At 54.5% G+C, this 230,686-nt stretch carries 216 protein-coding genes, 3 rRNA genes, 1 other RNA gene and 3 pseudogenes (2 of these 223 running past the window's edge); 119 read left to right on the top strand and 104 right to left on the bottom strand.

Annotated features, from left to right (window positions below):
- The 10 genes from flgK to flgB form a co-directional block, all read right to left on the bottom strand.
- On the bottom strand, positions 1-760 hold the 5' portion of the coding sequence (flgK, locus tag U738_RS16570) for a flagellar hook-associated protein FlgK (RefSeq protein ID WP_035582527.1). The gene continues 1,187 nt to the left of window position 1, outside the view; the window shows 760 of its 1,947 coding nt (coding positions 1-760); the start codon lies at positions 758-760; its stop codon lies off the left edge, out of view.
- A gap of 73 nt (positions 761-833) precedes the next feature.
- On the bottom strand, positions 834-1,868 hold the full coding sequence (gene flgJ / locus U738_RS16565) for a flagellar assembly peptidoglycan hydrolase FlgJ (protein WP_035582525.1): 1,035 nt from the start codon (positions 1,866-1,868) through the stop codon (positions 834-836).
- Complete coding sequence (locus tag U738_RS16560) at positions 1,868-2,935, bottom strand: flagellar basal body P-ring protein FlgI (RefSeq protein WP_442905703.1); 1,068 nt, start codon at positions 2,933-2,935, stop codon at positions 1,868-1,870. The genes flgJ and U738_RS16560 overlap by 1 nt, the downstream gene beginning before the upstream one ends.
- Positions 2,936-3,103: 168 nt before the next feature.
- Positions 3,104-3,793, bottom strand: coding sequence for a flagellar basal body L-ring protein FlgH (locus tag U738_RS16555; RefSeq protein WP_035582523.1), 690 nt, complete (start codon positions 3,791-3,793; stop codon positions 3,104-3,106).
- 37 nt (positions 3,794-3,830) lie between these two features.
- The gene (gene flgG / locus U738_RS16550) at positions 3,831-4,613 is read right to left on the bottom strand and encodes a flagellar basal-body rod protein FlgG (RefSeq protein WP_022520957.1); all 783 of its coding nucleotides are present in this window, start codon (positions 4,611-4,613) and stop codon (positions 3,831-3,833) included.
- 50 nt (positions 4,614-4,663) lie between these two features.
- Positions 4,664-5,422: a flagellar basal-body rod protein FlgF gene (flgF, locus tag U738_RS16545; protein WP_035582521.1), complete on the bottom strand. Its 759-nt coding sequence runs from the start codon at positions 5,420-5,422 to the stop codon at positions 4,664-4,666.
- Positions 5,423-5,453: 31 nt separating this feature from the next.
- Positions 5,454-6,683, bottom strand: a complete 1,230-nt coding sequence (flgE, locus tag U738_RS16540; protein WP_035582520.1) for a flagellar hook protein FlgE — start codon at positions 6,681-6,683, stop codon at positions 5,454-5,456.
- A 52-nt stretch (positions 6,684-6,735) separates the two neighbouring features.
- Entirely contained in the window at positions 6,736-7,425 is a 690-nt protein-coding gene (locus U738_RS16535; RefSeq protein ID WP_035582519.1) for a flagellar hook assembly protein FlgD, read from the bottom strand.
- 3 nt (positions 7,426-7,428) lie between these two features.
- Positions 7,429-7,839 (bottom strand): flagellar basal body rod protein FlgC, encoded by a 411-nt coding sequence (gene flgC / locus U738_RS16530; protein WP_035582517.1) that lies wholly within the window; start codon positions 7,837-7,839, stop codon positions 7,429-7,431.
- A gap of 32 nt (positions 7,840-7,871) precedes the next feature.
- The gene (gene flgB / locus U738_RS16525) at positions 7,872-8,306 is read right to left on the bottom strand and encodes a flagellar basal body rod protein FlgB (protein ID WP_035582516.1); all 435 of its coding nucleotides are present in this window, start codon (positions 8,304-8,306) and stop codon (positions 7,872-7,874) included.
- Positions 8,307-8,454: 148 nt separating this feature from the next.
- Between flgB and flgA the strand changes: the two genes are divergently transcribed.
- The 4 genes from flgA (at position 8,455) to U738_RS16505 (ending at position 10,861) form a co-directional block, all read left to right on the top strand.
- Complete coding sequence (flgA, locus tag U738_RS16520; protein ID WP_327050260.1) at positions 8,455-9,225, top strand: flagellar basal body P-ring formation chaperone FlgA; 771 nt, start codon at positions 8,455-8,457, stop codon at positions 9,223-9,225.
- 96 nt (positions 9,226-9,321) lie between these two features.
- Entirely contained in the window at positions 9,322-9,588 is a 267-nt protein-coding gene (gene flgM / locus U738_RS16515) for a flagellar biosynthesis anti-sigma factor FlgM (protein ID WP_035582507.1), read from the top strand.
- A gap of 12 nt (positions 9,589-9,600) precedes the next feature.
- A complete protein-coding gene (locus tag U738_RS16510) occupies positions 9,601-10,050 on the top strand; it encodes a flagella synthesis protein FlgN (RefSeq protein ID WP_035582504.1) in 450 nt (149 codons plus the stop codon).
- Positions 10,051-10,120: 70 nt separating this feature from the next.
- Positions 10,121-10,861, top strand: a complete 741-nt coding sequence (locus U738_RS16505; RefSeq protein WP_035582502.1) for an SDR family NAD(P)-dependent oxidoreductase — start codon at positions 10,121-10,123, stop codon at positions 10,859-10,861.
- 226 nt (positions 10,862-11,087) lie between these two features.
- Here U738_RS16505 and rrf read toward each other — a convergent pair.
- The 3 genes from rrf to U738_RS16490 all read right to left on the bottom strand — a co-directional run bounded on the left by rrf (position 11,088) and on the right by U738_RS16490 (position 16,028).
- Positions 11,088-11,203: ribosomal RNA gene (gene rrf / locus U738_RS16500) — 5S ribosomal RNA — on the bottom strand.
- 155 nt (positions 11,204-11,358) lie between these two features.
- A 23S ribosomal RNA gene (locus U738_RS16495) occupies positions 11,359-14,249 on the bottom strand.
- Between the two features lie 246 nt (positions 14,250-14,495).
- A 16S ribosomal RNA gene (locus U738_RS16490) occupies positions 14,496-16,028 on the bottom strand.
- Together the 16S, 23S and 5S rRNA genes form the textbook arrangement of a ribosomal RNA operon.
- 571 nt (positions 16,029-16,599) lie before the next feature.
- On the opposite strand from U738_RS16490, the gene U738_RS16485 reads away from it, so the two are divergent.
- Entirely contained in the window at positions 16,600-17,625 is a 1,026-nt protein-coding gene (locus U738_RS16485) for an aspartate carbamoyltransferase (protein WP_027958465.1), read from the top strand.
- A gap of 38 nt (positions 17,626-17,663) precedes the next feature.
- Here the strand turns inward: U738_RS16485 and ruvX are convergent, their stop codons facing one another.
- From ruvX to U738_RS16465, 4 genes are all read right to left on the bottom strand, one after another.
- A complete protein-coding gene (ruvX, locus tag U738_RS16480; protein WP_035582500.1) occupies positions 17,664-18,119 on the bottom strand; it encodes a Holliday junction resolvase RuvX in 456 nt (151 codons plus the stop codon).
- Positions 18,119-18,676, bottom strand: coding sequence for a YqgE/AlgH family protein (locus U738_RS16475; protein ID WP_035582497.1), 558 nt, complete (start codon positions 18,674-18,676; stop codon positions 18,119-18,121). The genes ruvX and U738_RS16475 overlap by 1 nt, the downstream gene beginning before the upstream one ends.
- Before the next feature lie 97 nt (positions 18,677-18,773).
- Positions 18,774-19,739, bottom strand: coding sequence for a glutathione synthase (gene gshB, locus U738_RS16470; protein ID WP_035582494.1), 966 nt, complete (start codon positions 19,737-19,739; stop codon positions 18,774-18,776).
- Between the two features lie 343 nt (positions 19,740-20,082).
- On the bottom strand, positions 20,083-20,775 hold the full coding sequence (locus U738_RS16465; RefSeq protein ID WP_035582492.1) for a CvfB family protein: 693 nt from the start codon (positions 20,773-20,775) through the stop codon (positions 20,083-20,085).
- Between the two features lie 172 nt (positions 20,776-20,947).
- On the opposite strand from U738_RS16465, the gene U738_RS16460 reads away from it, so the two are divergent.
- Both U738_RS16460 and U738_RS16455 read left to right on the top strand, forming a co-directional pair.
- Positions 20,948-22,576 carry a sodium:solute symporter gene (locus tag U738_RS16460; RefSeq protein WP_035582490.1) on the top strand — a complete coding sequence of 543 codons (1,629 nt, stop codon included), beginning with the start codon at positions 20,948-20,950 and terminating at the stop codon, positions 22,574-22,576.
- Complete coding sequence (locus tag U738_RS16455) at positions 22,569-23,102, top strand: hypothetical protein (RefSeq protein WP_035582488.1); 534 nt, start codon at positions 22,569-22,571, stop codon at positions 23,100-23,102. Before U738_RS16460 ends, U738_RS16455 begins: the two co-directional genes overlap by 8 nt.
- Positions 23,103-23,137: 35 nt before the next feature.
- On the opposite strand, the gene U738_RS16450 is transcribed toward U738_RS16455, so the two are convergent.
- The 3 genes from U738_RS16450 to U738_RS16440 are packed head-to-tail and all read right to left on the bottom strand — an operon-like array spanning position 23,138 to position 24,873.
- Entirely contained in the window at positions 23,138-23,905 is a 768-nt protein-coding gene (locus U738_RS16450; RefSeq protein ID WP_081899122.1) for a 16S rRNA (uracil(1498)-N(3))-methyltransferase, read from the bottom strand.
- A 3-nt stretch (positions 23,906-23,908) separates the two neighbouring features.
- Positions 23,909-24,409 (bottom strand): protein-export chaperone SecB, encoded by a 501-nt coding sequence (gene secB / locus U738_RS16445; RefSeq protein ID WP_035582485.1) that lies wholly within the window; start codon positions 24,407-24,409, stop codon positions 23,909-23,911.
- A 41-nt stretch (positions 24,410-24,450) separates the two neighbouring features.
- Positions 24,451-24,873, bottom strand: coding sequence for a rhodanese-like domain-containing protein (locus U738_RS16440; protein WP_035583699.1), 423 nt, complete (start codon positions 24,871-24,873; stop codon positions 24,451-24,453).
- A gap of 203 nt (positions 24,874-25,076) precedes the next feature.
- Here U738_RS16440 and gpmI point away from each other — a divergent pair, with 203 nt between their 5' ends.
- From gpmI to U738_RS16425, 3 genes are all read left to right on the top strand, one after another.
- Positions 25,077-26,642 carry a 2,3-bisphosphoglycerate-independent phosphoglycerate mutase gene (gpmI, locus tag U738_RS16435; RefSeq protein WP_035582482.1) on the top strand — a complete coding sequence of 522 codons (1,566 nt, stop codon included), beginning with the start codon at positions 25,077-25,079 and terminating at the stop codon, positions 26,640-26,642.
- A gap of 5 nt (positions 26,643-26,647) precedes the next feature.
- Entirely contained in the window at positions 26,648-27,784 is a 1,137-nt protein-coding gene (locus tag U738_RS16430; RefSeq protein ID WP_035582480.1) for a murein hydrolase activator EnvC family protein, read from the top strand.
- A 137-nt stretch (positions 27,785-27,921) separates the two neighbouring features.
- On the top strand, positions 27,922-29,238 hold the full coding sequence (locus U738_RS16425) for a S41 family peptidase (protein WP_035582477.1): 1,317 nt from the start codon (positions 27,922-27,924) through the stop codon (positions 29,236-29,238).
- Between the two features lie 12 nt (positions 29,239-29,250).
- Here U738_RS16425 and U738_RS16420 read toward each other — a convergent pair whose 3' ends face one another.
- The 4 genes from U738_RS16420 to U738_RS16405 all read right to left on the bottom strand — a co-directional run bounded on the left by U738_RS16420 (position 29,251) and on the right by U738_RS16405 (position 33,885).
- The gene (locus tag U738_RS16420; protein ID WP_035582474.1) at positions 29,251-30,531 is read right to left on the bottom strand and encodes a UbiH/UbiF/VisC/COQ6 family ubiquinone biosynthesis hydroxylase; all 1,281 of its coding nucleotides are present in this window, start codon (positions 30,529-30,531) and stop codon (positions 29,251-29,253) included.
- A 69-nt stretch (positions 30,532-30,600) separates the two neighbouring features.
- The gene (gene ubiH, locus U738_RS16415) at positions 30,601-31,830 is read right to left on the bottom strand and encodes a 2-octaprenyl-6-methoxyphenyl hydroxylase (protein WP_035582471.1); all 1,230 of its coding nucleotides are present in this window, start codon (positions 31,828-31,830) and stop codon (positions 30,601-30,603) included.
- Positions 31,831-31,925: 95 nt separating this feature from the next.
- Positions 31,926-33,281 carry a Xaa-Pro aminopeptidase gene (pepP, locus tag U738_RS16410; RefSeq protein WP_035582469.1) on the bottom strand — a complete coding sequence of 452 codons (1,356 nt, stop codon included), beginning with the start codon at positions 33,279-33,281 and terminating at the stop codon, positions 31,926-31,928.
- Positions 33,282-33,306: 25 nt separating this feature from the next.
- Entirely contained in the window at positions 33,307-33,885 is a 579-nt protein-coding gene (locus U738_RS16405; protein ID WP_035582467.1) for a UPF0149 family protein, read from the bottom strand.
- A gap of 173 nt (positions 33,886-34,058) precedes the next feature.
- Here U738_RS16405 and U738_RS16400 point away from each other — a divergent pair, with 173 nt between their 5' ends.
- The 3 genes from U738_RS16400 (at position 34,059) to U738_RS16395 (ending at position 35,303) form a co-directional block, all read left to right on the top strand.
- Positions 34,059-34,358: a cell division protein ZapA gene (locus tag U738_RS16400; protein WP_035582466.1), complete on the top strand. Its 300-nt coding sequence runs from the start codon at positions 34,059-34,061 to the stop codon at positions 34,356-34,358.
- Between the two features lie 73 nt (positions 34,359-34,431).
- Positions 34,432-34,614, top strand: a non-coding RNA gene (gene ssrS, locus U738_RS23015) — 6S RNA.
- A 56-nt stretch (positions 34,615-34,670) separates the two neighbouring features.
- The gene (locus tag U738_RS16395; protein WP_035582463.1) at positions 34,671-35,303 is read left to right on the top strand and encodes a 5-formyltetrahydrofolate cyclo-ligase; all 633 of its coding nucleotides are present in this window, start codon (positions 34,671-34,673) and stop codon (positions 35,301-35,303) included.
- A gap of 428 nt (positions 35,304-35,731) precedes the next feature.
- On the opposite strand, the gene ilvA is transcribed toward U738_RS16395, so the two are convergent.
- Positions 35,732-37,246, bottom strand: a complete 1,515-nt coding sequence (gene ilvA, locus U738_RS16390; RefSeq protein ID WP_035582461.1) for a threonine ammonia-lyase, biosynthetic — start codon at positions 37,244-37,246, stop codon at positions 35,732-35,734.
- Between the two features lie 180 nt (positions 37,247-37,426).
- On the opposite strand from ilvA, the gene rpiA reads away from it, so the two are divergent.
- The gene (rpiA, locus tag U738_RS16385; protein ID WP_035582458.1) at positions 37,427-38,101 is read left to right on the top strand and encodes a ribose-5-phosphate isomerase RpiA; all 675 of its coding nucleotides are present in this window, start codon (positions 37,427-37,429) and stop codon (positions 38,099-38,101) included.
- Positions 38,102-38,111: 10 nt separating this feature from the next.
- On the opposite strand, the gene waaA is transcribed toward rpiA, so the two are convergent.
- Genes waaA through U738_RS16370 form a run of 3 tightly spaced genes read right to left on the bottom strand, consistent with a single transcriptional unit; the run spans position 38,112 to position 41,921 of the window.
- Complete coding sequence (gene waaA, locus U738_RS16380) at positions 38,112-39,404, bottom strand: lipid IV(A) 3-deoxy-D-manno-octulosonic acid transferase (protein ID WP_035582456.1); 1,293 nt, start codon at positions 39,402-39,404, stop codon at positions 38,112-38,114.
- A complete protein-coding gene (gene hldE, locus U738_RS16375) occupies positions 39,404-40,834 on the bottom strand; it encodes a bifunctional D-glycero-beta-D-manno-heptose-7-phosphate kinase/D-glycero-beta-D-manno-heptose 1-phosphate adenylyltransferase HldE (RefSeq protein ID WP_035582454.1) in 1,431 nt (476 codons plus the stop codon). Before hldE ends, waaA begins: the two co-directional genes overlap by 1 nt.
- The gene (locus U738_RS16370; RefSeq protein ID WP_035582452.1) at positions 40,824-41,921 is read right to left on the bottom strand and encodes a glycosyltransferase family 9 protein; all 1,098 of its coding nucleotides are present in this window, start codon (positions 41,919-41,921) and stop codon (positions 40,824-40,826) included. The genes hldE and U738_RS16370 overlap by 11 nt, the downstream gene beginning before the upstream one ends.
- Between U738_RS16370 and U738_RS16365 the strand changes: the two genes are divergently transcribed.
- The 8 genes from U738_RS16365 to U738_RS16330 all read left to right on the top strand — a co-directional run bounded on the left by U738_RS16365 (position 41,920) and on the right by U738_RS16330 (position 50,789).
- Positions 41,920-42,639: a 3-deoxy-D-manno-octulosonic acid kinase gene (locus tag U738_RS16365; RefSeq protein ID WP_035582450.1), complete on the top strand. Its 720-nt coding sequence runs from the start codon at positions 41,920-41,922 to the stop codon at positions 42,637-42,639. The genes U738_RS16370 and U738_RS16365 overlap by 2 nt on opposite strands.
- 102 nt (positions 42,640-42,741) lie before the next feature.
- Entirely contained in the window at positions 42,742-44,115 is a 1,374-nt protein-coding gene (locus U738_RS16360) for an O-antigen ligase family protein (RefSeq protein ID WP_081899121.1), read from the top strand.
- Entirely contained in the window at positions 44,112-45,056 is a 945-nt protein-coding gene (locus tag U738_RS22710; protein WP_050714067.1) for a glycosyltransferase family 8 protein, read from the top strand. Before U738_RS16360 ends, U738_RS22710 begins: the two co-directional genes overlap by 4 nt.
- On the top strand, positions 45,053-46,207 hold the full coding sequence (locus U738_RS16350; RefSeq protein ID WP_035582446.1) for a glycosyltransferase: 1,155 nt from the start codon (positions 45,053-45,055) through the stop codon (positions 46,205-46,207). The genes U738_RS22710 and U738_RS16350 overlap by 4 nt, the downstream gene beginning before the upstream one ends.
- Positions 46,204-46,986, top strand: a complete 783-nt coding sequence (locus tag U738_RS16345) for a glycosyltransferase family 2 protein (protein ID WP_035582444.1) — start codon at positions 46,204-46,206, stop codon at positions 46,984-46,986. The genes U738_RS16350 and U738_RS16345 overlap by 4 nt, the downstream gene beginning before the upstream one ends.
- Before the next feature lie 138 nt (positions 46,987-47,124).
- Complete coding sequence (locus tag U738_RS16340) at positions 47,125-48,057, top strand: glycosyltransferase family 4 protein (protein WP_231896773.1); 933 nt, start codon at positions 47,125-47,127, stop codon at positions 48,055-48,057.
- 5 nt (positions 48,058-48,062) lie between these two features.
- Positions 48,063-49,037 carry a glycosyl transferase family 90 gene (locus U738_RS16335; protein ID WP_035582440.1) on the top strand — a complete coding sequence of 325 codons (975 nt, stop codon included), beginning with the start codon at positions 48,063-48,065 and terminating at the stop codon, positions 49,035-49,037.
- A gap of 129 nt (positions 49,038-49,166) precedes the next feature.
- Complete coding sequence (locus U738_RS16330; protein WP_050714233.1) at positions 49,167-50,789, top strand: sulfatase-like hydrolase/transferase; 1,623 nt, start codon at positions 49,167-49,169, stop codon at positions 50,787-50,789.
- Here the strand turns inward: U738_RS16330 and waaF are convergent.
- Positions 50,779-51,822 carry a lipopolysaccharide heptosyltransferase II gene (gene waaF, locus U738_RS16325; RefSeq protein ID WP_035582436.1) on the bottom strand — a complete coding sequence of 348 codons (1,044 nt, stop codon included), beginning with the start codon at positions 51,820-51,822 and terminating at the stop codon, positions 50,779-50,781. The two genes, U738_RS16330 and waaF, sit on opposite strands and share 11 nt — an antisense overlap.
- The gene (rfaD, locus tag U738_RS16320; RefSeq protein ID WP_035582434.1) at positions 51,815-52,771 is read right to left on the bottom strand and encodes an ADP-glyceromanno-heptose 6-epimerase; all 957 of its coding nucleotides are present in this window, start codon (positions 52,769-52,771) and stop codon (positions 51,815-51,817) included. The genes waaF and rfaD overlap by 8 nt, the downstream gene beginning before the upstream one ends.
- A gap of 109 nt (positions 52,772-52,880) precedes the next feature.
- Between rfaD and glyQ the strand changes: the two genes are divergently transcribed.
- The 3 genes from glyQ to gmhB all read left to right on the top strand — a co-directional run bounded on the left by glyQ (position 52,881) and on the right by gmhB (position 56,613).
- Positions 52,881-53,852 (top strand): glycine--tRNA ligase subunit alpha, encoded by a 972-nt coding sequence (glyQ, locus tag U738_RS16315; RefSeq protein WP_035582432.1) that lies wholly within the window; start codon positions 52,881-52,883, stop codon positions 53,850-53,852.
- Positions 53,852-55,918 carry a glycine--tRNA ligase subunit beta gene (gene glyS, locus U738_RS16310; protein WP_035582429.1) on the top strand — a complete coding sequence of 689 codons (2,067 nt, stop codon included), beginning with the start codon at positions 53,852-53,854 and terminating at the stop codon, positions 55,916-55,918. Before glyQ ends, glyS begins: the two co-directional genes overlap by 1 nt.
- Before the next feature lie 143 nt (positions 55,919-56,061).
- Positions 56,062-56,613: a D-glycero-beta-D-manno-heptose 1,7-bisphosphate 7-phosphatase gene (gene gmhB, locus U738_RS16305; protein WP_035582428.1), complete on the top strand. Its 552-nt coding sequence runs from the start codon at positions 56,062-56,064 to the stop codon at positions 56,611-56,613.
- Positions 56,614-56,825: 212 nt separating this feature from the next.
- On the opposite strand, the gene gyrB is transcribed toward gmhB, so the two are convergent.
- The 4 genes from gyrB to dnaA form a co-directional block, all read right to left on the bottom strand.
- Positions 56,826-59,246 carry a DNA topoisomerase (ATP-hydrolyzing) subunit B gene (gene gyrB, locus U738_RS16300; RefSeq protein WP_035582426.1) on the bottom strand — a complete coding sequence of 807 codons (2,421 nt, stop codon included), beginning with the start codon at positions 59,244-59,246 and terminating at the stop codon, positions 56,826-56,828.
- A 96-nt stretch (positions 59,247-59,342) separates the two neighbouring features.
- Positions 59,343-60,446 carry a DNA replication/repair protein RecF gene (gene recF / locus U738_RS16295; RefSeq protein WP_035582423.1) on the bottom strand — a complete coding sequence of 368 codons (1,104 nt, stop codon included), beginning with the start codon at positions 60,444-60,446 and terminating at the stop codon, positions 59,343-59,345.
- Positions 60,447-60,565: 119 nt separating this feature from the next.
- Positions 60,566-61,669, bottom strand: coding sequence for a DNA polymerase III subunit beta (gene dnaN, locus U738_RS16290; RefSeq protein WP_035582420.1), 1,104 nt, complete (start codon positions 61,667-61,669; stop codon positions 60,566-60,568).
- A gap of 60 nt (positions 61,670-61,729) precedes the next feature.
- Positions 61,730-63,196, bottom strand: a complete 1,467-nt coding sequence (gene dnaA, locus U738_RS16285) for a chromosomal replication initiator protein DnaA (RefSeq protein ID WP_035582418.1) — start codon at positions 63,194-63,196, stop codon at positions 61,730-61,732.
- Positions 63,197-63,730: 534 nt separating this feature from the next.
- Here dnaA and rpmH point away from each other — a divergent pair.
- From rpmH to mnmE, 4 genes are all read left to right on the top strand, one after another.
- Entirely contained in the window at positions 63,731-63,865 is a 135-nt protein-coding gene (gene rpmH / locus U738_RS16280) for a 50S ribosomal protein L34 (RefSeq protein ID WP_008959105.1), read from the top strand.
- A 13-nt stretch (positions 63,866-63,878) separates the two neighbouring features.
- Complete coding sequence (rnpA, locus tag U738_RS16275) at positions 63,879-64,271, top strand: ribonuclease P protein component (protein ID WP_081899120.1); 393 nt, start codon at positions 63,879-63,881, stop codon at positions 64,269-64,271.
- 121 nt (positions 64,272-64,392) lie between these two features.
- Positions 64,393-66,081 carry a membrane protein insertase YidC gene (gene yidC / locus U738_RS16270; RefSeq protein WP_035582416.1) on the top strand — a complete coding sequence of 563 codons (1,689 nt, stop codon included), beginning with the start codon at positions 64,393-64,395 and terminating at the stop codon, positions 66,079-66,081.
- 126 nt (positions 66,082-66,207) lie between these two features.
- Entirely contained in the window at positions 66,208-67,578 is a 1,371-nt protein-coding gene (mnmE, locus tag U738_RS16265; protein ID WP_035582414.1) for a tRNA uridine-5-carboxymethylaminomethyl(34) synthesis GTPase MnmE, read from the top strand.
- A 20-nt stretch (positions 67,579-67,598) separates the two neighbouring features.
- Here the strand turns inward: mnmE and U738_RS16260 are convergent, their stop codons facing one another.
- The 4 genes from U738_RS16260 to rdgB form a co-directional block, all read right to left on the bottom strand.
- Complete coding sequence (locus tag U738_RS16260; RefSeq protein WP_035582412.1) at positions 67,599-68,444, bottom strand: 23S rRNA (adenine(2030)-N(6))-methyltransferase RlmJ; 846 nt, start codon at positions 68,442-68,444, stop codon at positions 67,599-67,601.
- A 96-nt stretch (positions 68,445-68,540) separates the two neighbouring features.
- Positions 68,541-69,215 (bottom strand): OmpA family protein, encoded by a 675-nt coding sequence (locus U738_RS16255; RefSeq protein WP_035582409.1) that lies wholly within the window; start codon positions 69,213-69,215, stop codon positions 68,541-68,543.
- 78 nt (positions 69,216-69,293) lie between these two features.
- Positions 69,294-70,478 carry a radical SAM family heme chaperone HemW gene (gene hemW, locus U738_RS16250; RefSeq protein WP_035582407.1) on the bottom strand — a complete coding sequence of 395 codons (1,185 nt, stop codon included), beginning with the start codon at positions 70,476-70,478 and terminating at the stop codon, positions 69,294-69,296.
- Positions 70,471-71,079 carry an RdgB/HAM1 family non-canonical purine NTP pyrophosphatase gene (rdgB, locus tag U738_RS16245; RefSeq protein WP_035582406.1) on the bottom strand — a complete coding sequence of 203 codons (609 nt, stop codon included), beginning with the start codon at positions 71,077-71,079 and terminating at the stop codon, positions 70,471-70,473. The genes hemW and rdgB overlap by 8 nt, the downstream gene beginning before the upstream one ends.
- 281 nt (positions 71,080-71,360) lie before the next feature.
- On the opposite strand from rdgB, the gene U738_RS16240 reads away from it, so the two are divergent.
- The 6 genes from U738_RS16240 (at position 71,361) to U738_RS16215 (ending at position 75,494) form a co-directional block, all read left to right on the top strand.
- Complete coding sequence (locus tag U738_RS16240; RefSeq protein WP_027958498.1) at positions 71,361-72,053, top strand: response regulator transcription factor; 693 nt, start codon at positions 71,361-71,363, stop codon at positions 72,051-72,053.
- Positions 72,054-72,077: 24 nt separating this feature from the next.
- Entirely contained in the window at positions 72,078-72,599 is a 522-nt protein-coding gene (locus U738_RS16235) for a CsgE family curli-type amyloid fiber assembly protein (RefSeq protein WP_035582405.1), read from the top strand.
- The gene (locus U738_RS16230; RefSeq protein ID WP_035582403.1) at positions 72,599-73,015 is read left to right on the top strand and encodes a curli assembly protein CsgF; all 417 of its coding nucleotides are present in this window, start codon (positions 72,599-72,601) and stop codon (positions 73,013-73,015) included. Before U738_RS16235 ends, U738_RS16230 begins: the two co-directional genes overlap by 1 nt.
- A 49-nt stretch (positions 73,016-73,064) precedes the next feature.
- Positions 73,065-73,895, top strand: a complete 831-nt coding sequence (locus U738_RS16225; RefSeq protein WP_022521038.1) for a CsgG/HfaB family protein — start codon at positions 73,065-73,067, stop codon at positions 73,893-73,895.
- A 240-nt stretch (positions 73,896-74,135) separates the two neighbouring features.
- Positions 74,136-74,675, top strand: coding sequence for a hypothetical protein (locus U738_RS16220; protein ID WP_152561146.1), 540 nt, complete (start codon positions 74,136-74,138; stop codon positions 74,673-74,675).
- A 60-nt stretch (positions 74,676-74,735) separates the two neighbouring features.
- Positions 74,736-75,494: a hypothetical protein gene (locus U738_RS16215; protein WP_035582400.1), complete on the top strand. Its 759-nt coding sequence runs from the start codon at positions 74,736-74,738 to the stop codon at positions 75,492-75,494.
- A 65-nt stretch (positions 75,495-75,559) separates the two neighbouring features.
- On the opposite strand, the gene U738_RS16210 is transcribed toward U738_RS16215, so the two are convergent.
- The 5 genes from U738_RS16210 to U738_RS16190 all read right to left on the bottom strand — a co-directional run bounded on the left by U738_RS16210 (position 75,560) and on the right by U738_RS16190 (position 80,401).
- Positions 75,560-75,922 (bottom strand): hypothetical protein, encoded by a 363-nt coding sequence (locus U738_RS16210; protein ID WP_050714077.1) that lies wholly within the window; start codon positions 75,920-75,922, stop codon positions 75,560-75,562.
- Between the two features lie 76 nt (positions 75,923-75,998).
- A complete protein-coding gene (gene hemL / locus U738_RS16205; protein ID WP_035582399.1) occupies positions 75,999-77,279 on the bottom strand; it encodes a glutamate-1-semialdehyde 2,1-aminomutase in 1,281 nt (426 codons plus the stop codon).
- 36 nt (positions 77,280-77,315) lie between these two features.
- On the bottom strand, positions 77,316-78,125 hold the full coding sequence (thiD, locus tag U738_RS16200; RefSeq protein WP_035582397.1) for a bifunctional hydroxymethylpyrimidine kinase/phosphomethylpyrimidine kinase: 810 nt from the start codon (positions 78,123-78,125) through the stop codon (positions 77,316-77,318).
- Positions 78,125-78,556 carry a protoporphyrinogen oxidase HemJ gene (gene hemJ, locus U738_RS16195; protein ID WP_022521043.1) on the bottom strand — a complete coding sequence of 144 codons (432 nt, stop codon included), beginning with the start codon at positions 78,554-78,556 and terminating at the stop codon, positions 78,125-78,127. The genes thiD and hemJ overlap by 1 nt, the downstream gene beginning before the upstream one ends.
- 9 nt (positions 78,557-78,565) lie before the next feature.
- Entirely contained in the window at positions 78,566-80,401 is a 1,836-nt protein-coding gene (locus U738_RS16190; RefSeq protein WP_035582395.1) for a chloride channel protein, read from the bottom strand.
- Between the two features lie 156 nt (positions 80,402-80,557).
- Here U738_RS16190 and argC point away from each other — a divergent pair, with 156 nt between their 5' ends.
- The 19 genes from argC (at position 80,558) to mgtE (ending at position 98,487) form a co-directional block, all read left to right on the top strand.
- Positions 80,558-81,592, top strand: a complete 1,035-nt coding sequence (gene argC / locus U738_RS16185) for an N-acetyl-gamma-glutamyl-phosphate reductase (RefSeq protein ID WP_035582393.1) — start codon at positions 80,558-80,560, stop codon at positions 81,590-81,592.
- A 299-nt stretch (positions 81,593-81,891) separates the two neighbouring features.
- Positions 81,892-82,245 (top strand): iron-sulfur cluster insertion protein ErpA, encoded by a 354-nt coding sequence (gene erpA, locus U738_RS16180; RefSeq protein WP_035582391.1) that lies wholly within the window; start codon positions 81,892-81,894, stop codon positions 82,243-82,245.
- Positions 82,246-82,405: 160 nt separating this feature from the next.
- On the top strand, positions 82,406-83,182 hold the full coding sequence (locus U738_RS16175) for a transporter substrate-binding domain-containing protein (RefSeq protein WP_035582390.1): 777 nt from the start codon (positions 82,406-82,408) through the stop codon (positions 83,180-83,182).
- A gap of 117 nt (positions 83,183-83,299) precedes the next feature.
- The gene (locus U738_RS16170; protein ID WP_035582387.1) at positions 83,300-83,971 is read left to right on the top strand and encodes an amino acid ABC transporter permease; all 672 of its coding nucleotides are present in this window, start codon (positions 83,300-83,302) and stop codon (positions 83,969-83,971) included.
- Between the two features lie 11 nt (positions 83,972-83,982).
- Positions 83,983-84,741, top strand: coding sequence for an amino acid ABC transporter ATP-binding protein (locus tag U738_RS16165; RefSeq protein WP_035582386.1), 759 nt, complete (start codon positions 83,983-83,985; stop codon positions 84,739-84,741).
- 619 nt (positions 84,742-85,360) lie between these two features.
- The gene (mnmG, locus tag U738_RS16160; protein ID WP_035582382.1) at positions 85,361-87,265 is read left to right on the top strand and encodes a tRNA uridine-5-carboxymethylaminomethyl(34) synthesis enzyme MnmG; all 1,905 of its coding nucleotides are present in this window, start codon (positions 85,361-85,363) and stop codon (positions 87,263-87,265) included.
- Positions 87,262-87,918: a 16S rRNA (guanine(527)-N(7))-methyltransferase RsmG gene (rsmG, locus tag U738_RS16155; RefSeq protein WP_035582379.1), complete on the top strand. Its 657-nt coding sequence runs from the start codon at positions 87,262-87,264 to the stop codon at positions 87,916-87,918. Before mnmG ends, rsmG begins: the two co-directional genes overlap by 4 nt.
- Before the next feature lie 41 nt (positions 87,919-87,959).
- Positions 87,960-88,727, top strand: a complete 768-nt coding sequence (locus tag U738_RS16150) for a ParA family protein (RefSeq protein WP_035582377.1) — start codon at positions 87,960-87,962, stop codon at positions 88,725-88,727.
- Between the two features lie 15 nt (positions 88,728-88,742).
- Positions 88,743-89,672 carry a ParB/RepB/Spo0J family partition protein gene (locus tag U738_RS16145; RefSeq protein ID WP_035582374.1) on the top strand — a complete coding sequence of 310 codons (930 nt, stop codon included), beginning with the start codon at positions 88,743-88,745 and terminating at the stop codon, positions 89,670-89,672.
- A gap of 203 nt (positions 89,673-89,875) precedes the next feature.
- Positions 89,876-90,268: an ATP synthase subunit I gene (locus U738_RS16140; protein WP_035582373.1), complete on the top strand. Its 393-nt coding sequence runs from the start codon at positions 89,876-89,878 to the stop codon at positions 90,266-90,268.
- A gap of 32 nt (positions 90,269-90,300) precedes the next feature.
- Entirely contained in the window at positions 90,301-91,128 is an 828-nt protein-coding gene (atpB, locus tag U738_RS16135) for a F0F1 ATP synthase subunit A (protein ID WP_035582371.1), read from the top strand.
- 76 nt (positions 91,129-91,204) lie between these two features.
- Positions 91,205-91,432, top strand: a complete 228-nt coding sequence (atpE, locus tag U738_RS16130) for a F0F1 ATP synthase subunit C (RefSeq protein WP_022521051.1) — start codon at positions 91,205-91,207, stop codon at positions 91,430-91,432.
- Positions 91,433-91,508: 76 nt separating this feature from the next.
- Positions 91,509-91,979: a F0F1 ATP synthase subunit B gene (locus U738_RS16125; RefSeq protein WP_035582369.1), complete on the top strand. Its 471-nt coding sequence runs from the start codon at positions 91,509-91,511 to the stop codon at positions 91,977-91,979.
- A gap of 11 nt (positions 91,980-91,990) precedes the next feature.
- Positions 91,991-92,527, top strand: a complete 537-nt coding sequence (locus U738_RS16120; RefSeq protein WP_035582367.1) for a F0F1 ATP synthase subunit delta — start codon at positions 91,991-91,993, stop codon at positions 92,525-92,527.
- A 16-nt stretch (positions 92,528-92,543) separates the two neighbouring features.
- Positions 92,544-94,088, top strand: a complete 1,545-nt coding sequence (gene atpA, locus U738_RS16115; RefSeq protein ID WP_035582365.1) for a F0F1 ATP synthase subunit alpha — start codon at positions 92,544-92,546, stop codon at positions 94,086-94,088.
- A gap of 65 nt (positions 94,089-94,153) precedes the next feature.
- The gene (gene atpG / locus U738_RS16110) at positions 94,154-95,041 is read left to right on the top strand and encodes a F0F1 ATP synthase subunit gamma (RefSeq protein WP_035582363.1); all 888 of its coding nucleotides are present in this window, start codon (positions 94,154-94,156) and stop codon (positions 95,039-95,041) included.
- Positions 95,042-95,114: 73 nt separating this feature from the next.
- On the top strand, positions 95,115-96,494 hold the full coding sequence (gene atpD, locus U738_RS16105; RefSeq protein WP_035582360.1) for a F0F1 ATP synthase subunit beta: 1,380 nt from the start codon (positions 95,115-95,117) through the stop codon (positions 96,492-96,494).
- A 24-nt stretch (positions 96,495-96,518) separates the two neighbouring features.
- Positions 96,519-96,947, top strand: a complete 429-nt coding sequence (locus U738_RS16100; RefSeq protein ID WP_035582357.1) for a F0F1 ATP synthase subunit epsilon — start codon at positions 96,519-96,521, stop codon at positions 96,945-96,947.
- 157 nt (positions 96,948-97,104) lie between these two features.
- Positions 97,105-98,487, top strand: a complete 1,383-nt coding sequence (mgtE, locus tag U738_RS16095) for a magnesium transporter (RefSeq protein WP_035582355.1) — start codon at positions 97,105-97,107, stop codon at positions 98,485-98,487.
- Between the two features lie 12 nt (positions 98,488-98,499).
- Here the strand turns inward: mgtE and U738_RS16090 are convergent, their stop codons facing one another.
- Entirely contained in the window at positions 98,500-99,693 is a 1,194-nt protein-coding gene (locus tag U738_RS16090; protein WP_035582353.1) for a cation diffusion facilitator family transporter, read from the bottom strand.
- Between the two features lie 232 nt (positions 99,694-99,925).
- On the opposite strand from U738_RS16090, the gene U738_RS16085 reads away from it, so the two are divergent.
- The 5 genes from U738_RS16085 (at position 99,926) to nhaD (ending at position 106,871) form a co-directional block, all read left to right on the top strand.
- Complete coding sequence (locus tag U738_RS16085) at positions 99,926-100,726, top strand: undecaprenyl-diphosphate phosphatase (RefSeq protein WP_035582351.1); 801 nt, start codon at positions 99,926-99,928, stop codon at positions 100,724-100,726.
- 77 nt (positions 100,727-100,803) lie between these two features.
- Positions 100,804-101,913: an FAD:protein FMN transferase gene (locus U738_RS16080; RefSeq protein ID WP_051912794.1), complete on the top strand. Its 1,110-nt coding sequence runs from the start codon at positions 100,804-100,806 to the stop codon at positions 101,911-101,913.
- 1 nt (position 101,914) lies between these two features.
- Entirely contained in the window at positions 101,915-103,285 is a 1,371-nt protein-coding gene (glmU, locus tag U738_RS16075; RefSeq protein ID WP_035582348.1) for a bifunctional UDP-N-acetylglucosamine diphosphorylase/glucosamine-1-phosphate N-acetyltransferase GlmU, read from the top strand.
- Between the two features lie 119 nt (positions 103,286-103,404).
- Positions 103,405-105,246: a glutamine--fructose-6-phosphate transaminase (isomerizing) gene (gene glmS, locus U738_RS16070; RefSeq protein WP_035582347.1), complete on the top strand. Its 1,842-nt coding sequence runs from the start codon at positions 103,405-103,407 to the stop codon at positions 105,244-105,246.
- Positions 105,247-105,404: 158 nt separating this feature from the next.
- Positions 105,405-106,871 carry a sodium:proton antiporter NhaD gene (nhaD, locus tag U738_RS16065; protein ID WP_035582345.1) on the top strand — a complete coding sequence of 489 codons (1,467 nt, stop codon included), beginning with the start codon at positions 105,405-105,407 and terminating at the stop codon, positions 106,869-106,871.
- 133 nt (positions 106,872-107,004) lie between these two features.
- Here nhaD and U738_RS16060 read toward each other — a convergent pair whose 3' ends face one another.
- The 3 genes from U738_RS16060 to U738_RS16050 all read right to left on the bottom strand — a co-directional run bounded on the left by U738_RS16060 (position 107,005) and on the right by U738_RS16050 (position 109,798).
- Complete coding sequence (locus tag U738_RS16060; protein WP_035582343.1) at positions 107,005-107,604, bottom strand: CBS domain-containing protein; 600 nt, start codon at positions 107,602-107,604, stop codon at positions 107,005-107,007.
- 128 nt (positions 107,605-107,732) lie between these two features.
- Positions 107,733-109,121 (bottom strand): ATP-binding protein, encoded by a 1,389-nt coding sequence (locus U738_RS16055; RefSeq protein WP_035582340.1) that lies wholly within the window; start codon positions 109,119-109,121, stop codon positions 107,733-107,735.
- Positions 109,118-109,798, bottom strand: coding sequence for a response regulator transcription factor (locus U738_RS16050; RefSeq protein WP_035582338.1), 681 nt, complete (start codon positions 109,796-109,798; stop codon positions 109,118-109,120). Before U738_RS16050 ends, U738_RS16055 begins: the two co-directional genes overlap by 4 nt.
- A 183-nt stretch (positions 109,799-109,981) precedes the next feature.
- Between U738_RS16050 and U738_RS16045 the strand changes: the two genes are divergently transcribed.
- Both U738_RS16045 and U738_RS16040 read left to right on the top strand, forming a co-directional pair.
- A complete protein-coding gene (locus U738_RS16045) occupies positions 109,982-110,923 on the top strand; it encodes a GNAT family N-acetyltransferase (RefSeq protein ID WP_035582337.1) in 942 nt (313 codons plus the stop codon).
- Positions 110,924-111,154: 231 nt separating this feature from the next.
- A complete protein-coding gene (locus U738_RS16040; protein WP_035582335.1) occupies positions 111,155-112,015 on the top strand; it encodes a c-type cytochrome in 861 nt (286 codons plus the stop codon).
- 107 nt (positions 112,016-112,122) lie between these two features.
- Here the strand turns inward: U738_RS16040 and rep are convergent, their stop codons facing one another.
- On the bottom strand, positions 112,123-114,192 hold the full coding sequence (gene rep, locus U738_RS16035) for a DNA helicase Rep (protein ID WP_035582333.1): 2,070 nt from the start codon (positions 114,190-114,192) through the stop codon (positions 112,123-112,125).
- 79 nt (positions 114,193-114,271) lie between these two features.
- Here rep and U738_RS16030 point away from each other — a divergent pair, with 79 nt between their 5' ends.
- Positions 114,272-114,742 (top strand): tRNA (cytidine(34)-2'-O)-methyltransferase, encoded by a 471-nt coding sequence (locus U738_RS16030; protein WP_035582331.1) that lies wholly within the window; start codon positions 114,272-114,274, stop codon positions 114,740-114,742.
- On the opposite strand, the gene pyrE is transcribed toward U738_RS16030, so the two are convergent.
- Positions 114,743-115,408 (bottom strand): orotate phosphoribosyltransferase, encoded by a 666-nt coding sequence (gene pyrE, locus U738_RS16025; protein ID WP_035582329.1) that lies wholly within the window; start codon positions 115,406-115,408, stop codon positions 114,743-114,745. It abuts the gene before it with no gap.
- Between the two features lie 141 nt (positions 115,409-115,549).
- On the opposite strand from pyrE, the gene U738_RS16020 reads away from it, so the two are divergent.
- Positions 115,550-116,317, top strand: a complete 768-nt coding sequence (locus U738_RS16020; protein WP_007112246.1) for an exodeoxyribonuclease III — start codon at positions 115,550-115,552, stop codon at positions 116,315-116,317.
- A 120-nt stretch (positions 116,318-116,437) separates the two neighbouring features.
- Here the strand turns inward: U738_RS16020 and rph are convergent, their stop codons facing one another.
- The 6 genes from rph to U738_RS15990 all read right to left on the bottom strand — a co-directional run bounded on the left by rph (position 116,438) and on the right by U738_RS15990 (position 123,411).
- Positions 116,438-117,160 carry a ribonuclease PH gene (gene rph, locus U738_RS16015; RefSeq protein WP_172821725.1) on the bottom strand — a complete coding sequence of 241 codons (723 nt, stop codon included), beginning with the start codon at positions 117,158-117,160 and terminating at the stop codon, positions 116,438-116,440.
- A 140-nt stretch (positions 117,161-117,300) separates the two neighbouring features.
- Positions 117,301-118,857 carry an FGGY family pentulose kinase gene (locus U738_RS16010; RefSeq protein ID WP_035582323.1) on the bottom strand — a complete coding sequence of 519 codons (1,557 nt, stop codon included), beginning with the start codon at positions 118,855-118,857 and terminating at the stop codon, positions 117,301-117,303.
- A 12-nt stretch (positions 118,858-118,869) separates the two neighbouring features.
- On the bottom strand, positions 118,870-119,859 hold the full coding sequence (locus U738_RS16005; protein WP_035582321.1) for an ABC transporter permease: 990 nt from the start codon (positions 119,857-119,859) through the stop codon (positions 118,870-118,872).
- On the bottom strand, positions 119,856-120,854 hold the full coding sequence (locus tag U738_RS16000) for an ABC transporter permease (RefSeq protein ID WP_035582319.1): 999 nt from the start codon (positions 120,852-120,854) through the stop codon (positions 119,856-119,858). The genes U738_RS16005 and U738_RS16000 overlap by 4 nt, the downstream gene beginning before the upstream one ends.
- Positions 120,847-122,334 carry a sugar ABC transporter ATP-binding protein gene (locus U738_RS15995; protein WP_200882494.1) on the bottom strand — a complete coding sequence of 496 codons (1,488 nt, stop codon included), beginning with the start codon at positions 122,332-122,334 and terminating at the stop codon, positions 120,847-120,849. Before U738_RS15995 ends, U738_RS16000 begins: the two co-directional genes overlap by 8 nt.
- A 93-nt stretch (positions 122,335-122,427) precedes the next feature.
- Entirely contained in the window at positions 122,428-123,411 is a 984-nt protein-coding gene (locus U738_RS15990; RefSeq protein WP_035582316.1) for a substrate-binding domain-containing protein, read from the bottom strand.
- Positions 123,412-123,726: 315 nt separating this feature from the next.
- Here U738_RS15990 and U738_RS15985 point away from each other — a divergent pair, with 315 nt between their 5' ends.
- Positions 123,727-124,743: a substrate-binding domain-containing protein gene (locus tag U738_RS15985; RefSeq protein WP_035582313.1), complete on the top strand. Its 1,017-nt coding sequence runs from the start codon at positions 123,727-123,729 to the stop codon at positions 124,741-124,743.
- Positions 124,744-124,859: 116 nt separating this feature from the next.
- On the top strand, positions 124,860-125,723 hold the full coding sequence (locus U738_RS15980) for a YicC/YloC family endoribonuclease (protein ID WP_035582311.1): 864 nt from the start codon (positions 124,860-124,862) through the stop codon (positions 125,721-125,723).
- Positions 125,724-125,748: 25 nt separating this feature from the next.
- Here U738_RS15980 and U738_RS15975 read toward each other — a convergent pair whose 3' ends face one another.
- From U738_RS15975 to U738_RS23840, 11 genes and pseudogenes are all read right to left on the bottom strand, one after another.
- Positions 125,749-127,047 (bottom strand): type II toxin-antitoxin system HipA family toxin, encoded by a 1,299-nt coding sequence (locus U738_RS15975; protein ID WP_035582309.1) that lies wholly within the window; start codon positions 127,045-127,047, stop codon positions 125,749-125,751.
- Positions 127,048-127,065: 18 nt separating this feature from the next.
- A complete protein-coding gene (locus U738_RS15970) occupies positions 127,066-127,377 on the bottom strand; it encodes a helix-turn-helix transcriptional regulator (RefSeq protein WP_035582308.1) in 312 nt (103 codons plus the stop codon).
- Between the two features lie 140 nt (positions 127,378-127,517).
- Complete coding sequence (locus U738_RS15965; protein WP_035582305.1) at positions 127,518-128,660, bottom strand: ImmA/IrrE family metallo-endopeptidase; 1,143 nt, start codon at positions 128,658-128,660, stop codon at positions 127,518-127,520.
- Between the two features lie 83 nt (positions 128,661-128,743).
- Positions 128,744-129,232 carry a hypothetical protein gene (locus tag U738_RS15960; protein ID WP_035582302.1) on the bottom strand — a complete coding sequence of 163 codons (489 nt, stop codon included), beginning with the start codon at positions 129,230-129,232 and terminating at the stop codon, positions 128,744-128,746.
- Positions 129,225-129,758, bottom strand: coding sequence for a type II toxin-antitoxin system MqsA family antitoxin (locus U738_RS15955; RefSeq protein ID WP_035582299.1), 534 nt, complete (start codon positions 129,756-129,758; stop codon positions 129,225-129,227). The genes U738_RS15960 and U738_RS15955 overlap by 8 nt, the downstream gene beginning before the upstream one ends.
- A 14-nt stretch (positions 129,759-129,772) precedes the next feature.
- Positions 129,773-130,216 carry a hypothetical protein gene (locus U738_RS15950; RefSeq protein WP_197671955.1) on the bottom strand — a complete coding sequence of 148 codons (444 nt, stop codon included), beginning with the start codon at positions 130,214-130,216 and terminating at the stop codon, positions 129,773-129,775.
- 88 nt (positions 130,217-130,304) lie between these two features.
- Positions 130,305-131,645, bottom strand: a complete 1,341-nt coding sequence (locus tag U738_RS15945; protein ID WP_050712775.1) for a restriction endonuclease subunit S — start codon at positions 131,643-131,645, stop codon at positions 130,305-130,307.
- Entirely contained in the window at positions 131,646-133,223 is a 1,578-nt protein-coding gene (locus U738_RS15940; RefSeq protein WP_035582294.1) for a class I SAM-dependent DNA methyltransferase, read from the bottom strand. It lies immediately after the preceding gene.
- A 35-nt stretch (positions 133,224-133,258) separates the two neighbouring features.
- Positions 133,259-136,669: a type I restriction-modification system endonuclease gene (hsdR, locus tag U738_RS15935; protein ID WP_035582292.1), complete on the bottom strand. Its 3,411-nt coding sequence runs from the start codon at positions 136,667-136,669 to the stop codon at positions 133,259-133,261.
- A gap of 353 nt (positions 136,670-137,022) precedes the next feature.
- Positions 137,023-137,223 carry a hypothetical protein gene (locus U738_RS15930; protein ID WP_035582290.1) on the bottom strand — a complete coding sequence of 67 codons (201 nt, stop codon included), beginning with the start codon at positions 137,221-137,223 and terminating at the stop codon, positions 137,023-137,025.
- An 88-nt stretch (positions 137,224-137,311) separates the two neighbouring features.
- A pseudogene (locus U738_RS23840) lies at positions 137,312-138,280 on the bottom strand (PDDEXK nuclease domain-containing protein); the annotation flags it as partial.
- 166 nt (positions 138,281-138,446) lie between these two features.
- Here U738_RS23840 and U738_RS15920 point away from each other — a divergent pair.
- The 3 genes from U738_RS15920 to U738_RS15910 all read left to right on the top strand — a co-directional run bounded on the left by U738_RS15920 (position 138,447) and on the right by U738_RS15910 (position 141,115).
- Positions 138,447-139,022, top strand: a complete 576-nt coding sequence (locus U738_RS15920; protein ID WP_035582288.1) for a histidine phosphatase family protein — start codon at positions 138,447-138,449, stop codon at positions 139,020-139,022.
- A 63-nt stretch (positions 139,023-139,085) separates the two neighbouring features.
- Positions 139,086-140,126: a zinc-dependent alcohol dehydrogenase family protein gene (locus tag U738_RS15915; protein WP_035582286.1), complete on the top strand. Its 1,041-nt coding sequence runs from the start codon at positions 139,086-139,088 to the stop codon at positions 140,124-140,126.
- 113 nt (positions 140,127-140,239) lie between these two features.
- Positions 140,240-141,115, top strand: a complete 876-nt coding sequence (locus tag U738_RS15910) for a pirin family protein (RefSeq protein ID WP_035582284.1) — start codon at positions 140,240-140,242, stop codon at positions 141,113-141,115.
- A 53-nt stretch (positions 141,116-141,168) separates the two neighbouring features.
- Here the strand turns inward: U738_RS15910 and U738_RS15905 are convergent, their stop codons facing one another.
- A complete protein-coding gene (locus U738_RS15905; protein WP_035582281.1) occupies positions 141,169-141,780 on the bottom strand; it encodes a DNA-3-methyladenine glycosylase family protein in 612 nt (203 codons plus the stop codon).
- A 209-nt stretch (positions 141,781-141,989) separates the two neighbouring features.
- On the opposite strand from U738_RS15905, the gene U738_RS15900 reads away from it, so the two are divergent.
- Positions 141,990-143,201, top strand: a complete 1,212-nt coding sequence (locus U738_RS15900) for an MFS transporter (protein ID WP_035582278.1) — start codon at positions 141,990-141,992, stop codon at positions 143,199-143,201.
- A 111-nt stretch (positions 143,202-143,312) separates the two neighbouring features.
- On the top strand, positions 143,313-143,564 hold the full coding sequence (locus U738_RS15895) for a hypothetical protein (RefSeq protein ID WP_035582276.1): 252 nt from the start codon (positions 143,313-143,315) through the stop codon (positions 143,562-143,564).
- 15 nt (positions 143,565-143,579) lie between these two features.
- Here the strand turns inward: U738_RS15895 and U738_RS15890 are convergent.
- Positions 143,580-144,258 (bottom strand): annotated as a pseudogene (locus U738_RS15890) (extensin-like domain-containing protein).
- A 149-nt stretch (positions 144,259-144,407) separates the two neighbouring features.
- Between U738_RS15890 and gmk the strand changes: the two are divergent.
- From gmk to U738_RS15870, 4 genes are all read left to right on the top strand, one after another.
- Complete coding sequence (gmk, locus tag U738_RS15885; protein ID WP_035582274.1) at positions 144,408-145,040, top strand: guanylate kinase; 633 nt, start codon at positions 144,408-144,410, stop codon at positions 145,038-145,040.
- 94 nt (positions 145,041-145,134) lie between these two features.
- Positions 145,135-145,392: a DNA-directed RNA polymerase subunit omega gene (gene rpoZ, locus U738_RS15880; protein WP_007112267.1), complete on the top strand. Its 258-nt coding sequence runs from the start codon at positions 145,135-145,137 to the stop codon at positions 145,390-145,392.
- 32 nt (positions 145,393-145,424) lie between these two features.
- Positions 145,425-147,569, top strand: a complete 2,145-nt coding sequence (locus U738_RS15875) for a RelA/SpoT family protein (RefSeq protein ID WP_035582272.1) — start codon at positions 145,425-145,427, stop codon at positions 147,567-147,569.
- A 97-nt stretch (positions 147,570-147,666) separates the two neighbouring features.
- Positions 147,667-148,056: a RidA family protein gene (locus U738_RS15870; RefSeq protein ID WP_035582271.1), complete on the top strand. Its 390-nt coding sequence runs from the start codon at positions 147,667-147,669 to the stop codon at positions 148,054-148,056.
- Positions 148,057-148,065: 9 nt separating this feature from the next.
- On the opposite strand, the gene U738_RS15865 is transcribed toward U738_RS15870, so the two are convergent.
- Positions 148,066-148,947, bottom strand: coding sequence for an SDR family oxidoreductase (locus U738_RS15865; protein WP_035582269.1), 882 nt, complete (start codon positions 148,945-148,947; stop codon positions 148,066-148,068).
- Between the two features lie 203 nt (positions 148,948-149,150).
- On the opposite strand from U738_RS15865, the gene U738_RS15860 reads away from it, so the two are divergent.
- Together U738_RS15860 and recG are read left to right on the top strand one after the other, a co-directional pair.
- Entirely contained in the window at positions 149,151-150,080 is a 930-nt protein-coding gene (locus tag U738_RS15860; RefSeq protein WP_035582267.1) for a hydrogen peroxide-inducible genes activator, read from the top strand.
- Positions 150,077-152,155 (top strand): ATP-dependent DNA helicase RecG, encoded by a 2,079-nt coding sequence (gene recG / locus U738_RS15855; protein ID WP_035582265.1) that lies wholly within the window; start codon positions 150,077-150,079, stop codon positions 152,153-152,155. Before U738_RS15860 ends, recG begins: the two co-directional genes overlap by 4 nt.
- Here the strand turns inward: recG and yccS are convergent.
- A complete protein-coding gene (yccS, locus tag U738_RS15850) occupies positions 152,152-154,368 on the bottom strand; it encodes a YccS family putative transporter (protein ID WP_035582264.1) in 2,217 nt (738 codons plus the stop codon). The genes recG and yccS overlap by 4 nt on opposite strands.
- Before the next feature lie 219 nt (positions 154,369-154,587).
- On the opposite strand from yccS, the gene U738_RS15845 reads away from it, so the two are divergent.
- The 5 genes from U738_RS15845 (at position 154,588) to U738_RS15825 (ending at position 159,638) form a co-directional block, all read left to right on the top strand.
- Positions 154,588-155,406 (top strand): DUF3100 domain-containing protein, encoded by an 819-nt coding sequence (locus tag U738_RS15845; RefSeq protein WP_035582261.1) that lies wholly within the window; start codon positions 154,588-154,590, stop codon positions 155,404-155,406.
- Complete coding sequence (locus U738_RS15840) at positions 155,393-155,887, top strand: hypothetical protein (RefSeq protein ID WP_081899118.1); 495 nt, start codon at positions 155,393-155,395, stop codon at positions 155,885-155,887. Before U738_RS15845 ends, U738_RS15840 begins: the two co-directional genes overlap by 14 nt.
- 10 nt (positions 155,888-155,897) lie before the next feature.
- Complete coding sequence (locus U738_RS15835; RefSeq protein WP_035582258.1) at positions 155,898-157,055, top strand: M20 aminoacylase family protein; 1,158 nt, start codon at positions 155,898-155,900, stop codon at positions 157,053-157,055.
- Positions 157,056-157,185: 130 nt separating this feature from the next.
- Complete coding sequence (locus U738_RS15830) at positions 157,186-158,091, top strand: NAD(P)-dependent oxidoreductase (RefSeq protein ID WP_035582256.1); 906 nt, start codon at positions 157,186-157,188, stop codon at positions 158,089-158,091.
- The gene (locus U738_RS15825) at positions 158,088-159,638 is read left to right on the top strand and encodes an aldehyde dehydrogenase family protein (protein ID WP_035582253.1); all 1,551 of its coding nucleotides are present in this window, start codon (positions 158,088-158,090) and stop codon (positions 159,636-159,638) included. The genes U738_RS15830 and U738_RS15825 overlap by 4 nt, the downstream gene beginning before the upstream one ends.
- Here U738_RS15825 and U738_RS15820 read toward each other — a convergent pair.
- The 4 genes from U738_RS15820 to U738_RS15805 all read right to left on the bottom strand — a co-directional run bounded on the left by U738_RS15820 (position 159,617) and on the right by U738_RS15805 (position 162,503).
- Positions 159,617-160,561: a LysR family transcriptional regulator gene (locus tag U738_RS15820; RefSeq protein WP_035582250.1), complete on the bottom strand. Its 945-nt coding sequence runs from the start codon at positions 160,559-160,561 to the stop codon at positions 159,617-159,619. The genes U738_RS15825 and U738_RS15820 overlap by 22 nt on opposite strands.
- A gap of 13 nt (positions 160,562-160,574) precedes the next feature.
- Entirely contained in the window at positions 160,575-160,931 is a 357-nt protein-coding gene (locus U738_RS15815) for a hypothetical protein (RefSeq protein ID WP_035582247.1), read from the bottom strand.
- Positions 160,931-161,203, bottom strand: a complete 273-nt coding sequence (locus tag U738_RS15810) for an HU family DNA-binding protein (protein ID WP_035582245.1) — start codon at positions 161,201-161,203, stop codon at positions 160,931-160,933. The genes U738_RS15815 and U738_RS15810 overlap by 1 nt, the downstream gene beginning before the upstream one ends.
- Positions 161,204-161,312: 109 nt before the next feature.
- On the bottom strand, positions 161,313-162,503 hold the full coding sequence (locus U738_RS15805; RefSeq protein WP_035582242.1) for an NAD(P)/FAD-dependent oxidoreductase: 1,191 nt from the start codon (positions 162,501-162,503) through the stop codon (positions 161,313-161,315).
- 125 nt (positions 162,504-162,628) lie between these two features.
- On the opposite strand from U738_RS15805, the gene U738_RS15800 reads away from it, so the two are divergent.
- From U738_RS15800 to U738_RS15770, 7 genes are all read left to right on the top strand, one after another.
- The gene (locus tag U738_RS15800) at positions 162,629-163,204 is read left to right on the top strand and encodes a chorismate lyase (RefSeq protein WP_050712787.1); all 576 of its coding nucleotides are present in this window, start codon (positions 162,629-162,631) and stop codon (positions 163,202-163,204) included.
- 35 nt (positions 163,205-163,239) lie between these two features.
- The gene (gene ubiA / locus U738_RS15795; protein ID WP_035582239.1) at positions 163,240-164,130 is read left to right on the top strand and encodes a 4-hydroxybenzoate octaprenyltransferase; all 891 of its coding nucleotides are present in this window, start codon (positions 163,240-163,242) and stop codon (positions 164,128-164,130) included.
- A 125-nt stretch (positions 164,131-164,255) separates the two neighbouring features.
- Positions 164,256-164,945, top strand: a complete 690-nt coding sequence (gene phoB / locus U738_RS15790) for a phosphate regulon transcriptional regulator PhoB (protein WP_007112280.1) — start codon at positions 164,256-164,258, stop codon at positions 164,943-164,945.
- A 2-nt stretch (positions 164,946-164,947) separates the two neighbouring features.
- Entirely contained in the window at positions 164,948-166,234 is a 1,287-nt protein-coding gene (gene phoR / locus U738_RS15785) for a phosphate regulon sensor histidine kinase PhoR (protein WP_035582236.1), read from the top strand.
- Between the two features lie 305 nt (positions 166,235-166,539).
- Positions 166,540-166,845, top strand: a complete 306-nt coding sequence (locus U738_RS15780) for a hypothetical protein (RefSeq protein ID WP_035582233.1) — start codon at positions 166,540-166,542, stop codon at positions 166,843-166,845.
- A gap of 644 nt (positions 166,846-167,489) precedes the next feature.
- Entirely contained in the window at positions 167,490-167,792 is a 303-nt protein-coding gene (locus tag U738_RS15775; protein WP_035582232.1) for a hypothetical protein, read from the top strand.
- Between the two features lie 584 nt (positions 167,793-168,376).
- Complete coding sequence (locus U738_RS15770) at positions 168,377-168,700, top strand: hypothetical protein (protein WP_035582230.1); 324 nt, start codon at positions 168,377-168,379, stop codon at positions 168,698-168,700.
- Positions 168,701-168,793: 93 nt separating this feature from the next.
- Here U738_RS15770 and U738_RS15765 read toward each other — a convergent pair whose 3' ends face one another.
- The 7 genes from U738_RS15765 to U738_RS15735 all read right to left on the bottom strand — a co-directional run bounded on the left by U738_RS15765 (position 168,794) and on the right by U738_RS15735 (position 175,367).
- The gene (locus U738_RS15765; RefSeq protein WP_035582228.1) at positions 168,794-169,288 is read right to left on the bottom strand and encodes a copper chaperone PCu(A)C; all 495 of its coding nucleotides are present in this window, start codon (positions 169,286-169,288) and stop codon (positions 168,794-168,796) included.
- Positions 169,289-169,415: 127 nt separating this feature from the next.
- Complete coding sequence (cysZ, locus tag U738_RS15760; RefSeq protein WP_035582226.1) at positions 169,416-170,132, bottom strand: sulfate transporter CysZ; 717 nt, start codon at positions 170,130-170,132, stop codon at positions 169,416-169,418.
- A 79-nt stretch (positions 170,133-170,211) separates the two neighbouring features.
- On the bottom strand, positions 170,212-170,937 hold the full coding sequence (gene phoU, locus U738_RS15755; RefSeq protein WP_035582224.1) for a phosphate signaling complex protein PhoU: 726 nt from the start codon (positions 170,935-170,937) through the stop codon (positions 170,212-170,214).
- A 31-nt stretch (positions 170,938-170,968) separates the two neighbouring features.
- A complete protein-coding gene (gene pstB, locus U738_RS15750) occupies positions 170,969-171,784 on the bottom strand; it encodes a phosphate ABC transporter ATP-binding protein PstB (RefSeq protein ID WP_035582222.1) in 816 nt (271 codons plus the stop codon).
- Positions 171,778-173,202, bottom strand: coding sequence for a phosphate ABC transporter permease PstA (gene pstA, locus U738_RS15745; protein ID WP_035582218.1), 1,425 nt, complete (start codon positions 173,200-173,202; stop codon positions 171,778-171,780). The genes pstB and pstA overlap by 7 nt, the downstream gene beginning before the upstream one ends.
- Positions 173,199-174,317, bottom strand: a complete 1,119-nt coding sequence (locus tag U738_RS15740; RefSeq protein ID WP_035582216.1) for an ABC transporter permease subunit — start codon at positions 174,315-174,317, stop codon at positions 173,199-173,201. Before U738_RS15740 ends, pstA begins: the two co-directional genes overlap by 4 nt.
- Positions 174,318-174,467: 150 nt before the next feature.
- Positions 174,468-175,367: a PstS family phosphate ABC transporter substrate-binding protein gene (locus U738_RS15735; RefSeq protein WP_035582214.1), complete on the bottom strand. Its 900-nt coding sequence runs from the start codon at positions 175,365-175,367 to the stop codon at positions 174,468-174,470.
- A 197-nt stretch (positions 175,368-175,564) separates the two neighbouring features.
- Here U738_RS15735 and U738_RS15730 point away from each other — a divergent pair, with 197 nt between their 5' ends.
- Positions 175,565-175,981 carry an acyl-CoA thioesterase gene (locus U738_RS15730; RefSeq protein WP_035582212.1) on the top strand — a complete coding sequence of 139 codons (417 nt, stop codon included), beginning with the start codon at positions 175,565-175,567 and terminating at the stop codon, positions 175,979-175,981.
- Between the two features lie 82 nt (positions 175,982-176,063).
- Here U738_RS15730 and U738_RS15725 read toward each other — a convergent pair.
- The 4 genes and pseudogenes from U738_RS15725 to hexR all read right to left on the bottom strand — a co-directional run bounded on the left by U738_RS15725 (position 176,064) and on the right by hexR (position 181,080).
- Positions 176,064-177,156: pseudogene (locus U738_RS15725) on the bottom strand (TRAP transporter substrate-binding protein).
- Between the two features lie 104 nt (positions 177,157-177,260).
- Positions 177,261-177,740 carry a phosphate-starvation-inducible PsiE family protein gene (locus U738_RS15720; RefSeq protein ID WP_035582211.1) on the bottom strand — a complete coding sequence of 160 codons (480 nt, stop codon included), beginning with the start codon at positions 177,738-177,740 and terminating at the stop codon, positions 177,261-177,263.
- A gap of 32 nt (positions 177,741-177,772) precedes the next feature.
- On the bottom strand, positions 177,773-179,971 hold the full coding sequence (gene uvrD, locus U738_RS15715; protein ID WP_035582209.1) for a DNA helicase II: 2,199 nt from the start codon (positions 179,969-179,971) through the stop codon (positions 177,773-177,775).
- 257 nt (positions 179,972-180,228) lie between these two features.
- Positions 180,229-181,080: a transcriptional regulator HexR gene (gene hexR / locus U738_RS15710; RefSeq protein WP_009286287.1), complete on the bottom strand. Its 852-nt coding sequence runs from the start codon at positions 181,078-181,080 to the stop codon at positions 180,229-180,231.
- Between the two features lie 326 nt (positions 181,081-181,406).
- On the opposite strand from hexR, the gene U738_RS15705 reads away from it, so the two are divergent.
- Positions 181,407-181,622: a PA3496 family putative envelope integrity protein gene (locus U738_RS15705; RefSeq protein WP_022521120.1), complete on the top strand. Its 216-nt coding sequence runs from the start codon at positions 181,407-181,409 to the stop codon at positions 181,620-181,622.
- An 88-nt stretch (positions 181,623-181,710) separates the two neighbouring features.
- On the opposite strand, the gene U738_RS15700 is transcribed toward U738_RS15705, so the two are convergent.
- The 7 genes from U738_RS15700 to U738_RS15670 all read right to left on the bottom strand — a co-directional run bounded on the left by U738_RS15700 (position 181,711) and on the right by U738_RS15670 (position 188,881).
- Positions 181,711-183,054 (bottom strand): sodium-dependent transporter, encoded by a 1,344-nt coding sequence (locus U738_RS15700; protein WP_035582207.1) that lies wholly within the window; start codon positions 183,052-183,054, stop codon positions 181,711-181,713.
- A gap of 155 nt (positions 183,055-183,209) precedes the next feature.
- Entirely contained in the window at positions 183,210-184,064 is an 855-nt protein-coding gene (locus U738_RS15695; RefSeq protein WP_035582205.1) for a DUF72 domain-containing protein, read from the bottom strand.
- A gap of 140 nt (positions 184,065-184,204) precedes the next feature.
- Complete coding sequence (locus U738_RS15690; RefSeq protein ID WP_035582203.1) at positions 184,205-184,999, bottom strand: IclR family transcriptional regulator domain-containing protein; 795 nt, start codon at positions 184,997-184,999, stop codon at positions 184,205-184,207.
- Positions 185,000-185,083: 84 nt separating this feature from the next.
- Positions 185,084-185,746 (bottom strand): HAD family hydrolase, encoded by a 663-nt coding sequence (locus tag U738_RS15685; RefSeq protein WP_035582200.1) that lies wholly within the window; start codon positions 185,744-185,746, stop codon positions 185,084-185,086.
- 74 nt (positions 185,747-185,820) lie between these two features.
- Complete coding sequence (locus tag U738_RS15680) at positions 185,821-187,323, bottom strand: tripartite tricarboxylate transporter permease (RefSeq protein WP_035582197.1); 1,503 nt, start codon at positions 187,321-187,323, stop codon at positions 185,821-185,823.
- A 21-nt stretch (positions 187,324-187,344) separates the two neighbouring features.
- On the bottom strand, positions 187,345-187,821 hold the full coding sequence (locus U738_RS15675; RefSeq protein ID WP_035582195.1) for a tripartite tricarboxylate transporter TctB family protein: 477 nt from the start codon (positions 187,819-187,821) through the stop codon (positions 187,345-187,347).
- A 58-nt stretch (positions 187,822-187,879) separates the two neighbouring features.
- Positions 187,880-188,881, bottom strand: a complete 1,002-nt coding sequence (locus U738_RS15670) for a tripartite tricarboxylate transporter substrate binding protein (protein ID WP_035582192.1) — start codon at positions 188,879-188,881, stop codon at positions 187,880-187,882.
- Between the two features lie 468 nt (positions 188,882-189,349).
- Here U738_RS15670 and U738_RS15665 point away from each other — a divergent pair, with 468 nt between their 5' ends.
- From U738_RS15665 to hglS, 7 genes are all read left to right on the top strand, one after another.
- Positions 189,350-191,194, top strand: a complete 1,845-nt coding sequence (locus tag U738_RS15665; protein WP_035582190.1) for a bifunctional sugar phosphate isomerase/epimerase/4-hydroxyphenylpyruvate dioxygenase family protein — start codon at positions 189,350-189,352, stop codon at positions 191,192-191,194.
- Positions 191,195-191,223: 29 nt separating this feature from the next.
- Positions 191,224-191,394 carry a hypothetical protein gene (locus U738_RS23250; protein WP_197671963.1) on the top strand — a complete coding sequence of 57 codons (171 nt, stop codon included), beginning with the start codon at positions 191,224-191,226 and terminating at the stop codon, positions 191,392-191,394.
- The gene (aroQ, locus tag U738_RS15660; RefSeq protein ID WP_035582188.1) at positions 191,391-191,840 is read left to right on the top strand and encodes a type II 3-dehydroquinate dehydratase; all 450 of its coding nucleotides are present in this window, start codon (positions 191,391-191,393) and stop codon (positions 191,838-191,840) included. The genes U738_RS23250 and aroQ overlap by 4 nt, the downstream gene beginning before the upstream one ends.
- A gap of 271 nt (positions 191,841-192,111) precedes the next feature.
- Positions 192,112-193,098 carry a Bug family tripartite tricarboxylate transporter substrate binding protein gene (locus tag U738_RS15655; protein ID WP_022521133.1) on the top strand — a complete coding sequence of 329 codons (987 nt, stop codon included), beginning with the start codon at positions 192,112-192,114 and terminating at the stop codon, positions 193,096-193,098.
- Between the two features lie 72 nt (positions 193,099-193,170).
- On the top strand, positions 193,171-193,677 hold the full coding sequence (locus U738_RS15650) for a tripartite tricarboxylate transporter TctB family protein (protein ID WP_022521134.1): 507 nt from the start codon (positions 193,171-193,173) through the stop codon (positions 193,675-193,677).
- 27 nt (positions 193,678-193,704) lie between these two features.
- Entirely contained in the window at positions 193,705-195,201 is a 1,497-nt protein-coding gene (locus U738_RS15645) for a tripartite tricarboxylate transporter permease (RefSeq protein WP_022521135.1), read from the top strand.
- 47 nt (positions 195,202-195,248) lie between these two features.
- On the top strand, positions 195,249-196,610 hold the full coding sequence (gene hglS / locus U738_RS15640; RefSeq protein WP_035582185.1) for a 2-oxoadipate dioxygenase/decarboxylase HglS: 1,362 nt from the start codon (positions 195,249-195,251) through the stop codon (positions 196,608-196,610).
- A 41-nt stretch (positions 196,611-196,651) separates the two neighbouring features.
- Here the strand turns inward: hglS and U738_RS15635 are convergent, their stop codons facing one another.
- From U738_RS15635 to U738_RS15605, 7 genes are all read right to left on the bottom strand, one after another.
- Positions 196,652-197,395, bottom strand: coding sequence for an SDR family NAD(P)-dependent oxidoreductase (locus tag U738_RS15635; protein WP_051912793.1), 744 nt, complete (start codon positions 197,393-197,395; stop codon positions 196,652-196,654).
- Between the two features lie 51 nt (positions 197,396-197,446).
- A complete protein-coding gene (locus U738_RS15630) occupies positions 197,447-198,397 on the bottom strand; it encodes an AEC family transporter (RefSeq protein ID WP_035582182.1) in 951 nt (316 codons plus the stop codon).
- Between the two features lie 131 nt (positions 198,398-198,528).
- On the bottom strand, positions 198,529-199,407 hold the full coding sequence (locus tag U738_RS15625) for a shikimate dehydrogenase family protein (protein WP_051912792.1): 879 nt from the start codon (positions 199,405-199,407) through the stop codon (positions 198,529-198,531).
- Complete coding sequence (locus U738_RS15620; RefSeq protein WP_050712808.1) at positions 199,404-201,290, bottom strand: bifunctional sugar phosphate isomerase/epimerase/4-hydroxyphenylpyruvate dioxygenase family protein; 1,887 nt, start codon at positions 201,288-201,290, stop codon at positions 199,404-199,406. The genes U738_RS15625 and U738_RS15620 overlap by 4 nt, the downstream gene beginning before the upstream one ends.
- Positions 201,291-201,318: 28 nt before the next feature.
- Positions 201,319-202,584, bottom strand: coding sequence for a TRAP transporter large permease (locus U738_RS15615; protein ID WP_035556110.1), 1,266 nt, complete (start codon positions 202,582-202,584; stop codon positions 201,319-201,321).
- The gene (locus U738_RS15610; protein ID WP_022521152.1) at positions 202,581-203,078 is read right to left on the bottom strand and encodes a TRAP transporter small permease; all 498 of its coding nucleotides are present in this window, start codon (positions 203,076-203,078) and stop codon (positions 202,581-202,583) included. Before U738_RS15610 ends, U738_RS15615 begins: the two co-directional genes overlap by 4 nt.
- Positions 203,079-203,166: 88 nt before the next feature.
- Positions 203,167-204,174, bottom strand: coding sequence for a DctP family TRAP transporter solute-binding subunit (locus tag U738_RS15605; RefSeq protein WP_231896777.1), 1,008 nt, complete (start codon positions 204,172-204,174; stop codon positions 203,167-203,169).
- Here U738_RS15605 and U738_RS23835 point away from each other — a divergent pair.
- From U738_RS23835 to pcaG, 9 genes are all read left to right on the top strand, one after another.
- Entirely contained in the window at positions 204,065-204,340 is a 276-nt protein-coding gene (locus U738_RS23835; RefSeq protein WP_152561144.1) for a hypothetical protein, read from the top strand. The two genes, U738_RS15605 and U738_RS23835, sit on opposite strands and share 110 nt — an antisense overlap.
- A 101-nt stretch (positions 204,341-204,441) precedes the next feature.
- Positions 204,442-205,125, top strand: a complete 684-nt coding sequence (locus U738_RS15600) for a TetR/AcrR family transcriptional regulator (protein WP_035556106.1) — start codon at positions 204,442-204,444, stop codon at positions 205,123-205,125.
- Between the two features lie 149 nt (positions 205,126-205,274).
- A complete protein-coding gene (locus U738_RS15595) occupies positions 205,275-206,573 on the top strand; it encodes a class-II fumarase/aspartase family protein (RefSeq protein ID WP_327050259.1) in 1,299 nt (432 codons plus the stop codon).
- A gap of 174 nt (positions 206,574-206,747) precedes the next feature.
- Positions 206,748-207,581, top strand: coding sequence for a CoA transferase subunit A (locus U738_RS15590; RefSeq protein ID WP_035582176.1), 834 nt, complete (start codon positions 206,748-206,750; stop codon positions 207,579-207,581).
- Positions 207,581-208,354, top strand: a complete 774-nt coding sequence (locus U738_RS15585) for a CoA-transferase subunit beta (RefSeq protein ID WP_035582173.1) — start codon at positions 207,581-207,583, stop codon at positions 208,352-208,354. Before U738_RS15590 ends, U738_RS15585 begins: the two co-directional genes overlap by 1 nt.
- A 10-nt stretch (positions 208,355-208,364) precedes the next feature.
- Positions 208,365-209,567: a 3-oxoadipyl-CoA thiolase gene (pcaF, locus tag U738_RS15580; protein WP_035582170.1), complete on the top strand. Its 1,203-nt coding sequence runs from the start codon at positions 208,365-208,367 to the stop codon at positions 209,565-209,567.
- Between the two features lie 10 nt (positions 209,568-209,577).
- Entirely contained in the window at positions 209,578-210,747 is a 1,170-nt protein-coding gene (locus U738_RS15575; protein WP_035582168.1) for an alpha/beta fold hydrolase, read from the top strand.
- Positions 210,748-210,779: 32 nt separating this feature from the next.
- Positions 210,780-211,511 (top strand): protocatechuate 3,4-dioxygenase subunit beta, encoded by a 732-nt coding sequence (gene pcaH / locus U738_RS15570; RefSeq protein WP_035582164.1) that lies wholly within the window; start codon positions 210,780-210,782, stop codon positions 211,509-211,511.
- A 16-nt stretch (positions 211,512-211,527) separates the two neighbouring features.
- Entirely contained in the window at positions 211,528-212,160 is a 633-nt protein-coding gene (pcaG, locus tag U738_RS15565) for a protocatechuate 3,4-dioxygenase subunit alpha (protein WP_172821645.1), read from the top strand.
- 94 nt (positions 212,161-212,254) lie between these two features.
- Here pcaG and U738_RS15560 read toward each other — a convergent pair whose 3' ends face one another.
- Genes U738_RS15560 through U738_RS15550 form a run of 3 tightly spaced genes read right to left on the bottom strand, consistent with a single transcriptional unit; the run spans position 212,255 to position 215,369 of the window.
- Positions 212,255-213,277, bottom strand: coding sequence for a TRAP transporter substrate-binding protein (locus tag U738_RS15560; protein WP_035582162.1), 1,023 nt, complete (start codon positions 213,275-213,277; stop codon positions 212,255-212,257).
- Positions 213,278-213,336: 59 nt separating this feature from the next.
- A complete protein-coding gene (locus tag U738_RS15555; protein WP_035582161.1) occupies positions 213,337-214,305 on the bottom strand; it encodes a PDR/VanB family oxidoreductase in 969 nt (322 codons plus the stop codon).
- Positions 214,302-215,369, bottom strand: coding sequence for an aromatic ring-hydroxylating dioxygenase subunit alpha (locus tag U738_RS15550; protein WP_235208656.1), 1,068 nt, complete (start codon positions 215,367-215,369; stop codon positions 214,302-214,304). Before U738_RS15550 ends, U738_RS15555 begins: the two co-directional genes overlap by 4 nt.
- 141 nt (positions 215,370-215,510) lie before the next feature.
- Here U738_RS15550 and U738_RS15545 point away from each other — a divergent pair, with 141 nt between their 5' ends.
- Complete coding sequence (locus U738_RS15545) at positions 215,511-216,188, top strand: GntR family transcriptional regulator (RefSeq protein ID WP_035582156.1); 678 nt, start codon at positions 215,511-215,513, stop codon at positions 216,186-216,188.
- Between the two features lie 217 nt (positions 216,189-216,405).
- The gene (locus tag U738_RS15540) at positions 216,406-217,599 is read left to right on the top strand and encodes a DcaP family trimeric outer membrane transporter (RefSeq protein WP_035582152.1); all 1,194 of its coding nucleotides are present in this window, start codon (positions 216,406-216,408) and stop codon (positions 217,597-217,599) included.
- A 161-nt stretch (positions 217,600-217,760) separates the two neighbouring features.
- Here U738_RS15540 and U738_RS15535 read toward each other — a convergent pair whose 3' ends face one another.
- Positions 217,761-218,996, bottom strand: coding sequence for a thiolase family protein (locus tag U738_RS15535; protein WP_035582150.1), 1,236 nt, complete (start codon positions 218,994-218,996; stop codon positions 217,761-217,763).
- 94 nt (positions 218,997-219,090) lie between these two features.
- On the bottom strand, positions 219,091-220,902 hold the full coding sequence (locus U738_RS15530) for a feruloyl-CoA synthase (protein WP_231896779.1): 1,812 nt from the start codon (positions 220,900-220,902) through the stop codon (positions 219,091-219,093).
- Between the two features lie 143 nt (positions 220,903-221,045).
- On the opposite strand from U738_RS15530, the gene U738_RS15525 reads away from it, so the two are divergent.
- The 11 genes from U738_RS15525 to U738_RS15475 all read left to right on the top strand — a co-directional run.
- Complete coding sequence (locus U738_RS15525; RefSeq protein ID WP_035582148.1) at positions 221,046-221,549, top strand: MarR family winged helix-turn-helix transcriptional regulator; 504 nt, start codon at positions 221,046-221,048, stop codon at positions 221,547-221,549.
- Positions 221,550-221,702: 153 nt separating this feature from the next.
- Positions 221,703-222,314 (top strand): TRAP transporter small permease, encoded by a 612-nt coding sequence (locus U738_RS15520; protein WP_081899117.1) that lies wholly within the window; start codon positions 221,703-221,705, stop codon positions 222,312-222,314.
- Complete coding sequence (locus U738_RS15515; RefSeq protein ID WP_035582146.1) at positions 222,314-223,633, top strand: TRAP transporter large permease; 1,320 nt, start codon at positions 222,314-222,316, stop codon at positions 223,631-223,633. Before U738_RS15520 ends, U738_RS15515 begins: the two co-directional genes overlap by 1 nt.
- Positions 223,634-223,648: 15 nt before the next feature.
- Positions 223,649-224,125, top strand: a complete 477-nt coding sequence (locus U738_RS15510; RefSeq protein WP_035582143.1) for a DUF3237 domain-containing protein — start codon at positions 223,649-223,651, stop codon at positions 224,123-224,125.
- A 66-nt stretch (positions 224,126-224,191) separates the two neighbouring features.
- Positions 224,192-225,259 (top strand): TRAP transporter substrate-binding protein, encoded by a 1,068-nt coding sequence (locus U738_RS15505; RefSeq protein WP_035582140.1) that lies wholly within the window; start codon positions 224,192-224,194, stop codon positions 225,257-225,259.
- Between the two features lie 54 nt (positions 225,260-225,313).
- Entirely contained in the window at positions 225,314-226,144 is an 831-nt protein-coding gene (locus U738_RS15500) for a p-hydroxycinnamoyl CoA hydratase/lyase (RefSeq protein ID WP_035582137.1), read from the top strand.
- A 46-nt stretch (positions 226,145-226,190) separates the two neighbouring features.
- Complete coding sequence (locus U738_RS15495; RefSeq protein ID WP_172821646.1) at positions 226,191-227,639, top strand: aldehyde dehydrogenase; 1,449 nt, start codon at positions 226,191-226,193, stop codon at positions 227,637-227,639.
- A 55-nt stretch (positions 227,640-227,694) separates the two neighbouring features.
- Positions 227,695-228,741: a TRAP transporter substrate-binding protein gene (locus U738_RS15490; RefSeq protein ID WP_035582134.1), complete on the top strand. Its 1,047-nt coding sequence runs from the start codon at positions 227,695-227,697 to the stop codon at positions 228,739-228,741.
- Between the two features lie 344 nt (positions 228,742-229,085).
- The gene (locus tag U738_RS15485; protein WP_035582132.1) at positions 229,086-230,111 is read left to right on the top strand and encodes a TRAP transporter substrate-binding protein; all 1,026 of its coding nucleotides are present in this window, start codon (positions 229,086-229,088) and stop codon (positions 230,109-230,111) included.
- 12 nt (positions 230,112-230,123) lie between these two features.
- Positions 230,124-230,651, top strand: a complete 528-nt coding sequence (locus U738_RS15480) for a TRAP transporter small permease (RefSeq protein WP_035582130.1) — start codon at positions 230,124-230,126, stop codon at positions 230,649-230,651.
- Positions 230,641-230,686: the 5' end (the start) of a TRAP transporter large permease gene (locus tag U738_RS15475; protein ID WP_035582129.1), read on the top strand. 1,244 nt of this gene lie beyond the right edge of the window; the window shows 46 of its 1,290 coding nt (coding positions 1-46); it begins with the start codon at positions 230,641-230,643; its stop codon lies off the right edge, out of view. Before U738_RS15480 ends, U738_RS15475 begins: the two co-directional genes overlap by 11 nt.

The following is a 230,686-nucleotide window of genomic DNA, read 5'->3' as shown; positions in this document are numbered from 1 at the left end:
CACCATCACGATACCCTACCACCGTTCGCTGAGGGTCATAATCGGCTTGCACTGCTTCAAGTTGAAACGAGTTGGTGCCTGTTACCAGCGGCTGACCATTGGGCAGACTGATGTTGTAGGTTTTGCCATCCTGAATATTCAGGCGCAAATCCATACGCTCGTTAAGCTCAGATACCAATTGATCTCGCTGGTTGAGCAGGCTATTGGGCGCCTCCCCACTGCGAGCACGAGCCAGAGCAATCTCTTTATTTAAACCAGCGATTTGCTCGGTGGTGTTATTAATCTGGGTAATTTCGTCCTTAATCTGGCCATTAATATTGCCCTGCATATCTTGCAGGTAGCCATCAAAGGAGCGGAACTGGGAACTCAGCGTATTGGCTTGGCCAAGCACGCCCTGACGAGCCGCGGGATCAGAGGGTGAGGCCGCTAGATCTTCTAACGATGAGAAAAAATTCTGCATCAGAGGGGCTAAACCTGCTTCGCGGTCAGCCAGTAGGTTATCAAGTTGTGTTACCTGATTATAGTAGGTATCCAGTGCGCTCGACTGGGTTCTGGCGCTATTTAATTGGTCAGCCACGTACGTATTAAACTGGCGTTCGATGTCATTGACGCGAACGCCGCCTCCCACGCTCCCCTCGCCTAACTGCGCCAACTCTCGATTATAGCCAGGCGTATAGACATTACTAATATTATTACTGCTAGTATTCAGGGCATTCTGCGCCGCATTGAGGCCGCTTAAGCCGATCGAAAACATGCTCATGGTTCAATTCCTTAGGCCAATACCTATATATGATTTAAGTATCGGCACTGCGCAGAAAAACTTGAGGAAAGGGTTAACGAGAATCAGCTAGGAAGCTGCCAGCTGCGTTAAGTGGCCCAATAGTATTCATCACCGCTACCAACTTATCGGCATAGAGTGGATCAGTCGCATACCCTCCACGCTGCAGTTCTTGCGCCGCCTGCTCAGCGGTTGGCGCTTGTGTCACACCCGTGTAGCGGGGATTGTTGCCAATCAGATTGGCATAATCAGTAAAGGCATGCTCATACGAGTCATAGACGCGGAAGGTATCAACCACCTGCGTCCGCCGCCCGTTAATATACTCGTGTGTCACAATATCGGTTGTTTCGCCCTGCCACTGACTACCCGCTTTGATGCCAAATAAATTATGGCTGTTATTACCATTTCGAGTCGCAATTTCGTGCTTGCCCCAGCCCGTTTCAAGCGCAGCTTGGGCCAGGATTAACTCAGCAGGCACCCCACTGGTAGCGCTAGCTGCCTGAGCGGGTGCCGCCAGTGTTTGCATGAACTGATCTACATGCGGCAGCTGTCTTTCCGACTGCTCTCGGCTAGTGGCAGATTGCGCAGATACTGCTTCAGCCTCCTGGCCTTGGCGCTCAGCATCTAGCTCCGCCAAGAAACGACTCGCTGAGGGCACTGCGGGGACTGTTTTATCACCCGGGTTTAGGGGACTGTCCAATATACGCGGTGTTCCCCGCGGGATACCGGCAATCAATGCCTGCGTCTGTTGATCAGCGGAGGACGATGCGCTCTCACCTTTTGGAATCGCCCCCTCACGTTTTAGTTGCTCAATCAGCACATCCGCAAGCCCAACCCCTTTAGACGAAATGACCTGTGACCACTGTTGATCCAACATCTGTTGGTAAGTATCCGTCGCGCTGCTGTTCATCAACCCGGACGTTGGGATCGCATCGCGCATGCTTTTCATCATCATCTGTACGAACAGTGCTTCAAACTGCTGGGCTGCCGACTGCACGCCTTCTTCGGGATCAACCCGTGCGGTGTGTTGAAGCCGCTGAAAGCCCTGCATATCAAGCGCAAATTGATTGCTCATATCAGTAGCATTCATTAGATGACCTCCAGCTCAGCACGCAGCGAACCCGATGCTTTCAGCGCTTCTAGAATCGACATTAAATCCTGAGGTGTGGCGCCTAACGCATTCAAGGCATTGACCACTTCGTTGAGCTGCGCACCCTCTACGATTTGCAGATAAGCCTCTTGCTGCTCAATATCAATATCCGCGTCGGGTACCACTACCGTCTCACCCTCTCCAAAGGGATTAGGCTGGCTAACGCCAAATTGGTTATCAATCATGATCGATAGACTGCCGTGGGCCACCGCCGCTTCTCGCAATGTGACAGCACTGTTCATGACCACCGAGCCGGTACGTGAATTCAGCACAACCAGCGCCGGTGCTTCAGTTGGCGTTACCTGAACATTTTCAACACGCGCCATAAAATTGACCCGCGCATTATCATTTGTAGGGCCGTCAAGGGCGATTACTCGGCCATTACGTGCGTAAGCCACCGACTGGCCAAATTCGTTATTAATCGCCGTCACCATGCGCTGAACGGTGCCGAAGTCGGAATCGTTGAGCTGTAATTCAAGCATGCCACCGTTACTGCCCAGGTTAAGCGGCACCTCCATTTCAACCAGCGCGCCGTTGGGAATACGCCCCGAAGCCTGCTGATTGATTTGTACACTGCTACCACCAGCCTGTGCACCCGCGCCTCCTACCAGCATATTCCCCTGGGCAATGGCATATGTATCACCGTCGGCCCCCTTTAAAGGCGTCATTAACAGCGTACCGCCTCGCAAACTGCGTGCGTTGGCTATCGATGAAACAACGATATCTAAGCGCTGGCCAGGTCTTGAAAACGGTGGTAAGTCAGCCGTCACCATCACCGCAGCGACGTTACGTAGTTGCAAATTCGTACCTGAAGGAACAGTCACGCCCAGTTGGGACAGCATGTTGGTCAGGCTTTGGCTAGTGAACGGCGCTTGGGTCGTTTGGTCACCGGTACTATCAAGACCAACCACTAAACCATAGCCTACCAATTGGTTATCGCGGACACCGGCAAAGCTTGCCAGCTCCCGAACGCTCTCTGCCTGAGCAGGTAAAGCCAATAGGCCCATCAACACTAAAGCACTCAGTTGGAGAGCCCCCTTATTGATTATTCTCCGGCTACTTATCCACAAACTACTTAAACGCATCACTATTGACCGCTGTCGCTTTTTCATTGAAGGGCCTTTTATTGCGGGGCCTGTCAGTAGTAGCTCTGTCATTGGTGGCTCCCCATAGAGCTAGAACGGCGAAACGTTTAAGAAGAAACGTTGTAGCCAACCCATATGCTGCGCCTCATTAATATAACCGTCGCCCACATATTCTATACGCGCATCTGCCACCTGAGTGGAAGGCACAGTGTTTTGTGCGGTAATCGTGCGCGGGTTAACGACACCGGAAAAACGAATAAACTCGGTACCTTGGTTGATGGCGATTTGCTTTTCGCCACGCACGCGTAAATTGCCGTTATTCATTACTTCTAATACCGATACTGTAATGGTGCCGGTAAAGGAGTTATTAGCCTGCGACCCTCCGCTGCCGGTAAAGTCATTTTCACCGGAAATATCGTAGCCATACTCTGCAAGCACATCGAGAATGTCTGGCAACTGTGCGAGTTCAAGGCTAGCGCTGCCACTACGACCTGCATTGGATTGCGAGTTTTTGCTCGCACTAACCTCTTCATCCAGCACAATGGTCAAAATGTCGCCTATTGAACGCGGACGGCGATCTTCAAAGAGTGGCTGATAGCCTTGCCTGGCCTGGTAAATAGAGCCATTGGGGATGGGAGGCGGGCGATCAACAATACTGATCTGCTCTTGCTCACCCACGACTGAGGCTCTGGGAATCTGAGCGCACCCGGCAACAACTAGCATTAAAAGCACCAGCCCCGCTAGCGCAATACGACGTGACATGTGGTGCAACTCCAACATAACCCAACCTATAAGTAAGCCCGATGAGCAACAGCCGTTACAGCTGGCTTAAGCGTGCCAACATTTCATCGCTGGTGGAAACCGCTTTGCTATTAATTTCATAGGCGCGCTGGGTTTGAATCATATTGACCATCTCTTCAACGACGTTGACGTTGGAGGTTTCCACGTAGCCTTGGAACAGCCGACCGGCACCATTCATACCAGGCATATTCTCATTGGGTGCCCCAGAAGCTCCCGTCTCTAAATAAAGGTTGCCACCGATACTTTGTAAGCCTGCTGGATTAATAAAGGTACTAACAGTGATTTGCCCTACCTCATTATCAATCGCAACACCTGGCTGGCGAACGCTCACGGTGCCGTCTTCACCTACATTCACTGACAGCGCATTGGCCGGTAAGAAGATGGCAGGTTCAACGGGGTAGCCATTGGCAGTCACCATTTGGCCATTCTCATTTAGCTGAAAACTCCCGTCGCGGGTGTAAGCCGTCGTACCATCGGGCATCAGCACCTGAAAGAACCCTTCACCGTTGATCGCAAGATCGCGGGAGTTCTCTGTTTGCTCTAGCCCACCCTGGGTATGCAAACGCTCTGTGGCAACGGCACGAACACCGGTACCCACCTGCATGCCGGAGGGTAGACGATCCTGAATATTATTCTGAGCGCCTGGTTGACGCATGTTCTGATACAGCAGATCTTCAAAAACGGGACGCGAGCGCTTGAAACCATTGGTACTCACGTTAGCTAAGTTGTTCGAAATCACGTCTAGCTTGGTTTGCTGAGATTCCAAGCCGGTTTTAGCTGTCCATAAGGACTTAATCATAATTATGCTCCCTTGACCAACTGACTCACGTCAGCTCTGAATGGCCAACATCAACCTTGAATAGATAGAATCCCGTTGGCGCGCTGAGCGTTTTCGTCAGCGGTGCTGAGTACTTTCATCTGCATATCGTAACGGCGTGCAACGTCAATCATCGATACCATGGCATCAACAGCGCTAACGTTACTGCCTTCAAGCGCACCGCTAACCAACTTGGCATTTTCGTCAGCAGGCAGAGCTCCAGGCTCACCTTCTTCATTAGGAGGCGCACGAAACAGGCCGTCTTCACCGCGCGTTAAGTCTCCATCTTCAGGTGTCACCAGCTTAATGCGCCCCACTTCGACCAGCGCTTCCGGTCCTACGCCTTCAGGGATGGCACTAATCGTGCCGTCGGCACCGATGGATATCTGCGCCCCTTGTGGCACGGCAATTGGGCCGCCTTCGCCCATCACTGGTCGTCCAACGCTAAGCAACACGCCATCATTGTCAATCTGCAGGTCACCACGGCGTGTATAGGTTTCAGTACCGTCATCCGCCTGTACCGCCATCCAAGCGTCGTCCTGCATGGCGACATCAAGGGTGCGCCCGGTATACTCAACAGGGCCTTGAGAAAAATCACTGCCAGGCGTGGTCGTCACCGCTGACGCCCGCGTTGCCAGTAACGCCTCACCTTGCACGGGCACAGAACGAGCCGCCTGTAACTGGGCACGAAAACCAGTAGTGCTCACATTCGATAGGTTATTACTCACTACCGATTGTTGATCCATGCTGTTCTTGGCACCGCTCATGGCGGTATAGAGCATTCGATCCACGCTACTTACTCCTTAACGTATTGACCGATTATTAAAGATTAATAATGGTCTGCAGGAGCTCGTCCTGGGTACTGATCGTTTGCGAGTTGGCCTGATAAGCACGCTGGGCAACAATCATATCGACTAGCTCACGAGCCATATCGACATTGGACGTTTCAACCGCACTCGGCTCAATTAAGCCGCGCTGCCCCGTACCAGGGGCGCCCACAAGCTCTTGGCCCGAAGCACCGGTAGCAGTCCATAGGTTATCGCCATCGGGCTGTAAACCCTCAGGATTTCGAAAGCTAACCAGCGCAATTTGACCAGCGGCACGCGACTCTTCGTTAGAGTAGTTACGCATAACGGTGCCATCGTCTTCGATAGTGACACCTACTAAAGAACCAGAAGTGTAGCCATCTTGAGAAATATCACTAACAGAGGAGCTTTCCGCGAACTGAGTGGTTCCTTGGAAATCAAACTCAATATTTAGCTCTTCAAAAACATTCCCGGCACCAAACTCACCAGCAGCTATTGTGATAGGAGCAGAATCGTCAGCTTGAAGCGTGCCGTTTTGAGTAAAGGTCAATGAGCCTAAATCCAGGTCGTCGTAGGTTTGGGCATCATTAGGCCCCCCACTGAGACGCCCTCGCATCTGCCACTCATTCGTCTCACCTTGATCCTTAATAAAGTACATCGTCAGATTGCGGGCGTTACCTTGTGAGTCGTAAACAGTGGCGTTAGTGGAGTAGTTATAGGTAGATGAGTCAGCAGAGTCAAAATCAGCTGGCTCTAAACCCTCCTCACCCGAATCCAGGTTAAGTTCAGCCGCTAGCTGCGTAGTGGCATTAGCAGCAAGCCCAGCGGAATCTACTTCTAAAGCTGCCACATCACCACCCGCCTGCACATTCCCCTCTGCATCGGCAGCGTAGCCCATAATCTGAGCACCCTGAGCATTCACCAGACGTCCATCAGCTGTCATGGTTAGCTGGCCATTGCGCGAGTAACCCACTTCGCCATTGGGCTGCTGAAAGCGGAAGAAGCCTTCACCCGCTATCGCCAAATCCATATTGCGGTTGGTGGATTCAACATTACCCTGGCTAAAATTCTGCTGTACCGTAGAGGTACGAACGCCAAGCCCGATACGTGATTCGGCATATACATCGGCGAACTGGACGTTGGAGCTTTTAAATCCAACCGTTTGCGAGTTGGCAATATTATTACCAACGGCACCTAATTTCTGCTGCTGAGCGCTTAGACCACTAAGTGCTTGTGAAAAGCTCATAACGTTCCCCTGAAGAAGCTGTGTTTAATCAAATGTTGTGTTTAATGAACGGTTAAAGAATTTGTTTAACGTCGTTCAAGCTGATTTGGCCATAGATAGCGCCGAGATCCAGCCGAACGCCGCCACTGCTATCATTAGGCGTCACGCTATTTACTACCGCGTACTGCAAGGCAGTGGATTCGATTTTTTCACCTTCACCGTCGGTTGCCTCTAACTGAACCGAATATCGGCCGCTGGCAACCGCCTCTTTCTGATCATTGAGACCATCCCACTGGAAAGATTGAACACCGGCATCTAGCGCCCCAAGGTCAAGAGTTCTAATGACTTGTCCACCCTCACCCACAACCGTCGCTTTAACGTTTGCCGCTGGCTCGGCCAGCTCTATACCGAAGGGCGTGGTGTAAGAATTCCCGTCGTCATCTTGCTCTACTAAAACATCCTTGCCGGACACCATGACACCTTTGCCAATTAGGCCACTCGCCTGCAGCGCCTGATTGGCATCCATCTGGCTGGTAATGCCCTCTAGCGTGCTGTTCAGCTCTTCAATACCACTGACCGTATTAATTTGCGCTAACTGTGAAGTCATCTCCGAATTTTCCATCGGATTGAGCGGATCCTGATTCTGCAGTTGCGTAATCAGCAACGTCATAAAACTTTCACGTAGCTCATCGGATTGGCGGGCAGAGAGACCATTAGAACCGCCGCCGTTTATGTTATTCAATACACTCGTATCGACATTCATGGTTTACCCCTCACCCAGCGAAAGCGTCTGCATCAACATCTGCTTACTGGTGTTAAATACTTCAACGTTGGCTTGATAGGAGCGCGAGGCAGAAATCATGTTGACCATTTCATGCACCGGTTCAACGTTGGGCTTTGCCACGTAGCCATCTTCATCCGCCGCCGGATGGTTAGGCATATACTCCATACGCAGCGGCGAATCGTCTTCCACCACCTCGGTGACCCGCACGCCGCCAACGCCATAGCGATTGCCCTGCGCCTGAGTTTCAAACATTACCTGCTTCGCTCGATAGGTTTCCCCATCCGGACCGGCAACACTGTCGGCATTGGCCATATTGCTGGCGGTAACATTCATGCGCTGGGACTGAGCGCTCATTGCCGAACTGGCAATATCAAACGTAGAGAACATTGACATAATTGGTTAGCTCCTCACTAATTTGGCCTGGATTATTCGGGCTGCATGGCATTTTTCAGTCCTTGAATACGGCTGTTGAGCATCGTGATTCCGACTTGATAACGCACAGCGTTATCAGCAAATTGCGTGCGCTCACGATCCATATCAACCGTATTTCCATCCAAACTAGGCTGGTCGGGAATGCGGTAAAGTAAATCGGCGTTGCCCGCTCCACGCCATGCGGGGCCTTCTCCAGCAATATGGTGTCCAGCGGTGCGCGCCAGTGTCAGACCACCGCCAGCATTACTAGATGCACTCTGAGTACCGTCTACTGCTTTTTTCAGCTCACTAGCAAAATCAATGTCACGCGCTTTGTAGTTAGGCGTATCGGCATTAGCAATATTAGCTGCCAACACCTCGTGACGTGCCTGGCGTAAACCCACGGCTTGCTGATGAAAATTAAAGGCAGATTCCAGTTGATCAATCATGCCGACCCTCGCTTTGAGGCAAAAAATAAAATGGATTTTGTTGATGATGAAGAATACGTCTGGAACTGTCAGCCTAAAGCATGGAACAGCTGGCGTTTCCACCAGCATTTCGCGTGATACGCCTGCTACCTTTTCGCTACACTAAGCGATGACTTCTCCTCGTTGTTCTCCTTTCTCCAGTTCCCAAACAAGCGGCCTCAACATGCTACGACAGCGCTTTACTAAGCCAAGCACTCTTCGCTTTTGGCAGGTAGTCCTCTTGTTGGCAATCTTATGCGTCACTTCCTTTACCACAGCTCAGGCTGATGACGACAACCTTCTCCAGCAAGTGCACAGTTTTTTGTATGCAGAGACACAGGCACTAGGTGAGGAAGTGGTGATTGACCTACAGCCGCCTTCCCCACATTTGCCTGAATGCGTTCAACCGGAGCCTTTTTTGCCCAATGCAAATCAGGCGCCCTTAGGCCGTGTGTCCGTAGGGGTGCGTTGCGGTGAAAACGGTCGACAAGTCCGCTACTTGCAGGCCCAAATTGATGTCATTGGCAGTTACATGGTGGCAGCAAGGGATATTGAACGGGGCACACTGATTAAGCCAAACATGCTCAGCGAGCGCGATGGTAACCTTGGTGACCTGTCGGCTCAGGCGTTGACCGATGAAGAAGATATTGTGGGTAAAATCACTCAGCGTCCCATTCGTAGTGGCAGCGCCTTTTTAGCGCACTATTTACAAGCCCCCCACTTAGTTGAACGAGGGCAGCGCGTTACTGTCATAGCACAGGGCTCTGCCTTTCGCGTTTCACGGGAGGGCGAAGCACTTGAAAATGGCGCTCTTGGCGAGCAAATTCGGGTGCGTTTTGGTTCACGGGAAATCATGACTGCGCGTGTCACTGAGCGCGGTGTATTGGTGGTGGATTTTTAACTCAACGCCTAAAGTTATACCGAGCACTGCCGATATATTGCTATACAGGCTAGATTAAGCGCCAAGCGCATCGACGTTGACGATGAGGCAGACAACGTGAATATTGATAATATTAATCCGCTGCTACGCTCCAACCAAGCCCAGCAGCGCAATGAAACACAAAAAGCTGATAGCGTACAACCCGCTGAACCAAGCGGTACGGCTCGCGAATCAACTCAGTTAAGCCAATCAAATATCGACGAATCTCAGGATATCGATAGCGCTAGAGTTGAAGAGATTCGCGACGCCATTCGTGAGGGACGCCTTGAAATGCGTGCTGATCGCATCGCTGAGGGCTTAATTGCCAATCTCAAAGACCTATAAGGGGGCACTGTAATGAGCCTTGCATCCCTGCTTACCGATCAACAACAGCGCCTTGATGCGCTTACTTCGTTGCTGTCCAGTGAGCAAAATTTATTGACGCAAGGAGACATTGACGGTGATGCACTATCTCAAATCGCACTAGAAAAACAGTCATTATTGGCTGAGCTAGAGCGTATTGAGGCTGTGCGACGCAATGTGCAAAAGCGTCTTGGATATGCCGAAGGTGCTAACGGCGCCAGAGCGGCAGCCCAGGATGCGGGTTGTCTTACAGCGTGGGCACGCTTGCTAGAAAAGAGTGAGCGAGCTTCGCGTATGAATGAGCTAACCGGCCAAATGCTCTCAGTAAGGATGAAGCATAATCAAGACATGCTCGATTATATTCGTCAAATCGCAGAAAAAACGCTTTATAAGCCAGATGGTCGTAACAGCGCCCAACCAGGCAAAATCAACGCTTCCGCCTAATCTCTCTCGACAAGTTCTCCACATGACGTTTCAATGAAAGCCTTCATTAGCAGGACTTCAAAGGCTTCTCATGTTCAATTTACTGCCTCATCATTATACAGCGCTGGTTGTCGGTGCATCGGGAGGGATAGGAGCTGCCATCATTAAGCAGCTACTATCCTCCCCTCAGGTCGGCCACGTTATTGCGGTAAGCCGCCAACCACAACAACTTGATCACCCTCGCCTTACTCATCTAACACTTGATATTTCCCAAGAGCAGGATAGGCAGGCGCTTAAGAAAGAGTTGGCTGCCCAGCCGATTCACTTATTTTTCAATGCCATCGGCATCCTGCATGATGAAGCTTTACAGCTGCTACCCGAGAAACGCCTTGATCAGCTTAGCGCTGAGAATCTAGCCCAAACAATGAACATCAACGCCTTTGTACCGATCCTTCTGCTAGCGACACTGCAGGACTCGTTCAAAGGGACACATCCGGCAGTGATTGCCAGCCTCTCCGCCCGGGTTGGCTCAATCGAAGATAATCAGCTAGGCGGCTGGTACAGCTACCGTGCCAGCAAAGCTGCTCACAATATGCTGATGAAGACAGCATCCATAGAGCTCAAGAGGCTTAATAAGCAGTCCACCGTGCTATGCCTGCATCCTGGCACCACCGATACCGCTCTCTCCAAACCCTTTCAAGCCCGGGTGCCTAACGAAAAGCTTTTCACGCCCTCATTTGTAGCAGAGCAGTTGCTGGCCGTCATCGCTCAGCGCACGCCCGACGATAGCGGTACCTTCTGGGCTTGGGATGGCCAACCTATCGAGTGGTGAGGTGTGAGGCGTGAGGTGTGAGGCGTGAGGTGTGAGGCGTGAGGCGTGAGGCGTGAGGCGTGAGGCGTGAGGCGTGAGGCGTGAGGCGTGAGGCGTGAGGCGGAACAGGATATTGGGGAGACCCCCATTAACCAACGTTTTCTACTCACGATTCACGACTTACCCTTCACCCAACACAAAAAAAATCCCCCAAGGCATCAGCCCTGGGGGATTTTTCATAATAAGTGCCTGACGATGACCTACTCTCGCATGGGGAGACCCCACACTACCATCGGCGCTAAGCGGTTTCACTTCTGAGTTCGGCAAGGGATCAGGTGGTTCACGCGTGCTATGGTCGTCAGGCGTAACTGTTAATGTACATCATGCTGACTAGCGTTTTTGCTATCTTGTGATCGTCTCATTGCCTGTCACCCTGGCGTTATGTCGCTTGGGCCACACGCTGCGTATCCGGCTTTGAATGTTGCGTCATCATTACGACCAGACCCCTTGGGTGTTATAGGGTCAAGCCTCACGGGCCATTAGTACACGTTAGCTCAACGCCTTGCAGCGCTTCCACACCGTGCCTATCAACCAGCTGGTCTCGCTGGGCCCTTCAGGAGGCTCTAGGCCTCAGGGATGTCTCATCTTGAAGGGGGCTTCCCGCTTAGATGCTTTCAGCGGTTATCCCGTCCGACCATAGCTACCCGGCAATGCCACTGGCGTGACAACCGGAACACCAGAGGGTCGTCCACTCCGGTCCTCTCGTACTAGGAGCAGCCCTTCTCAAACATCCAACGCCCACGGCAGATAGGGACCGAACTGTCTCACGACGTTCTAAACCCAGCTCGCGTACCACTTTAAATGGCGAACAGCCATACCCTTGGGACCGACTTCAGCCCCAGGATGTGATGAGCCGACATCGAGGTGCCAAACACCGCCGTCGATGTGAACTCTTGGGCGGTATCAGCCTGTTATCCCCGGAGTACCTTTTATCCGTTGAGCGATGGCCCTTCCATACAGAACCACCGGATCACTAGAACCTGCTTTCGCACCTGCTCGACGTGTCTGTCTCGCAGTCAAGCACCCTTATGCTCTTGCACTCAATGCACGATGTCCGACCGTGCTGAGGGTACCTTCGTGCTCCTCCGTTACTCTTTAGGAGGAGACCGCCCCAGTCAAACTACCCACCACACACTGTCCTCGATCCGGATAACGGACCTGAGTGAGAACGCCAATGATGCCAGGCTGGTATTTCAAGGTTGGCTCCACCCGAACTGGCGTCCGAGTTTCAAAGCCTCCCAGCTATCCTACACAGGCAACATCAGCGTCCAGTGTGAAGCTATAGTAAAGGTTCACGGGGTCTTTCCGTCTAGCCGCGGGTACACCGCATCTTCACGGCGATTTCAATTTCACTGAGTCTCGGGTGGAGACAGCGTGGCCATCATTACGCCATTCGTGCAGGTCGGAACTTACCCGACAAGGAATTTCGCTACCTTAGGACCGTTATAGTTACGGCCGCCGTTTACCGGGGCTTCAATCAAGAGCTTCGCCTTGCGGCTAACACCATCATTTAACCTTCCGGCACCGGGCAGGCGTCACACCCTATACGTCCGCTTGCGCGTTAGCAGAGTGCTGTGTTTTTAATAAACAGTTGCAGCCACCTGGTATCTTCGACCGGTTCGGGCTAGGAGAGCAAGTCTCTTCACCCTACGCCGGCGTGCCTTCTCCCGAAGTTACGGCACCATTTTGCCTAGTTCCTTCACCCGAGTTCTCTCAAGCGCCTTGGGATTCTCACCCTGACCACCTGTGTCGGTTTGGGGTACGGTCGCACATGATCTGAAGCTTAGAGGCTTTTCCTGGAAGCGTGGCATCAGTGACTTCCTGACCGTGGTCAGTTCATCTCGTGTCTCGGCCTTGAAAGGGTCCGGATTTACCTAAACCCTCAGCCTACTCACTTTCACCAGGACAACCAACGCCTGGCTCACCTAGCCTTCTTCGTCCCCCCATCGCAACCATGTCCGGTACGGGAATATTGACCCGTTTCCCATCGACTACGCCTTTCGGCCTCGCCTTAGGGGCCGACTCACTCTGCTCCGATTAGCGTCGAACAGAAACCCTTGGTCTTCCGGCGAGGGAGTTTTTCACTCCCTTTATCGTTACTCATGTCAGCATTCGCACTCGTGATACCTCCAGCAGACTTCTCAATCCACCTTCATTGGCGTACACGACGCTCCTCTACCGCTCATCCTAAGGATGAACCCGTAGCTTCGGTACCTGGTTTAGCCCCGTTACATCTTCCGCGCAGGCCGACTCGACTAGTGAGCTATTACGCTTTCTTTAAAGGATGGCTGCTTCTAAGCCAACCTCCTAGCTGTCTGAGCCTTCCCACATCGTTTCCCACTTAACCAGGATTTCGGGACCTTAGCTGACGGTCTGGGTTGTTTCCCTTTTCACGACGGACGTTAGCACCCGCCGTGTGTCTCCCACGCGTTACTCACCGGTATTCGGAGTTTGCCTCGGGTTGGTAAGTCGGGATGACCCCCTAGCCGAAACAGTGCTCTACCCCCGGCGGTACTACGTGAGGCGCTACCTAAATAGCTTTCGAGGAGAACCAGCTATCTCCGAGCTTGATTAGCCTTTCACTCCGATCCACAAGTCATCCAAATCTTTTTCAACAGATCCTGGTTCGGGCCTCCAATTGATGTTACTCAATCTTCACCCTGCTCATGGATAGATCGCTCGGTTTCGGGTCTATATCCAGCGACTGTGTCGCCCAGTTAAGACTCGGTTTCCCTACGGCTCCCCTATACGGTTAACCTCGCCACTGAATATAAGTCGCTGACCCATTATACAAAAGGTACGCAGTCACAGAACAAGTCTGCTCCTACTGCTTGTACGCACACGGTTTCAGGATCTATTTCACTCCCCTCTCCGGGGTTCTTTTCGCCTTTCCCTCACGGTACTGGTTCACTATCGGTCAGCCAGGAGTATTTAGCCTTGGAGGATGGTCCCCCCGTCTTCAGTCAAGGTTTCTCGTGCCCCGACCTACTCGATTTCACATGATCAGATTTTCGACTACGGGGCTATCACCCGCTACGGCCAGACTTCCCAATCTGTTCGCCTAATCAGTCACATGCTTAAGGGCTGGTCCCCGTTCGCTCGCCGCTACTAGGGGAATCTCGGTTGATTTCTTTTCCTCAGGGTACTTAGATGTTTCAGTTCCCCTGGTTCGCCTCGTACACCTATGTATTCAGTGCACGATACTCATCTTATGATGAGTGGGTTTCCCCATTCAGAAATGCCCGGGTCACAGGTTGTTGCCACCTCACCGAGCCTTATCGCAGGCTACCACGTCTTTCATCGCCTCTGGCTGCCTAGGCATCCACCGTGTGCGCTTCATTGCTTGACCCTATAACCCGAAGGAGTCTGGATGTCGCAATGATCACGTTTCATTTTGCCGGATACGCTTGAGACGTATCACAATTTAAGACCATACCTTGCGGTATGTTCTTGTCAGCATGATATACATTGTTAAAGAGCGACTGCTATACGCAGTGATAAGGCAACGCCGTAGGCGGCTGGCTTATCACTGCGCATCAACAGCTATCTGATCAGGTAATTCATTGTGGACGCTTACCGACTGTGACGCATCGTTTAAGGAGGTGATCCAGCCGCAGGTTCCCCTACGGCTACCTTGTTACGACTTCACCCCAGTCATGAACCACACCGTGGTGATCGCCCTCTTGCGTTAGGCTAACCACTTCTGGTGCAGTCCACTCCCATGGTGTGACGGGCGGTGTGTACAAGGCCCGGGAACGTATTCACCGTGACATTCTGATTCACGATTACTAGCGATTCCGACTTCACGGAGTCGAGTTGCAGACTCCGATCCGGACTGAGACCGGCTTTAAGGGATTCGCTGACTCTCGCGAGCTCGCAGCCCTTTGTACCGGCCATTGTAGCACGTGTGTAGCCCTACCCGTAAGGGCCATGATGACTTGACGTCGTCCCCACCTTCCTCCGGTTTGTCACCGGCAGTCTCCTTAGAGTTCCCACCATTACGTGCTGGCAAATAAGGACAAGGGTTGCGCTCGTTACGGGACTTAACCCAACATTTCACAACACGAGCTGACGACAGCCATGCAGCACCTGTCTTACAGTTCCCGAAGGCACACCAGAATCTCTTCCGGCTTCTGTAGATGTCAAGGGTAGGTAAGGTTCTTCGCGTTGCATCGAATTAAACCACATGCTCCACCGCTTGTGCGGGCCCCCGTCAATTCATTTGAGTTTTAACCTTGCGGCCGTACTCCCCAGGCGGTCGACTTATCGCGTTAACTTCGCCACAAAGTGCTCTAGGCACCCAACGGCTGGTCGACATCGTTTACGGCGTGGACTACCAGGGTATCTAATCCTGTTTGCTACCCACGCTTTCGCACCTCAGTGTCAGTGTCAGTCCAGAAGGCCGCCTTCGCCACTGGTATTCCTCCCGATCTCTACGCATTTCACCGCTACACCGGGAATTCTACCTTCCTCTCCTGCACTCTAGCCTGACAGTTCCGGATGCCGTTCCCAGGTTGAGCCCGGGGCTTTCACAACCGGCTTATCAAGCCACCTACGCGCGCTTTACGCCCAGTAATTCCGATTAACGCTTGCACCCTCCGTATTACCGCGGCTGCTGGCACGGAGTTAGCCGGTGCTTCTTCTGCGAGTGATGTCTTTCCTACCGGGTATTAACCGATAGGCGTTCTTCCTCGCTGAAAGTGCTTTACAACCCGAGGGCCTTCTTCACACACGCGGCATGGCTGGATCAGGGTTGCCCCCATTGTCCAATATTCCCCACTGCTGCCTCCCGTAGGAGTTCGGGCCGTGTCTCAGTCCCGATGTGGCTGATCATCCTCTCAGACCAGCTACGGATCGTTGCCTTGGTAAGCCATTACCTTACCAACTAGCTAATCCGACATAGGCTCATCCAATAGCGGGAGCCGGAGCCCCCTTTCTCCCGTAGGACGTATGCGGTATTAGCCTGGGTTTCCCCAGGTTATCCCCCACTATCGGGCAGATTCCTATGCATTACTCACCCGTCCGCCGCTCGTCAGCGGGTAGCAAGCTACCCCTGTTACCGCTCGACTTGCATGTGTTAGGCCTGCCGCCAGCGTTCAATCTGAGCCATGATCAAACTCTTCAGTTTAAGATCTATGCGGTTCTTACCCGCCACTCGAAAGTGACAGAAGCGAACCAAACTTGGCTCAAGGTTCAAACGAATTCATTCAAAACAGGTTTCGAAAAACCTTATTGCTTGAGTCGCTTGCCTTGATATTTGGTGATTTGTCACCAACATCAGCAAGCGCCCACATGAATTACCTGATCAAATTGTTAAAGAGCTGTTTCGCTGCTTGGTTACTGTGAAAGTAACCGGGCTGCCGTTGAACTGGCCTGCCTCAGCGAGGAAGGCGTATTCTACGCATTTCCTGGCGTTTGTCAAGGGCGTTGTTTTCGATGCGGATCAATCAACATCCAAAACCGCTTGCTTTTGCAAAAGCGTTAACTGCCTGACAAACCAAGGCTTTTACACCTTATGCACCGCTGGTAACGCTTGGCGTCCCCGGCAGCGGATGCGTACTTTACGGATTCGCTGACGGGTTGGCAAGCGGTTTTGTAGAAAAATTACAAATTCGTCATATTGAGTGGATTAAACCCCTTCGGCGGTACCCTCATTGGCGGTTACACTAGACTCATCTACCACTTTGCTGAGGTCCGCCATGAGCCACCACCTGCTAACAGTCGACTCATTAAACCGTGAAAGCGTTGATCATTTACTGCGTGTGGCTGCACGCATGGAGCCGATTGCTCAACGGCGCCAAGTGACACGAGTGTTGGAAGGGGCGGTACTCGGCAACCTGTTTTTTGAAGCCAGCACTCGTACGCGTGTAAGCTTTAATGCTGCCTTTTGTCGTTTAGGTGGCAGTGTGTGTGACACCACGGGCTTCACTTTCTCCTCTATGGCGAAGGGAGAGTCACTATATGACACCAGCCGTGTAATGAGTGGCTACTGCGACGCCATTGTAATGCGCCACCCCGACCAGGGCTCGGTGGCTGAGTTTGCCGCGGCGACGAATGTACCGGTTATTAATGGTGGCGACGGCCCCGGGGAGCACCCCAGCCAAGCACTACTTGACCTTTATACGATTGATAAAGAGTTTCAGCGCCTGGGTAAATCGCTGACAGGTGCGCACATATTACTCACCGGCGACTTGAAGTACGGCCGTACCGTACATTCACTGATTAAGCTTTTATCACTCTATGACCCACTGCGCATTACCCTGGTGTCACCGCCGGGCCTTGAGATGCCTTCCAAGCTGATTGACTTAGTAGCCTCTCGCGGCCACCGCATTGAGCAGCGCGATTCTCTCGCTAGTGATTTTGCCGATTTAGATGTGGTGTACACCACACGAATACAGAAGGAGCGCTTTACCGACGAGATGAATGAGAGCTTTCAGGGGCTCTCTGACGACTTTATGGTTAACCGCGATTTTCTCGATCACCGCTGCAGCCAAAGCACCATTGTGATGCACCCGCTACCCAGGGATAGCCGCCCCGGCGCGAATGATTTAAACGTCGACCTTAACGGCGATCCGCGTCTGGCGATTTTCCGCCAAACCGATAACGGTATCCCCATGCGAATGGCGATTTTCGCGACACTGCTCAATGTCGATGAGCTAATCGAAAAAGAGCTACGCCCCGTGCGCTGGTACGTACCCACCCAAACGGGCACGCTGGATCGTTAAAGCGCAAAAGTTTAAGGGTAGGAATTTCAAGGTAGGACTTATAGAGAAAGGCGCCCGCCAGGCAAGCCTTCCTGGTGGGCGAACCAGCCCTCAAGAATAAGAATAGCCGCAATGCCATCGACACTGTCTTGACGATAGTTGCCTTTATGGCCCGCCTCACGAGCGATTAGCTTGGCTTCTCGCGTAGTGCCACGCTCATCGACCATTTCACACGGTTTACCAAAACGGCCATGCAAACGATTACCGAACTTGCGAGCGCGAGCGCTCATCTCTGACTCGCTACCATCCATATTCAGCGGTAACCCCACCACTAACAGATCCGGCTGCCACTCGTTAAGTAGCCGTGAGACGACACCCCAGTCGGGAATCCCATCCCGTGCCGTCAAGGGAGTCAACTCCCGAGCGCTGTGCAGTAGCTCGTTGCCTACCGCCACACCGATACGCCGGGTGCCATAGTCAAAGGCCAGGATTAAGCGTTGCCCCGCCTCGGCCATCAGGCGTGCCCCGCGTCTCGGGTCATTAAATTAAGATCAATACCTAACAAGCCAGCCGCCGCGGTTAAACGCTCGATAGGTGGGGTATTGAAGAGCACGCTGCTCTGGGCTTCTACCGTTAGCCAGCTGTTCTCTTTAAGCTCTTCTTCCAGTTGCCCAACTTCCCAGCCAGCGCAACCCAAGCAGACTAAGAAGTGCTCAGGCCCCTCGCCTGCTGCGAAGGCCTGGAGAATATCCAGCGACGTCGTCAGCGCAATGCCATCTTCCACCTGGATACTAGAGTCCCACTCCTGACTATCACCAACGTGCAAAATGAAGCCACGGTCTTTATGCATCGGCCCGCCGTAATAGACCGGTGCATTGCGGTGCGGGCTGGCTTCCCCCCCCAACTCCAGTTGATCAAATAACGCTTCGAGGGTGATCTCTAACGGTCGATTAGTAATTACCCCCATGCAGCCGTTGTTATCATGATCGCAAAGATAGATCAGACTACCGGCGAAATTAGGGTCTTCTAAGTGCGGCATGGCCATTAGAAAGTGATGTTTCAAACTTTGCATGCGTCTCCCACTGCCTGCTGGCATCTCAGCAGGCATAGCGTAATAGGTGTCGTTATCGGTAAGAAGGCTCGTGAAGCTCTGCACTTATTAGTTAAATTCAGGGTTGAAGCGCTAAGCGCCGCTCAATGGCATCGAGCAGTAAACCGGCAATATTGGTGCCCCGCTGATCGTCAATTTCACGTACACAGGTGGGGCTGGTGACGTTGATTTCGGTAATATAGTCACCGATTACATCCAGTCCGACGAACATTAAGCCTTTATCACGAATCATCGGCTGCACCTGCTGAATAAGCCAGTGATCGCGCTCGGTGAGCTCACGGCTAACGCCCTTCCCTCCAGCGGCTAAATTGCCGCGGGTTTCGCCCGCCGAAGGTATCCGCGCTAGTCCAAAGGGAACGGGCTCACCGTCCACCAACAGAATGCGTGTGTCGCCATCCTTAATCTCCGGCAGATAACGCTGGGCCATGATTTGTCGCTGGCCACGCAGCGAAAGCTGCTCAATCACCGCTCCGATATTTCGACCTTCTGGGCCAATATGAAAAATACCGGTGCCTCCCATACCATCCAGCGGCTTAAAGATCACATCGCCGTGTTCTGCATGGAAGGCGCGCAGCACATCATCACGACTAGCGACGATCGTAGGCGCGCAGCACTGGGGGAACTGCTGGGCAAACAGCTTTTCATTACATTGCAAAAGCGCTGCCGTCGGATTAACGATCAGCACACCTTCCCGCTCGGCAAAGCCCAGCAGATGCACTGCGTTAATAAACTCAGCATCGACGGGGGGGTCTTTGCGCATCAACACAACGTCCAGCTCGACTAGCGGACGCGCGGAAGGTTCGCCTAGGTCGTACCAGTGATTTGGATCACGATGCACGTTTAGCGGGCGCATACGCGCGTAGGCTTGCCCCGCGTTCAAGAAAAGATCTTCCTGCTCCATATAGTGCAGGGTATAGCCACGCTCCTGGGCAGCCCATAGCATGGCCATGGTGGTGTCTTTCTTGTAAGCGATGTCACTGATGGGATCCATCACAACGCCGAGGTGCAGATTTGATTGGCTCATCGGGGGCACTATCCAAACATAAACAATTGATGCTCAGTATGCCGCACTGCTCGCCCGGCTCCAACTGCCCTAGGGCCTGTTGACGTTTCATCGCGAACCGCGTTGCCCCACAAAGCGCGTCAGACAAGGCGCAAAACGCTGGGAAGGGTGGTTCCCTTTTCAAGTTTTGCAACGCCGTATGGCGCGCTTTGTGGGGCAACCCGAAGGGCTGGGCCCGTTTTTATCCGCGGCGACGTTAGTCGTCGTTCATTTGGAACCACCAAACCTCTCTCCTCCTGCCTTGCCGCGAATAAAAACGGGCACCAGCGCGGCCGCGAGTGAAATGTCAACAGGCCCTAACTAACTACTCGCTAAGCGCGCCGGGCACTAAGCGGATAGCTCCAGGCTCTAGGGTAATCAGCTGCTGCTTATAAAGCCGCCCAATAGCTTGTTTATAGGCGCTTTTACTTACCCCTAAGCGAGCTTTAACTTCATGGGCTGGGCTTTTATCGCCCAGTGCCAGATAACCACCGCTTTCACGCAGTGCCTGCAAGATCTTGTCGCCTACCACATCTAGACGGGCGGCACCTGGCGGTAGCAGCGAGATATTTAGGCGGCCATCTTCACGGCGCTGCTTTACATAGCCCTTAACAGATTGGCCCCGGCGCAATGGTTGGGTAACGTCATCCTGGTAAATAAGCCCCCAGTAGCGGTGATTGACCACCACCTTCATACCTAAATCCGTGCGTTCCGCCACCACCACGGCAACCTCATCACCCTTTTCCAATGCCCAGGCGTCATCGGTTAGAAAGCGATCCAGCTTCATCGACGCCACTGGCCGCCCCTGGTCATCGCTATACAACATCACCAATACACGCTTTCCAGCATCAGGGCGAAAATGTTGCTCGCTGAAGGGTAGCAACACATCTTTCGGCTGCCCCCACTGCAAAAAAGCGCCAATATTATTAACCGCCGTAACCGTTAGGTACGCCACTTCACCCAACAGGGCAGTCGCATCACTAGCGGATCGCGGGGATGAGTGTGACTCACGCACCATGGGTAACGTCCTTCAAGAAAAATAGAACAACATTATGGTGCCTAGCACACGCAGGGCAAAGCAGGATGGCGCTTTTTAGTAGTTGAAAGCATGTTCACCGCCTAATAAAGCAAACAGCGCACAACCTGCTACTATCAAAACACTAGACAAAATTAGGCGTAGGGGAGCGAACATGGAAGGGTTCACGCTTTTTGATACGGTAGTTTTGATTGGTTATATCAGTTTAATCGCCTGGATCGGTTCCCGATTCGGGAAAGATCAGCACAATCCAGAGGACTATTTTTTAGGCGGCCGCAAAATTCCCGGCTGGGCGATAGGCCTTTCGGTTATGGCAACCCAAGCCAGCGCGATTACCTTTATCGGTGCGCCGGGCTGGGGGTTCGAGGGTGGCCTTGAGCGCTTGGTGACGTTTATCAATGTGCCCTTGGCCATGATCGTATTGATCCTGGTGTTGGTGCCCATTTTCCACCGCGCAGGCATCTATAGTATCTACGAACTGCTGGAGCACCGCTTCGGCCCGGCGACGCGTACCCTTACCGCTCTGCTGTTTCTCATCGCCCGCGGTCTCGCCACTGGCGTGGTGCTTTATGCACCTGCGCTGGTACTCGCGGTAGTGACCGGCTGGAGCGTTAACCTCACCATTATCATTATGGCGGTACTGGCGATCAGCTATACCGTGATGGGCGGTATCAGCGCGGTAATTTGGACGGATGTGGTGCAGATGTTCGTGCTCTGGCTAGGCGCGCTGTTAAGCATCTTCTTTTTGGTAACCAGCCTGCCCGGCGGTTGGGGCGATGTCTTCAGCTTTGGCGCCACCAGCGGGATGTTCAATGCCATCGATCTGTCCTTCGACCCAAGCGTCACCTACTCCCTATGGGCCGGGCTCTTCGGCGGCTTTTTCCTCCATGTAGCCTACTTCGGCACCGATCAGAGCCAAATTCAGCGAGTGTTATCCAGCCCTTCAGTGCTCGATGCCCAGCGCTCGCTGTTGATTGGCGGCTATCTGCTAATTCCCCAGATGCTGCTGTTTCTATTTATTGGCGTTATCTTGGCCACCTACTATCAACAGCATGGGCTAACGCCCCCCGAGGATCTCAATGAGTTACTGCCACGCTATGTTGTCAGCGCGTTCCCCTCAGGGATGGCCGGGCTGGTAATTGCCGGGGTGTTTGCGGCGGCGATGTCAAGTCTCGACTCGGCGCTTAACTCGCTGTCAGCAGTGACCGTGCGCGATTTTTATAGCCGCTATATCAAACCCAATGCCAGCGATGCCCATTATCTAAAAGCATCGCGGATAGCCACCGTGTTCTGGGGCCTATATGCCACTTTGTTTGCTTTTTTTGCGGGCAACCTTGGCCCCGTGATTGAAGCGGTTAACCAAATCGGCTCATGGTTTTACGGTGCGCTGCTGGGCACCTTCTTACTGGCTATTTTCAGCCATCGCTCAAACGCCCGGGGGGCTATGGCCGGGCTGATTGCCGGTATGCTCTCCGTATGGGCCGTCACTGCGCTACTCGATATCTCCTGGCTGTATAACAACACAGTGGGGGTAGCGGTTTCGATGAGCGTTGGCTATCTGGTTAGCTTAACGGCTCCCGCGCCCAGCCACGATCAATTAAGCGATGTAATGATGGCCGAAGCCGCGCCGGATATGCAGGCCGTGCTGGCGGCCAGAGCCGAAAACGCCCAGATAATTGGCAAAGAGGCACGCTTGACGCGCCGTCGCTGTATCGGACTAATGATTTGGTTCTGCGTAATGCTGGGAATGCTAGCGGCGCTGCAGGGGTGGGCGAATGGCTGAGCGCTTAACGCTAACAAGGCGAGTTGACGAAGAGACTGCCAAACGGCGGCTTCAGGGTCTGGGCGCATCCGCTTGTGAGCCGGCCTGGGTCAGTCTGTGGGCAGCGGGTTTAGGGTTGCCCAATGGCATGCCAGGCGCTTGGCTGCTCTACGCTCAAGGCATCCGCCGCGGTCTGCTATTGGTGGGTACCGAACTACCTGTCCAGGTCGCAGAACCCTGCTCAGATCTTCTCATTGATAGTGGCTTACCGCCGACGCCAGAAGCACTCAACCGGCTATGGTTATGGGAACGCATGGCGACACCCCGCCACTGGCGAATACAGGTGTTGGATAGCGCTCCCACGCCATTATGGTTGCCTTGCTGGCTGGGCTATACGTATGGCCGACAGCATCGTCTGTTGGTGATCAGCGGACTATCCGGTGAGCCGCTGCCGATGCTCAAACCCATCGCTTTAAAGGGTCTTCAGCAAACGCACAAAGAAGCACAGCGCCTAGCGTTAAGCGTGCAACGAGGAGATAATAAATAACTGGGAATAGCGGGGGCAATAGGGATAGTAAGTACTTACAAATCACCAAAGTAGTGCTGTAACAGCGATAGTGCCACTACCGGAGCGGTTTCGGTGCGTAGCACACGCGGGCCGAGGGTTAGCGGTGTAAAGGTAGCATTTTGGGCGGCAGCAATATCGCTCTCGCTCAAACCACCTTCCGGACCAATGAGCAGCGCAACCGAAGTGGGGCGTTCCTGGCGATCAAAGGCATTGCCGGTAGCCAAATGCAGCATCAAGCGCAGCGGCTCTTCTCTTTGAGCAAGCCATGTTTGAAGCGCCACAGGGGAATGTATCGGCGGCACCACCGCACGGCCACTCTGCTCGCAGGCGCTGGCAGCCACCGCCTGCCAGTGAGCCAGTTTTTTCTCTTCCCGGTCGCCTTTCAAACGCACGTCACCGCGCTCGGTATACAGCGGGGTGATTGCCGCAACGCCCAGCTCGACGGCCTTCTGAATGGCGTAATCCATTCGGTCGCCTTTAGAGATCGCTTGACCCAAATGAACGGACAGCGGCGACTCGCCACTGCCCGACCATACTGCTTCAACGCGAACCAGCGTCTGCTTGCGGCTTACCTCCGCCAAACGGACACCGGCCTCTAGACCGTCGCCGTCGAAAAGCACCAGCGGTGCACCCTCGCTCATGCGCAGCACGCGCGTGAGGTGCCGGGCGGGGCCTTCAGGCAGTACAACGTCACTGCCTGCTACGAAGGCAGCAGGCACATAGACGCGCGGCATTTTGCCATGCTGGGCATACCATTCAGTGGCTTGCAGCGTTTCAGGCATCGCTTAATGAGTGCTTTCTTCGGCTTGCTTGGCTTCGCGCTGCTTACGCTGGGCGTACATCGCTTCGAAGTTAACCGGCGCCAGCATCAGCGGCGGGAAACCGCCACGGTTGACCAGGTTATCCACGCACTCACGGGCGTAAGGGAACAGCAGATTGGGGCAGAAGGCACCCAGAGTTTGATCCAGCTGCGCCCCTTCAATACCCGCGATACGGAACAGACCCGCCTGCTCGACTTCCGCCAGGAAAGAGGTCGTACCGGTTTCACTGTCATTCACCTGAGCAGTCACCTTGACCACCACTTCATACTGGTCATCAGCAATTTTAGTGCTGGTGGTATTCAGGTCCAGGTTCACCTTAGGTTTGAACGCCTGCTTGAACACCGAAGGTGAGTTGGGCGCTTCAAACGAAATATCTTTTACATAAATACGCTGCAGCGAGAATTTCAGCTGCGGTTTTTCGTCTGCCGCGGCACCCGCCTGCGGGGTGTTGTTATCTTCCGCCATGAGAAAACTCCTGATTGTTTATTAAATAAAGCTAGCGTTGGTTACTTTTTAACCACCGGAAGGCCGTCGCCTTGCCACTGCGCCATGCCGCCTCTCAACTTGTAAGCACGCTCAAAGCCTGCTTTGGTGAGTTTGGCCTGTGCGGCACCCGAACTCTGGCCGTGCTTGCATACCACGATGATCGGCTGGGCTTTCACTTTATCCAGTTCGTTCATGCGGCTATCGAGGTTGCTTTGCGGAATATTGCGCGCCCCCGCGATATGCCCGGCTTTGAAGTCTTTGTTTTCACGGATATCCAGCACCACCGCGTCTTCGCGGTTGATAAGCTGAGTGGCCTCTGTGGCGGTCAGTGCATTAGTAGCGGCGCTGCGCGTTTCATAAATAATCCACGCTATCAGCACCAGCAAAAATGCCCCAACCAGCAGGGGGTGGTTCTGTACGAATTCGAACACCTGATCGATCATCGCGAACACAATCTCTTGGTAAATACGGAAAAAAGCGGCGTTGCCACCGTTAAAACGCGACAAGTATACACGTCAGATAGCTTCCCGCGCAGGCCTTGATCATGACGCCTGGCCGTTGCCTGCGTTATGATGCCCCAAGCGTGCGCCCGTCGCGACCCCGAATTTTTCGAGTCGCACGGCTAGCCAATCTTAACGAGGTTTTTATGGATACGTCTCGCACCCCGCGCCCCGTGGCGCTGATTATTCTCGACGGCTATGGCCACAACCCTGAGAGTGACCATAATGCGGTCGCCGCTGCCCACACGCCAACGATGGATAAATTGTGGGCGAGCCGCCCTCACGCCTTCGTTCACACCGATGGGCTTAACGTAGGGCTCCCCGACGGCCAGATGGGCAACTCTGAAGTCGGGCATATGAATATTGGTGCCGGCCGTATCGTTTATCAGGATTTCACCCGTATCAGCAAGGCGATTGAAGACGGCGACCTGGATGTTAATGACAACCTTACCCAGCCGATTGACGAAGCCGTCGCCAATGGTCGGCCGGTACATTTAATTGGCCTGCTCTCCCCCGGCGGTGTCCACAGCCATGAAGCGCATTTTATTGCCATGGCAGAACTGGCCGCCCGCCGCGGCGCCCAGCGCATTTTTATTCACGCCTTTCTCGATGGGCGCGATATGCCCCCGCAAAGCGCCCTGGCCTCAATAGAGCGCGCCAATGCTCGCCTGGCCGAGCTAGTGGGCGCTGATAATGGTTTTGTTGCCTCAATTATTGGCCGCTTCTACGCCATGGATCGCGACAACCGCTGGGAGCGCGTTGAGCAAGCCTACCGCCTGCTCACCGATGGCCACGCGGAGTACTACACCTCCAGCGCTGAAACCGCGCTTCGCGATGCCTACCAGCGTGGCGAAACCGACGAATTCGTAGGCGCCAGCAGCATACCCCTCAATGACAGCCCGATTACCTTACAAGATGGCGATGCGGCTATTTTCCTAAACTTCCGCTCTGATCGCGCCCGTGAGTTAACCCGCGCTTTTACCGAGTCAGACTTCAAAGGCTTTGAGCGGCGTACATGCCCTAAACTTGCGGGTAAAGGGCTGGTAATGATGACCCAGTACGCCGCTGACATTGCTGCACCAGCCGCCTTTCCACCGTCGGATCTTAACGACACCTTGGGTGAAGTGGTGGCTAAGCGCGGCTTGAAACAATTGCGTATCGCCGAAACCGAGAAGTACCCCCACGTCACCTTCTTCTTTTCAGGCGGCAATGAAGCTGAATATGACGGCGAAGAGCGCATCTTAGTGCCTTCTCCACGCGATGTGCGCACCTACGACGAAAAGCCTGAGATGAGCGCGTTTGAGATTACCGACAAGCTTGTCGACGCCATTGATGGCGGCAGCTTTGATCTGATCGTTTGCAACTACGCCAACGGTGATATGGTCGGCCACACCGGTGACTTCAACGCCGCGGTAAAAGCCATTGAGACCGTCGATACCTGCGTGGGACGTGTCGTTGAAGCCATCGAGCGTGCAGGCGGCGCCTGCTTAATTACCGCCGACCATGGTAATGCCGAACAGATGGTTCATCCCGAAACCGGCGCACCGCAAACCGCCCACACCACCTTTGTGGTACCGCTTATTTACGTTGGTGAACGCCCAGCCTCGCTTGAAGAGGGCAAGCTATGCGACCTGGCACCCACGCTGCTGACCATGATGGATCAAGAACAGCCCGAGGCAATGACCGGTCAACCACTGATTCATTATAAATAGTGCCCATGCGGCCGTATTTAGCCCTGTCACTCTTGCTGGCGTTAAGTTATGCGCCAGCAGGCTTCGCTCAGCAGGATGAAGGCGCGGCGCGCCAGCAATTGGATACCATTGGCCAAGAGATCGAGTCTGTTGCCCAACGTCTCAGCGCCACTGGCGAGGCCCGCGATAGCGCCCAACGCGAGCTAAAGGAAGTCGAAACCGAGCTTGCCGAAACGCATCAGCGCCTGGACACCTTGCAAGCTGAGCGCCGCCAGTTGAATGATGAAACCACCCAACTGCGCCAGCACCGTGACCGCCTGGAGAGCGAGCGCGCCGATCAGTACGCAGCGCTAGGCCAACAGCTCTCCGCGCTTTACCGACTTGGCCCTACGCCGCAGCTCAAACTACTGCTTAACCAGGGTGACCCTGCCGAGCTGGATCGTATGCAGGCCTATATGAATCGGCTGACCGAAGCACGCAATCGCCGCTTAAGCGATATAGCACGCTTGGATACCGCCCTGGCCGACACCCAGCAGGAGCTAAGCGAGCGCCAAGCGCGTCTTGATACATTAGCCGATGAGCTGGAAGAGCAAAGTGCGCTGCTTGCCCAACGCACCACCGAACGACGCGGCGTGGTTTCCAACCTGGATGACCGCTACGGCAGTGAAGAGGAACGGCTGGCGGACCTCAACCAGAGCCGCGAAGAGGCCGAGCGCGTGCTGCGCAATATCCAGGCGGAGATGGCAAGACTTGCTGAACCTACGCCCACTACGCATATTGTCAGTACCCAAGGCGATTTACCTTGGCCGGTACAGGGCTCAATCAGTAGCAGTTTCCATCACCGCGACGGCGTGCACTATAACGGTATTGTGATTCAAGCCAGCGCAGGTACGCCTGTCACAGCGGTTCACACCGGGCGCGTGGTATTCGCCGACTGGATGCGCGGGTTTGGTAACTTGCTGATTATCGACCACGGCGACCAGATTATGACGCTACATGCCCACCTGCAGCAGTTCAGCGTCAGGCCTGGTCAGCAGGTCAGTCGCGGCGATGAAATAGGTCGTGTAGGTGATAGTGGAGGGCAAACCCGCGCCGCGCTCTACTTTGAAGTTCGCCGCGGCGGTGAACCAATTAATCCCCAGCGTTGGATTGCGCGCCGCTGACGGGATAAGCTGCATGACTAATAAGGTTTCAGCTTTTTTATTGTTGTTTCGACTAATGTCTCAGCTAATGTTTTAACTAAGTATTTTAACTACAGGGTGGCGCGCTTCGACGCTACCTATCGCCTTGCGGAGTTTGCATGACGCTATCTGTTACCGGGGTACCAGCCCCCGCCAAGCGCTTCTTGGCGACCCTGCTGCCAATTGCTTTACTGTCGGCGCCGCTACCGCTGCTTGCCCAACCAGCCGGTAACAGCATGGCGGATGAGCCTGCCTATAACGAACTGCCCCTGGAAGATATTCAGACCTTCGCCGAGGTATTTGAGCGCATTAAGCGTGCCTACGTTGAGGAGGTCGACGACAGCACGCTGTTGCGTAACGCTATGCGCGGCATGCTGAGCGAACTGGATCCCCACTCCGCCTACTTGGATAAGGAAGAGTACCAAAGCCTGCAGGAGTCTACTCAGGGCGAATTTGGCGGCATTGGCATCGAAGTGGGCACCGAGAATGGCCAGCTTATGGTGATTACGCCTATTGATGACACGCCGGCTTCCCGCGCGGGGCTGCTTTCTCGCGATATTATCGTCGCCATCGACGGCACTCCCACCGATAGCATGTCGCTACAAGAAGCGGTGACCCTAATGCGCGGCGAGCCAGGCAGCGATCTACGCATTAGTGTGCTGCGTTCAGGCGAAGATTCACCGCGGGAGTTCACGCTGACGCGCGAAATTATTCGCAGCGAGAGCGTTAAGCACGAGCTGCTCGAGCCCGGTTACGGCTACCTGCGTGTCAGCCAGTTCCAATCGCGCACCACCGAACAAGCCCGCGAAGCGCTTGAACGTATGGCGCGTGAACAGCCCCTAGAAGGGTTGATACTCGATTTACGTAATAACCCCGGTGGTGTCCTGCAAGCCGCCGTCGGCATTGCCGACCTGTTTCTGGATGAAGGCTTGATCGTATATACCGAAGGGCGCCTCTCGGATACGGAGATGTCGTTCTCCGCCTCCACGACCACACCTGCACGCGATGTGCCGTTGGTGGTACTGATCAACGGCGGCAGTGCCTCAGCCGCGGAAATTGTCGCCGGTGCGCTGCAGGATCAACGGCGCGGCGTGATTATGGGCACCGATAGTTTTGGCAAGGGGTCAGTGCAGCAGATTATGCCGCTAGGTAACGGCGAAGGGCTCAAGCTCACCACTGCGCTCTACTACACCCCCAACGGGCGCTCAATTCAGGCCCAAGGCATTGAGCCCGATGTGGACGTCGTACGCGGTCGCTTGGAAGTAGCCGAAAGCCGCCGAGAGATTCGCGAAGCCGATCTTGAGGGCCACCTAAGCGCTCAGCAGGCGCCCCGGGATCGCCAGGAAATGACCGAGCGGCTACTCGATGATTACCAACTCAGCGAAGCGCTTAATCTGCTTAAAGCACTCAATGTAGTCGACCGTCAGCGGCGTTAACGACAACCTGCTTTAGCAACAACTGAGCGGTAGGCGGCCGCGCTCCCCGGTCGCCTGTCGCATCAATACCCGCTTTAAGGGCACCCACTGGTTCATACCGCTCATCCCCACATTACGTGCCAACGTCAACGCCGGGTCGTGGCTGCCAAACAGCACTTTGAACCCCTTCATTAGTCCCAGCATGGCGCTGTTGTCAAAGCGCCGCCGACGCTCATAGCGTCTCAAGGTGCTTAGTTCTCCCCAGGGCGCACCGCGCTGCCAGGCATGCACCACCTCTTCTGCCAACACCGCCACATCCATCAGCCCTAAATTAACGCCCTGACCTGCCAACGGATGAATACTGTGAGCAGCGTCCCCTACCAGTGCGAAATGCGGCTGCACATAGTGGCGGGCATGGCGCTGCACTAACGGAAAGCGGTGGGCTTTATCGCAGGCAGTGACGTCGCCTAAGCGGTGACCAAACGCAACCCCCAGCGCCTCGCCAAGAGCTCCGCGAGGCAATTCACTCAGTTCAGCGGCGTGCGCTGGCGTGGTTGACCACACAATGGAGCAGTAATGGTCATTACCTTCCACGGTTAAAGGCAGGAATGCCAGCGGTCGGCCGTCAATAAACGCTTGCCGCGCCGTGCCACCATGGGGCTTGGCGCACTTAACGGTGGTCACCACGGCCTCCTGCTGCATGTCGTCGCTGACCACCTCAATACCGGCCATTTCACGCAGTGTTGAGTGGGCGCCATCGGCGGCAACGATTAACGGCGCTTGTAGTTGGCGCCCGTCGTCAAGTATTAACCAATCGCCACTTAATACACGCTTAGATGTATTGCCGCTGGCACGCTGCAGCGCCTGTAAGCGAGCGCCAAAAAACGTGGTGACGTTGGGGTGATCGACTACTTGGCTATTCAGTGCAGCCAGCGTGACCGAGTTCTCAACAATATGCCCCAGTACGGCTACCCCCGCCTCGTCGGCGGAAAAGGCAATTTCACCACTGCCTTCGGCATCCCATACCTGCATGCCCTGGTAGGCCGTTACCCGAGTGTTCTGCATGGCCGGCCAAGCGCCCAAGTGAGTGAGCAAGCGTTGGGAAACCGGCGTTAACGCGCTCACCCGCGGGGCTGGCAGCTTGCTAGCGGCCTGTTCAATGCGTAGCGGTGCAGGCGTCGCCTCAACCAGCGCCACCTGCATCCCCGCCTGGGCCAGCAGCGCACAGAGCGCGGTGCCCACCATGCCACCACCCACAATGATTGCCTCAAAGCTTTCCACCGGCGGTTTCGCAATCGATGTATCCGTATACATAGTAAAACCTCTTAAGTCGCGCAAGTGAGCTATTGAATGATCAGAGGCTTTGTCTGAAAAGCCAGCAAGCTAACGCTCTAAGCCCATGGCGCGACGGGCCAACCCTCGACGTAGCGGCCCAACCAGATTCAAGCCAATTAAGCCAGCTGCACGGGCGTGGGGCAGCAGCGGGAAGGAGAGCCCGAACAGACGCACTAGACCGTCGCTAAAGCGAATTACGTTGGCACGATCTCGTGAGCGCTGTTTCTCAAATGCTTGCAATGTGGTCATATCGCCCAGCGGACGCTTGGCCTGTTCGCCCTGCTCCAGCGCTTCCACAAGATCCATTACCCCACGCAGGGCTAAGTTAAACCCCTGCCCCGCAACCGGATGCAAAGCGTGGGCAGCGTTACCTAATACCGCCAGCCCTGCCCGCACCGGCTCTTCAGCGGTGACCAGTGACAGCGGATACGTATGGCGAGTGCCGACCCGGGTAAAGCGACCCACCCGATCGCCAAACGCACGCTGAAGTTGTAGCAGAAATTCACGCTCGGGAAGCGCCATGCGTGCTTGCTCGCTGCCACTGGGGTGCGTCCAGATCAGCTCCATGGCTTGGCCCGGCAATGGCAACAACGCCATAGGCCCTTGCGAGGTAAAGCGCTCATAAGCGATGCCTTGATGAGGCTGGCTGACACCGACATGAGCAATAAGCGCTGTCTGCTGGTAAGACTCACGGCGACTGCCTATGCCTAGCTGCTCTTTGAGCCCAGAGCGCCCACCATCCGCCAATACCGTAAGCCCAGCCTTTAGCTGGCTACCGTCCGAGAGCTGCAGGTGATGTCCTCCGGCCACAGGCGTGAGCTGTTCGACTTTTGCCGGGCAGTGCCACTCCAGCGGTAGCTGAGCAAGCCGGTGATGAAGCACACGCCCCATCCATGCATTGGGGATGACATGGCCCAGCGCCGCGACGCCCAGTTCATCAGCACTCAGCCGTGTCGCACCTAAGCGCCCACGCTCGCTGATATGAATGCGTTTGATCGGCGTGGCCTCATCACGCATCGCTTCCCACACACCCAACTGTTGGAAGCGCTGTGCCGAACCCTCTGCAATAGCGCTGGCTCGGGCATCGAAACTGGGCTGCCAGGCATCTTCCTGCGGCTGAACGGCCATCGGTGCCGATTCAATGATTGCCACACGCCAGCCGTAGCGCTCAATCAGTGGCGCCAGAGCGCAACCTAAGCTGGCGCCTACCAGCCCACCGCCCACAATCACGATGTCATGGGTCAGTGCTCCCTTAACCGCCTGATTAGACTGCTGCATTGGCTTCTCCCGACCACGGCGCCGCTTCACAAAGAGGCAATAATAATTTCGTAACGTAATTTACATAAAGGTCATTGCAAATGATTTATGGCTGGTTACTTTTTAGCCATCAATGCTTCGATTTCAACGATTTGCTTGGGTACGTCGGCGGTCAGCACTGCATGACCGTCATTAGTGACGACCACATTATCTTCAATACGAATCCCTATGCCCTGATAGGCGTCAGGAATATCGTCATCGCTAGGAATATACAGGCCCGGCTCTACGGTAAGCACCATGCCTGCAACCAGTGGTCGGGGCGTTTGCTCATTTAGCTTATAAGTGCCGACATCGTGGACGTCCAACCCCAACCAGTGTGACGTTGAGTGCAGGTAAAAGCGCCGGTAGCTCTCGTCATCAATGCGCGCCTGAACCTTGCCTTCCAGCAGACCAAGCTTAATTAGCCCGGCGGTTAAGTCATGCACCACGCCTTGATGGATATCCACCAGTGTCACACCAGGCTGGATAGCGCTAACGGCACGCTCTTGTGCATCGAGCACCACTTGATAGAGCGCTCGCTGGGCGTCATCGAACCGCCCAGCTACCGGAAATGTTCGGGTGATATCACCGGCATACAGCTCAAACTCGGCGCCCGCATCAATCAGCACCAAGCCGTCTTCGCATAGCGGTGCGCTGTTTTCAATATAGTGCAGTACGCAGGCGTTGGCACCGCTACCCACAATCGTGCTGTAAGCGGGGCCACTGGCGCCCTGCCACACAAACTCATGCTCTAACTCAGCCTGGAGCTGAAATTCACTCAGGCCTGGGCGGGCGACCTGCATAGCGCGCCGGTGAGCATGGGCAGATATCAGCGCCGCATGGCTAAGCAGAGCAATTTCAGCATCGCTTTTGATCAACCGCATAGCGTGAAGCAACGGGCTGATATCCAGCCAACCTTTTAGCGGCGGCCGCCCGCGTCTCAGCCCCGCCTGGGCCGCAGCCAAGGCATCTTCGGCAATTGCCACGGCTTCGCCATTGTCTAGCGGCAGATAAAGCAGCTCACGCCCCGCTAACAATTCGGGTAGCCGTTCATCGCGATCAGCGTTTTCAAACGCTTGATCAATGCCGTACTCGGCCACCACGCCAGCGGCACCCAGACGACGCCCTGTCCACGCTTCCATGGTGGGGTCACGATCTTGACAGAACACCACGCTCTCACCTTCAACGCGCCCAGGGAGCAGCACCAATAGCGCATCTGGCTCGCAAATGCCGGTCAGGTAGTAAAAATCGCTGTTTTGGCGGAAGGCAAATTCGCTGTCACGTGAACGGGTCATCAGCCCGGCGCCGGGAAGCACCACCACAGCGTTATCAGGCAGTTGGGCCATAAGAGCATCGCGGCGCTGGCGATACTCGGCCACGCTGATCGCAGGGGGGCGAGGTAACAACGTTGGCAACTCAGGGTCAGGCAGCATAGCGACTCCTATCAAAGCAGCGTGATTAGTGAACGGGCGCGTCGGTTTGCTCGACTTGCGGCATCCCTGGGTGCTGCTCGGTATACAGCAACATCGCAGCCATGCGGGCATGCTCGGTCAGCGCGAACAGATCGTTTTCGTTTTCTGGGCTATCGTCGATATCGGTATCGATTCGGCCTAACCCTTCTAAGTCACTAATCGCCTCACGCAGCGCTTGGGACCAGCGTTCGCGCAGCTCGTTGTCCGCCACTTCGTCGACGACTTCGATAAAGCCCAGCGTCCACTCTTTCAGGCCTTGCGCCTGCTCGCCAAGCGAGAACAGTTCATCGGGTAGTAGCGGTGTATAGTCCAGGTCGCTAGCGCTGAGCGCCTCTACGGTTTGCCGCCGCCAGCCTAATAGTCGCTCACCACTTGCCTGATCGCGGGGCTGCTCAACGCCTAAACTCTGGCAGACTTCGTCCAACCAAGCCTCTGCACTCACATCGCGTAGCGCCAACAGGGCGCATAGGCGGCCATCCAGAAAAGCCGGTGACTGCATGCTGCCATGCAGGAGAAAAACATCCGCCACGTCAGAAAAGTCCTGACGCTCATCAATCAATGACATAGTCGTTAATAACCTCGTATTCACTGGGTGTGTAGGGTATCTCGGATATTAGTAAAGGATGTCTCTGCGCGTTGACCGCGCACAAGCGCCTCTCTTATAGTGAGTGACACCTATCTTCCTATGCTGTGATGTTAACGCATTGGGCGCCTTGCTGGCCCGTGCTGGAGTCTTTGATGAGTAACGCCAAGCGGCCAACCAAAGAAATAACCCTGTTAGGGCGCGGCTATATCATTGCCTGCGACACGGGCGAAGAAGCCAAACTTGACCGCGCAGCACGCTATTTAGACCGTGCCATGCAGGGTATCAATGCCCAAAGCAGCGTTCTAGGCAGCGAACGAGTGGCCATTATGGCGGCGCTCAATATCACCCACGAGCTGCTTGAAGCCATGGATGAGCATCGTGCCGGTGAAGAGAACCTTAACCGATTAAATGACCGCCTTGAAAAGGCGTTGGCCAAAACACGCCAGCCCTAACGCGTAGTCTGAAAGCTCTGCGAACGTTTAACCCGGCACTTTGGCATTGGCCCTCGCTCTGTTAGGATGGCGGAGTTCTCTGGGGTGTACGCCAGTCGTTATAGTCCCTCGAGCCTATGCGTAATACCCAGGGGGCCAAATGCTAGCCAGGCCCGTGTGCATGTCCGTGCGTCGGAAAGCCTGACGGTCTGGCTGCGGCCACCCACCTGAACCAGTAGGTTCAGGGCCAGAATGACAGCGGCACTCTGGAGAACACCTATGTCTTACAAAGCAACGGGTATTTGAGAACATAGGATATAAGAGTATATCTGCATGGAAAGCCTCCACCAGGACGCCGATAAGCGCACGCTGCGGCGCTTTTTACGTCACCAACGCCGAGCCCTTTCTAAGCATGAGCAGCGCCTTGCGGCCCAGCGCTTATGCCAGCAATTGAAAACCCTGCCTGAAATCCGCCGCGCAAGACGCTTAAGTCTCTATCTGCCTGTCAACGGCGAAATTGACCCTACCCCGCTACTTCCCTGGCTGCGCCAGCGTAACGTCGCTATTTACCTACCGGTTTTACGCCCGTTTAGCGCTAACCGCTTGTGGTTTGTCGCCTATCGCCCTGACACCCCCATGGTGCAAAATCGCTTTGGCATTTGGGAACCCGACTTACGTTTTGGCGCTGAGCGACGCAACCGCATATCCGCCTGGGCACTAGATACGTTAATTGTGCCGCTGGTCGGGTTTGATGCTAATGCTAACCGTATGGGCATGGGGGGCGGTTTTTATGACCGCAGCTTGGCATTCATGCATCGCCCCGGCCCGGCGCCTACGTTGATTGGTGTCGCCCATGCCTGCCAGCAAGTGGCTTCACTGCCTGTAGAGCCCTGGGATGTGCCCTTACAAGCGGTGGTCAGTGACCAAGGCTGCGTACGTCGCCAAAAAAAAAGGCCGACCCAATAAAGGATCAGCCCCTCTTGTCTAATATCTATCGCCTTGCGGGTTAACAGCGTTATCGCTGTAGGTGCTCACTTATATAGAGATTGGCTTATAGGGATTAGCTTCCCGATAGCGCCTGTGCATAGCCGGTAGCCAGCACCCCTAATGCAAACACCACCATCAACGCCATTACCATATCAGGCTTCTTCCGCCGCATGCCGCTTCTCCAACACCTTTGCTGTTGCCGAATGTGCCAAACCCGCCACTCTTTACTGTTTTCTACAGGATGGCGAATTTGCTTAATTTCACTCACGACTATAGGGCTATAAGGCCATCGTTGACAACTGCTTTAACGACATTTTTTAGCCTCATTTCTGAGGATTAAGTTTCGTTGCGTTACTAGCAGCTCTGACGTTTAAGGTGAGCAAGCACTTACATACAGTAGTGAATGATTAAGCCATAAACAGTCGATAGGCTGGATTATCGCTCTCGCGCCAGTAACGGTAACCGATGGCATCTAAATACTCAGCCACATGGGTGCGATCACCGTTAGGCACTTGCATACCCACCAGCACTCGACCATAAGCCGCACCATGGTTGCGATAATGAAACAGTGAGATATTCCAGTCGTGGGGCAGTTGGGTCAAAAAGTTCATCAACGCGCCTGGACGCTCGGGGAACTCAAAGCGGTACACTTCTTCTTCGAAACGCTCGCTGGGACGACCGCCGCTCAAGTGGCGAATATGCAGCTTCGCCAACTCGTTATCGGTGAGATCTTCCACTTGGTAGCCGCCTTCACGCAGTTTGTCGATGACTGCCTGGCGGTCTTCACCACCGGGCTTAACCTGGACGCCTACATAAATATGCGCTTCATTGCTGTCGGCATAGCGATAGCTGAATTCGGTCACCATGCGCTTGCCTAGCGTGCGGCAAAACTTTTTAAAGCTGCCGGGTTTCTCGGCAATGGTCACCGCCAGAATTGCTTCGCGCTGTTCGCCTAGCTCCGTGCGCTCGGCGATGTGCTGCAAACGATCAAAGTTGGTATTGGCCCCGGAATTAATGCATATCAGCGTTTCGCCTTCGGCACCGGTCTGCTGGATATATTTTTTCAGCCCCGCCAGCGATAGCGCGCCGGAGGTTTCCGCCACCGCGCGCGTATCTTCAAAAATATCTTTCACCGCTGCGCACATTTCATCGGTATTGACGGTAATAACGCCGTCGATCAGGTCTTTGACCAGCGAAAAAGGCACCTCGCCAATCTGCGCCACCGCGACGCCCTCGGCAAAGACGCCCACTTGGTCAAGTACCACGCGCTCCCCCGCCTCTAAAGCGGCTTTAAGGCAAGCGCTGTCTTCGGCTTCGACGCCAATGACTTTGATATCCGGGCGCAGGTATTTCACATAGGCTGCTACACCTGCGATTAATCCACCGCCGCCGACCGGTACGAAGATGGCGTCTAAGCGCCCAGCGTGTTGGCGCAGAATTTCCACGCCGATGGTACCTTGACCGGCCACCACGTCGATATCGTCAAACGGCGGAATGTAGGTGTAGCCGTGCTCTTTAATCAATTCCTGTGCATGCTCTGCGGCAGCGGCGAAGGCGTCCCCTTTGAGGATGACTTTGGCGCCCCGGGCGCGCACCGCCTGCACTTTAATGTCCGGTGTAATCCGCGGCATGACAATGACGGCCTTCACACCCATTAGCTTGGCGGCCATCGCCAGCCCTTGGGCGTGGTTGCCAGCGGAGGCAGCTATTACACCGTTGGCTTTCTGCTCTTCCGTTAATTGCGCCATTTTGTTGTAAGCACCGCGGATCTTGAACGAAAACACTGGCTGTAGATCTTCGCGCTTAATCAAAATCTGGTTGTTGAAACGACGCGACAAAAAGGGGGCAGGCGAAATCGGTGTCTCACAAGCGGCTTCATAAACGCGGGCTTGGAGGATCTTTTTGACGGTTGCTTCTAGCATGCGAGTATCCCAAGGGAAGAACGTGAACGGACAAAGCTTTTATTGGTAGCAGATTACGCCTAGCGGCGTCTAGCCGGGTTGCCATCGGCAGGCGGCGTTTAGACCGCTATACTAGCGCCACGAGCACTTCTCTGACTAACTCTCTTATCACTAACCATACTTTGACCCACTAGGCTGACTATGAACCAGGACGAACTGAAGGCCGCCGTAGCGGACGCAGCGATTGAAGAAATTAAAGCTCAGCTGGAAAAGGATACCATCTTAGGGATTGGCACCGGCTCCACGGCGAACCTGTTTATCGATCGCCTAGGGCCGTTGCGTGACCGCTTTAAAGGCGCGGTAGCGAGTTCTAAGGCGAGTGCCGAACATCTTGAGAAACTGGGCATTGAGGTATTTGAGCTTAATAGCGTTGGCACAGTTCCCTTTTACATAGATGGCGCAGACGAAGTAAATGCTCACTTACATATGATTAAAGGCGGTGGTGCTGCGCTTACCCGCGAGAAAATCGTAGCTGCCTGCGCCAAACGCTTTATCTGCATCGCCGATGGCTCAAAGTACGTGCCCCAGTTAGGTAATTTTCCGCTACCGGTAGAAGTCATCCCTATGGCACGCTCCTATGTCGCCCGCGAGCTTGTCGCGCTTGGCGCCGAGCCGGTCTATCGCCAGGGAGTGGTCACCGACAATGGCAACCAAATTATCGACTGCTATGAATTTATGATCGCAGACCCGGTGGCCATGGAAGCGCGCATCAACGCTATCGTCGGCGTGGTGACCAATGGGCTGTTTGCTGCCCGCGGCGCGGATGTTCTGCTGCTAGGCAAAGAAGATGGCGTAGAAAGGATCGCACTTAAATAACGCTGCTGCGTTACCGGGGCAGCAGGGCCTCCAGCCCAGACAGAGTGCGGGCCAGGGCGCCTTTGTGTGCCTCAATCGCCGCGCGCCCTGCTTGCCCAGCCTGCTGGGCAAGCTCAGGCGCAGCAAAGTAGCCCGCCACCGCCTCTGCTAAGGCGTCAGGGGTGTCGACCAAGGTGAGCGCACCTGCTACTTGCAGCGGCTCTGCCACATCGGCAAAATTTTCAATTGAAGAGCCACTGAGCACCGGGCGTCCCAAAGCCGCCGGTTCAAGTACATTATGCCCGCCCAGCGACACTAGACTGCCCCCGACAAAGGCCACACGGCCCGCTGTATAAAGCATCGCCAGTTCACCCAGCGTATCCCCCAGGTAAACCTGGGTTTGCATTGTGACGGGCTGCTGCTGGCTGCGGCGGCTTAATGTCCACCCCTCTGTTTGGCACAGCTTGGCCACCTCGTCAAAGCGCTGGGGGTGGCGGGGCACCAGCACTAGCAGCGCATCAGGGTAGCGCTGCAGCAGTCGGCGATGGGCCTGAAGCAGCAACGCTTCTTCGCCTTCGCGAGTGGAACCCGCTACCCAAACAGGACGCTCGCCCCATTCTTGAAGTAAGTGCTCACCCTCTTTTATCGCTTTTCCTGGGCTGACTAGTTCAAATTTTAACGAGCCGACTGTATGCGTGATATCCGAACTACAGCCTAGGGCAATAAAGCGTTCTGCGTCTGCCGGTGATTTGGCGGCTAGCCAACTAATCTCGGCAAGCGTGTTGACCATCAACGGGCGCAGCCGTTGGTAACGCTTAAAAGCCCGTGGCGATAAGCGACCATTCACTACCGCTACGGGTAGCCCCTGCTGACGACAGGCGTGGATCAGATTAGGCCATAGCTCGGTTTCAAACAGGATGGCAAGCTCGGGTTTAACACGGTGCGCAAAGCGTTTAGCAGCACCTGGAAAGTCCAGCGGCAGGAAGTGATGGGCAAGCCTGGCTTGATCGGCTAGGGGTTGCTCGCCAATCAGCGCTTGGGACTGTTGGGCACCGGTGGCAGTCATGGTGGTGAGCAGCAGGCTATGGGCTGGATAGCGTTCTAATAGACTCTCTATCAGCGGACGCGCAGCGCGTATTTCTCCCACCGAGGCGCAGTGCAGCCAAATGCGCGGTGTGGGTGGAAGCGGCTCAAGGCGCAACCCCAGCCGCTGGAGACGTGAGTAAGTGGGCACTTGCTCACGCCAGACGCGCCAGCCAATCAGCGGTGAGAGCGCATACAGCGCCGCTGAGTAGGCAAGCCGAGGCCAAGCAAGTGCAGCCATTAGCGCTCGCGATCAATAATGGAGCTAATCATCGCCGAGGTCGAGACGCCGTCTTCAAAGCCCAGCACTTTAACCTCGCCACCATTGGCCATAACGGCCGCGCCTCCTGCGATATCTTCTGGCCGGTAGTCGCCGCCTTTGACTAAAATATCCGGCAATACCGCTTCGATCAGCGCCTGGGGGGTGTCGTCACTAAACGGCACGACCCAATCGACGGCGCCTAACCCCGCCAATACCTGCATACGCCGATGTAAGGGGTTGATTGGACGCTTAGGCCCTTTTAGCCGACCAATGGAGGCGTCGTCGTTAACCGCGACGATTAAACGATCTCCCAGCCGTTTGGCCTGCTCCAGATAAGCGACATGGCCTGCGTGCAGGATATCGAAGCAGCCGTTGGTCATTACCACCCGCTCACCACGTAGCTGAGCGGCCCTTACCGCTTCTATCAGCACGTCTAGCTCAATGACCCCAAACTCGGCCAGCTTATCGCCGTGTAGCGCGGTGTAGAGCTCGGCGATCGACAGCGTGGCTGTACCCGGTTTGGCCACTACCAATCCGGCCCCTAAGTTAGCGAGCATCATCGCTTCGGGAAAGGCGTGGCCCGCCGCCAGCGCAAGCCCCATCAAACCAATCACGGTGTCCCCTGCCCCTGTTACATCGAAGACCTCCTGAGCGCGGGTAGGTAAGTGCAGCGGCGCGTGGCCTTCGCGGATCAGCGTCATGCCCTTTTCGCTGCGAGTAATCAGCAACGCTTCCAGCTCCAACTCCGCGCGCAGTGCTTCGCCACGACTCGATAACTCGGCATCCGTCGCACAGGGGCCAACCACCGCTTCAAACTCGGTGAGATTGGGGGTGATTAAACTAGCCCCACGATATTTGCTGAAATCTTGCCCTTTCGGATCGATCAGCACTCGCTTGCCCTGGGCCCTTGCGTTGGCAATCAGATTTTCCACCTGATTCAGGGTACCTTTGCCATAGTCGGAAAGAATCACGACGTCGCAGTCGGGTAGCGCCAGTTCTACCTGCGTCACTAGCTCGCTAGTATCAACGCTGTCCAACCGCTGCTCGAAATCCAGACGCAGCAGCTGTTGGTTACGGCTCATCACACGCAGCTTAGTGATCGTGGGTATTTCAGCACTCCGCTGAAAGTAAGTACTTACACCTGCGGCATTTAAACTGGCTTGTAGAATCTGCGCGTTGTCATCGTCGCCGATCACACCCGCCAGTACTGCATGGCCGCCTAGCGAAGTGATGTTCAATGCCACATTGGCCGCCCCACCTGGGCGATCTTCGACATCTTCCACCCGCACCACCGGCACCGGCGCTTCGGGGGAAATCCGTGAGGTACCGCCATGCCAGTAGCGATCTAGCATCACATCGCCGACCACTAGCACGCGGGCATGCTCTAAGGCGGTTAAATCAATTTTCATCGTTGCTCCCTGCGCTGGCGGCAGAGACGGAATGCGCCAGCAGTGTATCCAGTTTAGCGATAACGTCGTCTGCTTTAATCAGCATCATGGCGCTGGGGTGACGCACCCGCTGGCCCCAACTCACCTCGTCTACTGACTTATGCAGATAGGTACGCACCGCTTCAGGATAAGCGTTCACTGCAAAATCACGCCATAAATAGGGCGCAGCACGCTGGGGATTGGTGGACGCATAAAGCCCCAAAGCAGGCGTTCCCATCGCATTGGCCATATGGATAGGGCCGGTATCCGGCGCTATCACTGCTTGGGCTTGATCGATCAGCGCTAAAACCCCTTTTAGCGAGGTGCCGCCAATGGCATTAATCACGCTACCAGGCTGGCAATGCGCTTCAATTTGATCGCCAATTTCCCGCTCCAGGGCGCTGCCCCCGCCGGTCAACACGCTTTTAAGACCGTGCTGCACCCAAGCGTGTTCAACCACGCTGGCATAACCCTCTACCGACCAATTGCGAAAATTACGCAGGCGTACATTACTGCATGGGTTAATCACTAGGTACGGGGCGTCACCGCTGATAACCCGTGCTTCGTTACGTGCCGTGTCAGGCACCGGCAAGTCCCAAGTTAAGCGATCATCCTCTACGCCAAGCACTCGGGCAAAGTCCATAAACGACTCCAACACATGGGCATTGGGGTGCGGCGCAAGCTGATGCTGAGTGAACCAGTGCTGAGCATCTTTGGCGCGCGCCTTGTCATAGCCCACGCGTACGTCAGCCTTCAGCCCTAACGACAGCACGCTGGCACGGATGGCCTGCTGCATATGCAGCAGCACATCAAAGCGCGTATCGGCAAGCTGACGCCATAACGCGCGCATACCGGCAAGACCGGTCGACTTGTCGTAAACAACGAACTCGACCCCGGAAAGCCCCGCCAGTAGACTGTGCTCCCCCTTACCGATAATCCAGGTAATGCGCGCATCGGGCCACTGGCGCTGCAACGCCCGCACCGCGGGCACAAGATTGCACACGTCTCCTAGGGCGGAGAGGCGCAAAATGGCAATGTGGTTAGGCTGAACAGGCAGAGAGGGCTTCATGCGCTTAGCGGCACTCCGGCAGAGAAATTGGCTGATTTTACATGATGTAGACAGTTTATGTGACGCGCCGGGAACACACCAAATTGATCCCGACCTATTCACTAGCGATTACTGGCGTGAACGCGGATTAATTGTGGGCGAAGCGCCTGGCCGGGGCAGCAGCCTGTTTTTACAGGCAACGCCAACCGAGCAGTGGGTGCTAAGACCCTACCGTCGCGGCGGTATGGCAGCCAAGCTCAGTGAAAAACGCTACTTATGGACTGGCGCTGAGCGAACCCGGGCATTTCGTGAACTGCGCTTGACCGCCACGCTGTTTAAGCAAGGGCTGCCGGTGCCCCGCCCCGTAGCGAGCTGTGTGACCCGCTATGGACTTACGTATGAAGCCGCGTTGATTACCGTGCGCATTGCCGGCGCCAAAGCATTCGCTGAACTACTCGTCAACGATCTGGTGGATGAAGCGTTGTTAAAGCGTGTAGGTGCTATGATTTACCGCTTTCATCAAACAGGGCTTGATCATGTTGACCTGAACGCCCGCAATATTTTGATCGACCCCAGTGGCGCACCTTGGTTGATTGACCTTGATCGCTGCCGCCTCCGTGCGGCGGGAAGGTGGCAGGAAAAGAATTTAGCTCGCTTAGAGCGCTCGCTAGGAAAGTTTTCTGCCATCTCCCACAGCTCAGAATTAATGGGCAGCATTCGACAAGGTTACTGTAGTTAAATGTTAATCGCGACTCGTTAAAACAGCTTTTAAAATACCTGTCAGCCCACCAATGAATATTAATTTTTCATAGATGCAGCAAACAACTGAGAAACTGAGTATATGCTAAGAAAGATCCCTTCAAGCTTATGGGAAACACATTATTTTGGAAAAACGCCCCTACCCTTAATAGCGATAGGCGTATTAACTACGTTGTTTTACGTTTTTTCAAAGCCTCACTTTGATGATTTTAGCGACTTCAATAAATTAGTACTATCTCTCTCTGGTTTAATTAGCATTAAAATTTATGCCGCACCAGTATGGAAACACCCCGTTTTTCATATGTTTTGGTGGGCCTTACTGTTAGCAGTGTGTCATTGGTTTTTTTTAACATTGGCACTTCCTGACCTGGCAGGTGACTACCCTAAACTGGATCACATTGCCCGACTGTTTGTGTTTATTATATTTGCATGGTGGCTTGCTGGCAGCACACAGAACACGCTACTTTTCTGGAGTATTGCTAGCGCAGCTGTCGTATTGGCGCCATGGATCGCTGGCGATGGCCTCGCTGATTTTCAGCGTGGTTTTCTCGGCGAACGCATTGGGTTTGGTATTCGTAACGTTCAGCATTCAGCGATGTTTTTCGGCACAGTACTGCTTGGATTGCTTATTTTTTTACCACGGCTGTTAAGGGCCCCTCTACAACACTATGGCAAACTAAGTTTATGGGTGCTTTCTTTTATTATCATTATAGCTGGCGTTATCATTTCGCAAACTCGCGCCACTTGGCTCGGTGTGATTGCCGGTATATTAACGGCTTCTATGTTCATTTTTATCGAACACCGGAAGCGTTTTTCAAATAAACATCTACTCTTAATCTTCCTTCTATCAACGTGTTTGGCTATTCTTATCGTTACCAATAGCTCTTTAGTCATTGAAAGAGCCTCTGCAGAGTTGGATACCATTCAGGCATTACTAAGAGGTGATTGGAGCTCTGTTCCCCTATCAACCAGCGAAGTACGTTCTAGTGTAGGAGAGCGACTGTACAGTTGGCGCGCCGCGATGGATATGATTGCCCAGCGCCCCTTGCTGGGCTGGGGTGAGCAAGGCGTTGATTATTTATTTAACAACATCCAATATAATCAAGCACACTATCAAGCTTTAAACTTTGGTCATTTACATAACCTCTATCTTGAAATCACGCTACAGTATGGTCTCCTGGGCCTAGCTACTTACTTCTATCTATTAATATGGTTTATAAAAAACGCATGGATTGCTTGGAAGCGTGGCGACATGCCGGGAGATGTACTGCTATTTTTCTATGCTTTTTTATGCTTTTGGAGTGTGATTAATCTTTTTGAATCATATTTGATATTCTGGACAGGTGTGTTTCTGTTTAATGTTGTTATGGCGGGCTGCCTTGCTCATATATGGAAACCCGAATTACGAGCTAACCGTTCAAAAGCCATTACTCACATCGAAAAGGATCTCCCATGATTACTATTGTCCTGTGCGCCGATGAAGGGTATGTAGACAAGGCAGCAGCGGTCATGGCATCCACTATTTGCCATAGCGAGACACCTGAAAAGCTGCATTTCTATTTATTAGGCTACCAGTTATCTACCCATACCCATCAACGGCTGCACAACTGGTTTACGACACTGCCTGCATCACTAACGGTCATTGAAGATGAGAACAGCAGTTGGCCTGAGTTAACATTGGGCCGTTTTGGCCCTGCTGCCATGCTACGCCTAGGCATGCACAATTGGTTGCCATCAAGCTGCCACAAAGTTATTTATTTAGATTGCGACCTAGTGGTGCTAGATGATGTTGCCAACGTATTGTCATTCGACATGCAGGGCGCTCCCATAGCCAGTGTGGCTAATCTACAGGGAACCGAACAGAGTCGAATGGGCTTGGGTTATCAACACTATTTTAACTCCGGCGTCCTTGTGGTGGATCTAGAAGGGTGGAAAGCTCGTAATGTGCTAGACCAAGTCGATCAGATATTAAAGCAGCACGATTACACCTTGAGCTATCCCGATCAGGACGCCTTAAATCTTATTTTCCAAGACTGGTATCGTCTACCCATGCGTTGGAATATGCAGCCATACGCTTATCCAGCAGTGGAGAAAAAAGTAGCTCATTATGCCCATTGGCAGAAGGAACTTGAACACGCAACCCGTGAACCAGCGATCGTACATTTTATTGGCGCAAGGAAACCATGGCACGCCGACAACCGCCACCCGCTTGCCTATTTATATCAGCACTATCTTTCATTAACCCCCTGGCCGCAGTCCGTTAGCGTTCCCCGCCCGCCCCTACAACAGAGCCTCAAGCAAATGCTGGCGTGGTTTAAGACTCGGCGGCGGCGTCAGCAGTTGCAGTGCAAGCCGGTGCTACAACTTCCCTTTCACCAAAAGGACTCGCCCACATGAAGGTATTGATTGTCGTGCGTACGTTAAAAATTGGTGGCATGGAACGGGTAGCAGTGAACCTTGCTGATGCCTTTGCCGAGCAGGGCCATGAAAGCCATTTGATGTACTTTAAGCGACGGCCTCCTCAGTTAGCACCAAACAATGAGAGGGTCAATGTTCACCATTTCGCACTTTCACGTGCCATGTGGACATCGGGTGTGGGCGGTATCATTGAGGTGGTAGCTCGCCTGCTCAATAGCGCGTTTCGGAAAAGCTATTTTTTATTGTCAGGCTGGTGGGGCGGAAAACTTTTTCGTCGCGAAGTACGTCGCCTTGAGCGCCAACATGGTGCTTTCGACCGCATTATTTTCCGCGGCATTGGCACCTTTGAAACGCTATGGTCTTTCCAAGACCCGCGCGCCTGTTATGTACTGGAAAATATCGTCAAAGCGCCCGCCGGTCATACGCCTTGGCTAGAGCGATTAAAAGCACGCTGTCTGTTTCATAATAAACATCTGATTAGCGTATCTCACGGCGTCGAAAAACAGATCGCAACGTCCATGCAGGCGCTAAAGGTGCAGCCATTATCACTGAGAACCATCACCAATCCATGCCCTTTAGCGGCCATCCGAAAGGCGATGCTCGAAGACTTCCCCGAGCAGCCCAATTTCCCCTATTTACTCAACGTAGCCCGCTTGGTACCGCAGAAGAATCATCACCTACTGCTGCGGGCGTATGCCAAGATGCAGACCACCCTTCCGCTGGTGATTGTCGGCGAGGGGCCACTGCGCAAAGAGCTGGAGGCGCTAGCCGTTGAACTGGGTATTGCGGCACGCGTTACTTTTGCGGGCCGACAATTAAACCCTTACCCTTGGATGCATCATGCGCGCCTCTTCATTTTGAGCTCCGCCCACGAAGGACTCGGCATCGTACTGCTCGAAGCACTGGCCTGCCAAACACCCATTGTCTCGGTCGATTGCCCAGGCGGGGTGCGTGATATTATGGCCGATGAGCTGGAAGCTTACCTTTGTGAAATGACACCGGAGGCGTTAGCGGCCCGTGTTGATAGTATTCTTGAAGCGGACGGCTACGCTATTGATGAACGTTGGCTGGAACGTTTTTCTCCAGCACACATTACTTCCGCCTTTCTGCAAGAGATGCCTGTTTCATGATATCGGCTAATATTATTACCTTTAACGAAGAAGCCAATATTGCGGACTGCATTGCGTCTGCTCGCCAAGTATGTGACGACATCGTTGTAGTGGATTCAGGCAGCCAGGACCGAACCATCGCTATCGCGCGTGAGTTAGGTGCCAAGGTGGTTCAACAGGCCTATTTAGGCGACGGCATTCAAAAAAATATCGCGCTAGCGCATGTAACGTATGACTGGGTGCTCAGCTTAGACGCCGATGAACGCCTAACCCCGGAGATGGTCGAAGCGATTCGTCAGCTCGACCTTGCGACAACCAAACATGACGCTTTTGCCTTTCGTCGTCGCAATATGATTGGCTCACGCTGGATTAAAGTCTGTGGATGGTATCCAGATTACTGCATTCGACTCTACAACCGGCACCAGGCTAGCTTTGCTGAGGTAAAACAGCACGCTAGCATAGGAGCTACCAACCCCAAGCGACTTAACGCCGATATAGTGCATTACTCCTTTGCCAACTTAGGCCAGCTATTCGCCAAGCCAGGTCGCAATTTCAGCGGTCGTGCGGCCAAGATTATGTTTCAGAAAGGGAAACGAGCCAACGCTTTTTCACCGTTTGCACATGGTCTGAATGCCTTTGTACGCAAATATATATTTCAGCGAGGCTTCATGGGTGGGGTTGATGGCATGACCGTTGCGATCAGCGCAGGACTCAATAGCTACTTAAAGTATGCCAAGCTACTCGAATATCAGCGTGATCCAAAAGTGCTTGAAGCGGAAGATTTTAATAAGGTTTGGTGATCCATGCATATCACTCATGTAAATTTGGCACGTGGTTTTCGCGGTGGCGAACGCCAAACTGAGTTATTAATTAAAACATTAGCAGAGCAGACATCAAACGAGATTACACAAACACTGATTTGCCGTAATGACTCCCCCATGCGACAACATCTGCAAGGTGTAGCGAGTCTCAAATTTCAGTCAGCCAATCATCAGTTAGCCGGACATTTTCATCTCGGCGAGACATCGTTCGGTAAGACACAGCAGGGTAATACTCATTTGGTACATGCCCACGATGCAAAAGGCGTTCATTGGGCTTACTTACACTATCGTTTAAAAGGCACGCCCTATTTAATTACGCGCCGTGTCGATTCGCCCGTCAAACGTAAGTGGTTCAACCAGCAGTGTTACTCTCATGCATCCGCCAGAGTAGCCCTTTCCCACGTCATAAAGCGTCTTCTGGAAGACAATCAGTGTGGCGACGTTACCTTGATACCCAGTGCCTATGCGCGCTTAACGCCCTCGCCTGAGGCGATCAAAAATTTTCGCAATGACTTTGCCAACAAATTTTTGGTGGGCCATGCAGGCGCCGTGGTAGACCGTCATAAAGGTCAGCGATTGCTGTTACAGGCTGCGCAGAAGCTTGAGCATCAAGCACCTGATATACAGTTTATTTTTCTAGGCGATGGCGAAGATGCAGAAACGCTAAAAGCAGAATCCTCGTCACTTACCAATGTCTCCTGGCTGGGGTTTAAAAGCAATATTGCCGACTATCTGGCGGGCCTAGATGTGTTTGCATTTCCTTCACGCAATGAAGGCTTGGGCTCCGTATTGCTGGATGTCATGCAGCTAGGCGTTCCTGTCATTGCTACCAAGGTTGGCGGCATCCCCGATATCGTCAAGCATGAGCAGACGGGATTACTGATCCCGTCCGGCGATGCCGATGCGCTGGCTAACAGCATTATGCGATTAAGGCAGGACGCCGTTCTTCGGCAACACTTGGCCCAAGGAGCCACTGAGCGTTTAGATCATTATAGCCCTCAGTCAATGACTGCAGCGTACTGGCACCTCTATCAAACAATAGTGAGTTAACGATTATGCTTGCGGCTACTGCAAAAGCGCATAAGAACCTCCATAAGCTAGGCTTTTATGCGCAACATACCGTTCACCGCCTGATTCCCAGTACGCTTCTGCAACGGCAAAGATTAAATTTACTTCGATCACTAGAACGATTGTCAAAAGCGGAACAGCAGCAGCTACTTCTCCGAGTTAACTACTGTAATCAACTGGAGAAAAACGTTGAACTGCCTGAAGAGGCTATAAGTTTATCTAGTTTCAAGCGCGAAAAAAGTGGCACCTATTACTTAGACTTACTCAGCGTGTTGCGCTATTTTCCGCCTGAACTACGCTTCTGCCATCGGTTTGGTGATGTAACCACCGTGCCGGACGCGCCTACCCTAGTGAAAAGCCGGCCCATTAATGACCGCAACCAAAACTCAATTTTACTTAAGCTGAACCAAGTTCGCCACTACTACACGGTGAAAGATCCTCACCGCTATGATGACAAGCTTGACCTAGTGGTATGGCGTGGTTCTTGTCATCAAGAGCATCGGCGTCAATTCATTCGAGACTTTTATGATCACCCGCTATGCAACGTGGGCGATATTCACAAAAATGCGCATGGACAGCCCTGGCATCGCCATTTTATGTCGGTACTGGAGCAACTGAAATATAAATTCGTGCTCAGTATTGAAGGCAAAGATGTTGCCACAAACCTCAAATGGATAATGGCCTCTAATTCAGTCTGTTTTATGCGACAACCGCGCTTTGAAACATGGTTTATGGAAGGCACGTTGTTACCCGACTACCACTATGTACAGCTCAAGGATGATTATTCAGACCTTGAGGAGAAAGTCACCTATTACCGGGAAAACCCCGCTGCGGCAAAAAAAATTATCGCTAATGCGAACCGCTACTTTGCTCAATTTATGAATACCGATCAAGAGCGTATGATTGGTCTTTTGGTTATGCAGAAATATTTCGAGCGCACCTATCAACTTCCCCCCGAGTAGCCGTTATCATCAAAGCAATCAATTTTTCTGTAGTGCACCCTTTTTCACTATTTATATTAGGTAAATATCATCATACGTTATCGCTTTTTCACTGCATTGGATACCGCTAGGCTGGCCACCATTGCATTGATGCTCATCGGCCTCTGCCTGGGTTATACCGTCACGGTAATGACCCGCCTGCCATGGTGGACGCTATTTTTTGTAGCGACGGCATGGATTGGTGTGGGGCTTAAGCTACGCTGGGGTCGGCCTGCCAACGCTCGTTATCGCAAAATGTGGCCCTGGTCGCTGCTACCATTAAGTCTGTGGGGCGTTTACGTTTATCTGGCAGATAGCTTTGGCATTGTCGATCTAGGGGCGGTTTTTTTTCACCTCCAGGCAGGCATGGCCGAACATGGTGGCGCAGGCAAAATGCTTATCGCGGTGCTCTATACGCTGATAATGATCGGCGTGCTGGCTGCCGTGACATGGCTATCACGCCACGACCAACGCTGGCGGTTAGCCGAGCGTTTTTTCGCTATTTTGTTACTGGCTAGCAACCCGCTGCTTTATGGCCTAGGCCAACGCAGCGCCTCGATAGTCACCGATGACGGCGCCTGGCTGGACCGTCGCTACAAGCCGCCCCCCGCTGAGGAGCTAAGGAACGCCCCTAACTTACTCATCCTGTATTTGGAAAGCATTGAACGCACCTACGCCAACGAGCTATTTGGCGATGCCTACGCCGACCTCGATGCATTGGGTGAACAAGGTGCCGTCTTTGAAGGCGTGCGCCAAATGGATAACACGGGCTGGACCATGGCCGGCATGATCGCCAGCCAGTGCGGTGTACCGTTAATGCCCGCAGGCCTCCTTCACGACAGCCAGTTTGATCCCCTGTCTAAGGTCGTTCCTGGTGTCGACTGCCTTGGTGACATCCTGGCTGAACAGGGCTACCAACTGAGCTATTTAGGCGGTGCTAGCTCGCAGTTCGCAGGTAAAGGGCTGTTCTACCGCGGCCACCAATTCAATACGGTGAAAGGACGTGAAGAGTTAGAGCCCCTGCTAGAGGATCCTGAGTATGTGAATAGCTGGGGACTGTATGACGACACCTTATACGACATCACCGCTGATGAAATCAGGCGTCTAGATAAACGGGATAATGGCCCCTGGGGCGTGGTTAGTCTGAACTTGGCAGGCCATGCGCCCAATGGCTATCCCTCTCAGTCTTGCGTGGAACGGCAGGGTGAATTCGATGGGCAGGATATTCTATACTCGGTGGAGTGTGCGACATGGCTTGCCCGAGATTTGATTGAGCGTTTAAGGACAGAGGGCCTGCTCGACAATACCTTAGTGGTCATACTCAGCGATCATCTGACGATGCGGGTTTCAGTGTGGGATCAATTGACCGCATTAGACCGCGACAACACGCTGATTATGCTGGGTAACGGTATTGAGCCCCAGCGTATTCGCCGCGACGCTACCATGCTGGATGTTTTCCCCACATTATTAGATGCGCTGGGCTTTCCTTTAGAGCGTGACCGCGCCGGACTGGGTACTTCGCTGTTCAGCAGTAATCGCACGCTGGTAGAGGCGCATGGCATTGAAGTGCTTAATGAGCGCTTGCGGGAAGAAACGGCGCTTCAACACCGCCTTTGGGAGGGCATCTCCCCTCAGCGGCGCGATGATCCCGATGAGCCTTCTCAACAACCCCCTCAAGAGCAAACCCTAGAGACGCCTGCTGACGAGGCAGACGAAGTTGAGCTCACCCATTAACGATGACGCTCTCCCACTGATGAGCCGCGTGAATCTGTTGATAAACTTGCTCAACGCTGAGCTGATTAAGGCAATTGGTATGCCCTAACGGGCAGGTACGCTGAAAACAGGGAGAGCAGGAGAGTGCCAGGTAGTGGATGACCGCGTTATCGGTCAGGGGCGGCGTGTAGGCGGGTGATGAGGAGCCGTATAGCGCGTGGATACGAACGCCCACCGCTGCGGCCACATGCATTAATCCCGAGTCATTGGTGACTACCTGGCGACAATCTGCCAGCAGATCAACCGCATCGGCCAACTGCGTTTTACCGCACAGGTTATGGGCATGGGAAAGTCCCTGAGTGATCTCCTCTCCCGCCGGATGATCCTTTGCCCCACCGAGTACGCGTACTTCAAAACCCTCTTCCACCAGCCGTTTGGCTAAGCTGTGAAAGTAGCTGACCGGCCACTGCTTGGCGGGACCGTATTCAGCGCCCGGCATCATACCAATCGCCGTGCGCGAAGAAAGCGAGTGAGTTAGCCGCAAATTGACCAAGTTATCACGGTCAATCTGCAGTCTCGGTTTGGGCAGCGCAAAGGCGCCGCTAGCCGCTTCTTCCAGAGGCAGGCCGAGCGATACAAAGCGCTTTACCGTTTGATCCAGCACCTGTTTATCGAGTTTGCGGCGCTCCTTGAGAAGCCCATAGCGGTGTTCGCCTAAAAAGCCTATGCGTTCAGGAATGCGCGCCATAAAGGGCACCAGCGCTGCCTTCCAAGAGCGTGGCAAGACAATGGCTCGGTCAAAACGGCCACGCAAACGGTTGGCCAGTTCGCGGCGACTGGCCAAGCCAAATTCGCCGTGGCCCACTGCCAGCGGCAGCACTTCATCGACTTCAGGCATACGCTCTAAAATAGGCTGTGACCACTGGGGCGCAACCACGCCAATCGTTGCGTCTGGCTGGCGGGCTTTTAAGGTCATAAACAGGCTTTGTGCCATTACCATATCACCCACCCAGGAAGGACCAATCACCAGCAGACGCCGAGCTGAGTTAGCCATTTAGCCACTCCAGGTAGGCCTTCACCCCTTGAGCAACGGTTTTAAACTCAACATCGCAGCCACTCTCGCGTAGCTGGCCAATATCAGCACGGGTATAGCTCTGATAGCGACCTTTCAGTTCTTCGGGGAAGGCAATGTAGTCGATCTCACCTTTACCGTAAAAGTCGATAACCGCCTCGCCAATCGCTTTAAAAGGCTCAGCACCACCGGTGCCAAGATTGAAGATACCTGACTTGTCAGGATGATCTAAAAACCATAGGTTCACATCGATTACATCGCCCACATAAACAAAGTCGCGACTCTGCATGCCTGCCTCGTAGCCGTCATAACCGCCAAACAGCTTGAGCGTTTCGCCATTACGAATTTGCAGATGATTGTGATAGGCCACGCTGGCCATTTTGCCCTTATGCTGTTCACGGGGGCCGTAGACATTAAAGTAACGAAACCCCACCACCTGGGTGGTTAACTCGCTCCAGCGCGAGCGCACGTGCTGATCAAACAGCAGCTTTGAGTAGCCGTATACGTTAAGCGGTTTTTCACACTCGGGCACCTCTTTAAACACCTCGCTGCCGCCATAGGTAGCGGCTGACGAGGCGTATAAGAAGGGGATGCCCTGCTGCTCGCAGTAATTAAGCAGCACTTTGGAGTACTCAAAGTTATTTTCCATCATGTAGTGACCATCCCACTCGGTGGTATCCGAACAGGCGCCCTCGTGGAAAATCGCATCTATCTTGGGCAGGTCAACGCTTTCGCCTTTTAGCGCAACTTTTACCCTGGTGAGGAAATCATCTTTATCGAGATAATCCGCCAGTGTGCAATCGGCTAAATTGATAAATTTGGTGCCATCGCGAAGATCGTCGACCACCATCACATCGTTTCGACCGCGGGCGTTCAATGCTTTAACTATGTTGGCCCCGATAAAACCGGCACCGCCTGTTACCACAATCATGCTGTTCTCCTTACCTAAAGCGGCTTGTTGGCATACTTGCCTATAACCCATCTGCCTAGGATTGTATACTTGACGCCTTATGAATTCATGGCCAACGGTGCTTTCCGCGATGAGTGTCTCGACAAACCAATCGACACCCGATGTGTCGACCTTTCAAGGCTTGATCCTTGCTCTGCAGCAGTACTGGGTAGAACAGGGCTGTGTCATCCTTCAGCCGCTCGATATGGAAGTCGGCGCGGGCACTTTCCACCCCGCTACTTTCCTGCGGGCGATTGGCCCCGAAACCTGGAATGCTGCCTATGTACAGCCTTCCCGCCGTCCTACTGACGGCCGCTATGGCGAGAACCCTAATCGCCTTCAGCACTACTATCAATTTCAGGTAGTGATGAAGCCATCGCCAAGCAATCTGCAGGATCTCTATCTGGGCTCGCTTAAGCGGCTTGGCCTTGATCCGCTGATTCACGATGTACGCTTTGTCGAAGATAACTGGGAATCCCCTACCCTGGGCGCCTGGGGCCTGGGCTGGGAAATTTGGTTAAACGGCATGGAAGTCACCCAGTTTACCTACTTTCAGCAAGCCGGGGGCATAGAATGCTACCCGGTCACCGGCGAACTGACCTATGGGCTTGAGCGTATCGCCATGTACCTGCAGGACGTCGATAGCGTTTACGACCTCGTCTGGGCCATTGCCCCCGATGGCAGCAAAGTTACCTACGGCGATGTCTACCTGCAAAACGAGCGCGAACAGTCCGCCTACAATTTTGAGCACGCTGATGTCGACCAGCTGTTTGCTAACTTTGATCACCAGGAACAAGAGTGCGGCAAACTACTCGCCGCCAGCCTACCGCTACCAGCTTACGAACAAGTCCTGAAGGCATCGCACACGTTCAACTTGTTAGACGCCCGTCACGCTATTTCGGTCACCGAGCGTCAGCGTTTTATTTTACGCGTTCGCACAATGGCGCGAGACGTCGCCACTGCATACTTTGAGTCTCGTAAGGCCGAAGGTTTCCCCATGGCGCCAGAAACACTTCGCCGAGAACTGTTACAAGAGCTACTCGCCGATCAGGGAGACGACTAATGGCTGTTAATACGCTTTTACTAGAACTGGGTGCTGAAGAGTTACCGCCCACGGCCCTGGACGCGCTTTCTGATGCGTTTGCCGCAGGCATCGCAAAAGGCCTGCAAGAAGCCGACGTGCCCTTTGCCAGCGTTAGCGCTTTTGCGACCCCACGGCGTTTAGCGGTACAAGTGCGAGAACTGGCCGATAAACAGCCCGACCGTGACGTGGAGCGCCGTGGCCCGGCGTTAGCGGCTGCCTTTAAAGACGGCGTAGCCACTAAAGCAGCGGAGGGCTTTGCCCGTTCTTGCGGGGTGAGCGTAGACGAGCTGATTCATTTAGAAACCGATAAAGGCACTTGGCTAGGTTTTCGTGAACAGCAGCAGGGTGAAACTATTCAAGCACTGCTGCCCGAGATTATCCGCAAAACCATCGCTACCCTCCCCGTCCCCAAAAACATGCGCTGGGGCGCTTCCCGTGTTGAGTTTTCACGCCCGGTGCACTGGCTGGTGGCGCTTTACGGTAGCGACGTCGTTGCCGCTGAGGCGCTTGGCCTAGAGGCGAGCTGCACCACCTACGGCCACCGTTTCCACGCGCCTGATGCTATCCAGCTGGCCCACGCCGATGAGTATGTGGCTACGCTGGAAAATGCCTATGTGTTAGTGGATCGGGAGCAACGGCGTGAGCGTATCCGTGAACAGGTGTTAGCAGAGGCTGAAGTGCAGGAGGCTAATGCGGTTATCGACGAAGACCTTCTGGTAGAAGTGAGCGGCTTGGTTGAATGGCCGGTAGCACTGACCGGTAGCTTCGATGAGCGCTTTCTGGAAGTGCCCGCCGAGTGCTTGATCTCCTCAATGAAGGCTAACCAGAAATACTTTCACCTGCTGGATGACGCTGGCAAGCTGAAACCACTGTTTATCACCATTGCCAATATCGACAGCGCTGACCCTGATCAAGTCATTGCCGGTAACGAAAAAGTCATTCGCCCACGCTTGGCCGATGCAGCGTTTTTCTACGACACCGACCGTAAGCGCACGCTGGCTTCACGCATCCCCCAGTTAGAGAGCGTTGTTTTCCAACAGCAGTTGGGCACCCTGGCGGATAAAGCTCGCCGCAGTACCGCTATTGCGACCTTTATTGCCGAGCGCATCAATGGAGACGTGGCTCACGCCCAGCGCGCCGTGGCGCTTGCCAAATGTGACCTCGTAACGGAGATGGTGCTCGAATTCCCTGAACTTCAGGGCATTATGGGCCGCTACTACGCCCAGCAGGATGGCGAGCCAGCGGAGGTTGCCCAGGCGCTTGAAGAGCAGTACCTGCCGCGCTTTGCGACCGATGCGATTCCCCACAGCAGTACAGGCAAGGCGTTGGCCCTGGCTGACCGCTTGGATACCCTGGTAGGTATCTTCGGGATTGGCCAGCGCCCTACCGGTGCAAAAGATCCTTTCGCTCTACGTCGCGCCTCTATTGGCGTGCTTAATATTTTGGTTAAAGGTGAGCTCAATCTTGACCTGCGTGAGCTACTCACCGTTGCCGCAGAACAACACCAAGGCCTCCCTAAAGCCGATGGGCTAGTTGAGGATGTGCTGACCTATATGCTTGATCGCTTCCGCGCCTGGGGCCAGGAAGAGGGCATCAGCGCTGAAATGTACCTTGCCGTGCGTGCACGCCCGGTGACTAACCCGCTCGACTTCGCTCGCCGCCTGCGCGCGGTTAAGGCCTTTGCCCAGCGTGATGAAGCCGCAGCGTTAGCGGCAGCTAATAAGCGGGTCTCAAACATTTTGAGCAAACAAGCCCATGATGGCAGCACCCATGTCGATCAAAACTTGCTCCAGGAAGATGCCGAGCGAGCGCTGTACGATGCTGTAACGGGTAGTCAGGCGCAGGTTGCACCGCTATTTGCTGCGGGTGACTATCAGCAAGCGCTCGACGCACTTGCCACATTACGCGATCCAGTGGATGCCTTCTTTGAGCAAGTAATGGTGATGGCGGACGATCCGTCTATTCAGCGTAATCGACTAGCGTTACTAGCTAGCCTTCAAGCGCTGTTTTTGGAAGTGGCAGATATTTCACTGCTTCCTCAGTAGCTATCCCGTTTTTACTCCCATTCAAGCCCAACAGCCTTAGCTGCTGGGCTTTTTTACGATCCACGGAAAGACGCGTTTCACGTGAAACATTCATCTCTGGTCAGCTAATATAGTCTGACGTTATTTCAGGATATAGGGTTGCTATGCTAAAAGCTGCAAAGCTGGTTATTTTGGATCGTGATGGCGTTATCAACCATGATTCCGATAACTACATTAAATCCCTTGATGAGTGGGTGCCCTACCCCACTTCAATCACCGCCATTGCCAACCTTACCCGTGCGGGATACAGCGTTGCTGTAGCGACTAATCAGTCGGGTATTGCCCGCGGTTATTATAGTGAAGAAACGCTCCATGCCATGCACAATCACTTAAATGCGCTGGTTGAGGCTGAAGGCGGGCGTATCGCCCATATTGCTTTCTGCCCGCATGGTCCAGATGACAAGTGCCAATGCCGTAAACCGCTGCCTGGGATGCTGCTACAGATCCAGCAGGTACTAGGGCTAGAAGATTTAACAGGGAGTTGGATGGTTGGTGATAGCCTGCGGGACCTACAGGCGGGCGAAGCCATAGGTTGCAAAACGGCGCTGGTAAGAACCGGAAAAGGGCTTAAAACTGAACAAAAAGGCACCGGTCTTGAAAAGGCTGAGATCTTCGATGATTTAGCGCAATTTGTTGAGTGGTTAATGAATAGATAACCGGTATAAAGTGGAGAGTCTTATCGCTCTTCTTATATGAGAAGCTTCGGCTGAAAGACAACTCTCCCCCACAACTCTTCCTAACTATCAAGCATTAAAAAGCGCCGCTATGGATTCCATAGCGGCGCTTTCGTAGTGACATTAAGTAATGTCGAGGTTAGGCTCGTTAAGGCAATGTTTCACGTGAAACAGCTTAACGAACGCAATCCATCTTACACATCTAGATTCGCCACCAGCGCATTGGTTTCAATAAAGTCACGGCGGGGCTCAACGTCGTCACCCATCAGGGTGTTGAACATCATGTCGGCACCCACGGCGTCTTCGATCGTTACCCGCAGCATACGGCGGCTATCGGGATCCATAGTGGTGTCCCAAAGCTGATCCGGGTTCATTTCACCCAGACCCTTATAGCGCTGTACGGACAGACCCCGCTGGCCTTCCTGCATTAGCCACGCCAGCACTTCCGAGAAGTGAGATACCGGCTTCTGACGCTCGCCACGGGCAATAAAAGCGCCCTCTTCCAGGAAGCCATCCAGGGTTTCGCCCAGTTCAGCAATGCCACGGTAGTCTGCGCTTTCAAAGAAATCGAGACCCCACATATATTCAGTCGTGACCCCGTGAGCAACCAGCGATACCGTAGGTAAGAACAGCCCGCGCTCTGAATCTTCTTGAAGATGGAAGTGATAGCGCGGCCCGCCTTCATAAGCCACCATATCGTCCATGATCTTCTGCAGCTCGGCTATCCAATTCTCCATGGTCACACGGTCTTTCAAACTCTCCTCGCCTTTGAGCGCAGAGGCATGAATGATTTGCTTAAGCACTTCATTGGGATAAACCCGCGACAAACGATCAATCCGCTTCATTACGTTGCGGTACTGATTCACCAGCGCTTCAAGCTGTGAACCTGAAATACCGGGTGCGTTGGCGTTTACATGCAGGCCTGCGCCATCTAAGGCTGTGGTGGTTAAGTAATCCACCATCGCCTGCTCATCTTTCAGATAGAGTTCTTGCTTACCGCGCTTGATTTTATATAGCGGCGGCTGAGCGATGAAGATATGACCACGCTCTATTAGTTCCGGCATTTGACGGAAGAAGAACGTCAACAGCAGCGTGCGAATGTGCGAGCCGTCGACATCGGCATCGGTCATTATAATGACCGAGTGGTAGCGCAGCTTATCGGGGTTAAACTCTTCCCGGCCGATACCGCAACCAAGCGCAGTGATCAGCGTGCCCACTTCTGCAGAGGAGAGCATTTTATCGAAACGCGCTTTCTCAACGTTCAGGATTTTACCCTTAAGCGGAAGAATAGCCTGAGTACGACGGTCACGCCCCTGCTTGGCACTGCCACCTGCTGAGTCACCCTCCACCAGGTATAACTCTGACTGGCTTGGGTCTTTCTCTTGGCAATCCGCTAACTTACCTGGCAAACCAGCAATATCCAACGCGCCTTTGCGGCGGGTCATATCCCGCGCTTTACGAGCGGCCTCACGAGCACGCGCTGCATCCAGCATCTTATTAACGATCGCCTTGGCTTCGTTAGGCTTTTCAACAAGATACTCGGAAAACAGACGGCTCATCTCCTGCTCAACCGCGGTCTTCACTTCGCTGGAGACCAGCTTATCCTTGGTTTGAGACGAAAACTTGGGATCCGGCACTTTGACCGAAATAATTGCGGTCAAGCCTTCACGGGCGTCATCACCGGTGGTATTGACCTTGGCCTTTTTGAGCAGGTTTTCAGCTTCAATATAGTTATTGAGCGTGCGGGTAAGACCGGCACGAAAACCAGCCAAGTGCGCGCCACCATCTCGCTGCGGAATATTATTGGTGTAGCAGAAAATATTTTCGGTGAAGGCTTCGCTCCACTGCATCGCCACCTCTACTTCAACGCCATCTTCACGCACAGCGTTAAAGTGGAATACCGGATTAATCACACTCTTATTGGTATTCAGGTGATCAACAAAGGCGCGCAAACCGCCTTCGTAGTGGAACAGTTCCTCTTTACCGCTGCGCTCATCCAGCAGCCGAATAGCCACGCCGGAATTCAAAAAGGAGAGTTCCCGCAGTCGCTTGGCTAAAATATCAAAATGGAATTCGATATTACCAAAGGTTTCTGGAGAAGGACGGAAATGAACACGGGTACCGCTTTTTTCGGTTTTACCCACAACGCCCAATGGCGCCTGGGGAACACCGTGGCGATACATCTGCTCAAACACTTCCCCCTGTCGCCAAATCGTTAAGCGCAGTTCCGCGGAAAGCGCATTGACAACGGAAACACCGACGCCGTGCAACCCACCGGAAACCTTGTAGGAGTTATCGTCGAATTTACCGCCTGCGTGCAGAACCGTCATGATAACTTCAGCAGCGGAAACCCCCTCCCCTTCATGAAGCTCGGTGGGAACGCCACGGCCGTTATCGCTAACGGTGACCGACTCATCCGGGTGAATGACAACGCGAATTTCGCTGCAATGCCCTGCCAACGCCTCGTCGATGGAGTTATCCACCAATTCGAAGACCATGTGGTGCAGCCCAGTACCGTCGTCGGTGTCACCAATATACATTCCTGGTCGCTTACGTACCGCGTCCAGTCCCTTGAGCACCTTAATGCTTGATGAATCGTAAGCCTGCTCGCTCATTGACCACTCCGTCGTGAAGTCTGTCTCATCCCGTATTGTCACCCCTTCTACGCCAATTTAACCGGCTAAACCTGACACCGTTCTAACTAATCAGCGCTAGCAGGTTGGCTCTAAATGGCTGAGACCCTGCTCGGTATGTTTCACGTGAAACATCTTAACTTCGGTCTCAGGCCGCCATGTATTTCTCAACGCGGAAGGTTCGACACTGGTAATAAATGCTTGGCACTGCATATCTTCGAGTAATCCACAAAACTGATGACGATTATGCTCGTCTAGTTCCGCTGGCAAATCATCGATAAGGTAAATACAGTGCCGCTGTGCTGTTCTTTCCAGAAACCGGCCTTGGGCGAGTTTTAAAGCGCTCACCACTAATTTTTGCTGGCCTCTGGAAAGTACTTCTACCGCAGGCTGCTTGTTTATCCTAATACGTAAGTCAGCACGCTGTGGGCCTTGTTGAGTAAAACCCATCTGCTGATCGGTTAGCCGACTGTCGTTTAACACCGACGCAAGCGATCGATCTTTATCCCAACCTCTGGCGTAATGGAGCGACAAACCCGGCAAAGGGAGTAACACTTTAAGCGTCTCTTCAAAGACAGGCAGAAAGTCACTAAACCAAGCGCGACGCAATGTATCCATCTGTTCGCCCCACGTGGCTAGCTCTTGCTCCCACACCGCCATTTCTTGAGGTTGTATTCTACCACGCCTGAGCAGTGCATTCCGATGTTTCAACGCACGCCGGGAGCGCTTCCAGATGACTAAAAAATCATGTTTCACGTGAAACACCCCCCAGTCGAGAAACTCACGACGACCAGCAGGAGAGCCCTCAAGCAATCGGAAAGCATCTGGGTTAATTAACTGTAGCGGCATCGCCTCTACCAACTCCGCCAGACGAGCATTTTTATCCCCCTTTAAACGTAGCTCTAGCTCTCTCTGGGCACGTAAACGGCGCACGCCCAGGGTAACCTCAGGCTCACCGCTTAAACGCCCGTAAAGCGTCATATACGGCTCATCTTTTTGGATCGCGTTCTTTAATTGACGCGTTCTGAAAGAGCGCCCCATACCCAAAATATGCACCCCTTCTAACAGGCTGGTTTTTCCACTGCCATTAGCACCACTAATAACATTGATACGCGAAGAGGGGCGAATCTCAACTGGCTGGAGATTACGCAACGCATGGAAATTAAGCAGTGTCAGGCTCATCCTATTATCACCACTTAAAACATCCTCGGAAAAAGGCAGTATTCAAACGTGTTAGCGGCGCTCTGTTACCAGAAGCGCCGCTAACGTGGCCTGAAAATATAATACTAAGCACCAAAAAATTACAGGCGCATCGGCATAACGACATAGAGTGCATCACCGCCACCGGGCTCTTCAAGCAACGCACTACTATTCGGGTCAGCCAAGGTAATCTGCACGCGATCTTCATTAAGCACTGTCAGCACATCAACCAAGTAGCCAACATTAAAACCAACCTCCATCGCCCCGCCATTATACTCGACGGCGATATTCTCCTCGGCTTCTTCCTGCTCCGGGTTGTTGGCCATTACTTTGAGGTTATTCTCCTCAAGATAAAGGCGTACACCACGGTACTTCTCATTAGAAAGGATAGCTGTACGTGAAAGCACTTGGCGAAGTGCTGCGCGTTCGGCGATCAATACTTTGTCGCCATTGCGCGGCACTACACGCTCATAGTCAGGGAATTTACCGTCGATAAGCTTTGAGGTGAAGGTAAAATCACCTGTATGGGCACGCACATGGCTAGAACCGAGCGTTAGGCTGACAGGCTCATCGCTATCGTCCAACAAGCGCGACAGTTCTAAAATACCCTTACGCGGCACAATCAGCTTTTGAGATTGGCTGACGGTGACTTCGATTGGACGTGAACACATCGCCAAACGGTGGCCATCCGTTGCTACGGTGCGTAACAGGTTGCTTTGAATTTCCAGCAGCATACCGTTGAGGTAATAACGCACATCCTGCTGTGCCATGGCAAACGAGGTGGCTTCAATCAAATGCTTTAGCGTACCGCGGGGTACGCTAATCTCCTGGCTGCCATCCGCATCTTCGATATTGGGAAACTCAGCAACAGGGAGCGTCGATAGGGTAAAACGTGAACGACCACTGCGGAGTACTGCGCGCCCCTCTTCAACGGCAAGTTGAATATCAGACTGATCGGGCAGCGATTTACAAATATCCATCAGCTTACGCGCAGGGACTGTGGCAGATCCCGCCTCATCGACTTGGCTGGCCACAGTGCGGCCAACAAGCTCAACTTCTAAATCAGTGCCAGTGAGCGACACTTGGTCACCCTCTACTTGAATCAGCACATTAGACAGTACAGGTAGCGTTTGGCGACGCTCAACTACACCAGCGACCAGAGTCAGCGGACGTAGCAGCGCCTCTCGGGAAATCGAAAATTTCATCAATACTCCGGTTCTATATCCTGAAAGACCTGCGCGTAACAGGCCCGTTCCATGGGATGATTAACTGGTCAACAGGCGCAGTAAATTCTTGTAGTCCTCACGAATATCCGCGCTCTCTTCCTGCAATGATTTCACTTTTCGGCAAGCGTGCAAGACCGTTGTATGGTCACGTCCGCCAAAGGCATCGCCAATCTCCGGCAAGCTGTGATTGGTTAGCTCCTTAGCAAGCGCCATCGCCACCTGACGAGGCCGAGCAACTGAGCGTGAGCGGCGCTTGGAAAGCAGATCCGCCACCTTGATCTTGTAATATTCGGCCACCGTGCGCTGAATATTATCAACCCCTACCTGCTTATCCTGAAGCGCTAACAGGTCTTTCAGCGATTCACGAATAAAGTCTTGGGTAATGGTTTTACCCATGAAGTGCGAATCAGCGATGACTTTTTTCAATGCGCCTTCCAATTCGCGCACGTTGGAGCGAATTTTCTGAGCAATAAAGAACGCCGCGTCGTGAGGTAAATCGACCTTAGCTTGGTCGGCCTTTTTCATCAAGATAGCCACGCGGGTTTCAAGCTCCGGCGGTTCAATCGCTACCGTGAGGCCCCAACCAAAGCGTGATTTAAGACGCTCCTCTACCCCACTGATCTCTTTTGGATAGCGATCAGAGGTGAGGATCATTTGTTGCCCCCCCTCCAAGAGCGCATTGAACGTATGAAAAAACTCTTCTTGCGAACGCTCTTTTCCAGCAAAGAACTGAATATCATCAATGAGTAACGCGTCGACACTACGATAAAAACGCTTAAAATCGTTTATCGCATTAAGCTGTAGCGCTTTGACCATATCGGCGACAAACCGCTCTGAATGCAAGTACACCACCCGGGCATTTTCACGCCGAGTTGCCAAAGCATTCCCTACCGCATGCATTAAGTGGGTTTTACCAAGACCTACACCACCGTATAAAAACAAAGGGTTATAGGCGCCGCCAGGGTTTTCAGAGACCTGGCGGGAGGCAGCCCGGGCCAATTGGTTCGATTTACCTTCCACGAACGTATCGAAAGTAAAATTAGGGTTTAGCCCACTGCCATGCTTCAAGCTACCCTCTACCTGTACCTGACGTTCGTTATTACGCCGACTCGGCGCCTCATCGCGCAGCCTATCTATTTCGCGCTCATCGGCAATATCACCGCGTGGCGGTGTGTGTACCGCAGGCGATGCTGGTCGCGAAGGTGAAGCCGATACAGGATTGCCCAAATCACGGTGCTGAGGGGCCTGGGTTGCCAAGCGGCGACTTCCCACCGTCAGGCTGACTTTAGGTGGCTTGGCCGGTGCGAGTTCACGCATCAGCTCACTAATCCGCTTGGCATACTTATCGCTCACCCAATCGCGCACAAAGCGATTCGGCGCCAATAAGCGCAGCTCGTTGGACTCTCCTTCTTCTGCCTGCAGCGGGCGTATCCAGGTATTGAACTGCTGTGAATTCAGCTCATCCTGCAGGTTGTCCAGGCACTGTTGCCAAAGCGTCAGTGACACTCATCTCACCATCGGTTGAAAACGGCCGACCATTGTAGCGCCCAAAGCCGCGGTTATCCACACGGGTTTCACCCTCAATATTGGCCTGTGGACAACTTGCAATGAGCCTATGGGAAAACCTTGTGGAGGGATGGGGATAATCGTTAAAAATACACCTTACACAACGCTTAATCACATCTAACCAACACCTTGTTGACCGCTTATACGGGACTTACACACAGATTTTTTATTGTTATATCCTATTGAAAAATCATCAATAAAACTACTTATCCACAAATAGTATCCCCACTATTAATAACAACAGGTTTAGAACTACCTATTAGTAATAATAGTGACTTCATTGATGGCTACCCTGGCTGTATCGAACAAGCTGTAGGTGGTGTGATAAGGCTTTTTATGCAAGGAAAAATTGCACCCAGCAGAGGAAGTCTCTACAATTTCCGGTCTTGAATTGAATCTCCCCGGCTAGTTCCTCACTGGACCGGGCTTTTTGGAATTCACTTTCCGTCCTAAACCACGTGGGAATAACGAGTTATGAAACGCACTTTTCAACCTAGCGTTCTCAAGCGCAAGCGCGCGCATGGCTTCCGTGCTCGTATGGCAACCAAAAACGGTCGCGCCGTCCTCGCACGTCGCCGTGCCAAGGGCCGCAAGCGTCTGAGCGCCTGATCTCGGATTGCGTGTGCCGCAGCAAGGCTTTCCCCGGCAATTACGGTTACTAAATGCTGGGGATTTTAGTCACGTGTTTGAGCAAGCCGACCTGAAAGTGCATGGCAAAGGTATGATGGCGTTAGTCCGCTTGAGTACTCGGGGACATCCCCGCCTTGGACTGGTGGTCAGCAAAAAAAATGTTAAACGCGCCGTAGATCGCAACCGTTTCAAGCGTCTGGTTCGAGAATCCGTTCGCCTTCGTCAACATCACTTACCCTCTGTGGATATAGTGGTGCTTGCTCGACGCGGCGTTCAGGATATCGACAACGACACCTTGCATCGCCAGTTATACGGCATGTGGAAGCGACTTCAGCGTGACGCACAGGCGGTGATCGCAGCACCAACGCCTAAGCGTGACACGTGACCTTTGGTGCACCTCTCGCCGCTCGACCTCGGCCTGCCAACTGGCAGGCTTTCGTGTGTCAAGAGTCGAGTAAATGACACTGCGCCATTAGCATGTTCACCACCCAGCGGGCAGAACCCTCATGGACGTAAAACGACTTTTATTACTGATTCCACTAGCCGTACTCGCCTACTTGCTAGTCGTCCAGTGGAATCAGGATTACGGGCAACCGAATTACGATTCAGTGCCTGAAACAACCCAACGCAGCAATTCAGCGTCTCCTAGCAATGGTGAAGATCAAGAGGGCGGCTTAGCGGTTCCGAGCACGTCATCACCGCAAAACGCCGTTGATGAAGGTATCCCTGATACCGAAAGCGAGACGTCAAGCCGCGACTTCATTGCGGTTACAACCGATGTTCTCGATGTACGCATTGATCCACACGGGGGCGATATTGTTTATGCAGCGTTACCGCAGCACAAACTATCCCTCGATTCAGACCGTAACTATGTCCTGCTGTCCGATAATAGCAGCCGCAGCTACGTGGCTCGTTCCGGCCTCCAGCTCGACGGTCAAGCCAGTCGTATCACCTTTACGCCAGAAAACTCCGAGTATCGTTTAGGCGATAATGATGACGAGCTAAGCGTTGACCTAACCGCCGATGTTAACGGCGTAGAGGTCATTAAACGGCTTACTTTTGAGCGCGGTAGCTATGCGGTCAACGTCAATCACTACCTGGCCAATAATACCGACGCACCCGTCAGCGCGCGCTTTATTGGCCAGTTGGCACGCGACAATAGCCCTGATCCGTCAAGCGGTGTCTCGATGGGGATGAAATCCTATTTGGGCGCCGCTTACTCAACGCCTGATGCGCGCTATGAGAAGATCGACTTTGAAGATATTCAAGGTAGCAACTTTGAAAATCGTGAAGCACAAGGTGGCTGGATAGCGATTATTCAACACTACTTTGTGTCAGCGTGGGCGCCCCAGCAGGATCAACAAAATCTTTACTACGTCACCACAGACTCCAGTAACCGTAACGTCGTCGCCTTTGCTGGCCCCACAAGTACGGTTGCAGCCGATAGTGAAGCGACGCTGGGCGCTACCCTCTATATGGGGCCAAAAGTGCAGGATTACCTGGAGCAGGTCGCTCCCAATCTGCGCTTAACCGTTGATTACGGTTGGTTATGGTTCATTGCTAACCCGCTGTTTTGGCTGCTGGATCACATCCATGAAATCGTCGGCAACTGGGGTTGGTCGATTGTCCTATTGACCGTACTGGTCAAGACGGTGCTTTTCCCGCTTTCCGCCAAAGCTTACAAATCCATGGGTCGGATGCGTAAACTCGGCCCGGAAATGCAGCGCCTGAAAGAGATGTATGGCGACGATCGGCAAAAAATGTCCCAAGAGATGATGAAGTTCTACCAGAAGGAGAAGATTAATCCACTGGGGGGCTGTTTGCCTATTGTGATCCAGATGCCCGTTTTCATCGCGCTCTACTGGATGCTGCTGGAGTCGGTTGAACTTCGCCACGCACCGTTTATTTTCTGGATTCAGGATCTATCGGTGAAGGATCCCTACTTCATTCTGCCGATTCTGATGGGCATTTCGATGTTCGTTCAGCAGATGCTCAACCCGACGCCTCCCGATCCTATGCAGGCGAAGATCATGAAGATGCTACCCATCATCTTTACGTTCTTCTTCCTGTGGTTCCCAGCGGGTCTGGTTATCTACTGGGTGGTTAACAACATCATTTCGGTGGCGCAGCAGTACTACATTACGCGCAAAATCGAAAACGACCCAAGCATCGGCAAAGGCATGAAAACCAAATAAGTCCGCCGTTTGAGTAACACCTTCAGACCCCCGCCCTGTGCGGGGGTCTGGCGTTTTAAGGTCGACAAACTCACACTATGACGACTATTCAACTGATACTTCAGCCAATTAACAAAGAGATTCACCATGGCCGAACGCCTTTACACCCCTGACACCATTACGGCACTGGCAACCCCTCCTGGGCGCGGCGGGGTAGGCATTATACGCGTTTCAGGCCCTGCCTGCCGCGAGATCGCTGAAGCCATGGTTGGGCACTGCCCTAACCCGCGATTCGCTCACTACGGCCCTTTTCAGGGCACTGAAGGCAGCATTGATGAAGGTATCGCGCTGTTCTTTAATGGCCCTCACTCGTTTACCGGTGAAGACGTACTGGAACTCCAGGGGCATGGCGGCCCGATTATCATGGACATGCTGCTGGAGCGCTGTGTGGCTCTGGGTGCCCGTTTGGCACGGCCAGGGGAGTTTTCCGAGCGGGCGTTTTTAAACGATAAGCTCGACCTGGCCCAGGCGGAAGCAATTGCCGATCTCATCGATGCCACCTCACGCTCAGCAGCAGAAAACGCCGTACGCTCATTACAGGGCGAATTCTCGAAGCGCGTCTCTGCGCTGGTGGAGCGGCTGATCGAACTACGCGTCTACGTAGAAGCGGCAATCGACTTCCCCGAAGAGGAGATCGACTTTCTAGCCGACGGCCATGTGGCTCAGCATTTAAGCAGCGTCCAGCAAGCGCTGAGTGACGTACGCCAGGCCGCAGGCCAAGGCGCACTGCTTCGTGAAGGGATGAGCGTGGTCATCGCAGGAAGACCTAATGCGGGTAAGTCGAGCCTGCTTAATGCGCTGACCGAACAAGATACCGCCATTGTCACGGATATCGCTGGCACGACCCGGGATGTACTCCGCGAACATATCCATATCGACGGTATGCCGCTGCATATTATCGATACTGCTGGGCTGCGCGATACGCCCGATGCAGTTGAGAAAATAGGTGTCGCCCGGGCATGGGCCGAGATAGAGAAAGCCGATCGGGTACTGCTACTGGTAGATGCCAGCACCACTGCCTCCACCGACCCGATGGCCATCTGGCCAGAGTTCGTTGCTCGCTTGCCTGACCAGGCACGTTTAACCCTGGTGCGGAATAAAATCGATACCAGTGCCGAACCGGCGGGCATTGATTTATCCACAACTCCGCCAACGCTACGCTTATCCGCCAAAACCGGGGTGGGTGTGGATAACTTAAAAACTCACCTGAAAGACGTGATGGGCTTTGCCACCACCACTGAGGGCCGCTTCTCAGCCCGCCGACGGCATCTGGACGCCCTAGATCGCGCCATGGCAGCCCTTGATACCGGTCGTGCTCAGCTCGACGGCTATGGCGCGGGCGAACTGCTCGCGGAGGATTTACGCGACGCACAACAGGCTTTAGGCGAGATCACCGGCGAATTCAGTGCCGATGATTTATTGGGTGAGATCTTTGGCAGTTTTTGTATCGGTAAATAATAGAGCGGCTCAATATCTCTCTACTCCCCCACCCACCAATCCGCCTGGTAGCGGCTATCGGCGCCAAGCAGTGGACAAATCTCCGCCATCGCAGTTGCCAAACGTTGATCCAACCCCCATGGCGGATTAACCACCAGCATACCGCTACCGAACATGCCGTGAGCCTGCTCTCCAGGTTCACGCAACAGCAACTCGCTGCGCCATATCTTACGTATTCCGCTCTCTTTGAGGCTGGTTAATAAGGTGTGATGATGGCCGGCTGGCAACAGCGGATACCAAATCAATACCACTCCGTGGCGCGCTTTCTCCAGCGTATAAGCCACTGTCTCGGCAACTTCCTGATACTCCACTTTCCGCTCGTAACTGGGGTCGATCAGGACACATAGCCGCGGCGATGTAACGGGCAGCATCCCCATTAGCCCCATCAGCCCATCGCCAAACACGCGCTGCGCTTGAGGCGATAACCCTTGACCACTTAGCTGCTCATGCTCACCGGGATGCAGTTCAAATAGCCGCAGATGATCCTGCTCACGCAATGAATGACTGAGCCACCAGGGAGACCCTGGGTAGTGGGTCAGTGTCTCTGGCGTAGGTTGAGCGCTTGTTAGCACTGCTTGCCACCCGCTTAGCAGCCCGTCACTAAACCCCGTGTGGGCTTGCCAGAGCGGCCATACACCCTGTCGATACTCTTGCAAGCGCTGAGTCTCTTGAGCATTCAGAGGATAGAGGCCTCGCCCCGCATGAGTATCGACATATGTAATAGCTGTTTTTTTACGTAATAAGTAATCAATCACCGCGTAAAGCGTTAGATGTTTATGTACATCGGCAAAATTACCGGCATGATAAGCATGTTGATAAGACAGCATGGAAACTCATCGGCAAATGAATGAAAAAAAGCCCGCTACATGAGCATAGCGGGCTTTGAGCAGCAATAGCCAGATTAGTTAGCTTTAGCGCGAATCTTAACCTTGGCCATTGCCAGTGGGGGTTAGGGTAATTTCTACCCGGCGGTTCTGAGCGCGTCCCTGTTCATTATCGTTGCTGGCGACTGGCTGAGTGGCGCCATACCCAGAGGTGTTAAGTCGCGAAGATGAAACTCCATTTTGGGTTAAGTAGTTACCCACGGATTGAGCACGACGCTCAGACAATCGCTGGTTATAGCTCGCATCCCCGGTGCTATCGGTGTGGCCGGCAATATTGACGCGAGTGTCTTGGTACTCGGTGAGTACATTAGCGACTTCGTTAAGAGAGCTGCGTGCTTCGCTGGTAAGATCGGCAGAATCAAAGCCAAAGGTCACGCCGCTGGGCATGTTGAGCACAATATCGTCGCCACGGCGGTCAATTTCAATGCGTGAACCTTGCAGGTTGTCTCGCAGTTGCTGCTCTTGGCGATCCATATAGACACCAATGCCAGCACCCGCTGCTGCGCCCACGGCAGCACCAATTAGTGCACGGTCACGGCGGCTGGTGCTGCCATCACCAGACAGAGCACCTGCAGCAGCCCCCACGGCGGCACCAATCCCGGTGCCCATAGCGGTGCTAGAGCGCTGCGTTTGGCCACCGTAAGGATCCGATGTAGCGCAACCGGCCAGTAGAATAGCAGCCGCCAACGGTGTCAGTAGTCGAGAAATACGCATCACTCACTCCTTGTAAGTCGTCAAGCTTGATGGTTCAAGTCTGTTATTTCAGAAAAAAGAATTTCTGTAGATTGCTGGTCAATCATCGCTGATCAAAGCTAGCAACTCATTCAAGAATAATAGACCTTGAGGCGATGCACGCAGTTTTTCAGGCATTTGCATCAAAAGTCCTTTTTTCTCGGCAGATTGTAAATGCGTGAGTAACATTGCAGGCGCTTCACCGGAGTTAGCACTCCATGTCTCAAGCGACACCCCGTCGGTGAGCCGTAAAGCGTTCATGGCAAACTCCAACGGTAGCTCATCCGATTTTATCGGCTGTTTACCGGCTATAAAGCCACGCAGATCATCTACGCGCTTTAGATAGGCGTCTGGCTGGCGAGTTTTCCAGCGCCGTTCAATGTGCCACTCCCCATTTGAGTCAATACGGCTAAGCTTGCCATGGGCACCAGCGCCAATCCCCAGGTAGTCACCAAACTGCCAGTAGTTAAGGTTATGCCTACTCTGATGATCAACACGGGCGTAAGCCGAAATTTCATAACGCATGAACCCGGCATCTTCCAGGAGTTGATGACCATTGTCCTGGATATCCCAAAGTGCCTCTTCTTCAGGCAACGTGGGTGGGTGGGAGTGAAAGGCCGTATTCGGCTCAAGGGTCAACTGATACCAAGAGAGGTGTTCAGGCGCTAATGCCAGCGCTTGGGCAATATCATCCATCGCTAACTGAGGCGTTTGGCCGGGCAAACCGTGCATAAGGTCAATGTTGATATTGGTAAATCCCGCCTGGCGTGCTTGCGCTACCGCAGTGATCGCTTCATCTCCGCTATGAATACGCCCCAGGGCATGCAGCTGTGCAGGCTGAAAACTTTGAATCCCCAAAGAGAGACGGTTAATGCCCGCGTTGCGGTAACCAATAAAACGCGCTTGCTCAGTGGTACCTGGATTCGCTTCTAAGGTAATTTCTATATCATTCGCAAAGGGTAACCGGGCTTTGATCGCTTTCAATAATTGGTCATAAAACGCGGGCGAGAGCAAGCTAGGTGTCCCACCGCCTATAAAGATAGTCTGGATTTCTCGCCCAGCCGATAAGGCAAGATCTCCATCCAGGTCTTGTAACAACGCATCAAGATAAGCGGCTTCAGGTAAATCCCGTGGCGTAAAACCGTGCGTCCCCGGCTCATGAGAATTGAAATCACAGTACGGGCATTTACGTACACACCACGGCGTGTGGATATAGAGAGATAGCGGCGGCAGCGTATCAGCCATGTGCCACCTTCAGTAGCTCCACCAAGCCTTGCAGCGCACGTCCACGATGGCTAAGGCGATTTTTACTTTCGCTGGGTAGCTCGGCAACGCTCATGCCCTGATCGGGTAACCAAAAAAGCGGATCATAGCCAAATCCCTCCTTACCCCGAGGATGAGCTAGAATCTCGCCTTCCCAACTGCGTTGCACAATGACCGGCACCGGATCTTTCGGGTGGCGCAAATAAACCAGCACGCACCAGTAACGGCCACTACGTTGCCCCTCAGCACAGTCGCTTAATGCGGCTAACAGCGTCTGATTGTTTTTCTCATCGCTTCTGGGCTCACCGCCATACCGAGCGGAATAGATACCGGGCGCTCCGTTCAGTGCGTCCACTTCAAGCCCAGAATCGTCAGCTAATGCCGGTAATCCACTGACGCGACTCGCTTCACGCGCTTTTAATAGCGCATTTTCAACGAAGGTGAGCCCCGTTTCTTCCACATCAGTGACGCCAAAATCTGCCTGTGGGCGCACATCGAACCCCAAAGGTGAAAGTAATTGGTTGAATTCTCTTAATTTTCCTGTGTTGCCACTGGCAAGAACAAGGGTATTGACGGCGGCCATAGTACGCACTCCAAACAGTAGAGCTGCAGTTTACGCGCTCACTGCTGGTATCAAAAGCCATCAAAATGTTACATAACGTATCTAATGATTAGGTAATTAATTTATTACTTAAATAACAATAAACATTTGTTAAATAACAATATTTTTAATATTAATGAAAATTTTGAAGGGATGAAAAATATTTTTACCATATATTTAATAACAAAACTTTACGAAACGTATCTTATGGTCAACACTTCAGTGGTTACCTGCTCACTCTTTCTTTCCACGAGGGCCACCCAATGTCGCAGGAAAAGTCTACCGGAACGGTGTATGTCGTTACCGAAAAAAGTCCCCAGGTTCAGTTGTTCGCTGAGTACTTGAACAAACACACCGGCTGTCAAATTAGTATCCATTCTCCTCATACAGCGTTACCTATTTCCGCATCGGGCAACTTGCTGATTCTCATTGACAGCGATCATATTGGCATTGATGCACTGCCAGAGTGGCAAGATAAGTTACCCGACACGTTAACTAAAACTCCCCTAGCGGCCTTCAATATTCATGATATGGATCACGCCCTTGAAGCACTTTCGTGCGCTCAGTTAAAAGGCGTTTTTTATCGCAATGAAAGCCTTGAGGTAATTTGTAAAGGCATCCACTCGCTGCTTGAAGGGGAGCTGTGGATGTCACGAGATTTAATGGCGCGTTTGATTCTGTTTTATCGCAAATACCAAAGTAATGCTTTCCGCCCAGCCTGTGGACTGACTAACAGGGAGATGGAGATTATTTCACTGCTTAGTGCAGGCTCTTCTAATCAACAAATTGCCGAAAAGCTGTTTGTTAGTGAACACACCGTTAAGTCTCACCTTTACAACATTTTTCGCAAAATTAACGTCCACAACCGCATTCAGGCCCTCAACTGGATTCATCAAAACTTGGGGCCAATTCTGCCCAATATTGAAACCGCGCGTAGCCTGCAACGCCACCGTTAAAGCCAAAACGCAAGGGTAGCTGTCATGCCATCAATACGCCGTTTGACCATCGGCTCTTTAACCATAGCGATGTGGATCATGTCGTCTTTAGTACTGGCCAACGAGCCAGTTCCTTCGGACGAAGCGTTGCCCGCTAACGAACAAGCGGCCATCGACGCGATTAATCAGCTCTCAAGCCCTGATGGGCCTGAAGTGCGCGGCAACGCTAACGGGGGAAGTGAGCTGACTGGCGTCATGGTAGACCGCACGATCACCATGGCCGGTAAAACCTTTTATCGTGCCTTTAGCCAACGGGCGATGGATAACCTGATTATTGGCAATGCCACCATCACCATTAAAGAGCGCCCAGATGCCCGCTGGGGTAGCCAAATATGGGTAATGGAAGGCAATCGTATGTATTTCCGCACACAGCTCTCCCCAAGAATAAATGAAGCCGATAGGGCGGCTGGGGAAGCCGTGCAGACCGTCGAAAGAGCACTGATTGAACGGCAAATATCCGCAGCGGTGTCTTCCGACAAAGACTTGGGAAAAGAGGAGATTTTCTAATGCAACCCATAAACAGAAATGGCTTAGTCGTAATGGGATTGGCCTTGGTGCTATCCGCAACAGTTCAAGCGGGTGATTTGATATACAAGCCACTGAACCCATCGTTTGGGGGTGATCCCTTTGTGGGCAGCTATCTATTAGGCAAAGCTCAAGCGCAGGATACAAATACCGATTCCAGAAATAGCCGAGCAACGCCCACTTCCGCTACCGAAAGATTACTACAAAGTTTAGAGAGTCGGCTCATCTCTCAATTAATAGCGGATGTCAGTTCGGGCGATGTTAGCGAAGGAAGTTTTGATAGTGATGAGTTCGGCGTGGTGGTTAGCGACAATGGCGGACAATTAGTAGTGAGGGTAGTCGATAAGTTAACAGGGGATGTAACCGAAATAAGCGTGGGTGGCCTGTTCAACCCTTAAAACAAAAAAATAACTCACAAAATATTTTTCGTCATCTCAGGGGAACACCATGAAAATTATCGCATCACTTATCGTCGCTAGTTTACTAAGCGGCTGCGCCGGCATGGTCGCTACATCGGAAAATTTAGAAGGTGCAGACGCAACGCTTACCCCCCGTGGAGCTACCTACCAAGATTTAATTTCACTCCCCCCCACAGCTGGGCAAATTTTTGTGTCTGTTTATGACTTTCGCGATCAAACAGGCCAATACCGCCCTGCGCCTGCAAGTACTTTTTCAACCGCTGTCACCCAAGGTGCGGCAGCAATGCTGACCGGTGCGCTGGCGGATTCAGGCTGGTTTATACCGCTTGAGCGTGTCGGTTTACAAAACCTGCTTACCGAAAGACGCATTATACGCGCTGAATTTGAACGCTTTGGCCAGCCCGATACGTTGCCATCGCTGCGTGCTGCCTCGGTGATGCTGGAAGGCGGTATTATCGCCTACGAATCCAACGTGCGCACTGGCGGCGCTGGCGCTGAGTATTTTGGTATTGGTGCTTCAGGGCAGTACCAAGTTGACCAGGTAACGGTCAATTTACGCGCGGTTGAAATATCCACCGGCGAAGTACTGGCTAACGTAACCACAACGAAAACGATCTACTCGAAAGAGATGCGAGCGGGTGTCTATCGTTTTATTGATTTTCGTCGTTTGCTAGAGGCCGAAGTAGGTCTTACCACGAATGAGCCTGTACAGTTGGCGGTCATGTCAGCGATTGAGTCGGCGGTTATTCATCTTATCGCCAGAGGCGTTGAAAACCGACTGTGGAACCTCGCACCAGGTACGAATATTCAAGATACTGTACTTAATGACTACCTAAATTCCCCAACACCCATGCTTTAATATTTCTTATATAAAAAAGTAACAACGGCCACATTAAAAGTGGCCGTTGCATACGTAAGCAATACCTAAAGTGACTAAAAAACTAATTCTCTTATGGCGATTTTAATAGTTATTATTGTTTTAATAATTGTTAAAAAAACAATAGTCATCTCAAAAAAATTCGCTATGGTTAATTTCTAAAAACAAGCCAAACTCAACGCATGAATACAAACTGATACGAAAAGTTTCAAAAGGCAAAATATGAAAACGTTCAGTTACCATAAGCACATGCGAATCTATTTTACTGCGTTAGTGGCCGCTATTTCTTTAACCAACGCTTCCACCTTATTAGCCGCTGGTAATGACTTTACACGTTTGTCTGAAGAAAACGCACGAATAACTCAATATGCAGCAGGTACATACCATAACAATCTATTAAAAAGTAACGTTAGCATTATTAGTCAAAATGGCAATGACAACCAAGCTAATGTTACACAGTCTCGCTCAGCGAGTTATCAAATGGGTAACATCGCCTATATCTATCAAAATGGATATAACAATCAAGCCAGTATTTCTCAAAATAATGGCGCTAACATTGGTTTAGTGAAACAGGTAGGTTCAAATCACGTCGCGAATATAAGTCAAACTGGCGGCCAATTTGAAATTAAAGCGCAAGTAACTCAATTTGGACAAAATAGTGATATTGCTCTTTCTCAATCGGGCAGTGGCCTTCGCAGCATAAGTGTCGAACAACAAAATTATTCGGGCTATGCGCGGCCGGTCACTATCGATACCAACTGAGTCGCATCCAGCTTCTCAGTTAAAACCAAAGCAAGTAGATCGAAACCAAGGGGAAACACCATGAAAACTCAAATTACTACTATCGCTGCCGCCATTGCTCTAGTCAGCGCGTTCTCAGCTTCTGCTGATCCACGAGACTACCAAGACTCAACTACAACGCCTAATGCGAACACTACGACTGAGCCCGTGTTCGATGCGCAATTGGATATTCGCTCTGGATTAAATGGGTTTGACCGTGATCAGACACGTACCTCATTAATCGTTCAAGCTGGTAATGATAACGCAGCTGAAACTACCCAAGGCGGTAGCCAACAATACTCACGTGTTGGACAGGTGGGTGATGATAACACTTCGTCGGTATACCAAACCGGTGCACAGCATGAATCAATTGTTTACCAAATTGGTACTGGCAATGATGCATCTGTCACCCAATTAAGAGGGGAGTTAAATGATTCTTATATTTCTCAAGAAGGCCATAACAATAGCGCTAAAGTGCTGCAAGTAAAGAACTCCAATTTCAGCGACTCTATCATTGAGCAAACTGGTGATGGCAACTCAGCTGATGTTTACCAAGCATTTAGCACCGATGAAACCTGGAGTTTAGTAAGCCAAAACGGATATGACAACGAGGCGAATGTAATCCAGCTCAATGCTGACCTAAGCGCATCTTACATTTATCAAGAAGACGATGGCCATGTGGCTACTGTGGGTCAGTATGGTATGGAGAACGTATCTACTATCCGTCAAAATGCGAGTGCCGCATCAGCAACACATCTGCAATATGGCAACGGCAACTCTGCTATCTCCACTCAGTGGTAACTCACTGAGTACAAGCAAACCGCCCCAACGGGGGCGGTTTTTTATTGCTGAAAGAGAGCAAAAAATTAACGAATCATCAACGTCAGTGTTCCCCCTGCCCCCTGAGTCGATGAACGCGACCGGTTACTGCCTTTTTGAATATCGACTTCCAGCCGCTCATCATCACTTAACAGTTTTACCGTGCCTTCCAGCTCCGTGCCAGTAAAGGTGTACTCAGCAGGTACTGTTCCGCTCTCTTCAACGTGCTCGGTGGTTTCTCCTTCGTGGGTAATCCGCCAGTGGGCGGAAAACTCAGCGCCCGGTGAACCGCTCATAGTGATGTGGATCTGAGTCATGTCCTGCTCCTGAGGCGACTGTGCAGCCAGCGGGAAGCAGGTTAGCAGCCCCGCTGCGCAGATCACGTATCGCCAAGCCGTTGGTCGTGTCATGAGTGTAGCTCTCTAACATAAGAGCCGCTCAAGGTGAGCGGCTCTTGCAGTATAGCGGGCTTTTAGTTACTTGCCGTTACATAACGGCAAAGGCTTTTTCTGCAGCGTCCAGGGTGAACTGAATATCTTCTGGAGTGTGGGCGCTGGACATAAAACCTGCCTCGTAGGCAGAAGGCGCCAAGTAAACGCCATGATCAAGCATCGCACCAAAAAAGCGCCGGAAGGCATCCGGGTTACAGGCGGTGGCTTGAGCAAAGTTATCCACACGGCTTTGCGAAGTAAAGAAGAGCCCAAACATGCCACCTGCCGACTGCGTCATCATCGGCACCCGTGCCGCATTGGCTCGCTCCTGAAGCCCCGTACACAGGGTGTTAACCCGCTGGGTGAGCGCATCGTGGAAGCCTGGTACCTGCAGTTTGGTCAGCAGCGCCACACCCGCCGCCATGGCCAGCGGATTACCCGACAATGTGCCCGCTTGATAAACCGGTCCCAGGGGCGAAATATTTTGCATTATCTCGCGCTTGCCGCCGAAGGCGCCCACGGGCATGCCACCGCCAACTATTTTTCCCAAGCAGGTTAGGTCGGGCACTATGCCGTAGTGGGCCTGGGCACCGCCCAATGCCACGCGAAAACCGGTCATCACTTCGTCAAAAATCAGCACGCTACCGTGCTCGTTACATACCCGGCGCAGGGTTTCCAAAAAGCCCGGCTGAGGCGGAATACAGTTCATATTGCCAGCAACGGGTTCAACGATAATGCAGGCAATTTGATCGCCAATCTCGCTAAAACACGCTTCTACCCCTTCAGGGTCGTTAAACGACAGGGTAATGGTGTGTTCAGCCAGCGAGGCGGGTACACCCGGTGAGCTGGGCTCGCCGTGGGTGAGGGCGCCAGACCCCGCTTTTACCAGCAATGAATCGGAGTGGCCGTGGTAGTTGCCTTCAAATTTAACGATCTTATCCCGGCCGGTGGTACCCCGTGCCAGGCGTATCGCCGACATGGTGGCTTCGGTGCCAGAACTGGTCATGCGCACCATATCCATGGAGGGGATCATCTCGCAGATCAAATCCGCCATGGTGGTTTCGACAGCGGTAGGGGTACCAAAAGACAAGCCGTTATCTAATCGCGCACGCACGGCTGCCAGTACGTCCTGATCAGCATGCCCGGTGATCATTGGCCCCCAGGAGCCGACATAATCCACGTAACGATTGCCTTCCACGTCAAACAGAAAGGCACCCTGGGCGCGCTCCATAAAGACCGGCGGACGGTGTAACCCTTTAAACGCTCGGACAGGTGAGTTCACCCCGCCCGGTATATGGCGACTGGCAAGATCAAACAGTTCAGCTGATGTAGTCATGGCATCCTCTCGGTCAATGGCATACAGAAGATAGGATTAAAAACGGACAGCCCGTGATAAACGATGCGGCAAACACTGTCCACTGGGCGGTTGAAAGCCGTGAGACAAACTTTGCCAAGTAAAGTGCTGCGCCTGCTCACAAGCAGTTGGTAAGCGCTCACCAACTGCAAGACGTGCAGTAAGCGCCGATGCCAGCGTGCAGCCAGAACCATGAAAGCGTTCAGGCAAACGTGGCCACTGCCACTGGCGAGTGGTATCGGGCGAGTGCAGGGTGTGCACTACCTGCTGATCGTTACCGGGCAGCGGCTCATCTGTAGCGGTTACCAGGATTGCTTGGCACCCCTGTGACATCAGTACCACCGCGCGCGCGGTATCATCAAAAGGAGTAATGATATCGGGGGTAAGTTGGGCCAACTCAGCGCGATTGGGGGTTAAGATATCCACAAGCGGTAGCAAGCGATCAATAAACAATTGACGCAAAGCGGGTGTGGATAACTCAGTTCCGCCACCGGCCTTAAAGACCGGATCGGCCACCACGGGAATACCTGGAAAACGGCGAATGATTTGCTCCGCAGCGCGCAGAGTATCTTCGTCAGCGAGTAGACCAATCTTAATCGCCGCGATCTGCATCTCGCTAATTGCCTCGGCCATTTGGCGCATCGCGGTCGGCTCAGCAGGAATCACGCGGGTCACATTATGACAATTCTGTACCGTCAGCGCAGTGGGAATTGTTACCGCCCAACCACCACAGGCCGCAATGGCTTCACTGTCGGCAATTAACCCTGCGCCACCAGTCGGGTCATGCCCGGCAAGTACCAACACCACGGGAGGAAGCGGTTGGCGCATCAAAAGGGCTTCACAACGGCAAGCAGAATAATTGCCACCAGCGCAATCACCGGCGCTTCGTTAAACCAGCGGAAAAACACATGGCCTTTGGTACAGCGATCCTGGGCAAACTGCTTCAAATAGATCAAACAAACGTGATGATAGGCGATCAGCAACACCACTAACGCCAGCTTGGCGTGCATCCAACCCTGGCTAAACCATTCGGGCACCAGATAGAGCATCCAGCCACCAAAAATAAGCACCGCTATCATCGACGGCGTCATGATGCCACGGTAAAGCTTACGCTCCATGGTTTTGAAATAGCTAATGGCCTGTTCGTCGCCGTTATCCCGCGCAGTGGCGTGATACACATACAGCCTTGGTAAATAGAACAACGCGGCAAACCAGGTCACTACGGCCATTAAGTGAATAGCCTTCACCCATAGATACATTGTCGCTCCTTAATGTGATGAATCCTTCTCACGTGCATCATTCTCTTGCAGATCATTGTCAGGAAGGTCGGCGCTACGGGGATCTGTGTAATGATAATAACGCTCAATGGCGCCACGGGTGATAATACCTGAAATACGCCGCTGCTTCGGGCGATAACCGTGCACAACGTAGAGCGCTCCCAGGGCGCCATCCTGAAGTTTTAGAAACGCTTCGGAAAGCGTCGCCTGTAAACCAATCGGCGCCAGCTCCAAACGCTGCCCAGGGATTTCCAGTAGGTCAATCAGCTCATCCGCAGGCGGCTCTTCTCCCTCTAGCGCCTCATCGTGTTCCAGCAGCCAGCGCGCCAACTCAGCAGCTTTGAGCCCCAGCACCGGTTTTTGTTCGCTCGAGCGTTCAATCACCAGCCAGACAGGGTTAGTTTCGAGTAGCTGCCGGGCCTTTTCAGGGGTAATCATTCGCTCAGTACGCACCAGTTGCCGCTCCATCACCGCCGGCACCGAAACCCGTGAGAGTGCCTGCATCAACGGTTGTTGAAGCGGATGCAGCCCGTAGCGTACCGTGCTGATAAAAAACCCTTCACAGCCGGTCAATTGACGCGAGGTCAAACACGCCACCACCACCGCCAACATTCCAGGCAGCATGATACTCGGCGTGTGGGTTAACTCCAAAAGCGCCATTAGCGCAGCCAGAGGCGCTTGTAGCACCGCCCCCATCATCGCGGCCATACCTAGCATTGCGTATATACCTGGGTCGGCGGCTTTAGCTGGCCAAAGCCACCCCCCCAGCAAACCAAACAGCGCGCCCGTGGCAGCCCCCACTACCAGTACCGGGCCAATAATACCGATGGGAACGCCCCCGGCAACGGTCAACGCGGTAATCAGCAGTTTGGCAATCATCAGCGCCAGCAGTACTTTAATTTCCAACTGATTATTGAGTGCCGCCGCCACGCTGTCATAGCCGATGCCTTGAATCTGAGGGAACCACCAGGCCACCGCGCCCGTTGCCACGCCCACTAATCCAAGCCGCACCCAAAGCGGCCACTGAATAATCCGCTGACTGCGTGAAATATGGATAAACAGACCGGCGAGTAAGCCAATTACCAGCCCTGTGACCACAATCCAGGGCAAGTTAACAAGCGAGCCAAGCGCTATCTCAGGAATGCGGAAGGCAGGTTCATTACCGTAGGCCAACTGCGCCACCAGCGCCCCCATGGTCGAGGCCAAGATGACAGGCATAAAGCTCATCAAGGTGTACTCCATCATCACCACTTCCATGGCGAAGATCACCCCCGCAATAGGCGTATTAAAGGAGGCAGAAATGCCCGCTGCGGTACCGCACGCCACGAGAACTCTCAGGCTATTATTAGGTAACCGCATTTGCTGGCCGAGTCCGCTGGACGCCGCTGCTCCCAAGTGAATCGCCGGACCTTCACGACCCGCGGAGAGACCACCTAGCACCACGAGCACCCCAACCCACCACTGATTTAGCCAGTTGCGTAACGGAAAACGGCCTTGATGGTAGGTCAGCCGCTCAATGACATGGCCAACCCCCAGCTTGCGCGCTGCCGGTTTTTGCCGGTAAAGCAGTACACCCACTAACGTAACCGCCAATATGGGTAGCAGCGCGCGCAGCCAAGGCGCCATACTTTCAAACGCCTCGGGGTCACCATTCGTCATATAGAGGGCGGCGCCCGCTTCCAGCAGTAGTCGAAACGCCACCATCACAGCACCGGTAATAATCCCCGAGACAAGGCCCAGCAAACAAAGTTGCGGCAAGGCGTCGACGTTGGCCAACTGGCGACGAAAACTCTCTAAGGTAAAATCCGATCGGGAAAAACGCGCCACAGCGACCTTCCTGGTTATCAGTTCTAGTGTTCTTATCTCTACACTCCCTTGTGTATCATAGACCGCTAAGCTTCGACAGCGCGCAGCAATCCGCTTAGGCTGTAATAACTGAAGCTAATGTGAAAACCGTTCTGCGGAACCCGCAAGGAGTGATTTGTGATTAAGGTCGGCATTGTTGGCGGTACCGGTTACACCGGCGTTGAATTACTGCGGCTACTCGCCCAACACCCCCACGTCAACGTCGCCATGATTACCTCGCGCTCGGAAACGGGCGTCAAAGTGTGCGATATGTACCCCAACCTACGCGGCCATTACGACACCCTGGCGTTTAGCGAGCCGGATGCAAAACAGCTAGGCGCCATGGACGCGGTATTTTTTGCCACCCCCCACGGCGTTGCCCACGCTCTGGCGGGGGAGCTACTCGAAAATGGCACTCGGGTGATTGATCTATCGGCCGACTTCCGGCTACGCGATGCCGACGAGTGGAGCCGCTGGTACGGTCAGGCCCATGGCGCCCCGGAATTGTTGCAAGAGGCGGTCTACGGGCTGCCGGAAATGCACCGGGAGAAAATCAAAAACGCACGTTTAATTGCGGTTCCCGGTTGCTACCCCACCAGCGTTCAGTTGGGCTACCTGCCGCTTCTGGAAGCGGGTTTGATCGACCCAAGCCAACTCATTGCTGACTGTAAATCCGGCGTTACCGGCGCAGGCCGCGGCGCTAAAGTGGGTTCACTGCTTGCCGAAGCCAGCGAGTCGATGAAGGCCTACGGCGCCTCGGGCCACCGCCACCTGCCGGAAATTAGCCAGGGGCTTAGGGATATCCAGCAATCTGCGGTTGGTTTAACCTTTGTGCCCCACTTAACGCCGATGATTCGCGGTATTCACTCCACCCTTTACGGCCAGCTAACTGCTGACCCCGGTGATCTGCAGGCACTCTTTGAGCAGCGCTATGCCAACGAACCCTTTGTCGATGTAATGCCTGCGGGAAGCCACCCTGAAACGCGCAGTGTCAAAGGCATCAACACCTGCCGCTTGGCAGTGCACCGACCTAACAATGGCAACACGGTTGTCGTGCTATCGGTGATTGATAACCTAGTCAAAGGCGCTTCCGGCCAGGCGATTCAAAACCTCAACCTGATGTTCGGTTTTGACGAGAACACCGGCCTAACTGCACCGGCCCTGATGCCTTAGGAGGATGTGCTTAAGCCAATCACATGGTGCGAGGACAGGTTGAAGCGAGGGTCTTTTTCCAGGGCCGGAATAATGTTCCCGGCATTTCCGCCATCCATGGCGGTCAGATGTCGAAAGTAGCGCCCATGGACGGGTTCACAGCGCCCTCGCGCAAACCTGTCCTCGCCACCGAGGGGATCGGTAGTTAACCTAGACATTCCTAACTAATTCCCAGCAATAGTTGACCAATTTGCTGGGAATTACCCATAATCACCCCCCAATGCCGATTTATTCGTTCTTTAAGCTCGCGGGAGGTACCCATGAGCGGTGCAGAAGCCTTTATTCCTACCCCACTACTGCTCTCTGATAGCGCACGTAAACGTATTAATGCGCTGATTGCAGAAGAAAATAATCCATCCCTTAAATTACGGGTCTACGTGACCGGTGGTGGCTGTTCAGGTTTTCAGTACGGTTTCGACTTTGCTGATAACGTCGCCGACGACGACACCGTGATTGAGTTCGGCAACGCTGCCTTAGTGGTGGATCCGCTCTCTTACCAATATTTAGTAGGTTCCACCGTCGACTACGAAGAGGGCCTGGCGGGCGCGCGTTTTCGCGTGCAAAACCCCAATGCCACCACCACCTGCGGCTGCGGCGCCTCCTTTATGGTCTAAACAGCGTTGGCCCGCAGCGCTCCCCGTGACTTGACGCCCTGACGGTTTCTCGCCAAGGTTAATAGGTCAACAACGGCTTAAATAACGGTTTATAAAGAGCATCAAACGGTAAAAACCGCTTTGTAACCCGCCATTAGCCACATAAAGCACGGGGAAACTTATGAAAGTAGTACTACCACTCAGCCTTACTAAAACCACGCTGGCTCTCGCACTGGGATTGGGCAGCGCCACTGCCGCCATGGCACAGACGCCATCGGTGAACGTGGCCACTGACCCAAGCTTTGTGCCGTTTGAAATGATGGATCAGGAGACCGGCGAAATGGTCGGCTTCGATATGGATATCATTAACGAAGTCGCCGAACGCGCAGGTTTTGAAGTCAACCTCACCACCATGGAGTTCTCCGGCATTATTCCCGCCGTGCAAACCGGCAGCCAAGAGATTGCCATCGCCGGTACCACCATTACCGAAGAGCGTGCCGAAATTGTCGATTTTTCTGACCCCTACTACGATTCAGGTCTGCGCATTATTGTCCGCGCCGATAATGACAGCGTCGAAACACTAGAAGATCTTCAAGACCTCGCCGTCGGCACCAAAATTGGTTCCACCAGCTATGACTACCTACAGCAAGAACTCGGCGAAGATGCAGAAATTACCCCCTTCCCGGGCACTGCTGATATGTACATGGCGCTGTTAGGCCGCAACGTCGACGCCGTGCTCTACGACGCACCCAACGTTTCCTATTTCTCGCAAACCCGCGGTGAAGGCCGTACTAAGGTTGTCGGGCCCCTGTATGAAGGCCAGCAGTATGGCATCGTGTTCCATAAGGGCAGTGAGTGGGTAGAACCCACCAACGAAGCACTGGCTGCGATGAAGGAAGACGGCACTTACGATGAGATCTACACCAAGTGGTTTGGTGAAGCGCCTAGCGAAGAGTGAGTGTAAACACTCAATAATAGCGTAACGCCGTTACAGGGCCGGGTGGCCACAACCCCCGGCCCTGCTGCGTTTCTTATCTACTTTTTGTCAGCTGTTTGCTGTTTCAGGAGTCTACGCGTGGACGTCAATTTTCAGTTTGATTGGTCGGCGGCGTTTGGGTCTATCCCTTACCTGCTGCCGGGTATTCCCTGGACGCTACTTATTTCGTTTGGCGGCTTGGCTATCGGTTTTTTTATCGGCATATTCTTTGGTCTGTTACGCATTAGCCGTCTGCGTTGGCTACGCTGGCCAGCCATCGTTTACGTTGAGGTGTTTCGCGGCACACCTATTCTGGTGCAAGTGCTGTTTATCTTTTACGGCTTACCGCAGCTCTTAGGTAGCCCAATTAACGCTCTGGTTGCCGGTATTGCCGCCATTGCGGTCAACTCCGGCGCCTACATCTCAGAAATCGTCCGCGGCGGCGTACAGTCCATTGAACGCGGCCAAGGTGAAGCTTCCCTCTCCCTGGGGCTCTCGCGCACCCAGGCGTTTCGCTACGTTATCTGGCCCCAGGCGTTTCGGCGCATGATTCCACCTCTCGGCAACCAGGGTATTATCAGTATCAAAGACACCTCCTTATTCTCAGTGATTGGCGTCGGCGAACTGGTGCGCCAGGGGCAAATCTATATCGCCACCACCTTCACGGCTCTTGAGGTCTACTTTATGGTCGCGCTGATGTATCTAGCGATCACCTGGACCCTATCCATCATCCTACGCCAGCTTGAGATCAGAGGTTTGGCCGGACAATAAGGACACGCGCAATGAACAACACAACGCAACCAATTGTGCGTATGCAGCAGCTCAATAAACACTTTGGCAGCCTGCACGTGCTCAACAGTATTGACCTCGAAATAGTGCCCGGTGAAGTGGTGGTGATTATAGGTGCCAGTGGCTCAGGAAAATCGACGCTGATTCGCTGTATTAACGGCTTGGAAGAGTTCCAATCGGGTAGCTTGGTGGTCGACAGCAACGAGCTTCTGCCCCATGGCAAGAGCCCCCAAGCGCTGCAAACTATCCGCACCGAAGTCGGCATGGTATTTCAGCAGTTCAATCTTTTTCCCCATCTCAGCGTCATCGATAACGTCACCCTGGCGCCGATGAAAGTGCGCGGTTTAAGCCGTGACGACGCGGTCAGCAATGCCAAACGTTTGCTTGACCGGGTGGGTATCGCCGACCAGGCCGATAAGTACCCCAGCCAGCTCTCAGGCGGCCAGCAGCAGCGTGTGGCGCTCGCTCGTGCCTTGGCCATGGAACCCCGGCTGATGCTATTTGACGAGCCCACATCGGCGCTTGACCCGGAAATGATCGGTGAAGTGCTCGATGCCATGCGTGAACTGGCCAAAGAGGGCATGACCATGGTGATTGTGACCCATGAAATGGGCTTTGCCCGTGAGGTTGCCGACCGGGTGATTTTTATCCATAAAGGCGAGATTACCGAGCAGGGACACCCGGAAAAACTGTTTGATTCACCGCAGCATGAACGTACTCAATCCTTCCTTGCGAGGGTGCTTAAACACTAGATGTGATCACTCAATTCCCTCGCGTAGACCTGCGCTTGGCACCTAAATAACTCGTTCGCTAATGCGAAATAGCGCTTTTTTTACCGGCCTGTCGACACGACAGGCCATTTTTTTGCCTGTGGATAAACTTTTTTTTACATTGATCGTTTTTATCTCCGCAAGGCCTACCATGGGCATCTTTCAGCGTTAGCTCCACACCCAACGGTGGTTGTTCACAGCTGCGGTAACAACCCAGGTACTGGCCGGTGGATAAGCCGTGGCCAATTACATCGGTGGATAAGGCGCTATTTCATCCACAGGCTTAACACCCTTTCTGCCCAGGCACTCCCGCCTTCAAGCATGTAGAAGTCAACAATATAAGCTGATGAAATAATTAATGATTAATCGCTTATGCACAGAAATTGTCCACACTAGTAGTTACAACATTTACAGAACTTCTCTTATTTTATATTTATGTTGTTATTAATAGAGGCTGTTTGGCGATTTGGGGTGTGGAAAAACCTGACGGTTACCCACAGGGGGTTTATACTTGCCGCCTCATTGATCTAAGGTGGCTGCGTCTAGAATCGACTGCACTGGCCACATCATCCGTGCCAATAGGCACAAGACGAGGTGTCTCTTGAATTACCCCGACCGCTTTGACGTGATTGTCATCGGCGGTGGCCATGCGGGAACTGAAGCCGCATTGGCCTCTGCTCGCATGGGCTGTCAGACCCTGCTGCTCACCCACAACATCGAAACCCTGGGCCAAATGTCGTGTAATCCCGCCATTGGCGGCATCGGCAAAAGTCACTTGGTCAAGGAAATTGATGCACTGGGCGGCGCCATGGGGCTTGCCACGGACTTGGGTGGTATCCAGTTTCGCGTGCTCAATGCCAGCAAAGGGCCTGCGGTTCGGGCCACCCGTGCCCAGGCTGATCGCATCCGCTATAAATCAGCGATCCGCGGAATGCTGGAAAACCAGCCCAACTTGACGATTTTCCAGCAAGCCGCTGGCGATCTGATTGTGGATAACGACACCGTCCGCGGAGTCGTCACTGAAACCGGTATCCGTTTTCATGCCGAAAGCGTCGTGCTGTGTACAGGAACGTTTTTGGGTGGCGTAATCCACATTGGTTTGGATCAAAGCAAGGGCGGCCGCGCCGGTGATCCGCCTTCCAATGCGCTGGCCGAACGGCTACGCGCACTGCCATTTCGCGTTGATCGTCTGAAAACCGGCACTCCACCGCGGATTGATGCCAAAACAGTGGATTTTTCTCAGCTGGAAGAGCAACCCGGTGACAGCCCGACGCCAGTGATGTCTTACCTGGGGTCACGGGAAATGCACCCGCAGCAGGTGAGCTGCCACATTGCCCACACCAATCAGCAGACTCACGATCTGATTCTGGCCAATCTTGATCGCTCGCCGATGTACTCTGGCGTGATCGAAGGTATTGGGCCGCGTTACTGCCCATCGATCGAAGACAAGGTTCATCGCTTTGCTGATAAATCCAGCCATCAGGTGTTTATCGAACCCGAAGGCTTGGATACCCACGAGCTGTATCCCAACGGTATTTCGACCTCGCTGCCGTTTGACGTACAGATTCAGGTGGTGCGTTCGATCAAAGGCCTGGAAAACGCCCATATCACAAGGCCTGGCTACGCCATTGAGTATGATTTTTTTGATCCACGGGACTTAAAACACTCGTTGGAAACCAAATTTATCCACAACCTGTTTTTTGCCGGTCAAATTAACGGCACTACCGGCTACGAAGAAGCCGGTGCTCAAGGTTTGCTAGCAGGCTTGAATGCCGCTCGCCGTGCCCAGGAGCTGGACGCCTGGTATCCCCGCCGCGATGAAGCCTATCTCGGTGTACTAGTCGACGACCTGATTACCATGGGTACCAAAGAGCCTTACCGCATGTTTACTTCCCGTGCGGAGTACCGCTTGCTGCTACGGGAAGACAACGCCGATTTGCGCTTGACCGAAACCGGTCGTGAACTGGGTCTGGTTAACGACACCCGCTGGGCCGCGTTTAGTCAAAAACGCGAAGCCATTGAGCAAGAAACCGCAAGGCTGAGCACACTTTGGATTCAGCCGGGCAGCCCGGCGGCTAAACAAGTAGCCGAAAAAACCGGTGCTCCGCTGTCGCGAGAATATTGCCTGAGTGATCTACTTAAACGGCCCGAGCTGAACTATAGCGATTTAGCTAATCTGCCTGGTATCGAGGGTACTCTGGTTACCGATCCCGCGGTGGCTGAGCAGGTGCAAATTCAGGCCAAGTACCAAGGCTATATTGACCGCCAGCAACATGAGATTGACAAGCTCAAACGCCACGAAGCCACGCCACTGCCAGCGGAGTTGGATTATTTAAAAGTGGAAGGTCTGTCTAACGAAATTCGCCAAAAGCTGGCTGAAGCGCGGCCAGAAACGCTTGCCCATGCGGCGCGAATTTCAGGCGTCACCCCGGCGGCCGTCTCTATTTTGCTGGTGCATCTGAAAAAGCGCCGGTTGGTAGCCGCAGCAGAGGTGGTTAACGGATGAGTTCGTTGAACCCACTGTTGAAAACGTTACCTGCAAGCGTTGCGCCGCGGCTCGATCAAGGGCTTAGCCAGCTATCCATCGTCGTTGACGAACATCAACGCGAACAGCTGCTAGGCTTATTGGCACTATTGCACAAGTGGAACCGGGCTTATAACCTCACAGCGGTACGCGAGGTGGATGACATGGTGTCGCGCCACCTGTTGGATAGCGCCGCTGTGTTGCCCTATGTCCAGGGACCGCGGCTACTGGATGTAGGCGCGGGCCCCGGGCTTCCTGGCATCGTTTTAGCGATATTAGCCCCCCAGCTTGATGTGACACTGCTGGATAGCAATGGCAAAAAGGTGCGCTTTCAGCGCCAGGCGGTAATGGAGCTAGGGCTAGAAAACGTAACTCCCGTACAGGCGCGGGTGGAACAGTTTGAAGCCGCCGCTTTTGATCAGGTGATTTCCCGAGCATTTGCCAGCTTGGTCGATTTTGTCACCTTGACCCGCCAGCTACCCAGCGCCGACGGCCAGTGGTTAGCCATGAAAGGCCCGGGGGCGGATGATGAACTGCGCGACCTGCCCGCCGGTATACGTTTACACCAGCGTCATTTGTTGGAAGTCCCCTTTGAAGCAGCCCAGCGGCAGCTGCTGATCTTGAATGTTGATTGAAAGCTGAACGTTGATTCTGACCCCCAGAAGGAGTTGAGTAAGTGAGCCAGATCATTGCCCTGACCAACCAAAAAGGCGGCGTGGGCAAGACCACCTCGGCCGTTAACCTGGCGGCCAGTCTCGCTGCGCTCGACCGTCGCGTACTGCTGGTGGATCTTGACCCCCAAGGCCATGCCAGCATGGGCAGCGGCATCGATAAATACGAGCTCGATAAAAGCGTGCTTGACGTTCTGCTGGGTGAAGCAACGGCCGCTGAAGCAATTGTCAAAAAGCTGGCGGTCAAATACGACGTACTGCCGGGTAACGGTGATCTCACCGCCGCCGAAGTCGAGCTGCTGGATCGCGATAAAAGCGAGAGCTGCTTAACCACCGCGCTTGCTTCGGTTTCGGATGCGTATGACGTAGTGCTGATCGACTGTCCGCCCTCTTTGAACATGCTGACGGTCAATGCGTTAACCGCTTCCGATAGCGTGCTGATCCCTCTACAGTGTGAGTTTTACGCGCTAGAAGGGTTATCGGCACTGCTCGATACGGTTGAGCAGATTAAGCAAAATGTGAATCCTGATCTGGCAATTGCGGGCATTTTGCGCACCATGTACGACAAGCGCACCAGCTTAACCCGGGAAGTAGACAAACAGCTGCGTGACTATTTTGGCGACATGCTGTTAAAAACGACCATTCCGCGCAACGTAAAAGTCGCCGAAGCGCCGAGCCACGGATTACCCGTGACTCAATATGCCCGGTTCTCCCGGGGTAGCCAGGCCTATCGTGTGTTGGCGAAAGAGATGATTCGTCGCCTAGCGTTATAAAATGAGGAAAAGCGAATGACGCGTAAACCCGCGCTGGGACGTGGCCTGGATGCCCTGATTGGTGCCGGTGCCCGTCGCCGTGACAGCTTAGAACTTGCCGGTAGCGGCACGCCTTTGGAGCTTACTGACGCAGCGCGTAGTGCCGCGGCCGATGAAGTGACCGAGGATCGCCTTGAACGCCTGCCGTTAGGGCAACTCACTCGAGGTAAATATCAGCCGCGCCGGGATATTCAACCCGAAGCATTAGAGGAGTTGGCGGACTCCATTCGCGCCCAGGGCGTGATGCAGCCCATCGTTGTGCGCCCCATTGGCGTAGATCGCTACGAAATCATTGCTGGTGAGCGCCGCTGGCGGGCCGCTCAGCTTGCTGAGCTGGACGTCATTCCGGCAGTGATCCGCGAAGTCAGCGATGAAGTCGCCTTGGCACTGGCGTTAATCGAAAATATTCAGCGTGAAAACCTCAACGCTATCGAAGAAGCCATGGCGCTCAAGCGGCTGGGCGACGAGTTTGAGCTTACCCAGCAGCAGATTGCCGACGCGGTGGGTAAATCGCGCACCCAGGTGGCTAATCTATTGCGCCTGCTAGCGCTGGACCCTGAAGTACAAACCCTGCTTGAACGGGGCGACCTGGATATGGGCCATGCGCGAGCGCTGTTAACGCTGAACAGTAGCCAACAGCGCCAAGTCGCCCATGAAGTAGTTAACAACGATATGACCGTGCGCGCCACCGAAGCGCTGGTAAAAAAAGTCCAAACCAGCCAAGCGCCGACCAAAATGCCTAGCCGTCAAAGCAAACAGCCTGATGTGGCAAAGTTGGAAACCCATCTTGGCGAGTTGCTCGGTGCACCTGTCTCCATTGATCATGGACAAAAAGGCAAAGGTAAATTAACAATACGTTATACCAGCCTTGAAGAATTGGATGGCATCTTAAATCATATTAAATAGCAGGCTATTCAATATCGCGTAAGAAGTGGACACGTTTTCCCCCTTTGGTCGCAAATCAGCCCTTAAGCGGGCAAAATCGGTGCGACTTCGGTTGAAGGTGTGATAGCGCTTCCCTATAATCGCGCAAGATTTGTGCAAGTAGACTTGGTTTGTCGAATTATTCGTTTATGAGCTAACGGTTTTCATTAGCGAGGCTGGGCGGTATGCAGCGATACGAAACCCAGCGGCGAAAAGCCTATATTGTTCGGCTCACGATCGCGCAGCTGATAATTACGTTAATGGGCATGCTGGTAGCCTATTTGGTCGCAGATATGGAAGGCATAACATCGGTTTTTAAAGGAGCGTTAATAGCTTTATTAGCGAATGCTTTTTTTATCAAACGAATGGGTGTTTTGCGCGCTAGTAGTCCTTCAAAGGTCGCGATGCGTCTATTTCGCGCCGAAGCAGGCAAGTTTGGTTTGACGGTGGCACTGTTTGTGGCAGTGTTCGTGGCAGCGCCCCCCTCAAACCCTGCTTTCTTTTTTTATGCTTATGTTGCGGTTGTTCTAACGCATTGGCTTACGCCTTGGTTAATGCCAAAAAACGCTAATGCCTAGAAAATTGCACAACTTATTGAGGTGACACATCCATGGCCGCAGGAAACGAAGTCTCAACGACTTACTATATCCAGCACCACTTGCAGAACCTGACCTTTGGCAACCACCCTGAAAATGGCTGGTCGCTGGCGCACTCTGCGGAAGAAGCAAGTGAAATGGGCTTCTGGGCTATTCACTTGGACACCATGGGTTGGTCCATCGCTATGGGGCTGCTGTTTATCTGGGTTTTCCGCAAAGCAGGCAAAATGGCCACTACTGGTGTGCCGTCGGGACTGCAAAATGCGGTTGAAATGGTGTTTGAATTTATCGAAAACATGATTCAAGGAACATTTAAAGGGCATAACCCGATCATTGCCCCTTTGGCCTTAACGCTGTTCGTGTGGATTCTGTTCATGAACACGCTCAAAATTATTCCGGTCGACTATTTCCCTGTGCTGTTTAGTAAGTTGGGCGTGGACTATATGAAAATTGTCCCCACCACCGATGTCAACGCCACGCTAGGTTTGGCGTTAGGGGTGTTCGGACTGATTCTCTACTACAGCTTTAAGGTTAAAGGCGTGGGTGGTTTCGCCAAGGAGCTGTCACTGACTCCGTTTAATCACTGGGCATTGATTCCCTTCAACCTTGTGTTGGAAATCGTCGCGCTGTTGGTTAAACCGTTTAGTTTGGCGATGCGTCTGTTCGGCAACATGTTTGCCGGCGAAGTGATCTTTATCTTGATCGCCATGCTGCCGTTCTGGGCTATCTGGGTACTGGATGTGCCGTGGGCCATTTTCCATATTTTGATCGTCGTACTCCAAGCTTTCATCTTTACAGTGCTGTCCGTGGTGTATCTAAGCGCTGCACACGAGCATCACTAATCCGAGCAATGCTTGAAACACATTAACCCTTAACCTCAACCCTCGACCTTTAACTTGAAAAACTAGGAGCATTACCATGGAACTTATCTACATTGCCGCTTCCATCATGATCGGTCTCGGCGCGCTAGGTACCGGCATTGGCTTCGCCATTTTGGGTGGCAAACTGTTGGAATCTACAGCGCGTCAGCCAGAGCTGGGTGACCAACTGCAAACCAAAACCTTCCTAATGGCAGGTCTGTTGGATGCTGTTCCGATGATCGGTGTTGGTATCGCAATGTACCTGATCTTCGTTGTTGCCGGTTAATGACAGCTGAGCCGAGCGTTAAACGCTCGGTTTTGTTTCACTCCGGTCGCCACGAACTTGTCAGAGGTACATTCCTGTGAATATCAACATGACGCTAATCGGGCAGACGATCGCCTTCGCGATCTTTGTCTGGTTTTGCACAAAGTATGTGTGGCCTCCGATCAGCAACGCGCTTCACGAGCGTCAAAAGAAAATTGCTGATGGCTTAGACGCAGCCAGCCGTGCGAACCGCGATCTTGAGCTTGCTCAGGAACGTGCAGAGCAGATGCTGCGTGAAAGCAAGGAGCAAGCTTCGCAAATTCTTGAGCAGGCCAATAAGCGCTCTGCCCAAATAGTTGAAGAAGCCCGCGAACAGGCCCGAGCTGAAGGCGAACGCCTAGTTGCCAGCGCACGTTCAGAGATTGAGCAAGAAGTGAATCGTGCAAAAGACGAACTTCGTGCCCAGGTCTCTTATCTCGCCGTTATGGGTGCCGAGCGTGTTCTTGAAGCGTCGGTCGACGAACAAGCCCATCGCAAGTTACTCGATGAGCTGGCTGCTGAACTGTAAGGAGGTGAATCATGGCGGAATTACTGACCGTCGCTCGTCCTTACGCTAAGGCAGCGTTTGAATACGCGCGTGATCATGAGGCGCTTGACAGTTGGTCACAAGCGCTGAGTTTTTTAAGTGTTGCGGTAGCAGACGACAACGTCCGCCATCGGTTAAACAGTCCAAAATTAGCCAGCGAGCAAAAAGTGTCGCTGCTTGTCGAGCTGATTCCAGAGCAACAGGATGAAGCTTTACAGCGGTTTTTGACTGTGCTGGCGGACCAAGGTCGTTTAATGGCGCTGACATCAATCGCTGACCAGTTTGAGCACTTACGTGCCGAACACGAGCAGCGCGTTGATGTAGCAGTAACGTCTGCTTATAAGCTGACAGCTGCGCAGAAGACCAAGCTAGCGAATGCGCTTAAGAAACGTCTGAATCGCGAAATCTCCATTACTACTCAGGTGGATAAGTCGCTTATTGGCGGTGTCATCCTACGTGCTGGGGATACCGTTATTGACGGATCCGTACGTGGTCGATTGAACCGTCTATCCGAAGCACTAACCGCTTGAGTCTGAGGGACATGGCATGCAGCAACTGAATCCTTCCGAGATCAGCGACATCATCAAGCAGCGAATAGAGAAGCTTGACGTCGCATCCGAAGCCCATAATCAGGGCACCATTGTGACCGTTTCCGACGGTATCGTGAAAATTCACGGCCTCGAAGACGCGATGTTTGGTGAAATGATTGAATTTCCCAACAGCATTTTTGGAATGGTACTCAACCTGGAGCGTGACTCCGTGGGTGCCGTAGTGCTGGGTGACTACCTGCAGCTCGAAGAGGGCATGACCGCCAAGTGTACCGGTCGTATTCTCGAAGTGCCGGTAGGCCCAGAGCTGATTGGTCGCGTTGTCGATGCGCTGGGTAACCCTATCGACGGCAAAGGCGAGATTAACGCTAAAATGACCGACGCCGTTGAGAAAGTGGCGCCGGGCGTTATTACCCGTCAATCCGTTGATGAGCCGATCCAAACAGGTCTGAAGTCGATCGACGCCATGGTGCCGATTGGCCGTGGTCAGCGTGAGCTGATTATCGGTGACCGTCAGATCGGTAAGTCCGCCATTGCCATCGATGCGATCATCAACCAAAAAGGCAAGGGCGTGACCTGTGTCTACGTGGCGATTGGCCAGAAGCAGTCGACCATTGCCAACGTGGTGCGCAAGCTCGAAGAGCATGGCGCCATGGAGCACACTATCATCGTCGCTGCTGGCGCTGCCGACCCGGCACCGATGCAGTTCCTAGCAGCGTACTCTGGCTGCACCATGGGCGAATACTTCCGCGACCGCGGCGAGAATGCGCTGATTGTGTACGACGATCTTTCCAAGCAGGCCGTTGCTTACCGTCAGGTATCGCTACTGCTGCGTCGTCCGCCCGGTCGTGAAGCTTACCCCGGTGACGTTTTCTACCTCCACTCGCGTCTACTTGAGCGTGCTGCGCGGGTTAACGTCGACTACGTTGAGAAGTTCACCAACGGCGAAGTGAAAGGCAAAACCGGTTCCTTGACCGCGCTGCCGATCATCGAAACCCAGGGTGGCGACGTCTCCGCGTTTGTACCGACCAACGTGATCTCAATCACCGACGGTCAGATCTTCCTGGAAACCAACCTGTTTAACTCCGGTATTCGTCCGGCGATTAACGCAGGTCTGTCGGTTTCTCGTGTGGGTGGTTCGGCGCAAACCAAAATCATCAAAAAGCTCGGCGGTAGTGTACGTCTAGCGCTGGCTCAGTACCGTGAACTGGCGGCCTTCTCGCAGTTTGCTTCTGATCTTGATGAAGCCACGCGTAAGCAGCTTGAGCACGGTCAACGTGTCACCGAGTTGATGAAACAGAACCAGTACTCGCCAATGTCGGTTGCTGAAATGGCGCTGTCGCTGTATGCCGCCAACGAAGGCTACCTGGACGACGTCGACGTGAACAAGGTGCTGGACTTCGAGCGTGCGTTGCACGACTACATGAAGTCTGAGCACGGTGATCTACTCGACAAGATCAACCAGAGCGGCGACTACAACGGTGAGATTCAAGACAGCTTGAAGTCGGGTCTCGAGAAGTTCAAGGCGACTCAGAGCTGGTAATGTCTGGCCCGCCTACGGGCGGGTTTGCATGCTTTCTGAGAGCCACGAACGAAGGGTAGATCGCTATGGCAGCTGCAAAAGAGATACGCACCCAGATCGGGAGCATTAAAAATACGCAGAAGATTACCAGCGCCATGGAAATGGTGGCTGCATCGAAAATGCGTAAAGCGCAAGATCTGATGAGAGCCAGTCAGCCTTACGCTAAGCAGATCCGTAATGTGGTCGGCCACATTGCCGACGCCAACCCCGAATACAAGCACGACTATATGGTCGAGCGTAGCGAGGTTAAGCGCGTTGGTTATATTGTGGTCTCTACAGACCGTGGTCTGTGCGGTGGTTTGAACCACAACCTCTTCAAAGCCTTACTCAAACAGGCCAGTGAGTGGAAAAAGCAGGGCGCTGAGCAGGATTTCTGCGCCCTGGGCGCCAAGGCCAGCACCTTTTTCCGCAATTACGGTGGCAATTTGGTGGCGGCGAAGAGCGGTTTAGGTGAAGCCCCGACCGTTGAGGGTTTGATTGGCAGTATTAAGGTCATGCTCGAAGCGTACGATGAAGGACGTCTCGACCGGCTTTACGTGGTGCACAACGAGTTTGTGAACACCATGACGCAACAGCCAGTGGTTCGTCAGCTTCTTCCGCTGTCGCCTGATATGGGCGCAGACGCTGAGCAAGACGACGAAAACGCCCGTCCCGGAAGCTGGGACTACCTGTATGAACCGGATGCCAAGGCGTTGCTCGATAGCCTGCTGGTTCGTTTCATCGAATCGCAGGTGTATCAGGCGGTAGTGGAAAACGGCGCTTGTGAACAAGCTGCCCGAATGATCGCTATGAAAAGTGCCACTGACAACGCAGGCGGCCTTATCGACGATCTGGAGATGGTCTACAACAAGGCCCGTCAGGCCGCCATCACCCAGGAAATTTCTGAGATCGTCGGCGGCGCTGCTGCCGTATAACGCCTAGGGAGCTGACACTTTTAGCGGCTCCCGGCAGACAGGTTTCATTTGCAGGTTTTAGAGAGGAACCAAGATGAGCGGACGTATCGTACAAATCATCGGCGCGGTGATTGACGTAGAGTTTCCGCGGGACTCTGTGCCCAAGGTCTACGACGCGCTGAAGGTCTCCGATGTTGAGACCATCCTCGAAGTCCAGCAGCAGCTGGGCGACGGCGTGGTGCGCACCATCGCCATGGGCTCCACTGAGGGCTTGAAGCGTGGCATGGATGTGACCAGCACAGGTGCCGCGATTTCCGTACCGGTAGGTAAGGAAACGCTGGGCCGCATTATGAACGTACTCGGCGAGCCGATTGACGAAGCGGGACCGATCGGCGAGCAAGAGCGGATGCCGATCCACCGTAAAGCACCGGGCTATGCTGACCAGGCAGCCTCTAACGAGCTGCTGGAAACCGGTATCAAGGTAATCGACTTGGTCTGCCCGTTTGCCAAGGGTGGTAAGGTCGGCCTGTTCGGCGGCGCCGGTGTGGGTAAAACCGTTAACATGATGGAGCTTATCCGCAACATCGCCACCGAGCACAGCGGCTACTCTGTATTCGCCGGTGTCGGTGAGCGTACCCGTGAGGGTAACGACTTCTATCATGAAATGACCGAATCCAACGTTATCGATAAGGTATCGCTGGTTTATGGTCAGATGAACGAGCCTCCGGGTAACCGTCTACGCGTGGCGCTGACTGGCCTGACTATCGCTGAGAAATTCCGTGATGAAGGCCGCGACGTTCTACTGTTCGTCGATAACATCTACCGTTACACCCTGGCGGGTACCGAAGTATCGGCACTGTTGGGTCGTATGCCATCAGCGGTAGGTTATCAGCCGACGTTGGCCGAAGAGATGGGCGTTCTGCAGGAGCGTATTACCTCGACGAAAACCGGTTCAATCACTTCCGTACAGGCCGTTTACGTGCCTGCGGATGACTTGACCGATCCGTCGCCAGCGACCACCTTCTCGCACCTGGACGCCACCGTGGTACTGGCGCGTTCTATCGCCGAACTGGGTATCTACCCGGCGATCGATCCGTTGGACTCCACCTCGCGCCAGTTGGATCCGCTGGTTGTCGGTGAAGAGCACTACGCCACCGCCCGCGGTGTGCAGAACGTTCTTCAGCGCTACAAAGAGCTCAAGGATATTATCGCCATTCTGGGTATGGACGAGCTGTCTGATGAAGACAAGCTGGCCGTTTCCCGGGCGCGTAAAATCCAGCGCTTCTTATCGCAACCGTTCTTCGTGGCCGAAGTATTTACCGGTTCACCAGGCAAGTATGTTTCTCTGAAAGACACCATCAGTGGCTTCCAGGGCATTCTTGCTGGCGAGTACGACGAACTGCCGGAACAGGCCTTCTACATGGTCGGCTCTATCGACGAAGCCGTCGAGAAAGCCAACCAGATGAAGAAGTAATCCCGTCCATTAGGGGGATTCGCTATGGCGAATAGCTTTACTTGCAATATCGTCAGCGCTGAAGCATCGATCTACTCAGGTACCGTTGAGCAGGTGATTGCTTCCGGGATTATGGGCGACCTGGGCGTTTTGCCGGGTCATGCTCCGCTGCTGACCGAGCTTCAGCCGGGTCCGGTTCGCGTGATTCACGATGATGGCAAGGAGGAGAACTTCTTTGTCTCGGGTGGCTTCATGGAAGTTCAGCCGGATGTGGTGACGATTCTGGCTGATTCTGCATCACGAGCCAGCGACCTCAATGAAGCCGCTGCCGAAGAAGCGCGTCAGCAGGCGCTGAAAGCCTTTAATGAGAAGTCATCGGAGCTCGATTATACTCGCGCTGCCGCTGAACTTGCCGAAGCCGTTGCTCAGCTGCGAACGATTCAGCAGTTGCGTAAAAAGGCGGGTAAAGGCTAACACCCACGCATTTAGCGTGTGTCCAACGCCCCTTAAACCCGTACCAGGGTTTAAGGGGCGTTTTTTTGTTGGGCAGTATGCTAGTAAGTAGGTGGAATTAAGCCGTATGAGAAATTAACTCGGTAGCATAACGTGGGTAAGTGTGAAGGGGAGAGCCATGGCACTGAATGATGAAAGCCTGCAGGAATTAAAAGCCGAACTGCTCGACGAGCTGGCCAAGGAAGCCCCGAGTAAAACGGTGCTCTCTTTGCGTTTGGCCGAAACCCGCTCCGCGGATATCGGTGAAGTGCTCGAAGAGATGATTGAAGATGACGAAGAGCTGTCTGCTGCGCTCTTGCTGTTGGATATCCTCTCTGCCGAACGTGCCGCCAACGTGCTGGGCTATTTGCCCGGTGAGAGCCAGCTTGAGGTGGTCGGGCAACTTGATGACAGCCAGGTACTTAAACTGCTGGAGGAGATGGGCTCGGACGAACGCGCTGACCTGTTTAATCTACTCAGTGAAGACCGCCGTGAAGCGCTGCTGCGTCGCATGGCCCACCGCGAGCGGGAAGACCTGAAGCGGCTTGCCAGTTACGAAGAGGGTACCGCCGGCGCCATCATGACCTCTGACTATGTCTCCATAGCCAGTGGCATGACGGTGTCGCAAGCGATGATGCGAGTTCGCCAAACCGCCCCTGATGCGGAAACGGTTTACCAACTATATATCCTCGATAGTGACGGCCAACTGATCGGTACCATGTCGCTGCGTCAGCTTATGGTGGCACGCCCCGGTGCCATTGTTGATGACATTATGATCAAGGATGTCATCAGTACACGGGTTGATAATGCCCAGGAAGATGTTGCCCGTATTGTGGCGAAGTACGACCTGTTAGCCCTGCCGGTGATCGATGCCGATGACCGGATGGTAGGTATTGTGACCCACGATGACGCCATGGACGTAGCCGAATCCGAGGCCACCGAGGATTTCCACAAGGGGATGTCGATCGGCCAGTTGGAAGACGGAGTTAGCCGTGTAAAACTCTGGAGTCTCTACCGTAAGCGGGTGTTTTGGCTGGTACTGCTGGTATTCGCAAACCTGTTTTCTGGCGCCGGGATTGCCTATTTCGAAGAGACCATTGCCGCCCAGGTGGCGCTGGTGTTCTTTTTGCCGCTGCTGATCGGTAGTGGCGGTAACGCCGGGGCGCAGGCCGCCACACTGATGGTGCGGGGTATGGCGACTGGCGACGTAGGGGTTAAAGATTGGGGCAAACTACTCGGCCGCGAGCTACTTGTCGCCGGGTCACTGGGTATCACCATGGCCATCGCGGTAACGCCTATTGGCATCATGCGCGGTGGGGAAGCGCTGGCCATGGTGGTCGCCTTTAGCATGGTGGTTATTGTACTGTTCGGCAGCCTGTTGGGGATGTGTCTGCCGTTTGTGCTGGAGCGCTTTAATGTCGACCCGGCAACCGCCTCGGCACCGCTAGTGACCACGCTGATTGATGCCTCTGGGGTAGTGATCTACTTCAGTATCGCCACCCTCATGCTATCCGGGTTGTAACAAGCGGTTAACCTAGCGCATTGAACTGCTGGCGGCGCGGGTAATAAACAGCACCTCTACGTGTCCAAGCCACTCAATATCGCTCGCCAGCGCTTTTAGCTGGCTGGCAAGGCACTGAGGAGGCTGATGCACAGCGTCATCGATGATCAGCGATACCGAGACCTTATCGTCCAGGTAGTGCAACTGAAGCTCGTTTAGCGTGCGCCACACCGGGTGCTTATACCAGCGTGCATCCAGCGCGGCCTCGACTTCAGGGCGTAGTGGTAGGCCGGGTAGGCGGCTCGGGTCACCCGCACCGGCGTCGTCTTCGGGGTCAACGTGGAAGATCACATCGGTAAGCGCGGGGAATTCATGGCGTAGGCGGCGGCTTACTTCGTTACCGATTTCGTGGGCTTCCGAGACGGTAATTTTAGGCCCAACCACCACGTGTAGATCGACCATCACCCAGCCTGCCGATTGGCGCGTGCGCAGGTCGTGGACGCTATCCACACCCGGCACGCTGCAGGCAACGTCGTGCATCTGATTTTGTACATCCACCGGTAGCGCAGTATCCACCAGCTCCCGCGCCGACTCCCACAGCAAGTCCAAACCAACCTTACCGACCAATAAGCCCACGATAATGGCGGCCACGGCGTCCAACCATCCCAAACCAAACTGGGCGCCCACCAATGCCACCAACACCACGGCGGTAGATAACGCATCGCTGCGTGAATGCCAGGCATTGGCTTCGAGTAATTTCGACTTTACCCGCTTGGCGACCCGCATGGTGTAGCGAAAAATCCACTCTTTGCTAAACAGTGCAATGACGGTAATAACGATCGCCACCGCGCCAGGAGCGTTAACATCGGCACCGCTAAACAAGCGATCCAGGCTCGACCAGGCAATCGCGCCCGCCACAAAAATCAGCACGCTACCCAGCAACAGCGTCGTCAGGGTTTCGATTCGGCCGTGGCCGTAGTGGTGGTCTTTATCGGGCTCCTGGCGGCCGTAATGGATCGCTGCCAGGACAAAGCCGTCGGTGACTAAATCAGACAGTGAGTGAATGCCGTCGGCGATCAGCGCCGCTGAGCCGACCATAAAACCGATGGTGACTTTGACGATGCTCAACAGGGCATCCAACCACGCACCAATGTAGGTAACACGCTTGGCATCTTGGCTAAGTCGCGCTTGGTCGTGAACCACTGGCGTTTCGATGGTCTGAGTCATGGGTACCTTGCAAGGACGCACGCATTCAATAGACGCCTATTGTAGCGCACTCCTTATATCCTCTATAGCCTCCACTGCGTTCAAACTGTGAAACGGCATTTTTGCGTGTCGGTGGCGGGCAGTGTCAGTAAAAGCGTGTCAGCAAAAGCAGTGGCGGACAACGAATTAGCGGATGTGTATCCTTAAGCGCCATTGCAAACCATCAAATTGTTTCTACACACAGGGTGTTTTTATGGATTGGCTTCAGGTGGTGGTATTAGCGATTGTTCAGGGAATTTCAGAATTTTTACCCGTATCAAGCTCTGCCCACCTGATTTTGGTGCCCGTTCTTACAGATTGGGAAGACCAAGGCTTAGCCTTTGATGTGGCACTACATTTAGGCAGTCTCTCCGCGGTCATCATCTATTTCAGGCACGAAATCTGGCAAATGATCACCAGCAGCCTGGCCGCCATCGGGGGGAAAGGCGTCAACGAGGATGCGCGGCTCGCCTTCTGGGTGACATTGGCCACTATCCCCGTGGGTATTATTGGCTTACTGCTGCACGATGTTATTTCTCACTATATGCGCTCTACGCTGATTATCGGCTTCAGTTTAATTGGTTTCGGTCTATTGTTGGGGTATGCCGACTGGCGCAAGCAGGGTACGCGAAGCGAGTACCAGCTGCGTTTAAAGGATGTGCTGATTATTGGCGGCGCTCAAGCGTTGGCGCTGATCCCTGGTACGTCGCGCTCGGGGATTACTATTACGGCGGCGCTAATGGTGGGCATGAGCCGGGAAGGTGCTGCGCGTTTCTCTTTCTTGTTGTCGATTCCGGTGATTGTGTTGGCCGGTGGTTTGGAAGCCATCGGTCTTGTTAACGCGCCGCAGTCTATCGATTGGGTCGCCATGCTAGTGGGTACGCTACTATCAGGAGTAAGCGCTTACTTGTGCATCCACTATTTCCTGGTAATTATAAAAAAATTGGGAATGCAGCCCTTTGTGATTTACCGCGTGCTGTTCGGCGCCTGGCTGCTGTGGTTCTTTCATTTTTAGGCAAGGCAACGATGCAAAAAATTAAACAGAAATTGTGTGTTGAACGCAGTACAAGGTGGCGACGTGCACTGACCGTGATGGGCCTTCTGTTGAGCTTAGTGATCAGCGTGGCCGGTTGCTCAGAGAGCGATCGGCCGCTGGAGCCTCCGGTACGCTTTGAAGGCAATATTTTTGGCACCTTCTATCAGGTGACTATCATGGATCCGCTTACACAAGGCGAATCCCTTGAGTTGGAAGCGGGTTTCAAAGCCGAGCTGGAGAGTGTTGACCAGGCGATGTCCACCTATCGGGATGACTCTGAGCTGATCGCGTTTAACGAGGCCCCGTTGGAAGAGTGGCAGCCGCTCTCCAATGAGCTCATTGAGGTGTTGGCGATCAGCCTGTCGGTGGCCGAAGCCAGCCACGGCGCCTTTGATATTACCGTCGGCGATCTGGTTAATTTGTGGAGCTTTGGCCCTGGCGCACGGCCTGAAGAAGTGCCCGCCGATGATGTCCTGGCCGAGCAGCTTGCCCAGGTAGGCTTTGATGCGGTGGAGGTCGATACGCAAAATATGCAGGCACGGCGTACCCGCGATGTGTTTGTCGACCTGTCTGGGGTGGCCAAAGGCCACGCTACTGACCGGGTAGCCGCTTACCTGAATCAGCAGGGTATAGAGCACTACTTAGTCAATTTAGGCGGTGACCTAATTGCGCGTGGAGTGCGTGATGAAGACGAACAGACACCGTGGCGAATTGGCATTGAGGTACCTGAAGATGGCCAGCAGCGTGCCCAGCACATCATTCCGTTAGAGAGCATGTCGGTGGCTACCTCCGGCGATTACCGCAACTATTTTGAAGTCGATGGCCAGCGCTATTCCCACACCATTGACCCACGTACGGGCCGGCCGGTAACCCATCAGCTTGCATCGGTGTCGGTGTTCCATCCTTCCAATGCCTGGGCGGATGCCTGGGCGACAGCGCTACTGGTGGTGGGCGAACAGGACGCTATGCAACTGGCCATTGAGAACAATCTCAAGGTACTCCTGCTGGTGCGTGATGGAGAGCAGTGGCGTAGCATTGCTAGCCCTGAATTTGTTAACTACTTTGGCGAAACACTGGTTGATGAGCTGGGCATTGAACAATTTTCAACCCCTCCATTACCAGCCACCGAGGCAGTGCCCGCTAGCCAATCGGGAACAGGTGAATAACATGCAAGAACTGGATATTGTCATTCTCGCCGCGGGTAAAGGCACGCGGATGCATTCGCAAATGCCTAAGGTGCTTCACCCCTTGGCGGGCAAGCCTATGGTGCAGCATGTGCTGGACACAGCCTCTGGGTTACAGCCTGACCGGACGCATGTAGTGATTGGTCATGGCGCTGAACAGCTGCGTGAGGCGCTGGCAGGCAATGCTGTGCAGTTTGCCGTGCAGGCTGAGCAGAAGGGGACCGGGCACGCGGTAGCTCAAGCGCTGGAGCAGTTGGGGAGCGGCAAGGTATTAATCCTTTACGGCGATGTCCCCTTGCTGCAGCGGGAATCGCTGAGCGAACTGTTAGCCTATGTGGATGAGCAGCACATAGGGCTATTAACGGTGACGCTAGCTGACCCCACCGGCTATGGGCGGATCGAGCGTAATGACGCAGGCGATGCCGTGGCAATTGTTGAGCAAAAAGATGCCAGCAGTGCCCAGCTTGCCATCACCGAATGCAATACCGGCATTATGGCCATGACCAGCGCCCAGCTGAAACGCTGGTTACCGCAGCTTTCATCAAATAATGCCCAGGGTGAGTATTACCTGACCGATGTGATTGCCATGGCAGCAGCGGAAGGTACCAAGGTATGCACTGTCCAGCCAGCCAACGCCGTCGAAGTGGAAGGCGTCAACAACCGGGCGCAAATGGCCCGCCTGGAACGTGTTTATCAACGCCAACTGGCCGACAAGTTAATGGCGCAGGGGGTGGCTCTTGCCGACCCTGAACGACTCGATGTGCGTGGGCGCCTAACCTGTGGCCACGATGTGTTTATCGACGTGGGCTGCGTGTTTGAAGGCGAGGTTGAGCTAGGCGAAGGCGTGCGGGTTGGCCCTTACTGTGTGATTAAAAACAGCACCATTGGTGCGCAGAGCGGGGTAGATACCCATAGTGTGATAGAGGGCACCGTGGCAGCGGGGCTAAACCAGATTGGCCCCTTTGCGCGTTTACGCCCCGGCACGCGGCTAGCGGTAAAAGCCAAGGTAGGCAATTTTGTCGAAACCAAAAATGCTGATGTGGGTGAAGGTAGCAAGATTAATCATCTAAGCTACGTTGGTGATGCTCGCTTAGGACGTGGCGTGAATGTGGGAGCAGGCACCATTACCTGCAATTACGACGGGGCTAACAAGCACCTCACAGAAATTGGTGATAACGCCTTCATCGGCTCTAACACCGCCTTGGTAGCGCCGGTAACGGTAGGCAAAGGTGCCACTGTCGGGGCTGGCTCCACGATTGCCAAAGATGTCACCGATTACGCCTTGGCAGTCACCCGTGGCCGCCAGTTAGAAAAAATTGATTGGCTGCGCCCCAGCAAACGCATAGAGCCATAGCTCTAAACATAGCCCTAAACATGGTGCTAAGAATCATTAAAAAGCCGTATTTCTATCTCACCGCCAAGGTAATACCGTTTTAGGTGTTTGATAGATTCGTAAAACTCAGGAGAGTCGTTATGTGTGGCATTGTGGCCGCCGTTGCCCAGCGCAACGTCCAAGAAATTCTATTAGAAGGACTAAGGCGCCTGGAGTATCGCGGCTATGATTCAGCCGGTATGACGGTGTTCAGTGATGGCGTATTAACTCGCCACCGGGCGCTTGGTAAAGTCGCGGCGCTGGCTGCACAGCTGGATGCAGCCGCGCTACCGGGTTTTTCAGGGATCGCCCACACTCGCTGGGCCACTCACGGTAAACCCTCTGAAGCCAATGCGCACCCACATCACAGTGGTAGCCATCTCGATCAAAACCAGGTTGCCGTGGTTCACAACGGCATTATTGAGAACTACGAGGCGATAAAAGAGAGCCTGCAGCGCAATGGTCACGGGTTTAGCTCCGAAACTGATACCGAGGTGATTGCTCACTTACTTTCCGAAAAATTGGCTGATGGCCTAACGCTATTTGCTGCCACGCAGCAGATCGTAAACGGCTTAGGCGGTGCCTACGCGCTAGGGGTAATGTGCGCTCAAGAGCCGGGCGTGGTGGTTGGCGCTCGCCAGGGCAGTCCGCTGGTGGTCGGTGTGGGCATTAACGAGGCTTTTTTAGCCTCTGACCCGCTGGCGCTGCTGCCGGTGACGGATCGCTTTATTTACCTTGAAGAGGGTGATCTGGTTGAACTGCGCGAGCAGGGTGCGATTCGTATTGTGGATCGCCACGGTAACGACGTGGAGCGCGCTATTCATACCTTTGAGCATGGCGATGGTGCGGCCAGTAAGGGCGAGTACCGCCATTATATGCTTAAGGAGATTTTTGAGCAGCCGACGGTTATTGAGGCAGCATTAGAGGGACGGCTGAGCGCAAATAGCGTGTTGGTGGAGAGCTTTGGTCCAGATGCCCAGGCACTTTTCCAGCGTACCCGACAGGTACATATTATCGCCTGCGGCACTAGCTACCATGCGGGGCTGGTGGCGCGCTATTGGCTAGAACGCTACGCGGGCGTACCGGTACAGGTCGAGGTTGCCTCTGAGTACCGCTACCGCCACCCGGTCGTGCCTGACGGCACGCTGTTTATCAGCCTCTCCCAGTCGGGAGAGACCGCTGATACGTTGGCCGCGCTACGCTTTGCTAAAACCCTCAACTATGTGGGCTCACTGGCGATCTGTAACGTGCCGGGTAGTTCGCTGGTGCGTGAGTCTGACATTACCCTGATGACCCGCGCAGGCCCTGAAATTGGCGTCGCCTCGACCAAAGCGTTTACCACTCAGCTGGTAGCGCTAATGCTGCTAACGCTTTCGGTCAGTAAAGCCAAAGATCAGGCCGAATACCCGGATATTATCGCCGCGCTGCGCACGCTGCCCGAGGTGTGCCAGCGGGTGCTGGCGCTAGACAGCCAGATCGAAACGCTTTCCCAAGCGTTTGCAGAAAAACATCATGCACTCTTCTTGGGGCGCGGTGCCCACTACCCGATTGCTCTGGAAGGCGCGCTTAAGCTTAAAGAGATCTCCTATATTCATGCCGAGGCGTACCCCGCAGGAGAGTTAAAGCATGGCCCGCTGGCGCTGGTGGACAGCGAAATGCCGGTGATCTCGGTAGCACCCAACGATGACCTACTGGAAAAGCTAAAATCCAACCTTCAGGAAGTCCGTGCCCGCGGCGGCCAGCTGTTTGTATTTGCTGATGAGAGCGTGGGTATCGATACTCAGGAAGATATTCGCGTACTAACCCTGCCCCATGTGCACGAAGCGCTAGCACCGCTGCTGTATACCCTGCCGTTACAGTTGTTGAGTTACCATGTAGCGGTGCTCAAAGGTACCGATGTCGACCAACCTCGCAACCTGGCTAAAAGTGTCACGGTGGAGTGATTGAGGCGTCAGACTTTAGATTGAGTTAAACCCATAAAAACGCTTTACAAGATGCGGCAATCAGTCGCATCTTATGCGCAACCGTTGCGTTGCAGCATGTGGTTAGGGTGCTTATGATCGTGGCGGTCTTTCCTCCCTTCTAATTGGATAACATTGCTATGAAACCACCAAACGTCCTCGTAACCCGGCATTATGCTAGCCGGGTCGCTTGGCTGTTGCTTGCCTGCTGTCTTTTTGTTTTCCCCTCCCTCTCTTATGCCGCCGCCGGGCCGCTCGATCTTACTCTTTCGCTTGCCGGTATCTCTTCTGTCGTGATCTTCGTGCTCGCTTATGCGTTGGTGATGAGTGAAGAGCTACTGCATATGCGTAAGTCTAAGCCGGTACTGGTCGCGGCAGGTCTTATCTGGGGGCTAGTGGCCTGGGTCTATGTACAAGCGGGGATGCCGGAAGAGGCGGAAACCGCCTTCCGTGAAACGCTGCTTGAGTACGCCGAGCTGTTGCTGTTTTTGCTGGTCGCGATGACCTATATCAACGCCATGGAAGAGCGCCGGGTATTTGATGCGCTGCGTTCCTGGCTAGTGCGCAAAGGCTTCAGCTACCGCACGCTGTTCTGGATTACCGGGGTGATGGCCTTCGGTATTTCGGCGATCGCCAACAATATGACCACTGCCATGTTGATGTGCGCCGTGGTGCTCAAAGTGGCCGAGGGGGATAATAAGTTTATCGGCCTTTGCTGCGTCAACGTGGTGGTCGCCTCTAACGCGGGCGGTGCCTTCAGTCCGTTTGGCGATATCACCACGCTAATGGTGTGGCAGGCAGGGCAAGTGCCGTTCGAAGGCTTCTTCGCGCTGTTACTTCCCGCGGTGGTTAATTTCATGGTACCTGCGGTCATCATGAACTTCTTTATCGTCAATCGTCAGCCTGCCTCGCTTAAAGAGAACGTTTGGCTTAAGCGTGGTGCGCGGCGCATTATCGTGCTGTTTTTAATCACCGTGGCCATCTCGGTACTGTGTCACTCAGTGCTGTATTTACCGCCTGCCATGGGCATGATGTTTGGTTTGGGCCTACTGCAGTTCTTTGGCTACTACCTGCGCCGCAGCCTGCCTCGTTCGCTTGAACGCAAGCGCGAGCGCTACTCCCGCCGGGGTGACTGGAAGAAGTTGGAACAGCTCGGCAGTGTCGTTCCCTTTGATATTTTTAGCCGTATTGCGCGCTCCGAGTGGGATACGCTGCTGTTCTTCTACGGGGTGGTGATGTGCGTCGGTGGCCTTGGCTTTATGGGCTATCTCAGCCTGCTTTCCGAAACCCTCTACGGCAGTTGGAATCCGGTGTGGGCGAACGTAGTGCTGGGGCTTATCTCTGCGGTCGTCGACAACATACCGGTCATGTTTGCGGTGCTTTCCATGGCGCCGGATATGTCGGAAGGTAACTGGCTACTGATTACCCTAACCGCCGGTGTGGGGGGTAGTTTGCTTTCGATGGGCTCTGCTGCGGGGGTTGCCCTTATGGGCCAGGCACGCGGCATCTATACCTTTGCCGTTCACCTGCGCTGGGTGCCCGCGATTTTATTAGGCTATGTTGCCAGCATTGCCGTGCATCTATGGATCAACGCCGCTCTGTTCTAGGCGGACTGTTCCGATTAGAAGTTAGTACGCTAACATCGAAAACGCCCTTCACCGAGTAATCAGTGAAGGGCGTTTACTTTTTATGAGTTCAGGATTTAAAGGCGGTTAACTTAACGATATTTTCGCTGGGCCGTTAGAGGTCGTGGCCGGTAATGACCTGGCAAATCTCCGCAAAGCTCTTCGCCCTGGGCACTGGGTTAATCTCTTTATCCACCGCACTCTGTATATCGCTGGCTGAAATAATGCCGCGAATTCTAAGCTCATGGTTATCGTTTTGCTCGGTGATTAACAGGTGTTGCTCGGTAAAGGCTTCCATCGACATCACCAAATCTTCGATTGTCAGCGAGCCCAGTTGGGCGACGGGCATGGCGCTAAGCTTGTGCCACGGGGTCATAATCATTTCCGCCGTTATATCTTCACGCGAGAGATTGCGCTGCTGCATGGCTAAATTAATACGCCGAGTGCCAATCATCTCTTTTGAAGTAATAATGCCGATACAGTGCGCTTGGTGATCCATGACGAATAGCAGCCTTACACCGCTATAACGCATCTTAAGGTGCGTCTCGTCGATGGGGGTATCGGCATCAACCGATTGGGGCGCTACTTGGGAAAAATCGGTCAGCACGGTCATGGCAGGGCTAGTGGGCTGTAGCCGACGTGTTGCAGGCTTGGTCAGCAGTGGTGCTGAGCCTAGTTGAATTAAGGGTTTAGCTGAAAAGGTGACTTGGTTCATCAGGGTACCTCCATGTGGAGAAAAGGGTGAGTCGTTGATATCTGGCTCACCATGCAACTCCACAGTTGCATGCAATTCTTATCGCAACCTTAAGAGATCCATAAATAGCGTTATCATGCCGACAGCAGCTACGGCTGCTTACTGAGAGGCGGTAGAACAATCAGTACGCGCAACCCTCCGCTGGGAGCGTCATCAAGCTGCAGGGTGCCGCCGTGACGTGTGACCAGCCGCTCGACGATGGAAAGCCCTAATCCTGAACCGGCGCTGGGGCCTGCGCGCTGAAAACGCTCAACGACCTTTTTACGCTCATTGATGGGGATACCGGACCCCTGATCATCCACTATTAACTGAAAGCCTGATGGTGTCGTCGCCAGTGTGATACTGATCACACTCTGGTTAGGCGAGTGCTGGATGGCATTACCGACCAAGTTTTGCACCAGCGTTTCAATGGCACCGGGCTCTTCTAGCATTAACCAATCCGCCGGCTCATCGGCGTTGAGCAGCAGCTGCTGTTTGCGCTCAGCGGCCAGTGGTGAAAGTTTGGCCAGGGTCTCACGCACTTCGCTAAGCAGATGGCTAGTGCGGTACTCGGGGAGTGCCTCCTCTTCGGGTTCCAGGCGAGCCAGCGTCAATAGCTGGGTGACCAAACGGGTAGCTCTTGATACGCCATCGCGCAGGTGGGTGAGTGCCTCCTGACGGTCTTCGCGGCTGTCGGTAGTCAGGGCGTTCTGAGCGTGTAGGTCGAGTACCGCTAAGGGCGTTCGCAGCTCATGGGCGGCGTCGGCAATAAAGCGCTTTTCGCGTACGCGCATTATGCGGATTCGCTCTAACAGCCGGTTGAGCGCGCCGGCAATGGTATCTAACTCTTGGGGCAGAGGGCTAAGCGTTAAGGGCTGCAAATTATGTGGATCGCGACTGCGGATTTGCTCGGCCATGCGCGATAGCGGTGCCAAGCCCCAGCCAATTGACCACCACAGCAGGGCGGTGAGCAGTGGCAGGCCGATTAAGTCGGGCAACAGGGTGCGTAGCGCTACCGCCCTGATCAGTTCGCCGCGCACGTCTTCCCGCTCACTCACTACAATCCGCTGGGTGGCGTTGGCTATTTCGAGTACATAAATGCGCCATTCCACCTCATCGATAGACCGACTGGTGAAACCCGAGGGGATCTCGGCCAGCGGCGACTCGGGGGCATTGGCCGAGCGCAGCAGGAGGCGGTCCTCTTCCCAGAGTTGAAAACCCAACTGGCTATCCGCACGGTATCCTGCAAAGCGCCGATTGGATCTCGCCGCACCCCCGAGGGCATTTTCTAGGCTGCTGAGCAGCTCGCCGCGCGTCTCTTCCGGCAGTGGGGTTTGCAGCAAGCCTGCTAATAAGCGCCCGTCTTGCTCAAGACTGGCGTCGTACAACGCTTCAATTTCATGGGCAGCGTAGCGGTAGCTGATAAAGCCAATCGCCAGCATGCTAATACCAAACACCAGCAGCGCTAGCCCCAGGGTACGTTGGCGAATAGAGCTCATGGGGAGTCATCCTGATCGGCTTTATCCATGACGTAACCAATGCCGCGCAGGGTGCGAATCAGGTGAGGAAAGAATTTACGCCGCAGATGGTGCACATGGACTTCAATGGCGTTGCTCTCTACATCTTCATCCCAGCCATAGACCAAGCGCGTTAGCGTATCGCGGGTGAACACGCGCCCAGGGTGGCTCATAAACTCTTGTAGTAGGGTCAATTCACGCCGTGATAACAGCACAAGCTTCCCCTGGTAGCTAACCTGCATGGTCAAAGGATCCAGGCGAATACCTCGGCACTCCAAGGCACTGTTGACTTGGTCGCTGCTACGCCGCAACAGGGCGCGCAGGCGTGCTTTTAATTCAGCGACTTCAAACGGCTTGGTTAAATAGTCATCGGCACCCGCATCTAATCCCGCGATGCGTTCGTCAACGGCGTCCCGGGCGGTTAACACCAAAATGGGGACGCGATTGCCCTGCCGCCGCACGGCTTCCAGTACCTGCATACCATCCATGCGCGGCAGCCCCAGATCGAGAATGACCACATCAAAGGGTTCGCCTTCCTTTAATGCAGCCAGGGCGGTAACCCCATCGCTAAGATGATCCACCGTGAAGTTCTCGGGCTTTAATGCCAAGCGAATGCCCGAGGCTAAGCTCGGATCGTCTTCAACCAACAATATACGCATGGCGGGTTGCTTACTCCTTCAAATCAATTCCTTCAAAACAATCGCCATCATGAAACCTTGAAATAAGCACTGATAAGGGTGGCGTGCAAAGGCTTAGGCAGTCAGGATGAGGTTATAAATTATAGGTTAATAACGTAGCACGCTTTACACCTCCTTCGGAGCTTTGCATTTGATTGATCAGCCATGACGCATTCCCCCTCAAGCACCCCAGATGTCATGCTTTGCCCACCCGATAAGCGACGCGAAGCACTACTGCAGTTGGCTGCTGCTCATGACCCTGAGCAGCAGGCGGCGCTCAGCACTGCTTTAAAGAGTATGTCGACGGCCTCAGACGAAGAGTGGCAGGGGCTATTGGTAAACTATCAGGAAGGGCAAATAAAAGGCGCGATCTGGGTACAGCCTCTGCCAGAAAACATGGCGCAGCTGTGGTTACCATTGCCCGGTGTGGAAGCAGAGCAAATCCACGCGCTGTTGCGTGCCGCCCACGCATGGGTAAAAACGCACAATATTCGCCTGTGCCACTTGGAGCTTCCACCCCAGGCATGCGTATCAGAAGCGCTGTTAGTTGAGCATGGCATGCTGCGTTTGGCCTGCTTGGAGCATTTAACCGGCAACAGTCACCGCCGCTTAGCGATGAATGAAGCGATGCCGCTGTCTTTGCAGCCGTTTGGAGAACTTCCAGAACCAGAACAGTTGGCCCTGCTGGCCGCGGTGGGGCAGGATTCACTGGATAGCCGCCCCCTGCGCGACGTACTCTCCATTAAGGAGCTACTGGCGGGGTTTTATCAGCAGGATCCCCAGGCACCGCAGCATTGGTACGCCGTTGGTTATCAAGGCGGTGTGGTGGGCGTGCTATTGCTGGCGCCGCGCCCGGCGCTAGGCCGTTGGGAGCTAATGCTCATGGGACTAATACCGGGTTGGCGTGGCCAAGGTTTGGGCCGTTCGCTATTAAATAAAGCCCTTGAACTTGCCCAGCAGGCAGGTGTGCAGGCGGTTATGCTGGCAGTCGATAACGTCAATTTACCGGCCAAACGTCTTTATCAGCAGGCCGGTTTTGTGCGCTACGCACAACAGCGTTTATTAGCGTGGAAAGGCGATGGCGAGAAGGGCGAAGCGCCAAAATAAAGCCTAGATAGTACCTATGGATCATATAAGCGCGCTTAGTAGCATTTTCTTGCGCTTTACGTTGCCGGTATACTAGTTCTATAGGCACGTCTTGGCGTCTCTGCGGTGCATCGTTGATGTTGGCGCTGCCACACATAGGGTTTGAGACAGTGTTTGAGAGAGCGTTTGAGATAGCTTGAGACAGAGATTAAGAAAAAAACGATTTATGACAATACTCAAGAGGTGGTGAGAGTGAAAGCTAAGCTGATCATGAGCGGGCTGGCGGCCCTCGGCGTCATGGCGGGCACATCAGGTGCTTACGCTCAAGACGCCGCACGTGATGCGATTGCCGAGCGTTTGGCGCCGGTAGGGCAACTCTGTTTACAAGGCCAGGACTGTGGCACTGCGGCTGCGCCTGCTAGCGATAGCGGCAGTGATGGCGATATCGATGGTGAGGGTATCTACGGCAACGTATGTAGCGCCTGCCACGAATCCGGCGCTGCGGGTGCCCCTATCCGTGGCGATGAAGAGGCCTGGGCGGAACGCACTGAGCAAGGCTTTGCCACGCTGCTAGAGCACTCGATTAACGGTATTGGTGCAATGCCTGCTCGTGGTGGTAACCCCAATCTCTCTGATGAAGAGATGGAAGCAGCAACTGCCTACATGGTTGAGCCAGTCATGGAAGTGCCTGAACTAGGCGGTGGCGACGAGGCGGCTTCTGAAGATGAAGAAACCACAGACGAAGCCGCTACTGAAGAGACAGCGGCTTCCGAAGATGAATCGGCTAGCGAAGCAGAAACCGCCGCTAATGATGACGCGGCAAGTGAAGAAGACGCGGCGGCAAGCGAAGGCGAGAGTGGTGGTAGCGACTTAGACGGTGCAGCACTTTATGCGAGCTCTGGCTGTGCCGCTTGCCACGACAGCGGCGTTGCAGGAGCACCGGCGATAGGCGATGCGGATGCCTGGGCTGAGCGTTTAGAAAAAGGTGCTGACGAGCTTTATGCCAGCGCGATTAACGGTATTGGTGCCATGCCAGCCAAAGGCGGCAACCCCAATCTTTCTGATGAAGAAGTCATGGCGATTGTCGATCACATGATCGCTGGAGCCGAGTAAGTCTAAAAATCTTATTCGCGCAGTTAATTGAGACGTTGAGCTATCTTATCCACAGGGTGTTTTTGCTAACGCCCTGTGGATATTTTTTATAACCTCAGGTTCATTATTCACCCCAGTAGCGAACGCAGCCCGGCAATGGCGTCTTTGCCGCGGGCCTGTTTCTTATCCGGATCCTCTTTATCCGCGCGACCTTCCCACTCTAGATCCTCCCCAGGTAACTCGTCTAAAAAGCGGCTGGGCGCACAGTCCATCAGCTCACCGTAGGCTTTGCGCTGGCGGGCAAGGGTCAAGGTTAGCGTGCGCCGCGCCCGGGTAATGCCCACATAGGCGAGCCGCCTCTCCTCCTCCACTGTGCCTACTTCGATGGCGTTACGGTGGGGTAGCAGGTCTTCCTCGAGTCCCATCAAATAAACGTGGGGGAACTCCAGCCCTTTGGAGGCGTGCATAGTGAGTAGCTGCACGCGATCAGAGTCATCCTCTTCCGCCTGCTGCTCCAGAATATCGCGCAGTACCAAGCGTGAAATCGCCGCTTCCACGCCGTCGGTTTCCGTATCGGTGGAGTCAGTATCGTCTTCTGGTTCGCGGTTAAGCGATTTTTCCAACTGATCAATTAGAATCCACACATTGGCCATACGCCGTTCAGCAACGGTGGGCGCGCTGGCGTTTTGGTACAGCCAGGCCTCGTAATCCATATCCCGCAGCATATCGCGGATGGCGGCAATCGCATCGCCTTGATCCATGCGCTTACGTACGCCGTCGAGAAAGTGGGTGAATCGGCTTAAGCGCTCTACGGCCCGAGTCGGCAGCACCTGCTCCAAGCCCAGTTCGTGGCAAGCGGCAAATAGTGATATCGAGCGCTCGGTGGCGTAGTTGGCAAGCTTCTCTACCGTTCCAGGGCCTACTTCACGGCGGGGTACGTTCACGATACGTAAAAAGGCGTTATCGTCGGCGGGATTAATCAATAACCGCAGATAAGCCATGGTGTCTTTAATCTCATTGCGGGAGAAAAACGACGTACCACCGGAGAGCTTGTAAGGAATTTGGTAGTGCTGCAGCTTAAGCTCCAGCAAACGGGCCTGGAAGTTACCGCGATACAGCACCGCAAAGTCACGCCATTCGGCTTTCTCTTTGATGCGCCGAGTGAGCATTTCGCTGGCGACCCGCTCAGACTCCGCTTCTTCATGGCGGTTCACGATCACCCGAATAGGCGCGCCGTCGCCCATATCCGACCACAGCGTCTTCTCATAAACGTGGGGGTTATTGGCGATCAGTGTGTTGGCGGCGCGCAGTATCGTGGCGGTAGAGCGGTAGTTTTGCTCCAGTTTGATCACTTTCAGGCGCGGGAAATCTTCCCCTAGGGTAATCAGGTTCTCAGGCCGTGCGCCGCGCCAGGCGTAAATCGACTGGTCATCGTCGCCTACTACGGTAAAGGTGGAGCGCTCCGCCATTAGCAGTTTCACCAACAGGTACTGGGAGACGTTGGTGTCCTGGTACTCATCCACCAGCATGTAATGGATTTTGCGCCGCCAGCGCTCGAGCGCTTCCGGATCGTTCTTGAGCAATACCACCGGCAGCAGAATCAGGTCGTCGAAATCCACCGCGTTGTAGGCTTTTAAATGGCGTACGTAGGCTTCATACACCCGTGCGGCAAAATGCTCATCGTCATCAGCCGCGAACGAGAGCGCATCGCTGGGCAGCACCAAGTCGTTCTTCCAGGTGGAGATTTTGCTCTGCACGGCGTTGATTTGTTCGGCATCCACCTGGGCATCTTTGTTCATCAAATCGCGCAGCAGCGCCTTGGCGTCTTCCGGGTCGAAAAGTGAAAAGCCCGGCTTGTAGCCCAGGGTTTTCAGCTCGCCGCGGATAATATTCAGCCCCAGGGTGTGAAAGGTGGAGACCGTCAGCCCGTGGCCCTCTTTGCCGTGGAGCATCTGGCCCACGCGCTCTTTCATCTCCCGGGCGGCTTTATTGGTAAAGGTCACCGCCGCGATTCTGCGCGCGCTCATCCCGCACTCTTGCACCAAATAGGCAATCTTGGTGGTAATCACGCTGGTTTTACCCGAACCTGCGCCCGCTAATACCAAGCAGGGGCCATCGATATAACGCACCGCTTCCTGCTGGCGCGGGTTTAGCCCTTTAATGCGGCTAAGGATGCTCTTGGGCGTGGCAGGCGTCATGGCGTCGGTGGTCCTCTACGAGTGTTGCTAGGCGTTTTCGATTACAATCGGCGAATGCATGATAAACAGGCAGGTGGAGATGTTTGAAGTAGCGCTTTTTGAACCGCGTATGGCGCCCAATACGGGCAATATCATGCGCTTGGTGGCCAATAATGGTTGCCGGTTACACCTGATTGAGCCGCTGGGCTTCGACCTGGAAGAGAAAAAGCTGCGTCGCGCTGGGCTAGATTACCGCGACCTGGCAAATGTCACTCGCCACGCGGATTTTAGCGCCTTTCAGCAAACCATGCAGGGGCGGCGCATCTGGGCGATCACTACCAAAGGCACGCGCAGCTACAGCGATGCGGACTTTGCCCCAGGCGATGTACTGCTGTTTGGCTCGGAAACCGCTGGCCTCTCACCCCAGGTGCATGAAGCGCTCACTGCCGAGCATAAACTGCGCCTGCCCATGCAACCCAATAACCGTAGCCTGAACCTTTCCAACGCCGTCGCTATTGTGAGCTACGAAGCGTGGCGCCAGCAAGGGTTTGCTGGCGCAGGTTCGGTCTAATCAGTTAGCAATTCCGTAGCGGTCACGGTACGCCCTGATCGCTTCGGCGTAGGCGAGCATTTCACCACCAGCATGCTCTTCAAGGTAAGTGAGTACTTGCTCTAAGGTGACGATACTGACCACAGCCATGCCATACTGGGCCTGCACTTCCTGAATGGCGCTCTGCTCGCCCTGGCCGCGCTCCTGGCGATCAAGGGCAATGATCACTCCAGCGACATGGGCACCGCTCTGCTCAATCAACGTCATTACTTCGCGAATCGCGGTGCCTGCAGTAATCACGTCATCAATGATTAATATATCCCCGGCAAGCTCTGCGCCAACAATATTGCCGCCTTCACCGTGGGTTTTGGCCTCTTTGCGATTAAAGGCATAGGGCATATCCCGGTCGTGATGGTCGGCCAGCGCCGCGGCCGTGACCGCTGCCAGCGGGATGCCCTTATAGGCGGGGCCAAACAGTACATCGGCGTTTAAGCCGCTATCGACAATCGCCTGGGCGTAAAAGCGCCCTAGCTTGGCCAGTGCCCGACCGGTTTGAAATAGCCCGGCGTTGAAAAAGTAGGGGCTAACGCGGCCAGATTTCAGCGTAAACTCGCCAAACTTAAGCACGCCTTGCTCAATGGCAAAGGCAATGAAATCGCGCTGGTAGGGTTGTAGAGTGGTGGCCACGGCATTCCTCACTAGGCGTTAGGTTTAAATCGGCACGAAAGCAACAATATAAGTAGGGTAAATGGCAAGTTTTACTCGCTGCCTTTACCCAAACGTCTAAACGTCGGGTATCATACAGCAGCGACGCAAAAGGGACGATTTATGAAAATTGCCAGCATCAATGTCAATGGTATTCGTGATGCCGTCGATCGTGGCTTCCTGGACTGGCTGGCTCAGCAGGATGTCGACGTGGTCTGCGTGCAGAACATCAAGGCAAAAAGTTTTGAACTGGGTGATCATATTCTGTATCCGGAAGGCTATGAAGGCTACTTCCTGGATGCCGAAGAAGATGGTTTCTCCGGTGTGGCACTCTATTGCCGCAAAATCCCCAAGGCGATTATGTATGGCCTTGGGTTTCCTCAGTGTGACCATGAAGGACGTTTTCTGCAGGCGGATTATGAACGCTTCAGTATCGTTTCTTTCTTGATGCCTGATGGAAGTGACCAAAAAGCCAAACAGGCGTTTATGGAGCAGTACCAAGAGTACCTGACCAAGATGTCGCGCAAACGGCGTGAATACATCCTCTGCGGTACCTGGCATATTGCCCATAAAACCGTCGATTTGGCTAATTGGTCGGATAACCAACTGACCTCAGGTTTCCGCCCGGAAGAGCGCGCCTGGATGGATCAGGTGCTTGGCCCCACCGGGTTTATCGACACCTTCCGCGAAATTAACCGTGATGCAGGTGAATATACCTGGTGGCCGAAGCTTGACCAAGACGTGCCCCGTGAGCGCCAGGAAGGCTGGCGGATCGACTATCAGTTAGTCGGCCCCAACTTCCGCCGCCACGTGGTCGACGCGTGGATTGATTACGATGCGACCTTCTCCGAGTTCGCACCGCTAATCATTGAGTACGACCTAGCGCTCTAAGCGCTAGACAACGCACTTTTCCCGCGTCGCCAGTCACCCTTGCTGATTAGCAGGGGTGATAAACAACAGGCCAGCTAAATGCTGGCCTGTTGTTTTTTTACGCCTCACACCTCACTTTCATTACCCTCGAATACCCAGCGCTTCGCGCTGCTTCTCGCGCAGCTCATCACCGGCTTTTTCGGCTAAATCCAGCATCGCGTTCAACTCGGCACGGGTAAACGCACCCGCCTCGGCGGTACCCTGCACTTCGATCAGTTCGCCGCTTTCGGTCATTACCACGTTCAAATCGGTATCGGCTTTGCTGTCTTCCGGGTAGTCCAGATCCAGCACCGGCACGCCTTTATAAATGCCTACGGAAATGGCGCTGACCAACTGCTTGAAGGGGTCGCTTTTAATCTTCTTTTCACGCTGCAGATAGCGAACGGCATCCATCAGCGCCACGCAGCCACCGGTAATCGCCGCGGTGCGGGTGCCGCCATCGGCCTGGATTACATCGCAATCCACGGTAATGGTGAACTCACCGAGCTTCTTCAAATTCACCGCGGCGCGCAGGCTGCGACCAATCAATCGCTGAATTTCCAGCGTGCGGCCGCCTTGCTTACCCTGAGTCGCTTCGCGGTTGCTGCGCGAGTGCGTCGCGCGGGGCAGCATGCCGTACTCAGCGGTTACCCAGCCCTGATTCTTGCCGCGCAGCCAGCGCGGTACAGTGGCTTCTACGCTGGCATTGCACAGCACTTTGGTATCACCAAACTCCACCAGCACCGAGCCTTCCGCATGGCGGGTGTAGTCGCGGGTTAAGCGAATGTCGCGGAGCTGGTCGGCCTCGCGGCCGCTGGGGCGCACAACATCAGGACGCTTAGCACTGCTCACAAATAGTACCTCTCAATAAACGCGTAACAAGGAAAAGCCCTTCATTGTACACGTCTGGGAGTGCGCTGATTGTCTTAACGCCCAGCTAGCGTCAAGGCATTACTTTATTTATGTCAATTGAGGCGTCCAGTGTAGAGCGCTTTGAAGGCAGTATAGCGAGCCGCATGCAGTTCATATGTACCTGAATCAGGCTCTAATACCTGCTCGCCCGGGGATAGGTCGTTCGCAACGCTCAAGACGTCGCCATTGGTCCTTGCCGCCATCGCCGCCACGGCTGCCCCAAGCAGCACGGGTTCGGGCGCATCAGAAAGGATAACTCGGCAGCCGGTACCGTCGGCATAGAGCTTGCGTAGCAAGGCCGAGCGGCCATGACCACCGCTTAAGTGCAAGGTATCAATGGCGTAACCATGCGCGTTCAGCCGCTCGATAATCGCACGGGTGCCATACACCAGCGCGGTGGCGGCAGCCCAGTAGACCTTAATAAAGCTCTCCCGCGGCGTATCTAGCGTGAGCCCGGTAATCGCGCCGCGAATGTCCGGATCTGCTAGCGGAGAGCGGTTACCGATAAAGTCAGGGCAGACGTGGGTATGTGGCGCAGGGTCGCCGTTTTCCAGGCGTTCAAGCAGCAACTCGGAGAGCGCTCCGTGAATATCCTCGCCAAACTCATTGCCTGCCGAAAACAGCGCTGCCAGGTGATCTAGCAGCGCGCCGGTAATACTCTGCCCGCCTTCGTTGGCGACAAAACCGCTGCACAACGCGCCGGGATAAGGGCCCCACACGCCGGGCACCTCGCGCCGTTCGGGCTGGGCGCCGATATGGCAGGTGGAGGTGCCGCCTATCACGGCAAGACGACGCTCGGGAGCATCAGAGAGGCTTCTTCCTAACGTGCCGAGCGCTCCGGCATAGGCATCAATCATGCCCACTGCAAAGGTGCAGCCGGTGGTTAGACCCAGCTCTGCCGCCGCTGCTTCTGTCAATTGCCCCAGTGTTACCCCAACGGGCCGCGCTTGGTCAGGCAGCCGTGCGCGCTCAAGAACATCCTGCATATCTATCTGAGCTAGAAAATCTTTATCCCAGCCATGACCAGGGCGAGGATCAAACGTCCACTTGCAGGCGAGCATGCACACCGAACGCTCGGTGGAATCCGTGCATTTAAAGCCCAGCCAGTCGCCAAGATCACCGGCGTAGCCAATCTGGGCATAAAGCTCTGGACGGTGGCGCTTGAGCCACATCAGTTTGGGCATCTGCATCTCGGGGGACATGAAGCCACCCAAGTTAGCCAGTGGCGCGGCGTGGGTGGCCGTGCACTCAGCGGCTTCGGCGGTTGCACGGTGATCCATCCAGACAATGATATTCCACGCTTCATCACCGGGTGAGAGCTCAAGCGGTTGACCCTGCTGATCCAGAAGGACGAGCGAGCAGGTGGCGCTTACCGACATGCTGGTGATGGAATCGGGCGCTACACCGGCAGCCTCGCGGGCGCGCCGGGTCGCGCTGCATACCGCGCGCCAGATATCCGTGGAGCTTTGCTCAACGTGGTGCTCGGCAGGGCGATGCATCGCAATAGGGGTTTTCGCTTCGGCCAGCATCACGCCATCAAGCGTGAAAATGCCCGCCCGGGCGCTGCCAGTGCCGATATCGATGCCTAGAACATGTTCTTGATGACTCATGGAAAACCTTACTCAAGACTGTTTAATAAATGGCATACGCACTGCCATTACAATAATTAGAAAAGCTCCCCACACCGCTGTGGACAAATGCTGGCTGGCGCCCATCAGGTTCATACCCGAGGCGATTACCTGCAGGCTCATCAAACCCAGCACCAGGGGGAGTACGCGGCCAAAGCCGCCAAATGGGTTCGCCCCGGCCAGAAAACAGGCCAGCACGGTAATCAGTAGGTAGCTCTCGCCGTGGCCTACGCGTACGGAGTTAAAGCGGGCGAGCATCACCATACCTGCGAGGCCGGCGAGCAGACCGGAAATCGTGTAGACGGTGATCAGCACGCGCTTGACGTTAATACCCGAGTACTCGGTAGCGCGGGGATTGGAGCCGAGCATATAGATCGAGAACCCGGTGCGGGTAAAGTGCATCACGTACATCAGCCCAGCGGCGGCGGCGAGAAAGATCAGCATGGGAATTGGCACGCCCAGAAAGCTTCCGCTACCGATGGTTTGAAATACCTCAGGCATACCTGAAATACCGCCGCCGCGAGTTAAAAACTCGCCCACACCCTGGAGAAAAATCATCGCACCTAGCGACACCAGAATGGGATGCGCACCCACATAGGCGACGATAACGCCGATTAAAAAGCCGGCGGCAGCGCCCACGACGAGCCCGACCATAATCGCCATGGGAACACTGAGTATGCCCAACCCCGCCAGCAGCCCCTGTACCAGCCAGGCGGTGGTGAGCCCGGCAATATTGGCGGTAAAAGTAACCGAGAGGTTGAGCCCGCCGGAAATAATCGGTACCAGCATTGCCAGCGACAGTAGCCCAAGCTCTGGCAACTGCATCGACATGGAACTGAAATTAGTCGCGGAGAGAAACCCCGGGGCCAGAAGCGAGAAAAACACGATGCTGATGATCAAAAGGGCCGTCATGGCCATCACTTCGATGGTATCGCCACCCAGGCGTATGCCAGCACTGGATGGCGTGTTCAGCGGCTTATTCATACGTTTTGCGCCCTGGTTGAACGGGGCAACAGGTTGCCCAGATTACTGGTCGTGATCGCGATCAAAATAATCAACCCGACAATCATGCGGAAAGCGTAGGGCGTTACGCCCAGCAGGTTAAGGCCGTTTTGCACCACGGCGAGCAGCAGCACGCCAAGCACCGCACCGAGCACCGAACCGCGCCCACCACCTAACGTTGCCCCTCCGAGCACTACCGCGGCTAAAATCGGCAGTTCCTGGCCGATCAAGGCGTTGGGCACCACCTCTTGCACAATATGCGCCTGCATAAGGCCTGCCACGCCTGCGCATAGCCCCAGCCAGCCGTAAGCGAAGGCGTGAATTTTCCACACACTCACGCCCGAACGGCGGGCGGCCTCGGGGCTTGAGCCAAAGCCATACACAGCACGCCCGAAGCCAGTGCGAGCCAGAATGAACCAAGTGAGTAAGACCATTACTGCCATGACGGCGGCGGGGAAGTAGAGCGTGGCCGAACCGCGCTCGGCGGGTAGGTCGAGCAGAGGAATTGAGTAGTAGAGCCAGTCGGGAATAGCGTAGATCGATACCCCGCCAGTGAAGTACATCAATAGCCCGAAAAATAGGTTAAAGGTGCCAATGGTGACGATAATCGAGACAATACGAAAACGGTGGATGAGCAGCGCATTAAACAACCCCAGTAGAGTGCCCACCAGCATTGAGAGTAGGATGCCTAGCGGCCAGCTGCCGCCGCCCAGGGTGTCAATGAGCAGCGTCATCACCACGTACTGCACCACCGAAGCCGCCACCGCGAAGGAGATATCGATGCCCCCCGCGATGAGAACGACCACCAACCCCACGGCAAAAATGATATTGACCGACTGATTGTTAAGTAGGTCAAACAGGTTCTGAACAGTTAAAAAACTGTCGGTGATCAGTGCCAGCACCGCCGAGAGCGCTAAAATGATGCCCAGCAGCACCCCTTCAGTGCTGATACGTTGGCGTGATAACAGGTTACGCATTGATGATCGCCTCCAGCGCTTCTTCCGTGGTTTCAGAGGGGATCACCTCGGTAGCGATGCGCCCCTCGCGCAGTACCAGCGCGCGGTCAGTATTCATCCAGATTTCCCCCGCTTCGTCGGAGATCAAAATAATCGCCACGCCCTGGTCGGCAAGACCGCGGATGATCTCGAAGATCCCCGCTTTAGCTCCCACATCGACGCCAATCGTTGGGCAATCGAGAATCAGCACATCGGGCTCGGTCGCCAGCCACTTGGCAAGCGCAATGCGCTGTTGGTTGCCGCCAGAGAGCGACGAGACTGCCAGTTCAGCATCACTTACCTTGGTTTTAAGCCGCTCTATCCAGCGCGCGGTGAGCGCCTTAATGCGTTGGGGAGAGAGAAAAAAGCGCGGTTGCTCAAGCATCGGCAGCACTGTCACAGCGGTATTCATATTGATCGACTGGTTTTGCACCAGGCCAAGATGGAGCCGGTCTTCCGAGAGGTAAGCGATCTTATGGCGCACGGCGTCGCGGTTGGAGCGCAGCTTGAGCAGTTGACCATCCTTGTGAATCTCGCCCGATGTGGGCTTTGTCATGCCAAAAATGGTGTGGGCGATTTCGGTGCGTCCCGCGCCCAGCAAGCCGGTTAAGCCGAGAATTTCCCCGCGGTGCAGGGTAAAAGAGACATCTGCAAACTCGCCTTCACGAGTCAGTTGCTTAAGCTCCAGTACTGTTGCGCCTGTATGCGTTTCAGCCCGGGGGGTGAGCTTCAGTTCAAGACCGGTCATCAGCGTGGAGAGCCGCGCCTGGGTCATTCCCTCGGTGGGATAAGTGCCCACCAGTTGGCCGTTACGCAGTACGGTTACCCGCTGGCACACTTCCAGCACTTCCGCCAAGCGGTGGCTGACCAGCACAATAGAAATGCCCTTTTCTGCTAGCGAGCGGGTAATCGCCAACAACGCCTGCACCTCTTTGTAGGTGAGCGAGGCGGTGGGCTCATCCATAAAAATAATGCTGGCCCCTGCGCGCAGCACGCGGCAAATGGCGACCAACTGGCGGCGGGCAATCGAAAGGTCTTCAACACGGGCCGTGGGATCCAGTTTCAAACCAAACTGCTGAATAATCTCACGTGATTGCTGCAGCGCCTTTTTATACGAAATGGGCTGCCACGGCTTAGAAACGTAGTCATCAAAGACGATATTTTCCGCGACAGTGAGGTGTGGAAAGAGCGCCAGATCCTGCCAGATGACGTGGATGCCTCGGCCGCGCGCCTCCAGCGGGCTAATGGCAGAGAGGGTTTCATCACCAAAGGTGAACTCAACACCCGGCTCGGGCTTGTAAACGCCGTTGATAATTTTAATGAGGGTACTTTTGCCGCAGCCATTTTCGCCCGCCAGGCACATAACCTCACCGCGGCGAAGTTCGAATTCGACATCATCCAGCACCCTGCTTTGCCCGAATACCTTGCTAACATGACGCGCTCGAATCGCGATCTCGCTCATCGGCGGCTCCTCTCTAGACATGACGGCTCTCTTAACATAACTGCCGCGCTCATTGAGCGCGGCAGCGTTTACACCAAATGAATAAGCGTGGTTTTACAGGCCGAGCTCTGCCAGCTCATCCACGGTCTCTTTATTGAGCTCCAGTGGCTGGGAGGCAAAGATTGTGTGGCCGTCCAGGGTGATTTCGCCGAGCACCGGAAGCTCAGCCCCATCGGTAATCTCTTCGCCGTTATAGAGCATCTCACCGAGGGCGACGAACGCTTTACCTGCTTCCAGCGGGCTCCATTGGAAACCACCCGTAATGACTCCTTCATGCACCAAACGACGCCCCTGACCCGGTGAGAAAAGCCCCATTACGGCGACGTCGCCCTCTAAGCCACGCTCTTTAACCGCACGAGCGGCACCGATGGTGCCTTGGCTGCCAAACGACATAATACCGGCCAGGTCATCATGAGCGCGCAGCAGATCAAGGGTGGTATTACGGCTATCGTCGACACTCTCGGCCACACCAAAACGTTCCGCCGCTTGGGTCAAGCCTGCGCAGTTTTCATCCAGCCAGTTCACCGCCGCATCCGCCCAGGCGTTGTGTGCAGGCACACTCAGTCCGCCCACATAGACGGCGTAGGAGCCTTCACAGCCTGTGGTCTCAGCAAGCAGTTTGGCGTGCTCTTCGCCGAGCTGCTGCGCCGAAATCATTTCAAAGTCGTAATCGATATTCACTGACTCAGGGCTTTCGTGGGTCAGCACAATAATGCCCTGCTCACGCGCGCGCTCAAGCACCGGCTCCAGTACTTCACGGTCGTTGGGCACCACGCCGATGACATCAACACCGCGGCTGATCAGATCTTCAATCGCGCGTACCTGCAGGGCCGGGTCTGCGCTGGTGGGGCCCACCATATAGGCCTCGACACCCAGCTCTTCACCCATCTGCTCAATGCCCATCTCCATGGCATTGAACCAGGGGATGCCACCCACCTTCGCGACCACGGCGATAGTAGGAGACTCCTGAGCCATTGCGCCGGTGCTGCCGATAATGCCTGTTAGCGTAGCCGCGGTAAGAAGTGCTTTGTATTTCATTGTGATTTCCTGCTTGCTGTTGGCTAACCCAGTCAGTGGAATAGTGTGCATTGAAGCGCTTTAATAGTGCTGCTGTACGTTGCGCCATGGTCAAATGAAATGACGCAGACGCTTTGGAGCCTCACAATGCATAGGAATTTAATGCACAGAAACTTTACACAGTGCTGGATACGGTGAGTGGTACCTAAGCGATGCATCATCGCTATCGTTATTGTCATTTAACCGAGCGTGCACAATCGGTTGTGCAATATGTAGGATTGATCTATTCCTTCATCACGTCAATGCTACTTTTATCTAATCGCAAGGAGCTGCCCCGTGGTTAGCGACTCTTCATCCAAGCGGCTGACTATTTACGACTTAGCGAGGTTGGCAGAAACGTCGCCTAGTACCGTCAGTGCCGTGCTCAACGGCACTTGGCAGCGCCGTCGCATCAGCAAAAAACTGGCTAGCAAAATTCTTTCCCTCGCCCAAGCGGAAGGCTATTCAGCCAACATGCAGGCCCGTGCGCTGCGCCGGGAGCGTTCGGGGATTATTGGCATGATTCTGCCGCTCTACGACAACCGCTATTTCAGCTCGATTGCCCAACATTTCGAAGCCCAGGCGAGGCGCCGTGGGCTGTTTGCGATTGTCGCTTGTACCAACCGCGACCCGACCCAAGAGCGCGAGGCGGCGCGCATGATGCTCGCCTACCGGGTCGAATGTTTAGTCAGTACCGGGGCCACTGATCCCGACACGATTTCAGCGATGTGCGATGAGAGCGGAGTGGCGAGTATTAACCTGGATTTGCCCGGCGGTAAGGCCCCCTCGATTATTTCCAATAACAGGGAGGGCGCGCAAAAGCTGACCCACGCCATTCTCGATCAGCTAGCCAGCCAAGCGCCAAGTGACAACGCCATCCTGTTTATTGGTGGCCGTGCGGAGGATCACAATACCCGCGAGCGGATTGCCGGATTTACCCAGGCTCGCGCTGAACGCGGGCTTTCCACCTCGGAGGCAGACATCATTCCCTGCGACTATGCCGCCGATAAGGCCCAGGTCGCGCTAGAGGCGTATATGCGCCACCGCGCTACGCTTCCCAGCGCGATGTTCGTCAACTCAACGATTTCGCTTGAGGGAATCGTGCGCTGGCTACAGCGGGGCGGCTATCAGCTTGACGATATGATTGTTGGCTGCTTTGACTGGGACCCGCTGGCCGCTGCGTTTCACCCTCACCTGATCATGGCACGACAAAACGTGGGCGAGATGATCGACCGCGTCTTCGAGGTGATGGATACGCCATCGCCGGATGCCAGTCTGCTTATTGAGGTGCAGCCAGACATCATGGGTGTTTGATTTCCGTACTTTGGCTCAGTATTCAACGTATCGAATAAATAGACGCGTCAATTCAAACAAGAGTGTTAGCGAATGCTCTACACTTCCAACACGCTAATCTCTCTACAGGTTTTTCCATGACGCACAGCATGACTGCCTTCGCCCGCACCGAGCAGGCCGCCCCCTTTGGCACCCTGCAGGTCGAAATTCGCTCGGTGAATCAGCGTTACTTAGAGCCACATTTTCGCCTACATGAAAGCCTACGGGATTTAGAACCGGTGCTGCGCGAAGCACTGCGTACTCGCCTGGCCCGTGGCAAAGTGGAGTGCAGCGTGCGGTTCGAGAGCGCCGACACCGCTCAAGCGCCGGCGGTGAACGTCCAGCGGTTAAAAGAGATTGCCGACGCCCTAGCCGCCATTCAGCAGCAGGTGCCCAGCGCCGTGCCGCCCACCACGCTCGCGCTTCTCAATCAGCCCGGCGTAATGGAAACCCAGCACCTGGATCAAGACGCCATCAAAGCCGCCGCCAAAGCGCTGTTTGACCAAGCGCTGGATGAGCTGATTGACGCCCGCGCCCGTGAAGGCGACAAGCTGGCCGAAATGATCACCACCCGCCTGGCGGCGGCAAGTGAGCAGGTAGCCACAGTGCGCAGCCTGTTACCGCAGATCCTGGAACGCCAACGCGCCCAACTGCTGGAACGCTTGGAGGTTGCCAAAACTGAACTCGATCCCCAACGCCTGGAGGCCGAACTGGTGCTGGTGGCACAAAAAGCTGATGTGGATGAAGAACTAGACCGCCTGACCGCGCATATAGAAGAAGTGAGCCACCAGCTCGCCCAGAAAGGCCCCAAAGGTCGCCGCCTGGATTTCCTGATGCAGGAACTCAACCGCGAAGCCAACACGCTCTCGTCAAAATCCGTGGTGGCAGAGACGACCCGCTGTGCGGTGGAGTTGAAGGTGTTGATCGAGCAGATGAGGGAGCAAATCCAGAATATTGAGTGATGTTTTCAGCTACTAAAAACCGCTGTTAACCGCCAAGCAGACGAAAATCAGTATGGAGACGCTGCCAATGTTCACGCAGTGCCTGCTTATGAGGTTCATGCATTGGTAGCTCCGCCAGTGCTTGAGGCCACAAGGAGCGGGCTTTATCAAGCGTGTCATCTAGGTGGGGCTTGATTAAACGCCAAGGAATGTCGGCTTTTTTAGCCCACTGCTGATAGCTTTCCATGGAGGTTTGATACCACGCTTTTTGGCCAGCCAAATTAAGCGCAGTAGTACGTTCGTTGTCCATATATACGCTGGTGGTCACAATATCGTAAGCGGGTGATAGCCGTGGCGTGTAGCGATCAGAGTACAAAAGGCTCCAATTTTTTAAGTGAGCATCGCCGTTGGCAAGCAAAATGTTTACCAGCAGGCGTCGGGCAAACTGCTGGGCATCCGCAATGGCATCACCGGAAAACTGGTACAGAATACGGCCGATTTGATCATAGCTAGCCGAGCCATACTTTTCATGGGGATATTTCGCCAAGACTTGAGCAAAATCCTCCATGTGAACGCGCTCGGTACCCTGCAAGCCGCGCTGGCGATCAAAACGCTTGATACCAAACGCCATGGGCTCTTCTGGCAATCGGATAGCAGGCAGATTGTCTAACGTATCGAGTGCGACCAAGCGAGTTTCCGGCATATCGATGCCAGCAAGGGCCGCCAGTTGCATTGCCGAAAATTCGTTTAAGGGAACGTAAGCATGCTGGGTGGAGGGCGTTTTGATGATCCACTCACCCAACTCCTCATTGCCATCACTAACGGCGCTATGGATCAGGTTATAACGGCCATCTTTCTCCTTCATAGAGAACTTCATCTGTACGCCAGCCAACGAGAACTTATTACCGGACGCTAGTACCGGTGGATACTCAATTGTTTCAGGTCGTGCGTGTGGCAACCGAGACAGTACCTTCGCCGGGATGTTGTCTGGTGAGAGTGGGCGTGCGATGAGAGCGCCGGGAAGGTCAAGACCAAGCCATGCTAGAAGAGAGAACTCATGGTCAATATGGGTTTTCAAACTATGCGCGAGCAGTTCACGCAGCGCACCTTCAGGCAGCAGATTAGATAACAGAGGATGCAACCGTTGGTGCCTCGACCAGTCTCTCGCTAAAATCTCTTCAGATTTAGGGAAATTAGGGTGCGTAATCAGACTAAGCGTTGGCCGCTCAGGGTTGTGGCGAAACTCATCATCGAACAGCAGGATATTCTTGCCATGGGAATAACCCGCAAGATGACCCACCACGCTCCCATGCAAAGAGAGCTGCAGAATGCTCAATCGATCCATTTAGCCCCCTTTGTACGGTTAATCATCCTCTAGTAAGCCTTTCCACGGGTCATCAATGACGCTATCGCCGTTATCCTCCATATCAGAGGAAGGTGTGCCCACCGTATGACCTGCGAGCAGGGCCAACACCGCGTCGCGCTTCTCTTGGGGGATCAACATAATCTCGCTGTTCAACCCCTTAGCCACCAGTTCTAACGTGTTAAGGCGCGGGTTGCCACTGGCTTCAAGCCGTTGATACTGCTGGCGCGACATTCCCACCCGCATCTGCATGTCACTTTGTTTGAAGCCTAGCGCAACACGGCGCTTTTTGATCTGATCCAGTAACGGCATGGCGGTGTCATCAAATAAGTTGCTTTTTTAGTTTACAGCAACACATTAGTTGCTATTTTTATTAAAAGCAATTTATAAGACGACAAGCTCTGTGTGTCAGGTAGGGAAGGTCAAAGGGCTGGCCAGAGACGAGAGTAGATTCAGTTTGGACACAGAAATTGAGCAAAGCGCTCTATTTTACTAGGTTTGACCCCGCCTAGCAGGTCGCTCGCTTCGCGTAACATCAACTGACCACTCAGTGCTTCACTGACCACCGCCCTAGAAAATGATTGGCTGATTTGGGATTTCTTAGTCTGGTAGTAGGTTGGCCCGCCACTGCTCTCATTTGCTTTGTGCTGCGCCTGCTGTTCAGCAATATAATGGCCGTATTGCGCTTGAGAAATAAAATTGAGCGTCAACGCACGGCGCGCCAATGCCCAGGTGCTGACGTGAAAGTGGGCTTCCAACGTCGGTAAGTTATCTTGCCAGTGCACTAAATCGTGTTGCCAAAGAGAGCTGAATTCTTGTTCTGGTACTAAAAACTCTGCCGCGACGGCATTACAAAGCACTTCTTGTTGGCGGTGCGTATTAGCGTTTCCATCGGAAATGCCAGACTGCCCAATCCAAATATGACAAAGCTCATGGATCAGAGTAAATAAGCGCGCACCTAGCGCATCGCCATGATTGACGAAAATGATAGGCGCATAGTCATCTACAATGGCAAACCCGCGGAACTCTTCAACTCGCAAAGGGCGTGTGTAGTGGCCCATATCGCCTTGGCGCATCACCAGGATTCCCTGTGCTTCGATTCGCTGGGTTAAATCGCGGTAATAGTCATCCCATTTACCGCGCTTAGGGTGATCCTCAACGCCTAACTGGGAGCGCATGTCGGCGACGATTTCAGCGACAGAGTGATTGGCAGAAAAGCGGCCAACATTTGGATTGGGCTCGGCAAAGTGCTGCTTTAAATAGTCCCGGTACCACTCCTGGCGCTGAAGCATTAGCTTGATCAGATCAAGAAGCTCAGCGCTCGGCCGAGTAACACCTTGGCCTTCCAGCGTTCGAAGATCGGGAATGGGCAACACTTCTTCGGGCGGCTCTGTAAGAAACAGGTACCCAAAAGGGACGTAGGCTTTTTCGGCAAACTGCATCGCTTGGCGGAAGGTGATGGGCTTTTCACCCGCTTCCCATGCCAGCAGTTTTTCTTCATTCACCCCGCACTTATGTGCAAATTCAGGCACCGGGATGCCGGAGCGCTCGCGCGCCCAGGTCAGCATCTGGGTGTTGATATTTGCCTTGGTCATACGGGGGCTTTCCTAGTAACGATTTGCGTAGATCAAGTGAGTCTAGCAGCACCGTGCACAGCACCCAATATGTTATAGGCCGATCAATCGGCTATAGGATCGGGTTGCTTGCTAAACTGAACGGTGGGTAAAACCACTCGCGGTAAGCGCAAGCGTTCGCATTGTGAGCTCAAGAATTCGCGCCAATAGGGCCAAACGTGATAACTGGCGTTTTTAAGCGCGTACTCATCTATTGCTTCTTGCTCTATTGAGTCGGTTACTAGGTACTCTGCAATAAACTCCCCTTCTATAAGCGCTTTAATATCAGGCTCTTCATCCTCTTGTTGTTGTGAAACCCAACGAGCCCCAAGGCGAATATAGATGCGTACCAGTTGGCCGTCGCCATCCACTTGTATCACTTCACTTTTACGCACAATGTGCATTTGCTGCACCGACAGCACTTCTAAACTATCGGCTGACTTGGGATCAAAATCGTCTTCGCACTCAGCTTGCGCGGACTTGAGATAAACGTCGTTGATGACCAAGCTGTCAATCGCTTGTTGCAGCTTTTTGCTGACTTTAGCTTTAGCCATAACAGACCTCGCGCTCGATCTCATGAGACTGGATCACCTTAGTATTTACCTTGCGTGGGAGTGAGCGTAGCCCAACGATAGAGGTCGTTTTCCAAAGGCGAGTTTCTCTGTTTGTTACTCCAGCATCGGCTTTCAGCTTCTCCAGCGCGGCTGGCACCTGATCGGCGACGCGTAACAGCTTATCCATAGCATCAGATTGCATGACATCATCTGATTCGTACTTAGAGAACGCCACAGGGCCACCGCCAAAGATGCGAGCAGCGTCTTGTTGATTTAATTGCCAATGCTTACGTAATGCGAGCACTTCTGCGCCAGTGAGTAGCCCCTGCGCTTGTTTCTTAAAAGCAGTCATTGCGCGCTTATTATCACGTGCTTCTTTTGTTCCTGCCTGCTCGCTACCACAGCCATCACAAGCCAAAAAGTGGCTTTCAATGCGGCTATGTTTGCCCATGTGCTCAACGTCTATCCATTCGCTACGGGCATGAAGCTGCCCAGATTCGCAGATCGGACAAATGTGATTAGCCATGACACTCCTCGGTACTAAGTATGGCAAGAAACCAGCAGCAGTAGCTTGCCTGTTTTACCAATCGCAAATTTTACGTAGTATTCTATGTGCATTTCTTTGTGTGCATGCTCTATCCACTCGATTCGCTGCAAGCGGTAGCTATCGCATGCAGCCCATGGGCCTGTTGGCTTCTGCACACACCATTCAGATTTTAAATACTGACCACCGGTAAGCGCTTGTTTCAGCAATGCGCGGACGTCTGATATTTCATAAGCAAGCTGTTGAACATCTGCTATGCACTTGCGTGTCCATAGCACCGTCTGTTCGTCACCTGCGTCCAGCAGCGCTAGTACGTCAGTTACGGCGTACAGCGGCTCGTCTTCAATGTGAATTCGTTTGCTACCGGCCTCGCTAGGCGGTTGCCCTGAATAGACGCTAACGTTGGTTGTATTGTTTACCATAATGGTAATTTTTTCCAATCAATTTGATGTGCCCACCGCTTAAAAGTTCATGTTTCGCTTTCTTGCCTAACCTTTGTCACTTCTAATTGATAATGGAGTCAGCCGCTTATGCACTACGTTTGCGGCGTTTTGCTGGCGCTTTCACCGCCCGTTCTGCTTTGATCCTTTCCAGCAGCGCCTCTGCGCTGTTCTCGCCGGTGATCAGGTCAGGGTTGTCTTTACGCCACTGCTCGGTGAGTTCGCCTCGGAAAGCTTTGGCGAGAATGGATTGGGTGAGGTTGTTCACCCGCGCCAGCGATTGATTCACCTGATGCTCGATACGGTCGGCGTGGGCAAAGAGTCGATCCACGCGGCGGACGATTTCGATTTGTTCTTTGAGTGGCGGCAAGTATATTTCGTGGTCAATTATATTACTTTTCGTCAAGCCAGGGATTAACCCCTTAGCTTTTAAAACAACATCTGCGGCGGAAGCCTGAATGGCAAAAAGAATGTAGGTGTAGTTCATCTTTTCGTTAGGGACAAACGCATACACATCACGACCGATCGCTGCATAACAGCCCGGAAAAGTAGTTCCCACACCAGCACCTTTTACTGTGACAAATATCGAGCCATCCGGGGCCATACGTTTAGGGTACTCTGTCCACTTATTATGTAATATTTTTCTTCCATCCCATTGTTCAGGACCGGTTACATACGGTTCGCCTTTCCCATCAAAGTTAACCTCTGATCTACTGGGAGATTGTCCTGCAATTATTTTTCCTGCTACAGATAATGGCTTCACATCTCCAATGTTTTGGTGATTAGTGGCTCGCCACTCTTTCGTCAACCGCCCACTCATCGCCCCTGCCAGTACGGATTGACGAAAGCGCTTGAGGATCTTGGGAATAGGCTCAAGGCGGGCTTTGGTGTTGTCCACCTGCGCCAGCAGGGTGTCGAGTTTGTCGGCGATGATTTTTTGTTCGGCAAGGGGGGGAAGCGGAACCTTAAACCTAGACAGCTTCTTCTGATTTATGGACGATTGATTTACTGCATGCTGAGCATTTTGTGAGAAGATGCCAGCCTTCCTCGAAAACTTGCAATGATAATTAAAAAAGCGCGCAATCATACACTTTTTATTCACAACTAACCGAAGTAAGTTTATTCCATGATAAAGTTCGCGATTCTTATCGAAAATGGCAGTCTTTCCAAGGTGGGTCGGGCTGTTTATATGGCTAAATAAGATGTCGCCCTTATTAATTTTATATTTTTCAACTTTATTAGTATCGTATATCTCTATGAAACCAACCCGACTAAAGTTGATTGTTTCATGAGCAATAGTTTCAATACGACTAACAGGAATACCTGAGCCATCTTTGTTTTGTTTTCCTCCTATACCATTTGATACGGAGGTCAACACATCACCATATTCGATGACAGCCCATTCATCGGGGATCGATACTTCCATCATTTATTTATCCCCACCCATCATTTCCTTCAACAATACCCGTTGCCCATCGGCCTCTTCCTCAGCTCCTAGTTCACGCATCAGCCCGTCCAGCTCGCCCAGAGCTTGCACCAGCTCGCTCATGGCCTCGCCGGCCAGCACCTCGGGGTCAGGCATGTCAGCAGCATCCACGCTGTCCTTGTCCTTGAGCCAGCTGATATCAAGCGAGTCGCCCTTGGTGTCGCGAATCCACTCGCGGGAGAAGCAGCGCCAGCGGGATTTGGCGAGTCGGTCATCGATCACGCCCTGGTTTTCGTCCGTGGCGTCAGGATCAACGGCGATCTCGTCAGCGTTGAACGACCACTCGCCTTCCTGCCGCGGGCTTTGACCGTTGGGGTCGTCACCAAATACGGTCTCGAATGGTTCAAGGTATTTGTCAGTAAAGGGCGTGCGCTTGCCGAAGCTCGGCATGTTGGTGCGCAGGTCATAGACCCAGACGTTTTGCGTGTTGCCCTTGTCCTGGGTGGGGTCTTCAGGCTTGGAGAAAAACAAAACGTTGGTTTTAACACCCGCGGCATAAAAAATGCCGGTGGGCAGGCGGAGAATGGTGTGCAGGTTGCACTTCTCCATCAGGTCGTGGCGTACCTGGGCACCCTGGCCGGCCTCGAACAGCACGTTGTCCGGCAGCACCACCGCGGCGCGGCCGCCGGGTTTGAGCATCACGTGATACATCAAATGCAGGAAGGCCTGCTGCTTGTTACTGCTGTAAAACAGCAGATCATCCCGGGTCGGGATACCGCCGCCTTGTTTGGTGCCAAAGGGAGGGTTGGCGAGCAACAGCGACGCTCTGGGGAGCTGCTTACCTTCATTACTAAGGGTGTCGCCAAACAGGATGCCAGCGTGATGATCATCGATGGCGATGTCGTGCAGCATCAGGTTCATCAATGCCAGACGGCGGGTATCCGGCACAAATTCCATGCCATAAAAGGTCTTGTGTTGGTAACGATCATAGGCCGCTTCATCCAATGCCTCGACATCGTTATTGGCACCAATATGATGGTGGGCGCTGATCAGAAACCCACCAGTACCGGCCGTCGGGTCCACAATCACGTCGTCCAGGGTCGGCTTCATCAGCTTGACCATGGCATTGATCAGTACACGCGGAGTGAAGTACTGACCTGCGCCGGATTTCTTCTCGCTGGCATTGATTTCCAGTAGCCCTTCATACATATCGCCTAGGCCTTCCTGGCGGGCGCTGTACCAATCGAGCTTGTCGATTTCAGTGATCAGTTTATCCAGCGTCGCTGGCTTGCGGATTACGGTGTGGGCATTGTTATAGATCGCCTGCGTGATCCTTGAGCCGTGGCCGCCAAGATCGACCAGCATTTTCTTGTAGAACTCCAGCCGGCTGGCCGAGTTCTGGTTCTCCAGATCCGTCCAGGTATTATTGGCCGGCAACAGTTCATCCTGCCCGGTCTCTTCCACCATCTTGAGAAAGACAAGATACGTCAGTTCGGTAATGTATTCGTGATAGGTCACGCCATCGTCACGCAACAGATTACAAAGGTTCCAGAGTTTAGCGACGAGGTTCGGGGTGTTCATGGTTGGTGTCTACTTCATGTGGTTGGCGCTCTGGGTCATGCCCAGAGCGCTTGGTTAAACTGTGTGAGGATATCGGTAACGGGCTGATCAAAGAGCTTGTTAGCGCGTTTGATACCGCCCTGGGCCTTGAACGGCCCCTGATTCAGCGCGGCCTCATCCACAATGATGGTGGCCTTCATCTGCTTGGCGATCAGCTTAAGCCAATCACGCTGGGGGGTCTTCCAAGGCTGGCTCTGGAGAATCGTTTCCAGCGCATTATCAACTCGTTGATCCCAAGGGACCAGAGGCTCGCCTAGCGCTGCTTGCCGAATAAACCCAATGATCTTGGCAGCGATCTCTTCCTGCGTCAGTTCACGCCAAGCGACCTGAAGGTCCTGCTCACGAAACTGATTGCGCTCAAGTTCGACGGCGAGCTCTCTCAGACTTTGACGGGTGAGCTCCCACGGGCGGTTGATCACGGTCTGAAGCGCCGCCAGACGGTTACTGTTGGCGTTGATATAGGCTTTGAAGGCTTTCAGATAATCTTCCGGTTTTTGCCCCTCGCCATAGCCCGTAGTGATACCCGCTATCTTATCACTGCCATCATGAATCACTACATTAGGTCTCCAGCCCCCACCACCATTGGTAACGGTGGTATCAAGCAATTCACCGAGTCCAGGATTGTTAGTAAACCATTCGGCGAGTTGCGAGACAGGCATGTTCTTGAGCTCACGAGCGAACTCACCGGGAGACTTGCCTGCAATGATTTCAAATTTGTCAGCCTGCTCTGGCAGCAGGTAGTTCTTTTTGACCTGAAGCTTTGAAATAAACTGCTTCCTGGCAAGGTCCTGGAGCTCTGGAGCGCTCTCTTGCTTCATGTCGTCTTCAAGACCCTTGAAGGCAAGGTCAACCTTGGTGACCACCGGTTTCATGGTGTTCACGTGTTCCAGCTGCGTGTAGATATCTACGGCGTCATAGATTCGGAATGGCCCCTTGCCGATATCAGGGCATAGCCGAGTGGCGCGCCCCAGCATCTGTTCAAATAGAATTCGACTGTTCACTCGACGTAGAAACACCAGATTACAGATGGCGGGAACATCTATTCCTGTCGTCATCAAATCAACGGTGACGGCAATGTTAGGCAGTCGATCGTTTTTATAGCTGCGAATCTTTTCCAGCGGCTTGTCACTGGCACCAGTGATCTTTTGTACGGCGTCGTCTTCAACTTCACCATGATAATGCTCAATGGCGGTCTTGAACGCTTCAACTACATCATCGGCGTGCTTGTCTGTTACGCAAAAGACCAGTGTTTTCGCCGGTGAATAGGGATTGATCGAATCGCTTTCGATCAACCATCGGGTGACAACGCTCGTGAACTCAGGAGCAATCACCTTGCGGTTGAAATCGCTAACATCAAAGTTCAATTCATCGGGCGTGTTATAGGTATCGATCGTGTTATTGGCGACGTCGTAAACCGTTACCTGTTCATTTACCTTGTAGGAGATACCCTCTTCAGAGAGCTTTGTACGTATCCGAATGGGTGGAAGATGGTCATTGAGATAGCCGTCCAGCACGGCTTCTGTGTAGCTGTAGGTAAAAACAGGGGCGCCAAAAATCTCGGTCGTGTGCAGGGCGGGCGTAGCGGTCAGTCCGATCTTGAAAGCATCGAAGTAGTCGATGACGCTGCGATACTTTGACTGGTAGTCCTTCTGGTCACGAAACATTTGCTCGGTATCGCTAAGCTCACGATCCAGCAGATAGCCCCGGTGGCATTCATCGACAATGATGCAGTCATACTGGCCAACGCCGGGCCGCGCCGTGCCATCAGTCGGGTAAAGGATTCGCTTGACCAGACCCTGCACGGTGGCAACGTGAACCTTGGTGGCATCATCCGGTGTCGCCTTGGGAGTCTTGTTTGGCGCCATACCGATGACATCAAAGGTTTCTGCAAAGGTATTGAGGTTTTCCAGCCGAACCTCACCGAAATCATCGGTTGCCTGTACGCCCAGTGCAGAGCGATCCACCAGAAACAGGATGCGGCGAAAACGCTCAGCCTTGAGAAATCGATAGACCATGGCGATGGCTGTTTTGGTCTTGCCTGTCCCGGTTGCCATGGCTATCAGGGCCGCGGTTTCTCCTTGCTTGATACGGGTTTCAGTCGCTCGAATGGCCTCGATCTGGTAGTCGCGCAAGGCAAGATGATAATCAAACCCCATGGCCTCCAGCTCATCTTCAGCTTGCTGAGGGGTTTGCCGGAGATAGGTTTTTATTTCCTGTGGCGAATACCAACCGTTTAGCGCTCGACGTCGGTTGGTATCGTCGCGCACGTCCAAAAACCAGATACCACTTTCCTGCTCCAGCTGTTTCAGGTAAGGACGGCCATTGGTTGCGAAGGCCAGCGGCACACGAAACTCTCCATAAAGCTCTTCAACGGTAAACGCACCTTTCTCCTGTAGACCCTTGGCATAACGCTTGGCCTGATCGATGCTGCCATAAACGTTTCTGGCGCTCTTTTTGGCCTCTACAACGGCTACAGGCATCAGGCCAATGAACAGGACATAGTCGGCGGGGCCGGAAGCTGTTGGCCATTCAGCAATAGCCCGGTTTTGATTGGGAATTGGCCGTGCGCCAGCGGAATATTTGAGATTGACGCTATCAGCTTCCCAGCCTGCCTCAATGAGTTGCTCGTCGATTAGGACACGTGTTTCCGCTTCGTTGAGCTGCAGTGTGGACTTTTCAACGTTACTGATTTGTACTGCCTGCGCTTCAGGGGCCTGCTGAGTAAATGATTGAAAATATAGAACGTTTGCTTCATTCATTTTGGCCCGATATTTCTCAAGGGTCGCTTCATGCTCGGTTGCCAACTCTTCCCACACCTTGCTTTCGGTCGACATACGCTCAGCACGCTGTCTTTCCGCTTCGGCTTTCAGAGCTTCGGCTTCTTTCAATGCTTCAGTCTTGGTAAGACGGTCTGTCGTTGAATGGTGCTGTTTGTGCAGCTCCAGAATCTTTTCTTCAAGATCACGGACTCTGGAAGAGGGATCTTCGGGCTTTATGAAAGCCTTGGTTTTAAAGCCCAGGGCCTTTGCACCGCCAAATTGGAGATGAAACCACATGGCCAGCGCATGTCCCAACTGAAGCGCTTTCAGCGCATCCCGGTGATTAGACGAGGTCAAATCGTGGGCAGCGCAATTACCCAGCTTTCTCAAACTGTGAAAAGCATCTTTTATCTGCTGATCCAGACGGAGAGTATTATCGAGCTCTCGCAGTAAATCGATCTGTTTCACATCACTTCCTGATGCTACCCCCAGACGTGAAGCGATGGTTCTCGCCAATTCTTCACCAAGCTGGCGCATTTTAATCAGCGTGGTGTTGGGATCAGAAACAAAGCAGGCTTCAGCGGTCTGTGCCAAACGCACCAGAAGCTCATCGTGATGTTTCAGGAAATCGAAGTTACTGCTGGCCACGTGTAATTACCTTTTGTCATTAAACAGTGTGACGCATGTTTCCGCTAGGCTACCTGAAATGACGAAGGGTAACTAATATTAGAACTCGTCATAAACTGTTTTCTAAAACTGCATATCTAGCGGCTTATAACACTTTATGGATCGCCGCACTGATGCCACTTAGCCTTCTCGCTTTTCCCTTCAGCATCCGGGGCTTCATCGCCTCCGCCACAGCCTGAAACACTGGCACGATCACCGAGCTGCCGAACTGGCCATAGGTTTGAGTGTCGCGAAGCGTCTTTCACCAAGGGCGTCAAAGTCCATCAAAGGTGGTGTCATCTGAACCTCACGGCCATAGCGCTCGGACTTGAACGTCAAGTTGACGTCCTCTTTTTGGCTTCCACCACGGCGATAGGCGTCAGGCCAATAAACAGCACGTAATCGGCATGCTCTTTTTTGCCCACGGGCTTGGTGCCGGGCGGTACAAAAGGGCCGGGGTTGAAGGCGGTGCCTGCCTTGCCAAACGAGCTGTGAAACCAGATAGTCAGTTCGCGGGCCAGCTTTATGCCATCCAAGGCTTCTTTGTCGCGAATGCTTTATTACCACCCATACTAATGAAATAGGGTGTGCTTAGCTAAGTCTACTTTTGGGTTGTGGCCTCGGTCACTCATTGCCCAGTGCTTGCTGCTGAAGCTGTTCCACTGCTTGAGCTCGCTCACGCTCTAGCTCGCGCTTGAGTTCATCCTCTGAGGGCAAATAAGGCAGATACTTCGCCGCAAACAGCTGCTTTTGTTCGGCCAGTACCGAGTACTTCACTACGGCCTCGCTTTTTTCACTGCACAGAACCAAGCCGATGGTGGGGTTATCGTCGCTGCCTCTGCGCTGTTCATCGTATAAGCGCACGTAGGTATCCATCTGGCCAATATCCTGATGCCTGAGCTTGCCGAGTTTTAGATCCACCAGCAAAAAGCACTTCAGTTTGAAGTTGTAGAACACCAAGTCGATGTAGAAATCTTCGTCGTCAAAGCGAATACGCTGCTGGCGCTCAACGAAGGCAAAGCCTTTGCCCAGTTCTAGCAGAAACTGCTGCAGGTTGCTGATAATGGCCTGCTCTAACTGGCTTTCTTGATAGGTTTTGTCTTGTAGATTTAGAAAATCCAGAATGTAGGGATCACGCAGATAGTCTTTGGCGGTTTCCGCCAACGGCTGAGTGTTTTCTTTTGCTTCCTGTTCAACCGGCGTTTTGTTTTGGCTAGCCAGCAGGCGCTCGTAGTAGAGGGTGCTAATCTGGCGCTCTAGAGCGCGAACACTCCAGCTGTGCTGTTCCGCCTCTTGTTGATACCAAGCTCGCGCACTTGGGTTTTCTACCTTAGCTAGCAGGTTGTAATGCGACCAACTCAATTCGAGAGACACTGTCTCCCGAATTGGAAAGGCTTGATAAAAGCGGCGCATATTGCGCAAGTTGGTGACATCAAAGCCCTTTCCCAGCCGCTCGGTAAGCTGTTTTGAGAGTTGCTGTAGCTGCTGCTTACCATACTCAGCACGACGATTGCCTTGCTGTTCGTGCTCGACAATTAAACGGCCTATTTCCCAGTAACTTTGTACCATGGCCGTATTCACGGCTTGGCGAACCTGCCCGCGTGCCTACTCTATCTGTTGGGTAATCGCGCTAACAAGGCTGCTAAAGGCGATTGGGTTTTGCTCCGTCATCGGCTTAACCCCTGGTGTCATAGAGTAGTAATGGCAGTTGGCTTAGGCCTAACGAAAGCAAATTTTGCCGATTTAAGGACGCCTCCCCATGCCCACCCTACGCCACATCACCTTAACCCTACTGCTCGCTGTGCTGAGCAGCCTGCCCATCAGCACCCAGGCAAACGAAACAACCTGGCAAGCACTGCAAGAAGGCAGCTTGGTAATTTTCATGCGCCACTCCCTGGCCCCTGGCATTGGTGACCCGCCGGGCTTTGAACGTGGCCGCTGCGAGACTCAGCGCAATCTTTCTGCGAGTGGCCGTGCTCAGGCGCAAGCCGTTGGTCGTGCATTTCGGGAGAGGGAGATCCCCATTGCGGCGGTGTATTCATCAAGCTGGTGCCGGGCAATGGATACCGCTGAACTGATGGCGCTGGGGCCTGTAGAGCCTACACCCTGGTTAGACTCCTTCTTTCGCGGGCGCGGTGATCAAGCGTCAATCACCCAAACCGCCCAGCAGCAGATCGCCGCATGGAAAGGGCCGGGCAATTTGCTGCTGGTTACCCATCAGGTGAATATCACCGCGTTGGTTGGCAGCGGCGTAGGCTCTGGCGAGATGATTGTGGTGCGTCCCACGGATAATTCGTTTCAAGTAGTGGGGCGGTTAAATGTTAGCGGTGACTAATTCGCTTCTTAACCCTTTAAACAGTTATAAAGTAAAAACAGCAATACGGTTTAGGAGACCTTGATGAAGGCCGTTGTTTTTGAGCAGTTTTCCGCCCCGCCGAGTATCCAGCAGTTGCCCGATCCGACGCCTGAACCTCACGGTGTGGTGGTGAAAGTGATGGCTAATGGGGTGTGCCGTAGCGATTGGCATGGCTGGGTGGGGCATGATACCGATATCCAGCTTCCCCATGTGCCGGGCCATGAGCTGGCAGGCGTAGTCGAAGCCGTTGGTAAAGATGTAACGCAATGGCGCATTGGCGACCGCGTTACGGTGCCGTTCGTGGGTGGCTGTGGCACTTGCCCAGAGTGTCACTCGGGCAACCATCAGGTGTGCGATAGCCAGTTTCAGCCCGGCTTCACGCACTGGGGCTCATTTGCTGAGTATGTGAGTATTCACTATGCCGATGTGAACTTGGTTGCGCTGCCAGAGACACTCGACTTCGCGACGGCGGCCAGCCTGGGGTGTCGGTTTGTCACTTCCTTTCGGGCGGTCGTCGATCAGGGCCAAACATCGGCTGGGCAGTGGGTGGCCATTCACGGCTGCGGAGGTGTTGGTCTATCCGCCGTAATGATTGCCAACGCCATCGGTGCCAACGTCGTTGCCATCGATATTTCGGAGGAGGCGCTTACTCTGGCCCGTCAACTGGGCGCCGTTGCCACTGTGAATGCCGCCAAGGTGGCCAATGTGGTTGAAGCAGTTGCGGAAATAACCCGAGGTGGTGCTCACGTGTCGTTGGATGCGCTAGGGCACCCGACGACCTGCTTTAACTCGATCAGCAATCTGCGTAAACGCGGCAAGCATATTCAGGTCGGGTTGATGTTGGCTGAGAACAGCACACCAGCTATTCCCATGAGTAAGGTTATTGCCAACGAGCTTGAAATACTCGGCAGCCATGGCATGCAGGCGCATCGTTATGACGCCATGCTGGCGATGATTCAGTCTGGAAAGCTGGCGCCTGAGCAGCTTATCGGCAAACGAATCACCCTTGAGCAGTCGATTGATGCGCTGATGAACATGGATAAATTTGAAGGGGCGGGTGTGACTGTGGTGACCAAATTTTAAGGAAACCGCTGAGCCGTTTAATAACAATTTCCTGCAATGAAACGTGGCAAATTATTCGCTCCTTATCCGCGGCTGTAGGTTTTACGCTATACATTATTGATAAGGAGTAAATGATGACAATAGACACTACCCAGTCAGTGCGCCGCGTGATCGCCCAGCACCCGGCCAAGCGCGATGATATCGGTGATTTAACTACTCGTCGGCCGCTGCCAGGGCCTGGTTTGGATCAGCTCGACCCGTTTCTGTTTTTGAATCACCACGGCCCGCAAACGTACCCGGCCAACAACCGTGGCCTGCCGTTTGGCCCGCACCCGCATCGCGGGTTTGAAACGGTGACGTTTATCCTGGAAGGGTCGCTTGCCCACGCTGATAGCGCTAGCCATCAAAGCATCATCCACAAAGGTGGCGTGCAGTGGATGACCGCGGGCAGTGGCATTGTGCATGCGGAAATTTCGCCGCCGGAGTTTCTGCGCGACGGTGGCCCGCTGGAGATTCTTCAACTGTGGGTCAATCTACCGGCGCGTTTGAAGATGAGTGAGCCGCGCTACGTGGGACTACAGGAAGCGTCCATCCCCGCTATTGCACTACCGGGCGGCGGTGAGCTGAACCTGATCGCCGGGCAGTGGCAGGGTAGCGTTGGGCCAATTGACACGCTAACCGGCGTATTTATGTCGACCCTGCAGCTGCCTGCGGGCGCGTACGCGCATCTGCCCGTCTCACCTGGGCGGCAGGTGTTTCTTTACGTAGTGAGTGGTGACGTCGAGATAGGCGGTGAACCCGTTCAGCCTCACCATTTGATCGAAGTAGACCGTGATGGCGAGAGCCTCGAAATCGAAGCCAGCAGCGACGCACGCCTGCTGTTTGGCCATGGGGAAGTAATAGACGAACCTGTGTATTCCCACGGTCCCTTTGTGATGACTACCCGCGAAGAGATTGTCCAGGCGGTTGATGACTATCAGAACGGCAAATTTGGCGGGCTCGACGCCTAAGATTATTTAAAGACAGGGGTTGTTTAAAGACAGGGCTTGGGTAAAGAGAGTTGCTATAACGGCTCGCCGCGGTAGTAGTGCCACAAAAACAGTGACCCCACCGTGCGCCAGGGAGCCCAGGCTTCCACCAACTGACGGGCTTGCTTGGGCGTGGGCTTGTCGTCCATGCCTTTTAAACGGCCCAAGGCTACCCGTAGGGCAAGATCGTCGGCGGGAAAGATATCCGGGCGTTTCAGCGAGAACATCAGGTAGATTTCGGCGCTCCAGCGGCCAAAGCCGCGCAGCTCAGTAATCGCGGCAATCGCCTCGTCGTCGCTTAGCTGCTCAAGCCCATCAGCGCTAAATGTGCCTGCCAGCTCCGCTTCTGCTAGGCCCTTGGCGTACTCAATTTTACGCCAGGAGAGCCCAGCATCGCGCAGCGCTTGGCCCTCTATCTCCATGACCGCTTTAGCGTGCAGCTCGGGCAGCAACGTATTGACGCGGCCCATAATCGCACGAGCGGCCTCGGTGGAAAGTTGCTGGCTGACGATAGTGCTGAAGAACGTCGCAAAGCCCGGGTCACGTTCCCGGGGCTGGGGGGCGCCCACCAATGGGTATGCGCGCGCGATATCCGGGTCTGCCTTAGCCAACGCTTGCATGGCTTGGTCGATTGTTTCGGGCGTCATTATTGCCTCACGTGTCTTGGTAAAAGCGCCACACTAGCAAAGCGCGAGTGAAAGCGTGAAACCTTGACGACTAACTACTCGGGTGCCTTCTCAATTATCTTCTTTGCCCGCTAACTTTTTAAACACAGCTGGTTTCTACTTTCGTCTAATCCTGCGATCATTTAGCGCTAATCGAGATACCAACAGGGCGGTATCCCAAGGAGATAAGCATGCAGGATTCGACAGCACCGTCGTCTCAAGGGCTAGCGCGCAACCCGCGTTTGGCCGAATTTGTGTTGGCGCTGGGTGGCTTTGGGATTGGCACCAGCGAGTTCGTCATTATGGGCTTGATGAACCGTGTCGCGGGTGATTTAGACGTGACGGTGCCTCAAGTGGGTTATGCCATTAGCAGCTACGCCTTGGGTGTCGTGGTCGGCGCGCCGCTGATTTCAGCGCTGGCCGCGCGGGCGCCCAGGCGGATGCTGTTGATTATTCTGATGCTGGTGTTTGCCGTGGGTAATATCGCCAGTGCTATGGCGCCGGGTTTTTGGTCATTTGTGGGCCTGCGTTTTCTGGCGGGTCTGCCCCATGGCGCCTATTTTGGCATCGCGGCGCTAGTGGCGGCGGGGGCGGTACCGGTTGACCAAAGGGCGCGGGCTATTTCTCGGGTGATGATGGGTTTAACCGTGGCGATTTTGATTGGCGCACCGCTAGGCACCTGGACGGGCAATCTGTTTGGCTGGCAGATCGCCTTTGCCGGCGTTGGGGGCATTGCGTTGCTTACCGCCGCGTTGATTCGCCTATATGTACCGGTGCAGCCCGTTGATGACCTCGCAAGCCCAGTACGTGAGCTAACAGCGCTGCTTAAGCAGCGCGTCTTGGTCACGCTGGCGCTCGCCTGCATCGGCTGCGGCGGCATGTTCGCTATTTTTAGCTATGTGATGCCGACATTGACCCAGCAAGCCGGTATGAGCGAAGCCCTGGGGCCTTTGGTACTGGTGATCTTCGGCCTGGGCTCGATTGCCGGTAATTTAATCGGTGGGCGCATGGCTGATAAAAACCTGATGCGCGCGATTCCGACCATCCTGCTCTGGTGTGGGGTAGTTCAGGGGCTGTTTTACTTTGCCGCTAATAACGTTTGGACAGGGCTGCTGTTTGTTGGCTTGGTGGGCACCAGCATGGCGCTGGCGCCTTCGCTACAAACACGCTTAATGGATGTGGCAGAGGATGCTCAAACCATGGCGGCCTCACTGAACCACGCGGCCTTTAACGGTGCCAATGCGCTAGGGGCGTGGCTTGCAGGCCTGGCAATCAGCGCAGGCTTCAGCTGGTCGAGCACGGGCTTGGTCGGTGCTGGGTTGGCGCTCTGTGGCTTGGTGATTTTTGCCGCTGGGCGCTGGTTGGAAAAGCGCACCTATGGCGCCGTGGCCCAGCGCGCCTAGCGCTGTATCGCTATTGATCAGTTGCCTAGTTATCGAACAGTGATAATTAACATAGCTAAAAAGTCGAATTCTCTCTACTGTGTAAGAGTAGTAACCCATAAGGAGATGACCATGCACATTCAGGTATTGAATTCGACACGTATATTGACCCTCGGCGCGGTGGTGGCATTAACCATTGGCTTGGCGGGCTGCGGTACTTCCACGGGCGAGCGCGCTACTAGCGGCGCGGGTGTCGGGGCTGCCATTGGCGCGGGTGCCGCAGCCGTAACCGGTGGTAGCGTCGTTCAAGGCGCCGTCATCGGCGGTGGCGTTGGTGCTGCCACCGGTGCCGCCACGGATGCAGATGACATCAACCTCGAATAAGTAATGGTTGATCTCTTAGCGGCACAGCCTAAATCCGCGCATGCCCATATGAAAGTGATCGGCATGCGCGGCGTTGTAATCGGGGCCCAATACATTTCCGAAGGTGTCGCAGGCGCCATCCCGCGCAGCGCGTAAAAACTCCCTAGCCTTGCCTTCATCATCCCAATCATTGATTAGCGTGATGCGCTGGCCATTATCAAACTGAAACCCCACCACATCCAGCGCTTCGGCGGTGGCGTGTTCGCTGCGTCTGCCGGTTTCTCGGCCGTAAACGTTACGGCAGGCAAAGCTACCCACATGGTTAACCTGGCTTACCCGGCTGCCCATAATCTCCTCGGCGGCAGGCTGTAACGTATGCCGCTCATACATGACCCAGGCCAGCGCCATGGGGCAGGAAGCCACGAAGCTTTGGTTAAACGCGACGTCGCTTGATTGCATGCGCACGACATTGGAAAGTGGACAACTCGCCGTGGGGCTGTAATCGGCTAGTGGCGTGTAGCGTAATTCGCCTTCGGCAGCGGTATCTAACGCAGCTAAACAGCCTGCTCGGTCATCCGCCAAGCGGCTTAACTTAAGTTGCGTGACTGGCGTGATGGGGTCATCAATATGCAGCGGTGCCCAGGGCGCCCAGTGGCGGGGAATCTCTATAAGGCCTTTTTGCGATCAGGGCTAAAATAAATAGCGTACTGCGCATGTCTACCTCCCTGTATGTCACCGCCAACGCTACAGTCGTCGCGCTGGGTGTGCGATACTGCGCAGCCTTGCTGCTCTGCTGCAGTCACTTTACTAGCGTTTACTACGTTTTCCGCTGCTTATTTTCGCTAACTGAAGGGAAAGTACTTCATGTCCCAAGGTACGCTGTTTATCGTTTCTGCCCCGTCGGGTGCTGGCAAGACTAGCTTGGTGCGTGAGCTAATCGAAAGCCTGGATGGGATTCAAGTGTCGGTGTCGCACACTACGCGTGCCAAGCGCGAGGGTGAGGTGGATGGCGTGAATTACCATTTCACCAATGTGGCCGAGTTTGAAGCGATGATCGCGCGGGGTGAGTTCTTTGAGTATGCCAAAGTATTTGATAATTACTACGGCACCTCACGCCAGGCGGTAGAGGTATTGCTGGCGGCAGGGCAGGACGTGATTCTGGAAATCGACTGGCAGGGCGCTCATCAGGTGCGCGAGCAAATGCCGGATGCGGTATCGATTTTTATTCTGCCGCCGTCGCGCAACGAGCTTGAGCGACGCCTTGCTAGCCGCGGTACCGATGAGCATGCAGTGATTGCTCGTCGCATGCGCGATGCGGTTAGTGAAATGTCCCATTACCACGAATATGATTACCTCGTTGTTAACGATGACTTCACCACGGCGCTGCAGGAGTTACAGTCGCTGGTGATCAGTCGCCGTTTGAGTCGACCGGTAATGAGCGAGCGCCATGCGCCGCTGTTGGCTGCGCTCTTGTCACAGGCGCCTACGGTCGAGTAATCTATCTGGTTCTACATCTTTTTTTCACTGGGTCGACGCCGTTTTCAACGTTTAAACGGCGTCGGCCCGGTTCCGTCATAACAGGAAGGCTCCCATGGCTCGCGTAACCGTTGAAGATTGTCTTGAAAATGTTGAAAACCGTTTCAAGCTGGTAATGATTTCCACCCAGCGTGCTCGCCAGCTGGCGCGCGGCTCCCGCGATGCCCTGCTACCTTGGGAAAACGATAAACCCACAGTGATGGCGCTGCGTGAAATTGCCGCAGGTCTGGTCGATCACACCGTGCTCGACGAACCCGTTGAAGCCGCTGTCCGTCCGCGCCCGGCTATGGCGCCTACTCATATCGACGACTAACGTTTTCAACGAAACCGATAGAGGCGCGGTAGATGTTCACCATTGATGACCTGGCCGATAGACTCGGCGGCTATTTACCCTCGGATGAAATCCAGCAGGTCAAACGCGCCTTTTACTACGCTGAGCAGGCTCACGACGGCCAGCGGCGCCGTTCCGGTGAGCCTTATGTTACCCACCCGCTGGCGGTGGCGAATATTCTTGCCAATATGCACATGGATCATCAAAGCCTGATGGCCGCCATGCTGCACGATGTTATCGAAGACACCGGCGTTTCCAAAAAAGCCCTGGAGTCACAGTTTGGCAAACCGGTAGCCGAATTGGTGGATGGGGTATCTAAACTTACCCAAATCACCTTTGAAGACAAAGCCGTTGCTCAGGCGGAAAACTTCCAAAAGATGGTGCTGGCGATGTCGCGGGATATTCGCGTCATCATCGTTAAGCTGGCCGACCGGCTGCACAATATGCGCACCCTGGGCGCCCTACGCCCGGATAAGAAGCGCCGAATTGCCCGTGAAACCCTGGAAATATATGCCCGTATTGCCGGGCGGCTGGGTATTAACACTATTCGCGTTGAGCTTGAGGATCTCTCCTTTCAAGCGATCCACCCCATGCGTTCCGAGCGCATTAAGCGCGCTGTCGCAAAAGCGCGGGGGAACCGGCGCAGTGCCATGCGTGAGATTCAGTCGTCGCTGCAAAAAAGCCTCGACGACGACGCGCTTAATGGCACGGTAATTGGGCGCCAGAAGCATCTGCTGTCGATCTATAAAAAGATGCGCGACCAGCGTAAGCCCTTTACGGAAATAATGGACGTGTTTGGGTTTCGCATCATTACCGAAGATGTGGCCAGCTGCTACCGTATTTTGGGCGTGGTGCATAACCTTTATAAGCCAGTGCCCGGGCGCTTTAAAGACTATATCGCGATTCCCAAAGCCAACGGCTACCAGAGCCTGCACACCACCCTCTTTGGCTCCCGCGGTATGCCCATTGAAGTGCAGATACGTACCCGCGAAATGGAAGCCATGGCCAATAACGGCATCGCCGCCCACTGGCTTTACAAGGCGGGTCAGACCTCGCATCCGATTGCCGAAGGCAGCCACGCCCGGGCCCGCGCTTGGGTAAAAGGTCTGCTGGAAATGCAGCGCCACGCCGGGGATTCATTGGAATTTATCGAACACGTCAAAAACGACCTGTTCCCCGATGATATCTACGTGTTCACGCCTAAAGGCGACATTATGGAGTTGCCACAAGGCGCGACCGTGATCGACTTCGCCTACACGGTGCACACGGATATTGGTAATAACTGCATCGCTTGCCGTATTGACCGCCATTTGGCGCCGCTCTCGACGCGCTTAGAGAGCGGCCAGACGTTGGAAATTATCACCGCCCCCGGTGCCAAGCCCAATCTTGCCTGGTTGAACTTTGTGACCACCGCAAAGGCGCGTTCGGCGATACGCCACGCGCTGAAGTATCAGCAGCAGACCGAAGCGGTCATGTTAGGGCGGCGCTTGCTCAACAAAGCCCTGGCACCGTTTGATACCAGCCTGGAAGAGCTGGATGAGAGCGCCCTTAAACGGGCCTTCAAAGAGCTGGATGTCTCTTCCGAAGAGTCACTCTTGGAGTCGCTGGGGCTAGGTAACCGCATGACCCATGTGGTGGCACGGCGGCTAGTGGCTGCCGCTCACGGCGATACTTACGAGCATTCAGTGGACGTTGAAGGCAGCAAAGCCGTGATGATCAGCGGCAGTGAAGGCATGGTGGTCAACTTTGCTCGCTGCTGCCATCCGCTGCCGGGCGACCCGGTGGTCGGCCATCTCTCTACGGGTAAAGGCTTGGTGGTGCATCGCGCCGAGTGTAAAAACGTGATTGATAAGAACTTTGCCGATAAAAACGACCCCGATAAGCTGTTCGCGCTGGAGTGGTCGGATACCATTGATGAAGACTTCCCGGTTGCGCTGCGCATAGAAATTGAGAGCCGGAGAGGGCTGGTCGCAGAGCTTGCCGGGCTGGTTACCGATGCCGATGCCAACATTGAACGGATTGGCATTGAAGAACGCGATGCCCACCTTTCCACCGTTAACCTGACGCTTTCGGTGAAAGGCCGCGTGCACTTGGCACGCATCATTAAACGCATCCGTAATCTTCCCAACGTTGGCAAGATAACCCGACTCGCCAATTAACGGCGACTATCACGATATGCCGATAAAAATCGGCAGCGATCGCTATTTTTCAGTATCAAATAATTAAGTGTTACCTACTACAGGAGCGAACCAACGTATGAGCAATAAGGCTGTTATCAACACCAGCAAAGCCCCTGCGGCTATCGGCCCATACTCCCAGGCCATTAAAGCGGGCAACACGGTGTATCTTTCCGGCCAAATTCCGCTGGATCCCGCCACCATGGCGATTGTCTCTGAGGATTTTGAAGCCCAGGCGCGCCAAGTCTTCACCAACCTGCAAGCGGTATGTGAAGAAGCGGCGGGCTCACTCAGCGATATCGTCAAGCTGAACCTGTATCTGGTGGACTTGGATAACTTTGCAATTGTTAACCAAGTGATGGAAGAGTTCTTCACCTCTCCTTTCCCCGCCCGGGCCGCGGTCGGCGTGAAAGCGCTGCCCAAAGGCAGCCAGGTGGAAGCAGAAGCGGTCATGGTCATCGGTGATTAAGGTTGTTTCTTAAACCTTATTGAGCTCTAGAAAACCACCCTCTTTCAGCACCTGGGCATAACCTTCGCGGTAGCTGGGGAAGCGGAACTGATAGCCAGTGCTCAATATGCGCTGGTTATCGCAGCGCTTGCTAGTTCGCCGGCGTAAAGGTGACTGCATGGTCTCAGTAGCCTCTACTTTAAGCTGCTCGGCCAGCCACATCATGACGTTATGCATGGTGACCGGTTCGCAGTCGCTACCCAGGTAGATATCTGCCAGCGTTTCACCACTCTCCTGATAGCGAATCAGGTGGGCAAGAATGCCGGTGCAATCGTCGCGGTGGATGCGGTTGGAGTAGACCACAGGCGTGATTGCAGCCACACGACCTTCAGCCACCTGATGAATCAGCCGGTCGCGGCCTGGGCCGTAAATGCCGGAAAAGCGCACCACTGTACCGGGTAGCGCATGATTGATCAGCGCCTGTTCGGCTTCGCACATTAGGGTGCCAGAGAAGCTGGTCGAATCGGGCGGGGTCTCTTCGTTGACCACTTCGCCTTCCTGCTGGCCGTGTACGCTGGTTGATGAGACAAAAAACACCCGACGCGGCGGCGTTTTGTGCTGCTCCATCACGCTCAACACGCGCTTTAAGCCGTCAGGATAAGCGCTTTGATAGGCGCTCTCTTCGAAACGGTCAGCGCTGACGGTATACACCACATAATCAGCTTGGGGCAAGCTTTTGGCATCGGCGTCTTCAAGGCTCTCCAGGTCTAACGCTAGCGGTTTAATCCCGGTGCCTTGTAAAGCTTCTACGTTGCGACGTAAGCCAATCACCTGGTGTCCTTCCTCAAGCAGTTCGCGCCCAAGGTTGATCCCAATATCGCCACAGCCGATAATCAGTACGGTTAGCTTCACCGTGCTTACTCCTCTTGATTAATATTCCCTATTAGATACAAAGTCTCTACCAAATATGAGATTGTCGATGAGAAGACCGACGGCAGAGCTTGCTTGTCCTTTTCCATCCCGCTGACGGTCATGATGCTAGGTCTTGCATACACATCCTATTTTATACAAACCCTAGTCACGAGCTGCTACGAGAGGATGCCACTGGCACCGCTATGACTTTAACAGAACTTCGCTACATCGTAACCCTTGCCCAGGAGCGTCACTTTGGCCGGGCGGCAGAACGCTGCCATGTTTCGCAGCCCACGCTCTCGGTGGCGGTGAAAAAGCTGGAAGAAGAGCTCGAAACGCCGCTATTTGAGCGCTCCAAGTCCACTGTACAGGTTACCCCGCTGGGTGAAAAAATCGTTGCCCAGGCCCAGCGTGTGCTGGAGCAGAGCAGCCTGATTTTTGAGCTCGCAAGCGCAGGTAAAGATCAGCTGGCCAACCCGCTGCGCATTGGCGCGATTTACACCATTGGGCCCTATCTGTTTCCCCATCTGGTGCCAGCCCTGGCTAACGCAGCACCGCAAATGCCGCTGTATATTGAAGAGGGTATGACCGGTACGCTGCGCGCCAAGCTGAGAAGCGGCGAGCTGGATGTGATTATTGTCGCGCTGCCGTTTACCGAAACCGATGTGGTAACCAAACCGATCTACGACGAAGCCTTTGAAGTATTAATTCCCGCCAACCACCCCTGGGTCGAGCGGGAAGCGATTAACAAAGAGGACTTGCTTGAAGAACGGCTGCTGCTGCTTGGCGAAGGTCACTGCTTCCGCGATCAAATTTTGGAAGCCTGCCCGGCGATTACCCAAAAGCTCAATAGTCCCAACAATACGCTGATCGCCGAAGGCGGCTCGCTGGAAACTATTCGCCATATGGTGGCCTCTCGTTTGGGTATCACGGTGCTGCCGCAGTCAGCGCTGGGCACCGACCAGTATGAAAATGCCATGCTGGTCAGTCGACCGTTTGTTGACCCAGCGCCGTCACGTACCGTGGCGATCGCCTGGCGGGCGAGCTTTCCCCGGCCCAAAGCCATTGAAGCGCTGATTCAGGCGATCAGCCATTGCCGCCAACCTACCAAAGCCGTGAAAAGCGCCCCATGAGCGATCTCTCCGCGCCAATAACCGCGCTGAAGGGCGTGGGCGAAGCGCTGGCGCTGAAACTTGGCCGGTTGGGGATCGAGCGGGTGAGCGATCTGCTGTTTCACCTGCCGCTACGCTATCAGGATCGTACCCGGCTGACGCCCATAGGCCTCCTTCGTGCGGGGCAGGAGGCGGTGATAGAGGGCGAAGTGACCGCTTGCGACGTGGTCAAAGGTCGACGCCGCAGCCTGCTGGTGCGCCTGCGCGATGCCAGCGGTATCTTAAGCCTGCGCTTTTTTCACTTCTCACCGGCCCAGCAGCAACAGATGCGCCCTGGCGCCACGGTGCGGGCTTTTGGCGAAGCGCGGGCTGGGGCGACCGGTTTAGAGATCTACCACCCGGAATACCGGCTCATTGGCGGTAGTGAAACCCCGGTGGAGGAGTACTTCACGCCCATTTACCCCACCACCGAAGGCTTGAACCAGCCGCGGCTACGCGCCCTGGCGCAGCAGGCGCTGGGTTTACTGGACGACGCCCCCGAGGCCTTGCCCGATGTAATACCCGATGCCCTACTTCAGCGCTTTCAGCTACCGGGCCTCCACGCCAGCCTGCATTTACTGCACCAGCCACCGCCCGATGTGAATATCGAGCAGTTAACCTTCGGTCAGCACCCGGCCACTCGGCGGCTGGCGCTGGAAGAGCTGCTCGCCCATCAATTAAGCCTGCGCGAAGTGCGCCTGCGTATCCAGGCGGATGGCGCGCCAACGCTGCCCTCTGGGCGCAGCCTGCAGGCGCGCTTCTTGGCCCAATTGCCGTTTGCCTTAACCGGTGCCCAGCGCCGCGTGTTGGAGGAGATCGGCCACGATTTAAGCCGCCCGGCGCCTATGCTGCGGCTGATTCAAGGCGATGTCGGCTCGGGCAAGACCGTGGTGGCCGCCATGGCCGCGCTGAGCGCCCTGGCGGGCAACTGCCAGGCGGCAATCATGGCGCCGACGGAAATCCTCGCAGAGCAGCATTACCGCTCGTTTAAAGCCTGGTTTGAGCCACTGGGCATCGAAGTGGCGTGGCTGGCGGGCAAGCTCAAAGGCAAAGCGCGGCTGGATGCCAAGGCGGCGATCGCCGATGGCCGCGCGCGCATGGTGGTGGGTACCCACGCGCTGTTTCAAGACGATGTGCACTTCCAGTGTTTGGGGCTGGCGATTATTGACGAGCAGCACCGCTTTGGCGTGCATCAACGCTTGGCGCTACGCGAGAAGGGCGAGGCGGGTGGGCTGACGCCGCACCAGTTGATTATGACCGCCACGCCGATCCCCCGCACTCTGGCCATGAGTGCCTACGCGGATCTGGATGTTTCAGTGATCGATGAGCTACCCCCCGGCCGTACGCCGGTAAAAACCGTGGTAGTGCCCGACGAGCGCCGCCCTGAAGTCGTGAAACGCATACAGTTAGCCTGCAGCGAAGGCCGCCAGGCCTACTGGGTATGTACCTTGATTGATGAATCCGAGGTGTTGCAGTGCCAGGCCGCCGAGGTCACCCGCGACGAGCTAACTGTTGCCTTGCCTGAGCTGGCGGTGGGGTTGGTTCACGGGCGGATGAAATCAAGCGAGAAAGCCGAAGTCATGACCGCCTTCAAAGCGGGCGAGCTAGACTTATTGGTGGCCACTACGGTGATCGAGGTAGGGGTGGATGTCCCCAACGCCAGCCTGATGATTATCGAAAACCCCGAGCGGCTGGGGCTTTCCCAGCTGCACCAGCTACGTGGCCGGGTAGGGCGTGGCAGCACAGAGAGCTTCTGCGTACTGCTCTACCATCCACCGCTGTCGAAAAGCTCCCGCCAGCGCTTAGCGGTCATGCGCGAAACCACCGACGGCTTCCGCATTGCCGAAAAAGACCTGGAAATTCGCGGCCCCGGCGAAGTCCTCGGCACTCGACAAACTGGCTTGGCGCAGATGAAAATTGCCGATTTGGAGCGCGATGCCGATTTGTTAGAGCGAGTCACAGCGCTCGCTCAAACGCTACAGGGCAACGCAGACATCACCGCTGTGCTGGTGCGTCGTTGGCTGGGCGAAGCGGCAGGGCGTTATGGGCAGGTTTAGGCGTTAGCGGTGGCACTGTTTGGCGTGTGATCTTCATTGCCGCTTCCCACCAATCGATTAGCGGCTTCGCCCAGCGGGGCCAATTGCTCGGTAATCAAACGTAGCTGGCTCTGGATAGGTCGGTAGAGAGTGACCGCTTGTTCGTCTGCTGCTACCGCATTCTGCTCTTCTAACTGGGCTAACAGTTCAGCGGCTTGATCCGTTAGCGCCTCAACCGGCTGGCGCTGGCGTAATCGTTCCGCAATCTGACCCAACAGCTCACCGATACGTTTTGCTACCGGCACCAGTGTGGCGTCGTCTTCATCGTCTGCTAACTGGTGGCGATGGGCGCCCAGGGCAGAGAGGTGGCTAAGCAGGGTGTTGGAGAGCACCAGAAAGCGTAGGCCGTTGTCTGCATCCAGCTTTCGGTAGTGTCCTGGTTCGTGGAGCATATTAGTGAGCAAGGTGGAGAGCGCCGCGTCGGCGTTATGGGCATTGCGCCGCGCTAGGCGATAGGCCAAGTCATCCTGCTTGCCCTCCTCGTACTGGTGGATGATCTCGTCCAGGTAGCGGCGGTGATTGGTCAGCGCGTTGGCGGCCTCCCGGTAAAGTCTCCGGCCCTGCCAGTCGGGTAGGATAAAAAACACCGCCAAGCCCGCAATCAGCGAGCCCAGCAGGGTATCGAGTAGGCGCGGCAGGATTAGGTTATAGCCGTCGCCCACTTGGTTGAAGCTGCACAGCACCAGCAGGGTGATGGACGCCGTGGCGATCACGTAGTGTTTTTCGCGGTTGGCGAAAAACGAAACCCCGGCGGCCACGGCGATTATGCTTTGCACTAGCGGATGCGGAAAGAGACTGATCGACGCCCAGCCCACCACCAGGCCTAATACCGTGCCAATAATCCGCTGTGACAAAAATCGTCGCGTGGTAGCAAAGTTGGGCCGACAGACAAACAGCGTGGTGAGCAGAATCCAAAAGCCCTGCGCCGGGTCGATCCACTGCATGATCCCGTAGCCGGTCATTAGCGCGATGGAGAGCCGCACCGCGTGACGAAAGGTGGGCGAGCCTAGGGTAAAGTTCAAGCGCACCCGCTTCCACGCTTCCAGCAAGCTCGACGGCGAGCGATCAAACAGCGAACTGTCACGCCGCTCATCGCTGACGCCAGGGTTGTGGGCGCTGGCGAGCTGGTTTTCCAGCGTGGCCAGGTTGTCAGCTAGGGCGCTTAAGGGGTATAGCAGCGGGCGCCATTCGGGCTTGCCCCGGTCGCGCAAGTTCTCAATTGAAGCGTGTAAATCAGCCAGCGCCTCTTCGCTCTGCTGGTGGTCGAACGGCCTATTGAGTAGCAGCGATTTGGCCAACTGACGGCATGAGCGACCCTGCTGATCCAGCAGCCGCTGACAGCGAAACAGTACATCGTGGTGAAAGAATGCTTTGCTGAGCGCGCTGTAGGGGTAGTGGGTGGAGCTGGCGCGTTCGTGAATATCTTGGGCGATAAAGTAGATGCGCAGGTAGCGGTTGAGTTTTTGGTCGCCGCGCTGGCCCTCTAAGCGTCTGAAAATCATCTCTTTAGCTTGGTTGAGCGCATCGACGACTTTGCCGTTCTGGCGCGCCAGGGCCACCCGGCGGGCTTCCACATCCACACCGCGTACCGGTTCAAATAGCGCTGATTTGAGTATCAGAAACTCGCCCAGCGCTTTGTACACCCGCGCCATGCTCTGCTTGACCGGCTGGCGGGAGAACAGCGCGCACCACACCACCGAAATTAACCCGTACCACACCGCACCCGCCAATAGCAGCAGTTGGCGTGCCGCCACGTCTTCATCGACCCCGCCGTGCTGCTCGATATTGATCATCGAGTAGATCGACAGTATCAGCGTGCCAGAGGCAATAGTGGCGTACCGTTGGCCGATGGCGCCGAGCATAATCAGGGTAAAGGTCGAAAGGCCCAGCCCGACTACAAACAGCCACGGCCAGGGAAACAGCCACTGGACAATAAATGATGCCGAGGTAAAACATACCAGCGTTACCAACAGGGCTTGCAAGCGGCCTTGCCAGCTGTCGTCAGTTTCAGACAGCGCGCAGGCAATAATGCCCAGGAAAAGTGGAATCACTAGCGCTACATCGCCCATCAAGCCGCTGAACAACAGAGCTCCGCTGAACGCTATAAAAACGCGCAGGCTATAGGCGAATTTATCCAGCGTCCAAAGGCGCCGTAGCGGCAAAGTAATCGGCATAGAGGCTCTTATGAATGGTTATTAGACTTTAGTATATAGGCGTAGGCGTTGGATGTCGCTACTCGGCTATCAACGCTTGACCACTTTGGCGGTGCTGCACAGATTCCTCTATAACCTACAACGTTTAAGTGTTCTAAAAAATAGCGCACTAAAGCCCTATGATTGAAACAGTAACCTTTCGATACTCAGAGTGACTCTAAAAAAAACAGGGACACTCCTATGGATCTCAAACTGCTGCTGGACTGGCGTCTTCATCTCACGGTGATTGTGACGTCAATGTTTGCCGAGTGGATCGGCATCGTGCGCATCCCCCTCGGGCCTGGAACACTACTGTTACTACCGCTGCTCTACGCCTTTGTGATTGGCGTTTTGTTTAACCCTCACCTTTTTTCGGCCATGGGTAAGGTCATTCCCAAACCGGTCAGCAATGCCGCAGGGCCTATCATTCTGATCGCTATCCTGCCGTTTATTGCCAAGTTCGGCTCCACCATTGGCCCCGCCATTGAGCAAATTATCGCCGCTGGCCCAGCGCTGATACTCCAGGAATTGGGTAATTTGGGCACCATGCTGATCGCGCTACCCTTTGCGGTATTAGTGCTCAAAATGGGCAGGGAAGCGATTGGTGCTACCTACTCTATCGCCCGCGAACCCAATATTGCCATTATTTCAGACCGTTATGGCCTCAGAAGCCCTGAAGGTATCGGCATTATGGGCGTTTACGTCGTGGGCACCATGTTCGGTACGCTCTACTTTGCCTTAATGGCGGGCTATATCGCCTCGCTGGATATTCTCGATATTCGTGCTCTGGCCATGGCCTGCGGCGTGGGCAGCGGCAGCATGGTGGCGGCGTGTTCGGCAGCCTTAGCCGAAGCGGTACCGGCTTCCAAAGATGAACTGCTCGCCTTCGCCGGGGCTAGCAACCTGCTTACCTATGCCACCGGCCTGTATATCTCGCTGTTTATCGCGCTGCCGGTCACTGAGTGGATGTACAAGCGCTTAAAAGGCTCACGTCAGGAGGTTAGCCATGAAAACTCATGAGAGCACGGTCGATCAGTTTGATGCCGAAGCGCTGAAAGAGCTGCGCCCGGAAAACCAACTCGGTAAAACAGCTTTAGTTCTGGCAGCGGTATGTATCGCTGCGTGGTTTAGCAATATCGTCAACGGTTCGCCGCTGCTAGACGCGCTGCCCGGCATGCTGATTTTGTATGTGATGGTCATCATCGGCTTGGTGATCGGGCGTTTTTGCCCCTTTTATTTGCCCAGCGTGGCGTGGGTGTCGCTGATTAGCATTATCGCCACGCTGCCGTTTTTTCCTGGCAACGGCTGGATCATTGCGCGATTAGCCGAGGTGGATTTCCTGGCAGTGGTAACCCCCGTGTTGGCCTATGCAGGGCTAGCGCTTACCGGGCGCGAGTTTGCTATGTTCAAGCAAACCGGCTGGAAGCTGGTGATTGTTGCCCTGCTGGTCTTCACCGGTACCTTTATCGGCTCTGCCGTTGTCGCCCATGTAATGCTTTAAGGATAGGCCGATGGCTACCCCAGTTCATTTACCGGATAGTTCAGAATTAACCGCGTGGCGCCACGATTTTCACCAACACCCGGAAACCGCGTTTGAGGAGCACCGCACCAGCGCGCGCATTGCCACGCTGCTCAATGAGTGGGGCTTTGAGGTGGCTAGCGGGATTGCCGGTACCGGCGTAGTGGCGACCTTGGATGGCCGCTTGGGGGAAGGCAAAACTATCGGCCTGCGGGCTGATATCGATGCCCTGGATATCCGCGAGGAGACCCAGCTGGCGTACGCCTCGCAAACGCCCGGCAAGATGCACGCCTGCGGCCACGATGGCCATACCACCATGCTATTGGGCGCCGCCTGGGCGTTAAAGCAGCAGCCGGATTTCAAAGGCCGGGTGGTGTTTATCTTTCAACCTGCCGAAGAGAACGCCGGTGGCGGGCGGGTGATGGTCGAAGAGGGCCTGTTCGAACGCTTCCCCATGGATGCGGTTTACGGGCTGCACAACTGGCCGGGCCTGCCCGTCGGTGTCGCAGCCGTGCACGATACCGACGTAATGGCTGCCTTTGATATCTTTAGCCTGACGCTGACCGGTAAAGGCTGCCACGCGGCGATGCCGCACTTAGGGACTGATACGGTATTGGCGAGCTGCCAACTGATCAGCCAACTGCAAGGATTGGTGAGCCGCGAAACGCCGCCGGATAAATCCGCGGTGTTGAGTATTACCAGCATTAATGCGGGGGATACGTTCAATGTGATTCCCGAACAGGTAGCGCTGCGTGGCACGCTGCGTTGCTTCGATATGGCGCTTAAAGAGCACTTAGAGGCACGCTTTAAGCAGGCGATTGCCAGCTTAGCTGAGTTCCACGGTTTAACTGTTGAGTTGGACTACCAGCGCTGCTACCCCGCCACTATCAATACGCCGGAACATGCTCAGCACTGCGCCACGGTGCTGGAAGACTTACTCGGTAGCGATAACGTGCGGCGTAACCCACCGCCGAGTATGGCCTCAGAAGATTTCTCGTTTCTACTTGCCGAGCGCCCAGGTGCTTATATCTGGATGGGCAACGGCGAGGAGTCCGCTTCGTTGCACAACCCGCGCTATGACTTCAACGACGCGCTGCTGCCACTAGGGGCGCGCTATTGGGTGGAGCTGGTAAGGGCGCTGCTCGCCTAAATCGAACGTTAAACCTAAACAACCAGCGTTATTCGCTCTCTGATGCCCAACGGGTAGGGGAGCGTCTACGCCAAATATCTATACCAAACATAGCGTCTCGTTATCAAAAAGGCGCTTAGGGAGTTTTAGGATGTCTTTAATAACTGAGCCTTTAACCATTACCGTCATCGGGCTGGGGCAGATGGGTGGCAATATGGCGCTCACCCTTAAAGCAGCAGGGTTTGAAGTAACGGGTAGCGATCTATTTGAGCCAGCGCGTTTGCGGCTTGCTGCCCAAGGCTTAGCCGTAGTGGCACCCGAAGAACTGCCTGCAAGCGATGTGTACCTGCTGTCGCTGCCTACTTCCGCCCATGTGCGCGAAGTGATTGAGAAATCACCGGGCTTACTTACGCTGGCGCCAAAAAGCAGCGTGATTGTTGATACGTCGACAAGTGATCCTCAGGTTAGTCGAGAACTGGCCGAAAAAGTAACCGCAGCGGGCCTTCAATGGCTAGACGCGCCGGTAAGCGGCGGCCCGAAAGGTGCTGCCAGCGGCAAGCTGGGCATGCTGTTAGGGGGCGATGAGGCCACTATTGATCGGGTGATGCCGATGCTAGAGGCGATGTCAGCCAAGCGCACCCATGTGGGTGGCCCAGGCAGTGGCCATGTGGTCAAGCTCGCCAATAATTACCTGTGTGCGGCGCACTTGCTGACCACCGCCGAAGCCGTTGCTATGGCAGCCAAGGCGGGCGTTGATCCCACTGCCTGTTTGGCGGGCATCAATAGCGGCTCGGGGCGCAGCGCGATAAGCGAGGTGAATTTCCCCGAGTGGATAGTGAACGAGCGTTTTGATTCAGGTTTTACCACCGGCTTGATGCGAAAAGACCTGCGCTTAGCGCGCGATGCCGCCGAGCAGTTGGGAATTCCGGCGATCCTGTTGCAAGCCGTAGTTGATGCCTGGCACGCCAACGCCGATAACCCCGCCGATAGCGACGACTTTAACCATATCACCACGCCGATTTTAGCGCGCGCCACTCAAGCGGAGGGCAACCAATGAACGCACTCAGCCAACACGCTAGTGATCATCTTACCGAACTGCTCGAAGGTTTCGGATTAGCCGCTGCCACGCCACTGAGTAATTGGGTTAACGGTGAATTAGTCGCGGGAGAAGGGGAATCGATCACCCTGACTAACCCGGCCACAGGCGAAACGCTGGTGAGCTACCGCGATGCGGGGGCTGCGTTGATTGAGCGAGCTACTCACGCTGCCCAGCGAGGCCAGCGTGAATGGATGACATTAACCGCCAGCGAGCGAGGGCGACGCATGAATGCGGCACTTCGCGGCCTTGAGGGCCATGAAGAGGCGCTGGCGCAGCTGGAAAGTGTCGTTGCCGGTAAGCCGGTTCGCGACTGTCGGGCCGAAGTTGGCAAAGTGCGCGAGATGTTTGAATACTATGCAGGCTGGTGCGACAAGCAGCACGGCGAAGTGATTCCAGTGCCCACTTCGCATCTTAACTATGTGCGCCACGTGCCCTATGGCGTGGTGGGGCAAATTACCCCCTGGAACGCGCCGATGTTTACCTGTGCCTGGCAGCTGGCCCCGGCCATTGCCGCAGGTAACGCAGCCGTATTGAAGCCCTCTGAGTTAACCCCGTTCTCATCAGTGGTGATTGCCAAGTTACTTGAAAGCGGCGGGCTCCCTAAAGGGCTGATCAATATCGTCAACGGGCTGGGCAAAACGACTGGTGCGGCGCTGACCGATCACTCCACCATCAGCAAGCTGGTGTTTGTCGGCTCGCCCCAAAGTGGCCGCCTGATTGCCGAGGCGGGTGCACGACGGTTGGTGCCCAGCGTGTTAGAACTGGGGGGCAAATCAGCCAACATCGTATTTGCCGATGCCAAGCTGGATGAGGCCGTGGCAGGAGCCCAGGCGGCGATTTTTGCCGCGGCCGGCCAGAGCTGTGTGGCGGGTTCGCGGCTGCTGATTGAGCGCGCGGTATTTGAGCAGGTTACCACCCGCCTAGCGCGCGCAGCAGAACAGATTCCGGTCGGCCTGCCCAGCGATGAAGCGACGCGTATGGGCCCTCTGCAGAATCGCCGTCAGTTTGAGCAGGTAACGCGCATGATTGACGCGGCGGTAGCCGCTGGAGCGCGGCTATTGACCGGCGGCAAGCGCCCGGTAGGACTGCCTGACGAGGCCCAAGGCTACTTTATCGCCCCTACCGTACTGGTCGATGTCACCGCAGATATGGAAATTGCCCAGCAAGAGGTGTTTGGCCCGGTGCTGGTAGCCATGGCCTTTGACGATGAAGCTGAGGCTATTCAACTCGCTAACGAAACACGCTTTGGTTTGGCCGGTGCGGTATGGAGCCAGGATGTGGCCCGGGCTCATCGTGTCGCCGGGCAACTGCGTGCGGGTACCGTGTGGATCAATAGCTATAAAGCAATCAGCGTCATGTCACCGTTTGGTGGCTTTGGCGATAGCGGCTTTGGTCGCTCCAGCGGCTTGGATGGCCTGCGCGAATATACTGTGCCACAAAGCGTCTGGGTGGAAACGGCGCCAGAGGCCAGCGTGGCGTTTGGTTACGGTAGCGGCGTTGGTTGATCGCTTACCGAACCGGGTTCTCGGAAGGCCTGCATCCAGCGCTGCAAGTGGCGTAGCAACAGTATGCAGGCCTTGGGCTGCTGGCGGCCTACGCGGGTGACCATATGCGCATGGGAACGCTGAAAGAGCGGGTTGTCCACCGGGCGTGCTACCAGTGTGCCGAGCTCTAAATCATGGGCGACGGCAAAGGCGGGGAGCAGCGTGATGCCCATCCCGCTGCGCACATACTGCGCCAACACCACCATGGAATTGGTGTTCATTGCCAGACGTGGGGCAATTCGAGCCTGCTGAAACGCTTGATCGACCATTTGGCGCACCCCGTGGCTGGGATCCCACATGGCCATCGGCTCGGCGCTCAGTTGGGTAAGCGTAAGTGGCGTGGCGTGGTTAGCCAAGGGGTGGTCGGGTGCCAAGATCGCCATCAGCGGCTGGGGGCTGGAGGCCCAGAAGCGAAGCTGAGGGTGGGTTCGTTCGTGGAACATTAAGCCGATATGGCTGTGATCATCAACCACGGCTTCAATAATGCCCGAGGTGCCAGCGATATGAATATTGAGCTGGATGCCCGCATAAAGTTGGGTAAATTCGTGCAGCGGGGAAGCCACTAAATCACTGACAAAACCCTCACCTACGGTGAGTGATATTCTGCCGGTTTCCAGGCGTTGGTAGGATTCAAGCGAGGCGATAAAGCCTTCATCAAGGGCACCGCGCCGTTCGCAGTACTCAAGCAGCATTTCGCCTACAGGGGTAGGCGAAATGCCATCGCGCTGACGCTCCATGAGGGTGGCTCCCAAGGCTTCTTCCAGCAGCGCAATTTGCCTGCTCACTGCCGAGGGAGCAATGTCCAAGCGCGCCGCTGCGCGGCGCACTGAGCCAGACTCCAGGGTAACGCGGAAGTACACTAAGCGTTGATGAGGTATGTCCATCGATAGTGAGGCGCTACAAATACTTGAGCAGTTTTTGCAGCTTATTCATATCGGCGGAATCACCCACCAAGCGCACGCTGCCATTCATCATACCGTCGAGAAAGGCCTGCTGAGTTGGCTTTTTGAGCACTTTCAAGGCGGTATCCTGATCACGGAAACGTAGCTCTAGATCTAAGTCGACGGGCAGCCCTTTACCGGTACTGACACTTTTCGGTGTCATCCGGTAGTGGCGGGCAATACTTAGATCTTCCGTGGCAATCCCCCAGTCCAAGCCGCGCATGCGCTCTAACTGTTCACGAAAGCGCGGCTTGCGGCGCAGGGCACGTTTGAGCATTACGCCCAGCAGCCACAGCGTCAGCTTGAGCTTCATTAGGAAACGGCGTCCTTAAGTGCTTTGCCAGGCTTAAAGGCAACGTTTTTGCTGGCCGGAATTTGCAGTGGTGCACCGGTCTGCGGGTTTTTGCCGGTACGCGCTGCGCGCGCGCGAACGGTAAAGGTACCAAAGCCAATCAGAGCGACATCTTCGCCCTTAGCACAACTGTTGGTGATCTCATCCAGAATCACGTTCAGCACTTGGCCAGCTTTATCTTTAGAAAGGTCGGCATTTTCAGCGATGGCTGCAGCGAGTTCAGGTTTGCGCATAAAGGAATCTCCCCTTTTGAAAAGAAATCAAACATCAAATAAATGCATGTTGTTGAGTGCGTAGCCGATTAGGTTAGCTTTTCTAGCCTAGTCGTGAACGCGACGAAAATCAGCCTAGCAGCGTAGGGGCTGCTCTGGAAAGCTCCACTTTCCTTCTCACGCAGCCCCCTGTCAACGCAAAACCAATCAAACGACCGTATTTATTTTCAGCCAAGGCACTGATATCACCGCCTTCGCCTTCAATTCGCCAACGCTCGGGGGTGGTCGCCGGTGGGTAGGCAACCACTGGCAGCAGCGGCGTTTTAACCACCACCGGCCAAGCGCCAAAGCTAACCGGGGTGTGGGTGCCTGAAAGGGTTGCCGCCAGCGCTTTAGCGCTGGCTTGCAGCGGCTGAACGTACATGGCATTAACGCCGTCTACGCAGGCTACATCGCCCAGGGCGTAGATATTGGAGTGCGAAGTCCGCAACTGACGATCAACCGCTATGCCGCTAGGCGACACGCTTAAACCAGCAGCTTCGGCGAGCGCTGTGCGGGGTGCGAGGCCGGTGGCCATTAGCACGAGATCAGCGTTGACGGCCTCGCCGCTATCCAACCGCAGAACAGTATTTTCACCGCTGCTGAGCGCTATAGACTCAATTGAGCGGCCAAGGTGAAGATGGATACCCGCTTCGCTAAAGGCATCACCCAGGGCGTTCCCTAAGGGTGGTGGCAGCAAGCGAGGAAGTAGGGATCCCTCGGGGGCGACGATGCTGACTTGATGACCGCCAGCGTGAAGATCATTGGCAAATTCACAGCCCACTAGTCCCCCGCCAATAATCGCTACCTGTGCGGGGCCGTGGCCTAACGCGGTATAAAAGCGGCGGTAGTCGTCTAGGTCGTTGATCGTAAAGCAACGTGGGGCCACGCTGGCGTCGATGCTGAAGGGCACCCGTGGCGCGGCGCCAGTGGCTAATACCAGTGTGTCGTAGCCGAGCACCTGGCCTTCTTTGAGCAGTATTGATTGGTTATCCACATCCAGAGCGCTTACCTGGGTGTGGATAACCACCTGGGCGTTGAGCTCTTCGCCAAGCTGCGCTGCGCTGCGCTGGGCTAATTGATCCGGCTTCAGGCCCTTGGCGAAGCCGGTGGAGAGCAACGGCTTGCTATAGTCATCGCCGCTGTCAGCGCTTACCAGCGTAATCGAGCGTTGGTCGCCCAGGCGGCGCAAGGCGCGGGCAAGGCCAACCCCTGCCATGCCAGTGCCAATAATCACCAGCGCAGCGTGTGAAGATGTTTTTTGTGCTTGGGTGGCGGGCATGCAGACACCAAAAAGTTGCTAAGAAAGAGGCGCTAAACTAGAGCTGCTAAAAAAGGTGTTGAAACAAAAGCCTTTCATTGCCCCATGTTACACTAGCTGACCCGTTTATTGCCCTGGAGAACTTGGTGACGCCTGCTGCTTTTCGGCAAACCCCTCTATTTTCGCGCTGGCGCCAGATTGATGCGGCCCGCCCGGCGATGAGTGCCCCCTGGTGGCAGTGGGTTGCCTCTACCGACTCATTAACCGCCCGTTTAATGGCCGCGGGGGGCGATAAGCCTTTTCGAGTACGGCTGCTACGCCAGGGCGTCGGTTGGCCGCGACAGGATGAGGCTCAGGCGCTGGGCATTGGTGCTAAGCGTTACGCTTGGCTGCGGGAAGTGGCGCTGTGTTTAGATGAAACGCCGTGGGTGGTGGCGCGCTCGGTCGCCCCGCTCACGCAGGTAAAGGGCCAACGGCTAGAGAGCTTGGGCGAGCGCTCGCTAGGTAGTTGGCTATTTCGCCAGCCGGGTTTAGTGCGTGGGCCATTGGAAGTAACGACGCATTCCCCCCAGTTTGCTAGCGTCAACGGCATACGGGAAGGCTGTGCCTGGGGAAGGCGCTCCGTTTTTTATCACGGCTGCAAGCACGGCAGTCTGTCGTTATTAGTGCAAGAGTATTTTTTGACGGCGATGGCGGATGATCTTGGCCTGCCTTCGCGCTAGGCTAGCGCCTGCATCTTATTCTTCGTGAGGTAAGCATGGATCGTTCACTGTTGCGGCCGAAGGGATGGGCTCGCGTGGCAGATTTTTTACAGCTGATGCGCTTGAATCGGCCGATAGGCACATGGCTTTTGATGTGGCCGACGCTGTGGGCACTTTGGGTCGCTGCAGAAGGCGTGCCCGGGCGAAATGTGCTGCTGATTTTCGTGGCCGGTGTTTACGTGATGCGTGCCGCGGGCTGCGTGGTCAATGACTATGCGGATCGCCACTTTGACGGCCATGTGAAACGTACCAAAAACCGTCCATTAGCCACGGGCCGGATCAGCGAAACCGAGGCGCAGCTGCTGTTTATTGCCCTGGTGGCCGCGGCGTTTATTCTGGTACTACTAACCAACTGGTTTACGGTGCTGCTCTCGCTGGGCGGGGTGCTGCTGGCGATTATTTATCCGTTTATGAAGCGCTATACCCACTTTCCCCAGGTGGTGCTGGGCGCGGCTTTTTCCTGGGCAATTCCGATGGCTTTTGGCGCCGTGCTTGGCCACGTGCCGCTGGAAGCATGGCTGCTATTCTGCGCTAATGTGTGCTGGACAGTGGCCTATGATACCCAGTACGCCATGGTCGATCGCGACGACGATTTAAAAATTGGCATTAAATCGACGGCCGTGCTGTTTGGAAACGCGGATCGTTTGATTATCGGCCTGCTCCAGTTAGCCACTCTGGGGTTGTTGGCCTGGGTAGGCTGGCGGGTTGGTTTAGGTGGATTCTTCTGGTTAGGGCTTGCGGCCATGGCGGCGACTTTCCTGCATCAGCAGCGCTTAATTCGCTATCAGGAGCGGGATCCCTGCTTCCAGGCGTTTCTCAATAATCACTGGTCGGGGCTACTGATTTTTGCCGGTATCGCGCTAAGTTGGTGGCCTATCACTGGGTAATCTCGGCGGTTGTCATGTAACTGTCATCAAGTCATGGTGTTATCGTCATTGACATGTCATTGAACTGTTTTTCTTTGAATTCGCTTTCTTTGAACTAGTTTTTTCGAACACCGTGAGGCTCTGGTATGACCGCCAAGACCGTTCTGATTGTCGATGATGAAGCGTCGATTCGCGAGATGATCGCGGTAGCGCTGGAAATGGCTGACTATCGCGTGCTCGAAGCGGATAATGCCCAAGATGCTCATGCTATGGTGGTTGACCACCAACCCGATCTACTGCTGCTGGACTGGATGATGCCGGGCACTAGCGGAATTGAGCTGGCAAGGCGCTTAAAGCGTGAAGAAGCTACCGCCGAAATTCCTATTATTATGCTCACCGCTAAAGGCGAAGAGGATAATAAAATTCAAGGGCTTGAAGCCGGTGCCGATGACTATATCACCAAGCCCTTTTCACCCCGGGAATTGGTGGCTCGGTTAAAGGCGGTGCTGCGCCGTGCGACCCCGCGTGGGGTTGAAGACCCGATAGAGATTAACGGTCTGCTACTTGATCCGGTAAGCCACCGGGTCAGCGCCCACGGCAAAGCGCTGGAAATGGGGCCTACCGAGTACCGTTTGCTGCAGTTTTTTATGACCCATCAAGAGCGCGCTTACACGCGTAGCCAACTGCTTGACCAAGTGTGGGGCGGCAACGTCTACGTCGAAGAACGCACGGTCGATGTGCATATTCGCCGCTTGCGCAAAGCGCTGGGCGACGTGCATCAAAACCTGATTCAAACGGTTCGGGGTACCGGTTACCGTTTCTCTGCACGGGTGTAAATGTGCGTTTATGGAGTCGTGAGCTGTGGCGAATAGCGTGGCTGTCCACGCTGGGTACTTGCTTAGGTTGGCTATTGGGCTCGGCTGGGCTAGGGCTTTCGGCAGGGCTAGCGGTATGCCTGTTTTACCATTTACGTCAGTTGCGCGAGCTCTACCAGTGGCTCACCCTTCACCCACACGATGAGCCGCCTGCTGCTCGCGGAATGTGGGGCGAGTTATTTGACCGCTTATACCGCTATCAAAAAAGCCAGCGTATTACCCAAAGCCGTCTGCGCGCTACCTTAGCGCGTATTCAAGAGTCGTCTGAAGCGATGCGCGACAGCGTGGTCATGCTTGACCGTCACGGTGATCTGGAGTGGTGGAACAGCGCTGCCACCGCCATGCTAGGGCTACAAACCGCCCATGACCGTGGTCAGCACATTACCAATCTGCTGCGCGATCCAAGCTTTATCAGTTACTTTAATGCGCGTAACTACAGTGAGCCATTAACGCTAACCTCGCCGATTGATGAACGGCGAATTCTGCAGTATCAAATTACCCTGTACGGTGACGATGAACGCTTGGTGATGGCGCGCGATATCACCCGCTTGCATCGCCTTGAGCAGATGCGGCGCGACTTTGTTGCCAATGTCTCCCACGAGCTGCGCACTCCTTTGACCGTGCTCTCCGGCTATTTGGAAACCTACAGTGATATTGCCGATCAGTTGCCGCCGCGATTAGGTCGTAGTATCCAGCAAATGCAGGAACAGACCCAGCGGATGCAGAATTTGGTCAATGACTTATTGCTGCTTTCGCGTCTGGAGATTGATCAGGGCGGTAAAGATCATCACCCGCTGCCACTTGGGCCTTTACTACAAAGCGTTTGTGATGATGCGCTGGCCCTGTCGCATCAGCGGCATACCATCACAGTGGCGCTTGAAAGCGATGCGCGGCTGTTAGGTAGCGAACAGGAAATTCGCAGCGCCGTCTCTAATCTGGCCTTTAATGCGGTGCGCTACACGCCAGCAGGCAGCCAAATCACACTGCGCTGGAAAGCTAGCGCTACTGGCGGGGGCTATATAGATGTTGAAGACAATGGTGAAGGGATTGATCCCGTTCATATTCCCCGCTTAACCGAACGCTTTTACCGAGTCGATAAGGGGCGCAGCACTGCGACCGGTGGTACAGGCTTAGGCTTGGCGATCGTTAAGCACGTGCTATTGCGTCACGATGCACAGCTGCAAATTGAATCTCATCCCGGCAAGGGCGCGCTGTTTCGCTGCTCCTTCCCCTCCTCGCGTCTGGTTTAATTAAGCAAAGGATCCAACGCACAACATTTGTAGAAGTGTGCAATATTGGCATGCAAGGTTGGTAAAACTTACTCATGTGTCATTTTTATACAGCTTTAAGCGCCAATTGATGGCTTGGGTAGTATTTCTTTGGTATAGCGGTTATTTGTTAAGTCATTGATTTTATTTGTTTTATATTTTTATTGTGACTTTTGGCATGCCAGCTGCACTTTATTAAGTAAGGAAGATGACCGCAGGAATTGCTGGCTACTGGTTAGCCTTTCTTTCTTAACCAAGCGGTAACAAACAGCGATCGGAGGTGGAATATGATGTCCAAGGATTTTCTCAAGAAAGCTGGTATTTTAGGTGTATCTTTTGGCCTGATGGCAAGCCCATTGGCGTTTGCACAAACAGATGAAAACACTGCAATTGATGAGAACCAAGGCATCACGGCTGATGAGCAGCCAATGGATGCACAGGGTACTGGTAGCTCTAGCAGTGATAGCATGAGTAACGATTTAACCCATGACGAAGGCGATGATGCCAGCGACATGGAGCCTCAATCAAGCAGTCACTCAGATGACGCTGAATATGACGAAGATGAACTTGTTGAAGAAAATGGCGGTAGCTAATTATTGATGATTTTTTAGATATCATTGAATGCTTTTTCATAGGATGAGGAAGCGATCAACAGGATGTTATACAGACAAGGATGTGCTTCGGATTCAAGGATGAATCAATAGGAAATCAAAACGTTAGTCAGGGTAAATTCCAGGGTTGGAATCCCGCACAAGGAGTGGAAGCTAGCGTTAGTCATTACCTATAACCTATTCTGATATCGGGCCCCGCTGTGCGGGGCCTAATTTTTTGCTGTCTGCTTTTTCGCCTCCTGCTTTTTCCTTATTACTTCTGCCCACCCGCCTTCGCTGCCACTCCCTTTACAGTACTTTTTTCGTTTTTCTATAAACGCTAGCGTCTAGCGGCCTATTAGCTGTGCCTGGGTTGCTTTGCTGAGTGTGTCATAAAGGCACAGACAATTTTGCGCATGTGTCATTAGTGCACATGTAATTAGCGTGCTTTTGTTTTTAGCGGCATATGATTGCGCGCAATTTAAATTGTTTAAGTATTTGATTTTTGGTTATTAACTTTTTAATTTTTGTTTTTGGCATTGCATATGCAATCTCAAGGCAGTGAAGCTAACCGCAGTGAGATATCAGCCACAGTGCCCCTCTCACTTCACTTCAGCGGTATCAAACAGTCGCCAGGAGTAAATAGTATGTTTAACGCATTTGTGAAAAAAGCAGCCGTTGTAGGTCTTTCATTTGGTTTGCTGGCCAGCCCGCTAGCCTTTGCCCATATCTCCATCGATGCCAATCAAGACTTCACGGTTGATGACGAGCCCATCCAGGCGCAGTCTCATCACACATCCGGCCAAGCAGATTTTAGCCCATCTGATCTAATGTATGACGAAGGCGACCGCCCTAATGTCGTCAAGGCAGAGTCTCATCGCACTAGTGGTCAAGCGGACTACACCGCTAAAGATTTGACCCAAGACGTAGGTGATGGAAACGTTTGGTAACAAAAGTTTGCAATTTCGAGAAAATATATTACGATTAGGTTGTGAGCTAAAAGCGTAAAAACGTGTCACACCGATAGGGATGCACGTCGATTCAAGGAATGAATCAAACGACAATCAGAGCGCTGGTCAGGGTTAAATTCCAAGGTTGGAGTCCCGCAAACGGAAAGGAAGCTAGCGCTAGTCATTGTCATAATCTTGTGTCCTTAGACCCTGCTGATGCGGGGTCTGATTTTTTGTGACACTTAAAACGCTCTTAAGCTACTATCCTCTTCGTTTGGGTGCTGTTTTCTAACGGCTCCTATCTCCATCAGCGCCGCTATTTTTCCATCAGCTCTCCGGAAGGCATGTCTGAACCAGCCGTATTGGCTATAAATAAATCGTCACATGTGTAATTGTTGCACAATTATATTTTGCAAAATAAGCTAGTGCTGCTTTTTTTTGTGCGCAATTTTATTTTTTATGTGACTGATTTGTAAGTTCTTATTGTTTATATATGAGCTTTGGCATTCAGTATGCCTTGTTAAAGCAGTAATGACCGTTCTTATTGTTATTGAGCGGTATCCAAAAATATTGAGGAGCACGTCATGTTATTGAAAGAAACGAGCAAGAAGGTTGCTATCGTAGCGACTGCTTTTGGTCTAGTCGCGAGCCCGCTGGCAATGGCGAACTCGTCCATTGAATTGAACCAAGACCGTTCCGCTGGTCAAGGTGTCATCGACAAGCCTGAAACGCATGCAACGTCACATGCAGCTCACGTATCGGCTGACGATTTGAACCGTGATGATGGCGATAGCCTGGATTTCTCGCCATCTAGCAGTGCTTCTGATAAAGGGGAAAGAGTGCAGCGTGGTGCTAATATCAGCCCAGAAGATCTGACCCGAGATGAAGGCGATAGCACTGACTGGTAACCGATAAAATAAGTGTAACTGCTAATTTAGCCGTTTCTCGTTGAAACCCCCGCTTCGGCGGGGGTTTTTGCTTTGCGTTAAAAGCAACGGTCATCAGTGGTGGTGCCCATCAGCGGCTTCACTGCCTTCTTGAGCGTTTTGGATCCAGACCTCAATCTCCACATCGCCTTGTTCAGCAAAGGTTAGCGTGAGGGGAAACTGCTCGCCCTCTTTTAGCGGTTCGGTTAAACCAAGCAGCATTAAGTGAAAGCCGCCGCCAGGACGCATGCTATAGGTTTCCTCAGCCTCGACACGAATCTCATCCACATGCCGCATCTGCATCATATCGCCGTCCATTTGCATGTCGTGCAACTCAACGTTGCTGCTTGCCGGGCTACTGGCGCCAATCAGGGTAACGGAGTCTGAAAAGGCGGTGATATCTACATAGGCAGCGCCGTTTTCAGCACCCGGTGGGGTGGGTGTGGCGAAAGGGTGCGCAATGCGCAGAGCGTCTGTTTTTACGTCGTGGGCGAGTGCCCCAGACGCCATTGAAATAGACATGGCGCCAATCACGAGCACGCCACCCAGCCAAGCCATCGGTTTTAACATGCGTTTATTCCTTATTGTTTATTGAATGAAGGGAAATATAGCTAAAACGTAAAGGTAGCAAAGCGGCATAGCCTGGGTAATAAGCGTCTACTGCGGCGTGATGCCACGTGCCTCATTACATGCGTCATTACATGCCGTCCCTATAGTGGTCATCCCAAAGCAGCACGGCACCCGCTACAGCGCCGGGAATCAGAAATAGATTGGCGAGCGGAATCCAGGTGATTAGCGTGACCAGCCCCCCAAAACTGAGGCTTTGCCACCAGCGCTTAGCGAGTCGTTGCCGCATATCAACAAACGTTACCTTGTTGTTATCCATGGGGTAATCCAAATAGGTGATGGCCATCACCCAGGCAGAAAACAGCGCCCAGAGTAGTGGGGCAACGATATTGACGCCTGGAATCCAGCTGATCACAAACAGGCCAGCGGCACGCGGCAGAATATAGGCGAGCTTAACAAACTCTCGACCCAGGGCATCAATGGCTGTTTTAGCCAGATTTCGGTCATCAATAGGCTCACGGCCAGTAGCTTGGATTTCAACTTTGGCGGCCAAAAAGCCGTAAAAAGGGGCTGCAATCAAGCTGGTCACCAGCGTGAAGGTAAAAAACACTACTACCAACAAGCTAATCACAAACAGCGGCCAGATAAGCCAGGATAGCCAATCCAGCCAGGCGGGTACCATGCTCATCCAATGAGCTAACCAGCCATCGAAGCGGTTGAGCACAAAGCTGAACATACTCACGTAGACAATCAGGTTGACTAAAATCGGCAGGAAAATATAGCGGCGCATACCCGGCTGATACACACAGCGTGTACCTCGGCTAAGCGCAGTGACAGCATCCAGCATGTGGGGTGAACTCCTTGTGATTCAAACGTCCAGGCCGCTTGGCAGCCTGGACGTATTGCAGGAGGAAACCCTTACCAGGTCAAGACTTTTTTAGCACCTTCGGATCGAGGTCGTCGGTGTCGCTGTGGCGAATATCCAGGCCTTTGACGAGATAAACCACATACTCGGCGAGATTGTCGGCGTGGTCGCCAACCCGCTCCAGCGCGCGCAGTACCCACATAATGCTGAGTACTGAGGTAATAGAGCGCGAGTCTTCCATCATAAAGGTCATTAACGAGCGCATCGCGCTGCTGTACTCGTCGTCTACCAGCTCGTCTTCGCGCACAACCTGCATGGCAAGGTCGGTATCGAAGCGGGCAAAGGCGGTTAGCGCATCGCGGAGCATTTTACGCACGTGCTCGCTGATGTGGCGCACCTCTACCAAGCCGCGAATAGTGCTGGAATTTTCGCTGAGTAGCAGCGCGTTGCGGGCAATTTTGCTGGCTTCATCGCCAATCCGCTCGAGGTCTGAGGTGGCGCGGATAACGGCCAGCACCAGACGTAAATCGGACGCTGCAGGCTGACGGCGCGCCAGTACCCGGGTGCATTCGTCGTCGATTTGCAGCTGCAGATCGTTGACCTGACGGTCATTATCACGCACCTGTTCGGCCAACCGGGTGTCGCCTTCCAGTAGGGCAAAGACGGCGTCCTGCACTTGCTTCTCCACCAGACCGCCCATGGCCATCAGGTGGGTTTTCAGCTCTTCCAGCTCCTGGTTGAACTGGCGAGAGATATGCTGGCTGTGGGTATCGCTCGTAATATCCATGGAGCACTCCTGACGTTTCAGTCGCTAAGGCCTAGGTGATGCGGCCGGTGATGTAGTTTTCGGTGCGTTGCAAACGGGGATTGGTGAAGACCTGATCGGTAGGCCCGTATTCAACCAGCTCACCTTGATGCAAAAAGGCGGTGTAATCCGATACACGCGCCGCCTGCTGCATATTGTGGGTGACCAGTACCAGCGTCAGCTCTGACTTGAGGTTACGGATCAACTCCTCAATTTTGAGTGTTGATATGGGGTCGAGCGCTGACGCAGGTTCATCCAGCAGCAGCACATCGGGCTGTACGGCTAAGGTGCGGGCAATTACCAGGCGCTGCTGCTGGCCACCAGAAAGCTGCCAGGCGGAGCGGTGCAGGCGATCTTTTACTTCATCCCACAGCGCGGCGGAGGTTAATGCCCACTCAATAATGTCGTCCCTTTTGCGCTTGGGCAGGCGCTGCTGCAGTCGCAGGCCAAAGGCCACGTTTTCATAGATCGACATGGGGAAGGGGTTAGGCGTTTGAAACACCATCCCGACACGTCGCCGCAGCTCAGTGACATTCATTTTCGGATCATGAATATCCTGCCCTTCCAGGGTGATTTGACCGCTGTGGGTCGCCGACTCATTGAGGTCGTGCAGCCGGTTAATCGCCCGTAATAGCGTCGACTTACCGCATCCCGACGGACCAATGAAAGCGGTTACACGATGACGCGGAACGCTGAGGGTTAAGTCGCGCAACGCCTCTTTCCCCGCGTAGGCGAGGCTAAAGTGATCGATACTCAGGCAGCTGTGCTCGGACGAAAAGTGCGCCACTGGTGCCTGAGAGGTATTGGCTGAATGTAATGACGCTAGCATTCGTTTCCCCGTTGACGCCTAAGATAATGACGCAGAAATATGGCAGTTAGGTTAAGCACCAGCACAATTAACACTAAAAGTAGCGCCGTAGCGTAAACCAGTGGAATGGCGGCCTGCACATCTTCGCCGTGAAAGGCGGTATCAAATAAATGATAGCCAAGGTGCATAAACTTGCGCTCTAAATGTAGGTAAGGAAACTCACCATCAATGGGCATCTGGGGCGCTAGTTTGGCGACACCCACGAGCATCAACGGCGCCACTTCCCCGGCCGCGCGGGCGACCGCTAAAATCACCCCTGTCAGCATGGCGGGGGCAGCCATGGGTAGTACGATGCGGGTGAGCATCTCTAAGCGCGTAGCGCCAAGGGCCACGGCACCTTCCCGTTGAGCATCGGGAATGCGCGCTAGGCCCTCCTCGGTTGCCACAATCACCACCGGTAGGGTCAGCAGCGCGAGGGTGAGTGACGCCCATAGCAGGCCGCCGGTGCCAAAGGTGGGCGAGGGTAGCGTATCGTTAAAAAACCACTCATCCAGCGAGCCGCCAATGCCGTAAACAAACACCCCCAAGCCAAATACCCCATACACAATCGACGGCACGCCCGCCAGATTACGCACGCCGATGCGCACGAGGCGAGTCAGTCTTCCCTGGTGGGCGATTTCATTAAGATAAATGGCCGCCAGCACCCCAAACGGAGTGACGATCACCGACATTAAAATCACCATCAGAACGGTGCCAAAAATAGCGGGCCATACGCCGCCACCGGTATTGGCCGCCCGTGGGCCTTCGCTTAAAAATAGCCAAACACCCTCGCCCCAGGCGCGGGTTTTCTGCCATCCGCTCATGGCATTGGGTGCTTGAGCGCTAATCACGCTGGCGAGTGGTTGTCGCAGGGTTTGGCCGTCCACGGTACTAAGCAGCAGTTGTCCCGTCTGGCGCTGGTTAGCGGGAAGTGCCAAGAGAGCCGTCAGCTGCTGCCAGGCCGCATCTCCCGTCCAGCGCTGGTCGCCTTGCTCAATGGCCACCAAGCGGCCGATAAAATCCCCCCAGGGGCTGCGCTCGATGCGGATCAGGTCCTTGGGTTGGGTGCGCTCGACAATTTGCTCAATGGCCACCCAGTGCCAGCGAGCGCCATCGATATCCTGATTGCCGGTGAAGTAGAGGCGCTCATCTCCCGCCTGCTGTGGCAGTGCGACCTCGCGTACGGCTTGGCCTGCAAAGGTTTCACCCGAGCTAAGGGTGATCTCTTCCAGCGTGGCGGGCCAGAAGTGCCCTAGGCCGCGCACCAGCAGCAGCGTCAGTAGGGCGCCCAGCATCAGCAGGGAAAGCGCTACGCTGGCCGCACAGAGCCAAGGCCATAGCTCATTGAGCCGGCTAAAACGAGGGCGGCGAGAGGCGGCGTTGTGCAAGGCAGAGGTCATCCTGTACCCCCTATCTGGTGGTAACGGCGGCGCAAACGCTGGCGGACGACCTCGGCGAGGGTATTGACCAGAAATGTAAATATAAATAACACTAGCGCGGCCAAAATCAGCAGATGGTAGGTTTGTCCACCGGGTGACGCTTCAGGTAGCTCAATGGCGATAGCCGCGGCCATGGAGCGCATCCCCTCAAAGGGGCTGGCGCTAAACAGGGCGGTATTGCCGCTGGCCATCAGCACAATCATGGTTTCGCCCACTGCCCGACCGGCACCAATCATTACCGCCGAGAAAATACCTGGGCCCGCCGCCGCCAGTGCCACTCTCCACAGTGCCTGCCAGCGGCTGGCTCCCAGCGCCTGGGCGCCCTCTATCAGGGTCGGGGGCACATCGGCCAGTGCGTCTTCTGCCAGTGAGTAGATACTGGGGATAACCGCAAACCCCATGGCAATGCCAACAATCAGCGCGTTACGGGTGGCGTAATCCATGCCAAAACGTTGGTCGAGCAATTGGCGCAGGTCACCCCCTAGCCACTGCTGCTCTATCCATGGCGCGAGCCATAGCGCTATCGCCACCATGAAGACAAGCCAGGGCACTAACCACAGGCCCGCCCAGGAAAGCGGTAAACGGCGACGAAGGTGTGTTTGAGCCCGCTGCCAGAGTAAGCCGGCAAGCGCGGCACTAAGCGGCAGCCAAATGATCAGCACTAAAGCGCTGGCGAGATGACGCTCTACCCAGGGTGCCAAAATAAGCCCGGCAATAAAGCCCACCACCACCCCGGGAATAGCCTCCATCATTTCGAGCGCGGGCTTGATACGCGAGCGCAGGCGCGCAGACATAAACAGCGCTGAGTAAATGGCGGCCCCCAAAGCAACGGGAATGGCGAACAGCAACGCGGCTAACGCGGCTTTGAGGGTGCCCCACGCCAGAGGAGAGAGTTTAGCCAGGGCAAAGGTATCGCCAATCGCCAGCAACGGGAGCGTTTCCCACACCAAAAAGATGCCGATAGCCAAAATTGCCAGCAGTACACCCACGCCGCCCGCGGTAATTAACCCGGTGGCCACGCGATCCTGCAGCAGCCGCAGCGGCTGTCGAGAAGAGGTTAAACGAGGTGGGATCATGTCGCTATCATGACAAAAATAGGCATGGCAAAACCGAGGTGATCATAGCGCTGACCGATAAGTAGTGAAAAACAGTGCATAGATAGGTTCCCTACCCTAAGACAATTATGTGTCAGTTAGATGACAGTGATTGACCACCTTTATTGAGCGTTAAGGGCGCTTTTGCTGCTCGCGAAGAACCTTCTGAGTTAACGGAACAAAGCCGGACGCACGAGCAATCTGTTGACCTTCCGCGGATAGAATCAGCGTTAAGAGTGCCTGCTCAGGTGGTGGCAACGCCTCGCCCGGCGGCAGGTTTACGTAGAGATAAAGGTAGCGCGACAGTGGGTAATCACCGCTTTGAATCGCCGCTTCATCGGGCGGTATGGCGGTGCCGTCATCGTTATAGAGGCTCACTGCGTGCACGGCTGGGGTGAGGTGGTTAAACCCGGCGTAGCCCATCGCATTGGCGGACTCCCCTACCGCGGCGACCACCGCCGATGAGCCTGGGTGTTCGCTGATATCGTTGCGAAATTGACCGCCGCATAATGCCCGCTCTTGAAATAGTCCGTGGGTACCCGAGGCAAGGTTACGCCCATGCAGCGCGATACCGCCAAATGACCAGTCACGGGTTGCTGGCAGTTGCTCCCAGCGCCTGATCGGTGCTTCGCCACCGCAGGCACGAGAGGTGGAGAAGATCGCGTCGACCTGCTGGCGGGTTAGTGCACGCAGTGGGTTATGGCGGTGTACGACAACGATAAGCGCGTCACGGGCGACCTTTAATTCCAGCGGCGGATAGCCATAGCGCTCAATAAAGTTATCACGCTCGTCAGCCGTCATTGGGCGAGACATTGGGCCAAGCCGTGTGGTGCCTGCTACCAGGGCGGTTGGCGCACTGGCCGAGCCGCTGGCTTGAAATTGCAGCTTTACATCAGGATAACGGGTGGTGAGGGTTTCGCCCCAGCGTAACATTAGCCCCGCCATGGTGTCTGAGCCCACAGCGCCCAAGGTGCCACTAATCGCGGCAGGTTGCCCCCAGGCCTGGGGCGCTATCAGCACCATAAGCAGCATTACCAAGCGTAATAAGAGGCGCTGTAGAGGTAAAGAGGCGCCCCTGTGAGTTGAAAGAGTATGCAAATGAGTATTCAAACAAGCGTCCTCTTATGGTTAACTGAATCCATTCTCTGGTGTTGCGATGCAGCAACAGCCATTAACAACGCAGGCGCCCTGCAACGTTTACAACAATAAACTGACTAAGCGACGAACTCATGACTCTTCTGGAAACCGATTTGGACGACGCTCCCGCCCCACAAGGGCAGCTTACTTTAAAATTACTGGCTTCCCGCCAAGATACCAATTTTTATGGCGATATACCCGGGGGGTGGCTGGTCAATCAAATGGATCAAGCGGCTGAGCTTGCTGCCGGGCGTGAAGCGGGTGGCCGCACGGCGACGGTGGCCATTGAGGCCATGGACTTCCTAAGCCCGGTGCGCGTGGGCTCGATGGTCAGTGTTTACACCCAGGTACAAGAGATTGGCCATAGCTCAATCAAAATTGATGTAGAGGTCTGGGTGCGCCCGCCCCATGGGCAGCGCATAGAGGAGCGCCAAAAAGTGACTGAAGCACGCTTTGTGATGGTCGCCCTGGACGATAACGGACGCATTCGCGCGGTGCATAGCGACTAGTTCATCCATCCAGATCCTGCCTCAAATAGCAAAAGGGCGCATAGTGCGCCCTTTTGCTGTGCTTGTCGTTTAGCCTAGCGCTTTAGCCATCGACGTTATCGCGGTTCTTGAGATAGGCGAATTCACCCACATCGCTGAACGGGCGCAGCAGCTTCTGGAAGGCCGAGTAAGACTCATACACGCGGCGAGACTCCTCGTCGCTGTCGACCTGGCGCTGGATGGCTTCCAGGGAAGAGGTGTAAAGCGCTGCCATGACGTCTTCGGGGAAAGTACGCAGTTGAACGCCATGCTCATCGACTAATGCTTCCAGTGCCTGGGCATTACGGAAGGCGAATTCGCTGATCATGGCAAGGTTAGACGCCCGTGCGGCCTCGCGGATCACGTCCTGCAGGTCTTCCGGTAGCTCATTCCAGGCATCCAGATTGATCGTGCCTTCCAGTACCGCCGAGGGCTCGTTCCACGCCGAGGTGTAGTAATAGTCAGCCACCTGATGCAAACCAAACGCCAAATCGTTATACGGCCCCACCCAGTCAGCGGCATCCAGTGCGCCGGTTTGCAGCGAGGTGAAAATTTCCGAGCCCGGCATATTCACGGTGCTGACGCCAATGCCGTTCATCGCCTCGCCGGCTAGGCCTGGCAGGCGAAGTTTTAGCCCCTGCATATCGTCTAGCGAGTTGATCTCTTTCTTGAACCAGCCTGCCATCTGGGTGCCGGTGTTGCCGACGGCAAACGGTTTCAGGTTGTGATTGGCGTAGATCTCATCCCACAGCTCCTGGCCACCGCCATGGTACAACCAGGCGTTCATTTCGGTGGTGGTCATGCCGAACGGCACGGCGGTAAAGAACTGCGAGGCAGCCACTTTGCCGCGCCAGTAGTAAGAGGCAGAGTGGCCCATTTCAGCGGTGCCAGCAGCCACCGCGTCGAACACTTCCAGGGCGGGAACCAATTCACCCGCACCGTGGACGCGAATCTGCATGCGGCCATTGGAAAGCTGCTCTACCCGGCGGGCGAAATCATTCGCACCGGTGCCCAGGGCGGGAAAGTTTTTTGGCCACGAGGTGACCATGTCCCAGGTATAGGTCTCTTGAGCGCGCGCTAGAGGTTGTGACAAAAGGGGCAGCAGCGACACCGGCGGCACCCAGGCCGACGGATTTGAGAAAGTTACGGCGTTGCATAGTGAGCGAAACTCCAGAGTTAAACGTACTGTTGTTATAAGGCGCTGAGTGCGCGGTATTCGCTAGTTAGTATGCTGTATAGCGAATTTAGCCCGCAAGCTTGATTAATCATCTGCTGCGTCTTTCATGCTGTTGCCATGGCGTACCAGCCAATAGCAGCCGCCTAACGCTAAGACCGCCATCGAAAGCGCGCCAATTTGCCAGGGGTCGATGACTTCCATATCCAACACCATAAACTTACGCACCAGCGCCATAATGGCAATGAGTACGACGATCTCAACGTGAATGAAACCTTTACCACTGGTCATCGTGCGGATGATGGAGTTGTTGAACTCCATGGCAATCAAGACGGTAAGAATCATGTCGAATAAAGCTTGAAACACCCGGTAGTCAAACGGGTCGCGGCTTTGAATAAACAGCAGTTGCACCACATGAATGACCAGATAATACATGGCGACGAGCACAGCGCCGCCAATGGCGAGCGTCAGAACCATCGATACCAAGCGTTCAAAACGCTGGTAACCGCTGAGTGTCTGCCAGCCGTTACTAACTTCGGGGAATAGGCGTTTTAAGCGTTGTTTCATGATCGTCTACCTGTTGAGTGACAGCGTTGGGCTTAAAGCGGCGTCAACTTGGCAAAGCCGAGGACTAGCCATTTGACGCCTTCGCCTTCAAAGCTGACCTGAACCCGGGCACGCGCGCCTTCGCCTTCCGCGTTAAGGATAATCCCTTCGCCGAATACCGGGTGCTCAACCCCCTGGCCGACGTGCAGGCTGGGTATGTCGCCGTCGCTTTCGACGCTTTGCTGAGCAAAGGAAGTGCGCGATGCCGTCACCGGGCGGGAAATATGCCCGCGCAGGCGGACTTCTTCCAGCAGGTGCGGGGGCAGCTCGCGCAGAAAGCGCGAGGGGCGTGGAAACACCTCTTTGCCGTGTAGGCGGCGGGTTTCGGCGTGGGTCAGGTAGAGCTTCTGCATGGCGCGGGTGACACCGACGTAACACAGTCTGCGTTCCTCTTCGAGCCTGCCCGGTTCCTCAAGGGACATCTTATGCGGAAACAGCCCCTCTTCGACACCGGCAATAAACACCACGGGGAATTCCAGGCCTTTGGCGGAGTGCAGCGTCATCAGCTGTACGCTGTCCTCAAACTCTTCGGCTTCATGGTCGCCAGCATTAAGCGCGGCTTCTGAGAGAAACGCTTCCAGTGCGGCCATGCCTTCGCCCGCTTCAGGGGCTTCAAAAACGTCGCCTTGGGTAAAGGCGCGGGCAGCAGTGACGAGCTCTTCCAAGTTTTCGACCCGCGCCTGGCCTTTCTCGCCGCGCTCACTCTTGTGATGTTCGATCAAACCGGTATGAACCGTGACGTGATCGATAATCTCGTGCAGCGCCATGCCGGAAGCATCGTTATCGAGCTGCTCAATCAGGTTGGCGAAGGTTTGCACTGCATTGGCCGCTCGGCCTTTCAAGGTGCCGTCGTTAATTGAATCGTGGAGCGCCTGCCACAGCTGAATGCCTTGTTCACGGGCGCGCAGGCGGACAATCTCCACGGTGCGGGTGCCGATGCCGCGGGTGGGCACGTTAATCACCCGTTCTAGCGAGGCGTCGTCATCGCGGTTAAGCATCAGGCGTAGATAGGCCAGGGCATTTTTGATTTCCAGGCGCTCATAAAAGCGGTGACCGCCGTAAATACGGTAAGGCATGCCTTGGCGAATCAGCGTCTCTTCCAGCAGCCGCGATTGGGCGTTGGAGCGGTAGAGAATGGCGACATCGCGGCGGTTGAAGCCTTCGTCGACCTTCTCCTTGATGGTATCGACGATATAGCGCGCTTCTTCCAGGTCGTTAAACCCGGCGTAAATCGAGATCGGTTCGCCTTCGATGCCGTCGGTCCAGAGGTTTTTACCCATCCGCTCGCTGTTGTGGCTGATCAGCGTATTGGCAGCTTCAAGAATCGCGCTGGTGGAGCGATAGTTCTGCTCAAGCCGCACGGTATGGGTTTGCGGAAACTCCTGCTCAAAGCGGCTGATATTCTCCACTTTGGCGCCGCGCCAGCCGTAGATCGACTGGTCATCATCGCCTACTGCCGTCATCGGCGTCTGCATGCCGGTCAGCAGTTTTAGCCATGCATACTGCAGGGTGTTGGTATCCTGAAACTCATCCACCAGTACGTGACCAAAGCGCTCCTGATAGTGTTTCAGCAGCGCGGGGTTATCGCGCAGTAGCTCCAGGCTTCTCAACAGCAGCTCGCCGAAATCGACCAGTCCGCCCCGCTCGCAGGTGAGCTGGTAGCGTTCGTAGAGCTCGACCATCTGGCCCATGTAGGCATCGCCATCCACATTGACCTGATGCGGACGCAGTCCCTCTTCTTTACAGCCGGAAATAAAGTGCTGCACTTGGCGCGGCGGGTAGCGTTCGTCGTCGATGGAGTAATCTTTCAGCAGCCGTTTGACCAGGCGTAGCTGATCGTCAGAATCGATAATCTGGAAGTGTTGCGGCAGCTTGGCATCCTGCCAGTGGGTGCGCAGCAGGCGGTGGGCGATGGAGTGAAAGGTGCCTACCCACACATGGCGCATCGAGATGCTAAGCAGTGCCTCAAGGCGGGTGCGCATCTCTTTGGCGGCTTTGTTGGTAAAGGTAACCGCCAGCAGAGCGTAGGGAGACAACCCTTCGGCCTGCATCAGCCAGGCGATGCGATGCACCAGCACGCGGGTTTTACCGGAGCCTGCGCCTGCGAGCACCAACAGATTACCTTGAGGGGCGCTCACTGCTTCGCGCTGGGCGGAGTTGAGCTGATCGAGAATCGCCGTGACGTCGTCCATAATAGCCGCTGCCGGATCAAAAAATAGGCGGCTAGTCTAGCACAGCCAGCGAACTGGCTGTGTATACAGGTGTAGTGATTGCAGTTATTCGCAACTGCTACCTTTAAAAACTTTCTAACAGGGGACGAGGGCAGGCTGAAGCGAGGGTCTTTTGCCATGGATGGCAAAAGTAGCGCCCAAGGACGGGTTTACAGCGCCCTCGCGTAAGCCTGTCCTCGGCACCGAGGCTTATAGCTATGGCAGCGCTAAGAAGCTAATTATTCTTCAGGAAAGCGCAGCGTATTAAGGCTCTTTTTAACCGCTTTGAGCTGTTCGGCGAGTTTCGGCCCGCGGGTTTTGGCCACGCCGACGGCAAGTACGTCAATCAACACTAGATGGGCAATCCGCGAGCTAAGCGGGGTGTAAATCTCGGTGTCTTCATGGACATCGATATACAGCGGCAGGCTAACCTCTTCGGCGAGCGGCGAGCCGCTGGGGCACAGGCCAATGACTGTCGCGCCCGCTTCACGAGCCAGGCGCACACTGGCGACTAACGCTTTGGTACGGCCTGTTTGTGAAATTGCCACCACCACGTCGCCATCATTCAACGTCACTGCCGACATATTCTGCATATGTGGGTCGGCGTAGGCAGAAGTGGAGATCTGCAGGCGGAAAAACTTGTGCTGGGCATCAAAGGCCACGGCACCGGAAGCCCCAAAGCCATAGAACTCGACCCGGTTGGCCATCGCCAGGGCGTTAACTGCACGGCCCAGGGCGTCGTTATCAAGCCGGTCGCGCACTGAGAGCAGCGTGCCCACGGTCGAGTCAAAAATACTGTGGGAAAACTCAGCGACCGAGTCGCTATCATTCATGGAAAACTGCGCGAACTGACTGCCGCTGGCCAGCATTTGCGCCAGCTGTAACTTGAAGTCCTGAAAGCCATTGCACCCCAGTGCACGGCAAAAGCGCACCACGGTGGGTTCGCTCACGGTGGCTTCGGTGGCTAAATCCACAATACGCATGTGGATAACCTCTTCTGGGTTGCGCAGTACAAACCGCGCCACTTTTTGCTCGGAGCGTCGAAAGTGCTCCATGCGGCGTCTCATTTCATCGAACAGGGCGCGACTCACGTTCAGCTCCTTGGGTGCTCAGCCAGCAGGTAGTCAACAGTACGCCAATATACGATCGTTTTAAACGACCGTTTCTGCCTATCTGCTCACTGTAATGCTTCGTAGTGCTTCAATGTGGTATTTACAGTATGCCTCAATGAGTCCATAGGGCCACGAACTATTAGGCAGCGTTCCAACAGCGTTTAAAGGTCGTTAGTCAGTTTTTTTAAGATTGGTCATCATTTTGTCAAGTAGGGTATAGTAATAATTGAAGTGCCGCACTGCATCATAACAGTCGTCACGGATGCAGGTGGACGAAGGCATATTCATCTGGAGGAACGTCGATTATGAGAAACGTCGAACGAATCACCTCGGTTAAAAGCGAATTGCTCGACATCTTTATGAGTATGGAAGTCGATGAGCACGCTCAACGCCAGCGCAGCGCTGCCCAACGCAGCTTAAGAGCGCGGCGAGGTATTGAGCTTCATCGTGAGTTTCAAAAGTTATCGCGGGATATCGCCCCCTTGCCCGATGAAGATCGGCAAGAGAGCGAATTGCACTAAGTTTTAGGATGCCAAGAGGTTAGGGGCGCAACTATTATCTGCGCAGAACCACGCTGCCCTGCCGGTTAGTTAGCAGGGCCTTGGTGGCTTAGATTAGCCCTGTTACGAACACAGCAATAACGCCAGCGGGCGCTACATAGCGTGCGATGATGTTCCATACACTCTTGCCGGTCGCTGAAAGGCCCAGCTCGTCTTCCACGCTGTTGCGCTCCAAGCACCAAGCGGTGAACAGAATCGCCCCCAGCCCCGTTAGCGGCAGCATAATTTTGCTGGTCAGCGTATCCAGTAGGTCAAACACACCTAATCCAAACAGCAGCGGTTCGCTCCACACGTTAAACGATAGCAGCGCCGCAATACCCAATAACCAAGCACCCACACCGGCCACAATGGTTGCGGTGACACGGCTTAGCGGCGTACGCTCTTCAATAAACTCCACCACTGGCTCCAGCAGTGAAATCGCCGACGTTAATGCCGCAAACGTCAGCAGTAAAAAGAACATCAATCCCAGCAGTAAACCTCCATCTATATTGCCAAAGGCCAGCGGCAGGGTCACAAAAATCAGCCCAGGGCCCGAAGCGACATCCAAATTATTAGCAAATACAATCGGGAAGATGGCTAAACCAGCGCCTAATGCGATCACGGTATCCATAATGATGACCGTGCGGGCGGTTTGTAGCAGGTTGATATCTTTGCCCAGGTAAGAGCCGTAAGCCATCATGATGCCCATGCCCAGCGAGAGCGTGAAAAAGGCATGGCCCAAGGCGGCTAGCACGGTTTCTGCTGTGAGCTTGCTCCAGTCCGGGTTGAACATATACGTCAACGCCTCGCCAAAGTGGCCGGTTGTCATGCCGTAACCGATCAGCACGACCAACAGCAGTGCGAGGACTGGCATCAGAATGCGTACAGCGCCTTCAAGGCCTTTGGTAACGCCGCGGGCGACAATGCCAATGACCAGCAGCATAAACACGGAGTGACCCAGCAGTAGCAACCCAGGGTTACTCAACATGCCATTAAACAGCGCACCAATGCCATCGGCATCTTGACCGCTAAAAGCGCCACTCACCGAGTTAACGGTGTAATAGAGCGACCAGCCACCAATTACGCTGTAAAACGACAGGATCAAAAAGGCCCCAACAATCCCGCTGATGCCCACGATGGCCCATGCTTTAGGCTTTTTCGCCGCGCGTGCCAGTTCAGACATGGTGCTGGCGGGGTTCTTCTGGCCGCGACGACCCAATAGCCACTCGGAGACGAGAATGGGCAAGCCAATCAGCGCGATACAGAGTAAATATACAAATACGAAAGCAGCGCCGCCGCTTTCACCCACCATATAGGGAAACTTCCAGATATTCCCCAGACCCACCGCTGAACCAGCGGCGGCCAGCACAAAGGTCATCCGCGATGACCACTGCGCATGTGCAAGCTTCGCCATACATCACCCATTAAGTCGATTGTTGTGTAAGTCACTGCGTGCGGTGCACGCTAGTTTTCGGAAAGAAGCGTTATTGCCAGCGTACTTTTCCGAAAGTAAGCGCAATTTATCCGATCAAAAGCCTGCATGCCAGTTAGCTGACCTAAAAAGGTGGGTTAAAACAGCTGGCTTTGCTTTTCTTCGGCGAAGGGGCCAAGTGGGGGTAAAGGCGTCACTTCTCCGAGCGCGTTATAGAGTAAACGGGCCAAGTGGGGAGACTCGCGATTATCCGCAGTATGCACAAATAAGAAAGGGGTTTTCCCCTGATTTATCCACAGCTTTAGGCGGGCTTTCCAAGCAGTGAAGTAGCTGCTATTAATCGTTTTGTCAATATGGCCAATAAAGCGAATCACCGGATAATTTGCCGTGGAAAGCACGTGTAGCGGGAGTTTCGGCTTTTCTTGCTGAGCGTGGGCCAGGCCCATATGACTATTGGCCGGGGTTGAGAAGAGCGGGCGCACGTCGAGCATTACGCGGTTGGCCGAATAAGTTATCAACAGGCGGTTAAGGGCTGTTTCGGCGGCTCCTTTGTGGAAAAACTCAGGGTGGCGAACCTCGACTGCACAAGGTAGATGGGCAGGCCAAGCCGCGAGCAGCGCTTCAAGCTGAGGAAGCTCTTGGGGGCCGAAATCCCGCGGTAGCTGCACCATGGTTGGCCCCAGGCGATCATGAAGCGGTTCAAGCGCGGCTAAAAATGCCCAGGCATCCGCTAATCGCGTTAGCCGTTGATCGTGGGTTACGCTGGCCGGTAATTTAAAACAGAAACGAAAGTGGGGTGGAGCCTGGCGCGCCCAGGCGGCAATGGTCTCCGGCTTTGGGGTGCCGCTATAAAAGGTTGTATTGCCCTCAACGCTGGAAAACACAGCCGCGTAATCGCTTAACAGCTCGGTTTTGGCATGGCGTGGGTAAAGGTTGCCCAGCCAGTCTTGATTGGCCCACATGGGCAAGCCTAGGTAAAGTGGAAGCGTCATGGGAGCCAGCCTACGTCAACAAAATCAAGCACTAATGTAACAGGTTCAGAAGCTTGCCCGCTAAGCGCAGAGGGGGCTTTTGAGCAGTTAAAGATGCGCCAGTAAGCCTTGCGTGAACAAGCGCTGGCGCACTAGGCGAGTTAGCAGCTAATAGTGGTGCGGATAAGACGTGCTTTGGACTGAAGCAGCGGTAAGTACTCTTTGAGCAGCGTGTCTAAATCGATACGTGCCGCATTGGTACTAATGTTGATGGCGCCCAACAGTTTGCCGTTGGCATCAAACGCCGGTACCGCCAGTGAGCGCAAGCCGGAATCAAGCTCTTGATCGGCAATGGCGTAGCCTTGCTGGCGCGCCTTGTGAATACACTTTTTAAGCTCGATTTTAGAGGTAAACGTTTTACTGGTATAGCGTTCTAACGTTAGACGCTCTAAGTAGGCATCCAGTTCTGCTTCTGGAAGCTGAGCGAGCAGAACGCGGCCCATTGAGGTATGTGCTGCTGGCAAGCGCGTCCCTACCGATAGCGTAATGGCCATCAGTCTATGGCGCGCCGCTGAACGGGCTACATAGATAACTTCATCGCCATCCAGTACGCCTAAGGAAGATGACTCACCACACTCGTTGGTGATCTCCTCCAGATACTGCTGAATAGCGCTGCGGTAATTATTAGCAGACAAAAATGAGTAACCCAGTTGAAGCACCCGCGGCGCTAGCTCAAAGTAGCGCTGCTGTTTGCGTACATAGCCTAACGCGTGCAGCGTGAGCAGAAAGCGCCGGGCCTTGGCCCTGTTCATGCCAGTGCGCGCGGCCACTTCGCTAAGCGTCATGCGTGGATGGCTTTCATCAAAGGCTAAAATCACTTCCAAACCGCTTGCCAGCGCTGTCACGAAGTCGCGGTCATCGGGGGTTAACATTTCATCCAGAAGCTGCTCTTCCATCGGTGTCCACTCATCGGAATAGGCGTAAATTTAAAAGACCAATATAGCATATTGTTCGAATAGCGAACATATATGCGCTGATCGCTATAGTAGGTTGAGAGCTTGAACCAATGTGCAGAGGTCTTTAATCGTGACAACATCGTTTGGGAAGGGAGATTGAGCGGGATTCGCCGTGACACCAACAAACAGCGTTCCATTTGATCGTGCGGCGCGATAGTCATTATACGAATCGCCAATCATTACGGCGGCTTTCGGTGCCAGTTGGTGCCGGGTTAGTAAGTTGCGCAAGCCTGTGGCCTTGTCCGGGGGCGCCCCCACTACCTCTTTAAAGTAAGGCGCCAGCTGACGCTGCTCCACAATGGCCGTGAGTTCCTGCTCGGGTGTGGCAGAGAGTAGATATAGCAATCGGCGGTGGTGCCAATCGCTTAAAAATTCTAGCGCTCCAGGAATGGGCGGTGCGGCCAGTAAGCGCTCTTCGACACTATCTTTAAATTGCCTGCAAAGCGCCTGAATACGCGCGTCACTGGCTCGTTTGCCCAGGATGTGCTCTTCAATATGGCGAAACTTGACCTCTCTAGGCTGGCCGCCGCGACGGCTAAGGTAGGCCACGATGGCACGGTAATCAGCTTCCGGCGCTTGACAGTATACGTCGGCAAACGCCTGGCGTTTTAGGGTTGCTGAGTCGAGAACAACACCATCGAAGTCAAACACCAATGCATAAGAAGGGATCGTATTGTCATCACTCACGGAACTACTCCGCTGGCTCGGTTCCAAGCAAAAAACGGCACTATACCCAGGCGGTAAGTACCGTTATACGAACGTTAGCTACGTTTGAAGCGTGAATATAACCAACTTTTGAGGGGAGTATTACCTAGTAAAACCAGCACAATAACGGAGGTAAGTACCAACGAAAGCGGATTGATCACCAGCGCGAGTAGGAAGTCTGCACTGCTGTCACCGACCGATGACATGGCCTGCCGGTAAGACTCATCCAGCAGCGGGCCAAGGATGACGCCTAGAATAATCGGGCCCATCTGAAAGCCAAACATCTTCAGCCAGTAGCCCAATATGCCAAAGCCTAGCATCCAATAAACTTCTGTCATGCTGCTGTTAAGCGAGTAGGTACCTACCACACACAGCACCAATATCAGCGGGATCATAATCGCTTTGGGCACTTCAACAATCTTTGAAAAAAGCTTAATACCGGTTAGTCCAAAGATGAGCAAAAAGATATTGGCCAATGCCAAATTGCCGACGGTAAACCAAAAGATATAGGGTGTTTCGATCATCAGCATCGGACCTGGATTCAGGCCATGAATAACCAGGGCACCGATAATCACGGCGGTGACCGCGTCACCCGGCATGCCGAGGGTAAGCATAGGTACGTAAGCGCCACCCACTGCGGCGTTATTGGCGGTTTCAGGTGCCACAAGCCCTTCATAGGCGCCTTCGCCAAAAGGCACTTCAGGGTTTTTAACGGTGCGCTTGGCGTGATCATAAGCAAACAGTGACGCAATATCGCCACCGGTACCGGGGAGCGCGCCAACCACGACGCCGATAATAGAGGTACGTAAAGAGAGCGGTAAGAACTTGAGCACCATATTAAGAGGCGGAACGATCTTATCGACGTTCTGTTTAACGGGCACTTTGGCCATATTGTGCAGCTGGTAAAACGCTTCCGCGACGCCAAACAGGCCAATCATGACCACCACGTAATGAATCCCGCCCAGCAGTTCCATACTGCCCATGGTGAGGCGTGGCTGGGCGGTTACCATGTCCATCCCGACCAACCCAATAGTGGCACCCAGGGCGACAGAGAAAATACCCCGTGCGAGCGATTTACCTGATAGCGAGCTGACCAGTAGCAAGCCCATGACGGCGATTAAAAAGTAGTCGCGGGGGGCAAATTTAAGCGCAAGGTCGGCAAGGTGTGGGGCCGTGGCTGCGAGTACGGCAACACCAATCAAGCCACCGATCACCGACATTACGGTACTCAGGCCGATTGCTTTGCCCGCTTCACCTTTTTGGGCTAGCGGGTAGCCGTCGAAAGCAGTGGTGACCGCTGATGGGGCACCAGGAATATTGAGCAGGATGGCCGTGCGCGAACCGCCGTAAACGCCGCCGACGTAAATGCCCACCATCAGCGCTAGCGCGTTATTAATGTCCCAGGAAAACGTAAATGAAATCAGAATGGAGACGGCCATCGTAACCGAGAGGCCGGGAATAGCGCCGATGTAAATACCGGCGATAACGCCCAGGGCAGTTAAGCCCAATAGACCTGGATCAAGCCAAGCCATGAGCAGATAGGAGAAGGTATCACTCATTGGATGCCTCGGGGTTCATTATCAAGGAAGATAGACACGAAACACTATCGTGAAAAGTACATAAATTACCGCAATGGCAAGCGAAGCAATCACTAAAGAACTAATGATTTTTCCTTGACGATAATAAATGAACATAGCGGCTAAAAAGATAAAGGTGCTGACATAGAAGCTTGTCCATACGATAGCTACCAAATAGAGCATCGATACTATCGAGAACACCACAATATGAGTTTTAAAATGCTCATGTAAAAACACTTTAAACTCTTGGCTAGCGCTGTGAATTTGGGGATCTCGCTGCTTGCGCCGATGGCTGAAGAGAATGGCTATTGAGGAAGCGAGCATTATCAAGGCGAGCCCGACAGGAAATGAGCCAGCGGAGTTCAGCTGCACCCCATTATCGATACGATAAGCCTCGTAGAGGACGCCGACACTAAACAGCAGAAGCAACCAGTCAAAGACCTTTTCTCCCGCCCGAACGCGCTCAATTTTTTTAGTCATACAGAGACTCCAAGGGGACAGGTGGTAATCCTGTCCCCTAAGTCATAGGAAGATAGCGTTAGGGGCGTGGAATACCTAACTCTTCTGGAGATTTTTCGACCGCATCCGCTTCGAACATTGACCACGCTGTGACGGATTGCCAGTTATCCAGGTATTGCTGCGCTTCTTCGCCGTTGAGGTTGAGCGATTCGCCACCAAAATTAGCCAAGAACTCTTGGAAACCATCGCTGGCAACGGCCTGCTCGTAAGCATCTTCCAAGGTAGCTTTTACGTCATCGGGTGTATCTTCACGCACAAAGACACCCCAGAACGGGCCCCAAGGCAAGAATGAATCAAGCTCTGGGATAGCATCGGTGATCGGCGGAACGTCCGGCAGATCCTCCAGTTCTTCACTACCCAGCACGGCCAGGCCCTTCAGGCGGCCCGCGCGGATTTGTTCGGCCACAGCAGAAAGACTTAGCGGCATAAAGTCGATATGTTCACCCAGCAGTGCCGTAACACCAGGTCCATCTCCACCGAAGGTCACTGTGCGAACATTAAGTTCGTCGACAGAGTTGATCATTGCGTGAATCGTACTGGGCAAGCCACCGGCACCGGTACCGCCCATTTTGAGCTCGTCGGGGTTTTCGTGGGCGTACTCAAGCAGCTCAGCGAAAGTATCGAATGGGCTATTAGGATGGGTAGCGATGACAACCCGGCCCTGGCCGATAATGTTGATAGGGTACATATCATCGTAGGTGAAATCGGCTAAGCCCATCAGTGGGTAGAGCTGGGGGTTCTCCGCACCAAAAAGGAGGTTATAGCCGTCAGGGCGCTGGCGCATGACATGGTTCATGCCAATCACGCCGGTACCACCAGGGCGGTTGGTGAGAACAATAGTGGTATCCAGAACCTCTTCAACATGGGGTGTCAGGCTGCGTACCACGTTATCGGTGGCGCCCCCGGCTCCCCACTGAATCGTGCCTTGAATGTTACGATCAGGGTAATCGGCGAGGGCTCCACTAGCGACTGCCAAAGAGCCGATAGCGATGGCCAACTGGGTGAAAAGTGGCTTAGTCATTATGTTTATCCTCCAACAAATTATTATATTAGTGCTGCTATTGGCGATATTAGTTCGCCTTACGAACTTAAGTGCTTAGGGCGAACACTAGAGGTCGGTATGGCGGCTGTCAATCAACAAGCCTTCGTATAAGACCAAGGTTGAATAGTGTGCGATGGCTGATACAAAGCAATGTGAAGCGTGCTTATTTAGCCGGTGGCAATAGCAGTATGAATGCATTAGCCGTTGTGTCTATTCACAATAAACCCCTCTAGCATTCGCATAGTAAAGGAGTGCGCTAGGCGTATTATTAGTAGTATAGCGAACAGGTTGCCACACACCCTACGTTATCGTGCATAATGCGAACTAAAGAACGCTATGCGAACAATTGGCACCTGCACTGAAAGCCATTGGCTCAGTTATAGCGACACATAATATCGTCGTAGTGCTAGAGCGCATTTGCTTGAGAGCACTACCTGGGAGGATGCTATGCGCGCAATTGCTACTGTTTGTCTAAGCGGGGACCTGCGGACGAAGCTGGAAGCCATTGCCCGTGCCGGTTTTGATGGCGTAGAAATATTTGAAAATGATCTGCTCTCCTTCGATGGCTCACCGCAAGAAGTACGTGCGCTATGTGAGCGTCTTGGGCTGGCGATTGTTGCCTTTCAACCGTTTCGCGATTTTGAGGCAATGCCAGAACCTCAGCGCAGCCGTAATTTGAAGCGCGCCGAGCGTAAGTTTGAACTGATGGAGCAGCTAGGCACGGATTTTTTGCTGGTGTGTAGCAATGTATCCCCCCAGGCCATGGACGATATGGATCGCGTAGTGGCCGATTTGCGCGAACTTGCTGAACTGGCAGCAAAGCGTAATATTCGGGTGGGGTTTGAAGCGTTGGCCTGGGGGCGCCACATCTCGGACTATCGCGATGCGTGGGAAGCCGTGCGCCGCGTTGATCACCCTAATTTGGGCATAGTGCTCGATAGCTTTCATATTCTCTCCCGTGGTCACGATCTCTCAGCCATCGGCAAAATCCCTAAACAAAAAATCTTCTTCGTCCAGGTGGCCGATGCGCCGCTACTGGATATGGATGTACTCCAGTGGAGTCGCCACTTCCGCTGCTTCCCCGGCCAGGGGCGCCTGCCGCTGAAAGCCTTTATGGCTGAGCTTGCCAAAACCGGTTACGACGGCCCGCTGTCGCTGGAAATTTTTAGCGACGCCTTCCGCGCAGCGCCAACTGAAATCACTGCTCTAGATGGTCTTCGCTCGCTAATTTTGCTCGATAACCTTATTGAGGATGGCCCCTGGGCAAGCCCTATTCCCCCGGCACCCAGCTATAACGGCATCCATTTTATTGAGTTTACCCTTGATGAAGAGAGCGCCGCGCCGCTGGGCGAGTTTATCGATGCACTGGGCTTTCGCCATGTGGGCCGCCATCGCTCCAAAAATGTCGAACTCTGGAAGCAGGGCGAAATTCACTTAGTGCTCAATTTTGAAACGGACAGCTTTGCCCATACTTTCCGGCTGCTTCACGGTACCTCGGTGTGTGCGGTAGGTTTCCGTGTTGATGACGTTGAGCGCGGGCTGGCCCGTGCCAAAGCCTTTAAGGCACAGACATTCCGTGGCCAGGTGGGCGAAGGCGAGATGGAAATCTCAGCGCTTCGGGGTATCGAAGGCAGCCTTGTGTACCTAGTGGATGACCAGGCCGCTGAAGACTTGCAGTGGCGAACCGATTTTGAACTGTTTGACCAAGAGAGCCGCAATGAGGCTGGTCTTGCCCGGGTCGATCACCTCTCTTACGTACTCCCCGCGACGCAGCTACTCAGTTGGCAGCTCTTTCACCGCACTGTGTTTGGTTTCAATGCGGCCACGGAGAACGAGATTATCGACCCAAGGGGCATGATGATCAGCCAAGCGGTGATTAGCCCAGAGCAGAGTATTCGCATCCCGTTGACGGTTTCACAGGCCCAGGATACCCAGCCAGGGCGTTTTCTGAGCGAGTTTCGCGGTGGCGTGCAGCAGATCGCCTTTGAGAGCCACGATATCTTCGCCACGGTGGATGAACTCCAAGCGCGGGGTTTGCCGCTGCTGAAGATTCCGCAGAATTACTACGACGATCTTGAAGCGCGTTACGGGCTGGAAGAAGAGCTGTTAGAGGCAATGCGTAAACGCAATATTCTGTTTGACCGCAACGACGAAGGCGACTTCTTCCACGCCTATACGGAAACTTTCTCGGGCCGATTTTTCTTCGAAATCGTTGAGCGGCGTGGCGCCTATCAGCAGTTTGGCGCCGCTAACGCGGGCATTCGCTTGGCCGCTCAGGCCGCCCAGCGCTAATTAGCAACACGAAATCATCGTGGAGAACAGTGACCGAATTTATTTGCGCGGTAAAGCAAGCGGGCACTACGGCGGTTAGCGGTGTTAGCCTATTTGTGTTTCAAGGCGTCGACGCCTCCAAGCGCGCAGCGGCTGATCAGCAGTCCGCTACGCTATTTGCCCACTACCATCGTGAACTGCTCAAGGAAAACGATACATGAGCCAAGGTAAAGTGTTAGTGCTGCACGGCCCTAATTTGAATCTGCTCGGCACTCGCCAGCCGGAAATCTATGGCTACGAGACCCTGGAAGACGTCAATAACGCGCTGCGGGAAAAAGCCGTTATGGCTGACTGGGAGCTTAACTGCCTGCAGAGCAACCATGAAGGCGCGCTGATTGACGCTATTCATGCGGCACGGCTGGATGGCACTCAGGCGATTATCATCAATCCCGCTGCCTATACCCACACCTCGGTGGCTATTCTGGATGCGCTTAACGCTTTTGAGGGCCAGGTTATCGAAGTGCATATTTCTAATGTGCACAAGCGCGAAAGCTTCCGCCACCACTCCTATGTATCGCTGCGCGCCGATGGCGTTATCGCTGGGCTGGGAACACAGGGATATCAGGCGGCTTTAGACGCCCTTATGAAGTCGGCAAGCACTTCATAAGGTGAGACTTCAATAACGGGGAAAGTTGTTATGGCGTAGCCGGAAGCTGTCAGCGATGAGAATCCTGCTGCGCCCTATGAACATCTGCCAACTCTAATATATAAAGCAGTGTCTGTTGATTAGCCTATTAAGTTAAATACACTTTAGTTTCAGTTATTTATACTAAAGTCGTGTTTTTTATGACTAAAGTAAAAGAGTAATCTCGTTGTATGTAGCGCGAATAGATGTACGAAATGCGAACATAAAAACAAAGCAATAATAGGAAGTTAAAATGAAAAAAATCTTTGCCGCAACCTGTCTCGCCGTTTGCAGCAGCGCCTTGGCTCTCGGTCTCACTGTTTCCTCCGCTAGCGCCAATGAGTGGCCGACTAGCGATATTCGCCTGGTCGTTCCTTATGCGCCGGGTGGCACTACCGACGTCTTGTCCCGTCGTGTTGCTGATCTCCTTCAGCAAGAACTCGATGCCAATGTCATTGTAGAAAATCGCCCAGGCGCGGGCTCCACTGTCGGCACTGGCAGGCTGGCCCGCGGTGGCCGTGATGCTGACCACACCATCCTGATGGCATCCCCAGGACACACGATTGGTGCCGCGATTTACCCAGACCTGGCCTATGACCCCGTTGAAGATTTTGTCTTTCTACAAAATATGATCGATATCCCCAATGTCATGGTGGTGCCCGCAGACAGCCCCTATGAGAATGTTATTGAGTTTATCGAAGCTGCGAAAGAAGACAACATGACCTTCAGCCACAGCGGTGTAGGTAGCTCCATTCATATGTCGGGTGAGTTATTCAAAACGCTGACCGAAACGAATATGACGGCAGTGCCTTTTGCGGGTAGCGGCGCGGCGCTTCCTGCGTTGCTGAGCGGCGATGTGGATGTTTCGTTTGAGAACATGCCAGCGGTGCTCTCGCACATACGTTCAGGTGATCTACGTGCGCTGGCGGTTACTTCTGCCGAGCGTTCCGAGTACCTTCCCGATGTCCCGACGTTGTCAGAAATCGGTGAATATAACCTCGACCAGTTCATCACGACTGCCTGGTTCGGCCTGATTGCGCACAGCTCCTTCCCTGAAGAGGCCCAGAGCACAATGCGAGAAGCGCTAGCCAATGTCATGGAGCGCGAAGAGTTTCTGGATTTCGCCGAACAGCTGGGTGCTGAGCCGGGCCAAGTGGCCGGTGATGAGTTCAAACAGTTTATCGCCGATGACCTGCAGCGCTGGGAAGAGGTTGCCGAGCAGGCTGGTATCAGTCAATAAGTTCAGTAACCCCCAATAAGTTAAGGCGAGGGCTATGTCCTCGCCTCTCTTATTTGTTAGGAGAAGGCAGCGATGACGACATCGGATTCCCATCGCAGGGTGAAGATAAAGGACATCGGCGATGTTATAGCAGGCGTTGTCCTGCTGGGATTTGCCCTTGTGCTGGTCTTTTACCTGGTACCCAACTACATCAATGAGCCGCCCATTCTGCAAAACCCGATGATGTCGCCCCGCTGGCTGCCTACGATCGTGGGTTGGTTGATTTTGCTGTTTTCCATTCTGCTCATCCTCCAAGGCTTACTGGTAACAGGTGCTCGCGAGGAAGATGAGCGAGCGATTGAAAAGGGCTCGCCGCGGCGTTTCTTTATGATGGTCGTTGCGTTAGTGATCTACGTTGCCCTGTTTGAAACGATGGGCGCGGTGTTCTGTGGCATCCTTGCAACGCTCGTCTTGTTTGTGGCCCACCCTGTGCGCACATGGTGGGTGTATAGCTTGGCCTTCCTGTTTCCCATCGTCGTTACATTCTTATTTGTTGAAGTGATGAATGTACCGCTTCCGATAATGCCGTTTTGGCTCTGATTGACTGATTCTCGTACTAGGTGAGCTATGGAAAATTTTTCGGAAGTCATACACCTATTCTTTACCCTGGAGAACTTCCTGGCGATCGCCGTGGGGGTTGTCATCGGTGTGGTGGTGGGTTCGATCCCAGGATTAACCGCGACAATGGCGGTGGCATTAGCGCTGCCCTTTACCTTCTCAATGCAGCCGATTGCCGCCATCTTGCTGCTGGTGGGGATTTACAAAGGGGGGATGTACGGTGGTTCGATTACGGCGATCTTGATACGCACGCCAGGCTCTCCTGCTTCTGCCTGTACGCTGCTTGACGGCTATCCCATGGCCCAGCAGGGGCATGCGAAGAAAGCCCTCAAGGCGGCGCTATACTCTTCGGTTATCGCCGATTTTATCTCCAACATCGCGCTTATCTTCTTTGCCGCTTATCTGGCTAAGATCGCGCTTAATTTCGGCGCCCCGGAATTTTTCTGGCTGATCTGCTTCTCGCTGACCATTATTATTTCCTTGGCCAGTGGCTCGATGATTAAAGGCTTAATGGCGGCTTTGCTGGGCATTCTGCTTTCCATGGTAGGGCTTGACGATGTCTTTGGCTCTCAGCGGTTGACCTTTGGCAGCTACAACTTAATGGATAGCATCTCCTTTATTCCTTTGTTGATTGGCCTGTTCGCCATACCGGAGATTATTGAGTTTTATCGCAAAAAAGCGGTGCCGCATATTAAAGCTAAGGCCAGTGGTGCTGGCTTGGCGTTTTCCGAACTGAAGCGCTGCATGTCGAGCATCGTACGGGGCAGTTTAATTGGGGTCATCATCGGCGCGATACCGGGTACTGGCGCCACCGCGGCGGCGTTTATTTCTTACAGCGATGCGCGTAGGCGCTCGCCTAATAAGGCTAATTTCGGTAAAGGTGAAGTCGAGGGTGTTGCGGCCGCGGAGGCGGGCAATAATGGCGTCGCGGGCGCTACCATGATCCCTCTGCTCTCGTTAGGTATTCCTGGTGATGTGATTACCGCGATTATCCTCGGCGCCTTTATGGTGCATGGTTTGACGCCTGGCCCGCTGATGTTCCAAGAGAACCTATCACTGATCTATGCGCTGTTTATGGGCATCATGCTCAGCTCCGTTATTTTGCTGGTGGTGGGTAATGTGGCAATTAAGTACTTCTCATTAATTGCTGATATTCCAAAGCCGATTCTGTTTCCCATCGTCCTGATGTTTTGCGTATACGGCGCCTATGCGGTCAATAACGATACCTTCGATGTTGGGTTGATGTTGGCCTTCGGTGTGCTGGGATATATCTTCAATCGGGCGGCGATACCCGCAGCCCCTTTTCTGATCGGTTTTATCCTGGGTCCGATGTTTGAAGATAACCTGCGCCGCTCCCTTTTAATCGGCTCCAATGACCTATCAATTTTTGTACGTGGCCCGATTACTTGGTTCTTTATCGCCCTGACAGTGGGCTCGATTGGCTTGGCGTTTTATCGCTTTTGGGAGGCGCGCAGGAAGCGCCCTATAACGTCTAAGACCTCCTAAACCGCTAAGGCTTTACAAACATTTGAATGTGACAAGAGAACAAGTCAATGAGTGACCACTTTTATAGTGCCGATCGTATCCGTGACCGCTTTTCCCAAGCGATGTCCGATATGTATCAGCAAGAGGTACCCCAGTACGGCACGCTGCTCTCGCTGGTGGCGGACGTTAATCGAGAGGTCATTGAGCGCGATGTCAGGCTAGCGGACACGCTCACTGCAAACGGTGAGATGGAGCGGTTGCACGTTGAGCGACACGGCGCTATCCGGGTGGGCAGCCCCGAAGAATTGGCGCTGTTGCGCCGCATGTTTGCCGTTATGGGCATGTTCCCGGTGGGTTACTATGACCTTTCAGTCGCTGGCGTGCCTGTTCATGCAACGGCGTTTCGTCCCATTGACGATGAAGCCCTGAAGTTAAACCCTTTCCGTTTGTTCACGTCGTTACTCCGGCTTGAGCTCATTGCGGATGCCGAGCTGCGCGATCGGGCGGCGGCGATTATAGCGTCGCGAGAGATCGTCACCCCGCAGGCCGTCGCCCTGATCGAACGCTTTGAGGCTCAGGGTGGGCTCAACGAAGCCGAGGCCGAAACCTTTGTGGTTGAGGCGCTGGAAACCTTCCGCTGGCACCGCGATGCCACTGTCGATTTAGCGACGTATCAAGCGCTACACCAAGAGCATCGCCTGATCGCGGATGTGGTCTGCTTCCGCGGGCCGCATATCAACCACTTGACCCCGCGAACCCTGGACATAGACGCGGTGCAGCAGCGTATGCCGACAAAAGGTATTACCCCGAAGGCGATTATTGAAGGGCCGCCTAGGCGCCACTGCCCGATTCTATTACGGCAAACCAGTTTTAAAGCACTGGAGGAGTCCATCTACTTTGCGGATGAGGCAGAAGGCCAGCATACGGCGCGCTTTGGTGAAATCGAGCAGCGCGGGGTTGCCTTGACCCGTAAAGGGCGAATGCTTTACGACCAGTTGCTGGCTGCCTCACGTCAGGGCGAGCCAGCCGTTTCTAATGCTGACCATCAAGCTCATTTAGCCCAAGCGTTTGTTGAGTTTCCTGATGATCAAGACGCGCTGCGCCGCCAAGAGCTGGCCTTTTTCCATTACCGTGCAGTGCCGGGGGCTACCACGGCAGAGGACGCCACTAGCGATAACATCGAACGGCTTTTAGCAACGGGTGCGCTGGTGGCAACGCCCATGATCTACGAAGATTTTCTACCGGTGAGTGCGGCGGGCATCTTCCAGTCTAACCTGGGCGATGGGACGCGCGATGAGTACAGCAGCCATTCCAGCCAGCAGACGTTTGAGCAGGCCCTGGGCACCGCCGTGACGGATGAAATTGCGCTGTATGAGCGTCGCCAAGCCAACTCGCTGGCCCAGGCGCTTGCCGAGCTGGGCGGCGCATAAGGGGGAGTATTCCTGCGCTGAGCGCGCAGCCCTTGGTTGGCCTATCCGACCGTAACACCGCCGCAAACAAACAGCGTTTGGCCGGTCATAAAGCCGCTTCGGTCGTCGCAAAAGAAGCTGACGGCCTGGGCTACGTCTTCGGGCTGGCCCATACGCTTTAACGGAATATTATCGATGATGCGACGGGCGCGCTCAGAATCGGGAGGATTATTCTCCCAAAAGGCACTGGTAGCGATGGGCCCTGGGGCAACGCAGTTAACCGTAATGCCGTGTTCCGCCAGCTCCAACGCCCAGGTTCTCGCCATAGACTGCAGCGCTCCTTTCGTGGCGCTGTAAATGGTGCGCGCCTCTTTGCCGAGCACCACGCGGCTGGCATTGATGACGATGCGCCCCATACCGGCTGCTTTCATGGAAGGCAGCAGTGCCTGTGTGCATATCAGCGCCGAGCGGACGTTCAGGTGCATTAATGTGTCGAAGTCTTCAAGCCGCGTCTCTTCAAGCAGCGCGGGGGCGACAATGCCTACGTTATTGATCAACCGGGTCACCGTATGGCGCTCGGCTATTTTCGCCATCACCCGGCGAGAGGCATCGGCATCGGCAAGGTCGACCAGGACGGCATCAGCTTGCAAAGACGCTGCTTCCGGCTCAACAATATCCACCACGATAACCTGGTAACCCTCCTGCTGGAGACGCAGGGCAATGGCTTGGCCGATGTTTCTAGCCCCGCCGGTCACCACGGCGCAGTGATGCTGAGATGTTCTGCTTTGATCAGAGTGTGGATGCATTTTTGTTATCCTTGGCGGTCATCAATCTTTGTTTTTGTATAAACCCAAACGTTAAAACGTCATCAGTCCCGACATCGTCATCAACCAAATTATTAGGCTAAGCGTAAAGAAGGAGGCGATAGTCGCCACCAGCAGAGCCGCCGCGCTCACCCCGGCTAAGCCATAGCGCTGGCCGAGTAGGGGGTAAATGCTGATCAACGGTGCGGCAGCAAACAGCAGCGCACCGGCCATATAAAGTGGGTCGATACCTGGGACAAGATAAAAGGCGATGAATATAGCCAGCGGGTGAAAGAGGAGTTTGCCGGCCACTATTTGGCCAACGTCCCTGGCCATTCCTTTTACCTGCAGGCCAAATAGCGCCCCGCCAATGACGAAAAGCGCCGCAGGGCCAGCTGCATCGGCTAGCATATCAATGGCTTTAAACAGCGGGCCAGGTATCTGTACGTGGGATACCGCGAGACTAATGCCGACCAGTAAACCAATCAGCACCGGATTTTTGATTAGGCTAAGCGCTGTGTGTTTGACCGTCTTCCATACGCTGGAACCTTGATGGCTGCCCATTTCAGCTAAAATCAGCGCGGCGGGAATAATAAGCAGGTTTTCAATGACCATATTCAGCGCCAAGAGTACCGCCGCTGGGGAGCCAATGACCATGGCCGCCACCGGGTAGCCGACAAAGCCACTGTTGGACGCAGCCATACCTAGGGCCTGCATGGCACTGGCGTTAAGGGGCTGGCGCTGTCGTTTTAAGCAGAGCAGCAATCCCCCACTGAACACGGCGATAGAGCCCAGGCCGTAAGCCACCAGGTAGTTGAGCTTGAAAATCTCTTCCAGTGATTGCTGGTTTAACGCACGAATCACTAGCGCAGGCAGTGCGCAGTAGAGCACGAATACGCCGACTCCCTGCATCTGCTCACGCTGGATAATGCCGCTCCATCTCGCTATATACCCTAAACCAATCAGTAGGAATATGGGGGTGGTAATACTAAGAATAGCGAGCATCTGTGCCTCTTCAGCGCATGAAGACAAATAGTTATGTTCGAATGGCGAATAACTGTACGTTATTTTGCCAGAACTTTACGATAAGAGCTTCACGATCAGAACTTCACGACAAGCGCTTCGAGGCCCGAACGTTATGATACGGAGCGAGCAGAAGGCGTGACGAGCTGTTCTATGTAGTGTGTACGTAGCGGTATCACATGCGGGTCGATCTGTTCGGGGGCGATACAATCCGCGGTGAAAAAGCGAAATGCATCCACGCCCTGAAACACAAACAGATCAACACCCGAAAGCGTTTTGGCGCCCGCCTGGTGGGCGGCGTTTAACAGCTCGGTGTGAGCGGGGATGTAAACCGCATCAAAGACCCAGTGCTGATCGCTAAGCCCGCTGGTATCAATGGGGCAGCCAGGGTGGTTGATGTGGCCAATGGGTGAGCAGTTGACCACGCCCTGCCAATGCGGCAGTTCTCGCTGTGCCTGTTCAGCCGTTACGCATGCCGCGTTAATACCCATGGCGTTAAGGTCATGGCAAAGGCTTTCTGCTCGCGAGGCATCGTGTTCGAGAATGTGGATATGACTCACGACAAGCTCCCCCAGCGCACACGCCACTGCGCGGCCCACGCCCCCGGCGCCGATCAACAGCACATCGCCTGCGGACTGACTGCCGAAGGAGTGACGGTAGGCGCTGATGAAACCGGTGTAATCGGTGTTTTCAGCGCGCAGACCGTCAGCGTCAAACAGCAGTGTGTTGGCGGTGCCTACCCGTCGTACGCCTTCGCCGCGAATATCAGCCAACTGCGCGGCTTGTTCCTTGAAGGGAAACGTAACGTTGGTTCCCCGGTAGCCCTCGGTACGCAGCTTTTGTATGGCGTTGGGAAAGTCAAAATCTGCTACCCCCAGGCTATCAACTAAATCGTAGCGTACTGGCTCGCCTAACGAGGCACCCAGGCGTTCGTGTAAATCCGGGGATTGCGATTTGGCAATGCCTTCCCCTACCAGTCCGAGTTTGATCATGCTTGGCTCTCTCCTGTGTCATGGTTTGGCGTTTTTTGAGCAATGCCATCAATTTCTGCTTCTAGACGCTGCTGCGCGGTGACGCGCACAAAGGCATTTGGCGCGCCAAGCCCTTGGTAGCCATCACGCTGCACTAGCTCAAAGAAGAACGCCTGGCGGCCGGGCTGGGTATATAACTGATAGAAGTCGCCGTTGCTGTCTTGATCAAAGAGTATGTGGTGCGCCTGCATCCATGCTTGGGTTTGCGCAGGAAGGTCAACGCGTGCGGCCAGGTCGCGGTAGTAGTTACCGGGAATCGGCAGCACCGGAGTGCCCGCCTGCTGAAGCGCTGCACTGGTGTCGCGCATGGAGTTGGTGCGCAGGGCGACATGGTGAATCCCCGAGCCGCCGTACTGGCGCACGAAACGGTTACTGGCAGTATCCGGCGAGGCACTGGCGTTAAGTGCCAAGCAAAAGCGGCCATTGTAGTTTTGCAGCACCTGGCTCTGGATCAACCCGCGGGGGTCGGTGACATCGAAGGAGGGCGTTGGCGCCAGCTGAAAAATAGCGCGGTACTGCAGCATCAGCGAGAGGTAGTCGTGGTAAGAGAGCGCTACGCTGATATGGTCGATATCCACCAACGCCCCCTGGGGGACGGGCTGAACATCGACAGTGAACTCACGATCCCAGGTACGGCTTATTTGTGAGTCGTCAATAATATAGGAGAGGCTGCCATCCACATTGCGCAGTGCACTCATACGGTGGCTGGCACCCACCTCTTCGGGCTCGACAATATCGTAGCCCAGCTTGTCTGCCCGCTTAAACGCTTCATAGGCGTTGCCCACACGCAGGCCAATGGCGGTGATGGCAGTGGCATCGCGACCCGGTACTCGGCCAGTGAAGTTCGACTCGGTGTTGAGCACCAGATTAACGTCGCCCGCGGCCCAACGCTCGGCGTTGAGCGTATGGTGGCGCCCCACGCAGGCCATACCCAGTGCGCTGAGCAACTCGCGCAGCGGTGCTAAATCGGCAGGCTCAACGGCGATTTCCAGAAAGGCGACCGACTCAATCGGCTGGGGCGCGGGAATGCCGCTTTCACTCTGCATGCTGCGCAGCAAATTGTACGAGCGCAGACCGTCGCGGGCGGTCTGGTCGCTGTGGCCCATGCGGAAGACATCGTTAAAGATTTCGTGGGAGAGCGGGCCGTCGTAACGGGTCTCCTCCAGCATGGCCATAAACTTATCCATCTGCAGCTCGCCCTGGCCGGGGAAGCAGCGGTAATGGCGGCTCCACGACAGGTGATCCATAGAGAGACGCGGCGCATCAGCGGTCTGAACTAGAAAGATGCGATCCCCGGGGATGCGGCCAATGGTGCCCAGCTCCGTCTGGCGGGAGAAAATATGGAAAGTATCCAGTACCAGCCCCACATTGGGGTGTGCAGCGCGGCGCACCACTTCCCAGCTGTCGCGGTAGTCGTGAATGTGGCGGCCCCAGGCCAGCGCCTCATAGGCCACGCGCAGGTTACGCCGCGCGGCACGCTCGCCGAGCTCATAGTAGTCATCGGCGGCGCGGCTTAAACCCGGGAGTGAATCAGGGTGGACGGTACTGCACGCCATAAGTAGATCTGTGCCGAGCTCCTCCATCAGGTCAAACTTATGCTCGGCTCGGTCGAGCGCCCGCTCCCGGGCGCGCCCCTGCAGGCCTTCAAAGTCCCGAAACGGCTGTAGGGTGACCAGCTTAAGGCCGCGGGAGCGAATCAGCTCGCCGGCCTCCCGTGGAGTGCCAGTAAATGCCGTTAGGTCGTTTTCAAATAGCTCAAGCCCCTCAAAACCAGCCTGGGCGATGGCGTCTACCTTCTCTTCCAGCGAGCCGCTTAGGCAAACCGTAGCAATGGATGAGTACATGGCATCACGCTCCTTGCATTGAGGAATATCAGTAACCCGCCAGACGCGGCAGGAAGGTGACCAGCGCGGGGACGAAGGTAATCAGCAGCAGGATCAAAAACTGCACGCCCAGCATCGGCAGAATGCGGCGGATAATCGGCCCCATACCCACGCCGGAGACGGAGTCGGCGACAAATAGGCAGAGTCCCATGGGCGGCGTGATCAGCCCCATCATCAGATTGAAGATCACCACGATGCCGAAGTGCAGCGGGTCGATACCCAGCGCCATGGCAATGGGGTGGAGGATCGGCACGAGCACCAAGATGGCCGCTATACCCTCTAAAAACAGTCCCACCACCAGCAGGAGCAGAATCACGGCGATCAGGAAGGTCCACTGGGTATCGATGCTCATCAGCGCCCACTCGGTGAGCATGTTGGGTACGCGCTCGAACGTTAACACCCAGTTGGCCGCAGCGACCGCGCCCATGATGACCATAATCACCGCGCTATCGCGCATGGCGCGGGCGAAGATAGCGGGCAGATTAACCAGTTTGATATTGCGGTAGAGCACCACACCCAGAAGCAGCGCGTAGACTACGGCAAAGGCCGCCGCTTCAGTAGGCGTGACAATACCAGCAAGAATCGCCCCGACCACAAATACCGGCATGAGGGCCGGCAGCAAACCATGCAAAAGGGCATGGCGGCGTGACTGTTTCTTGGTTTGTGCAGCGCCAAGGTCACCGGCAAAAAAGTAGACGTAGATGGAAAGCCCCAATGCCAGCAAAAAGCCCGGCACGATACCAGCCAAAAACAGCCCCGGTACCGACACCCCCGACACCGTCAGCGCGTAGATAATCACCGGAATACTGGGTGGAATAATCGGGCCAATGACCGAAGAGGCAGCGGTGAGCGCAGCAGCAAAATCCCGGGGATAGCCCTCTTTCTCCATTGACGGTATAAACACCCGCCCAAGCGCGGAGGTGTCGGCAATCGCCGAGCCGGAAAGGCCAGCAAAAATCACCGAGGCCCAGATATTCACGTGTGCCAGTCCGGCTTTAAGACGGCCGACAATGGCGGTGGCCAAGTTAATAATCCGGTGCGTGATACCCGCCTCGTTCATCAGCTCGCCAGCCAAAATAAACAGCGGTATGGCCAGCAGCGGGAAAGACTCCATCCCGCCGAAAAACTGCTGAGAGACGATACGGATGTGGTAGGGCAAATCGCCGGTGCTCATCAGCACCGTTAGCGAACCGAGGATGGCAAAGGCAAACGGCACACCAAGCAGAATAAGGGCTAGAAGCAGTATAAAGATCATGCGGATGTCTCCTCGTCCTGTTGATTGCTCAGACGCAGGCCCGCCATCACCAGTGCAGAGAGGCTGAGCAACCCGCCGCCAATTAGCATGGAGGCTTGAAACAGCCACATCGGCATCCCCGTGCTTGATGAGGTGCGGCCTCCGCGGGAGGCGAGGAATTCAACGGCTGACCACATCAAGCCAATGCCCACCACAAGCACTACTAGGTCAACGGCCACGGCCTGCCAACGCACCCAGCGCGGCGGCAGTAGACGACGAATAAGGTCAAAGCCGATATGTTTGTCCTGCAAGTACGCCCAGGACATGCCAAACATTAGGCCGTAAATCATCAAATAGATGGCGGTATCTTCTCCCCAGGTAATGGAGCCGCCATAGGTGTAGCGCGCAAAGGCATTGCCCGCGACCAGCAGGAAAATAAGCACCATGGCAAGCCCTGCCAAGCTGCCATTGAACAGGATCAGGCCGCGGTGTAGCCGGGCGAGAAGATGAGACATAAGAGCACCTTCGATCGATAGTCAGGCACGCAGGGTCGCGAGTGGGCCACCTAAGGCCCACTCGCAACGCGCTTTGTTTAGGCAGGGGTTAGAAGCGCGCGGACGCCTCTTCCACAGCGGAAGAGAGACGCTCGATCCACTCTGCATCATCGCCAAGCTCTTCGGTCAGGTACGCCTGCACCGGCGGCTGGGCGGCTTCGCGGAAGGCCTCCATCTGCTCAGCGGTGGGCTGGGTGATCTCCATGCCCTCTGCTTCCAGTTTGGTGATCCCCTCAGCCGAGTTGAACTGCTGAATGGCACGGCCGGTGGTACCCGCAACCACGGCGGCACGCTTAACGGCAGCTTGCTCTTCCTCGCTTAGCGACTGAAAGATCTCATCGTTAATCAGCAGGTGATCGACGCCGTAAACGTGGCGATCCAGGGTCAAATAATCCTGAAACTCATAGAAATTATTGCCGTAGATCACGGAGATCGGGTTCTCCTGGCCATCGACTACGCCGGTAGCCAGCGCTGTGGGTACTTCACCCCAGGCAATACCCTGGGGCTCGCCACCCAAAGCGCTAACCATTTCCAGGTAGAGCGGAATGGTTTGAACGCGGAACTTCAGGCCTTCCATATCCTCAGGCGAGTTGATCGGGCGCACGGAGTTGGTGAAGTGGCGGAAGCCCGTTTCGCCGTAAGCCAGCGTGCGTAGGCCGGTTTCCTGCAAGCAGTGTTCGGCGAGTGCGGTACCGAACTCGCCGTCCATTACTTGCCAAGCAACGGGCGCTGACGGAAAGGTGTACGGGATATCCGTGACAGCGACCGCCGGGCAGAAGTTGGCGTAGGCACCGGAGACCATCGCAATGCTGATGGTGCCATCCTGAGCACCTTCAATAAGCTCGGTTTCACCGCCGAGCGAGCCAGCGGGGTAGAGCTCTACGGTGAGATCCGTTTCGGCTTCCACCAGATTTTTAAACACCTGACCCGCTGCGCCTTTTTTGGAGGTGGTCCAGTCATCGGGGTCGACGTGGGCAAAGCGTAGCGTTTGGGCAGAAGCATTCGCTGCGGCAACCAGCGTAGCCGTCGCGAGGGCCGCCGTCAGCGCGCGTTTCAAAGGCAGTTGCTTCAATGTAAACCTTGGGGTCATAAACTTGGGGTTGGTAAACATAGGGCTTGTAAACATAGGGCTTGTAAACATAGGGGTCAGAGACATTGTTGTTGTCCTCTTGTCGGGCCGTTGTTATAAGGTTTGGAAAAGCCTAAAGCAGTGGCGTGTTTAGCCGTTCCATCCTGTCACAATCAACAATGTACGAAATGGTACGTTCAGTCAAGCTATGGCATACTAGACCAAAGACGACCACGACAATAAAAGGCATGCTCTATGACAGCTCCTTCTACCAAGGCCAGTCCCCCTGCCGCAGGGCGACGGCGTAAAAATGACCCCGAATCCGTACGCGCCGATATTCTTGCGGTGGCCACTCGCGAGTTTTCCGAAAAAGGCCTCTCAGGGGCCCGGATTGATGAGATCGCCGAAAAAACACGCGCCTCCAAGCGCATGATTTACTACTACTTTAATGATAAAGAGACGCTCTATCTGCACACCCTGGAAGCCGCCTATCAGAAAGTGCGCCTTCAGGAAGCCGAGCTTGATCTTGACCACTTAGCCCCCCTTGAGGCGCTTAGCCGACTAGTGCGGTTTACCTTCTGCCATCACGCCAAAAACCCCGATTTTATTCGCCTGGTAATGATCGAAAATATTCATCATGGCCGCTTTTTGGCGCAGTCAGAGTTGATTCAATCACTCAACGCCGGGGTGATTGATGCGCTCACCAACGTCTATGCTCGCGGTTTAGAGGTGGGCTGTTTTCGCGAAGGCTTGGATCCACGGGAACTGCACTGGCTGATTAGCGCGCTGTCGTTTTTCAATGTCTCAAACCAGCACACCTTTTCGCGGATTTTTGATTGGCAACAAGCCGCGCCTGAGAACCAGCGCAAACTAGAAGATCACGTTACCGAGATGGTACTGCGCTACGTGGGCACTGACGCTACGCTGTCGCAATCGTAAGTACCGGCCTATTTAGCGTATGGTTCGAATGACGAACATATGTACAATTCTGTTCTGAGTCGTGCCTTTATGAACTGTTTTGCTGGTTCTGAACAACGTTAATAGGAGGCGTAACGCCCATGCCTGCTGGATTTTTAAAGCATCCTTTTATGAGCCAGCGCGCCGTCGCTGAGTGTGACGATGACGCCATGGTGAATGCCATGCTGGCCTTTGAATTAGCCCTGGCCGAGGTACAGGAAACCAGCGGCGCGGTACCTGCTGGGGTTAGCCAGCAAATGCACGAACAGTTGGAAAATGCGGCTTTCAATAACGAAGAGATCGCGGCGGGCATTGCCAGCGGTGGCAATGTGGCGATTCCGTTTGTAAAGCAGAGCCGCTCGCTGCTTTCCGATGACATCAAGCGTTACTGGCATCAAGGGGCGACCAGCCAGGATGTCGTCGACTCCGCGCTGATGCTCCTACTTAAACCACGCTTGGCAGCGCTGGATGAACTGTTGGTGCGCTGCCGTTCAGCGGCGCTCACGTTGATGAACGCTCACGCTGATACGCCCATGGTGGGTCGAACGTTAATGCAGCAGGCACTCCCCATTACTTTTGGGGTGAAGGTGGCCCACTGGGCAATCGGCTTGGAGCAGAGCCGCCGCCGTTTGGGTGAGGTGGAACTGCCCGTTCAGTTTGGTGGCGCGGTGGGCGTGCACTCGGGCTGGGACACTCTAGGGCTTGAGTGGATGGACGCCTTGGCTGCGCGGCTAGGATTGGCGGTGCCAGTGCTGCCCTGGCATACCGACCGCTACCCCATTCATGCCCTTGGCACGGCGTTAGATGCCGTCGCGGGGGCCGCTGAAAAAATCGCCCTGGATGTGTCGCTGCTCACCCAAACCGAAGTCGGCGAAGTGGCGGAACCCTCGGCGCCGGGAATGGGCGAGTCTTCCTCCATGCCGCATAAGCGTAACCCGGTGCGCTGCGCGCTGATTCGCGGCGCCGCTCGGCAAGTGCATGGGCATGCGAGCGTGTTGATCAACGCTGCCGCCCAGCCCCTTGAGCGCGGGTTAGGTGAGTGGCATGCGGAGTGGGCACCGCTAATGGAGAGTGCTCTGCTGGTGGAGGGTGCCTTGGAGCAAGTGGCCGTGCTGCTCGAAGGGCTTGAGGTCTATCCCGAAAAAATGCAGCGCAACTTAGCCGCTACCGGCGGTGGCATTATGGCCGAGCCTGTCGCACGTTTGCTGGCGCCTAAACTAGGCGTTGAGAGAGCCAAAGCGATTAGCGCGGAAGCGGCAGAGACCGCACGCCGGGAAGCACGCCCCTATTCAGAGGTGCTTGCCGAGCATCCTGATGTGAAAGGAACCGTAGACCCTGATGCGCTGTGTAATGCCTGTGACCCTGCTTTATACCTTGGTAGCAGCGCAGCCCAGGTAACGCGTGGCAAAAAATGGCTGGAAGCGCAGTAACCCTATTTAAAAACAAAACGTTATGTTCAGCTTTGGAGTGGGTAGTGGGCTCGGCAGGGGCGTTTGGTGGTCGTCGATGCGTTTGACCCCAATAACGTTCAGCAGTAGATTGTTCGTATAGAGGATCTATGTTCGCTTAACGAACATCCTGCTAACCGTTAAGAGGCACCCATCATGGCCGAGTTTCTCAGCTTGCATGACGCGGTAGCGCGCTACGTCGAAGACGGCGCCACCGTGGCCATGGAAGGTTTTACCCACCTGATTCCGTTTGCTGCTGGTCACGAAGTGATCCGCCAGAAAAAGCGCGACCTGACCCTGATCCGCATGACCCCCGATATCATCTACGATCAAATGATTGGTGCAGGCTGCGCGAAAAAAGTCATCTTCTCTTGGGGCGGTAACCCCGGAGTGGGCTCGCTGCACCGCCTGCGCGATGCGGTTGAGAAGGGCTGGCCGCGCCAGATCGAGATTCTTGAGCATAGCCACGCGGCGATGGCCTGCGCCTTTGAAGCGGGCGCCGCGGGGTTACCGCTGGCGGTTTTTCGCGGCTACATCGGTAGCGAACTGCCCAGCGTTAACGATCAAATCAAATTCATCGAGTGCCCCTTTACCGGCGAGCGCTTAGCCGCAGTGCCCTCAGTGCGCCCGGATGTCTCGATCATTCACGCCCAGCGCGCGGATCGCCAAGGCAATGTACTGGTAGAAGGCATTGTTGGCGTACAGAAGGAAGCCGTACTCGCCGCCAAGCATAGTATTGTCACGGTGGAAGAGATTGTTGATGACCTGGGGGCTACCCCCAACGCCTGCGTGATTCCTAGCTGGGCCATCAGCGCCGTTGCGGTAGCGGAGAAAGGCGCGCTGCCTTCCTACACCCACGGCTACTACGGCCGCAGCAACCGCTTTTATAAAGAGTGGGATGCGATTGCTCGCGACCGCGACACCTTCACCCAGTGGCTCGATGACAACGTCTTTAACGTTGCCCAACATCATGCAGGGGAGAAAGCCTAATGAATCTGGAATATACCTCTTCTGAAATGATGTCGGTGACCGCTGCGCGGGCACTTGAAAATGGCATGACCTGCTTTGTGGGCATCGGCCTGCCCTCGGAAGCCGCCAACCTGGCGCGGCTGACTCACGCCCCTGATGTGGTGCTGATTTATGAGTCCGGCACGCTGCAAACCAAGCCCGATACGCTGCCGCTCTCCATCGGCGATGGTGAGCTGTGTGAGTCAGCGCTGACCACCGTGGCAGTGCCCGAAATGTTCCGCTACTGGCTACAGGGCGGCAAAGTGAGCGTGGGCTTTTTAGGCACCGCGCAAATCGACCGCTTTGCTAACCTTAACACCACGCTGATCGGCGATTACAAAGCGCCTAAGGTGCGCCTACCGGGCGGCGGCGGCGCGCCGGAAATTGCCACCAATGCCGGTGAAGTGTTTATCACCTTGAAGCACTCCAAGCGGGCCTTTGTGAAAGATGTCGACTTTGTCACCACGCTAGGCTTTGGCCGCGACGGCAAAGGCCGCGACAACGTGCCCAATATCGGCAAAGGCCCCACCCGGGTGATTACCGACCTGTGCGTGATGAAGCCTGATCCGGAGACTAAAGAGCTGGTGGTGGTATCGCTGCACCCTGGCGTTACCCGCGAAGACGTTATTGACGCGACCGGCTGGGAAATCCGCTTTGCCGAGCAGCTTGAGAGCACCCCAGAGCCCAGCGAAAACGAGCTGACGATTTTGCGCGAGCTCAAAGCCCGCACCGAGCGGGCCCACGCGGGCGAATAAGGAGTTTGCTATGAGTGACGTTTATTTATGTCATCCCCGCCGCACCGCAGTAGGCCGCTTTGGCGGCACCCTGGCCAGCGTGCGCCCGGATGATTTCGCCGCGACAATCTTTAAAGCCGTATTAGCCGAAGTGCCGAATCTTGACCCAGCCGCCATCGAAGAGGTGTTTATGGGCTGCGCCAACCAGGCCGGTGAAGATAACCGCAACGTGGCGCGTATGTCGTCGCTGCTGGCGGGCATCCCGACCTCGGTACCTGGCACCACCATGAACCGCCTCTGCGGCTCAGGTATGGACGCCGTCGGCACGGCGTTTCGCGCCATTAAAGCCGGTGAGATGGAGCTGGCACTGGCAGGTGGCGTGGAGTCCATGTCACGTGCGCCCTATGTGATGGGCAAGGCCGACAGCGCCTTCGCCCGCGGGCAAAAAATTGAAGACACCACCATTGGTTGGCGCTTGGTCAACCCGCTGATGAAGAAAACCTACGGCATTGATTCCATGCCGGAAACGGCAGAAAACGTCGCCGAGCAGTTCGCTATCTCGCGGGAAGATCAGGACGCTTTTGCCCTGCGCTCCCAGCAGAAAGCCGCGGCCGCTCAAAAGGCTGGGCGCTTTGCCCAAGAGATCACTGCCATTGAGATTCCCCGCCGCAAACAGGATCCACTAATCTTTGATCAGGATGAGCATTTACGGGAGACCACTCTCGATAAACTGGCAGGTTTGCCTACGCCCTTCCGTGAAGGCGGCAGCGTGACCGCAGGCAACGCCTCGGGCGTTAACGACGGCGCGGCGGCGATGTTGGTGGCCAGCGAAGCGGCGGTTAAACAGCACGGTCTTAAACCGATGGCGAAAATCATCGGCATGGCGACCGCAGGCGTAGAGCCGCGCATTATGGGCTATGGCCCGGTACCGGCGGTGCAGAAACTGCTTAAGCGCACCGGTATCGCCATGGACGATATCGATGTGTTTGAGTTTAACGAGGCCTTTGCCGCCCAGGCGCTGGCCTGTATGCGCGACCTCGGCCTTAAAGACGACGACCCCCGAGTGAATCCTAACGGCGGCGCGATTGCCCTGGGTCACCCGCTGGGCATGTCCGGTGCGCGTCTGTTAATGACCGCTGCTCATGAGCTGCAAAACAGCGGCAAGCGCTACGCGCTGTGCACCATGTGTGTAGGTGTTGGCCAAGGTATCGCAACGCTGATTGAGCGGGTTTAACGGAGGCTTTATGGCATTTCACACAATCAATGGCCGCAGCGTGGCCTACCGGCTGCTCGGCGCTGAAAGCAATCCTCTGGTGGTGCTGGCGCACCCCCTGGGCATGAGCCAAGCGGTGTGGGATGACGTGATTCCCGCGCTGCTGTCTCGTTACCGGGTATTGACCTGGGATCTGCCTGGCCACGGTGCCAGTCAAGCGGTAAGCGGTGAACAAATCACTCCCCCAGACCTAGCCGCCGAGGCCTTGGCATTGGTGGAACTTGCGGGCGCACAGCGCTTCCACTTTGCCGGGACTTCAATCGGTGGCGTTGTAGGCCAGCAGTTGATAGCCGAGCATAGCGAACGCCTACTCTCAGTCACGTTGACCAACACTGGCGCGGTGATCGGCAACCCGGATCTCTGGAACACTCGCGCAGGGCGGGTGCGTCAAGAAGGCTTGGCGGCGATGTCCCAAGAGATCGTGCCGCGCTGGTTTGCTCCCGCGGCCTTTGAGGCAAGCCCCGCGCTGAAAGCAGGCTGGTGCACCCAGATGGGCCGTGGTGACGATGAGTCCTACGCCCAACTGTGCGAAATGCTTGGCCGAGATACCTTCACTGGCAAATTAGCTGCTAAGCAGGCCAAAGTGCAGCTATTTGGCGGCAGTGAGGATATGGCCACGCCGCCCGCAACGTTGGAAGCCCTGTCTGCGGAACTCGACGGCGCACCTTTGGAGATATTTGACGGTGTGGGTCATGTGCCTGCGGTAGAAGCCCCAGGGCTATTTGCTGAAAAACTACTCGCCGTATTGGCGGCTGATTTAGGCGATGTGGCGAACCACGGTGTGGCTTACGCCACCGGTCTTGAGACCCGCAAACAAGTATTGGGCGAGGAGCATGTGGCGCGCTCCACCGCCAACGCCAACAGCCTGGATGCTCCCTTCCAGCAGATGATTACCCGCTTAGCCTGGGGCGAGCTGTGGAGCAATGATGATCTCACGCGGCGTGAGCGCAGCATGATCACCACCGGCATTCTCGCCGCGCTTGGCCGTGAAGAGCTAACGCTGCACTTGAAAACCGCCAAGCGGATTGGCCTAACCCAGGCTGAGCTGCGCCAAGTGCTGATGCATGTGGCGATTTACGGCGGCGTTCCGGCTGCCAATCACGCCTTTGCCCTCGCCAAAGAGCTTGGCTGGGGCGAGTAGCGAATCAACATAATTGATAAGAGGTAAGGGCGATGACCCACGATAACAAACGCTTTGTGGCACGCGACCGCAACTGGCATCCGCCCGCCTATGCGCCGGGCTATAAAACCTCGGTAGCGCGTTCCCCCCAGCAGGCGCTGGTAAGTATGCAGCAACCGACAGTGTCTGAACTGACCGGCCCGGATTTTAGCCACCTGCGCATGGGCCCCCACGATAATGACCTGCTGCTAAACTTCCGCCAGGATGCGAGCCTGGGCGGGTTACCCCAGGGCGAGCGGATTATGATGTTTGGCCGAGTCGTCGACCAGTTTGGCAAGCCAATACCGCACACCCTGGTAGAAATGTGGCAGGCCAATGCGGGCGGGCGCTACCGGCATAAAAACGACAAGTACCTAGCACCGTTAGATCCCAACTTCGGTGGCGTTGGCCGCTGCTTGACCGATGACCAGGGCTTTTACCGCTTCCGTACTATCAAGCCTGGCCCTTATCCCTGGCCGAATGATATGAATAGCTGGCGGCCTGCGCATATTCACGTCTCGGTAACTGGTCCTTCAATCTCCACCCGGTTAATCACTCAGATGTACTTTGAAGGCGACCCGCTGATCCCGCTTTGCCCGATCGTGCATACACTGAAAGACCCGCTCGCGGTTGAGACGATGATTGGACGGCTGGATATGGCCCACAGTAAGCCGATGGACTTCCTTGCCTATCGTTTTGATGTGGTGGTGCGCGGTGAGCTGCAAACCTTCTTCGAAAACCAATAAGGGCAGGGGATAAATCATGAATCAGCCTAATAGCCAGCCGACCAGCGACCTGATGCTGCGGGAAACCGCCTCGCAAACCGCGGGCCCCTACGTGCATATTGGTCTTGCCCTGGCCGCTGCCGGTAATCCCGTGCGGGACGAAGAGATCTGGAATGAGATGGCCAAGCCTGACGCCGAGGGTGAGCATATCGAAGTGGTCGGCATTGTCATCGACGGCAACGGCGATCTGGTGCGCGATGCCTTTATTGAGGCGTGGCAGGCCGATGCTAACGGTGACTACCAAGCCGATTACGACCTTAGCAAACCGTTCAATAGCTTTGGCCGCACCGCGACGACGTTTGATCACGGCAGCGAGTGGTCGTTGACCACCCTCAAGCCCGGTGCGGTGAAGCACCCCAGCGGGCATTTAATGGCGCCGCATATTAACCTGACGCTGTTTGCCCGGGGTGTGAATATCCACCTGCAAACGCGGCTCTATTTTGACGACGAGACAGAAGCGAACGCCCAGTGCCCGGTGCTCACGCGCATCGAATCACCGGCACGCCGCCAGACCCTGATCGCCAAGCGCGAAGAGGTCGATGGTAAGGTGCGTTATCGCTTTGATATCCGCCTGCAGGGCGAAGGCGAGACGGTGTTTTTTGATTTTTGATCTGAGCATGCAGGGTTTTTAACACAGCTATAAAGGCAGCCAATCGGTTGCCTTTATAGTATGTCGATAGCGATGGTTACTTCTATTTCTTAACCTAAGCCGAGCAGCTTTGCTGTAAATCCATCGCGGCTTTGTAGATGTCGTTGGCAGAGCCGCCAATGTCATCTAAGTAATCATCAATGGTTTGCTGCAACACAGGGCCCCATTCAGGATCTTCGAGCGCGTCTTCGATGACGACGAACTCATGTCCGGCTTCGACGGCTTCTTCACGGCCTTGGCGTATCATCTCGTCGTAAACCTCCGCCGCGCGAAGCGACCACTCCAAGCCGCTGTGGTCATCAATCACCTGCTGCAAATCGGCTGGCAGGCTGTCGTAGCTGCGCTGGCTCATGGTGGCGAACAGGGAAAGGTCATACAGGGGGACTTCGGTGTGGTACTGCGCCAGTTCATTCAGCCGGAAGGTCTTCATGCCTTCCCAGTTGAAACTGAGACCGTCGACGACACCACGCTGCATGGAGGTAAACACATCCGGCGCTGGCATACCCACCGCTTGTGCGCCAAGGCGCTCGAACATATCGCCCACCACCGGCGTGGGGCGGCGTAGGCGAAGGCCCTCAAGATCAGCTGGTGTTTCAATCAGCTGATCTTTGGTATGCAGATAACCTGGGCCGGTAGTGAACAAGAACAGAGGGCGCGTGTCGGCGTACTCCTGTTCAAAGTATCCCTGATCGTAAAGCGACTGGAGTATGCAGGCTCCTTGGCGGGCGCTGGATGACACGCCCGGTAGCTCGACGACTTGCGTGAGGGGAAAGCGGCCCGCCGTATAACCTTGGGCAGAGGCGCCAATATCGGCGATACCGCTGACAGCACTTTCGTAGGTTTGAGCCGATTTCGCTAGCGTCTGGCTGGGAAAAACTTCTACTGTCAGCTGCCCATCTGACGCCTTCTCGACGCTTTCAGCCCAGGCTTGAAACAGCTCACGATCTATCATTGAGCCACCCGGCCAAACGTGCGCCACTCGAAGTGTGGTACTGGCTTCCACGGCGGGGGCCGCGAATGAAACGGCGAACACGCCAAATAGAGTCGCCTTGGCTAGATGTGTGGGTATTTTATTCATTGTCGTTATCCTGATGGCTAGTCAACGGGGTACGTTTTTGTAACTGTTTTTATGTTTATTTAAAGATCCAACACAAGGGTTTTGCTCTTGGCTCTGGAGCAGCAGGGCGTGAACTGGTCGTTGGCCGCGTGCTCATCGTCATCCAGGTATAAATCCCGATGGTCGGGTTCGCCTTCGAGCACACGGGTGAGGCAGGTGCCACAGACCCCCTGCTCGCAGGACACCATGATGTCGATGCCGTTTTCAGCCAGCACTTGGTAAACCGTTTTGTCGGCGGGCACGGTAAAGGCAGCGCCGCTGCTGGCGATACGCACCTCGAAACTGCCGTCGTCTTCGCTGGCTGTTTCCGCGCCTGCAAAGTACTCGGTGTGAAGTTGGTTGGCTGACCAGCCACACTGCTTGCCGGTGGAAAGGACGGCGTTAATAAATCCGCTAGGGCCGCAGACGTAGACCAGGGCGTCAGCCTCTGGCTCACTAAGCAATTCTTCCAGGTCGAGAGTTGGGGCCGCGGTGTCGTCGTCCAGGTAGAAGTGCGCTCTATCGGCAAAACTTGATGTCTTGATACGTTCGCGAAAGGCCATGCGCTCGGCGGAGCGCGCACAGTAGTGCAGCTCGAAGTCTGCCTCAGTGCGCGCTAAACGCTCTGCCATGCACAGCAATGGGGTTATACCAATCCCACCCGCCAGCAGATAAGTTCGTTTAGCTGGCTTGAGCGGGAAGTGATTTTTAGGGGCGCTAATGAGTAAGAGGTCACCCTCTTGAACCTCATCGTGCATGGCGATGGAGCCTCCTCTGGAGGCCTCATCACGCAAAACGCCGATCAAGTAGCGATCCCGCTCTTCAGAGTGGTTGCACAGCGAGTATTGCCGGATTACCCCCTCTTTCACCTGCACGTCAATGTGGGCGCCAGCGCTAAAGGGGGGCAGCGGTCGACCATGCGGGTCGGCAAGTTCAAAGGTGGCAATGCCAAGCGCCTCCTCATGGCGAGCTTTTACCTCGACAATAAGCGATAGAGAGGGGTGGCTCATGCCGTTGCCTCCTGGGGTTGCTCGGCCTGCTCCTCTTTTAAGATGCGATCAATAATGCGGCGCGCTTGTACGCCGCCGCCGTCGATATTGAGCTTCAACAGTTGGCGGTCGGGATAGCGAAGTAGGTTACGCTGCTGTGCCTCGAGCATCTCAAGGTCTTCTTCGAAGATCTTTCCCTGGCCCTCGCGGATCTTGTCGGTGAGCGCCTGGTCTTCTGGCTTGAAGTTGCGGGCCATTCCCCAGAAGTACCAGATAGAGGTGTCGCTCTCAGGAGTGATAAAGTCGACCACGATGCTGGACGCTCTCACATCCGCCGGTGCTTTAGCGCCGCCATTGCCCGCGTGGGCCACGCCGACTTCGATTAAGACATGGCTGGGAGGGGTAAAGCGGCAGATCTGCCAGCGGTCTACAGGGACGTCGTCGGCAAGCCCGTTCCCCCTAAGGGCGGCCTGCCAGAAAGGCGGTGCAGAGATATTCTCCATCTCGCGGCTGGTGATCACTTCGCTACCGTTAACCGCCGTTTCCGGTGCGGCTTCCTCTATTTCTGGCTGGCCAATGCTGGAGGCATGCACATAGGTCTCATGGGTAAGATCCATGAGGTTGTCGATCATCAGGCGATATTCACACTGAATATGGTAGAGGCCGCCGCCATAAGCCCAATCGGGGTTGTTGGCCCAGTGCAGCTCGGGAATCAGGTCGGCGTCAGCTTTATCGGGGTCTCCGGGCCAGATCCAGATAAAGCCGTGGCGTTCTTCAACGGGGTAGGCGCGATTGCTTGGAAAACCTCGAACCCGCTGGCCGGGCATGCTGTCGCATTTGCCGCTGCAGTTCATTTCAAGGCCGTGGTAGCCGCAAACCAGCTTGCCATCACGTACAAAGCCCAGGGAAAGTGGCGCGCCACGGTGGGGGCAGAAATCCTCCACGGCGGCCACGCGGTTTTCGTCACCACGGAAGAAAACTAGTTGCTTGTTGCAAATAGTTCGCCCGAGTGGCTTTTCGGTAAGCTCATCAGGGGTGCAGGCGACGTACCAAGTGTTCATTGGAAAGGGTGTTTGTTGAGTCACGGTTAACTCCTTTTTGGTTTAGTGTTGTAATTATGATTATTGGATCCAAAGTAAAGGCTAGGAAGGTTTTTGCAGTCAACCTATACTTTCGTAGAGCTCGTCAATGAATAGCAACACAGTGTTGATATGAGAGAAAAATAAATGAGTAACAACGATAAAAGTGTCGTCAGTAGGCTGCGTAAATTGATCAGTGAGGGTGCATACGCTCCAGGGGAGCGGCTTGGTGAAGTCGCGGTTGCGGAGCAGTTGAGTGTGTCGCGAACGCCGGTAAGGCTGGCTTTTCGCACTCTGGAGCAGGAGGGGTTGCTGCAGCAGGCGGGCAAACGCGGGTTTATGGTGCGTGAATTTACCCAAGCAGACGTGCACTGCGCGGTTGAGGTTCGTGGGGTGCTGGAGGGGCTGGCCGCTCGGCATCTGGCGGAGCAAGGGCTGCCGTTTAGTGTCGATAAGGAATTGATGTTTTGGATCCAAAAAGGGAAAAAGCTAATCGCCAAAGGATATCTTGTAGAGTCCGATATCAATCAATGGAGTGAGCTTAATGCTCATTTCCACGGCATTATTATTCATTCTATCGGTAGCGGTGTCGTGGCGGATGCTATTGCAAGAAATAATCACCTGCCCTTCGCTGCCGCCGACTCAATCATTATTGATAGCGATGATTTAGAGCGAGAGTTTAAAAAGCTGCAGATAGCACAGTTTCATCATGAGCTTATATTTCAGTCACTTAAACGGGGAGAGGGGGCGAGGGCAGAAATGCTGATGCGCGAGCATGCTCTGATCGGGCTGCGATACCCTGAGCTCCTGGCCGATTCGGAATAAAAATACCTGATAATTTAGTTATATTGTGTAATTAAACCAAAGTATTAACTTAATAAAATTGTTTATATTCAGTATCTTGTATTATTAGTGCGATGCATATCCTCCAATGTAATTGACAGATGGAGGTTTTTTTTGCAGCTTTAGTACGTAGTGCGGATCAGAGTTCGCATTGAGAACAATTACAACTAGCCACTACGACCAAAAGCAGAGACAAACAATGAAAATTAACCACTTTGTTGCATGCGCCCTTCTCGCTCCCTGTGCGCTTGCTGCCCAGGCCCATGCGTTTGATGTTGTAGAAGCCGGACAGCCTGTCGTGACCGGTGAGCCAAGCCGAGTCGGCCCACCCTGGAATCATCGCTCAACGATTAATATTCCAGGCACCAAAACCGATATCGCTTTTGGTGGGTACGTTAAGCTCGATGCGTTTTACGACTTCGACTACGACCTGGGCACATCAACGGATCCTTATGCCGTTATGAACCCAGGCAATCGAACCGATGGTCGAACCAGCTTTACGGCCTATGAGTCCCGCCTGAATTTCCGCACCCACACCGCCACTGACTATGGGCGTTTAACCACTTACTTCGAAGGGCATTTTGTGCCCGATGGTAAGTTCGGGCTGCGCCATGCGTATGGCGAACTGAACGGTTTTCTCGCTGGGCAAACGTGGTCAAATTTTATGAGCTTCGTGGGCGGCACACGCACCCTGGCACTAGGGGATCCTAAGGGCTACGCCTTCGAGCGGCAGGCTCAGTTGCGCTATACGCAGCCTGTTGGGGAAGGGAGTTTCTCGGTTGCATTGGAAAACCCCACTACGGTTATTGCCCGCAATGATGCTTCAGTGGCCGATGGGGAGAGTCAGCTTCCAGATTTGACGCTGCGCTACGAATATAAGCGTTTATTTGCGCTATCGGGGATAGCGCGTCAACTTTCGACCAATAACATCACCAATACCATTGATGACGAAGTCACTGGCTATGGGGTGCAGGCGCAGTTTAATTTGCCCTTTAATGCCTCCACCAGTTTGCGCGGCAGTGCCACCTTCGGTGAGGGTATCGGTAACTATATGGGTAACCCTGGCAACGTAGGTCACCGTAACGCACCTGACGTCTATGTGCAGGGTAACAGTCTTGAAGCTATTGAAACCCGGGCGTTTGGTCTCTCGCTGAATCACTACTGGACGGATAGCTGGTTCAGCTCTGTGGGCGTTTCGCGTCTTGAGCAAGACCTACCCGCAGGCTATGGCGACCATTTCGAAACGCTCGACTATGGGTTTGCCAATGTGATTTGGGATGTTACCGAGCGCATGTCAGTCGGTCTTGAGTACCAGCATGCGGATATCGAACAGGTGAATGGGGTCTCCAATGATGCGAGTCGCCTCCAGGCGAGTGCCACCTTCCAGTTCTAGCGTTCTACGTTTTGCAGTGATGTGGATGTGTAAGTGATTTACCGCTGTTTCGATCACGTTTTAGGCTGGCGCTTTGCCAGCCTTTTTTGGGTCACGTATGGAAGAGAGTGCTTCCTCAGGCAGGCACAAAAGGGAGTAGATTAAAGACGTGAACGAGCGGTTTATTCGGCTGAGTGCTCAAGCAGAATGGCCATGCCTTGACCGCCGCCAATGCAAGCTGCTGCTATGCCATAGCGCAAGCCATCTCGCTTGAGTTGTCGGGCCAAGGACATTGCTAGCCGCAAACCCGTTGCGGCCAATGGGTGGCCAATGGCGATAGCTCCGCCATGAACGTTGAGCTTGGTTAGGTCGAGATCCAGCTCACGGGCGACTGCGAGCACCTGTGCACCCTGAGCCTCGTTGATTTCGAGGCGGTCGATATCATTGAGAGTGAGGCCGCTGCATTCTAGCAGTAGCCGAATGGCGGGGGCGGGCCCGATACCCATGATTTCGGGCGCTACGCCAACCACGGCCGTGGCGCAGAGGCGCGCCAGAGATGACTTGGCTGCGTGCGAACCTGCCATCACCAGCGCTGCTGCTGCGCCGTCGACAACGGCGGCGCTGTTACCTGCCGTTTGAAGGCCCCCATCGTATACCGGCGATAATTGACTCAACACCTGCCGAGGCGAAGGCCGAATATGGGTATCCTGGTCTACGCGGATGATTTTACGCGGTAGCTGAATGCGCCTATCGCTATAGCCGGCGAGGGAGAAGGTTTCGTTTCCAACCGCAATGATATCCGCAGAGAGGACACCTTGCGATTGGGCTTCGACCGCTAGGGAGAAGCTGCGCTCGGCGTAGGCATCTACCTGCTCGCGAGTGATGACGTAGCGCTGCGCTAAGGTTTCGGCGGTCTGAATCATCGATACATTGGGTGCCGGATCCATTAGCGCCTCCCATAGGAAGTCTTTGAAGGCCACCGGTGCGCCAAGCCTGAATCCGCCGCGATGCGTGTAGGCTGCAATCGGGTTGCGGGTCATGGATTCCGTGCCGACACACAGCACGCACCTGGCTTGTCCGAGCGCAATCTGTTCCGCGGCTTGTTTCAACAGTTCAAAGCCGGTGCCGCAGACGCGCTGCGCGTGCAGGGCAGGAACCTCCTGGGGGACGCCCGCATACAACCCAATATGACGAGGAAGTAAATAGGCATCGAAACTCGCTTGGGCCACGGATCCAGCGATCACTGAATCAACGTCTGTCGGTGCCACACCGCTCACGTTGAGCACTTCCTTGGCGACCTTGATGCCCAGGTCAGTGGGCGAGATCGCCCCCAGCGCACCGTTCAGGTCGGTGAACGGTGTGCGTACAGCGGCAACTAAATGGGTATCCTCAAATGCCGTGTAGTGCCCGCGTGTCATAGTTATTCTCCCAGAATAGCGTAGCGAGCGGCATAGGGCCGCCCATGCGCTCCAGTGGTAATGGCTGCTGTCTTGATGTTAAAAAGTCCCGCTATTAAGACGCTGAGTTAGTCGAGGGTAGGATGATGCGTGGATCGTGGGGTGGCTCAGCATAGAGACAAGCCACGAGATCCGAGTAGCGCTCGCGAACTAGGCGCTGATTCACCGAGCCCTTATCGGTCAGTTCGCCACGATCAACGGAAAGTGGTTGATCGAGCAGTAATAGGTGCTCTAAACGCATGGAGCTTGACTGGCCGCGGCAGTGGGTCGCCAGGCGTTGGGCGAACCACTGATGCAGGCTGGCGTCTGTGGCCAGAGCGTCAAGGGTGGGCTTCGCTTTGCCAAACTGATGTTCACAGGCAGGCAGGTTCAACACGACGATGCCCGTCAGGTAGTCGCGCCCTTCGCCGACTACCACGATGTCCTGTACCAGCGGGGCGAAGTGTTCCACAAGTTGCAGGCGCAGGGTGCCCACATTGACCCAGGTGCCGGTCACCAGCTTGAAGTTCTCGCTTAGTCGGCCATCAAAGATTAGCCCACGCTCGGGGTGGTCGGGGTCAATTAGGCGCATAGCATCCCCGGTGCGGTAGTAGCCTTCGTGGTCAAACGCCTCACTGGTTCGCTGTGTGTCGCGCCAGTAGCCTGGTGTGATATTGAGGCCCTTAAGGCGCGCCTCCCATTTATCGTCCGTCGCCACTAGCTTCAGCGTCATGCCTGGCACGGGCTTCCCGATCAGTCCCGGTGTATCGCTGGGTTCTTCGGTGCAAAATGCCAGGCATGCTTCGGTGGAGCCCAGGCCCGTTAACATGGGAACGGGGGTGCCGCGAGTCTGTTCGCCTAACGCTTCCAGAGCAGCGCGTACATGGGCGGGTAGCACGGCACCACCGAAGTGCAGCATTTCCAGATCGCGGAAAAAGGCCTCGCGCAGGGAGTCATCGTTGCGCAAATGCTCGACCAGCGCCTCGAACCCCTTGGGGACATTGCAGTAAAACGTGGGCGACACTTCGCGTAGGTTCTCGATGGTTCGCTGCACCCCTTGAGCGGTGGGGTTGCCATCATCAATATATAAAGCGCCCCCGTTGTGGATCGCCATCCCCAAAATGGTATTGCCACCGAAGGTGTGGTGCCAGGGTAGCCAGTCGACTAACACCGGGGTGTGCTGCTCTAGAAAGCTTAGCCGTTTCGCTAGCATGGCTTGATTGCTACACAGCATGCGGTGGGTATTGATCACTGCCTTGGGCAGCCCTGTCGACCCTGAGGTAAAGAGTAGTTTGGCGATAGTGTCAGGCGTTACGCGGGCGTGGGCACTCTCCACATCGGCAGTCGCTGGCGCCGCGGCGAGTGAATCAAAGGCCAGGGCTCGCTGCGCGGGTATCTTGGCTACACAGGTAACGCCATCATCGCAAACGGCCGTCAGTGCCCGGATAAAGCGCGCCTCCTCATCGACAAATAGCATCCCTGGGGTCACCAGTTCCACCACATGCTGCAGCTTAACGAAATCTTCCGACAGCAGGGCGTAAGAGGGCGACACCGGCACGTAAGGAATACCCACATGCATGGCGGCACAGGCAAGGAGAGCATGTTCGATGCTATTTCCCGACAGCACCATCAGCGGTCGCTCCGTCGACAGACCATGATCAATCAGTGCTTGTGCCAGGCGGATCACTTGTGGCATTGCTTCGCCGAAGGTTAGCGTTCGCCACCTGTGTCGGCCCTCTTCTCGCTCAGCTAAAAAGGGGCTCAGTGGTGTTTCGCTTGCCCAATGGGTTAGGCGCTGGGTCATGCTGCTGGGATAACTGGGAACATCGCCCCCGTGTAGCCGGTACTCATGGAAGGTGGTGTTAGTCAGCGGAGGGGGGAGTGACATGAATAGCTCCATAGCGAAAAATCTTGGATTTGTTGTGTGCTGTCATCTTGGCGAATATAGTTATAGTTGTTAACTAGATGATTGGCTAGGATGCTGATTTAAGACCATAGTTGTAATTATTTAAATGAGATAGGAATTAACGCATGGCCATATCTAAAAAGGGTACGTCTATTCAGCAAGTTGAGCCTGACGAAAAAGAGCCGACTTCTGTCGCCGGTCTGGTGCTTGAAAATCGCCTTGGTTACGCCTTGAGAAGGGCTCAGCTTGCTGTTTTTAAACATTTTAATGAGGCCATGCAGGAGCATGAGATACGCCCTGCCCAGTTCTCTTCGCTCGTGGTGATTGAAGGCTATCCTGGCATCACTCAAACCAATTTAGCCAAGGTGCTGGACATTGATCCGCCCAGAATCGTTAGCTTAATTAATAATCTAGAGGAAAGAGGGCTGGCTTTGCGGGTGCGCTGTAAGCGAGATAAGCGCTCCCACGGGATTTTTCTTAGCAAAAAAGGCGAAGCCTTAACCGAACAGCTAAAGGAGCTGGCTGAGCAGAGCGATATCAATGCAACTCAAGCACTTAGTGAGATTGAACGGCGTCAGCTGCTATCTCTGTTAGTGAAAATATACGCAGCGGACACCATCGAGGAATAAAACTTTAGGCGTATTTTTGTCGGCAACGCTTGCATGCTCTCTCAAAGACAATTACTTATATTAAGTAACTAGTTTGGTTGTGACGGTCTCGCGGTGTATAGCGCAAGGTAGGTTTCAGCCATACAGCGAACTCCAAAAACAAGAGACGAAACGATGAGCAGCTTAGCGACGGTACCGACAATCGGCACTGCATTGATGCGCCGTAGCCTTGAGATACCCTGTAGGGTTGCCGCGATAAGCGGCGGATTATTGATCACAGCACTCGCTATCATCACCGTCGTTAGCATTCTTGGCCGGTGGGTAGCCAGTGCACCAGTGTTAAGCGATACAACCATGCTGGCGTGGGTGGGCCCCATCACTGGCGATTATGAGCTGGTGGAAATGGGGACTGCCATTGCCGTTTTTCTGTTTTTACCTTACTGCCATCTTCGCGGTGGGCATGTCACGGTGGATTTACTGGTCATGCACGCGCCGGCCATGGTTCAACGCCTGCTCGCCGTTGTCGCCGAAACGCTCTTTTTGGTAGTCGCAGGGTTAATGACCTGGCGCCTCTATCACGGCTTGCTCGATAAACGACGCTATATGGAAACCAGCATGCTGCTGGATATACCGCTCTGGTGGGGGTATGTCGGCGGCCTGGTGGGTTTCGCGCTGTTGACGCTTGTCTGCTTGTATCGCACCTGCGATGCGTTTACTTACAACCCGCAACAGCCCGATTCGACTCAAGCTCAAGTTAAAGAAAATTCCGCCCAAGGAGACCTGTGATGACACCTCTCACTTTGGGCGCTAGCGGCTTTGTGGTGCTGCTGTTCATGATGGCGACGCGTATTCCTATCGGCCTGGCCATGCTGGTGGTGGGTGCCGTAGGGATGATGCTGATCACCGGCCCGATGGGCATTTTAAATGGCTTAAAGTCACTTCCTTACGAGCACTTTTCCAGCCATACGCTATCCATCATTCCGCTGTTCCTGCTTATGGGGCAGTTCGCGGCGAGAGCGGGGCTCTCCCGAGCCATGTTCCAGGCGGCCAACGATTGGCTGGGCCACCGTCGTGGTGGGCTGGCGATGTCCACGATTGGCGCCTGTGGTGCGTTTGGGGCCATTTGTGGTTCTTCGCTGGCGACCGCCGCGACCATGACCCAGGTAGCGCTGCCCGAGATGGAACGCCAGGGCTACCGCGGCAGCCTGGCGACCGGTGCCTTGGCAGCTGGCGGCACCCTGGGTATTTTGATTCCCCCCTCTGTGGTGCTGGTTATCTACGCCATCCTGGCCGAACAGAACATTAACGAAATGTTTGCCGCCGCCCTGGTGCCGGGGTTGTTAGCGGTGTTCAGTTATATGCTGGCCATCTCGCTTTACGTGCGATTTTTTCCTGACAGTGCGCCGAGTAAGGCAAAAGCATCTCGCGGTGAGCGCTGGCGTTCGCTGCTGGAGGTGTGGCCAGGAGCGGCGATCTTTATCGTGGTGATTGGGGGCATCTATACCGGCATCTTTACGCCTACCGAAGCCGCCGCCGTCGGTGCGGCCTCCACCGGTGCCCTGGCAATAACGCGAGGCGGGCTGCGTTGGAACGGCCTGCGGGACTGCGTCCTTGAAACCGCTGTGACCTCGGCGATGATCTTCTTCATCGTGCTCGGCGCTAGTGTTTTCAATAGCTTCCTTGCTCTGACTCAGCTACCCCAGATTACCGCTGGTTGGATTGTGGGGCTTGAGATCAGTCCCTGGGTGGTTCTGGCGGGCATTCTGTTCTGTTATTTGGTGCTTGGCTGCTTTATGGACAGCCTCTCGATGATCCTGCTTACCGTGCCTATCTTTCTGCCCATCGTCACCGGGATGGACTTCGGCATGCCCGCCACCGATGTGGCGATATGGTTCGGCATCTTAGCGCTGGTGGTCGTCGAGGTCGGCATGATCACGCCGCCGGTAGGGCTGAACATTTTCATTATCCACTCCATGGCTCCCCGCATTCCCTTAACGGAAACCTTTAAAGGCATTCTGCCTTTTTTAGCGGCCGATCTTATTCGCATTATTTTGCTGGTGCTCTTCCCCGCCATCTCGCTTGGCTTCGTTTACTTAATCAATTGACCAAGGGAGTTGGACATGTCCCAAGACGCGACTCAACGAATGCCGACAGCAGCTTTTATCGCGCGCTTAACGGTTGACGTCGATGCCCCGCTGGAGCTGGGTGAAAACGCTCAAGGCAAGCGTCGCTTCATTGCCATCACCGGCGGCCAAGTGTGTGGTGAACGGTTGAAGGGCGTGGTACTGCCTGGCGGTGGCGATTGGCAGACCCTGCGTACCGATGGGGTGGCCGAACTGCATGCCCGCTACTTTCTAGAAACCGATAGTGGCGAGCGCATCGAAGTGGAGAACACCGGATTTCGGCATGGTTCGGCTGAGGTTATGCAGCGCCTTCAGCGCGGGGAGCCCGTTGCTCCTAATGAGTATTACTTTCACACCACGCCGCGCTTTTATACCTCCAGCCCGGACTACGCCTGGCTAACACGCACGATCTTTATCGGCGCTGCCGAGCGTACCCGTGAGAACGTTTTGATTGATTTATTCGCGGTGAATTAAGGCTCCGTGCTCAGTCGTTTAGCCATTGGCCACAGCAAACATAACAAACACAACGAGGTACTTTTTATGACACAGCAAGCAACCCCAAAGCTACGCCAGCGTTTACTCGCCCTTGCCATCTCCATACCTCTTGTCTTGGGCGTTGGGCAGGCCAGCGCCCAGGAGGCCGAGTATACGCTTAGGCTGCATCATTTCTTCCCATCTTCAGCGCCCGTTCACCAGGAGTATTTTATTCCCTGGAAAGAGGCCATTGAGGAGGAGTCCAACGGGCGCTTGGAGGTTGAGCTCTACCCCTCAATGCAGCTGGGCGGTACGCCCCCGTCGCTCTATGACCAAGCGAAAGATGGTCAGGTGGATATTATCTGGACGGTGCTGGGCTATAACGCTGGTCGCTTCCCTAGGGCAGAGGTCTTCGACTTGCCGTTTATACCCACCACCGGTGCGGCAACAAGCCAGGCCGCCCATGAGTATGCAATGACGTACATGCAGGATGAGTTAGCCGGTGTCTACCCCATCGCCGTCCATACCCATAGTCCTGGCGCACTGCACACCAAAGAGACACGTATTGAATCACTCGACGACATAGAGGGGCTCAAGATGCGTGGCCCTAGCCGGTTGGTGAATCGCTATCTAGCCAAGTTGGGTGCTGAGCCTATTGGTATGCCCGTTGCCCAGGCACTGGAGGCGTTATCACGGGGAGTGCTGGATGGAACGGTAATCCCTTTTGAAGCGATTACCGCCATGGGGTTAGCTGATATTACGACAGAACATACGGTCTTCAGCGGTGATCATGCGCTCTATACCACGATGATGATCGTCGCCATGAACCAGCGTAAATATGACGCGCTGCCCGCCGATCTACAAGCGATTATCGACGCTCACTCCGGCATCCAAGAGGCCCGCAAAATAGGTCAAATCATGGATGACGCTGACCAGGTGCAGATCCAGGCCATTCAGGATGGCGAACAGCCCGGCACGATTACCCAGCTGGATAGTGAAGAGACAGCCCGTTGGCAAGCCGTGGGTCAGGAAGTGGCTGATGAGTGGATCGCCGATGCCGAAGAGAAAGGGCTCGATGGTGAAGCGCTATATAACGACGCCCGACAGTTAATCGACAAGTTCACCGCCGAGTAGGCGTTTAAACATTAACGTTTGAATAAGCCGTTTGATAAACCCAAGGAGCAAGAGATGAGTAACTACCAAGATCGCTGGCAAACCGTAAAAGTTAACGTCGAAGAGGGCGTTGCCTGGGTGACGTTGAATCGCCCTGAAAAGCGCAACGCCATGAGCCCAACGCTTAACCGTGAAATGATCGATGTGCTGGAGACTATTGAGCTGGATCAAGAGGCTCATGTACTAGTGTTGACCGGCGAAGGCGAATCCTTTTCGGCCGGTATGGATCTCAAAGAGTACTTCCGCGAGATCGATGCCAGCCCCGAGATTGTGCAGGTCAAGGTGCGCCGCGACGCCTCTACCTGGCAGTGGAAGCTACTGCGCCACTACGCCAAGCCCACCATCGCCATGGTCAATGGCTGGTGCTTTGGCGGGGCTTTCTCGCCGCTGGTGGCCTGTGATTTGGCGATTGCCGCCGATGAGTCGGTTTTCGGTCTCTCCGAAATCAACTGGGGTATCCCTCCCGGCAACCTGGTGAGTAAAGCCATGGCCGATACCGTGGGCCACCGGGAAGCGCTCTACTACATCATGACCGGGGAAACATTTACCGGCCCCCAGGCAGCCAAAATGGGGCTGGTTAATAAAAGTGTACCGCTGACCGAGCTACGCGAAGCCACCCGCGAGTTGGCCGCTACGCTGCGTGACAAGAACCCCGTTGTGCTGCGTGCTGCCAAGATCGGCTTCAAAATGTGCCGCGAACTGACCTGGGAGCAGAACGAAGAGTACCTCTACGCCAAGCTCGATCAGGCGCAGCAGCTTGATCCTGAGCAGGGTCGCGCCCAAGGGCTTAAACAGTTCCTCGATGAAAAGAGCATCAAGCCGGGGTTGGAGAGCTACCAGCGGTAAGGGCTTTATACCAATATTCGACCACCCTTTTGAGGAGAGTCAGATCATGGATCTTAATCTTTTAATTGGTAGTGAGCAGTGTGCTGCTCACCAAGGCGCGACCTTTACTCGAACTAACCCTCTCACCGGTGATGTTGTCACCCAGGCCGCGGCGGCATCCGCTGGCGATGCGGTTCGGGCGGTTGAGGCGGCTGCACAGGCATTCCCTGCCTGGTCAGCGACGGGCCCCGGCGAAAAGCGCGCCAAGCTGCTCAAGGCGGCAGAGATTATGGAGGCGCGGCAAGCCGACTTTATCGAACGCATGGTAGATGAAACCGGCGCTACGCCAGGCTGGGCAGGCTTTAACGTCATGGTCGCTGCCAGCATTCTGCGCGAGGCGGCGTCGTTGACTACGCAGGTAGGCGGCGAAGTAATTCCCTCTAACGTGCCCGGCAGTTTAGCGATGGGTGTGCGGGTTCCCTGCGGCGTGGTGGTGGGGATAGCTCCCTGGAACGCGCCGATTATTCTGGGCACGCGTGCCATTGCGACGCCGCTGGCGTGTGGTAATACGGTGATTCTTAAGGCCTCTGAACAGTGTCCCGCGACGCATCACCTGATTGGGGAGGTACTGATTGAGGCGGGCCTGGGCGATGGCATCGTTAACGTGGTGACCAATGCGCCCCCGCAGGCCGCCGAGGTCGTCGAGGCCTTGATTGAGCACCAAGCCGTGCGCCGTATTAATTTCACTGGCTCGACTCCGGTGGGGCGCATTATTGCCGAAAAAGCGGCGCGCCATCTTAAGCCGGTTTTGCTGGAACTTGGCGGCAAGGCGCCGTTCGTGGTGCTTGAAGATGCCGACCTGGATGCTGCCGTAGAGGCCGCTGCCTTTGGCGCCTTCTTCAATCAGGGTCAGATCTGTATGTCCACCGAGCGACTGATTGTGGTGGATGCGGTCGCCGATGCCTTCGTCGAAAAACTGGCCCGCAAGGCGGAAACGCTGCGCGCGGGCGATCCACGTGGTGAAGGTAACGCGCTGGGTACGCTGATCAACCGCGAATCGGGCGAGAAGCTCAACACCCTGCTTGACGACGCTCAACAGCATGGCGCTCGCTTAGCCTGTGGCGGCAAGGCCGAAGGCGTCATTATGCAGCCTACCGTGGTGGATGGTGTTACTAAGGCGATGCGTTTGTATGGCGAAGAGTCGTTTGGCCCGGTAGTCGCGATGATGCGTGTTAAGGATGAAGAGGAAGCGCTGCGCGTGGCAAACGATAGCGAATATGGTCTTTCGGCCGCCGTCTTCAGCCGCGACACCGCCCGCGCAATGCAGTTTGCACAGCGCATTGAGTCGGGTATTTGCCACATTAACGCCCCCACTGTGCACGATGAGCCACAGATGCCCTTTGGCGGCGTTAAATCAAGCGGCTATGGACGCTTTGGCGGTAAGGCCGGGATTGAGGAATTCACCGACCTACGCTGGATGACCATGCAGCTTGGCCCGCGCCATTACCCTATTTAGATAAGCGCCTGACACTATTTCTTTTAATAAGGCTATAAGTAAGGAGGTTACTACAATGACAATAAAACCCACACTCGCCAGCCTCACGTTGTTAACTGGCATGCTCCTCAGCAGTAGTGGCTACGCCCAGGACACGGTGACCCTGCGTTTGCACCATTTTGCTGCCCCGGCCACGCCTGTGCAGACCGAGTATTTGGAACCTTGGGCTAAGCGTATTGAAGAGCAGTCCGAGGGGGCTATCAAGGTGGAAATATTCCCTGCCATGCAACTAGGGGGCTCAGCACCATCGCTCTATGATCAAGCCAAGGACGGGGTGGTGGATATTGCCTGGACCTTGCTCAGCTATACGCCTAATCGCTTCCCGGAATCCGAGGCATTCGATCAACCCTTCCTGCCCACAACGGGGGAAGCCACCAGCATGGCAGCCCATGAGTTTGCGACAACGCATATGCAAGACGCCTTCGAGGGTGTTTACCCCATCGCCGTATTCGCGCATACGCCGGGTAAAATCCATACCCGAGACGTGGCGATTGAGAGTGCTGATGAGCTGGATGGGCTGGCTATTCGTGCCCCTTCGAAAACCATGAATCGATATCTGGGGCTTCTGGGGGCGCAAGCGGTGGGTATGCCGATGCCGCAAATTCCAGAAGCAATTTCGCGCGGGGTAATCGATGGCCTGACATTGCCCTTTGAAAGCGCTGCGGCTTTGGGCGTGCTGGATGTTGCCCAGAACCACACCTTTTTCGAGGGCGATCATGGTTTATATACGGCAATGATGGTGCTGGCCTTAAACCAAGCTAGTTACGATGCGCTTTCACCAGAGCTGAAACAGGTAATCGACGATAATGCGGGGCTTCAAGAGGCGCAACGAATCGGCCAGGTCATGGATCAAGCGGAAGTAGCCGCGATTGAAGCTATTGAAGCGACGGGTGAGGGTGAAATGTTCTACATCGCTCAAGATTCACTGGCACCCTGGCAGGCAGCAGCTGAGACGGCCACGGCTCAGTGGATTGACGACATGGGTAACCGAGGCTTTGATGGTCAACTGCTTTATGACGATGCGACTCGATTGGTAGAGAAGTATACCGAGCAGACAAAGTAATCGTATTTTTCACTCTGAAGCCGCCTGGGTGTATTTGAAGGCGGCTTTTTTCTGGGTGCTTCAGACGGTCGTTGATTGCCCTATTGGTCGCCGATTCGACCATAGTGGCGAGTGAATATTGGAAAAGTCCAATTTTTTAATGCCATTGTACCTTTTTGAGAATGCCTTCTAGCCTGCAATACTGGAGACTCTAAGCATGGGGTTAGAATGTCGCGTTGCTATGCTTAAACATAGACGAATGTCGATTAGCTCTACGCCTGATAGTGGACTAATGTGGTGACTTAGAGCGAACTAGTATTCGCTATACGAACTTATAATAATCCAAGAAAGTCCTGGAGACTCCTATGAAAATGTCCCTATCCCGGTGCGTGTTGGCAGCTGCTATTGCAGGCCTTGCCGTTAGCTCGGCTCAGGCAGAGACCACCCTACGCATGGCCCACTTTTGGCCTGGCCCTTCAGGCGTTAATGAGGATGTTTTGCAGGCATGGGCCGACACTATTGCCGAAGAGTCCAATGGCGATTTAACCATTCAAATGTTTCCCGCGGGTACCTTAGCCAAACCAGATTCCATTTATGAGGCCGCCGCCAACGGTATTGCCGATATTGGCGCCACTGCGCAGGGGTATACGGCAGGCCGGTTCCCGCTCTCACAGATCGTTGAACTACCCGGGGTCGCGGGCACGGCAACGCAAGGTGCTTGCGTACTTCAGACGCTTTTTGATGATGGACATTTAGATAGCGAATACGAAGATACTCGCCCGCTATTTATGTTCACCACTGGGCCTGGCGGTATTCATACCATCGACACCGATGTGCAAACGCCTGCTGATCTCGAAGGGCTGCGCATTCGTCGTCCCACTGCGGTCGCGGGTGAAATGCTGGAAAATATGGGCGCAAGCCCCGTGGGTATGCCTGCGCCCGATATTTATACCTCCATGCAGCGCGGCGTTATTGATGGCCTGAGTTTCCCCTGGGAAGGCCTAAAAGGCTTCCGTATCAACGAACTCGTCAACTATCACACCGAAGTACCGTTCTACACGTTGATCTTTGTCGCCACCATGAATCAGCGTAGCTATGACAGCCTGTCCCCTGAACAGCAGGCGGTGATCGATAATAACTCCGGTATGAAATGGGCTGAAAACGCCGGTGCGGTGTTTGATCGGCTTGATGTGGAAGGTAAACAAGAGGCGGCCGACGCTGGCCATACCATTCGTGAAATTGCCAATCCGTTAGAGCATCCTGACTGGCAGGAGCCGCTGGAAACGGGCATTGAGAACTACCTAACGCAGTTGGAAGAGCGCGGTCTGGATCAGGCGCGCGACGTCTATCAGGCGGCGTTGGCGGCTAGCGAGTCTTGTGGCGCCCAATAGGGGTAATGTGTCATGCAGTCTACTTTTTACCGGGCCAGCCATTGGTTGGCCCTTGTTTGTCGCTTGGTGGCCGGGGTCGCTTTGATTGGCCTGCTGGCGGTTACCATTGCGGATGTCAGCACTCGCTATCTTTCCCGGGTAACGGAGGGCGCAATTGCTCTGCGCGTGTCAGGAAGCGTGGAATTGGTTAGCTATTTGATGCTGTTCGCGCTACTGGCGGCGATGGCGGCGAATGTCGAAAAAAGCCAAGTGGTGGTAGAGGCGTTCTCTCACGGCTTGCCGCAATCGATTAAGAACCGTTTACAGGGTCTCTTTTTCCTCGGTTTTACGGCGCTGGGGCTGATTCTATTTGTGGGCTTGCTGGATTCGGCCGCAGCGGCCAGTCGGCACGGCGAAATAACCCAAGATCTGCGACTGCCCATGGGGCCGATTTACCAGTTGGCAGCGGTGCTCAGTTTGCTATTGGGAATACGCAGCTTTATTCACGCCTTGTTAGGCGTTATTTATGCGGCGGGTGAGGAGGCGACTCATGGGGAGTGAAGTAATCGGTGCCATGGGGCTAGGGCTTTTATTGG

The sequence above is a fragment of the Halomonas sp. TG39a genome (genome assembly GCF_000744395.1).
GTDB classification, from domain to species: Bacteria; Pseudomonadota; Gammaproteobacteria; order Pseudomonadales; family Halomonadaceae; genus Vreelandella; species Vreelandella ventosae_B.
This window is presented reverse-complemented; position numbering and strand designations above follow the sequence as displayed.

What these genes read in the sequence shown, in the direction of transcription:
- flgJ (WP_035582525.1), bottom strand. Translation starts at nt 1,868, where the DNA reads ATGAATGCTACTGATATGAGCAATCAATTTGCGCTTGATATGCAGGGC.
- U738_RS16560 (WP_442905703.1), bottom strand. Translation starts at nt 2,935, where the DNA reads ATGGGCCTATTGGCTTTACCTGCTCAGGCAGAGAGCGTTCGGGAGCTG.
- U738_RS16555 (WP_035582523.1), bottom strand. Translation starts at nt 3,793, where the DNA reads ATGTTGGAGTTGCACCACATGTCACGTCGTATTGCGCTAGCGGGGCTG.
- flgG (WP_022520957.1), bottom strand. Translation starts at nt 4,613, where the DNA reads ATGATTAAGTCCTTATGGACAGCTAAAACCGGCTTGGAATCTCAGCAA.
- flgE (WP_035582520.1), bottom strand. Translation starts at nt 6,683, where the DNA reads ATGAGCTTTTCACAAGCACTTAGTGGTCTAAGCGCTCAGCAGCAGAAA.
- U738_RS16535 (WP_035582519.1), bottom strand. Translation starts at nt 7,425, where the DNA reads ATGAATGTCGATACGAGTGTATTGAATAACATAAACGGCGGCGGTTCT.
- flgC (WP_035582517.1), bottom strand. Translation starts at nt 7,839, where the DNA reads ATGTCAATGTTCTCTACGTTTGATATTGCCAGTTCGGCAATGAGCGCT.
- flgB (WP_035582516.1), bottom strand. Translation starts at nt 8,306, where the DNA reads ATGATTGATCAACTGGAATCTGCCTTTAATTTTCATCAGCAAGCCGTG.
- flgA (WP_327050260.1), top strand. Translation starts at nt 8,455, where the DNA reads ATGACTTCTCCTCGTTGTTCTCCTTTCTCCAGTTCCCAAACAAGCGGC.
- U738_RS16510 (WP_035582504.1), top strand. Translation starts at nt 9,601, where the DNA reads ATGAGCCTTGCATCCCTGCTTACCGATCAACAACAGCGCCTTGATGCG.
- U738_RS16505 (WP_035582502.1), top strand. Translation starts at nt 10,121, where the DNA reads ATGTTCAATTTACTGCCTCATCATTATACAGCGCTGGTTGTCGGTGCA.
- U738_RS16485 (WP_027958465.1), top strand. Translation starts at nt 16,600, where the DNA reads ATGAGCCACCACCTGCTAACAGTCGACTCATTAAACCGTGAAAGCGTT.
- ruvX (WP_035582500.1), bottom strand. Translation starts at nt 18,119, where the DNA reads ATGGCCGAGGCGGGGCAACGCTTAATCCTGGCCTTTGACTATGGCACC.
- U738_RS16475 (WP_035582497.1), bottom strand. Translation starts at nt 18,676, where the DNA reads ATGCAAAGTTTGAAACATCACTTTCTAATGGCCATGCCGCACTTAGAA.
- gshB (WP_035582494.1), bottom strand. Translation starts at nt 19,739, where the DNA reads ATGAGCCAATCAAATCTGCACCTCGGCGTTGTGATGGATCCCATCAGT.
- U738_RS16465 (WP_035582492.1), bottom strand. Translation starts at nt 20,775, where the DNA reads ATGGTGCGTGAGTCACACTCATCCCCGCGATCCGCTAGTGATGCGACT.
- U738_RS16460 (WP_035582490.1), top strand. Translation starts at nt 20,948, where the DNA reads ATGGAAGGGTTCACGCTTTTTGATACGGTAGTTTTGATTGGTTATATC.
- U738_RS16455 (WP_035582488.1), top strand. Translation starts at nt 22,569, where the DNA reads ATGGCTGAGCGCTTAACGCTAACAAGGCGAGTTGACGAAGAGACTGCC.
- U738_RS16450 (WP_081899122.1), bottom strand. Translation starts at nt 23,905, where the DNA reads ATGCCTGAAACGCTGCAAGCCACTGAATGGTATGCCCAGCATGGCAAA.
- secB (WP_035582485.1), bottom strand. Translation starts at nt 24,409, where the DNA reads ATGGCGGAAGATAACAACACCCCGCAGGCGGGTGCCGCGGCAGACGAA.
- U738_RS16440 (WP_035583699.1), bottom strand. Translation starts at nt 24,873, where the DNA reads ATGATCGATCAGGTGTTCGAATTCGTACAGAACCACCCCCTGCTGGTT.
- gpmI (WP_035582482.1), top strand. Translation starts at nt 25,077, where the DNA reads ATGGATACGTCTCGCACCCCGCGCCCCGTGGCGCTGATTATTCTCGAC.
- U738_RS16430 (WP_035582480.1), top strand. Translation starts at nt 26,648, where the DNA reads ATGCGGCCGTATTTAGCCCTGTCACTCTTGCTGGCGTTAAGTTATGCG.
- U738_RS16425 (WP_035582477.1), top strand. Translation starts at nt 27,922, where the DNA reads ATGACGCTATCTGTTACCGGGGTACCAGCCCCCGCCAAGCGCTTCTTG.
- U738_RS16420 (WP_035582474.1), bottom strand. Translation starts at nt 30,531, where the DNA reads ATGTATACGGATACATCGATTGCGAAACCGCCGGTGGAAAGCTTTGAG.
- ubiH (WP_035582471.1), bottom strand. Translation starts at nt 31,830, where the DNA reads ATGCAGCAGTCTAATCAGGCGGTTAAGGGAGCACTGACCCATGACATC.
- pepP (WP_035582469.1), bottom strand. Translation starts at nt 33,281, where the DNA reads ATGCTGCCTGACCCTGAGTTGCCAACGTTGTTACCTCGCCCCCCTGCG.
- U738_RS16405 (WP_035582467.1), bottom strand. Translation starts at nt 33,885, where the DNA reads ATGTCATTGATTGATGAGCGTCAGGACTTTTCTGACGTGGCGGATGTT.
- U738_RS16400 (WP_035582466.1), top strand. Translation starts at nt 34,059, where the DNA reads ATGAGTAACGCCAAGCGGCCAACCAAAGAAATAACCCTGTTAGGGCGC.
- U738_RS16395 (WP_035582463.1), top strand. Translation starts at nt 34,671, where the DNA reads ATGGAAAGCCTCCACCAGGACGCCGATAAGCGCACGCTGCGGCGCTTT.
- ilvA (WP_035582461.1), bottom strand. Translation starts at nt 37,246, where the DNA reads ATGCTAGAAGCAACCGTCAAAAAGATCCTCCAAGCCCGCGTTTATGAA.
- rpiA (WP_035582458.1), top strand. Translation starts at nt 37,427, where the DNA reads ATGAACCAGGACGAACTGAAGGCCGCCGTAGCGGACGCAGCGATTGAA.
- waaA (WP_035582456.1), bottom strand. Translation starts at nt 39,404, where the DNA reads ATGGCTGCACTTGCTTGGCCTCGGCTTGCCTACTCAGCGGCGCTGTAT.
- hldE (WP_035582454.1), bottom strand. Translation starts at nt 40,834, where the DNA reads ATGAAAATTGATTTAACCGCCTTAGAGCATGCCCGCGTGCTAGTGGTC.
- U738_RS16365 (WP_035582450.1), top strand. Translation starts at nt 41,920, where the DNA reads ATGCGCTTAGCGGCACTCCGGCAGAGAAATTGGCTGATTTTACATGAT.
- U738_RS16370 (WP_035582452.1), bottom strand. Translation starts at nt 41,921, where the DNA reads ATGAAGCCCTCTCTGCCTGTTCAGCCTAACCACATTGCCATTTTGCGC.
- U738_RS16360 (WP_081899121.1), top strand. Translation starts at nt 42,742, where the DNA reads ATGCTAAGAAAGATCCCTTCAAGCTTATGGGAAACACATTATTTTGGA.
- U738_RS22710 (WP_050714067.1), top strand. Translation starts at nt 44,112, where the DNA reads ATGATTACTATTGTCCTGTGCGCCGATGAAGGGTATGTAGACAAGGCA.
- U738_RS16350 (WP_035582446.1), top strand. Translation starts at nt 45,053, where the DNA reads ATGAAGGTATTGATTGTCGTGCGTACGTTAAAAATTGGTGGCATGGAA.
- U738_RS16345 (WP_035582444.1), top strand. Translation starts at nt 46,204, where the DNA reads ATGATATCGGCTAATATTATTACCTTTAACGAAGAAGCCAATATTGCG.
- U738_RS16340 (WP_231896773.1), top strand. Translation starts at nt 47,125, where the DNA reads ATGCGACAACATCTGCAAGGTGTAGCGAGTCTCAAATTTCAGTCAGCC.
- U738_RS16335 (WP_035582440.1), top strand. Translation starts at nt 48,063, where the DNA reads ATGCTTGCGGCTACTGCAAAAGCGCATAAGAACCTCCATAAGCTAGGC.
- U738_RS16330 (WP_050714233.1), top strand. Translation starts at nt 49,167, where the DNA reads ATGCTCATCGGCCTCTGCCTGGGTTATACCGTCACGGTAATGACCCGC.
- waaF (WP_035582436.1), bottom strand. Translation starts at nt 51,822, where the DNA reads ATGGCTAACTCAGCTCGGCGTCTGCTGGTGATTGGTCCTTCCTGGGTG.
- rfaD (WP_035582434.1), bottom strand. Translation starts at nt 52,771, where the DNA reads ATGATTGTGGTAACAGGCGGTGCCGGTTTTATCGGGGCCAACATAGTT.
- glyQ (WP_035582432.1), top strand. Translation starts at nt 52,881, where the DNA reads ATGAGTGTCTCGACAAACCAATCGACACCCGATGTGTCGACCTTTCAA.
- glyS (WP_035582429.1), top strand. Translation starts at nt 53,852, where the DNA reads ATGGCTGTTAATACGCTTTTACTAGAACTGGGTGCTGAAGAGTTACCG.
- gmhB (WP_035582428.1), top strand. Translation starts at nt 56,062, where the DNA reads ATGCTAAAAGCTGCAAAGCTGGTTATTTTGGATCGTGATGGCGTTATC.
- gyrB (WP_035582426.1), bottom strand. Translation starts at nt 59,246, where the DNA reads ATGAGCGAGCAGGCTTACGATTCATCAAGCATTAAGGTGCTCAAGGGA.
- recF (WP_035582423.1), bottom strand. Translation starts at nt 60,446, where the DNA reads ATGAGCCTGACACTGCTTAATTTCCATGCGTTGCGTAATCTCCAGCCA.
- dnaN (WP_035582420.1), bottom strand. Translation starts at nt 61,669, where the DNA reads ATGAAATTTTCGATTTCCCGAGAGGCGCTGCTACGTCCGCTGACTCTG.
- rpmH (WP_008959105.1), top strand. Translation starts at nt 63,731, where the DNA reads ATGAAACGCACTTTTCAACCTAGCGTTCTCAAGCGCAAGCGCGCGCAT.
- yidC (WP_035582416.1), top strand. Translation starts at nt 64,393, where the DNA reads ATGGACGTAAAACGACTTTTATTACTGATTCCACTAGCCGTACTCGCC.
- mnmE (WP_035582414.1), top strand. Translation starts at nt 66,208, where the DNA reads ATGGCCGAACGCCTTTACACCCCTGACACCATTACGGCACTGGCAACC.
- U738_RS16260 (WP_035582412.1), bottom strand. Translation starts at nt 68,444, where the DNA reads ATGCTGTCTTATCAACATGCTTATCATGCCGGTAATTTTGCCGATGTA.
- U738_RS16255 (WP_035582409.1), bottom strand. Translation starts at nt 69,215, where the DNA reads ATGCGTATTTCTCGACTACTGACACCGTTGGCGGCTGCTATTCTACTG.
- hemW (WP_035582407.1), bottom strand. Translation starts at nt 70,478, where the DNA reads ATGGCTGATACGCTGCCGCCGCTATCTCTCTATATCCACACGCCGTGG.
- rdgB (WP_035582406.1), bottom strand. Translation starts at nt 71,079, where the DNA reads ATGGCCGCCGTCAATACCCTTGTTCTTGCCAGTGGCAACACAGGAAAA.
- U738_RS16240 (WP_027958498.1), top strand. Translation starts at nt 71,361, where the DNA reads ATGTCGCAGGAAAAGTCTACCGGAACGGTGTATGTCGTTACCGAAAAA.
- U738_RS16235 (WP_035582405.1), top strand. Translation starts at nt 72,078, where the DNA reads ATGCCATCAATACGCCGTTTGACCATCGGCTCTTTAACCATAGCGATG.
- U738_RS16230 (WP_035582403.1), top strand. Translation starts at nt 72,599, where the DNA reads ATGCAACCCATAAACAGAAATGGCTTAGTCGTAATGGGATTGGCCTTG.
- U738_RS16225 (WP_022521038.1), top strand. Translation starts at nt 73,065, where the DNA reads ATGAAAATTATCGCATCACTTATCGTCGCTAGTTTACTAAGCGGCTGC.
- U738_RS16220 (WP_152561146.1), top strand. Translation starts at nt 74,136, where the DNA reads ATGAAAACGTTCAGTTACCATAAGCACATGCGAATCTATTTTACTGCG.
- U738_RS16215 (WP_035582400.1), top strand. Translation starts at nt 74,736, where the DNA reads ATGAAAACTCAAATTACTACTATCGCTGCCGCCATTGCTCTAGTCAGC.
- U738_RS16210 (WP_050714077.1), bottom strand. Translation starts at nt 75,922, where the DNA reads ATGACACGACCAACGGCTTGGCGATACGTGATCTGCGCAGCGGGGCTG.
- hemL (WP_035582399.1), bottom strand. Translation starts at nt 77,279, where the DNA reads ATGACTACATCAGCTGAACTGTTTGATCTTGCCAGTCGCCATATACCG.
- thiD (WP_035582397.1), bottom strand. Translation starts at nt 78,125, where the DNA reads ATGCGCCAACCGCTTCCTCCCGTGGTGTTGGTACTTGCCGGGCATGAC.
- hemJ (WP_022521043.1), bottom strand. Translation starts at nt 78,556, where the DNA reads ATGTATCTATGGGTGAAGGCTATTCACTTAATGGCCGTAGTGACCTGG.
- erpA (WP_035582391.1), top strand. Translation starts at nt 81,892, where the DNA reads ATGAGCGGTGCAGAAGCCTTTATTCCTACCCCACTACTGCTCTCTGAT.
- U738_RS16175 (WP_035582390.1), top strand. Translation starts at nt 82,406, where the DNA reads ATGAAAGTAGTACTACCACTCAGCCTTACTAAAACCACGCTGGCTCTC.
- U738_RS16165 (WP_035582386.1), top strand. Translation starts at nt 83,983, where the DNA reads ATGAACAACACAACGCAACCAATTGTGCGTATGCAGCAGCTCAATAAA.
- rsmG (WP_035582379.1), top strand. Translation starts at nt 87,262, where the DNA reads ATGAGTTCGTTGAACCCACTGTTGAAAACGTTACCTGCAAGCGTTGCG.
- U738_RS16145 (WP_035582374.1), top strand. Translation starts at nt 88,743, where the DNA reads ATGACGCGTAAACCCGCGCTGGGACGTGGCCTGGATGCCCTGATTGGT.
- U738_RS16140 (WP_035582373.1), top strand. Translation starts at nt 89,876, where the DNA reads ATGCAGCGATACGAAACCCAGCGGCGAAAAGCCTATATTGTTCGGCTC.
- atpB (WP_035582371.1), top strand. Translation starts at nt 90,301, where the DNA reads ATGGCCGCAGGAAACGAAGTCTCAACGACTTACTATATCCAGCACCAC.
- atpE (WP_022521051.1), top strand. Translation starts at nt 91,205, where the DNA reads ATGGAACTTATCTACATTGCCGCTTCCATCATGATCGGTCTCGGCGCG.
- U738_RS16120 (WP_035582367.1), top strand. Translation starts at nt 91,991, where the DNA reads ATGGCGGAATTACTGACCGTCGCTCGTCCTTACGCTAAGGCAGCGTTT.
- atpA (WP_035582365.1), top strand. Translation starts at nt 92,544, where the DNA reads ATGCAGCAACTGAATCCTTCCGAGATCAGCGACATCATCAAGCAGCGA.
- atpG (WP_035582363.1), top strand. Translation starts at nt 94,154, where the DNA reads ATGGCAGCTGCAAAAGAGATACGCACCCAGATCGGGAGCATTAAAAAT.
- atpD (WP_035582360.1), top strand. Translation starts at nt 95,115, where the DNA reads ATGAGCGGACGTATCGTACAAATCATCGGCGCGGTGATTGACGTAGAG.
- U738_RS16100 (WP_035582357.1), top strand. Translation starts at nt 96,519, where the DNA reads ATGGCGAATAGCTTTACTTGCAATATCGTCAGCGCTGAAGCATCGATC.
- mgtE (WP_035582355.1), top strand. Translation starts at nt 97,105, where the DNA reads ATGGCACTGAATGATGAAAGCCTGCAGGAATTAAAAGCCGAACTGCTC.
- U738_RS16090 (WP_035582353.1), bottom strand. Translation starts at nt 99,693, where the DNA reads ATGACTCAGACCATCGAAACGCCAGTGGTTCACGACCAAGCGCGACTT.
- U738_RS16085 (WP_035582351.1), top strand. Translation starts at nt 99,926, where the DNA reads ATGGATTGGCTTCAGGTGGTGGTATTAGCGATTGTTCAGGGAATTTCA.
- U738_RS16080 (WP_051912794.1), top strand. Translation starts at nt 100,804, where the DNA reads ATGGGCCTTCTGTTGAGCTTAGTGATCAGCGTGGCCGGTTGCTCAGAG.
- glmU (WP_035582348.1), top strand. Translation starts at nt 101,915, where the DNA reads ATGCAAGAACTGGATATTGTCATTCTCGCCGCGGGTAAAGGCACGCGG.
- glmS (WP_035582347.1), top strand. Translation starts at nt 103,405, where the DNA reads ATGTGTGGCATTGTGGCCGCCGTTGCCCAGCGCAACGTCCAAGAAATT.
- nhaD (WP_035582345.1), top strand. Translation starts at nt 105,405, where the DNA reads ATGAAACCACCAAACGTCCTCGTAACCCGGCATTATGCTAGCCGGGTC.
- U738_RS16060 (WP_035582343.1), bottom strand. Translation starts at nt 107,604, where the DNA reads ATGAACCAAGTCACCTTTTCAGCTAAACCCTTAATTCAACTAGGCTCA.
- U738_RS16055 (WP_035582340.1), bottom strand. Translation starts at nt 109,121, where the DNA reads ATGAGCTCTATTCGCCAACGTACCCTGGGGCTAGCGCTGCTGGTGTTT.
- U738_RS16050 (WP_035582338.1), bottom strand. Translation starts at nt 109,798, where the DNA reads ATGCGTATATTGTTGGTTGAAGACGATCCGAGCTTAGCCTCGGGCATT.
- U738_RS16045 (WP_035582337.1), top strand. Translation starts at nt 109,982, where the DNA reads ATGACGCATTCCCCCTCAAGCACCCCAGATGTCATGCTTTGCCCACCC.
- rep (WP_035582333.1), bottom strand. Translation starts at nt 114,192, where the DNA reads ATGACGCCTGCCACGCCCAAGAGCATCCTTAGCCGCATTAAAGGGCTA.
- U738_RS16030 (WP_035582331.1), top strand. Translation starts at nt 114,272, where the DNA reads ATGTTTGAAGTAGCGCTTTTTGAACCGCGTATGGCGCCCAATACGGGC.
- U738_RS16020 (WP_007112246.1), top strand. Translation starts at nt 115,550, where the DNA reads ATGAAAATTGCCAGCATCAATGTCAATGGTATTCGTGATGCCGTCGAT.
- U738_RS16010 (WP_035582323.1), bottom strand. Translation starts at nt 118,857, where the DNA reads ATGAGTCATCAAGAACATGTTCTAGGCATCGATATCGGCACTGGCAGC.
- U738_RS16005 (WP_035582321.1), bottom strand. Translation starts at nt 119,859, where the DNA reads ATGAATAAGCCGCTGAACACGCCATCCAGTGCTGGCATACGCCTGGGT.
- U738_RS16000 (WP_035582319.1), bottom strand. Translation starts at nt 120,854, where the DNA reads ATGCGTAACCTGTTATCACGCCAACGTATCAGCACTGAAGGGGTGCTG.
- U738_RS15995 (WP_200882494.1), bottom strand. Translation starts at nt 122,334, where the DNA reads ATGAGCGAGATCGCGATTCGAGCGCGTCATGTTAGCAAGGTATTCGGG.
- U738_RS15990 (WP_035582316.1), bottom strand. Translation starts at nt 123,411, where the DNA reads ATGAAATACAAAGCACTTCTTACCGCGGCTACGCTAACAGGCATTATC.
- U738_RS15980 (WP_035582311.1), top strand. Translation starts at nt 124,860, where the DNA reads ATGACGCACAGCATGACTGCCTTCGCCCGCACCGAGCAGGCCGCCCCC.
- U738_RS15975 (WP_035582309.1), bottom strand. Translation starts at nt 127,047, where the DNA reads ATGGATCGATTGAGCATTCTGCAGCTCTCTTTGCATGGGAGCGTGGTG.
- U738_RS15970 (WP_035582308.1), bottom strand. Translation starts at nt 127,377, where the DNA reads ATGCCGTTACTGGATCAGATCAAAAAGCGCCGTGTTGCGCTAGGCTTC.
- U738_RS15965 (WP_035582305.1), bottom strand. Translation starts at nt 128,660, where the DNA reads ATGACCAAGGCAAATATCAACACCCAGATGCTGACCTGGGCGCGCGAG.
- U738_RS15960 (WP_035582302.1), bottom strand. Translation starts at nt 129,232, where the DNA reads ATGGCTAAAGCTAAAGTCAGCAAAAAGCTGCAACAAGCGATTGACAGC.
- U738_RS15955 (WP_035582299.1), bottom strand. Translation starts at nt 129,758, where the DNA reads ATGGCTAATCACATTTGTCCGATCTGCGAATCTGGGCAGCTTCATGCC.
- U738_RS15945 (WP_050712775.1), bottom strand. Translation starts at nt 131,645, where the DNA reads ATGATGGAAGTATCGATCCCCGATGAATGGGCTGTCATCGAATATGGT.
- U738_RS15940 (WP_035582294.1), bottom strand. Translation starts at nt 133,223, where the DNA reads ATGAACACCCCGAACCTCGTCGCTAAACTCTGGAACCTTTGTAATCTG.
- U738_RS15920 (WP_035582288.1), top strand. Translation starts at nt 138,447, where the DNA reads ATGCCCACCCTACGCCACATCACCTTAACCCTACTGCTCGCTGTGCTG.
- U738_RS15915 (WP_035582286.1), top strand. Translation starts at nt 139,086, where the DNA reads ATGAAGGCCGTTGTTTTTGAGCAGTTTTCCGCCCCGCCGAGTATCCAG.
- U738_RS15910 (WP_035582284.1), top strand. Translation starts at nt 140,240, where the DNA reads ATGACAATAGACACTACCCAGTCAGTGCGCCGCGTGATCGCCCAGCAC.
- U738_RS15905 (WP_035582281.1), bottom strand. Translation starts at nt 141,780, where the DNA reads ATGACGCCCGAAACAATCGACCAAGCCATGCAAGCGTTGGCTAAGGCA.
- U738_RS15900 (WP_035582278.1), top strand. Translation starts at nt 141,990, where the DNA reads ATGCAGGATTCGACAGCACCGTCGTCTCAAGGGCTAGCGCGCAACCCG.
- U738_RS15895 (WP_035582276.1), top strand. Translation starts at nt 143,313, where the DNA reads ATGCACATTCAGGTATTGAATTCGACACGTATATTGACCCTCGGCGCG.
- gmk (WP_035582274.1), top strand. Translation starts at nt 144,408, where the DNA reads ATGTCCCAAGGTACGCTGTTTATCGTTTCTGCCCCGTCGGGTGCTGGC.
- rpoZ (WP_007112267.1), top strand. Translation starts at nt 145,135, where the DNA reads ATGGCTCGCGTAACCGTTGAAGATTGTCTTGAAAATGTTGAAAACCGT.
- U738_RS15875 (WP_035582272.1), top strand. Translation starts at nt 145,425, where the DNA reads ATGTTCACCATTGATGACCTGGCCGATAGACTCGGCGGCTATTTACCC.
- U738_RS15870 (WP_035582271.1), top strand. Translation starts at nt 147,667, where the DNA reads ATGAGCAATAAGGCTGTTATCAACACCAGCAAAGCCCCTGCGGCTATC.
- U738_RS15860 (WP_035582267.1), top strand. Translation starts at nt 149,151, where the DNA reads ATGACTTTAACAGAACTTCGCTACATCGTAACCCTTGCCCAGGAGCGT.
- recG (WP_035582265.1), top strand. Translation starts at nt 150,077, where the DNA reads ATGAGCGATCTCTCCGCGCCAATAACCGCGCTGAAGGGCGTGGGCGAA.
- yccS (WP_035582264.1), bottom strand. Translation starts at nt 154,368, where the DNA reads ATGCCGATTACTTTGCCGCTACGGCGCCTTTGGACGCTGGATAAATTC.
- U738_RS15845 (WP_035582261.1), top strand. Translation starts at nt 154,588, where the DNA reads ATGGATCTCAAACTGCTGCTGGACTGGCGTCTTCATCTCACGGTGATT.
- U738_RS15840 (WP_081899118.1), top strand. Translation starts at nt 155,393, where the DNA reads ATGAAAACTCATGAGAGCACGGTCGATCAGTTTGATGCCGAAGCGCTG.
- U738_RS15835 (WP_035582258.1), top strand. Translation starts at nt 155,898, where the DNA reads ATGGCTACCCCAGTTCATTTACCGGATAGTTCAGAATTAACCGCGTGG.
- U738_RS15830 (WP_035582256.1), top strand. Translation starts at nt 157,186, where the DNA reads ATGTCTTTAATAACTGAGCCTTTAACCATTACCGTCATCGGGCTGGGG.
- U738_RS15825 (WP_035582253.1), top strand. Translation starts at nt 158,088, where the DNA reads ATGAACGCACTCAGCCAACACGCTAGTGATCATCTTACCGAACTGCTC.
- U738_RS15820 (WP_035582250.1), bottom strand. Translation starts at nt 160,561, where the DNA reads ATGGACATACCTCATCAACGCTTAGTGTACTTCCGCGTTACCCTGGAG.
- U738_RS15815 (WP_035582247.1), bottom strand. Translation starts at nt 160,931, where the DNA reads ATGAAGCTCAAGCTGACGCTGTGGCTGCTGGGCGTAATGCTCAAACGT.
- U738_RS15810 (WP_035582245.1), bottom strand. Translation starts at nt 161,203, where the DNA reads ATGCGCAAACCTGAACTCGCTGCAGCCATCGCTGAAAATGCCGACCTT.
- U738_RS15805 (WP_035582242.1), bottom strand. Translation starts at nt 162,503, where the DNA reads ATGCCCGCCACCCAAGCACAAAAAACATCTTCACACGCTGCGCTGGTG.
- ubiA (WP_035582239.1), top strand. Translation starts at nt 163,240, where the DNA reads ATGGATCGTTCACTGTTGCGGCCGAAGGGATGGGCTCGCGTGGCAGAT.
- phoB (WP_007112280.1), top strand. Translation starts at nt 164,256, where the DNA reads ATGACCGCCAAGACCGTTCTGATTGTCGATGATGAAGCGTCGATTCGC.
- U738_RS15780 (WP_035582233.1), top strand. Translation starts at nt 166,540, where the DNA reads ATGATGTCCAAGGATTTTCTCAAGAAAGCTGGTATTTTAGGTGTATCT.
- U738_RS15775 (WP_035582232.1), top strand. Translation starts at nt 167,490, where the DNA reads ATGTTTAACGCATTTGTGAAAAAAGCAGCCGTTGTAGGTCTTTCATTT.
- U738_RS15770 (WP_035582230.1), top strand. Translation starts at nt 168,377, where the DNA reads ATGTTATTGAAAGAAACGAGCAAGAAGGTTGCTATCGTAGCGACTGCT.
- U738_RS15765 (WP_035582228.1), bottom strand. Translation starts at nt 169,288, where the DNA reads ATGTTAAAACCGATGGCTTGGCTGGGTGGCGTGCTCGTGATTGGCGCC.
- cysZ (WP_035582226.1), bottom strand. Translation starts at nt 170,132, where the DNA reads ATGCTGGATGCTGTCACTGCGCTTAGCCGAGGTACACGCTGTGTGTAT.
- phoU (WP_035582224.1), bottom strand. Translation starts at nt 170,937, where the DNA reads ATGGATATTACGAGCGATACCCACAGCCAGCATATCTCTCGCCAGTTC.
- pstB (WP_035582222.1), bottom strand. Translation starts at nt 171,784, where the DNA reads ATGCTAGCGTCATTACATTCAGCCAATACCTCTCAGGCACCAGTGGCG.
- pstA (WP_035582218.1), bottom strand. Translation starts at nt 173,202, where the DNA reads ATGACCTCTGCCTTGCACAACGCCGCCTCTCGCCGCCCTCGTTTTAGC.
- U738_RS15740 (WP_035582216.1), bottom strand. Translation starts at nt 174,317, where the DNA reads ATGATCCCACCTCGTTTAACCTCTTCTCGACAGCCGCTGCGGCTGCTG.
- U738_RS15735 (WP_035582214.1), bottom strand. Translation starts at nt 175,367, where the DNA reads ATGCTGCTTATGGTGCTGATAGCGCCCCAGGCCTGGGGGCAACCTGCC.
- U738_RS15730 (WP_035582212.1), top strand. Translation starts at nt 175,565, where the DNA reads ATGACTCTTCTGGAAACCGATTTGGACGACGCTCCCGCCCCACAAGGG.
- U738_RS15720 (WP_035582211.1), bottom strand. Translation starts at nt 177,740, where the DNA reads ATGAAACAACGCTTAAAACGCCTATTCCCCGAAGTTAGTAACGGCTGG.
- uvrD (WP_035582209.1), bottom strand. Translation starts at nt 179,971, where the DNA reads ATGGACGACGTCACGGCGATTCTCGATCAGCTCAACTCCGCCCAGCGC.
- U738_RS15705 (WP_022521120.1), top strand. Translation starts at nt 181,407, where the DNA reads ATGAGAAACGTCGAACGAATCACCTCGGTTAAAAGCGAATTGCTCGAC.
- U738_RS15700 (WP_035582207.1), bottom strand. Translation starts at nt 183,054, where the DNA reads ATGGCGAAGCTTGCACATGCGCAGTGGTCATCGCGGATGACCTTTGTG.
- U738_RS15695 (WP_035582205.1), bottom strand. Translation starts at nt 184,064, where the DNA reads ATGACGCTTCCACTTTACCTAGGCTTGCCCATGTGGGCCAATCAAGAC.
- U738_RS15690 (WP_035582203.1), bottom strand. Translation starts at nt 184,999, where the DNA reads ATGGAAGAGCAGCTTCTGGATGAAATGTTAACCCCCGATGACCGCGAC.
- U738_RS15680 (WP_035582197.1), bottom strand. Translation starts at nt 187,323, where the DNA reads ATGAGTGATACCTTCTCCTATCTGCTCATGGCTTGGCTTGATCCAGGT.
- U738_RS15675 (WP_035582195.1), bottom strand. Translation starts at nt 187,821, where the DNA reads ATGACTAAAAAAATTGAGCGCGTTCGGGCGGGAGAAAAGGTCTTTGAC.
- U738_RS15670 (WP_035582192.1), bottom strand. Translation starts at nt 188,881, where the DNA reads ATGACTAAGCCACTTTTCACCCAGTTGGCCATCGCTATCGGCTCTTTG.
- U738_RS15665 (WP_035582190.1), top strand. Translation starts at nt 189,350, where the DNA reads ATGCGCGCAATTGCTACTGTTTGTCTAAGCGGGGACCTGCGGACGAAG.
- aroQ (WP_035582188.1), top strand. Translation starts at nt 191,391, where the DNA reads ATGAGCCAAGGTAAAGTGTTAGTGCTGCACGGCCCTAATTTGAATCTG.
- U738_RS15655 (WP_022521133.1), top strand. Translation starts at nt 192,112, where the DNA reads ATGAAAAAAATCTTTGCCGCAACCTGTCTCGCCGTTTGCAGCAGCGCC.
- U738_RS15650 (WP_022521134.1), top strand. Translation starts at nt 193,171, where the DNA reads ATGACGACATCGGATTCCCATCGCAGGGTGAAGATAAAGGACATCGGC.
- U738_RS15645 (WP_022521135.1), top strand. Translation starts at nt 193,705, where the DNA reads ATGGAAAATTTTTCGGAAGTCATACACCTATTCTTTACCCTGGAGAAC.
- hglS (WP_035582185.1), top strand. Translation starts at nt 195,249, where the DNA reads ATGAGTGACCACTTTTATAGTGCCGATCGTATCCGTGACCGCTTTTCC.
- U738_RS15635 (WP_051912793.1), bottom strand. Translation starts at nt 197,395, where the DNA reads ATGCATCCACACTCTGATCAAAGCAGAACATCTCAGCATCACTGCGCC.
- U738_RS15630 (WP_035582182.1), bottom strand. Translation starts at nt 198,397, where the DNA reads ATGCTCGCTATTCTTAGTATTACCACCCCCATATTCCTACTGATTGGT.
- U738_RS15625 (WP_051912792.1), bottom strand. Translation starts at nt 199,407, where the DNA reads ATGATCAAACTCGGACTGGTAGGGGAAGGCATTGCCAAATCGCAATCC.
- U738_RS15620 (WP_050712808.1), bottom strand. Translation starts at nt 201,290, where the DNA reads ATGTACTCATCCATTGCTACGGTTTGCCTAAGCGGCTCGCTGGAAGAG.
- U738_RS15615 (WP_035556110.1), bottom strand. Translation starts at nt 202,584, where the DNA reads ATGATCTTTATACTGCTTCTAGCCCTTATTCTGCTTGGTGTGCCGTTT.
- U738_RS15610 (WP_022521152.1), bottom strand. Translation starts at nt 203,078, where the DNA reads ATGTCTCATCTTCTCGCCCGGCTACACCGCGGCCTGATCCTGTTCAAT.
- U738_RS15600 (WP_035556106.1), top strand. Translation starts at nt 204,442, where the DNA reads ATGACAGCTCCTTCTACCAAGGCCAGTCCCCCTGCCGCAGGGCGACGG.
- U738_RS15595 (WP_327050259.1), top strand. Translation starts at nt 205,275, where the DNA reads ATGAGCCAGCGCGCCGTCGCTGAGTGTGACGATGACGCCATGGTGAAT.
- U738_RS15590 (WP_035582176.1), top strand. Translation starts at nt 206,748, where the DNA reads ATGGCCGAGTTTCTCAGCTTGCATGACGCGGTAGCGCGCTACGTCGAA.
- U738_RS15585 (WP_035582173.1), top strand. Translation starts at nt 207,581, where the DNA reads ATGAATCTGGAATATACCTCTTCTGAAATGATGTCGGTGACCGCTGCG.
- pcaF (WP_035582170.1), top strand. Translation starts at nt 208,365, where the DNA reads ATGAGTGACGTTTATTTATGTCATCCCCGCCGCACCGCAGTAGGCCGC.
- U738_RS15575 (WP_035582168.1), top strand. Translation starts at nt 209,578, where the DNA reads ATGGCATTTCACACAATCAATGGCCGCAGCGTGGCCTACCGGCTGCTC.
- pcaH (WP_035582164.1), top strand. Translation starts at nt 210,780, where the DNA reads ATGACCCACGATAACAAACGCTTTGTGGCACGCGACCGCAACTGGCAT.
- pcaG (WP_172821645.1), top strand. Translation starts at nt 211,528, where the DNA reads ATGAATCAGCCTAATAGCCAGCCGACCAGCGACCTGATGCTGCGGGAA.
- U738_RS15560 (WP_035582162.1), bottom strand. Translation starts at nt 213,277, where the DNA reads ATGAATAAAATACCCACACATCTAGCCAAGGCGACTCTATTTGGCGTG.
- U738_RS15555 (WP_035582161.1), bottom strand. Translation starts at nt 214,305, where the DNA reads ATGAGCCACCCCTCTCTATCGCTTATTGTCGAGGTAAAAGCTCGCCAT.
- U738_RS15545 (WP_035582156.1), top strand. Translation starts at nt 215,511, where the DNA reads ATGAGTAACAACGATAAAAGTGTCGTCAGTAGGCTGCGTAAATTGATC.
- U738_RS15540 (WP_035582152.1), top strand. Translation starts at nt 216,406, where the DNA reads ATGAAAATTAACCACTTTGTTGCATGCGCCCTTCTCGCTCCCTGTGCG.
- U738_RS15535 (WP_035582150.1), bottom strand. Translation starts at nt 218,996, where the DNA reads ATGACACGCGGGCACTACACGGCATTTGAGGATACCCATTTAGTTGCC.
- U738_RS15530 (WP_231896779.1), bottom strand. Translation starts at nt 220,902, where the DNA reads ATGTCACTCCCCCCTCCGCTGACTAACACCACCTTCCATGAGTACCGG.
- U738_RS15525 (WP_035582148.1), top strand. Translation starts at nt 221,046, where the DNA reads ATGGCCATATCTAAAAAGGGTACGTCTATTCAGCAAGTTGAGCCTGAC.
- U738_RS15520 (WP_081899117.1), top strand. Translation starts at nt 221,703, where the DNA reads ATGAGCAGCTTAGCGACGGTACCGACAATCGGCACTGCATTGATGCGC.
- U738_RS15515 (WP_035582146.1), top strand. Translation starts at nt 222,314, where the DNA reads ATGACACCTCTCACTTTGGGCGCTAGCGGCTTTGTGGTGCTGCTGTTC.
- U738_RS15510 (WP_035582143.1), top strand. Translation starts at nt 223,649, where the DNA reads ATGTCCCAAGACGCGACTCAACGAATGCCGACAGCAGCTTTTATCGCG.
- U738_RS15505 (WP_035582140.1), top strand. Translation starts at nt 224,192, where the DNA reads ATGACACAGCAAGCAACCCCAAAGCTACGCCAGCGTTTACTCGCCCTT.
- U738_RS15500 (WP_035582137.1), top strand. Translation starts at nt 225,314, where the DNA reads ATGAGTAACTACCAAGATCGCTGGCAAACCGTAAAAGTTAACGTCGAA.
- U738_RS15495 (WP_172821646.1), top strand. Translation starts at nt 226,191, where the DNA reads ATGGATCTTAATCTTTTAATTGGTAGTGAGCAGTGTGCTGCTCACCAA.
- U738_RS15490 (WP_035582134.1), top strand. Translation starts at nt 227,695, where the DNA reads ATGACAATAAAACCCACACTCGCCAGCCTCACGTTGTTAACTGGCATG.
- U738_RS15485 (WP_035582132.1), top strand. Translation starts at nt 229,086, where the DNA reads ATGAAAATGTCCCTATCCCGGTGCGTGTTGGCAGCTGCTATTGCAGGC.
- U738_RS15480 (WP_035582130.1), top strand. Translation starts at nt 230,124, where the DNA reads ATGCAGTCTACTTTTTACCGGGCCAGCCATTGGTTGGCCCTTGTTTGT.